The following is a 230,686-nucleotide window of genomic DNA, read 5'->3' on the forward strand; positions in this document are numbered from 1 at the left end:
TGCGGCTTCGCGGGGGGTGTAGATATCCCGAATGGCTGCGCGCCCAAGAACGGGCCCGGCTGATCCGCCCAAGGCTTGCAGAAATCGGCAAAGAATCAGGGTTTCGATGTTGCTGGCCAGCGCACAGCCAATGCTGGCGAGGGCGAAGACTACAAAGCCGCCAATCATGATGGGTTTGCGGCCGAATCGGTCCGCCAGGGGGCCACACACCAGTTGTGCTATGGCAAAGCCAACCATGTAGAGGCTCAGGGTTAGCTGAACCTGACTGGTGCCTGTGCCAAAGTCGCTGCCGATTTGCGGCAATGCCGGCAAATACATATCGGTGGCAAGCGGCCCAAGAGCTACGGCGGCGGCGAGCAGTATGGTTGTCCATATACTGGTGAGTGCTAGCATCTATCATCCATGCGTTGGAGGAGGCGAGCATGGGGGCGAGCTTTCCAAAACACGCCGTGAATACGTCCCTGTAGGCTCCGCTCCGCCATCCATGGCTCCGCAGGGTTTTGGAAAGCTCGCCCCCACGCTCGTGGCAAACTTTGGAGTGGATTCTAGGGGGTGCCTTGCGAAAAAATAACAGGGGCGCTGCTCATAGGATATATGAACAAAACAGATGGGTTAGTCGTTCAGGCCATTCATGGTGGCGGCTACAGCGTTCACCTGGTTTCTCAGCCAACGGTGCGCGGGGTCGTTTTGGTTGCGGCGGTGCCAGACCATCAGCAGGGTAAATGGCTTGAAATTGAAGGGTAAGGGCACCCAGGCAAAATCCCGAAGTAAGTGTTTGCTCATGCGCTCAGGTGCGGTAACCAGCATGTCTGTGCCCCGGAGGAATTCCGGCAGGCCGGAGAAGTTGGAGACGGTAATGGCGTTACGGCGGGTTAGGCCGCGTGCAGATAAGCCGGCTTCGAGAGCGGGTTTTTCTCCGGTGCCGAATACCATGGCGATGTGGTCGGCTTTCAGGTAATCGGTAACCGTCTCAGGGGCTTCGCGTTGGCTGGGGTCGTAAAAAACCACCATGTGATCCCCCATCAGCCCTCGTTGCATAATGTCGGTGGCTTCCGGGGCGTGGGGGGAGATGATCAGGTCGCAGATGTTTTTGCGCAGCATGTCTGCTGTGGGAATGCCGGAGGCAATGACCTGCAGTGTAACGCCAGGCGCTTGCAGGCGTAGGCGTTGCATCAGTTGCGGGAGGAGTAAATCCCGCTCGTAGTCGTTGGCGGCGATGGTGAACGAGATTTCGGTGGTTTCTGGCGTGAAGGGTGGGCCAGAGGCCAGAGAATGCAGGTCATCCAGAATCTGGCGAATATGAGAGCCGGCTTGCACTGCGTAGCGCGTGGGTGTGATGCCGCGCCCGGATTTGACGAACAGGGGGTCCCCGAGGGCTTTACGCAGGCGGTCGAGCGTGTGGCTTACGGCGGATTGGCTGACTCCAAGCTTGACGGCCGCGCGGGAAACACTGCCTTCGTCAAGAACGGCAACGAAGGTGTGGAGCGCGCGGATATCAAGATTGAATGTATCAATAAGGTTCATGGGTAGCAGTGTAATCCACAACTGCCGATCCCGGAACCGGGCTCGTCATTAATCTGAACGCTGGCCCAACCATTCAGCGATTTCCAGCCAGCTTTCCCGAGGCGCTTTGCTACCGGCCAGAATGCCCATGTGCCCACCGGGAGTAACGCGGAAGGTTTTGTCCAGGGAGCTGATATGGTCCATCAAACTCCTGGCCGCAGCCGGCGTTACCATGGTGTCTTCGCTGCCTGCCACGGCAAACAGGTTGGCGTTTACGTTGATCAGCTGTGCGTGATCGTCACCAATTTGCACCTTGCCGCGGGATAATTCGTTATCGATCCAGAGCCGAACCACCGCGTCCTGAACGATACCGCCGGGGTAGGCGACCATGCGATCCAGGAAGGCGGAGGTGGTGGCATGACTGCTAACAAACTCCCGGTCTCCCAGGCGGATAATCAGCTCCCAGTAACCCATAATACTGCCGATAGGGTTGGTTAGTTTGAAACCGATGGTGTTCGCCCAACCCGGGCTGTGAAACCAGTGGGGTTTGAGGTTGTGAAGCTGAAATCCTGTGCGCTTGCGAACAGCTCCGGCAATATCTGCCAGCCGCTGGTTTAGCAGCCCAAGAACGCCGGACGCGTGGCTGTCGATGGGCGAGCCCAGCACAATGGCATTACGAATGTGCTGGTCTTTGCTCAGAGCCGAATAAAACAGGGTGAACATGCCGCCCATGCTCCAGCCGTGCAGCGACAATTCCTGCTCGCCACTGTGTTGGCGAACCCGTTCAAGGGAGGCTGGCAGGAGTTCTGCCACATAGGTATGCAGGTTGTAATGGCTGTGTGCCCGTGTTGGTACGCCCCAGTCTATGAGATACACCTCAAAGCCCTTCGCTCGCAGAAATCTCACCAAGCTGCGTTGAGGGAAAAGATCGTAGATCAACATGTTTACTGCCAGCGGCGGAATAATCACCACCGGTGTTCGGTGTCTGTTTGTCTCAACGGGAATGGTTATGCCATCAAGCTCGATGACGTCTTCTTTCAGTGGCGGGTAATAGCGCAAGCTGACCAGACCATCGGTATGAAGGGTTTCAAAAGGTGTTTGCCCCGCTTGCACCAGGCTGGCAGCACGGAATACACGGTCAAAGGCATTGCCGGCATAACGGGATGTTTGCCGTGCCAGCCTGGCAGCTCTTTTGGTTGCGGCGTTGATAATATTGGGCATTGGGAAGATCCGTGATAAAAGATGTGAGGCTAATGCCAAACCCTTGGCAGCGCCATGGCAATACTGTCACTTTTGGTTGGCAGAGCGGTCACAATCAGCCACTGCCCATAGCCGGTGCTGATTGGTATGATTGCCCACCACTGGCTAAATAATCACAACAGGAACCGTATGCTCAGTTTCCTACCTGCTCCCGTTATTGGTGTGCTCAACTCCATTTTGTTGGCAATTAACACGCTCTTCTGGTGTGTGCTGCTTTATATCCCGGCCTTGCTGAAGCTCATTATCCCACACAAGGGCTTTCGGGTACTTTGTACCAAGATCATTATCTGGATTTCAGAGTCCTGGGTGGCCTGCAACACAGGCTGGATGAAGCTTACCCACGGCACTAAATGGCATGTCACTGGTGCGGAAAACCTGCGTCGTGAAAGCTGGTACCTGGTTCTCAGCAATCACCAGAGCTGGGTGGATATTTTTGCCATGCAGCGGGTGTTCAATCGCCGTGCACCTTTTTTGAAGTTCTTTCTGAAGCAACAGCTGATTTGGGTTCCCGTTATCGGGTTGGCCTGGTGGGGCCTGGATTTCCCATTTATGAAGCGGTACTCCCGGGAATATCTGATCAAGCATCCGGAGAAGCGTGGGGAAGATCTCAAAGCCACTCGCCGTGCCTGCGAGAAGTTTCGTTATACCCCTGTGAGCGTAATGAACTTTGTAGAAGGTACCCGGTTTACCCCTGCAAAACATGCGAAGCAAAAATCCCGTTACAAGCATTTGCTCACGCCAAAAGCAGGCGGCGCCGCTTTCGTACTGGATACCATGGGCGATTCAATACAAACGCTGGTTGATGTCACCATTGCTTATCCCGGCGGAGCACCCTCATTCTGGGACTTTATTTGTGGTCGTATGAAGGAAGTGAAAATGGAAATTCATACCGTGACAATCCCTGAACACCTGAAAGGACGGGATTATGCGACCGATGCAGAGCACCGGCGCAACGTGAAGAACTGGTTGGGTGAGCAGTGGCAGGCCAAGGACGCCCGCCTGGAGGAAATGCTCAAGCCCTAGCATTGACGAGCGACGTCAGCTTTTGCTGTCGTCGCTGTTTTTCCCAGTATCCTGCGCACTTTCCTTTGCAGTGGTCTTTGGCACTTCAACCGCTTCTACCAGTTTGAAGTTAATCTGCCGCCGCTCTTCGTCCACTCCGGAAAAACTCACTTTAACCGCTTGGTCCAGCTGGAATATGCGTCCGTTCTTGTTGTGAATCAGGCGAAGTGTCACAGGGTCAAAGCTGTATTTGCCGTTAAGATCCTTGCAACTGACAAACCCTTCCAGCCCGTTGGCTTCAAGCCGCACGAAGAATCCTGCCGGAATGGTTCGGCTGATTACACCATCCAGAGGCTCCTCGCCCAGGGTTTTGGCAAAATCGCTCTTGAGCCAGGTTTCCAGACTGTTGGCGGCCTGTCGGGCTTTGAACTGAGCGTTCTGGAGAGTCAACAGTTCGTCCCCGCTCAAGGCTTTCATGGGGGCGTCCCAAAGCACTGCTTTAATCATGCGGTGCACATACAGGTCAGAATACTTGCGCAGCGGAGACGTAAACGTGGTGTAGGCGTTTAGCCCCATGCCCTGATGGGGTGCTGCAGTGAACGTCATTTCTGCCCGGGCCAACTGGCGCGAGAGGATGGATTTCACTGGCACTTCTGCCTCCAGAGTGGATGTTTCCTTCATCAGTGCTTTGAAGCCTTCCGGTGTGGTGGCATCTATATCCGCCAGGTGCGGCGCATAAGCTTCAAGCAATGCTCGAATGTTGTCGGCGCGGTCATCCCTGAGCCCCGGATGCTGAATAAACAGGCCAGACGCCTGTTTGGACAGGAAATCGGCCGCGCACCGGTTGGCGGCAACCATGCATTCTTCCACCAGGCGGTGCGCTTCGTTCTGCACCGAAGGTTCGATGCTGCGAATGCGCCGGTTTTCATCCAGCCTTAGACGAAACTCGGGGCGGTCGCCGCTTAGCAAAGCATGTTCGCTGCGCCATTTGCGCAATGCGGTAGCAGCCTGATGAAGTTGATCCAGGCTGTTGCACACGGAATCCGGTAAAGCTTTGATGTCTTCGTCTTCGCGGCCTTCAATCAGGTTGGAGACCAGATCGTAACTGAGCTTGCCCTTTGAGCTGATGACCGCTTGATGGAAGCTGTAATCACCCAGGCTGCCGTCGTTATTAACCTGCAGATCACACACCAGGGCCAGCCGTTTCACATCTGGCATCAGCGAGCACAGTCTGGTGCTGATGGTATCTGGAAGCATGGGTAGGGGATCGCCCGGGAAATAAATGGCGGTGGCGCGCTTGAAGGCTTCAAGCTCGGCTGCGCTTTTTTGGTCGATAACTGCAGCCGGGTCGGCAATGGCTATGGACAGTGCCCAGCCAGTCACATTGGGTTCGGCCAGAAGCGCGTCGTCCATGTCCTGGGTGGCGGGGCTGTCGATGGTCACATAGGCCCGGTCGGTGCGGTCTTCCCGGCCGTCGCCGAGGGCTTCGATAGAAGCCTCGCTCAGGCTTTCTGCCTGTTCAACAACCGGCGCTGGCCAGGAGTCTGAAAGATCGAAAGTTGCCAGAGTCAGGGCGCGCTCTATGCCAGGCTCGCCGGCTTTGCCAATGACTCGCAGAACCTTGGCCTGACCTTTGCCGTCTTTGATTGGATGTTTGTGCATGCAGCAGTACAGGTAATCGTCAGGCTGCGCGTTCATGCGCTCTTTTGGCGGAATGAAAATCCAGCGATTGATGCCCGGAGTTTCCGGCACCACAAAATGGCCTTTGCCCTTTACCAGGTAGCGCCCGACAAAGGTGCTTAGCCGGCTTTCAAGAAGCTCGTCCACGACACCCTGGGTTTTACCTTTTTCCACTTCCTGTTCGATAACATTTACCCGGTCACCCGGGAGCACTCTTTGCATTTCTTCCGGTGGCAGGAATACATCCCGCCCTTCATCCAGTGCGACGAATCCGAAACGGCCGTTTGTGGATTTAACGGTCCCGGGGAAAACAACTTTGCTTTCCTCAATGTCAGACTTTAGCTGGCGCAACTGGCTGAGAGCGTCGGCGTTGAGCATGGGTTAACCTGGCTAAAAAAATGAATGATGGGGCGGAGTATAACGGTTATGGCGATGCGAGTCAGACCCGTTACGCTGGGTTAATTTCCGTATCTTCTGGGGTGTTGATGCAAACGCGGTTGCGGCCTTCTTTCTTGGCGCGATACAGAGCCTGGTCTGCATTTCGCAAAACCCTGTCGGTGTTGTCCCCGGGTTCGGAGAAATATCCACCCACGCTGATGGTGACAGGTGTGCCGGTTTTACGGCTCTCCACCTCAACACTTTCACGAATGCGCCTGGCGATTTGCTTCAACGTTGTCGGGTCGCAAGGGGAGAGCAGTATGACGAACTCATCACCGCCCCAGCGCCCGGGACAATCGTAGGGGCGAAGGCTGGCTTTCAGCCACAGGGCAACGCGACAGAGAATTTCGTCGCCGGCTTGATGGCCAAGCTGGTCATTAATGGATTTGAAGTGATCTATGTCGAGCCAGATCAGGCCAAAGCCATTACCCGAGCGGGCTGAGCGCTGAATTTCATCATCCAGAGCTTCGTCTATCCCGCGGCGGTTTTTCAGGCCTGTGAGGGGATCAATTCGGGCAAGCCGATTCAGTTCGTCGGTACGCTGGGCAACTTTGTTCTCCAGTTGCCTCGTGGAGTCACGTAAGCTCTCGGTCATTTTTTCGAAATGGTCTACAAGACGACCAATCTCGTTATCCGGCTTGTCCAGGCGATGCAGGATGAAACTGCCGCTGCGCACTTTTTCCACTGCCTCTTCCAGCCCCACGATGGGCTTTACGATGCGCGACTGGATAATCAGGTGGAACACCATCAGTGTAATCAGGAGACTGGCGAGGAAAACGGCCACCAGAGGCCACAGATAGCTTTTGGGTAATAGCGTGTTGAGATCCAGCAGGGTGATTTCGAACCAGCCGATCGCTGGCAAATAAGCAACTCCGGCAAGGTGTTGGCGACCCTCTACGGTGACAAATCCGCTTTCGACATGACCTGCTGTGCCAGAGCTTTTCTTGAGTAGCTGGAGCATGCCAAGAATTTTCTGTTTGTCCTCGGGAGCTTCAAACAGCAGGTCGACGGTGTTTTTCTGGCCTTCGGGCTTTATGACGCTGGCAAAATCAATGTAGTTACGATCCCGATATAACTGTATGGCGCCGTTGTAATCGACAAACAGGGTGGTGATACCTTCCTGGTTAATATCAACAATATCCTGCAGAAACCTGTCGAGATTCATGCCGGTGCCCACCATACCCACAATCTGATTGTCAGGGCCGCGCATCAGCACATCAATCCAGAGCTTGGTAACGCCCAGTTCGGTATCGGGATTGACGTTCAGATGGAAATCTCGCCCTTCTTCGATCAGTTGGTAAAACCATGCATCATTGGGCTCATCTGGGCTCAGGACATAGCGGAACTGCTGATCGGCGTATTCATCTTTTTCGTTGTTGAAGTAGTAGCGGCCGCTTTCCCGGAGAGCGACGAAATAGCTGTTGTCCCGGAAGTTGTCGCGAAAGCTTTCCATTTCGTGGATGGCATTAGCTTCCAGAGCCTTGCTATCTGGCTCTTTTGCCCAGTTGATCAGTGCGGTGGAGCTGGCCATTTGACGGGCGAGGCCAATCTCGCGCTCCAGAGATTGCAGCAAGCGGGCGCTGTCATAGCGCACCTGTATTTCGGCTACCTGTTGCCCCCAGCGCTCAATCAGATCGGCGGAGAGCTCCCGGTAGGCTAACCAGGAGGCACATGCAGCGATAATGATCAGGCCGGCAGCAATGCTGAGGAACCGGGTTTTAAGTCGCAAGCAATTCCGTCTCCATTCCAGGGGGGGATCGGGAATAATCATAGTGCACTGGCAGGCAAGATTATAGAAAAGAGCGTGAGGAAATTATCGCAACCTGCGCCAGATCAGCATAGCTACCTGTGCGGCAAGAATGCTGTTACACAGGTTTCGGGGCGAGGCGCTGTGATTCAGCGCCTCGCCGAAGGCTAATTGTGCTCGGAAAAGACTTTGGTCTGGCCGCTTTTGTTAAACAAAAGCACCTGATAATGGTCTTTGCGGTCGCCCATTTCCATGCCCGGTGAACCGGCAGGCATGCCGGGAACCGCAAGGCCACTGGCTTTTGGAGCATCGGCAATCAGCCGGTGAATGTCGCTGGCAGGTACGTGACCTTCGATCACATAGTCACCCACGAAAGCCGTGTGGCAGCTGGCCAGATTGGGGCTAAGGCCGGCTTCCATTTTTACACGGTTCATGTTGTGGGTGTCGGTAACTTCCACCTCAAAGCCGTTGCTTTCCAGATGGTCGATCCAGTCTGTGCAGCAGCCGCAGGTGGGCGATTTGTAAACATGGATGCTCTGTGCGGCGCCGGCCGCCAATAATGGGGTGCTGAAGCCAAGGGTGGCAGTCAGGGCCATTCCGAGAATCTGTTTTTTCATGGTCGTTCTCTCTCTGTAATGTGGTGTTCAGTGATGGCTGTGATCTTCTGCAGGTGTGTCGGTACTGGATGATGAAAGCCAGAACCACCAAACGATGGCGGCCATCAGAACAAGCCCTCCAGCATTGACCAATATAGTTTCCATCAGTTCCGCTCCTCTTTCTGCTGCTGGTGCTGGCTCTGTTCCCGCGTTTGAGCTGGCTTGTGGCTGGTTTTGAACAGGCGCAGCCGGTTGGCGTTGGTTACAACGGTTACCGACGACAGCGACATGGCGGCGCCTGCAAGAATCGGGCTCATCAATATGCCCCAAACCGGGTACAGCAGGCCTGCTGCTACGGGAATACCCAGTACGTTGTAAATAAAGGCACCAAAAAGGTTCTGGTGGATATTGCTCACTGTCGCCCGGGAGACCTCAATCGCATCCGGGACTCCATGCAGGGAGCCCCGCATCAGGGTAATGGCGGCGCTTTCAATCGCAACGTCGGTGCCTGTTCCTATGGCGAAGCCCACATCGGATGCGGCCAGAGCTGGCGCATCGTTGATGCCGTCACCCACCATGGCCACGGTGTAGCCTTTGGCGCGCATTTCGTTCACCACATCGGCTTTGTCTTCCGGCAGAACTTCTGCACGGTACTCATCAATGCCGGTTTTTGCAGAAATAGCTTTGGCTGTGGCGTCAATATCGCCGGTAACCATCATGACTCTGATGCCAGCGTCGTGCATACGCTGGATGGCGGCCTCTGAATCCGCCTTGATGGCATCGGCAACACCCATTACACCCAGTAATTCTGTGCCCCGGGCAAGAAACAGCGGTGTGCCAGCCTGCTCGGTGATGGCTTTCTCGGCATCGGCCAGCCCGTCAAGCGCAATGCCCTCGGATTCCAGCCAACGGCGATTGCCAAGACGAATCGCATCACCCTCAAAGTCGCCGACGACGCCCTTGCCATTCAGCGCCTCAAACCCGGTGACGTTGAGAGGCTGAATGTTTTGCTCTTTGGCTTTGTTAACCACGGCTTCCGCAAGTGGGTGCTCGGAATGCATCTCCAGGCCTGAGGCCAGGGCCAGCAATTGCGCTTCATCACCGCTCACAGCGTGCACGCTGGTCACAGCAGGGTGGCCTTCGGTAATGGTGCCGGTTTTGTCGAGGATCACCAGATCAATCTTGCCGGCGGTTTGCAGGGCATCGCCCTGGCGAATCAGGGCGCCGTATTCTGCTGCTTTACCAACGCCTACCATCACGGACATAGGTGTGGCCAAGCCTAGCGCGCAAGGGCAGGCAATGATCAGAACGGTGGTAGCCGCGATGATCATATGCACTACAGCAGGCTCTGGCCCAACGTTGTACCAAACCAGTGCCGCGGCCACGGCAATGAGCATTACACTGGGCACAAACACCGAGGATATCTTGTCTGCAAGCCGCCCAATGGCAGGTTTTGAGCCCTGGGCTTTTTTAACCAGATGAATAATCTGCGCCAATGCCGTTTCGCTGCCCACCCGCGTTGCCTTGTACACAATCGCACCATGAGTATTCATAGTACCGGCAGATACCTCGTCACCCTCTGCTTTGGTAACCGGCATGGGCTCGCCAGTGAGCATGCTTTCATCCACACGGGTGCTGCCTTCAACAACAACTCCGTCCACCGGCAAGTTCTCACCGGGGCGAACCCGAATGTGATCGCCTTTGCGTACATCTTCTACCGGAATGTCCTGTTCGTGCCCGTCACGAATCACCCGTGCCGTTTTTGCCCGTAAATCCAGCAGCCGACGAACCGCTTCGGAGGTTTTCCCCTTGGCCCGGAGTTCCAGCGCCTGACCCAGGTTGATCAGGCCGATAATCATGGCGGAGGCTTCAAAATACACATGCCGCGCCATTTCTGGCAAAGCCTCAGGAATACTCACCACCGTAATGGAATACAACCATGCGGTACCTGTACCGAGAGCGATCAAGGTATCCATATTGGCATTGTGGTGCCGAAACGCCTTCCATGCCCCGGTGAAAAAATGCCCACCCGTGCCGGCCATAACCAACAGGGTTAACACGCCGAGCCCAAACCACACGCCCTGGTTTGCTTCGGATATGGTCATGGAGCCGAACGTCATGCCATAGACCATCATGGCAACACCCAGCCCCAGGCTGATTGCCATTTTTACCAGCAGGGTTTTGTACCGCTTCTTGTCCTCTTCCTGCTTCTGGTCGTCTGCCGCGTCAGCATCTTCAATCACACTGGCGCCATAACCGGAACTCTCTACCGCTTTGATCAAAGCTTGCGCATCCGACACGCCCGTTGCCGTAGCGGTATTGTCCGCAAGATTCATGTGGGCATGGGTAACGCCGGGCACCGACTTCAGCGCCTTCTCAATCGTATTCACACAAGATGCACAAGTAGCGCCAGTTACCGCCAGCAGCACTTGATCGTCACCTGGCGCAGGCGCTGCCGGTTTTTCAGGTTTGCTCTCTGGCGCTTTGGCCTGTTTTTCGGCGTTTGGAACAGACTCTGAGTCCTGCTTTTTTGCTTTGGACGCGCAACAGCTGGCGGGTTTTTCAGCTGCGCCCACTAGCTCTGCCGGGAAACCCGCTTCCGACACAATCCTGGCAGCTTCGGTGGAATCAATGCCTTCCGGCAAAGCGACCGTTTGCTCTTCCAGATTAACCTCAACCAGGCTCGCATCACCGATCAACGGCTCCAGGGCATTGCGAATCTTCTTCACACAGCCCTGACAGGTGGCGCCAGAAATACTCAGAGTGGTCTTTAGCTCAGGTGCTTCACTCATAACGATCTACTCCTCAACATGCTGTGCGGGAGTGTTGTCATCCCAATGTTCAATCAAGCGGCAGATAGTTCGGCCATCCGGTGTGCCATCTGGCATATCCTGCCAGGCGCCCAGCGCTGCTTGCATCCGCTTGCGCAACTGCTGCAACTCCTCAATCTCCCGCTCTACATCGGCCAGCCGCTGCTGAAACACATCCCGAACCATAGGGCAGGGCGAATGGTGGTCATCCGCCTGATCGAGAATCTGCCGAACCTCGACCAGCGAAAACCCCAGCTGCCGGGCCTTGCGGGCAAAACGCAGACGCCGAAGGTCTTCGGCATCGAAATGCTGGTAATTGTTATCCGGGTTCCGCGTGGGTTTAAGCAGCCCCTCGCGGGTGTAAAAGCGAACCGTGTCCGGATTAACCCCGGCAGCAGTAGCAAGTTCTTTAACTTTCATAGACAGCAGCACCGCAAAATGTAAATGAGCGGCGGTGTGGGAGACCTGTCCGAAAATGCTCGGAGCCAGGGCAGGCGGAGAGCAAGCGTACATGGACGTATTCTCAGCGGTTTTCGGACAGGTCTCCCACACCGCCGCGGCTATCACCAAAGCGAGACAGCCGAGGGTATTTTGAAGCTTAAGGATAGCCTAAAACCTATGACCTACTCACAGGTCAATGGTTTTCAGGAAGAGGGGCTTTTCGCCCGAAGGAAGGTATCGCAGCTTTTACATTGATCAGGCGCCATCAACTTCGCCTGCCAGCGAATCTTCACGCCGCAAGCCGGGCAGGCCAGGCGCAACTGCAAAATAATAATCGGCGTAACCAAAGCCACCAGCAAAAGCCCCAAAGGCCCCCACTCATCACCACTGGAAAGCCCAAGCTGACTGCTGAATATCAGAACAATAACCAGAGCCACAAACGCAAAAATGAAATAACTCCGGTTCCAACGCTCCCACCGGCGAAGCTTCGCATCCTGTTCCGGTGTCAAATACTCCGTGGCCATAAAAACCTACCTGGACAAATCAAATTTCAAACCCGGGCTCAGTCGCCGCAAACTTCTCTAGCGTACCACCGAGCAAAGCCTGCTCCAGCTCTGCAGCTGGGACCGGCCGACTGATCAAATACCCCTGAGCCATATTACAGCCCTGGCCCCTGAGCAGGTCCAGTTGTGCCTGGGTTTCCACACCCTCGGCAACCACCCGCAACCCAAGGTTATGTGCAAGATTGATCACTGCACGAGTGATTACAGCATCATCATGGCGCAGGGTCACCTCCGTAATGAACGAACGGTCGATTTTCAGAAGATCTACCGGAAAATCTCTCAAATACGCCAGAGAAGAATAACCCACGCCGAAATCATCAATCGCCAGATGCACACCAAGATCGTGCAGGCGAGACAGCTGATCCCGGTTGCGTTCAATATTCTGAATGAAAATTTCTTCCGTAAGTTCCACCTCAAGCCGCTCAGGTGGAATACCTTCAGCGTTCAGGGCATCGCGTATGTGATCCACCAGATGCTCGTTATCCAGCTCACGCCCGGACAGATTCACGGCAACTCTGAGGTGTTCAAAATGGGTGCCTTTCCAGGCAGCCAGCTGGCGGCAAGCTGCCATCACTACCCAGCTGCCGATATCCGTAATCCGGCCACTCTCCTCCGCCAGGGGAATGAACTCAGCCGGAGCCAGAAGGCCACGGTGGGGATGCTGCCAGCGAATCAGTGCTTCCACGCTGGTGATCTCACCGCTGTTCAGATTCAGTTGTGGCTGGTAGTGCAGCACAAATTCATTGTTGGCCAGAGCCTGGCTGAGCTCCTTTTCCAGTTCCAGGCGCATCACCTCCCGCTCCTGCATACCTTCCGTATAGAACTGGTAGGTATTACGGCCCTGATCCTTGGCCCGGTACAATGCTATATCGGCATTGCGCAACAGAGTATCTGCATCCATGCCACTCTGCGGGTACACGGCTACACCCAGGGTGGCGGTAATGCTGTGAACTTCATCCTGAACTTTGAAAGGCGCTTCAAAACACTGCTTGATAAGCCCCAGCAGGTGAATAACGTCGTCAATGTCTTCCACATACTGCTGGCAGATCATGAACTCGTCACCACCGGAATAGGCCACAGATACGCGCTCATCACTGAGCTTGTTCAGACGTCCGGCAACCTGAACCAATAGCTCATCGCCAAACTGGTGGCCCAGAGAGTCGTTCAGCATTTGAAAACGGTCCAGATCCAGCATCACCAGTGCGACTTGTCGGGCCTGGCGATCTGCAAGAGTTAGTGCATGAGCCAGGTCTTCCATAAAAAAGCGGCGGTTAGCCAGGCCGGTGAGAACATCCGTAGACTCCAGCCGCACCAGGTCTTGCTGAATGGTTTTGCGTTGCGCAATTTCCACATCCAACTCCCTGCGTGTTGCCAGCAAATCCTGATTGCGTTTGAGCATGAGCTGCAACAGTAGCGTTGCGATACTGGTCACCAGGCCCATGAAAAGTAGCGCCACAAAGGCCCATCTGGGCCAGGGGCTGCGCTGTTTATCAACCCAGGTCTGAGAGGGCTCTAGAGTTAGTTGCCAGTCTAGTGTTGGCAAGTTGATTGGTACGGTATAAGACATGGAATCGTCGGCACCCTGGAGCCCATCCAGAGTGTAGATAGGGTCGCCGTTGCTGCTCAGTACGATGCGGAACGCATTCTGTTCCCGGGTGGCCAACAATTCGCGGGCCAGTATTTCCATTCTGAAAACTCCGGCGATAAATCCGTTGTTGTCTGCGCCTGTGCCTACAGGTGCATAAATAACAATGCCTTTTCCGCCCTGGCGGAGTTCCAGTACATCAGAAATATCGTAGTTGCCCGAGGCCTGGGCAGCCTCAAGAGCCTGTTTCCTTTGTTCATTGAAGGCCACGTTGAAGCCGAGAACGCTCTCGTTCAATGAAAGCGGTTCCAGCCAGCGAATAAAATAGTCTCGATCTATCCACTCAATGACCGTATAGATGAGGAAATCACCGAGGTGGTTGCGGGCATCCTGGCGCCATTCGCTTTCTGGCGTGCTCGGGTCTGTTGCCAGGCGCATGGCCATTCTCTGGATGGCGCTGGCGTGAGCTTTGAACTCCCACTCGATGTTATGAGCCATACTCTGGGCTTCATTCTCGAGATTGGCCTGGATTTGCTCTGTGTACTGGTGGATAAGGCCGTAACGAAGCCCTGAGGCAGTAATGAAAAAAACAAGGAAGATAACCACCGGAAAGGCAGGGTGTAACATCCGCTTTATGAAAAGCCTGCCTTTTACAGGTGTGTGTTCCAATAGCTGCTCCGTTCATCAGAAAACCGGCCAGAAAGGTTAACGGCTGGTGGCCGGAAATCATTAGCTGTTTTCTGGGGCATCTGCAGGGCCTTATTCAGGAGTCTATTGCAGGAATACCCAGGCGCGGGATTTCCTGCATCGGGCATTTATCCATCACAAATGTCAGCCCTGCAGCTTCAGCTCTGGCGCCACCCGCTTCGTTGATAACGCCAACCTGCAACCAGATGACCGGAATCTTCAGCGCAATGGCCTGGTCAATCACTGCATCTGTGCGCTCCGGGGCCAGGAACAGCTCCGCCATATCCACCGGCTCGGGCAGTGAGGCCAGGTCTGCGTAAACCGTCTCTCCCAACACTTTCTGGCCGGCGAGGCGGGGGTTCACCGGGATCATCCGGTATCCCTGTTGCTGCATGAATTCCATGACTTCGTAGGAGGGCCGGTGTGTTTTCTCGCTGGCGCCAACAAGGGCTATTGTGCGGACACTTTCAAGAATGGTGCGCAACTGGTCAGGTTGGTTGCTTGGCATGGTGACGAACCCTTGTATGGAGTTAACGATATGGAGTCAGCGGTGTGCCTCAAGGCACACAGACACGGATTCTGTATAGCGTAGCGCGTGGGGCTTGTCGATTTCTACCTGCGCCCACTGCACGGCAGAGTGCTCCATAACGATGTTGAGCACTTCGTGGGTCAGGCGCTCCAGCAAGGCAAAGCGATTGCCATTCACGTGGCCAATAATCTGCTTGGTGATGGTGCGATAATTGAGTGCCGCTGCAATTTCGTTGCGACTGATTGCTTCCGTTGCATCGTAAGTCAGGCACACATTAATGATCACATCCTGCTGGTTGTTGATTTCCTCTTCCTTGATGCCGATGTAGGCTCGCAGCAGTAAATTCTTGATCTGTATTCTTGCCTGGTGGTTGCAGGAAACCTCGGTCATACCGCCTCCATCCAATTTTTGCGATCAGCGATTGCTGCTGATCAGATTAAAAAACTCTGTGCGCGTTGCCTGGGATTTGCGGAACTGGCCCAGCATCATGGACGTCTTCATCTTCGAGTTCTGCTTCTCCACGCCACGCATCATCATGCACATGTGCTGCGCTTCGATAACCACAGCAACGCCTTTGGCGTTGGTAACAGTTTCTACCGCTTCTGCAATTTGCCGGGTCAGGTTTTCCTGGATTTGCAGACGGCGGGCATACATATCCACAATGCGTGCAAACTTGGACAGCCCCAGAACACGGCCCTGTGGCAGATAGGCGATGTGACACTTACCAATAAAGGGAAGCACATGATGTTCGCACATGCTGTAAAGTTCGATGTCCTGTATTACGACCATCTCATCCATTGCGGATTCGAAAACAGCATTGTTGACGAGATCGCTGAGGTCTTGCTCGTAGCCCCGGGTCAGGAATTGCATGGCTTTGGCCGCACGCATGGGGGTGTCCTGCAGACCTTCACGGTTGGTGTCTTCACCCAGCCCGTTGATGATGGCGCGGTAGTGGCCCGCGAGGTCGTCAAGGAGTTTGGTCATAGTCTTTTCCGATTCTCTTGAAAATGCTGAGGTAGATACAAGGGACAAAGCTTAAGTGAATTTGTCCGGTATCTCTACGATTTACGACGCTGGGCACGGAAAAGACCAGTCATTGATAGTAGTTTACGGGCGGCAGTAGCGTGGCCCTGGCCAGAGGGTCGGGTCTATTCTTAAGTCGTAGACTGTGAAGAATATATCGGGGACATCGCATGGATCAGCAGACATCGGGTGCATGGAAGGGAAGGCCCGTTGATAGTGAGGTGGCAGCACAGGAGGCGTGGCAGCAGAGCGGTAAGTGGTTCACCTATGAAGGTCATGCGATATTCAGCCGCATGGCGGGGCAGGGAGAGCCGCTGTTACTGATCCACGGGTTCCCTACCGCAAGCTGGGACTGGCATCGCCTTTGGCCCATGCTGGTTCAGGGCAACCATTTGCTGGCGCCGGATATGCTGGGCTTCGGCTTCTCTGACAAACCCCGACATTACGCCTACAGCATTGAAGATCAATCAGATCTTATCCAGGGCATGCTTGAGGGCCTTGGCCTCACGTCGGTTCATCTTCTGGCCCACGATTATGGATGCAGTGTTGCCCAGGAGCTTCTGGCCCGAGAGCAGGAAGGCACGCTGCCTTTCGAGATTGCCAGTGTGTGTTTCCTGAACGGTGCCTTGTTTCCTGAAGTGCACAGCCCCTTGCTGATTCAGAATTTGTTGCGTAGCCCATTGGGTGGGCTCATCAGTCGGGCCTTGACCCGGCGCAGCTTTGAGCGCAGTTTCATGAAGCTGTTTGGTAGCAAAAGCCATCCAGATCAGCAGGATCTGGACGATTTCTGGCATTTGATTACCTATAACAACGGCCGTGGGATTTTGCACCAGTTGATTCATTTTATGGAAGAGCGCCGGTGTCACAGGCATCGTTGGGTCTCGGCGCTGCAAAATGCCAGGCAACCCATGCGTCTTATCTCGGGTGTTGCAGATCCTGTGTCGGGCGCGGCCACGGCGCAGCGCTATCAGGAGATGATCTCAGATGCCGATGTGGTGCAGCTGAAAAATGTAGGGCATTACCCCCACTTTGAGAGCCCATGGGAAGTATTCGGCGCTTACAGAGAGTTTCGTAAGCGCCAGTGATCGGGTTGAAAATAGCCGCTAGCCGGCAACGGGTGTTAAAGAGGTATCTGTATTCTGGTCGCCAGCTGCCTGGTTGGTCGCACTTACGACCTGGTTACGTCCCCTGGACTTGGCGTCGTAGAGCGCCTGGTCGGCCCGATTCAACCAGACAGACCAGGTTTCACCCTTGCTGACTTCGGCAATACTGGCACTGGCTGTTACCTTGATATCCTCAAGAAACGGGCGCGCGCTGATGCTCGTAAGCAATTGATGGGCAAGAAGATTGCCCTCATGCTGATTGGTTTCTGGCAGAACGATCATGAATTCTTCACCACCGATCCGGAAAATCTGGTCGCTTTCCCTGATGCGCTTGCGTAGTCGCAGTGCCATTTCTTTCAGTACCTTGTCTCCCGCCAAGTGTCCCCACTGATCGTTGATCAGCTTGAAGTAATCCAGATCCAGGAGAACCATGCTGGATACCCGCCCATAGCGTTCACGCATCTGGATTTGGCCGTTCAGGATATCTGCCAGTTGTGATCGGTTGAGGCAGCCGGTAAGGGGGTCGGTGGTTGCCAGCCGTGTGAGCTCCATTTGAAGCTTGCCCACTAGCCAGGCAAAAATCATGGAAAACAGACAGGTAAGGCCCAGCGAGAAAGTAATGCGCCAGAAATCTGCTTCGGGAAACTTCATAAACGAAACCACCGCCATAACAGTGACAAAAATGGTATTGCTGGCAATGGCTTCACGGAGCGGAAGCAGGAAAAACAGCGCTGAAGCAGCTGGATAAGCCCAGTAAAGGCCTACATGCCCGTTAATGGCTGTTGAGTAGGCGGCGCAAGCCACTGCGAGTAGAGGGAATAGTCGCCCTTTCAGAAAATAGGTGGAGCGAAACCGCAACAAGACAATGACCGCAAGCGCATTGGCGCAGAAGAGGATCAGCATTCCGGAGAGCAGAAAGTGGTGGTGCTGCCATTGCACGACCACCAGCGGTGCCACCGCAATGAATGCCCATAAATGCAGGTGATAAACCAGCTGGTGTTTGAAACCAAGCACCGCGAGGGTCGGGTTGGTTGAGGTGGAATCCGTCGAGATAAACGCGCTCACAGCAAGCTCCGGCTGTTTTTGTTATATCGCCCAGCTTCTGGAGCCGGGCATGTGTCTAAGTCTAGCATGGGTATTCTCCAGTGAAGCTGAAGTATCCGGGTATCGGCACGATTAGTTTTGTTAAGTTGGCCCATGGTGACCGCTTCGTTAAAATCCTCCCCTCGTCTGAACAGATTGCTATTCACGCTGAACCCTGACAGGAACTCCGCCATGACCGCCATCCATACTCGCGCCCCGGCACTGACTATCCGGGCAGGCCGTCGAACCCTGCAGAGGTTGCAGGAAAAACCACTGACACCGGACGATGTGCACGTTATACCCGGGGCGGCTGGGGGGCCTAAAGCACTTGGGCTCAGTGGTCTGGACAAAGCCATATTTGGTGATTGGTTGCCCAGGGTTGAGCAGGAACGTTCGCTGATTGGTTCGTCTATTGGCAGCTGGCGGTTTGCAGCCATTGCCTCCTCGGACAACCCGCGGGCGCAACTTACCCGGCTTGCAGAACTCTACACGGCACAGCGTTTCGAAAAAGGTGTGACTGCGGCGGAGGTCACCCGCCAGAGCGTACAGTTCCTGAAAGAACTGATTGGGGGCCGGGAGGAGCATATTCTTGAGCATCCCTGGTACCGCCTGAATGTGATGGTTGTGCGCAGCCTTGGCATGCTTGAGCCCGATACGAAAGCACGCCTGAGCTTTGGTTTGATGAGCGCCATAAGTGCCAATGTTGTTGGGCGACGACACCTCGGGCGGTTTATGGAGCGGGGGATTCTTCATGATGCCAGGCTGAAGGCACCCTTGTCGGCGCTGGCAGACTTTCCTAGCCATGAAGTGCCGCTCAGCCGCGATAATTTGCACGCTGCATTGCTGGCATCGGCCTCCATACCCATGGTGATGTCGGGGGTCCGCAACATTCCCGGCGCTCCTGAGGGGATATACAGGGATGGCGGGCTTTTGGATTACCATCTCGATTTGCCGTATGAACAGCCGGGCGTGGTTTTGTATCCGCACTTCACGGATCGAATTGTACCCGGATGGTTTGACAAGACTTTGCCATGGCGTCGCGGTGATGCGACTCGCCTGCAGGATGTGTTGCTGGTAGCGCCTTCCACCGATTACCTGGAGCGTTTGCCAGATGGCAAGCTCCCGGATCGTAAGGATTTCGAAACCTATCTGGGAAATGACAGCGGCCGGGAGCGCTCGTGGCAGAAAGCGATTGCCGAAAGCGAACGCTTGGGAGACGAGTTCCTTGAGCTACTGGAAACCGGCCGCCTGATGGACGTTATTCAGCCTTTGTGAGTCATGGCGGCCAACTGTTCAGGCTGAGCTGCTTGCGGAAAACCTGCCAGCGCTGCCGTAGACAATCAGAAACGTGGTAAAAGCCGTTACCACCACGGATGGGCCTGCGGGCGTGTCGAGATACCACGACATACTCAAGCCCCCCGCGACGGCAATAAATCCGAAAACAACAGCCAGCGCTGCCATCTGTTCCGGAGTATTGGCCAGCCTGCGGGCGGTGGCAGCAGGAATAATCAGCAGAGCCGTAATCAGCAGTACGCCGACCATCTTCATGGCAACAGCAATCACCAGCGCAAACATCAACATCAGCAACAGGCGCAGGCGCTCAACTGGCACTCCTTCCACCCGCGCCAGTTCCTCGTGAATGGTGCTCATCAGCAAACCACGCCAAAGCACCGATAATAGCGTCAGAATCACCGCTGCGCCGCCGTATATCCATAGCAGGTCGTTGCGGTTCATGGCCAGCAGATCGCCGAACAGAAGACCGGTGAGGTCAATCCGCACCTCGGGCATGAAGCTCAGTGCCACCAGACCAATGGCCAGGGCGCTGTGAGCAAGAATGCCCAGCAGAGTATCTGTTGCCAGGGTTTTGTTGCGGGAAAACAGTAACAGTGCCATGGCCAGAATAACGCTGGTAATGAGCACGCCGAGGTTCAGTGGAATACTGAACAGAAAACTCAGCGCTATACCCAGGAGCGCGGAGTGCGCCAGGGTGTCACCAAAATAGGCCATCCTCCGCCACACGACAAAGCAGCCCAGAGGCCCGGCAATCAAGGCTACGCCGAAACCACCAAGGAGGGCGCGCCAGAAGAAATCATTCAGCACAGTATCAATGATGTTCATGGTTGCACTCCCCATGCCCGGTGGCTGAACCCGGGTGGCCTGTACCAACCACATTGCCGCTCAGGTCGTGGCTGTGGTTATGGTGGTGGTGATACACCGCCAGAGACTCGGCAACCGGCCGGCCGAAGGTTTCAATAAACGCAGGGTCGTGTGAGATGTCGGCAGGATGCCCGCTGCAGCACACGTGCTGGTTCAGGCAGATCACCTTGTCAGTTGCAGCCATGACCAAATGCAAATCGTGAGAAATCATGATGACGCCGCAGTTGAGTTCATCTCGCAACTGGCGAATCAGATCATAAAGTGCCGCCTGGCCATTGATATCCACACCCTGTGCCGGTTCATCAAGTACCAGAAGATCCGGCTTCCGTACCAGCGCCCTGGCCAGCAAAAGCCGTTGCTGCTCGCCTCCGGACAGATGGTGTACAGATGCCTTCAGCAGATGGCCGACCCCGGTCCGCTCCAGTGCAGCTATGCAGGCTGCAAGCGGTTGGCCGCTGAGTAACATGAAGCGTTGGATGCTCAGGGGCAGTGTTGATTCCAGGCTCAGGTGCTGGGGAACGTATCCGATAACCAGGTCCTTTGCCCGCAGGATATGGCCGCTTGTAGCGGCCTGAATGCCCAGGACGGCTTTGATCAAGGTGGTTTTTCCAGCCCCGTTTGGGCCAATGATGGTAATGATATCGCCGCGGTAAAGCGTAAGACTGACCCGATCAACAACCGGGCGATCATCAAACCGGACGGTAAGGTGCTTGATGTCAACCAGCGGTTCATCCATGAGGCTGCTCCGCCTGACAGCGGGGGCACAGACCGGCTATTTCCAGAGTTATGGATTCGGAAATGAAAGCTTCGGCGCTGGCGGCATCGTGTATAGCTTTGGATACAGCCGCATCTGTCAGTTCCAGGGCATTGCCGCAAGAACGGCAGATAAGGAACATTCCGGTGTGGTGTTCGCCGGCGTGGGCACAGCCTATAAAGGCGTTCAGGGAGGCTATGCGATGCACCAGACCGTACTGTTGCAGGAAATCCAGTGCCCGGTAGACCGTCGGTGGTGCAGCACTGTGGCCTTCTGAGGCCAGCTTCGCGAGTACATCGTAGGCGCCGAGTGGTTTGTGGGATTCCCAGATAAGTTCAAGAACCCGCTCACGGGTGGGTGTCAGGCGGGCATGTTGCTCCTGGCAGATGGCCCGGGCTTCGGCTAAAGCCTGACTGACACAATCATCGTGATTGTGAGGACGGTAAGGGAGTGCGCGAACGGACATGGTCGGAATCCTGCAGAATTTGTAACATTATAACATCCGCAGGAGCCCGACTGCCAAGGGCAAGAATTGAGACGGCTTACACCATGGAATCGTTGGCGAGAGATTCAAGATAATCGAGATTGGGAATCCAGGCGGTTTCGCCGTCAACGTCGACGAGCATAAGATCCGCAGGCCCGTTTTCTGCCTCCATTTTTTTGATTTGCTCTTCGGTAATACGGACCTGGCTTGGAATGCCCTGTGTAATCAATGCCATGAAGCGAAGCTTTTTGTTGTTGTCGGTGATGCTGTTGAGTACCACGATACGGCCCCGGTTTTCACCTGGTACGGACAAGGTTCCGCCATTGGCGGCATCGTAGGAAATAACGGGCAAGTTAAGGCCCCGCCATTCCAGCCGGCCAGCAAGCCAGTCAGGTGCGCCGACGCCGGCCTCACTACTGGCATAGTCCACCACCTCGGCAATGGATACGTTGGGCAGTAACAGTTGCCGTCCGCTCACGGGAATCATGACGCAGGAGAGGGTTTGGCTGTTGTCATTCATTGCTTGTGTCCTCAGGCGGAGCCCCGTTTCTGCCGGCCTTTCAGCAGGCAGGATTCTTCAATGGTTTTGACCAGTTCCCGGGCCAGTTGCTCCGGGGTGCCGGTAAAGCTCGTGCAGCCGGTGGCAGCCACGGAATCCGGCATCGAGCTATTGCCACAGCTGGTGCTCTCCTGAACCCAGATTCGGCTGCCATAGGCCTTGAGCAAAGGTGCTGCAATTGCGCCATCATTGCCCATGCCGGAAAACAGGATGACATGGCAGTGGGAGCCATAGTTGTCTGCGGTATTCAGTAACACCTGGTCAATCGACGGGCTATAGGGCCCGGGCCAGGGTGTATCCAGCTCAGTTAGTGCACCAGTGGCAGAAAATTTCCATTCGTGTTCAACCGGCATCAGTACCACATCGCCGTTTTTTACCCGGTAGTTCTCTTGTGCATGCTGCAGCTTGTAATGTGCATGGCGGCCAAGCACCCGGGTAAGCACTTCGGCAAAATTTCCGTCAATATGCTGGGCATAAACGAAGCCCACTGGCAGGCCCGGCGGAAGGCAGTCCAGAAATGCTTTCACGGCGGCTGGGCCACCCAGGGAAGCGCACAAAACCCAGATGTCTTCAGCTACGGAACCCGGTGCCGCAGGGGTTAGCCACTGCGGAAGTTCCGACGATTCCGGGCTTTCCGAAGGCTCTGCTTCAAGCTCTTCGATGCTGGCCTTGGAATCCAGCTGCGACAGATCGCCCAGCTCTTGTTCCAGTTTGCCCAGCAGTCGCCGTTCCCAGCGAAAATACTCTGTACTACCAGCCCCGGGTGCCTGATCCAACCCGAACAGAACCGGAGCCTCGGTATTATCCAGAAGGTAATCAAACAGGGCAGGGTGATCTGCCTCGTCTTCCAGTGTCACCAACCAGAGCCCGGCTTCCGGGAACTCACGGTGGCCTTGCAGGCGCTCTGGATCTCCAGAGAAGCATACCTCAAGGCCGAATTTGGCGGCCGCGGCCTGCAGTCTGTGTCGCTGCAGGACAACGTCCGACACAATGCCGACCTGAGCCCGACCATTTTGGCCGGCCATCACTGCTTACCAGTTAGCCGTTCAATGGTCTTCAGCAGTTCCGTCTCCTGGAACGGCTTGCCGAGGTATTCGTTTACGCCGATGGCCAATGCCCGCTCACGGTGCTTTTCGCCGGTCCGGGATGTGATCATGCAGATCGGCATATCCCGCAGGTTGTCATCGTGCCGCACAAAGCTGGCTACCTCAAAGCCATCCATACGTGGCATTTCGATGTCCAGAAGCATGATGTCCGGCTTGTGGTCCTGCAGTTGCGCCACTGCATCCAGGCCATCTTTTGCAGTGATAACCTCCATGCCGTTACGCTCCAGCAGGCGCGAGGTAACCTTGCGTACGGTAACCGAATCGTCCACCACCATAACTACCGTGGCGCGCTCTTCGTAGCGTGCAGACTCTCTTGCCTTGTCCAGTTCGGCCAGACGCTGGCGTTCAGACAATATGTCAGAGCGGATCATGGCAGGCAGGTCGAGAATTACCACCACGTTGCCATCACCAAGAATAGTCGCTCCGGACACACCGCGAACGGTGCTGAACTGCGGTCCTAGCGACTTAACCACGATTTCACGGCTGCCCATCAGGTTATCTACCTGCAGAGCCATAGGTTGCTCGGCACCGCGTACCAGAATTACCGGAAGCGGCAGGGCCTGGCCCTGAAGTTTCGGATGGTGATCACTGTTCAGCAGGCTGCCAAGATACTGCAGGCGGTATTCCTGGCCAGCGTATTCGTACATGGGCGCATCCGGCTTGTAGTATTCCTCAAGCTCGTAAGTGCTGACCCGCACGATACCCTCAATGGTGTTGAGCGGGATGGCGTAGAAATCTTCGCCCGTGGATACCATCAGGGCCCGGTTTACAGAAACGGTAAACGGTAACCTGACGGTGAACACGGTGCCGCGGCCGACCTGCGATTCAATGTCCAGGCTGCCGCCGAGTTGTTTGATCTCACTTGCGACCACGTCCATCCCAACGCCACGACCGGAAATCTGGGTGACGTTCTGTGCGGTTGAGAACCCTGGCTGTACGATAAACTGCAGAATCTCGCGCTCGGAGAGTTCTTCATCCTCCCGCAACAGTCCTTGGCGAATGGCTTTTTCCCGGATGACATTTGAGGGGATGCCAGCACCGTCGTCTACCATGCGCAGAACCACGTCGCCACCTTCGCGAGCCAGAGACAGGGTGACTGCACCTGCCTCTGCTTTGCCGCTCTTCTTCCGGTCAGCCGGCTTTTCAATTCCATGGTCAATGGCGTTACGCAGCATGTGTTCGAGCGGCGCAATCATCCGCTCGAGTATGGTGCGGTCCATTTCACCTTCGGCGTTGCGTACATCAAACTCAACTTTCTTGCCTAGCTCACCACTGATCTGGCGAACAATCCGGCGTAGACGAGGCACCATGGAAGAGAAAGGAATCATTCGGGTCTTCATCAGACCTTCCTGAAGTTCCGTGTTAATACGGGACTGCTGAACCAGCAAGGTTTCTGTATCCCGCACCCGGTCTGCAAGGGTCTCACGCAGATCTGCGAGGTCTGAAGAGGATTCCGTCAGAGCGCGCGACAACTGCTGGATGGAGGAGTACCTGTCCATTTCCAGCGGGTCGAAGTCGTCACCGTAATCCGGACCGTGTTCCTTTTCGGCACTGAACAGAATCTGTGCTTCTGTTTCGATCTCCATCCGGCGCAACTGCTCCCGCAGACGCTCGATGGTGGCAGCCATTTCATCCAGAGTATGGCTGAAGTCGCTGCTTTGCTGCTCCAGTCGACCACGGGTAATACTGGTTTCACCGGCCAGGTTAACCAGGTCATCCAGCAAAGGAGCAGATACCCGAATGGTTTCCTGTGCAGCACGCTGTGCATCAACAACGCGCTTGGAGGTTTTGGCCTTGGCCCTGGCAGGCGCAGGCTTTGGTGCAGGTTCTGCTGGTGCCTCTGCTATTGCCGGTACTTGCACTTCCGGTGCGGCTTCGGCCACAGGTGCGCTTGCAACTGCGCCAGACTCGTAGCGTCCCCGTATGTCAGCAACCAGGGCAATAATGCTGTCGTGATCTTCGGTGATGGCTTGCCACTGAGTGTCATCAGGCAACTTGCCAGCGAGGTCAATCAGGCGTGTTTCGAAATTGTGAGCCTTGTCGCCCAGCAGTGTGAGCTGCGACAAACGTGCACCGCCTTTCAGGGTATGCAGTGCGCGCTGAGCTTCCTGATTGAAGTGCTTGCTGGCTGGATCCTTGCGCCAATCTGCAAGAAGGTGCTCCAGTTGGTCCATGATCTCGCCAGCTTCTTCCAGGAAGATTTCCAGAATTTCCGGATCGATCGCTTCCTGATCGGCGATGGCCGTTTCTTCTGGTGACATCTCAAAGCTGACTGAATCCAGAGTCTGGGCGCTGCTGAAGGACATCAGAAGATCCGGGTCTGCAGCTGGTTCCGTACCAATTGCCAGTTCACCGAGCATGGACTTCAGGTTATCCAGCCCACGGGTGCTCAGAGCCAATAACAGCCTCTGGTTACCTGGGCTCGATGTTACCGCTTCGAGGGCGCCAGCCCAGGCTTCCGCCAGTTCAGCAATGGGGTCCACATCGGAGAGTCGAGCACCACCTTTGAGAGTGTGCAGCTCTTGCTGAAGCTGTGGAACACCGTGCATTGCCTGGGGGTCTTCACGCCATTGGTCGAGGCACTCGCTGATAACGTCGTGGATCTCATGGCCTTCATCCAGGAAAATACTGGCGATGTCATCGTCATGGCTTGTGTCAGTTTGCGTGGCTTCCGGAAGAGGTGCCGGAATATCAATGTCTGCTGACTCAACTTTTGCATCTGCATCTGCTTCGGGCTCAGCTTCGGCCTCTGTGGGGACGGCTTCGCCACGGAGAATCGCTTCAACCTGATCCACAAGATCGTTGGCGGGCGGGCAAGGCTTCTGGGTAGCAACCTGCTCAACCATCTGCGCCAGTCGGTCGTGGCACGCAAACAGTAGATCGTTCATGGCAGTGCTGGCTGCAAGCTGTCCTTCTGCTACTTTTTCAAACAGGTCTTCGAGGACGTGGGTCAGGTCGCCAATGGCGTCAACCCCGGCCATGCGAGCGCCGCCTTTCAATGTATGAACGTCTCGCTGAAGCTCTGCCGCCACGGACCGGTTCGACGGGTCTTCACTCCAGGCATGCAGGGCACTGCCTGTGGAGTTGATCAGGTCGTAAGCTTCCTCAAGGAAAATGCCGGTGAGCTCCGGATCCATGTGCGAGAGATCGGTGCCGACTTCGGCAACTTCTGGCTCCTCTGCATCCTCAAGTTCGGGCAGAGGTGGCAGATCATCCACGGAATCAGTGCGTTCTGGCTCTGCCGGAGCTGCCACATCTGTAACCGGTCGCGAACTGGTCGTGTTGTCCATGTAGGCATGGATTTCGCTAATCAGATCAGGTGCCGGGCGGGGTGGCTCCTTGACTTCCAGGTTGTCCACCATACCGGCGAGGCGGTCGTGGCAACGGAACAGAAGGTCAGACAGCTCGTCATTTACAGAGAGTTGTTTATCCGTCAGACCCTCAAACAGGGTTTCAAGTTCATGGGCCAGATCACCCACTGCCGCAATTTCGGCGAGGCGTGCACCACCTTTGAGGGTATGGAGATCCCTTTGCAGCAGGCGCAAAATATCGAGATTTCCGGTATCTTCGCTCCAGCTTTGCAGGGCCTCAGCGGTGCTGTCGATAAGCTCGCGAGCTTCTTCGAGGAAGATCTCCGCAAGCTCGTCGTCCATATCACTGTCGGAAGCTTCAGCAACTTCGTCAGTTTCAGGCAGAGGAAGGTCTGTGGGTGTAGTGGCTTCCAGCTCTTCCATGTCGAAGCTGAGGTCGATTTCTTCCAGATCTTCGGTGAATTCCTGATCAAAGGCGCTTGTGGCTTCAGTTTCGGAGCCAAGCAGAGACTGGGTGAGCGCTTCAAGCTCGGCCACCAGCTCGTCACCGGTCTCGGTAGCCAGCCCTGCAGCAATCTGATCCATCATATTGATCAGGTGCTCGTGGGCATTGCGAACGGATGAGAAGAACCATTCGTCCGGTGCCTCGCTCTGGTTCGCAGTGGCTACATAAACTTCGTGGAGCGCTTCTGACAAGGCAGCGACATCGGCTAGCCCGGCGTCAGATGCGGCATCAGTAAGCTGCGCCAATTCTTCGGTCAGGCGTTGGAGTGGGCCACGGTCTTCAGGGCTTTCTGCCCACTGCGCCAGGATAAGGTCGGCATCCAGAACAACATCCAGCCCTTCACTCAGGAACAGCTGGACCAGCTGGGACGGCGCTGGCTGTGTGCCGTCATGGCTGGTTTCTTCGCTGTAGGTGCGGAGCCTGTCGTTGGAGATGTGTTCCAGTTTATCCAGGAAGGCTTCCGTGCATGGCAGTGAAGCTTGTGGCTCCTCACGTATCTGGGCCAAACCTTGCGTCAGGAAATCGCAGGCTGCTTCAATCAGTGACAGCACGTCGCGGTCTGCCCGAAGGTTCTGGGCGCGGGATTCTTTTACAAAGCGCTCAAGCGGCGCGATTACTGCCGCAATCGGCGCGATACCGGCGGTGTGGGCACTTCCTTTCAGAGTGTGGAGAGCGCGTGACAGGTCGTCAGTATAGGAAACGCTAACCTTGTCGCCTGCAGCCGCCAGATACTCTTTAAGGGTTTGCAGATGGGTTTCTGTTTCACTCTCGAAGATGTCCAGCAGTACTGGATCAACGTCGCTATCGTCATCCGTATCGTAGTCGGATTCCGGCAGCTCTATAGCAGTACTGGCGAAGGCGCTGTCATCGTCAGCGGAGGGCATTGTGCTTGCGTCAGGGATATCACCGTTAGCAAGGGCCCGGGCGCGGTCTTCAAGACGGGAGGGGTCTATCGACGGCGGCTGTTTATTCTCAAAATCATTGACCAGAGCCGGCAGAACCCCTGTGGCCTCTTCCAGCAGGCTGGCAATATCGTCATTCATGAAGGTGCTGCCGTCGATCACACGGTTCAGCATGTTTTCTATAGACCAGGCCAGCTCACCAACTACCAGCGCACCGACCATACGGCCACTGCCCTTGAGCGTGTGGAATGCGCGGCGCACTTCGGAAAGCGCACTGCGGTCATCGTGTTGACGCAGCAGCATGGGGAGGTATTCGCGGATGGTATCCAGAACCTCACCGGCTTCCTCAACAAAGATTTCGAGGATTTCGTCATCAATCAGGTCGTCTTGCTGGTCGCTATCGGCCGCCAAATCCTGTGCCGGAGTGCTTTCAGGTGCTGGTTCAGGCCTGGTGTCTTCGGCCGTTTCCGCTGCGGTAACTTGCTCATTGTCACTGCGGCGGGTTGTTGCCATGGCTTCCCCACGGGCAACCAACTCTTCCACATCGTCGGCGGCTTGGCCGTCACGGAATGCATGAATCAGTGCGGGAATGCGGGCATTCGCTTCATCAATAAACGAGAACAGATCATCGGTTGGCTTGATGCTCTGGTCGATTACACGGTTCAGCAGGTTTTCCACTGACCAGGCAAGGTCGCCAAGCCTGTTAGCACCTACCAAACGGCCACTGCCTTTGAGTGTGTGGTAAGCGCGGCGGACTTCTGTCAATGCCGGGCGGTCGTCGTGATTCTGGCGCAGGCGTGGATAGAATTCGTGAATGGTCTCCAGAACCTCTTCGGCCTCTTCCACAAAAATGCCGAGAATTTCGTCGTCCAGAAGCTCTTCATCCGATGCCTTGGGTGCAGTGCTGCCGCTCTGGGATGCGCTATCTTCTGACGCCGTTGGCTCAACAACGGGCACCTCATCCGGGGCCAGTTCAGTGCCCCATGTGGGCTCTTCACCAACCGGAAAGCCGAGGCTTGCAAGGCTTTCTTCAGCAATTCGAAGAATGTCCGCGTTGTCACTGATGCCTTCAGCAAGGCGTTCAAGGTAGTACTCGATACTGGTAATGGCATCTGCCAAGGTATCCAGTTGCTTCCAGTCGGGTACATGCTTGTCACTTAGCAGAACATCGGAAATATAACGCTCGGCAGACGCCAGCATGCTGGCAACACGATCCAGTGGCACCAGGCTCAGGCCGCCGCGGATGCTATGGAGCAGGCCGGGAACGTGTTCGATTTCACGGGTGTCCCACTGGGATGCGATGAAATTGATAACCGCTGATTTCACCTGCTCCAGTGTGTTTCGCGATTCTCTCAAAAGCGCACTGCTGGCTTCACTGAGCTCGCGGGAACCCTGGTAGGCCGGAAGACTGTCGACGTTTCTTGAGGATTGCTCTGGCTGCCGGTCGCTATCCAGACCTGCAAGGCTGGCTTCTACATAAAGCAGAGCCCCGGCAATGTCCATCAGAGTACCGTCATCAACCAGTTCGCTTTGGACCGCCAGCTTTTCAATCAGCTCGATTTGTTCGGTAATAACCTTGCGAGGAATCCCAAGGCCAAGCACCGCCAGAGTGTTACCCACCTGAACCATGCCGGGAAGAAGGTCTTCAAGCTCGCTGTTCTTACGCAGTTCTGAGCGCACGAACAGGTCCAGCTGGTCTTTCAGCTTGGCAAGTTCTTCATTTAATGCGCTGACAACGGAATGTATGGCTTCACGGCCTGGGCCGGAGACGCGATTTCGGGCTGCATCCACATCGTCTTCTGAAGGTAGCGCCTCTACGAGCTGATAGCGGCTACGCAGGTCCCTTACATTTTCAGAATCCAGATCCCGCGCCCGTGCTACGTAATAAAGCAGGTGTTTGAGCAGTGCATCGGGTGCTGGTTGAGCGAGGATATCTCCATGCTCGTCGGTGAGGCGGCGGATTTCGCTATCTAGCTCCCGAAGCAGGGACTTGACCGCTGCGTTGACCGGGTTGGCTTTTGCCTGAAGTGTTTCTACAAAGGCAGCTGCAGCTTTCCAGAGCTCGCCACGGGGCGTTCTCTGACAAAGGCGGGTTAGCCGGTGAATAACCTTCTGCAGGTAGACGAACTGGGCATCAAGGTCTTCTTCGCGAATGATCCCGGCAAGGGCAAACTGGTACATCTGCCGCAGTTTGCGGATGTGGCCAAGTACCTTTGGGTCCTGCAGGCGTTGCGACACATTGTCTGCAACCTGCATGCGTGACGGGCCGAGGTCTGGCTTGAACAGCGATGTGTCAGACAGCAGAGAGTCGCCACGCGCAGCCCGCAGGTCGTTCAGTAGAGGCAGCAGTACCATGGGGAAATCATCCTGGCTGCTGGCCAGGTGTTCCAGATACTGTGGAAGCTGAAGAATCGCTTCCATCAGAACATTAACGGCTTCGTCCACACTGGCGACGCTGTTATCCAGCACCGCCTGGGTGAGCTTTTCCATTTCTTCGGTCAGCAGTGCTGCACCGTAAAGCTCAACCATCTGCAGGGTGCCATGCACCTGATGGAGATAATTCAGGCAGAAGCGCAGGCGTGCAGTATCGTCGCGATTTTCGACGTACGCCTCTAGCGCATGCTGACCCTGGGTCAGCGTGTCCTGTATCTCGCCCCGAACCCAGTCGAGGGCGATGCTGTCATGGTGGTTGCCCATAACCTCTCCGGTTATTCTTCGTCAGTCTGGCGCTTGATCCACGCCAGTACATGTTCCGAGGGTACTTTTTGTAAGCCCGGGGGCTGCCAGTCGGTCAGCTCTCCCTGGCCCAGAACCAGTAGTCCCCCGGGCGCCAGCCGCTCTGCAAGACGCCTGACAATGTCCCGTCTGCGCCAGCGACGGAAATAGATCAGCAAATTCTGGCAGAAGATAATATTCATTCCGTGCATGGGCGCTTTATCCAGATCCAGCACATTCAGTCTGGTAAAGCAGACCCGCTCCCGGATGCTTTCGACAATTTCTACGGTGTTCCGCTCGGCCGGGCGGAAATACCGGGCTTTCAAGTCTTCTTCCATGCCCAGCAGTTTGCGGGCATTGAACTGGCCTGTCCGGGCCTTCTCGATAACCGGTGTGCTGATGTCCGAACCGGTTACGCCATAGAGCGGCTGTAGCCCCAGTTGAGCCATACACTCGTTCAGCACCATGGCTAAGGTGTAAGGCTCTTCACCAGATGAGCAACCGACGCTCCAGGCCTCAATCGGCCGCTTTCGGAACTGCTCTCTTGGTCGTGTGAGGACATAGTCGGCGACCAGCCGGAAGGCGTCAGGGTCCCGGAAAAAACGGGTTTCCTGCACCGTAAGCCGGTCCACCAGCGTTGACCATTCCCGAATGGCATCCGGCCCCGAGATAATCGTTTCGTAGTAGGCCTGATAGCTGCTGCAGCCTATTTCCCGCATCCGGATAGCCAGATTGGTTTCCAGAAACGAGCGGCGCTCTGCAGGCAGTGTCATGCCGGTACGGTGTTCCAGTAGTGTCTGCCACTGGCTGAACTGCGCCTCATCCATTTCCGGAAGACGGCGCAGAAACCAGGCGCTTTCGGCAGTTGACGGGTTGTTATGAAGTTCAGACATAAACCGCCATTAGCCTCGGGCTGTAAATCAGCCCACCACCGGAACGTTGCTGTCTTCCTCTTCGTCGTGGCCTGCCATATCTTCTTCGGGCAGCGTAAAGCCGGCAACGGAGGACCGCAGCTCGGAAGCCATTTCCGCCAGATTCCCGATAGACTTCGCGGTAGCGTTGGTACCGGATGAGGTCTGGGAAGTGATTTCCTGGATAACGTTCATCGTGTTGGAAATGTGTGCCGCAGAAGACGACTGCTGGCGTGCCGCGTTGGAAATGTTCTGGATCAGTTCCGCAAGGCTCATGGATACGTTCTCGATTTCTTCGAGCGCGATACCCGCGTCCTGTGCCAGTCGTGCACCACGTACCACCTCGGCGGTGGTGTGTTCCATGGAGATAACAGCTTCGTTGGTGTCAGACTGGATCGTCTTAACCAGCGCTTCAATCTGCTTGGTTGCTGCAGAGGAGCGTTCCGCAAGGCGCTGAACTTCATCCGCAACTACCGCAAAGCCTCGACCCGCGTCACCGGCCATAGAGGCCTGGATAGCAGCGTTCAGAGACAGGATGTTGGTTTGGTCAGCAATGTCGTTGATCAGGGATACGATGTCACCGATTTCCTGGGAAGACTCACCCAGACGCTTGATACGCTTGGAAGTTTCCTGGATCTGCTCACGGATGTTGTCCATGCCGCGAATGGTGTTCTGTACCACTTCTGCGCCTTTCTTGGCGATGGCAACCGAGCGCTCCGCAACCGCAGAAGATTCAGCAGCGTTGGAAGATACCTGGTCGATAGAGACAGCCATTTCGTTAACAGCAGCAGAGGCACCGGCAATTTCCTGGGCCTGGTGCTCGGAAGCGTCGGCCAGGTGCATGGCGGTAGACTGGGTTTCCTGGGCCGCGGAGGCTACTCGTACCGCAGTACCACGAATCGCCTGTACCAATCCGCGCATCTGGTCGATCGCGTAGTTGATGGAGTCAGCGATGGCACCGGTGAAGTCTTCGGTTACTGTGGCCTCTGTGGTCAAGTCACCATCAGCGAGGTCGGCCAGTTCGTCCAGCAGTCGCAGGATCGCATTCTGGTTTTGCTCGTTCTGTTCCTGGGTAGTAGACAGGCGCGTCTGGGCTTCCCGGTACAGGGCAAGACCGATGAATACAACCATGGCAACCATGGCGATCAGGATAATAAATGCCAGAGTCGGGCTTACCAGCCGCGAGCCACTTTGGGCACGGAAGCTTTCGGCAAGAACAGACAGTTCAGACAGCAGGATCTCGGAGTTCTGGAAGATGTCGCTGGCTGAGTTACGTACCTTGAAGAGGTCGGGAGAGGCTTCAAGGATTGCGTCTACGTTCTGGGCGACAAACTCGAACAGCTCATCAACAGCCTCAAGACCGTAGATTGCGTCTTCATCATCAACCCTGGTTGTGCCCATTGTCGGGTTGCCGTTCAACTGACCGTCGAGTACGCGGCCAAACAAGCTGGCGTCACGACCAAAGCGGTCAGCGGCAATTACGGCGTCTTCGTCACCGGAGAGTACGTTGTTTACCGAGCGCACAATACGCTCTGCAAGCAGGGACTGGCGCTGAGCCAGTGCAATCTGTTCGGCTGGTGCACCGCTATCCAGCAGGATTTGTACAATATCGTCGTACTCAACCTGAAGCTGGGGGATGGTTTCGTTCAGGGTGCGTGCTACTTCGTGCAGGCCAAGAACGGCGTCCCGGGTGGACAGGATGCTGTCTGCGTTCTCACGTACCGAATTCCAGTGCTGTTGAACACCACTTTCGCGGGCCAGTTCACTGGGCGGCAGGCCGGTTTCCGGGTTGCCTTCAGTAACGTTGGACCAGAGCTGCTGGAACTCATCGCGGGAACGGCGCAACTGGTTGAACGCCTCGGCGGTACCACCGGCGGCTTCAGTCGCGTTTTTCGCGATTTCCTGCGATAGCACCCTGAGTTCAGCTGCGTTGGCAATGTATTCCTGGTCGTTCTGGCTGTCCCTGTTGATGATAAACAGGACCACAACGAGCAGGACAGTGAGTGCGATCAGCGAGGTAATCAGGCCAGCAACGAGTTTGTTGCCCCCCTGACCCGTACCGATTCTTCCGGCTCTGTTTTTCATTTTCTGGCTCCCGGCCTCTATCTGGAATTTGGCAAGTTGTTTTAATGAGGTTTCAGGCAGTCAGGGTGTTTTTCCTGCCACTGTCATCACCCTTACCACTGCGCGACGTCAAGAAAGCGTTCGTCTTCGAGCAGGTCGACGGCGGAAAACACTTTCCAGACTTCTTCGTTTCGTTCATAGCCGCCTGCAACAAACGGCTGAACACTTTCAGGTACACCCGTGGGTGTGGCCTTGAAACTATCGGTTGCAAAGTACTGCATGCCCAACACGGAATCGACGACCAAACCACTGAAGATGTCGCCCTGCTCAATCACAAGCACCCGCCGCTCCCGCTGACTGCGGGATGAGCGGGGAATGTCAAAAAAGCCGGCAAGATCAACCAGAGGAAGGAGGCGCCCACGCACGTTGGCGGCACCCATCAGAAACGGCCGTACGCCCGGTATATGTGTAAACCGGGGAACGTGCAGTATTTCAGTGACCTCACCCATAGGAGCCACATAGCGCTCGCCTGCGAGAACAAAGCCGATACCGTTCCAAAGTTCAACGGCTTCTTGCTGTTCGGGCAGACCGGCGGCCATGGATCGGCTGCGTCGGGCGATATCCGTCAGTACGGCAAAGGGGGCGGCCTGTGCGGACATGCTTTCTCCGAAGTTAGGATCAGCCAATCAAGCTGTTGATTGTTTTGATCAGGTCGTCTTCGTTTACCGGCTTGACCAAGTAGCCTTTGGCGCCCTGGCGGGTGCCCCATACACGGTCAGTTTCCTGATCCTTCGTAGTGACAATAATCACCGGAATGGAAGCCGTTTCGGGGGCCCGGGTAAGCTGGCGGGTTGCCTGGAAGCCATTGAGGCCAGGCATAACCACATCCATGAGTACCAGATCCGGGGTTTCGGCGCGGGCCTTGGCTACACCATCTGCACCGTTATCGGCTGTAAGCACTTCGTGTTTGTGCTTTTCCAGAATGGTGGAGATTTTCTTAACCTCGGTAGGAGAGTCGTCAACAATCAGAATGCGAGCCATTGGTTCCTCGATGGTTCTTTAGATGTCAGCAGGGTTTACTGTGGAGCCACAGGTACATAGTGGCGAATGGTGTTAAGCAGCTCATCCTTGCTGAACGGTTTGGTCAGGTACTGGTCAGAGCCGACGATGCGACCCTTGGCCTTATCGAAAAGCCCGTCTTTGCTTGACAGCATAATGACCGGCGTCTTTTTGAATGAGGAATTATTCTTGATGAGCGCGCAGGTCTGATAGCCGTCCAGGCGGGGCATCATGATATCCACAAAGATGATGTCCGGTTGTGAGTCGGCAATTTTTGCCAAAGCGTCAAAACCGTCTGTCGCGGTGATAACCTCACAGCCTACCTTCTTCAGGAGGGTTTCTGCGGTGCGACGGATGGTCTTGCTATCGTCGATCACCATGATCTTCAAGTTCTCGAAGTTGTCATCCATTGTCCAGGTGCCTTGCGCTCAGCGACTGTCATTGTTTTAAACGGGGGCTTTTTAGCATAAACCTTAAGGTTCTTCTATAAACCCTGTTCATTTATAGATTATCAGTGGCCCGATAAAAAGTATTACTTTGTGACCAAATGTACTTTTGCCTGCAACATCACGTAATTTACCCAGGATTTCTCCGGATGCATTCAAGGCTCGGGTACAATACCATCTGATTTCTCAGCATAGCACTTATTGCCCGGTTTACTCTGCATACCGGTTCTTGTTTTTCACCCCCAGGAGCGCCAGAAATACTATGACAGTTCGACTAGGGATCGTGATGGATCCGATTGAGGATATCCATTTCAAAAAAGACAGCTCACTGGCGATGTTGCTGGCTGCGCAAAACCGCGGCTGGAAAATCGAATACATGGAGCTGCAAGACCTTTATCTGGACGGCGGCAAGGCGATGGCGCATACGCGCAGCCTGACGGTGCGCAAGGATCCGGAAGACTGGTTTAGCTACGGCCCTGCCAGGGATCGTGCTTTGGGCGATCTCGATGCAATCCTGATGCGCAAGGATCCGCCCGTTGATGATGAGTTCCTTATGTCCACCTATATCCTTGAAGCCGCCGAGCAACAGGGCGCTTTGGTGGTTAACCCGGCAGCAGCTTTGCGCGACTGCAACGAAAAGCTGTTCGCTACCCAGTTTGAGGATCTGACTCCGCCGTTGCTTGTCAGTCGGTCGGCGAAGCGTTTTCGGAAGTTTTATGCGGAGCATGGCGACATCATCATGAAGCCAGTGAATGGCATGGGTGGTCATTCCATTTTCCGCGTCAAGGAAAACGACTTTAATCTGGGGGTGATTATTGAAACCCTGACCAACTATGGTGCCCGCCAGGCCATGGCCCAGAAATACATTCCGGAAATCAGCGATGGCGACAAGCGCATTTTGATGATTGAAGGCGAAGCCGTACCCTACTCCCTTGCGCGAATTCCTTCGCAAGGTGAAAATCGCGGAAATCTCGCGGCCGGTGGTCGCGGTGAGGGTCGTGAGCTGACTGACCGGGATCGTGAAATCTGCGCGCGGGTGGCTCCGGTAATTAAAGAGAAGGGCTTGATGTTTGTAGGCCTGGATGTGATCGGTGATTATCTGACCGAAATCAACGTCACCAGCCCAACCTGCATCCGGGAGCTGGATGACACCTTCGGGACAGATATTGGCGGAATGTTGATTGATGCCATTGCGAAGCGTCTTAACCGGGGCTGACGTGAGTATAATGGGTCAACTACGGGAACGGGTTTAGTCATGGCGGTGCAGGTAAGCGATTTTGACAGGTTTTCCTTCACGCTGTTTATGGCGCTGGTGGTGCATGCAGTTGTAGTGTTGGGGATTACCTTTGCCCCGGAGTCTCCGCGCTCTTCTGCCCAGACAATGGAAATCACCCTGTCGCAGTTTGATGATGAGCAGGCGCCGGACAAGGCAGATTTTTTGGCGCAGACCAACCAGCAGGGCAGTGGTACCGAGGATGAACCCCGGGAAATGACCTCGCCGCAACCCGCGGACATCAGCCAGCCGGAAGTGGCTCAGGTGCAGCCGGAGCCCATGGCCCAGGTGGAACCAGTTCGCCGGCAGGAGCGTGCGGTTGTGCAAACGGAGGGACGATCCACTCAGCAGGTTCAGCAGCCTGAGCAGCGCGCTGAACCAGAAGACGAGCCCTTGCCGGTTAAAGAAAAGAAAAGCCTGATGGAGCGTAGTCTTGAGATTGCCAGTCTGGAAGCGCGCTTTGATGCCCAGCAGCAGGCCTATGCCCGCAAACCCAGAGTGATGCGGGTGACCGCAGCTTCCACCCTGAAATCCAGCAACGCATGGTACGTGCAGAACTGGGTAAGCAAGGTTACGCGGGTTGGCAATATCAACTATCCCACCGAAGCCCGACGTGCCGGCGTTTATGGCACCCTGCGAATGCTGGTATCCATGCAGAAAGATGGCACAATCAAGGAAGTGGCTATTCTGCAATCGTCGGGCAGTACACTGCTGGATGATGCAGCCATTCGTATCGTCAGGATGGCCGCGCCCTTCGCGCCTTTTCCTGACGATATGCGAAAAGAAGTGGATGAACTGGAAATCATACGCACCTGGTCCTTCCAGCAAAGGGGGCTGACATCTGGATGACGGCATCTAAGCATTCTCCTCACAGCTTGCGACATCACTTTCTGGTGGCATCGCCCTATCTTGCGGACCCTCGCTTTCACGGCGCTGTTATCTACCTTTGTGAGCACTCCAGTGATGGAGCCTTGGGGTTGATGGTCAACCAGCCTCTGGATATTCATTTGGGGGAGATTCTGGAACAGCTTGATCTCCAGGGTGGCGAGCTTGACCTGCCTGTGTTCAGCGGTGGGCCGGTGGAGCAGGAGCGAGGGTTCGTGCTGCACTCCCCCGGAGCAGACTGGCAAAGTACTGCCAAAGTTTCTGACGACGTTATGTTGACCACCTCCCGCGATATACTGGCCGGTATTGGCCTCAACGAGGGCCCGAAGGAGTTTCTGATGGCTCTGGGATACTCGGGGTGGGGTGAAGGGCAGTTGGAGGAGGAGTTGGGCAGCAATTCCTGGTTAACCTGTCCTGCTACTACCGACATTCTGTTCAGGACACCCTGGGCTGACCGTTACAAGGCTGTTCTTGGCCTGATAGGGATAGATATTAACCAACTCAGTGAAACGGTGGGGCATGCCTGAACGCGGTCAGCGCAGTGTGATGGCATTCGATTTTGGTCTCCGCCGTATTGGCGTGGCTATGGGGCAGGAGATGATCGGTACAGGCCAGCCTCTGGTGATGATCCCCGCCGACAACGGAACCCCCGATTGGGCTCAGCTCGAAAAGCTGTTGGCGGAGTGGCAGCCGGATCTGGTGCTGGTTGGCCTGCCTCTGAATATGGATGGCAGCGAAAATGACATGTGTGGCCGCGCCCGAAAGTTTGGTAAGCGCCTGCATGGCCGTTTTCATGTACCGATCGACATGGTAGATGAGCGCCTGACCAGTTACGAAGCAAAGGGCCAGGTGATGGCTGCCGGTGGTAGCCGGGACTATGGCCGTCACGGCGTGGACGATCGCGCAGCGGTGCTGATACTGGAAACCTGGTGTCGGCTGCAAACAGAATAATAAAGTGAGGATTTAATGAGCGCATTGCTTGATGTGGACCAGCTTCTGGACAAGTTGGAGGCGGGGCTGCGTAACCTGCTTGAAGAACGCGGTATCAAGTCGCCGGTGCTTATCGGCATCCGCACCGGTGGCGTATGGGTAGCAGATATCATTGGCAAGCGCCTCGGGATTGAAGAGCCGTTCGGTGAGCTGGATATTTCTTTCTACCGGGATGACTTCAGCCGTATTGGGCTCAACCCCAAGGTAACCCCCTCAAGCCTGCCGTTTGATACCGAAGACCGGGATATCATATTGGTGGACGACGTTATTATGAGTGGCCGAACCATACGTGCGGCGATGAATGAGCTGTTCGATTATGGTCGCCCAGCCAGTATCATACTCGCCACGTTGATTGATCTCGGTGCCCGTGAATTGCCCATCCAGCCTGATGTGGCCGGGCAGTCGCTGAAGCTGGATGCGCCGCAGCGCATAAAACTTCGTGGCCCGGATCCGCTCCGGATAGAAATTCAGGCAGCCGAACAGTAAACCTCCGAACCCGATAGCAGGCACTCCATGACCGCAAACCTAGCTTCCCCTAACCACTTGCAGCTTACCCGGGATGGCCAGTTGCGGCATTTTCTGACTTTGGACGGGCTGGGCAGGGAATTGCTGACCGACATTCTGGATACTGCAGATTCCTTTATCGAAGTGGGTGAGCGAAGTATCAAGAAAGTGCCTCTGCTGCGAGGCCGAACCGTGGTCAACCTGTTCTTTGAAGCCAGCACCCGCACCCGCAGTACCTTTGAGCTTGCTGCAAAGCGCCTGTCTGCCGACGTACTTAACCTCGATATAAACACCTCCGCAACGTCCAAGGGCGAATCGCTCTCAGACACGCTTTTGAATCTTGAGGCCATGGCCAGCGATATGTTTGTTGTGCGTCATGCCCAGAGCGGTGCGCCCCACTTTATTGCTGAAAGCGTTACCCCAGGCGTAGCCATTATTAATGCAGGCGACGGTCGCCATGCTCACCCAACCCAGGCCATGCTCGATATGCTGACTATTCGGCAGCACAAGGGCGGTTTTGAGGGCCTTAAAGTGGCCATAGTGGGCGACATCCTGCACTCGCGTGTAGCGCGCTCCCAAATCCGTGCGCTGAATGAGCTGGGTGCCGAACAGATACGGGTTATCGCCCCCGGAACCCTGTTGCCAAAAGATGTGGAAAGCCTCGGCTGCACCGTGGAATACGACATGGCCAAGGGTATGAAGGACCTGGACGTGGTGATCATGCTGCGCCTGCAGAAAGAACGAATGGAAGGTGCACTGCTGCCCAGTGAGCGTGAGTTTTACCGGCTCTACGGTTTGAGTCAGGACAAGCTGGCACTGGCGCACCCCGAATGCATTGTCATGCACCCGGGCCCGATTAATCGTGGCGTCGAAATTGAATCCGCAGTGGCGGATGGCCCGCAATCGGTGATCCTGAATCAGGTCACCAATGGTATTGCCATCCGCATGGCTGTGATGTCCATGGCGATGGGCGGGCAAATGGCCGAGCGGCAGCAGAAACAGAACGAGATAAATGAGAGGGGCTTGGCATGAGCGGTAACGACCATTTTTCCGGCGCCAGCCTGAAAATCACTGGCGGCCGACTTCTGGATGGCCATGGAAGTGAAACCCCTAACTCTGCCCTGTTAATTAGAAACGGGCGCATCGCAGCCATTGGCGAAGCGGCTGAAAAAGCCGATGCAGACCAGTCATTTGACGCAAGGGGTTGTGTAATTTCACCGGGTTTTGTTGATCTGTCTTGCAACCTGCGTGAGCCGGGCAATGGCCAGAAAGGCAACATGGTGTCCGAAACCCGCGCTGCGGCCCGGGGCGGCTTCACCACTGTATGCGTGTCTCCGGAGACCTCACCGGTTAATGACTCCCGAGCCGTGACTCACCTGATCAGGGATGGCGCTTATGTCTGCTCGCCGATTCGGGTGTTGCCCGTGGGTGCACTCACCCGCGGGCTTGATGGGGAAATGCTCAGTGATATGTCGGGCCTGACTGCTGCCGGCTGTATTGCTGTGGGTAATGGTTCCCGCGGTGTGCGCAATGCCCGAGTGTTGCGCCGCTGCATGGCCTATGCCCAGACCTTTGGTTTGATCGTGATGTTGCGCCCGGAGAATCAATCCCTGGCTGCAGACGGCTACGCCCATGATGGCCTGGTGTCGGCTCGCCTCGGCTTGCTGGGTATTCCGGAGGTGGCAGAAACCGCTGCTGTAATGGAGATGTTGCTGCTTGCCGAAGAAACTGGCGTGAGACTGCACCTGAGCCAGCTCTCATGCGGCCGCAGCGTGGAGATGGTTGCCGACGCCCGCAGTCGTGGCATTGCTGTGACCGCCGACGTAGCCATGCATCAGCTGGTCTTTACAGAGGAGGCGTTGTCGGGCTTTGACAGCCGCTTCCACTTGCGTCCGCCGTTGCGTTCAGAGGCGGATCGTCAAGCACTGGTTGCTGGCGTTCGCGAAGGTGTAATTGATGCCATCGTCAGCCAGCATCTGCCCCATGAAAGCGCAGCAAAACAGGCGCCGTTGCCAGACACTGAACCTGGTCTTTCCAGTATAGAAAGCCTGCTGTCTCTGGGGCTTGAGCTGGTGCAGAGGGGCGAGTTTACCCTTGCCGAGCTGATTCGCGGGCTTACTTCGGGCCCGGCTTCAGTGGTTGGGCTTAACGCTACGATTGGTCAGGATGATGTAGCCGACCTTTGCGTATTTGACCCTGAAGCGCACTGGACGCCAAGTAAGCGGTCCCTGATTTCTGCGGGGCATCACGCGCCAGTGCTTGATCGGCCGCTGCCTGGCGTCGTTCGGTTTACACTGGTGGAAGGGCGGGAAGCCTGGCCTGGCGCCTGAGAACGCCGGGTCTGGCTATAAAATGCGCCTGGGGTCAGCCAATCTTTGTCGACACCATCACATAATCCAAAATGTTGCTTAAAAACCCTTGAGACGGGGCACCTGTGCCAACGTATTCTTATGCCTTCCGGCATAATGTCGACTTCAATAAAAGTGCGCAGCTTGTCAGATCGGATAGCAAGCACCGCCGCCAAACAATAATGATTCAGGAGTCATCCCGTGACATCAGCATTCTTCCCGCAAAAGGTGGCCTTGGCGGCTGCCCTGTGTGCAAGCTTTTTGCTCCCCTCAGTGGGTAATGCCCAAACCAGCCCGAAAGCAGACGATGAAATCATTGAGCGAAGCTTTTGTGTGTTTGATCCGGTTGGCGCTAACGGCCCGCTTTTCACCATTACCAAAACCTTTCAGCCTATTGCTCTTCAGAACGGTATCAAGCTGAACCTGAGCGCCTACACCGACGAAAAAGTTGCTGCGGAAGATTTCAAGGCTGGTCAGTGTGATGCAGTGTTCCTTACCGGAACCCGCGCTCGTGAGTTCAACAAGTTCACCGGCAGTCTCGAGGCCATGGGTGCTGTGCCTGGCCAAGAAGAAATGCGCCTGCTGTACAACACGCTCAGTCAGCCTAATGCCCGCCCACTGCTGGTAGATGGCCCCTATGAAGTGGCGGGAGTGTTCCCGGCTGGTGCGATTTACCTCCACACCCGTGATCGCAGCATTGATTCCGTAGAAAAACTTCAGGGCAAGCGCGTTGCAACACTGGATTTCGATCAGGCGTCGGTTCGCATGGTTCGCCATGTGGGCGCGTCTGTTGTTGGTTCCAACTCCGCTAACTTTGCCGGCAAGTTTAATAATGGCAGTGTTGATATTGCCTACGCTCCTGCGGTGGCATATCAGCCATTGGAATTGTACAAGGGCGTTGAGCCAAACGGCGGCGTTCTGAAATACGCACTGGCCTATATGAACTTCCAGATCATCCTCCACCGCGATCGCTTCCCGGATAGCGCCGGCCAGATGGTGCGTGATGAGGCCGTCAAACGCATGGGCGAGGCCTACGACATCATTTCCCAAGCAGAAGCTGAAATGCCGGAAAGTGTATGGATGACCTTGCCAAGGGAAGTGACAGCCGAGTACGACAAAATGCTGCAGAAAGTGCGCTTGTCACTGGTTGACGATGGTGTGTACGACGAGCGTGCAATCAAGCTGATGAAGGCGATTCGTTGTCGGGTGGATGCCACACGTTCAGAGTGTGCTTCCTGATTAGACTCACAATTTGAAACAGGCCCGCCTGGTGTGCGAAGGGCGGGTCGTTTCAGGCTTGGCTTTCGGGGTGCTTGTCAGTTTGAGCGAAGCGCATCCTTGAATGCTTTACCTGCCTTGAAACCAACGGTTTTGCTGGCGGGAATGCGGATTGTCGCACCGGTTTGAGGATTCCTGCCATCCCGTGCTTCGCGGGTGCGGATATTAAAGGTGCCAAAGCCTATTAGGGTGGTGTCTTCTCCGCGAGCAGCGGCAGCCGAAATCTGATCTGTGATAGCGGTAATCACTTCACTGGCTTTTTCTCGGGTGAGGCCAGTGCGTTCGGCGATAGCTGCAGCAAGTTCAGGTTTGCGCATCGGGTATCCCTTTTTTTTATCCATCGGAGTTGCAGCTCAACGAGAGTGCGGCTGCCTGAATCTATAGCGGCTTGCGGTATTTTGTGCAAATACGATGAGCCATAAAATCTGTGTACACAGGCGTCATTTGCGGTGCCGGTCTCAAAAAGAGCGAGCGCTGTGGGCCATAATGCCCGGCTAACGGCGCGTTCAGAATAATAATTCAAAACGTTAAGAAGGTTTAAAAACCATGAAGCAAACCGGGATTCCATTAGCAGCACCCTCCAACCCGAATCATTCCCGCTCGCTATCTGTCGGGCAGTCAATTCGGCATTCATTCGCCCGTTACAGGGGCGTTGTTGTTGCTCTAAGCCTTGGCACTTTGCTGTCAGGTTGTGGTGTGATCAATAACATGATGTACAAAACCACTGGCGATGTTATGCAGGGTTTCTCTCGTGAGCACACAATTCCCTACTTGATGGAAAGTGGCGATCTGGCTATGGGTTGCGCCATGAGTGAGGCCACTGCCCCTCTGTTGATGTCCTTCGGTCGAGTAACCGACGAGCCCGACCAGTTGGCGGTAATGCTTTATCTTTCAGCCGGTGGCTGTGCTGAAGATCAAGGTCGTGAGCATGAGCTGGCGGCATTGGCTGCCATGTACGAAAGAAAAGGCAACGCCGCAGAAGACGCCATGATTCGCCAGAAGCGGGCTTACGCTCTGGCATCAAAGCGCTATCTGAAGTCCTGGCAGCATCACAATACATACTACGGCGAGTCCGGTACCGGTGAGTGTCCGGATTTCGACGACGACCTGGATGAGTTCATTTACCTTGCCGGACTGCTGTCCGGTTTGCAGGCGCTTAATGCAGAAATCCAGTCAACATCGTCTATTGGCGTTCCCAAGAACGTTGGTTCGATTGTAGCCAGAGCGTCCAGCTGCCTTGAGAATGACAAGTGGTGGGGCGCACCAATGGCACTGAAAGCAACGGTTTGGGCCATGATACCGGGCGCTCAGCCGGAAGGTGAGGATGCCTTTGACCGTCTCGCGATGACCGATCGATTGGGTGAGGAAGCAGGTGTTCGATTGAGCCACGTGTTCCACGCAATCGCGGCAACCAATAAGGGTGATGAAGCCATGGTGAAGTCGGTGGTGCGCCGACACGCTGAGTCGCTCAAGGAGCAGCCGGCTAATGCAGAGTGGGCGTTCGTGGATGCCATGGCGACCAATATTATCGTCTCAATCTCCGACCGTCTTTGGGTAGAGAATACCGGCCACCGCACCCCTTTGGGCCAGCTTGGCAGCTTCTGGGATGACCAGCAGAAAGAAGTTGAAACCATGGACCTCGATGGCCTGCTGTAACTTGTTAATGTTCCAGAGTGTAGAGTTATGACCAAGGGTAGTTTTCGTCGGAGTGGTCTGGAGTGGTTTTCATCACTACCTGCCTGTCTGCTTTTGTTGTCTGTGGTGCTTTTTTCTACAAGCAGCGATATCCATAACCAGATGCTGCGCGGCGGCGAACAGCTCTGGAGTGGCTATTACAAACTGCGGATGGACCCGGTAGCGCCAACCTGTAACGCAGATCGGGATATTGATGCGGCAGTGGCGCAAGAGCTTGCTCAAAAGCCAGCCGACGATGACCCCATGGCGATGTTGCTGGGCGCGCAGGAGAAAGATCCTGCGGATGTCCGGCTTGCGATTGAGCGCTCTGTTGCCGATTGCAAAGCTGCCTATCAAAGCTATGACAGTCTGCAGGATAAGCTCACCCCCGGCGTCAAAGCCTACCGGGCAGTGGAGCTGTTTGTTGCTGATTTGATTGCCTTTGGCCTTGAGTCGCAACGCTACATTCTGGTGTTGTTGGTGATGTTGTGTGCTGCCACAGCCACACTTACACGCCATCATATAGCCATGCGGGCCATGGAGACCCGTTTGGACTATACGGTTTCCCTGACGCTCCAGACGATAGCTAACGCTATGTTGTTGGGGTCCAGCCTGATTTTCCGCCAATCCAGTTTGGGCACCGAAACGGCAGTTTCATCCGACGATCTCCTGCTCCATAACTTTTGGGTCGTAGGGTTTGCGAGTCTTACCCTGGCCAGCCTTTACCGGCTGGTTCGCGTGCCGGCAGGCCTGGCTCCCGGAGGGCAACTGAACAAGGCATTCCTGGCTGTGCCGCTGTACACAGTGATGTGTCTGATTTCCGGAAGCTATTTTGCGCTGATTGGACACACGTCAGGCATTGGCATCTATCTCGGCAAGATGGTCGAACTGGCGGACATGTTCCTGAATGTGGGCCTGTATGTTTGGGTCGGCATGATGCTTAAACAAACGCGCCTGGCAACGCTGGTATTCAACCTGTTTCGACCCTGGCGTATGCCACCGGAATTGCTGGCTGTGGTTGCCGTTCTTGTTGCTGCTGTTCCAACGGCTTATACCGGTGCTTCGGGGATTTTCGTTATAGCTGCAGGTGCGGTTATTTACAGTGAGTTGCGTGCTGCTGGTGCCCGTCGGCAATTGGCGCTTGCGGCCACCGCAATGTCGGGTTCTCTGGGTGTTGTGTTGCGTCCCTGCCTTCTGGTTGTTGTTATCGCATATCTGAACCGGGAAGTGACTACAGATGACCTGTTCGGCTGGGGTATCTGGGTATTTGTGTTGACGGCTGCCATGTTCAGCGCAGTTGCGCTCACCGTAAACCGGCAGAGCAAGTTTAATCTGGCGCCGGCTTCCGAAGCCTTGCCTGCCACGCTAAAGGCGCTTCGCTCCCTGATACCCTACGCCTTGGTTATTGTGGGTGTTGTGCTGCTCTACCGTTTTGCTCTGGATGTGCGTATGGATGAGTTTTCGGCACCGCGGTTGTTGCCGGTCATTATGTTGTCCATCCTGGTATACGAGCATATAAGCTTCAAAAACAAGAAGGGCAGTGCGACGGGTGAGATTAACCATCAGGGGCTGGAACGTAGTGTACGTGGAGCCACCAATGACACCACAGCTGAGATTGGTGCGTTGCTATTACTCCTGGGCCTGTCAGTCAGTATCGGTGGCGTGATCGAGCGTTCCCAGATCATGGAAGCCTTCCCTCAGGCGTTTGATAGTGCCTGGTCTGCGATGCTATTGATGGTGATGATTCTGGTGATTCTCGGAATGATTATGGATGCCTTTGGCGCCGTCATTCTGGTGACTGCCACTGTAGCGTCCATTGCTTATTCCAGTGGAATTCACCCCATTCACTTCTGGATGGTGACCCTGGTGGCCTTTGAGCTGGGCTACCTGAGCCCGCCAGTCGCACTTAACCATCTGCTAACACGACAAGTGGTGGGAGAGGCCGAGGTGCTGGCTGCCCAGCAGGAAGGCGGCACCTTCTATCAGCGCCATGAGCGCATCATCATGCCTCTGATTGCGATGGGCATCTCGCTGGTGCTTGTGGCCTTCGTACCTTTGATGTTCTACGCCTGAGGGTAGCAAGCCAGGCCAGGACTTCCGTCTTGAAACAAAAAAAGCGCCGTGCTTGATTAGCAGGGCGCTTTTTTTTGGGGCTGGGCTCAGAGTTTCGGGCCGGCCTCAACAATGGAATCGGAAACATCAAACTTCTTGAAGTTTTCGACGAACTGACCAATCAGTTCCGCTGCCTTCTTATCGTAGGCTTCTTTGCTGGCCCAGGTATTGCGTGGGTTCAGTAGCGCCGAATCTACGCCCGGTACCTGCTTGGGCACGCTCAGGTTGAGGGTTGGCAGGTGCTCAGTTTCAACCGAGTCAAGCTCGCCATTCTGAATGCCGCTGATGATCGCGCGGGTGGTCGGTATGCTGAAGCGTGTTCCTTCACCATAGGCACCGCCAGTCCAGCCAGTATTCACCAGGAAAACCTTGCTGCCGTACTCATCCATACGCTTCATCAGGAGTTCAGCGTACACGCCTGCCGGACGCGGGAAGAACGGAGCGCCAAAGCAGGTGGAGAAGGTAGACTTCAGTGCAGACGATGAACCCATTTCTGTGGAGCCAACCAGCGCTGTATAACCACTCAGGAAGTGATAAGCGGCACCTTCACGGCTCAGAATAGACACAGGCGGCAGTACGCCAGTCATGTCGCAGGTCAGGAACACAATGTGTGTTGGCTCACCGGCGCGGTTTTCGATTACGCGCTTTTCAATGTGTTCGAGCGGGTAGGCACACCGGGAGTTTTCAGTCAGGGAAACGTCGGTGTAGTCTGGCTCGCGGGTTTCCGGATCAATTGTTACGTTTTCAACAATAGCGCCGAAGCGGATCGCGTCCCAGATAATGGGCTCGTTCTTCTTGCTCAGATCGATACACTTGGCATAGCAGCCGCCTTCAATATTGAAAACAGTGCCAGGGCCCCAGCCGTGCTCGTCGTCACCAATAAGGAAGCGGTGAGGGTCGGCAGACAGGGTGGTTTTACCCGTGCCGGATAGACCGAAGAACAGGCAGGTTTCGCCGTCTTCGCCAACGTTGGCGGAGCAATGCATTGGTAGCACGTCTTTTTCCGGCAGCAGGAAGTTCTGCACGGAGAACATCGCTTTTTTCATCTCACCGGCATAATGCATGCCTGCCAGAAGCACTCTGCGGCGAGCAAAGTTGATGATGACGCAGCCATCGCTGTTGGTGCCATCGCGCTCTGGTACGCACTCAAAATTGGCAGCATTCAGAATTTGCCATTCCTGCTTGTCTGCCTGGTTGTAGCTTTCCGGGCGAATGAACAGGTTGCGGCCAAACAGGTTTTGCCAGGCGGTCTCGGTGGTCATTTTCACTGGCAGGTAGTGCTCAGGGTCGGAGCCCACGTGCACCAGGGACACAAAGCTGTCTTTTTCAGCAATATAGGCTTCTACGCGTTCCCACAGGGCGTCGAATTTATCGGCGTCGAACGGGCGGTTGATCGGCCCCCAGTGGATGTCGTCAGATGTGCTTGGTTCTTCAACAATGTAGCGATCCATGGGGGACCGACCGGTGCGATGACCAGTTTCTACGACCAGCGAACCGTTGGATGCCAGTTGGCCCTCGTTACGCGCCAGTGCCTGTTCTACCAGTCTTGCTGTACTCAGATCATTATAAGTGTTGCTCACTTCGACCTCACCCTCGGGATGTCTTAGTGACTGCTCAGGCCGCCTGCCCGAAAATTGACGGAATTCTGAACAATCGGATCAATTCAGGCGCGCTATTATGCCAGAGGCGCCAATAAAAAACGACTACGCCGGAAGCCGCGTGATTGCTGGCTTCCGGGTGATTCTGTAGCCGTGCCTAGTGTAACGTATGGCCGGTAAAAAGCTGATCAATATCATTCCTGTCGAATCGATAGTGCGCGTGGCAGAACTGGCAGTCCATATCTATGGTTCCCTGTTCCTCCAGTATGCTGTAACACTCGTCTTTGCCAATGGCTTCAAGGGCAACAAGAGTTCTGTCTTTGGAACAACTGCACTGAAATGCCACGGTTTCGGCATCGAAGAGTCGCACCGTTTCTTCATTAAACAGGCGGTGCAGAAGAGTTTCGCTATCAAGTTCCAGCAGTTCATCGGCCTTAACCGTGCGTGCAAGGTGGTTAACCCGCTCCCAGAGTTCGTCATCTTCCTGGGTGGCACCTGGCATACGCTGGAGCATCAGGCCGGCAGCGCCCTGCTCATTGGAAAACAGAAACAGACTGGTGGGGATCTGTTCCGAGCGCTCGAAATATTCTTCCAGACATCCCCCCAGACTATCCCGCTCCCGAGGCACCACGCCCTGGTAGCGGCTGCCTTGCCGGGGTGTGATGGTAATGGCCATACGCCCGTCGCCCAGCAAATCGTGGAAGCTGTCTTCGGTCACCGCGTGCTCGTCGAATCGTGCAAGCCCGCGAATCTTGCGGTCGTGGCTGCATTCCGCCATGAGTGTTCGAAGCGGGCCTTCGCCCTGGGCCTGAATGGACAGTGTGCCTTCGAACTTCAGGCTGCTGCTCATAACAATGCTGGCTACAAGAGCTTCTCCCAGAAGGCCTCTGACCGACTCGGGATAAGGCGCCTGGCCGGTGATTTCCCGGAAGCTCTCGTCAAGCTGTACCCAGGCTCCGCGTACCTGGCTGTGTTCAAATATAAAACGCTGGAACTGGTCGCGGGATGCCATATTGGTTCTCCTGAAAACTGGGTGCTTTAATCGGTGGCTGACAACAGAACGGTCTGGTTCAGATGCTGTTCTGGTCACGGAATCGTTGAATGTCGCGGCGATCTTTCTTGGAAGGGCGCCTTGCCGGCGGCAATTGTGCTGCCTGCATGGTTTTACGTTGCCACGAGAGGTCTTCACGCTTTTTTATGCTGTCTTCGGTTTCGTGGTAGAGCTTTTGAGCTTCCGGCGCACCGCGCCGACGCTCGCTCACTTCATCTACAACCACGACTTTTTCAAGATAGCCAAGGCGCAGGGTGAGCGTGGCGCCAGGCTCAACCAGGCGGCCTGGCTTGCAGCGCTGGCTGTTGTAGTGGACTTTGCCGCCTTCTACAGCCTCTTTTGCCAGGGAGCGTGTTTTGTAAAAGCGCGCAGCCCAAAGCCATTTGTCGAGCCTTACCCGTTGATCGTCCGAAGTGGATGCCGCCATATCTCCTCACCTGAAGGGCGTATGCCTCAATTATAGCGCCCTCAGTCATCAGATGGCAGAGGGCTTTTCTGGTGATGGGGCCTTTGCTGGTGAATCGCTGTCAGAACTTCATCAAAGTGGTGCACGCAAGGTATTTCGGGATGAGATTTGCTGGCGGCCCGTTTGCTGTCTGGCGCCAGAATTCCGAGACATTGGGCAATTCCTGCAGACCGGGCGCTTTCCAGTACGGGGAAACTGTCATCCACCATTAATGTGGAAGCGGCTCTGTAGGGGGCAAGTTGTTGCAGGTCCTGCCAAAAGGCGGTGTCTTCTTTGGGTTTGCCCAGCTGATGGCTGGAAACAATACCATCCACATAGCGGTCGAGGCCTGTGCGCTGCAGTTTCAGCTCCAGAGGATCCGGGTGGCAGTTGGTGACGATGACGGATTGCAGGCCGGCCTTCTTGAGAGATTGAAGAAAGTCCGCCACATGCGGACGGTAGCCGATGCGGTCACTGAGCTCGGATTTCAGTCCGGTTATGTCCAGGGCAAGCTGCTCGCTCCAGTAATCGGTGCAGTAGAAGTTGAGCGTGCCTCTTTGGGCCATGATCATGCTGATGATTTTGTCCCTGGCTTTCTCGGCGTGCATGCCGTTGCGCTCAGCGTAACGCCTGGGCAGGTGTTCCAGCCAGAAATGATTGTCGAAGTGCAGATCAAGCAGTGTGCCGTCCATATCCAGGAATACGGTTTCGAGGGACGTCCAGTTGATCATATGCAAAGCCAGCCTTAAATGTTTTCCTCAGGCTGCCGCAGATCCCGATTTGAGGCAAGCCGGGATATTACGGATGTTGGGCTCAGGTCTGCGGCCCAGAGCTACCGCTGGCATCCTGTGCAGTACACGGTAGATCGCCCGTTCATGCGGATTTCCTTCAGCGGTGTTTCGCAGTTCGGGCAGGGCTCTCCGGCGCGGCCATAAACCAGTAATGACTGAGCGAAATAGCCTGGCTTGCCATCGCTGTTCACGAAATCTCGCAGGGTAGTGCCGCCCATCAGGATCGCAGCGCTGAGAATCTCCCGGATAGCTTCCGCAAGACGCTGGTAGCGATCGAGACTGATGCGCCCAGCCTTGCGTTTGGGATGAATGCCGGCGTGGAACAGTGCTTCGTTGGCGTAAATGTTGCCTACGCCGACCACCACATGGCTGTCCATGATGAAGGATTTCACGGGGGTGTTTCTGGAGCGCGATAACTGGAACAGCATTCGACCAGTAAACTCTGCCGATAGCGGTTCCGGCCCAAGGCTGGCAATCAGGGGGTGCGTCTCGGCAGAGTCTGCCCACAGCCAGCAACCAAAGCGACGGGGGTCATTAAAGCGCAGAGTTACGCCGGAATGCAGCACAAGGTCGATGTGGTCGTGTTTCTCTGCCGGTGCGCCATCAGTGATGATGCGAAGGCTGCCAGACATGCCCAGGTGAACGATGGCAGTGCCATGGTCGAGGTTCAGAAAAAGATATTTTGCTCGCCGCTCGACAGTGCGGATAACCTGGCCGTTCATTTGCGCGGCAAGATCGCCGGGCACGGGCCAGCGCAGGCTGCCATTTCGTACTTTGACCTGTGCAATGGTTTGACCTTCACAGTGGGGCGCAATGCCGCGTCTTGTGGTTTCGACTTCAGGTAGTTCGGGCATTCAACCAGTCTCCGGTCAAATTTGTAGGTGTGATGTTGCGCAAATGTGAACGGTAGCAAGCTTGACTTTAAAGCTTGTTGTTTTAGCTAACACCTGTACGCTAAACTGCCGCGAACAGGCGCCTATATTGGTCGCTTCAGGTTTTGATTTGAGGATTAATTATGTGGTTTAACGGTCTCCTTGACCTGTCGGTGATGCAGTTGATTCTGGTTGTTCTGGGTATGACCCACGTCACTATCATCAGTGTAACGCTTTATCTGCATCGCCATTCGGCCCATAACTCGCTGGATTTGCATCCTGCACTGAAGCATTTTTTCCGTTTCTGGCTGTGGCTGACCACAGCGCAGAATACCAAAGAATGGACTGCGATCCATCGCAAGCATCACGCCAAGTGTGAAACGGCCGAAGATCCACATAGCCCGGTGGTACTGGGTATAAAGAAGGTGTTATTCGAAGGGGCAGAGTTGTATGCCTCGGCAGCGACTGCTGAAAACCTTGAGCGCTACGGCCAGCGGACCCCGGAAGACTGGATAGAGCGCAATCTTTACAGTCGCCACAGGGCGCTGGGCATTGCTCTGATGGCAGTCATTAATCTGGTGCTTTTTGGTGTTAACGGTATCTGGATCTGGGCAGTGCAGATGGTCTGGATACCTTTCTGGGCAGCCGGTGTTGTGAACGGTATTGGCCACTGGATGGGTTATCGCAATTTCGAGTGTGCGGATAACGCCCGCAACATTTCTCCACTGGGAATTATTATTGGTGGTGAAGAACTGCACAATAACCACCACACCTACCCGAACTCCTCCAAGCTTTCACGCCGCTGGTACGAAGTGGATATCGGCTGGGGCTATATCCGCCTGTTCCAGGCGTTTGGTCTTGCCAAACCCAAAGGCTATCGGCCGATCGCCCATTATGTGCCGGGCAAGCAGAACGTGGATGTGGAAACTGTGCAGGCTATTGCCAATAATCGTTTCGACATAATGCGCCAGTACCGCAAACGTGTGACAGAGCCGGTTTTGCGCCAGCAAAAGAGCCTGATGGATGATGAGATACGGCCCAGATATCGTAAACTCAAACAGCTTCTATCGCGGGAAGTTACGCTGATAAAGCCGCGAGATAAAGAGGCGCTGGAATCAGTTCTGGAAAGCAACGCTGTGTTGCGCCAGATTTACGAGATGAGCAACGAGTTACAGGCCCTTTGGCGCCAGCGCGGCCTTAAGCCGCAGGATAAGCTGCACGCGTTGATGGAGTGGTGCAAAGACGCTGAAGCCAGTGGTATTCGTTACCTGGAAGAGTTTGCCGCCCATTTGCGGGCTTATTCGCTGCGCCCTGCGGCTTGAACCACTCTGTATAAGCAGTAAGTGACCTGGCCAGCGGTTTTTTGCCGGTGCAGTTGCCAGTTGGCAGGTGCCGCCGGCGACGGCAGGTCACTTTCGTGCTCCACGTATACCCAGCCTCCAGGTTTCACCCAGCCTTGGGTATTCAGCAGTGGGATCAGCGTTGTCAGCCAGCCCTGATGGAATGGAGGGTCCATGAAAATGATATCGAATGGATGCCGTGAACGCTGGCTCAGGTAGGTGTCTACATTAGCGCAAATCACAGTGCCTGCTTCAGAACCCAGTAGCCTGAGGTTGCCCCGAAGAGCGGCTGCCAAGGCTGTGTTGTTATCAACCAGCGTGGCCTGGCCGGCACCTCTTGAGAGCGCCTCCAGCCCCAAAGCACCAGAGCCTGCAAACAAGTCCAGGCAATCGCTTCCCGCGATATGAAGCGACAACCAGTTAAACAGGGTTTCCCGTGTGCGTGCTGGTGTTGGGCGAACCCCTCCTGCATCCGGGAAGCGCAGCTTCCGGCTGCGCCAGTCGCCCCCGATAATGCGTAGTTCACCCCCGGCACCCGTGTTCTTGGCGGCGCCCTTGGAAGGCTTGCTTGAAAGGTGCTGGCCTGAGGGTTTTCTTCGGGTCATATGGTTGGCTCCGGAAACGGGCGGCAATATTTTCGGCTGGCGTATCTTAGCGGAAATCGGGCTGTTCATGATAATCCACAGCAACCTCACTTCACTGGGACAGTCTGCTAGAATATGCGCTCTATTTGTCCCGCCCAATCAGACTGATGGTATGACTTTATGATGGCAGAGTGGATTTCGGTCGGCCTACTGGCCCTTCTTGTATTTGTATTTTTTCTGGATATCGCCAGCAATCGCCGCCGTGTACCGCGGCCGAAACCCGTGCCCCAGCGCAAACCGGAGGCAGTCAAAGGCCCTGAGCCTTTAGCGCCGACTGAAAAGCCAGCCCCCGCCGCCCCTGAATCCTTGCCGGAGGACGCGCCAACAGCAGTTGCGCCACCGGCAATGCCAGAGCCGGAGCCGGCAAAGGTTCCCGAACCGGAAGCCGCGCCACAACTCAGTGTTTTTGAGCGCATCAAGCAAGGCCTGGGCAAAACCCGTGCAAGCCTGACCGGCGGCATGGCCGACCTGTTTTCGGTAGGCAAGAAAATAGATGAAGACCTGCTGGAAGAAATCGAAACCACGTTGCTGATGGCGGATGTTGGCGTAACGGCCACCTCGGAAATTATTGAATCCCTTACGGACAAACTCCAGCGCAACCAGCTCAAAGACGGCGAAGCACTTCGCAAGGCCCTACGTGACGAGTTGCATGGCCTGTTAAAGAATGTCACCAAGCCGCTGACAATTGATGCCGGAACCAAGCCTTATGTGATTTTGATGGTTGGTGTGAATGGCGTGGGCAAGACCACCACCATTGGCAAACTCACTAAAAAGCTCCAGAGCGAAGGCAAGTCAGTGATGCTGGCGGCAGGGGATACATTCCGTGCGGCCGCCGTTGAGCAGTTGCAGGTTTGGGGTGAGCGCAATAAGGTTCCGGTGGTGGCTCAGCATACGGGTGCCGACAGTGCCTCCGTGATCTTTGACGCTATACAGTCAGGCCAGTCCCGTGGCGTGGATGTGGTGATCGCAGACACTGCAGGTCGACTGCAAAACAAAGACAATCTGATGGGAGAGCTGGAGAAGGTTGTCCGGGTAATGAAAAAGCTGGACGCCACGGCACCTCACGAAGTCATGCTGGTGCTGGACGCGGGCACGGGGCAGAACGCTCTTAGCCAGGCGCAGGTGTTCCAGAAGGCGGTTGGCGTGAGCGGTATTACCTTAACGAAACTGGACGGCACTGCCAAAGGCGGTATCGTATTTGCCATTGCCCGTCAGTTGCAGCTTCCTATCCGGTTTATCGGTGTTGGTGAACAGGTTGATGACCTGCGCAGCTTTGATGCTGAAACCTTTGTGGACGCATTGTTTGCAGACTAGTTTGCCAAATAACCCGGATTGTTGGAGTCGTCGCCCGTTATGATCGAGTTTCGCCAGGTTACCAAGCGATATGACAGTGATCATACTGCGTTGCGGCAGGTGAATTTTCACCTGGATCGCGGTGAGCTGGCGTTTCTGACCGGGCACTCAGGTGCGGGCAAAAGTACCCTGCTGAAACTGCTCATGGTTATGGAGCGCCCCACTGCCGGAGAGGTGGTGGTCGGTGGTCAGGTGCTCAACCGCCTGCCGCGAAGGCAGGTTCCCTACATACGCCGGCACATCGGTGTGGTATTCCAGAATCATCAACTTCTTTTTGATCGCACTGTGTTTGATAACGTGGCCATGCCCTTGGAGGTCATGGGAGCTTCACCCCGTGATGTGGGTCGGCGTGTGCGTGCAGCGCTGGATAAAGTGGGACTGCTCAGTAAGGAAAAAATGAACCCGCTACAGTTATCGGGTGGTGAGCAGCAGCGTGTGGGTATTGCCCGGGCCGTGGTGAACAAGCCGCCTCTACTGCTGGCGGATGAGCCTACAGGTAACCTGGACCCAAAACTTTCTGCAGACATCATGAATCTGTTTGCACAATTCAGCCAGGTAGGTGTAACTGTGCTGATCGCCAGCCACGATCTCGCCCTGATAAACGAAATGGATCGGCGTACCCTGACTCTCGATCACGGCAATCTGATTGCGGGCGGTACCCCACTGCAAGGAGGTTTCCGTGGCCGTTGACCCGTTGTCCAAGCCCCGTAAACCGGATATTGCCCGGGGTGCGAAAGCCTCCCGGTCGCCCTGGCGCGAGCAGGCGGAATCCTACTTCATTCATCATCGAAAAGTGGCACGCGACAGCGCCTCACGCATGTGGCGAACCCCGGTGGCCAGCCTGATGACCTGGACGGTGATGGGCGTTGCGCTGGCATTGCCGGTTGCACTTTTACTTTTGTTGACCAGCCTTCAGGGTGTGAGCGCCGGTTGGGAGAGCGGTGCCCGGGTTACTGCTTATATGAAACTGGACGCCAGCCTTGAGCAGACCCGCAAACTTGCCGAAGAAATTGGCGCAGATGGACGGGTAGATGGAGTTGAATTGATTGACCGTGATCGTGCATTGACAGAATTCCGTGCATCGTCGGGTCTTGATGATGCGTTGGATTATCTGGATGAGAACCCTTTGCCCCACACTCTGCTGATCACGCCTGAGGAAAGTGCAAGGACGGCAGACGGGGTAGCAAGCCTGCTGATGTTTGTTGAAAGCATGGAGGGTATTGAGCGGGTTCAGGTAGATCTGGGCTGGTTGCAACGCCTGAACGCCATGACAGACCTGCTTGCGCGGGCCGTCTGGGCGCTGGCAATCTTGTTGGCGGCAGCGGTGGTGCTGGTGATCGGCAACACGGTAAGGCTATCTATTGAAAGCCGCCGCGATGAGATCCTGGTGGCCAAGCTTGTCGGGGGAACGGATGGCTTCGTGCGCAGGCCCTTCCTTTACACGGGCGCGTGGTTTGGTCTGGGCGGTGGCGTTGTTGCCTGGATACTGCTGCAACTCTCTCTTTGGTGGCTTAGTGGCCCCATTGAGCGCCTTGCTGGTTTATACAGCAGCGACTTCTCGCTGAGCGGCCTGAGTTTTGACGGTGCGTTTGCATTGATTATTGTAGCGATGCTGCTAGGCTGGCTGGGTGCCTGGATAGCAGTAAAGCGCCATCTGGACGATATTGAGCCGGGTGAAATAGCTGGCGGTTAATGATCCGGATTGCGGTAAGAGCGTATTGAATACGGATCGGTTCCGGGGTAGTTTCTAAGGTAGTGAAAGTCAGGGCGAATTCTCCATTTTGTTGATTTAAAACGTTTTACTTGAGAGATTCGGGAACTTTTAAGGTTCTTGGCGGTCCAATCTTTATTCGCTATATTATGCGACCGTCAGGTTCGGAGGCTAAAGCATGGGTACGAGTTTACAGCTTATTGAAAGACTGGTTCCGGGCGCCAATCTCGAGGCTTACATTCAGGCCGCGAGCCGCATTCCGGTACTAACCGTGGATGAAGAGCGGGAACTGGCCGAGCGCCTTCATTACGATGAAGACGTGGATGCAGCTCGCCAGTTGGTTCTGTCGCACCTGCGCTTTGTTATTCACATTGCCCGGAGCTATTCCGGCTATGGTTTGGCACAAGCTGATCTGATCCAGGAAGGCAACGTCGGCCTTATGAAGGCGGTCAAGCGCTTCAACCCGGAGTATGGCGTACGGCTTGTGTCCTTTGCCGTGCACTGGATCAAGGCAGAAATTCACGAGTTCATTCTGCGCAACTGGCGCATTGTGAAAGTGGCGACGACCAAATCCCAGCGCAAACTGTTTTTCAACTTGCGCAGCCAGAAGAAAAAACTGGCTTGGCTAAGCCACGACGAACTGCACGCAGTGGCAGACGATTTGGGTGTTGAGCCAAGGGTTGTGAGGGAAATGGAAGGCCGGCTGGCCTCCCACGACACCGCGTTTGATGGCCCGATGGACGATGATGACGACAGTGCTTACAAGGCGCCGGCGTATTATCTGGAAGACCACCGTAGCGACCCGGCTGTTCAGCTCGAAAAAGCGGACTGGACGGAGGATTCTAACGGCCGTCTGATGGAAGCGTTGGAAATGCTGGATGAGCGCAGCCAGGATATTTTGCGCGAGCGTTGGTTGTCCGAGAGCAAGGCAACGCTTCACCAGTTGGCAGACAAGTACGGTATTTCAGCTGAGCGTATTCGCCAGTTAGAGAAGAATGCCATGAAGAAAATCCGTACGCAGATGACTGAAGAAGCTGCCTGACTAGGCTGTTGATCTGAAAGTACTTTGAAAACGCCACCACCGGTTCCGGTTGGTGGCGTTTTTGTTTGTGTTCTTTGTGACTTATAGTTTGGTGCACGAAGTAATTGGGCAGGCCCTTCCAAAACACGCTGTGAATACATCCCTGTACGCTCGGCTCCGCCATCCATGGCTCCGCACGGTTTTGGAAGGGCCTGCCCAATTACTTCTTCCCGATACTTGAAACCGAGACCTCTAAAATGACTGAGAAACTCCCCCGTATCGCATTTCTTGGCATCGGCCTCATGGGTGCTCCCATGACCCGCAATCTGCTGAATTCAGGCTTCCCAATGACTGTATGGAACCGAACGGCCAGCAAGTGCGAGCCGTTTGCCAGTGAGGCAAGGGTAGCTGAGAGCCCCGTTGATGCAGTGCGAACCGCCGATGTGGTAATCACCATGCTGGAAAACAGCGATGTGGTTGAGCAGGTGTTGGTTGCCAGTGGTGCCATGGCAGCTCTAAAGCCGGGTGCCCTGGTGATTGATATGAGTTCCATTCAGCCGTCGGTCGCTCGTCGGCATGCCGCGCTTGCGATGGAACAGGGCGCTGGCTATGTGGATGCGCCGGTTTCTGGTGGCACGCTGGGTGCTCAGGAAGCGCGGTTAAGTATTATGGCGGGCGGTACAGAGGAAGATGTTTCCAGAGCTTTGCCCGTGTTTGAGGTGCTGGGTAAGTGCACGAGAATCGGGCCGGTTGGAGCCGGGCAGCTTGCCAAATTGGCTAATCAGGCGATTGTTGGAATTACTATTGGCGCGGTGTCTGAAGCTTTGTTGCTGGCTGCCAAAGGCGGGGCTGATCCGGCGGCAGTGCGGGAGGCACTGATGGGCGGCTTTGCTGGTAGCCGGATTCTGGAATTGCACGGTCAGCGTATGATCGATCGGGATTTTGCGCCCGGCGCGCCAGCGCGGATACAGCTGAAGGACATGCGGATGATTCTGGATGAGGCCCGGGCAGAAGGATTAACGCTGCCGTTGTCGCAGCAGGTGCACAACGAATATCTCTCGCTGGTCGCTAATGGCCACAGTGATGCTGATCACAGTGGCCTGCTGCTGGAGTTGGAGCATATTAACCGCACCCGTCTTGGTTTTGCTGGCCCAAGGTATAAGGAGTAACTGTCATGCCGCGTTTTGCTGCCAATCTGTCGATGCTATTCACCGAAGTGCCGTTTACCGAGCGTTTTGCCAAAGCGGCGGCGGCCGGGTTTAGGGGCGTGGAGTATCTTTTCCCCTATGAGTGGCCCAAGGAAGAGCTGAGTAAAGCTCTGGAAGGCAATGGTTTGACTCAGGTTTTGTTCAATCTGCCGCCGGGTGACTGGGAGGCAGGTGAGCGTGGCATTGCTTGCTTGCCAGGCAGGGTTGATGAGTTCCGCGCCGGGGTGGATCACGCCATTGAGTATGCCCGGGCTCTTGGGTGCAAGCGGCTGAACTGTCTGGCTGGATTGAAGCCGGTCGAACTGGATGAAGATACTGCCTGGCAAACGCTGGTGACGAATGTGGCCTGGGCAGCGGATAGGCTGGAGGGTGAGGGTATTACGCTGTGCGTTGAGGCAATAAATTCACGGGTCGATATGCCCCGTTTTTTTCTTGATACGTCTGCCAGAGTCATGGCTCTGATTGAGGAAGTGGAGGCCGATAACCTGCGCCTGCAATATGACATCTACCACATGCAAATCATGCAGGGTGACCTTGTGCGCTCTATGGAGTGTTTGCTGCCATGGATTGGGCACATCCAGTTTGCCGATAATCCGGGACGACATGAGCCGGGAACCGGCGAGATTAACTTTTCGAATGTTTTTTCCGCCATCGATAAAATGAATTATGACGGCTGGGTAAGTGCGGAGTACCTGCCTTCCGGGGCGACGGCAGATAGCTTGCACTGGTTGCCGTCATAGAACCGACCGTCGCCATTGGCGACACCCTCTTACAAGATCGTAACTGGCCGGTGCCCCGAGTTATTCGTACTCTGTTGTTAATGTAATCCGCTATCAGGAGGGGATCCGGTGAAAGCGCTGGTAATCGAAGACGATCAGGACGTAGCAAATTATCTTGTTAAAGGGCTGAAAGAATCAGACTTCGTGGTTGATCACGCTGCCGATGGCAAAGACGGCATGATGATGGCCGCCAGCGAAGAGTACGACATCATGATTGTCGACCGCATGCTTCCGGGCATGGACGGGCTCTCTATCATCAAGACCGTTCGCGCCACGGGAAACCAGGTGCCGGTTCTTATACTCAGCGCGCTGGGCGATGTAGACGATCGTGTTGAAGGCCTGCGGGGTGGCGGTGATGACTACCTTACCAAGCCTTTCTCCTTCACTGAGCTTCTTGCCCGGATTGAATCGCTGGTTCGCCGAAACCGCCAGTCGGCGGAAACTGAAACCGTGCTGCGTGTAGCCGATCTGGAAATGGATTTGCTCGCCCGAACGGTTAAGCGCTCCGGTCAGAACATTGATGTTCAGCCCCGGGAGTTCCGGTTGCTTGAGTACTTGATGCGCAACGCCGGCCAGGTGGTCACCCGGACAATGCTGTTGGAAAAAGTCTGGGATTATCACTTCGATCCCCAAACCAACGTGATTGATGTGCATATCAGCCGTCTGCGGGCAAAGATTGATAAGGAATTCGAAACTCCCTTACTGCAAACCGTGAGGGGTGCAGGGTACATGTTACGTGAAACTGCTTAGCCAGCTCAGGACATCGTCCTTCCAGCTTGCCCTGCTGTATATGGTGGTGTTTGCCACCTCGGTATTTTTATTACTGGCCTTTATTTACTGGCGTACAGCGGGTTTTATGACCGCTCAGACCGACGAAACCATTGAAGCGGAAATCGCCGGACTGGCGGAGCAATACAGAGGGCGCGGTGTAAACGGCCTGATCACGATTATTCGTGAGCGGGTTGCCCGCGATCCCAATGCAAAAACCATCTACTTGCTGACCACCGAAGACTTCCTCAAGCTGGCCGGCAATCTGGAAACCTGGCCAGAGGGCAGTCCCTCAGAGGGTGGTTGGGTTAACTTTACGCTCAGCTCAGCTGTGGGCTGGAAAGGGCCGGAGCGCTTGGCCCGGGCCCGAATATTTGAAGTTCAGGGCGGTTTGCGGCTATTGGTGGGTCGAGATGTTGACGAGCTCACCAGCCTCAAAAGAGTAATTGAAACGGCCATCAACTGGGGCATGGGGATCACCCTTGCGCTGGCACTGCTCGGTGGCTATTTGATGAGCCGAAATACCATTCGCCGCATAGAGGTCATCAATAATACCTCCCGGCGAATAATGAACGGTCACCTCTCCCTGCGTATACCTACCCGTGGCACTGAGGACGATTTCGATCAGCTGGCAGAAAACCTGAATCAGATGTTGGACCGGATTGTTTATCTGATGGAAGGTATCCGCCATGTGTCTGACAGCATTGCCCACGACCTTCGTACGCCTCTCACGCGATTGCGGAACCAGCTTGAAAACACTCTGATGTCTGTCGATAACGATGAGGCACGGGAACAGGCCGGCCGCGCTGTAGCAGAAGCAGACCAGCTCCTTGCGACATTTAATGCGCTGCTGCGCATCGCGCGTCTGGAAACAAAAGGTAATTCGTCTGATATGAAGCGGGTGGCTCTGGACGAATTGGTGTCTGATGCCTGTGAGCTATACGAGGCGGTGGCAGAGGATAAAGATCAAACGTTTGAGCAGTCTCTGGAGCCTGGCGTAATGCTCGAAGGCGACCGGGATCTGTTATTCCAGATGATCAGTAACCTGATCGATAACGCGATTAAATACACGCCCGAGCATGGTGCCATTGGTGTAGCTGTGCGGAGAGACGGCGATGACGCTGTTTTCGAAGTCAGCGATAGCGGTATCGGTATTCCTGACGATGAAAAAGATCAGGTATTCCAGCGTTTTTATCGGGTTGGGAAAAGTCGTTCGCTTCCCGGCAATGGCTTGGGTCTAAGCCTGGTCAGTGCCGTTGCAGAAATTCATAAAGGGCGGATTATACTTAGCGATACTGATGAGACACAGCAGCCGCCCGGATTGACGGTTGCTGTGTACATGCCTGCGCTCACCCGTGCGCGCAAGCGCATACGGGCTACCCAGGCAGAACAGGCGTTGGCGCCGGCCACCGGTGACGCTACTGGTGCCACAGAGACCGACCGCGCCTGAGTCTTAGTGACTCGGGCGGAACCGGTTCACTTGCGACATAACCGGCGCGAATAAAGCATCGGTTCGGGTTTCAATCTTCTGGGTGATGCGCTCAATCTGAGTGCGACGAAGGTTGATGCGCACCTGAATGCTGTCCCACTCACCTTCAAGGTGTTTCTGTTCTGACATCAGAAAAGCCGCGATGTTGTGGCGGTTAACTTTTCCGGTAATGCCCATCTGGTCAAGGCGGAAACCCAGCGCGTCTACGCCTTCAAGAGCCATGTTCAGAAGCTTCTGTGTGTTCATTTATGCTATCTCCATAACTGGAAGCGGGTATAAGGTTCGATACCTTAACGCTATCCCGGTCCCCTAGAGTGTACAACCTAATTTTCTGCACATACTTGCCTGGTTCTCCCTGACTAAAAGGTAATTCATCGGCAAGGGCGTGGTAATTCCGGGTGTGTAGAATTGAAGCTGTAGATAGAGGCAAGCACGAATAGCAGCTTGCTTCTCCCTCCAGCACAGCGCTAGCCTTACCCCGTTTTTACGGGGTTTTTTTATGCCTGGTTGTTCTACTTTTCGTAAGTAATTGAGTTGATGTACCAGGTGATTGTTCCTGCATCGGTTCTTACCTCGGCCTCATCGCCTACTTCTTTTTTCAGAAGAGCCCGGGCCATCGGTGAGTCGATGGAAATGTAGTCATTGCGGTTGAATATCTCATCGTAGCCAACGATTCGGAACTTCAGGGTTTTGCTATCGTCGTTTTCAACTTCTACCCAGGCCCCGAAAAATACTTTTCCTTCCTGATCCGGGTGGTACTCCACTACCTTCAGATTGTCCAGGCAGCGTCTCAGGTAGCGTACTCGGCGATCAATCTCTCTGAGTCGTTTCTTGTTGTACTGATAGTCTGCGTTCTCACTGCGATCGCCAAGGCTGGCCGCCCAGGTAACTTTTTTGGTGACCTCCGGGCGCTCAAATCTCCAGAGTTCGTCGTGTTCCTTTTGCAGATCATCGTAGCCCTGCCGGGTGATAAGTGGCGTCTTCAAAGCGGCTCCTGTTGTCCAAAGGTGGTGCGAAACTGGCAATCTTATTCATCCGAGCCAGTGAAAGTTGTCACAAAACGGTCAATTAACTGAGAAACACGACCGGTTTGGCGATAGACTGATCGAAAATTGACACAATTCTAAAAAGCGTGTCTTCGAGGGCAAATCTAATGAATCTCTTGCACCGTTCTGTCAGAGCGCCGAAATTGATGCACTCCGGTTTGGCTTCTGTCGTTTTCCTGTTCATGGTAACAGGATTGGCCAGTGCGCAGACCAGTCCTGGCGAGAGCCAGGTGTTTGAGGTTGAGCAGCGGTCAACGCTGGAGACTATCCCTTTCAACTCCATTGCTGAAGATGTGCTCTCGGACACGGTGATAGAGGGTGGTTTGGCTGCGCCCGCTGAGGGTGTTCCTGTGCAGCAAGCGGGTGCTGACGATTTCTATCTTGACCCCTTGGCGCTGCAGCCGGGTGACGGCCGTACGGACCTCGGGCGCTCCCAGATACCAGTAGAGTTTCGCTTCAGCAATCCCAAATCCCTTCCCGGGCAGACACACAGCAATAATTACGTAATTCGCCCACCAGAAAACCGCACCTACGAAGCTCTCAATGTGAACATGAACGGCCGCTGACAGGCCCGGAAAATGCAGGAAGGCGTTAAATTACAGGTGGTGTGATCCCGGCAGTGTTTTGGCCGGGACCGGAAAGCTGAGGTGGCTTACTTCAGGGCTTCGAGCTTGTCGATGTACTTCTGCATGGCGTCGTCTTTCGACATACCTTTGCACTTTTCCCAAGCGTCATACTTGGCGCGGCCAACAAAATCCATCATACCCGGGCGCTTGCCTGACACATCACCTTCGGTGCCCTGCTTATACAGTGCGTAGAACTCCAGCTTCATCTCGTTGGATGGCTTGAAGTCACCTTCGGCATTTTGAATGTAGTTTACTGCCTCTTCGAAACGGGATTTCACGTCGCTCATATCAATCTCCTCCTTGGTTATTGTGAAAATACTTTTAAAGCTTTAACTATGGTTTCAGGAGTATAGCTACGACGCTGCGTGCCGTCATTGACCAAATTTCCTGAGGCTGTGGCCAGTGGGTCACATGTACATGCCTGGGCACAAACACTTTGGCAAAAGTTTGCCCGCGCGCACAGTTTGAGGCGCTGCTGGCCAATTATTGCTTGAGAAACCTGAGCCACATGTGTACAGTTTTGTCGCTGCGTGCCAGGACGGTACGCACGAAGGATTGAACAACTGCAAATGATTTGCACAGGGAGCAAGCCATGTCGTCCAAAGACGGTTCTGTCGCGCCGAAAGAGCGCATCAATATCAAATATGTCCCCGCCACCGGAGATCAGCAGGCTGAAACCGAACTGCCGCTGAAGATGTTCGTCGTTGGTGATTTTAAAGGACACGCCGAAGAAACCCCCATCGAGGAACGCAAAGCCATTTCCGTCGACAAGAACAACTTCCGTTCTGTCATGAAGGAAGCCGGCCTTACGTTATCTACTACTGTATCCAACCAGCTGGAAGAGCAGGCCGACGAACTGCCGGTCAACCTCGAATTCCAGTCCCTGGATGACTTCTCGCCCGACAGCATTGCCCGTCAGGTTCCTGAGCTGAAGAAGCTGATCGAGTTGCGGGAAGCACTTGTCGCTTTGAAAGGCCCTCTGGGTAACGTGCCTTCGTTCCGTTCCAAGCTGCAGGAGTTGCTGGATAACGACGAAGCCCGTGAAACCCTCTTGTCTGAGCTGGAACTGGCTACAGAAGGCGAGTAATCATTGCTGCCGCCTTCACGCGGTACACAACACCAAATATCAATCACGTACTGAAGGGATGTGGTATGTCTGATACTGCTGCGCAGCAATCCGCTGCCTCTGAATCTGTAATGGAAGGCTCCTTGCTCGACCAGGTCATGGCCAACAGTCGCATGGCGCCAGCTGACGAGGGCTACGATGTCGCCCGCAAAGGCGTTGCAACGTTTATTGCCAACCTGCTGAAAAGCGAAGAGAAAGGCCAGCCGGTCAACAAGGCACTGGTTGACCAGATGGTGGTCGAACTGGATCGCAAGATCAGCGCCCAGATGGATGAAATTCTGCATGCGCCCAAGCTGCAGGAACTGGAATCCTCCTGGCGTGGCCTCAAACTGATGGTTGATCGCACTGACTTCCGCGAAAATATCAAAGTGGATATTTTGCACGCCACGAAAACCGAACTTCTCGAAGACTTCGAGTTCGCTCCCGATGTCACCCAGACCGGCTTCTACAAGCACATTTATTCCACGGAATATGGCCAGTTCGGCGGCGAGCCCGTAGGTGCAGTTGTTGGTAATTATGCGTTCACACCGTCTACACCGGATATGAAGCTGCTGCAGTATGTATCGTCTGTTGGTGCCATGGCTCACGCGCCTTTCCTGTCCTCGGTTGCGCCGTCATTCTTTGGCGTAGACAGCTACCAGGAACTGCCGGCAATCAAGGAATTGAAAGCCGTTTTCGAAGGCCCGAAATACGCCAAGTGGCGCTCCCTGCGTGAATCCGAAGACGCCCGCTATCTGGGCCTGACATCCCCACGTTTTCTGCTGCGGGTGCCTTACGACCCCAGTGAAAACCCGGTGCGCAGCTTCAACTACAAGGAAGACGTCTCCGGCGATCACGAGCATTACCTGTGGGGCAACACCGCCTACCTGCTGGCTACGCGATTGACCGAGAGCTTTGCCAAATACCGCTGGTGCCCGAACATCATCGGTCCGCAAAGCGGCGGTGCTGTGGAAGATCTGCCGGTTCACCTGTTCGAATCCTTCGGCCAGCTGGAAGCCAAGATTCCTACAGAAGTGCTGATCACCGATCGACGTGAATACGAAATGGCGGATGAAGGCTTTATCTCCCTCACCATGCGTAAGGGTAGCGATAACGCGGCCTTCTTCTCAGCCAACTCCGTACAAAAGCCCAAGCAGTTCCCGAACACCAAGGAAGGCAAGGAAGCGGAAACCAACTACAAGTTGGGTACCCAGTTGCCGTACATGATGATCGTTAACCGCCTGGCTCATTACATCAAGGTGCTGCAGCGCGAACAGATCGGTTCCTGGAAGGAGCGTCAGGATCTTGAGCGCGAACTGAACACCTGGATTCGCCAGTACGTGGCCGATCAGGAAAACCCACCGGCCGAAGTACGCAGCCGCCGCCCATTGCGCGCAGCTCAGGTAACGGTTTCCGATGTAGAAGGCGATCCAGGCTGGTACCAGGTGTCTCTGGCTGTGCGTCCGCACTTCAAATACATGGGTGCCAACTTCGAGCTGTCGCTGGTAGGCCGCCTGGACAAGGATTAATCCGTGTTCAGTAGTGATGCACAACCCATGGGAGGCAGCCTGTTCGAACGATTGGAGCAGGCTGGTTCTCCGGAAGGGCAAAGCATGGGGGAAGTCACCCATGTGGTGGCTTCAATAAAACGCCACCTGGTTCGACTGCTCAATGCACATCCCGGCAATAGCGCCTGTGCGCCGGAACTGGGACTGCTGGACTTCAACGATGCGACTCTGGGTACCCACGATCTGAGTATCCAGATCCGCAGCGCAATTCGGCAGTGCATTGAGAAGTACGAACCGAGAGTAAAGCGGGTTGATGTGGTTGCTTTACCCCAGGGGCCAGACCCTTTGCAGTTACGGTTTCAGGTAACGGTATACCTGAACGTAGGCGCAAAAGACGACAAAACGACGATAGATCTATTACTGGATGACAAACGTTACTACCGAGTGACGTAACGAAACGATCAGCAAACACCAAGGATGGCAGGAGCCGGTGGGGATGCTTTTCTGCAGGGAAAAAAATGTCTGAGCGCAGCGAGTTGTTTTTTCCCGGAAGAAAAGTATACCGACCGGATCATACTCCCAAGGAAGCGGTAGTTGTATGAAGTTAAACCGATTTTACAGGGACGAACTGAGCTTTCTGCGATTGCAGGGGCGGGAGTTTGCTGAGGCTCACCCGCAGCTTACCCGATTTCTTTCTGAGCAAAGCACCGATCCTGATGTTGAGCGCTTGTTGGAAGGCTTTGCGTTTCTGACCGGGAAACTTCGGGAGAAAGTGGAAGATGAATTTCCAGAGCTGACCCATTCATTGCTGAACATGCTTTGGCCGAACTATCTTCGTCCGGTTCCGAGCTGCACCATTATGCGGTTTGATCCGCAGTTGCATTCCATCAGTGAGCGACAAAGGGTTGAGCGGCACACGGAAATCAAGAGCCGCCCTTTGGGAGACTCCACGCGTCAGACTCAGTGCCGGTTTCGTACCTGTCGTGTTGTGGACGTTTTCCCAATCAGTGTCGCCGATGCTCACGCCGAGCATTCCCGGGAAGTGTCGTCGATGACAGTAGACTTGGCGCTGCATACCGATCAACCGCTAAGCGCCCTGGATCTTGATAGTCTGCGCTTCTATCTGGGCGGGGATAATCACACGGCTGAAACGCTATATTTGTGGCTGAACCATTATCTCAGCCGCATGGAACTGGTGGTTGGCGAGTCGGTTTACAGCCTGCCGACTTCTTTGTTGAAACCTGTCGGTTTCGCCAGTGATGAGGCGCTTTTGCCTTATCCAAAGAACGCCTATTCCGGCTATCGGATTCTGCAGGAATACCTGAGTTTTCCGGAGGCGTTCCGGTTTGTGGACATTACCGGCCTGAAGAACCGCTTGCCGGCGGTTCAGGCGGATGAAATCAGTCTGCGTTTTCATTTCAGCCGGATTTTGCCACCGGATGCCCGGGTTCGGGCGGAGAATATGCAGCTTTACTGCACGCCGGCGGTGAATCTGTTTGCCCATGAGGGTGAGCCGGTGGATCTGAACGGGCGTCAGACCGAGTACCGGATTCTGGCCTCGAGCCGGTCGCCGGATCATTTTGAAGTGTTCAGCATTGAACAGGTTGAAGGCTGGCTGGAAGGCCGTTCGGGGCGGGGCGAGCGCCGGCTGTATACGGCTTTCGAAAGCTTTCAGCACGAAGTTGAGCGGGATCGTGGCCGCACAGCCCTGTATTACCGGGTTCGAGCCAGGGATAGCGTGCGCGGTGATGGCTTTGATCACTATATGTCGTTTGTTCGCGGCGATGAATCCGAGTGTATGGATCGCCAGGAAGCTATTTCCCTGACGCTGACCTGCACCAACCGGCAACTGCCGCAACAGCTGGCGGTCGGGGAAGTTTGCATGGCTACCGAAACCACGCCGGCGTTTGCGTCCTTCAGCAATATCACCCGTCCCACCGCTACCTTGAGGCCGACTCTGGATGGCAGCCTGTTGTGGACACTGATCTCCAATCTGTCGCTGAACTATCTCTCCATGCTGGATGTGGATGCCTTGCGCACCGTATTGCGTGTGTATGATTTCCGCGCACTGGTGGATCGCCAGGCGGAGCGGGTGTCCCAGAAGCGGCTTGCGGGTATCAGTGCCATTGAAACCAATCCGGTGGACAAGATGATCCGCGGGCTGCCGGTACGGGGAATTCGTTCGGTGATGAAGCTGGATCAACAGGCCTTTGCCTCGGAAGGCGATTTGTACCTGTTCGGCACCGTACTCAGCCAGTTCTTTGCGCTTTATGCCAGTATCAACGCATTTCACCAACTGGAAGTGGTGAATACAGATAATCAGGAACGGTATACATGGACGTTACAGCAAGGTCAGCAACCGCTGATGTAGCCGGCCTGCAGCCCGTTCTGGGTAATGCGCGGCGGTACAGTTTTTTTCAGCTGGTGGATCTGATTCACCGGCACCACGGTGACGATCTGGAAGGCGGTCGCGACGAGCAACCGCAGCAGGAGCGTATCCGGTTTTCCGCCTCGGCGGGCCTCGGGTTTCCCGGTAGCGATGTGGTTTCCGCTTTGTCGCCGGAGCATGAGCACGGCCCCTACCAGATGGAAGTGAGTTTTCTGGGCCTGCACGGTTCACAGTCGCCGCTGCCGGGTTATTACCTTGAGGATCTCGCCTGGGAAGCGGGTCAGGATCTGGGTATTCGCCGGCATTTTCTGGATTTTTTCAATCACCGGCTGGTTACCCTGTTTCACCGGTCCTGGCGCAAATACCGTTACTACGTGCGTTTTCGCCCCGGCGCATCGGATGGCTTTTCCAATCTGATCTACGCCCTTATCGGCCTTGGCGATAGCCGATTGAGAGAAGCCACACCGGTTAACTGGTCAAAAATGCTGGCCTATTCCGGCTTGATGGCAGGCCGCAGCCGTTCGCCGGAAGTGGTCAGTGGCATTGTGGCTCATTGCTTTGATCTCGACGATGTGAGCATTGAGCAGTGGGTGTTACGCAAGGTCGCCATTGGTGAGGACCAGCAAACGCGCTTGGGCCAGTGCAACGCTACGCTGGGGAACGACACCTTGGTCGGCTCGCAGATCCGTGATCGCAGCGGCAAGTTTATTCTGAGGATACGCAACCTCAGCCGTCAGCGTTTTGCAGACTTTCTACCCAACGGACAGGATCACCAAAGACTGGTGAAGCTGGTGGAATTCGCGACCCGAGAGCAGTTGGCTTACGACCTGGAATTGCAGATGCGCGGGCAGGATATTCGCCCGATGCAGATGGGGCAGGACATACGGTTGGGCTGGAATTCTTTTGTAACGCCAGAGAAATCCCGGCGCTGGCCAGCGGTTCGGATTCAGATACGCCGTTAATATGAAAAGGAATGCAATCATGGAAGAGCGGCAGGTAACCAGACTGAAGTTGACGGTCACCAACCCCGGCACAACACGCAGTGGCGCCGGCATTGAACACAGCTTTGGGCCCCGGGGTGGTTCCATCGGCACCGCCGAAAGTGACACCTGGCAATTGTCGGCGCACCGCACCGGCGCTGTTGCTGGCCATGCAGAAATCCGCCTTCTTGACGGAGGTTATTGCCTGATTGATCGCAGCGGTCGCACCTATATTAACAGCGCAACCCAGCCTGTTGGGCGCGGCCGTCGGGCCCGGTTGAACCAGGGCGATACTGTCAGTATTGGTCGCTACCGCATACGGGCAGAGTTAATAGCAGCGCAGGCGGGTTCGTCCACTGAACAGGAGCTGGAACTCCGCGAAGCGGCAGAAGACCGGCGATTGGTGGATATGGCCGAAGGTGAACTGGTACGCGGAGCTGCGCGTGATAGCGATATGCAGGTAGCTGAGCCGCTGGAAGGGCTGGCGTCGGCTGCCGCTGAAACCCCGAGCGCTGATCCCATGCTGCACTGGCAGGATGAGCCAGTTCGTGTAGATCAGGAAGAGCGCACACTGATGGCAAGCGAGCGCGCCTGGTTTGCCACGGAAACCGACGTAACGGATGAATACCGGGAAAATCGCGATGTGGCGATGGGCCTTCCGGTAAGGAGAGGAGAGAGAGACAGGATGTCAGAAACCCATAACGGCGCATTGGGCGAAGGTTCAGGTGAGAGAAGCCAGCCGCACAGCGATCAAAGCCGCAAACATATCAGTGCCACCCCTTTGATGCAGGGCATGGAAGCGGGGCTCGACTTTGCTGACAGTGATGGCATGCAGTTGTTCCTCGAAGAAGCCGGGCAGACCCTGAAAGCCACAATTGATGGTTTGCTGGCTCTGCACCAGGGCGAAGACAGCCGGCATCAGGCCCTGCGCACACGGTTGCAGCCCATCGAAGATAATCCTTTGCGCCTTGGCGGGGACTACGAAGAAACCGTGCAAACCCTGTTTGCCAGCCAGCGCAGCCCGGTGCACTTGTCGGCACCTGCCGCCGTACAGGAAAGCCTGCAAAGCCTGAATCACCATCAGCAGGCAACTGGCGCGGCAATCAGTGAAGCGCTGGAAGCCATTCTTCATGCGTTTTCACCAGAAGCTCTGCTGCGCCGCTTCCATGGCTATCGCCGTGGCTTGCAGAAGAATGAGGATGAAGGCCGCTGGGCCTGGGATATGTACCAGCACTACTACAAAGAATTGAAATCGAGTCGTCAGCAGGGTTTTGAGCGCCTGTTTCAGGAAGTGTTCGATCAGGCTTACGACCAGCATTTGCGTCAACTACAAAGGGAGAACCTGGTGTGAAAACCTGCAAATGGAAGTTGCTGACGATGGCAGTAGTATTTGTGCTTGCAGGATGCAGCACACCCTATAACGCCGTAACCAAAACCGCGAAAGTACTCTGGGACCCCAGCATTCCTGTGGGTTATCCGGAAGATCTCCCCAGCCGGGTAGATCTGACTATGGTAGCCGAGCCGGGTGTGAACCCGAATGAGTCTCTGGCACCGACACCGATAGCCTTTCAGATTATTGAAATGCGCGACAGTTCCTTGTTGATGGCCGGTGATTTCGACCAGCTCCTGAACAACCTGAAAGACTCCCTGGGCCGGAACTACATCGAGCACAGCGACTACACCCTGCTGCCTGGCCAGTTCAAGTTTATAGAGCCGTTTGAGATCAGCAAGGACACCCGATTTATCGGCGTGATTGCCTTCTATGCCTACCCGAACCTGTCCCAGTGGAAGAAGGTGGTCAGGGTGGATCCTGTGGGTGGCCGTTACCACTTGCTTGTGAATCTGCGGGACAGGGAAGTCAAACTCAAGCGGTCGGAAGAAACCTGATGGCAGTTACAAATAGAGTCGTCTGGAGTGATGGGCTGTTTATCAAACCCCAGCACTTTCAGCAGCAGCAGCGGTATCTGGAACACCAGATCAACGAGCGGTCTCTGGCGGTTTCTGACTACCTGTATGGATTCAGCGATCTGGAGCTGAACGCGGAATACCTGAGCTTCGGGCGCGTGGGCCTGGTGCGTGCCAGCGGCCTGTTCCCGGATGGCACTCGCTTCAACCTGCCTCAAGACGATGTGATGCCAGAGCCTCTGGAAATCACCGATGCATCAGTGGCGAATCAGGTTGTGTACCTGGCTCTGCCGTTAGGTAACGATAGTCTGGCTGAAGTTGAGTGGCCAGATGCGCCTGCAGCCGGGCGCTTCCGGGCTCAGAGCACAGAGATCCGCGACTTGCATTCGATCGACGGCGACGCCCACATCATTGACGTGGCCCGAGTGGCGCCGCGCCTGATGCTTGAACGGGATGACCGAAGCGCTTATGCGGCCGTGGCCATTGGCCGGATTCTGGAAAAACGTCCGGATGGCAGCCTGGTGATGGATCCGAATTTTATACCCACCATGCTCAGCGTTCGGTCGGCGCCCAAACTGCAGCGCTTTGTCGGTGAAATGGCCGGATTGATGCGTGAACGTGCGCGTAACATTGCAGAACGTGTTGGCGCGCCAGGGCAGGGCGGTGTTGCCGATGTGGCGGATTTCATGCTGCTGCAGATGCTTAACCGGGCACACCCGAGATTCATGCACCTGGCTCGTTTGCGCCAGCTGCATCCGGAGCGTCTGTACGAAGTTCTTTTGGAACTCTGCGGCGAGTTGGTGACATTCACCGACGAAAGCCGGCTGCCACGTGAATATCCCCCCTATGATCACGATCTTCCCGAAGACAGCTTTACACCGCTGATGCAGGTATTGCGGCAATCCCTGAGCACGGTGCTGGAGCCGCGGGCTCTGGCTATTCAGTTGCAGCAGCGCCAGTACGGCCTGACGGTCGCGCCGGTTCAGGACGGCCAGTTAATCAACGGTGCCGAGTTCATTCTGGCGGTGAAAGCCGATATGCCCCTGGACGACCTGCGCAAGCAGTTTACCCAGCAGTGCAAGGTGGCCTCCGTGGAGAAAATTCGCGATCTCATCAGCCTGCAGTTGCCGGGCATTCCGCTGTCTGCGCTGCCAGTGGCACCGCGCCAGCTGCCGTATCACGCAGGATTTGTGTACTTCCGGCTGGACGATCAAAGCCAGGCCTGGCAGATGCTCGACAACGCCAGTGGTTTTGCCTTCCACGTGGCGGGCAGCTTCCCGGGCCTGGAAATGCAGTTCTGGGCAATCAGGAGCTAAATTATGACAAATGCACAGGTAATGGATTTACCCAATGGCAGCAGGCAGTCCGGCGGCAGTGCATTCAGTGATCTGTTGTTTGCCGACGAGCAGCCGCAAAACGGCGCGTCCGGCAATGAATTTGGCAATGACCAGTTCCAGCTCCGGGGGCTGGAAGACAACCGCCTGACGGATGCCGCTACGCCTTTGCTTGGGCTGGTCATCCGGATTCGCCGGCTGGCGGACTATCGCGCCGTTGAAAGCCTCTACCAGCAGGTAGTGGACGAAGTGGCCGCCATAGATCGCGAGCTGATCGAGCAGGGCTATGAACGCCCCACCGTGGTGGCCTATCGCTACGTGCTTTGTGCCTTCATTGATGAAGCGGTGCTTGGTACGGACTGGGGTGCCCACAGTGTCTGGTCGCAGCATTCGCTGCTGTCGCGCTTTCACAACGAAACCTGGGGTGGCGAGAAGGTCTTCGCCATACTCGCACGCATGGAGCAGGAGCCGGCGCGCTACAAGGACATGCTCGGGTTTATTTACCTCTGCCTGTGCCTGGGTTTTGAAGGCCGGTACAAAGTGATGGAAAACGGCCGCGACGAATACGAACAGATATTGAGAGGGCTTCATGAGCAGCTGCAATCGCTCCGGGAAAACTCTGACCTCGAGCCTCTGGCAGACGCACAAATCAACGTAACACCGGCGCGCAATCGTCTGCGCAGTGGCCTGCCGATCTGGGTAATTGCCGGGGTGTTCGCAGCAGCCATGGCGGGAATATATAGCTTATACAACATAGCGCTGGAAGAACGCATCAGGGATGTGCTCAGCGTATTGGAACAACTACCGAAATAAGGATATCACTGTGATTCGGGTAGAACTGCCAGCGCTCATCGGGCGCCTCAACGACATTTGCCGCAATGGCCTGGAAGCCTCCGCGGCCCTTTGCATCAGCCGCCAGGGTGCGGAAATTACCCCGGCCCACCTGCTGTTCAAACTGCTGGAAACGCCGTTTTCCGACGTGCGCCAGATTCTTGAGCAGGCCGGTATCAACCATCAGGAATTCCAGCCCATTGTGGGTGAAAGCCTGAACGGCGAGCTGCAAACGGCGGAGCCGTATCCGTCCTTTTCGCCACTGCTGATCGACCTGCTGCAGGACGCCTGGCTGTTGGCCTCCACCGAGCTGGGGCATCGGAACTTGCGCTCCGGCGCCATCTTTCTGGCCTTGCTGATGAACACCGACCGCTACCTCATGCCCCAGGTCAGCCAGCACCTCCGGGACATTAACCGGGAGCAACTGCGCCGGCAGTTCGACACCATGACCGCAGGCTCCGCCGAGCGCCCGGAAATAGCGCAAGGCGAAGCAGGCGCGCCTCAGGTTGAGGCGGATATGGACCCGCTCAAGCGCTACGCCACCGATTTTACTGCACTGGCCCGTGCCGGAAAGCTGGATCCTGTAGTGTGCCGCGACGCCGAAATCGACCAGATGATCGACATCCTCTGCCGCCGACGCAAGAACAACCCCATCGTAGTAGGGGATGCCGGAGTTGGTAAAAGTGCCATCGTGGAAGGCCTCGCCTTGCGCATCGTCAATGCCGAAGTACCTGAGCGCCTGCAAAAAGTAGAGCTGTGGACTCTCGATATGGGCGCGCTACAGGCGGGTGCCTCGGTAAAAGGCGAATTCGAGAAGCGCCTCAAAGGCGTGATTGAAGCGGTGAAAGCCTCAACCACCCCCATCATCCTGTTCATCGACGAAGCCCATACCCTGATCGGTGCCGGCAACAGCGAAGGTGGCTCCGACGCCGCCAACCTGCTCAAGCCTGCTCTGGCTCGCGGCGAACTGCGCACCATCGCCGCGACTACGTGGCGCGAATACAAAAAGTACTTCGAAAAAGACCCGGCCCTCAGCCGCCGCTTCCAGCCAGTGGCCCTGGATGAGCCCAGCCCGGCACAAGCGGTACACATTCTCCGTGGCCTGCGCACCGTGTATGAAAAAGCCCACCAGGTACTCATCGCCGACAGCGCCCTGAAAGCCGCCTCCGAAATGTCTGCCCGCTACCTGGCAGGCCGACAGCTCCCGGACAAAGCCATCGACGTACTGGACACTGCCTGCGCCCGGGTCAGCCTCAACCTGAGCACGCCACCGCGCAAACTTAGCCACGTGCGCAGTGAACTGCACCAGCTCTCCATGGAGCAGGAACTGCTGAACCGGGAGCACACCCTCGGCCAGAGCGTCGACACCGACCGGGAAGCGGAACTGGAGCAACGCATTGCCGAACTGAATGAACAGGCCGCCGAACTGGAAGAAAGCTGGAACACCCAGCGCGACATGGTGGCGCGCCTGGTGGACATCCGCGAACAACTGCTCAACCCGGCGGACGTTCAGGAAACCATTGCAAAAGACGAAGCCGATATTGAAGCAATGCCGGAACAGGCTGGTCTGGAAGAACACCCCGACCTGCAAAGCGAAGCCGCCGCCCTCGAACAGGAACTGGCAGAACTCCAGGCGGACGACCCCCTGGTGCACGCCCGGGTAGACGCCCGCCAGATTGCCGAAGTCATCGCCGACTGGACCGGCATCCCCGTCAACAGCATGACCACCGACGAACTGGAAAAAATCACCCACTTGCCGGCGTACCTGCAGGCCCACATCAAAGGCCAGGACACTGCCATCGACTGCCTGCACCAGCACCTGCTAACCGCCCGCGCCGACCTCCGCCGCCCCGGCCGCCCCATGGGTGCCTTCCTGCTGGTGGGCCCCAGCGGCGTGGGCAAAACCGAAACCGTGGTACAACTGGCCGAACTCCTCTACGGTGGCCGCCAGTTCCTCACCACCATCAACATGTCCGAGTACCAGGAGAAACACACCGTCTCCCGCCTGATCGGCTCACCACCTGGCTATGTCGGCTATGGCGAAGGCGGCATACTCACCGAAGCCATCCGCCAGAAACCCTATTCCGTGGTGCTGCTCGACGAAGTCGAAAAAGCCCACCCGGAAGTCCTCAACCTCTTCTACCAGGCTTTCGATAAAGGTGAACTGGCAGACGGCGAAGGCCGGTTGATCGACTGCAAAAACATCGTCTTCTTCCTGACCTCCAACCTCGGCTACCAGACCATCGTCAACCACGCCGAACACCCGGAGAAAATCGAAGAAGCCCTCTACCCGGAACTGGCCGACTTCTTCAAACCCGCGTTGCTGGCAAGAATGGAAGTCGTACCCTACCTGCCGCTGGGCGAAGACACCCTCAACCGCATCGTCGGCGACAAACTGGAACGCCTGGCCCAGCAAATCCGTGACCGTTACCACACCGAAGTGGTGATGGAAGACGGCCTGGTAGAAGCCATCCGCAGCCGCGCAACCAGAAGCGAAAATGGTGCCCGCATGCTGGAATCGATCATCGAAGGTGAGTTGCTGCCGCCGATCTCGTTGGCGTTGCTGGAGAAACTGGCAGCCAAAGAGCCGGTTAAGCAAGTAACTCTGGGCGTTTCCGAAAACAGGTTTTCAGGCACCGTAGCTTAGGCCAACCGAGATCTAGCGCAGCGTGGGGTTCTGCTCTCCAAAACCCTGCGTAGCCATGGATGGCGAAGCGGAGCCTACAGGGACGTATTCACGGCGTGTTTTGGAGAGCAGAACCCCACGCTGTGCGACCGGGTCAGTACAGAACCGGATAACAGGAACATAAGGGAAAAGAAAATGGGACGGATGCAGATGGAACTGCACACCGGCATAGAGCTGGCAGTCGCACTGACACGCCAAACCACATTGCCGGATTTGCTGAAAACCGCCACCACACAGCTGGAAAACGCCTTCGGCCTGACCCGCTGCTGGGCACTCGAACTCGACCTCAGCGGCCGCACACTCCACTGCAGCGACCTGGCTGAAACCGGCGAATTCGACTGTGGCGACTTCAGCCACCCCTTCGCCCACCTGCTGCAAACCGGCAAAGCCCGCGAACTCACACGGGCCGCCAGCTACCGCCTCGACCACCCCGGCTTCCAAAGCCTCATGGAAGCCAGCGACCGACCAAAATCCCTGTGGCTCGAACCCCTCAAAGGCGACGACGGCCGAACCCTCGGCATACTCGTACTCTGCCGCGAAGCATCAGACTGGGATGGCATCACCGCCCAACCCCTGTACCGCGGCCTCCTGCACCTGCTAAAGCACCAGTGGATCGCCCAGCTGCAAAGCCGTGATCAGGTATGGCAGCGCCGCCTGCTTAAACGCTCCCTGGACAACCTGCACGACGCAGAAACCCTGCGCAAACGCAGCGAAACCCTGGCTCGCACGCTTGTGGGACCCTCAGAGTCCATGACCAGCCTGCGCGCCCAGATTGTTCGCGCAGCCGGCAGCCAACTGTCTGTGCTGGTTCAGGGTGAAACTGGCTGCGGAAAAGACGTCGTGGCCAGAGGCATTCACGAACTATCAGACCGCGCCGACGGCCCCATGGTGGTGGTCAACTGCGCCGCCATCCCGGACAGCCTGCTGGAAAGCGAACTCTTCGGCCACACCAAAGGCGCCTTTTCCGGCGCCGACCAGGCCAAAGAAGGGCTTTTGGCCCAGGCCAGTGGCGGCACCCTGTTTCTCGACGAAATCGGCGACATGCCCATGGCGCTGCAATCCAAATTGTTACGGGTGCTGGAAAGCCGTCAGTTCCGCCCACTCGGGGCACAAAAGGAACAGCACTCCGATTTCCGACTGGTCGCGGCTACCCATCAACCCCTGCGGCAGAGTATTGAAGACGGGAGCTTCCGTCGGGATCTGTTTTACCGTCTCAGCCAGTTTCCGCTGCAAATAATGCCCCTGCGGGAACGCCTGGATGACCTTGAAGCCCTCAGCCGCCACTTTATCCGCCTGTACACCGAGCGCGAAGGCGCCGGGCCTTTGGGCATCAGCAGCCACGCACTGCGCGCCCTCGCAACCTACGATTTTCCCGGCAATGCCCGTGAACTACGCAACATCATCGAGCTGGCCTGCCTGCAGACTCCCGCAGGAGATGACATTCAGCCGGAAATACTCCGGCTCACCGACATGTTCCCAGGCCTGGCAGGCCCGGAAACGCATGGGGCAGTAGCATGCAGTTCCGATGAGCAAGTGGTGTCTGGCACGGAAGATATTCGGGATCTCAAGGCAGCCGCCCAGGCATTTGAAGCGGCGGTTATCCGTGATCGCTTGCGCCAGTATGGCGGCAACCGTGCCCAGGCCGCCGAGAGCTTGGGCCTGCCCAAGCGCACACTCGCCCACAAATGCTTGAAATATCAGGTTGCCGAATCATGAAGCACCCGAACGCCCCGACTCGCTCCAGCTTGCGCCCACTCCCTCTTGGTGCTGTCGCACTGGGCCTGCTTTGTTTCGGCGCCGCTAGCCTGGCGGATGTACCTACGCAAGCCCAGGCTGACTTGCTGGAAGATGCGCGCGGGTGCACCAGCGAAACCCAGAGGCTGGAGCGGTTGGCGTGTTTTGACGAGGTTTTTGGTACCCCTCTGGCAGAGGCTGATGCCGCAACCGGGCCCAATGCCGGAGTGCGCCGCATGGTCGGCTCCCTGCGCTGGCAAGAGGCCTACGCACAGCAGAGTGCTGAGCCTTCTTCTGGCAGCCTGAGCTACCGCAATACGGGGCAGACCGCCGGCCTTCTGGTGACCGTCCCCGCGCTGGGCGCAAAACCGCCACGGCCTCTGCTGGCCCTCCAGTGCCACAACAACATTACCGAGCTGACCCTGATGCTGCCGGAGCCTCTGGATGCAGAACGGGTAAACCTTGGGCTTGGCACCACAGACGCCGCCGGCCAAGGTGCCTGGCGGGTGCGTGATAATGGCTACGTGCTCAGCATCGGGCGCGGCCTGCCGGCTATCCGGGCGGTCAAGGTGATAGAGCACAAAACTGATATCCGCGTTTATTCCGAAAACAGTCGCATAGACGGTCTGCTATTCGATCTGACCGGTTTTGAAACTGCCATTCGCCCGCTTCGTGAAAGCTGTGGCTGGTAGTTGAATACAAACGCAAGGACGCGAGGAGCGAAGGACATGCAGGTAATAGAACAGCATCCCTACATTGAGCAGGTCGTCACCCCGCTGGATGGCGAGTCGCCAACCGGTCACGGGCTGGGAGAGGATGCGGCGCTCGGGTTCCTTGAAGACGAAATCATGAAAATCGGCTCCCTTGCCCATACCGATATTGATTGGGGCAAGGTTGAGAGCGAATCCCTGAAAATACTCTCTGCTCGTAGCAAGGATTTGAAAGTTTTCGGCTTTCTCCTGATTACCTTGCAACGGGGTGTTGATGGAGAACGCTTTGCGCTTTCGCTGTACCTGCTCCAGCAAGTGCTGGAAAGCTGGTGGGACGATGGTTGGCCATACCCGGGCGATAAGGGTAAGCGCGCGCGGAAAATGATGTTCACGCAAATGCTGCAGCGGGCGGCCAAAGGTGTGGCAGGCAGCTCCTTTGATGCCAGTGTGGGCGATGGCCGACGTTTTTGCCTTGACGTGCTGGCAAAACTTGAGGCGCAAGCGCAACAGAAAGAGCTGCCTGATGATGCGCTGGTGGATCTCAAACGAGCTGTTGAAAAACTACCCCAGGCCCAGGAGGTTGGTGGTCAATCGGGAGCGAGCGCAGAGGCAACTTCTGAGCGCTCTACTGCTGCAAGTGATAACGCCAAAACGGCGCCAGCACCTTCCGCTACGCCAGCCAGCCCGGCACTTGGCGCCCTGACGCTGGACCCGGGTAATGAGCGGGCTACCCGCCAGAGTTTGTTGAAAGTGGCAGATTTGCTGACCGGCACCGAGCCCGAGCGGCCCCTGGGTTACCAGATTCGCCGGTACGCCATCTGGCAGAGCATTACTTCGGTACCGCCAACCCGGGATGGCAAACGCTCTGACCTGGCCGCCGTAAGTGCGGATCGCGTTGCGGAATACCGTGAAGCTCTGGAAAAAGCGCCCGATCAGTCGCTTTGGCAGCGCATAGAACAAAGCCTGTCGGTCAGCCCCTTCTGGCTTGAAGGCCACCGACTCAGTGCCGGTGTGGCCGCGGCTTTGGGATGTGATGCCTGCGCTGAGGCCATTCGTGCAGCCGTTAACGAATTTGTGGAACGACTGCCGCAGCTGGCGGAACTGACGTTTAACGATGGCACCCCGTTTCTATCGCCGGAAGCCCAGGAATGGCTTTGGTCTGCGCCTGCACATGCCCAGGGGCAATCTGGCGGCAGTGCCAGCCCATGGGAGCAAGCCTATGACACTGCGCGGGAGCTGATTGCCCAGAAAGGGCTGGCGCAGGCTATGCAATTGCTTGAAGACGGGCTTGCGGGCGCCCGCGAGCCACGGGAGCAGTTCTACTGGCGCTTGGCATCGGCACGGCTGATGAAGGAAAGCGGCCTGGTGAGCCTGGCGTCACGACAGATCCAGGACTTGCAACAACAGATAAGTGGTTTGGTTATCGAAGATTGGGAGCCAGCACTCCTGAAACAACTTGAACGACTGTCCTGAGAGCTTTGGGCGTGTGTTGCCAGAGCTCTCAGTAACGAATCAACGAACTAGCCTGTCGAAAGACTGACTTTTGGAACACGGATACACAGCAGGAATGGACACCATGTGGAGAAAAGCTTTACTCATCGGTCGCTGGCTTCTGCCATACATTCGCAACGCGGCGCCGGTCACCCTGGCTCTTGGCGTTATCGCACTATTGATAGCTACCTGGTGGCTTGGGCCGAAATGGGAGGTGCGTGGTGAGTTCCCCTTGGCAGCCTGGCAGATGCGAGCGCTGGTTACCCTAGGTGTTGTGTTACTGGTCGTGATGGTCTGGGGCACGGTGCTGGCTCGCCGTCTTGGTAAGGTCAATGCTGCGAAAGCCGAGGAGCAGCAAGAGCAGGAAGATCCGATTCTGCCTATGGAGCGCAGGCAACAGCGGTTGCTGGATCGCCAGCTTGCCGCCCTGAAGAGCAACCTGCCGGGCCGCAGGGGTGTTTATCGTTTGCCCTGGTATTTGGTTATGGGTCTGGAAGGGGCAGGCAAAACCAGTCTTATTCAGCGTTCCGGGCAGACATACACCCTCACTAACGTCACCCGCAACAACCGTGCAGACCGTAACCCGTTCGGGTTCGACTGGTGGATTGGCGATAACGGCGTACTGATCGATCCCGATGGTGAGTTGCTGAGTCAGAGCCAAAACCAGAGCGCTGCCGGGGAAATACAACAACGGCTTTGGACGCATTTTATCCAGTGGCTAGAGCACAACCGCCCGCAACGCCCACTCAACGGCGTGATCCTGGCGATCGATCTGGCACAACTGAGCACCGCCAGCGAAAAGCAGCGGGAAGCTCATGCCATTTTGTTGCGCACCCGGCTGCGGGAACTGATGGAGCAGATTGGTTCGCGCCTGCCGGTGTATGTCTCCTTCACCAAAATGGATTTACTCTATGGCTTTGGGCCCTTTGTTCGTACCCTCAGCAAGCAGGAGAAAGAGCAGGCTTTGGGGTTCACTTTCCGGTTGGAAGGTCAGCTGGATAACGATGAGTGGCTGAATGAGTTTGCCGAGCGCTACAGCGAGATGGTTGAGCGTTTAAATGCACGCTTGCCAGACGTACTGGCCAGTACCCGTGATTCTGAAGATCGCGCCGCGGCATACTCGTTCACCCGCCAGTTAGCTGGTATGAAACCCGCGCTTGAAGGCTTCCTCACCAGTCTTTTGTCTGCAGACGCTTTCTCGACACCCGCATTGGTGCGAGGCACTTACTTCACTTCTGTTGTGCAGGAAGGCGTTCCGGAAGATGCGTTTGTCTCGGCGGCTGCGAGCCATTATCAGGTATCCAGCCCAATTCAGCCGGCCCAACGCACGGGCCAGTCGGCAAGCCTGTTCACCCAATCGCTCTTCCCCGGAATTATCTATCCTGAAGCCGGACTTGCCGGTGATAACCGGCGGATTGTACGCAGTCGCCAGCGCAGAGTGGCGATTGCGGCCATAGTCGCAGTATGTGCCGGGGCAGGCATGACGGCGAGTTGGCAGCATTTCTTCATCAAGAATGCTGAAGCAGCGGCGTCGGTTGAAGCACGGGTCAAGCGCTTTATTGATAACTGGCAGCCGGTGGGCTTTGAACCGGATACCACTGGCCGTAATCTGCTTGAACCTCTGGATCAGTTGCGTCAGGCGACTCTGGCGTTTGGAGACCATCGCCAGCAATGGCTGCTGGTCAGTGATATGGGGCTCTATCAGGGCCATAAGGTAGGGCCAGAAGTAGAAGCCTCCTACCTCGACATGCTGGCCTATCAGTACCTGCCTGCTCTGATGTTCGGTGTAATGGGTGAAATGAGTCGTGCGCCAGACAATAGCCCGGAGCGCCTCGAGCACCTGCGCGTGCTACGCATGCTCTACGATGGCAGTGGGCGCAGGAACGATATAGTAACGACCTACATGAGCCAGTACTGGCAGCGAGCCTTTCCGGGTCGGCGGGATGTTCAGCAGAGACTTATGGCACATCTGGACTATGCCATGGTCTACACCGACCTTGCCCATCAGGCCCAGCGCGGCGATGTAACGGCGGACATGGCGCTAGCGCCATTCAAAAGCAGCGTACAGTGGTCACAACACGAGTTGGGGCGCATGTCGACACCTGATCGTGTTTACCGGGACCTGAAAGTTGAGGCTGCCCGCGAGTTCAGTCAGCCAAACGATCTGGCCCGCACATCCGGCCCAGCGTTCAGCAACGTATTCGTGCGTGTGGATCAGTATGGCGAGCCAGGGCACCAGTCAGAAGTGGCCCAGGATCCTTTGAGCATTCCTGCCTTACTTACCCGGGACGGACTGGAGAAGTGGTTTCTGAGAAAGTCTGCCACAGTTACAGATTTGGCGTTGGTAGATGCCTGGGTGCTGGGTCGCAGGGATAATGTAGACTTCAGCAAAGCGGATGAGGCAGAGCTGCTAGCCAGCCTGCAAAACCTCTATGCAGAGCACTACGCCAACGCATGGCGCACAGCTCTGAGCCGGGTAGATATCCAGGATTTTGAAGACCTCAATCACGGGGTTCGGATACTGGAGAGCCTGACCAGCGGCCACCAGCCCATGGCCCAGTTCCTTGGGCAGGTGCGCCAGAATACGCAGCTGATCCCGCCTGCAGAGGGGGACGCTGCCGCGGCGCGTGAGCTGCTGGAGCAGTCGGCGCACTTTCGCATGTTGCAGAACATCGAACGCCAGTTCACCGATCTCCACCAGGTCACCCGAAAAAGTGGGGATCAGCCGAGTGGGCTCGAGCAGATTATGCTCGTGGTAAGCGACTTGCACGAATACATGCGCAATATTCAGGAGGCGCCAGACAAGGGCAGGGCAGCCCTCAATGCGGCTCGGGCCAGAATGGGGCTGCAAGGAGCCGATCCGATTTTCACGCTGCAGCGAATGGCAGGGCACCAGCCAGAACCACTGAACAGAATATTGAACCGGTTGGCTACCGAAAGCTGGCGTGTCTTGCTGGACCAGGCCGTTGCGCAGCTGGAGCGGGAATGGTATCGGGAGGTTTACCAGCCTTTCCAGCAGAATCTGGCCAGGCATTATCCATTTAATGCGGCTGCGGGCCGCGACGTGGCTTTGCAGGATTTTGAGCGGTTTTTCGCCCCGGGCGGCGTACTGGATACCTTCTACAAGGACAATCTGAAGCTGTTCCTGGAGGATCATCCGGAGCAAGTGGGTGATGCCCGCCGGGCGGGGCTCGTGCGCCGGGATGTGCTGGCGTCTCTGAGCAATGCGGACAAGATTCGCAGTGCTTACTTTACGCGCAGCGGTACGCTGGATGTGGAGTTTGCCCTCGAACCCCTGAACCTGTCTTCCAACAAGCGCCGCAGTGTTGTGAACCTTGATGGCCAGCTGGTGGAGTTCAGCCATGGCCCGCGCCAGAGTATTCCACTGGTTTGGCCCAACACCTTGAGAGAGGCGGTTGAAAGCAGGATTACCCTGGTGCCGGTGCAGGTTAACCGTTCACCCCGCAGCATTTCAGAAAATGGCCCCTGGGCACTGTTCCGCCTGTTGGACAAGGCCGACATAACGGGTGTCAGTAACAGTGCCGTAGATGTGCGCTTCCAGGTGGACGATGGCGAAATGCGCTATCGTTTGCATGCGGCAAGCAATATCAACCCGTTTACGCAGCAACTGCTATCGGGGTACAGGATTCCGCGAAGCTTGTACTGAAAAACATCTGCTCGAAACGGGGCGGGGCCGTAACGGGTCTACTGGCTATTTCGGTTACAGTTACGGATTCCCGACCCTGTGCTAGAGTAATTTGTGAACGGTCTTGCGGGCTGAGGGGCAAACACAGGTCTGCTCCAGCCCGTTGTCGAATGAAATCACTAACCGAATCAGGAGACAGCCCATGGATAAGCAAACAACGAAAGATGACTATGCCCGCGTGAAAGATGATCTTCAGGTACTGCGTGACGACATTGCATCCCTGACGAAAGCGTTTGCAGACAGTCAGAAGGCCAGCGCCAATAACCTGAAGGATGAAATCAGCCGTGAGGCCCGCGCGGTGTTTGAAAACCTGCGTGAGCGGGGCGATGCAGCCCTTACTCGTGCAACAGAGGCAGGCTCGAAAACTGTAGAGAGTGTGGAGCACAAAATAGAGGAAAGGCCATTTCTCAGCATTATTCTCATGTTTTTGGCTGGTGTCATTGTGGGCAAAATGCTTGATCGCTGATGCTGCCTGATTCCGCAAGTATCCAGAGCACCCTTCGCAAAGCTGTCGCGGCTATCATCGGGGTAGTGCTGTCTCTGGTGCTGCTTACTGCGCTGCTGGTTACTGGCTTCTACCTGCTGGTCAATGCAGCCACCCTGGCCCTGGCTCCCCTTGTGGGAAAGTCGGGGGCTATGGCAATCACAGGGGGTGCATGCCTGTGTTTGCTGGTGCTGTTTTTCTACCGTCTGACCCGCACGCCCAAACCCCGCCGAAATGGCCAAAGTAGCCAGTCTGGCCCTGACTCAGGTTCCCCTATCGAATTATTACGTGCGTTGATCGCCCGTAACCCGTTGGAGGCTGCAGCACTGGCTTTTGCCGTTGGCGTGGCAGAACAAAATGACCCGAGACTGAAGAAGCTGCTGCTCCAGGGCGGTATGGTTTTGATGCAGCAGTCCTCTGGTTCAGGCTCTTCGGAATCCGGTGGTTTCGAAGAATCAGCCGCGCCGGCCAAAGATAAAGCTTCTTTCGAATAATCCCTCGCCCCACCTTGATTTCCCCGACATTACCTGTCACTTCAAGTCCTGAATCTGTGTTTTTTTCAGCTATGAGGCTGTGCAGGGAAGTGATGGTTATGTGATTGTTTTTCAGTTCTTTTTGCTGGGAAAGTTAAGGGAGTATGACGAGATTTTAGTCTGGATGTAACCCAAAACCGTGATCTGGGGCGCTAGGGTAGTAGCACGTGTTTCGGGGGCGGTGATCAGATCAACGCAGTCACCCGAAGAACGCTTTGACGAATGGAATTTCCAACCAGCGAGGAAAAGCACTATGAACTCCAAAGCTCGTATTGCCTGCGCCACGATTTTGTCTGCCAGTGTATTTGCTGCTCCCGTAGCTTTTGCCCAAGGTTCCTCTGATCGCGACGAATCCGGCCCATACATCAAAGGTAGCTATGGTGGATATAAATCCCATGGTGGCGACTTTGATGATTCCAACGATCTATACGGTGCTGGTCTCGGTTATCAGTTCAACCAGTTTTTTGCGCTTGAAGCGGCTTACATAGATTTTGGCAACTTCGGAAAAGACAAGGTTGAGGGCAAACTCAAAGGTGGGTCACTTGTGGCGATCGGACGCTTGCCCGTAACTGATAGCTTCGGCGTGTATGCCAAGGCTGGCGCGTTTGCGGCTGCTCTGGATGTGGATGCCTTTGACGAAGATGAAACCTACGACGACGTAAGCCCTGTTGTGGGTGCGGGTGTGGACTTCCGGATTACAGAGCACCTGACCACGTTTCTGGAGTACAACCGTTACAACGTCGACATTGATGAAAATGATTTCAATGGTCAGTTGAACAACGACGGACCGGACTTTGATACTGCTCAGGTTGGCCTCAAGTTCCAGTTCTGATCAGTCGTGGTATAGACCTGAAAAGGTGCAAAAGCTTGGCTTTTGCACCTTTTTGCTTGTTCCCTCTCCAATAGCCTGCCTGTCACTCATACAGATATACTGATACCACATGGCCCGCCGGCAAGTCGGGATGTGGCACGGTAAACAGCGAAACAGGAAAAGAGCTTATGTCTGACAACCAACCCTTCGACTGGTCATCAACCCCTGCAGCTGTGTGGCGACGCCATCGCGCAGGCTTGCGCGCAGTGCGCAGGCTGGACCCGGTTCAGTGGGGTTCTCTGACGGGCATTGACCGTCAGCAACAGGCGCTAGCTCGCAATACTGAACGCTTTCTTGCTGGAGAGCCGTCCAATAACGTGTTGCTCTGGGGCGCCCGGGGCACGGGCAAATCATCTCTGATCAAGGCGTTGTTGAACCGATATAAAGATCAAGGCCTGAGAATTATCGAAGTGGACAAGGACGATCTGGTGAACCTGCCAGAGATTGTTGATGATATCTGCGATCTTCCCTACCGCTTCATCATCTTCTGTGACGATCTGTCTTTTGATGTGGGCGAAACCGGTTACAAGGCGCTGAAGAGCGTGCTCGAAGGCTCACTGGAATTGCCGCCTGAAAACGTTCGTGTATACGCCACGTCGAATCGCCGCCATCTTATGCCGGAATTCATGTCTGATAACCTCAAAGGCCACACCCAGGATGGTGAAATTCACCCGGCTGAAGCTATAGAAGAGCAGGTGTCACTTGCTGACCGTTTCGGTTTGCAGTTGTCCTTCTACGCGTTTCCTCAAGAAGTGTATTTGCAGGCAGTGGATGCACTCTTCCCGGGTGTCACTGATCGGGAGAACCTGCACCGCGAAGCCATCCGGTTTGCAACCCAGAAAGGGGTGCGCAATGGCCGCACGGCACAGCAGTTTTACCGGCAGTTTTCCGGTGATGAGAATCTTGGGTGAAACCGCTTCGCTATTGCCGTTTTGCCATGCGCATGAAGTGATGGTGCACAAGCCGCACAACCAGATACACCAAAGCAAGGGTGGCTGGAATGGCAATACCCAGAGCCAGGGTTTTGTTGAAGATAATGCCCGCTTCGTAGATGGAATCGAGGGCCAGTTTGAGTAAGCCGATCAGGTAATAGGTGATGGCCACAACCGAAAAACCTTCAACGGTATGCTGCATCATCAGTTGAATTTGTGATCGCCTGTCCATGGAGCTCAACAGCTGCTGATTCTGGCTCTGTATGGCCAGTTCCACCCGGGTCCGCATCATGTCTGAGGTGCGATCTACCCGTTTTGACAGATCTTCCAGCCGCTCGCTTACCGCTTCGCAGGTCTTTACTGCAGGCGTCAACCGGCGGGTCAGGAACTCGCCGATGGTCAGATGCCCTGATACTTCGTCCTCTCGCAGCTCTTCCAGCCTGGTCAGCACAAGTTGATGGTAGGCTTTGGTAGCGGAAAACCGGAAGGTGGAGTGGGCTCGAAACGCTTCGATTTTGGCTGCAATGTTGGTTAGTTTGGCAAGAATGGTTTGCTCATCCAGGGTTTCGTTATCAGCCAGTGCCTGGGTGATAGTGGCCAGTTGCTGGTCCATATCATTCAGGGCTGGGGTGATTTCCCTGGCTACGGGCAATGCCAGCAGAGACATCAAGCGATAGGTTTCGATTTCCATCAGGCGCTGAACGAGCCGGCCTAGCTGGCTGTCCGACATGGTGTAATTGAGCACCATAAAGCGGCCGAAACTGTCGGAGTGCAACTGAAAGGTGCCCAGTACCCGCGCAGCCCCTTCCTGTGGGCTGCTTCCTACCAGGCGCATACCCTCAAAATGCCGGCGCATGAACGCAGGTTCGTTGCGGGCATGCTCCGTGGATGGGCTAACGTCAATATGAAACGCCGCAACTACCACGCCTTCGAGTTGCGCGAGCCAGCCATGCGGCAGTGCACTGATCCCGGTTTCCTCAAATGGCTCAACGTCAGACGGAGCCAGGTTGGTAAAAGTATAAGCAGTAAATTCCAGGTGAACTTCACGGCGAATGCGCAGATTATCAAAGGTTTGCTCGTAGCAAGTGACTTCCTCCTCTGGCCAGGGTTGCCCCAGCATCCGGTGCAGGCTCTGCAGATGTTTAAACTGGCTTTTGCGCTGCTCTGACGTGGTCAAAACTGCGATATGGCTTACCCTTGCCTGCGGCGGCAATACCTGAAATGGGCGCGAATGAAGCTCCTGATACAGGTCAGGGCGCAGGGGGTGAAAATCCAGTGCGACAGTCTTGGCGGTCACGGGTCAGTCCTTGGTTTATCCGTAAGCTTTGGGATGATAACGCGGAAGGATACGCCGTCAATGCCATTAAAGTGCTGATTTCTGGCGTCAACTCGGCCACCAAAGAAGTCGGCAATCAAGCGCACGATCAACAGCCCCTGGCCCAGGTGCCCCTCGGTTTTGCCTTCACGCTGGGACACAAACGCCTCGAAAATGTCCACGCCCGAGGTGGCTGGCAAGCTTGAACCTTCGTTAAACACTTCGATTTGAACCTGGTCAGTGTGTTGGTCCAGACGTATTTCAATTCTGCCGTTTTCGGGTGTGAAGTCGCGGGCGTTGTCGACCAGTTTGTCCAGCATCTGTACCAGCAGTTCCGGGGAGCCGACAAGGGTGATACCGGATTCCGGCCCGGTGTAGATAAGTTGATGATGTGGATCCAGCGTCTGATAGGCCGCGCTTGCCTGGCTGACCACTTCTGCCAGATCAAAGGCTTCTTTGTCGGCATGATCAAAGCTTTGTTCCAGCCTTGCGGCCTCGCTCATGCCATTGAGAATTTGCCGCAACCGCTCGGTACCTGCGGTTGCGCGCCCAATGTATTGCGAACGCTCTTCTGTAGTTTCGGCGTGAGAAAGGTTTTCCAAGGATGAGCGTACCACGGCCACCGGGGTTTTGAGTTCATGGGAAAGACGCCGCGAAAAACTCTCCAGATAACGGTTATAGCCGTGCAGTCGGTCGGCCATCTGGGCGAAATGGTTCTGCAATTGGCCCAGTTCATCCTTTGCGCCTGAGCCCGGCAGGGTACCGATAATCCGGCCATCCTGATCTATGGTGGCGCTGACCGCTCGCTGTAGGCGGGCAATGCGCCAGGACAGCCAGCTGGCATAGCCCAGCAACACCAGCGTCAGGCCAATAATAATCAGCGTGCTGCGGGCAATAACGGAGCCAAGTGTGGAGCCAGCCAGGGTTAATAGCTGGTCCAGGGATTGCTCAAGCACCAGAGTTCGGCCGCCAAAAACAGGCTTGGATGTCATCAGCCAAACCTTGTCGTCTTCATGCCGGACAAGTCCTTCTTCGGGTATGCCACTCATATCCAGCCGATTGGTGTGGATGGAGAGGCGCGCTGGTTTGGGTTGGTAAAACTGAACCAGCGCCCTTAGTGCATTGAGGCTGATGTGCTCAACAATTTGCAAAGGGCTGAGTTCGTCAAACTCTGGTGGTGCCTGGGGAGACGGTGTTGCCTGTTGCGCGATCACCCAGCCCGCCGGCTCGATCAGCCGTGCAATTTGGCCTTTGCTCATTCCGGGAATCAGTTGCCGCTCAAGCCCGGATTGGCGTTCCACCATTACTGGCAGTGGGTCTGTAGATGTGCCAGCTTGCGCTAACCCTGAACTGTCCCGCCATTGCGCTGAAAAACCGAAACGGCTGCCTTGCGGAGGTTTGGGCAGTTTCAGTTCAAGCTGCCAGCCGTTACCCATGCTGGTCCAGTGCCCGCTAACCCGGTAGTCAGGGGTGTCGCTGGCTTCTCTGTTTGCTGTATCAGTCGTTGTTGCATACACAGTGCCCGGCGGCGAGGCACGCATGAGCCATGATGTGGTTTGGGCATCGGGATTCAGTTGCTTGCTGTCTGCGGGTTCGAGCCAGAGTTTGAGCCGGTCGTGGGGCTGATCCGGTGCGCCAGGGTTGAAGAATTCGGGCTGGCGATTGCTGAGGCGTATCAGCAGGTACAGGTGGCGTTGGTCGGTTGCTGCTTGCCAATGCAGGGTGGGTTTGCCTGAACTTTGGGCGGGAGGTTCTGAATCTGAATAGGCAGAGGGTTGCCAAAGCAGGGATTGTTCACCCTCATCGTAACCGGGCCAGTCATGGCCGTAGCCGTCGAGATTGATCGGGCTGGTGAGGCTTTCCATGTAAATGGCGGGCGTTTGGGGCGCAACGACGGGAAGGCCCAGGCTGAGGTCACCGGCGGATTGGGCCAATCGATCAGCTTGGTCCTGCAGCTGCTGCAGCGCCTGTTGGCGAAGTGCCTGATCCAGCTCCAGCACGAACTGCAAGCCGGCCCAGGGAATTAGCAGCATCAGCAGGCTGGCAATAAAGAGCTGGCGTTTGAGGGTCACGGTTCAGAGCTCACGGGCATTCCAGCGATAACCCATGCCGTAGGCGGTCTGGATACTGTCAAAGGTGCTGTCGATCTGCAGGAATTTGCTGCGGATGCGTTTGATGTGGGAGGTGACGGTGTTGTCGTCCAGGTGTGTGTTGGCGGCTTCCATCAGTTGTTCACGGCTGCGCACGTGGCCGGGGTGTTGTACGAGTGAGTGCAGCATCCAGAACTCGGTCACGGTGAGGTCTATTGCGTTGTCATCCCAGGCTACGGTCATGCGATCAACGTTGAGGTCGAGGCGACCACGTTTCACGATTTCGTCCGGTTTTTGCAGGGCTTCTGCCCAGGCATCTGCCCGGCGTAGCAGTGCGGTCACTCTTGCCAGCAGGTGTTCGATGCTCATGTCTTTGGTGACGTAGTCGTCCGCACCCAGGCGCAGGCCGTGTACTGAGTCTATGTCGCTGTCGCGGGCGGTCAGGAAGATGATGGGTAGGGTCGCGGACAGCGAGCGCAGGTCCTGGCACAGGGTGAAGCCGCCTTCGGGTTCGTTGCCCAGGCCGACGTCGATGATGGCGAGGTCGGGCAGGCTTTGGCGCAGGACCTGCCATGCTGATGACCGATCACCGTAGGTGGATACGCGATAACCGCGGCGTTCGAAGGCGGCGCGGTAGTTGTCGCGGATGGCGGGTTCGTCTTCTATCAGGACGAGGTGTTTTTTCATGATTTTGGCTGTTGTTTGTGGGCGTTGGGGTCTATTTAAACACGGGAGGCGTTTAGAACAAGGGTAGCTTGCGGTGTTGCCATAATTCATCATTTTTTGTTCGTGGAATGTTTGATTCTGCCATGGGGGTGCCTTTTTGGGTTGGTGAAATGGCTGTGTCTGATTTAGTCATGTAGCCAAAGGATTACTGCCATGATGTTTTCTTCTCTGTCCTCTCAGCATAGTGCTTTCCCGTTTGCCGCGAGCTCGCCCTCCCGCAAGGCGGTGCCCCCTTCCGAAACACGCTGTAGATACGTCCCTGTACGCTCGGCTCCGCCATCCATGGCTCCGCACGGTTTCGGAAGGGGGCACCGCCTCACGGGAGGGCTCAGTGTGGGCCGGAAGCGGTGGCTCGTGCGCTTTATGGAGGGGATTAGTTTGTGGATGGCTATGTTGCTGGTTTTGTTTGTGCAGCCGCTTTATGCAGAGGCCAACACCGACAATGAAGATTCCGCAGGAACCTTGCACTTTTTGGACGGTAAAGGGCAGTGGCAGGAACCCGCTTTGGTGCTGGGGAGTGACTTTGATGTTCGGGTTAGTGGGCTGATTGCAGACAGTAAGCTGGTGCGGACGTTTAAGAACACGAGTGATGACTGGCGCGAGGGGGTGTTTGTGTTTCCGCTGCCGGAAAAGGCCAGTGTTTATGGGCTGACCATGAAGGTGGGGGGGCGCACGATTGTGGGGGAGGTTCAGCCACGTGCGGAAGCGAAGAAGACCTATGAAGCGGCTCGGGATTCCGGGCGTCATGCGGCGACGGTTGAGCAGCAGCGGCCGAATCTGTTTACCACTCGGGTGGCGAATATTCCGCCGGGGGCTGAGGTGAGTGTGGAGCTCAGTTATCAGCAGTTGGTGAGCTATCGGGATGGGGTGTTTGAGTTGAGTGTGCCGACGACGCTGACGCCCCGGTATATACCGGGTGAGTCTTTGGCGGTGGCGCCGCAGCAGTGGCAGGGTGGTTGGGCTGTGCCTACTACCGAAGTGCTGGATGCGGATGCGATCAGTCCGTTTACGGTGGATGTGGACGATGTGGCAGCGGACAGTCACAGAGCTTCAGTCAAGTTCACGATTGATGCCGGGCTGCCGTTGGCGCAGGTGTTCAGTCCCAGTCATCAGGTGGCGACTCAGCAGGATGGTCAGGTGGTAACGGTTGAGCCACAGGCGGGGGACATTGTGATGAATCAGGATTTTGTGATTCGTTGGCAGCCTTTTGCGGGGCAGGAGCCGGGCGCGGCTGTGTTTCATCAGCAGTGGGAAGGGGAAGATTATTTGCTGGCGATGCTGGTGCCGGGGCGGGCGGGTAAAACCCGGTTGCCACGGGAGCTTACGTTTGTGATTGATACCTCGGGCTCCATGGCCGGGGAATCCATTCGGCAGGCGAGGGAAGCGCTGCAGCTGGGGTTGGAGACGCTGGTGCCCGGTGATCGGTTCAATGTGATTCAGTTCAACTCACAGCCCCACGCTTTGTTTATGCAGCCGGAAATGGCCACAGCCAATAATCTGGCCCGGGCGCGGCAGTATGTGAATGGGTTGAAAGCTGACGGTGGAACGGAAATGGCATCAGCGCTAACGTTGGCTTTGCAGGGGCAAGGCAAGAGTGCAGGTGAAATGCCGGAAGATGCAGCAAGAGTGCGTCAGGTGGTGTTCATGACAGACGGTGCGGTTGGCAATGAGTCGGCGTTGTTCAGCCAGATTCGTCGCCAGTTGGGTGATCACAGGCTGTTCACTGTGGCCATAGGGTCGGCACCTAATATGCACTTTATGCGAGAGGCCGCGCGCTGGGGGCGTGGCAGTTATACCTCGGTGCAGGATCTGGCCGATATGAGCGGTCCTTTGGCCAGGTTGTTTGCAGCCATGGAAGCGCCGGTGATGACGGATATTCAGGTTACCTGGCCGGGGCAGTCTGCAGCGGCAATGGAAGACAGCTTTCCGCAGCGGCCCGGTGATTTGTTTCAAGGTGAACCCTTGTTGCAGGTTGTGCGTGGAGTAGCATCTGCCGGTAAGCTGAGTGTGTCTGGTCGGTTGCCGGGTGGTGGAAGCTGGCAGCAAAGCCTGGATTTGCAGCAGGCGGCTTCAGGTACAGGGCTGAATCGTTACTGGGCGCGGGAGAAGATCGACAGCCTTCTGGACGATGCCCGGATAGAAGGGCAGGAGCCGGATAAAGAGAGAATCACCAAGCTGGCGGTTGCCCACAACCTTATGTCGCCCTATACGAGCTTTGTAGCTGTGGATAAAACGCCGGTGCGGGCTGCTGAAAGCGCTTTGTTGAAAGACAACCTGCCCACTCTGCTACCTGCAGGGAGCCAGCCCGGCATGGTGCGCTACCCGCAAACGGCTACGTTTGCGCCTCTGATGATTGCTTTGGGATTGCTTGGATTGATGCTATCTGCAGCGATTGTGCTCCTGCAAAGGCGGGCGTACCCATGAGCCGCTCACTGCTGTTGTTGATCACAAGCTCTGCCATGTTACTGGTGTTCGGGTTGTGGGTTCCCATCAAGGCGGTGGTGGCTCAGGAACTGCTGGAAATCGCCTGGGCTGAGAGCCAGGCCAGGCAGACCGAATCCCGGCCCTGGCCCTGGGCTGATACCTGGCCGGTAGCAAAGTTGTCGATGCCAGAGCTTGGGGATTCGATGATCGTTCTGGCAGGTATTCATGGGGAGAGCCTGGCCTTTGGGCCAGGACAAATGATGGGCGGCAGCGGCCCGGAGAGTGCGGTTGTTATTGCCGGCCACCGGGACACTCACTTTCGGCCTCTCAAACACCTGGAGCCAGGCAATGAGCTACGGTTGCAACGCCGGGACGGGCGCTGGCAAGGCTACCGGGTGAGTGCAACAAGAATTGTGGATAGCCGTTCGGAATTCATCGATACTCATAAGCTGCCTGCGGGCACTCTTTTGCTGGTTACCTGTTATCCCTTCGACAGCATGGATGCCGGTGGCCCGCTTCGCTATGTGGTGGAAGCTCACGTAGACGATGTGGCCCGTGTAGCCGATGTAGAGGGTGATCACAGCCAAGTTCGGCATAGTCAGGCCATATTGGACGAAATTGACACTGTTGCAGGCCTATAAACTTGGCGTACACTTGTGCGCCAAAATCCTGATGCAGAGTTTGTCGTATGGGCTTTATCAGAAGTGTTTTGGCTTGGTTGAGTGTTCCCGTGCTTTGCATACTCGCCCTGCCATTCTTTATTGTCAGGCCGTTCAATCCGGATAATAACCGGCTGCTGGCCATTGCATTGGCGCGAACCGGCCGCGCAATACTCGGTATGGAGCGGCCGGTGGAAGGTGTGGAAAACATGCCCCAGGATCGTCCTGTGGTGGCAATTTGCAATCACCAATACAACGATGATCTTTTTGTGGTGGGGGACCTGGTGGCTCCTCGCACCGTAACTGTGGGCAAGTCATCACTGGTCTGGGTTCCGTTTTTTGGTTGGGCATTCTGGCTGGGGGGGAATGTGATATTGAACCGCGCCCGCTCCCGCAAAGCCGTTGCAGTCATGCAAGCCACCAGCGAGGCGATCACCCGCGAAAACAAAAGCCTGTGGGTTTTCGTGGAAGGTACCCGCAGTAAGGGCCGAGGGCTGCAGAAGTTCAAAAAAGGTGCTTTCTACGCAGCGGTGACGGCCGGGGCGCCAATTGTTATGGTATGCGCAGCTGAATATCGCAATAAAACGTTTGGTTGGCAGGGTAGGCGCGAGGCTGTGCCTATGCGGATTCTGCCTCCGATAGAAACCATAGGGCTTACCACTGAGGATGTTCCAGCGCTGATTGCGCGCTGCCATAAGGCGATGGCCGAGGGAATTGCTGAGTTAAGCCGAGCCTGAAGATTCTACTCGAGTGTGAAGTCTCTGGTAGGTGCCGTTTTTCTGCTGGCTATTGTCAGCCAAATAAGGAAGAGCTGAATATGTTGATGCCTGTTACCGGCGTGTTTGCGGCCGTACTCGGTATATTGATGCTGGTGCTTTCAGCCTACGTTGTTAAGTTTCGAATGAAGTACAACAAGGGTATGGGTGTTACCGACAACCCTGATTTTCAGGCTGCGGTTCGCGCCCACGGTAATCTTGTGGAATACGCGCCCATTGTGCTGATCATGCTGGGAATTGCGGAGCTTAATGGCGTGGCAACCGGATATATTTACTGGACCGGCATGGCCTTTGTTGCGGGTCGTCTTCTGCATGCCTGGGGCATGATTAATGGCCATGGTGAGGAACATAAAGCCCGTGCCCTTGGCATGGTGCTGACCTGGCTGGGAATGTTGGCTGCGGCAATTCTACTGCTGTGGAATGTGTGGCAAGTGCACGGCTGATTGTTGCAGTTAAAACCGCCGGGGCCGCACACGTCGGCCCCGGGACGTCCTCTTTAAAGTGCTTTTGCCATATCGCTGGACAGGTATTCAATTTCAACCCTGCGGTTGGCAGCCCTGTCATCAGGTGTTGTGAAAGGGCGGGCTGAGCCCCAGCTCGCAACAAGAATCTGCGATTCGGAAACACCTTCCTTGATCAAAAGCCGGGCAACGGCCTTGGTCCGTTGGCGGGACAGAAAATAGTTGTAGTCTTCAGCACCATAATTATCAGAATGGCCATGTATGCGGACGCTGGCAGACGAATGCTGCCTGAGATAAGCCGCGTGCTGCCGAACAATTGCTGCGTCTGAGTCGTCCAATGCGTGCTTGTTGAAGCCGTAGTGAAACCTCATCCTGTGTGGGCGTTTGCCTTCGGCCATGAGGGTAGCTGCATTAAAGCCGGAAGCCACGGCAGCTTTGGCAATCAACCCCGGGTTGTCCAATACGAGTACAGTCATCTGCAGTATCCTTGATTCAGACCTCTGGTTTTTCTTGTTATTCCCGCTCACTATTACCCGAGACAGAAATAACGGTAATTAGCGGATGGTGTAGTGTCCCATCCCACTGAAAATCATTTAAGCGCGGAAACAAGACACTGGTATGATAGAAAACGGTTTTTCAGGGACAGATTATGATGAATTGTGACCGCCCATGCTGATTATTCCTGCTGAGAACGCCATTAACTGGAAGCGCCCGCCCTGGGTTACCCTCGGGTTGATGCTCGCCTGTATGCTGGTTTTCCTGTTTTATCAGGGAGGAGACAGCCGCAAGCTTGAGCAGGCAGTGAGTGAGTATCTCGATTCCGGGCTGCACCAGTTGGAAGCACCGGCTTATGAGGACTACCTGCAACGGGAAATCCACTTTGAAGGCGAAGAAGATCGCGTTTTTGAACTGCAGCAGTTTCAGAAGCTGAGAGAAGAAGGTGAAGACTTCTGGCTTTCTGCCAGCCTGCTTATGGATAGCGAATTCTACCAATACCTGCTGTCGAATCGCGATCTGATCTGGACCCCTGCAGAGCGCACGCGCTGGCTGGAAAAGCGCAGGTTCATTGAAGAAACCTATATTCAGCGCCTGAGCGCTCAGCAGCTGGGCCTGATTCCTGCTAAGTTGTCGTTATACACGTTGATTACCTACCAGTTCCTGCACGGTGGCTGGGGGCATATAATCGGCAACCTGCTCTTCCTGTTCCTGCTCGGATTTACCGTAGAAAAGGCCCTTGGCCCTGGCCGCTACCTGTTAGCCTATCTGGCATGTGGCGCATTATCGGGCCTTGTTTTCACCGCCTTCTCGATGGGAAGTTTCATTCCATTGGTGGGAGCCTCTGGTTCCATTTCCGGGCTGATGGGAATGTACGTGGCCATTTATGGCCTGCAGAAAATTCGTTTTTTCTATTTCCTGGGTGTGTACTTCAACTACTTCCGCGCACCTGCCATAGCCATACTGCCGGTGTGGCTGGGCAAGGAAATCTACGACTACTGGTTTGCCGGCGCAACTGGCATTGCCTACATGGCCCACGCTGGCGGATTGCTTGCAGGTGCAGGCCTGGTATGGCTGCTGGGCAAAAGCTGGCTGCAGGTGCGCGAGGAGTTTTTTGAGCCGGAAGAAGATGAGCAGGACGAGCGCTTTACCACCGGTTATGCCCAGGCCATGGCCAGCTTGGGCCGCATGGACTTCGACCTCGCTCGACGCCAGTTTGAGGCCTTGCGCGAGGCCTATCCGGACAGGCCCATCTTGCTGGGGCACCTGTACCACCTCGCCAAACTGCGCCCGGATTTACCCGAATACCAGTCCCGTACCCGCGAACTGATGAACGACTCCCTGAGCCGCAGGCAGCCGGAGCATATGATAGCTGTTTGGCAGGAGTACCTGAGTAAAGGCGAAAGCCATAATCCCCTTGCGGCGGAAGATCATAACCGGGTGTTATTCGCCAGCCTCAAACAGCACGATCTGAAAGCCGCAGAGAAAGCCTTTGAGCGGCTGCGTGGAGCGGATGATCCATTATTGACAACTGAGGCATGCAGATTGCTCGCCGAAGAGTTTGAAAAGCTCCAAATGGCTCCTAAGGCTCGACATTACCGTCAGCTGCTAGAGGCGAGCTGACATAGTTAGGGGCCTGTAAGCGTGGGGGCTATTCCAAAACCGTGCGGAGCCATGGATGGCGGAGCCGAGCTTACACGGATGTATTCACAGCGTGTTTTGGAATAGCCCCCACGCTTACAGGTCTTACTCCGAAACCAGAAAGCTCGCCTTGGGCCCTTTAAGAAGTTCCCGCTTCTCAGCCTGCTCCAGAAATACCGGCACCTGTTCATGCAGCGGGTGATTCACGCAACGCTTCTGGATAAACGTCAAAAACGCCGTCGCCTTCTCCCACTGATTCAAACCGTTTGCCAGGGTTTGGGCAACCAGCAAATAGGCCGGAGCCAACTCGTCGCTTTCCGGAAAACGCTTGTGGAAGTCCTGCAGCAGCCTCAGAGCCAGCTTGTATTGCCCCCGCTGATACAGACAGCGCGCGCAGCGTACGGCCAGTTCCGGCTCATCCAGTTTGAAACCAGGCTCAGCCTCCTCGAGCAGGCTCACGACAGACGCAATACCTTCACCGTCGTTGCGGTCTGCCAGCCAGCCAAGAATCCGTGGGTGGTATTGGTAGAGCTCAGTGGCATCGTTTCGGGCTACCAATAGTTGGTATAGCTGGCCAATACGCAGAGGGTCCTCACGGTTACGCTTCAGTGCTTCCTTCAGCATGCCCTGCACCCGGTCGTAGTTGCCGTCCTTCAGGTTCATATCGATATCCGCATCAAAGCGCGCACCACGATCCCGCTGGTGCATATCCACATCGGCGGAATCATCCTGAATATCTGAGGCGAAACCCAGCTCTTCCTGGTACTGGAATAACAGGTAGCCAAGCATATTGAACAGAATCAGCGTGAAGGTACTGTTCAGAAAGCCGGATAACGGCTGTGAAAACCAGAAAGGAAAATGGTTGTAGGCAAAATCCTGAGCCACACCCGAGGCCAGGGTAAGCAGAATCAGGTAACCGTAGAGCAGGAAGTAGGGGGTGCCGATACGGGAAATCAGTACCGCCAGATTCATTGGGTTTACCGCCGCGCCCACAGAGCGCTCCATAGCCAGCACCATAATGCTCGCAGGCAGCGCCAGCACTACGAAAGCCAGTGCAAGCAACATCAGCAAGGGCCCGCCCACCATGGCGGCGGCGCCAACCAGCCCGCCCATCACAATGAAAACCAGCAGTTGGAGAATAACAATGTTGAACCCACTGCCGGTAAAGGCCACAGACACACTGGGCGGTTTCAGATGGCCCTCGGCAGTGTGATTGATCACTGCATAGGTGTACTTGAACAGGGCCAGGGCCAGGACCAGCCAGACCAGGATGCCGATCAGGTTGGCGGGAGCAACAAGGGGCACCAGAGTGCAGATGGCAATAACCATCAGCGGGTCTGTGTGAAACGGATAACTGAAAAAAGATCCAATCCGGTTCCAGAAGGGTATTACTTCCGTCGCTGCGCCCATATGGCGCATGGCTTTACTGCACGAAGGGCAAAGCGCCCGGCGTTGGCGCGTATCGGCATCGGGCATGCAGCGGCTGCAGTAATGAGTCTGACATTCGCCGCAGTGCCATTTGGCAGGGTCGCCTGGGTGGTAGTGACAATCGTGTTTCATGGTCTTGAGACGTCCTGCCGGGATAGAAATATTTTTTTATGATCGCAAAAATAGGGCATAAAGAATATGCCAGCGCCGCCGTAAAATGCGTATCTGAGCGCTTTTGCCGCAAATAAGATTCAACCACGTACTAATGGCAGCACATTTATTTTGAAGCCCGCCCCGATTATTTTGTTAGTGACAGCGTTTTTGCTGGGTGCAGCCTTGCCCTATGGGCAGAGCCTCTTGAATGGGTTAGGTGCGGGCTCCGGATTCTACGGCTACAAAACGGATGTACCTGTTCCTGCGTTGCCGGGTGCAGAGGTGCCTGATGCCGGAATTAATGTGGTTTTCTTTGGTTACCGGAGCTGTGGCACGGTTTGCCCACTGCAGTTATTTAACCTGAAGGCGCTGCACGGGCATTGGTCTGAGCATCCTGTGCAATTTGTGTTTGTCACTCTGGACCCCGAAAACGACAGCCAGCCGGAACTGAATCGGATGATGGCAGCGCTGGGTGAGAACTTCCGGGCAGTGCGGCCCGAGGATTTCCGGCAGGCCCAGGCACTTGCCGATGCATATGGCGATTTTGCCGCCAGACAGGGTGGTGGCAAGGAAATTAACCATGGTGCCCGTCTGTATGTGGTGACAGCAGATAACCGGCGGCAACTCCTGTATGCCACACCTGAGCTGGATATACAGCGGGTTAATGATGATATCGCCCGGCTTGTGGGCATAGAGCAAAGCTGAGCCGCCTGAGCGGTTTTGAAATGGGTTTGAGCAGGCCTGCGCCAGGCTGGAACAGATACGAGGTTTAAGCATGAATTCAACGAATGGCATCCATGGCCTGCAAAACCAGGAACGGTTGCGGGTAGACAACCGTCTGTTTGGGCTATTGCTGGCCCATGTGCCGGTAGTAGGCTTACTTGTGCCCTGGGGTTATGGAACCTACAGCTTTGCGATAACAGCCTCTTTGGCAATTGGTGCATTGACCATTGCCGGTTACAGCTTTCTGAAGGGAACCCGTGCCTGTGGTGTGCTTTTTAGCATGTGCCTGATGCTGTTCTCTGCCACCATGATTCAGGCCCAGCTCGGGCGCATTGAAATGCATTTCCATATCTTTGCTGCGCTGGCGCTAACGATTGCCTACCGCGACTGGCTGCCAGTGGTTTCTGCTGCCGGGTTGATTGCTGTGCACCATCTGGTGCTCACAGCGTTGCAGCTATCAGAGGCCAGTCTTGGTGGTATGCCAGTGATGCTGTTCAACTACGGCTGTAGCTGGTCTATTACTGCAGTTCATGCTGTTTTCGTGGTTTTTGAGGCAGGTGTGCTGTCGTTTTTTGCGGTCAAGATGGCGGCTGAGCAAAAGCGCTCATGGGAAATGATCGCATTGGTCAATGCGTTTGACGATAAGCACGATTTGCGAGGCCGGTTGGAGAACACAAGCGGTGATCTTGCTGCCATCTCCTTTAATACCATGATGACGAGGTTCGCAGAGCTGATTGAGTCTGTTCGCACGCTCTCGGGCCAGTTGCATACCAGTGCCTCAGATCTTACGGCGGCAGGTGATTCTACTAACCGCATTATGGAAGCCCAGCAGGCGCAGACGGATCAGGCCGCCGCTGCTACCAACGAAATGACCGCGACGATTCAGGATGTGGCTCGCAATGCACAGTCTGCAGCTGAATCGGCTACACGCTCAGCGGATGCGTCTGCCGAGGGCGCACGTCATATAAAAAGTGCCGTTACCATGACAGAAGCGACTAACACGGCGCTGATAGATTCGGCTCGCATGGTTACTGAACTGGTGGAGAAAGTGCAGTCCATTGGAGCATTCATTGCTTCAATCAACGATATTTCAGATCAAACCAACCTGCTTGCCCTGAATGCTGCCATTGAAGCGGCACGCGCCGGCGAGCATGGCCGAGGCTTTGCCGTAGTGGCAGATGAGGTGAGGACTCTTTCTCGCCGTACCCAGGACTTCACTACAGAAATCCGCGCCACGATGGATGGCTTGGCACAGGTCTCTGAAGCTACTCTGGCTGCCATAGAAATGGGCCAGACTCGCTCGAAGGAAACCCTGGGTGCAATGACGAAGACGGGCCAGGCGATTGCGGATATTGAAGCGGCGATTGCCGAAGTGAATGGCATGAACCTGCAAATAGCTTCAGCTACCGAGCAGCAAGCCGTGGCTTCCGGGCAGATAAACCAGAGTGTCCAACACGTTGCTGAGCAGAGCCAGGATGTTGTGCAGGAGGCGGTAAAGTCTCAGGCTATGGCGGCAGAAATCGGGCGCATGATCGCAGAAGTGGACACATTGATTGCCGATTACAAAACACGCTAAACCCGTGGCTCAGGTGCTTTTGTGGTTTAAGGCCACTTCCCGGGCCATGTCGAGCAGGCTTGAGCCGTCATCACCAATTATTTCGGCGCCGATTGCAGCGTGTGTCTGCATTACGGCCCACTCGTCAGCGTCCAGCTTTCCTGGTTTCTGAAGAATGGCATCGGGTATACCGATTTTGCCCACATCATGCATTGGGGCGGCGTTTAACAAGGTATCAGACCAGATTTCACCAAAACCTGCTTCCAGAGCAATGAGCCTGGAGAAGTGGCTCATGCGGATGACGTGCATCCCCGTCTCGTTGTATTTGTATTCGGCAGCCCGCCCCAGACACTGAACCACTGACAGTCGGGCTTTCACCAGTTCGTCCATTCGCACCGTGTTTTTTGCAAATTTTCCAGGCGCGCGGCTTTCTCCTGAATACTGAACATTCATGGGATTGGCCTTGAACTATAATTATTCGATGCAATAGTTGTATATGACTTCACATTCCCTGACTTTTGCGCCAGCCTGCTTGTCTGATGTCGCAGTGTAGCTTGTAAAAGTGCTCGGATCATGACGAATAACGGAGGCACAAGTATGTCGAATAACAGCCTTGGAAAAGATAGCCTGAACACACTCAGTAGCTTGAGTGCAGGCGGTAAAACGTTTCACTACTACAGTCTGCCCAAAGCGGCAGAATCCCTCGGTGATATAAACCGACTCCCCTTTTCATTGAAAGTGCTCCTTGAAAACCTTCTGCGCAACGAGGATGGCGTAACCGTGGATCAAAGCCACGTTGATGCCATGGTGCAGTGGCTGAAAGACAAACGCTCAGACACCGAAATCCAGTTCCGCCCCGCACGCGTTTTGATGCAAGATTTTACCGGCGTGCCTGGCGTAGTGGATTTGGCCGCCATGCGTGAAGCTGTTAAAAAAGCCGGTGGAGATCCTGCCCTTATTAACCCTCTCTCGTCTGTGGACCTGGTAATCGACCACTCGGTGATGGTTGATGAATTCGGTACGGCGTCTGCCTTTGGGCGGAACGTAGCCATCGAGATGGAGCGTAACCAGGAGCGTTACGAGTTTCTGCGTTGGGGCCAGCAAGCCTTTGATAACTTCCGCGTGGTTCCGCCGGGAACCGGCATCTGTCACCAGGTAAACCTCGAGTATCTGGGTAAAACCGTGTGGCACAAAGAGCAGGGCGATAAAACCATCGCCTATCCCGATACGCTGGTGGGTACAGATTCCCATACCACCATGATTAACGGCCTGGGCATTCTTGGCTGGGGTGTTGGTGGCATTGAAGCAGAGGCGGCCATGCTCGGGCAGCCAGTATCCATGCTGATACCGGAAGTAGTGGGTTTCAAGATTTCCGGTAAATTACGCGAAGGCATTACCGCTACGGATCTGGTTCTTACCGTTACTGAAATGCTGCGAAAGAAGGGCGTGGTTGGCAAGTTCGTAGAATTTTATGGTGACGGCCTTAAAGACATGCCAGTGGCAGATCGCGCCACAATTGCCAACATGTCTCCGGAATATGGTGCCACCTGTGGCTTCTTCCCGGTGGATGAGCAAACACTCAAGTATATGCGTTTGACTGGTCGTGACGATCAGCAAATAGAACTGGTTGAGGCATACGCGAAAGCTCAGGGGTTGTGGCGTGAGCCTGGCCATGAGCCTGTGTATACGGCTACGCTGGAACTCGACATGGGTGATGTTGAAGCCAGTATGGCTGGACCTAAACGGCCCCAGGATCGAGTGGCGCTGAAAAACATGAAGGCGGCCTTCGAACTGCTGATGGAAACTGCCGAAGGTAGCCCGGATGCGACCATTGCCCCGGACAAGCGTGAAAGCCAACTGAAGTCAGAAGGCGGCCAAACCGCTGTGGGCGTTGATGACAGTTATCATCATCCTTGCAGCAGGGAGTTGACACTGGATGGCAGGGATACCCGCCTGGATCCGGGCGCGGTTGTGATTGCTGCCATCACCTCCTGTACCAACACGTCTAATCCCAGCGTGATGATGGCGGCAGGTTTGGTTGCCCGTAAAGCTGTAGCCAAGGGCTTGACAACCAAGCCCTGGGTAAAAACCTCGTTGGCACCCGGTTCTAAAGTGGTCACCGAGTACCTTGAGGCGGGCGGCTTCCAGGACGATTTGAACAAGCTGGGCTTTGATCTGGTGGGCTACGGCTGTACCACCTGTATCGGTAACTCCGGCCCGCTGCCAGATGCGGTCGAAAAAGCCATCACTGATGGTGATATAACCGTGGCATCTGTGCTGTCTGGTAACCGTAACTTTGAAGGCCGTATACACCCGCTGGTGAAAACCAACTGGTTGGCGTCACCGCCGCTTGTTGTTGCCTATGCATTGGCCGGGAACGTAAGGCTTAACCTTGCGGAAGATCCGCTGGGCAACGATCAGGACGGCAATCCGGTGTACCTGAAAGACCTGTGGCCTAGCCAGCAGGAAGTGGCTGAGGCTGTGGAAAAGGTCAAAACTGACATGTTCCGCACTGAATACGCCGCGGTATTTGATGGCGATGCCACCTGGCAGGCCATCGAAGTGCCCGCAACCAAAGTATATAAGTGGTCAGAAGACTCCACTTACATCCAGCACCCACCCTTCTTTGAGGGTATGGGCCCTGAGCCGGATCCGGTTGAGGATATTGTGGACGCGAATATTCTGGCCTTGCTGGGAGACTCCGTGACGACTGACCACATTTCCCCTGCCGGTTCCTTCAGTGCTGACAGCCCTGCTGGCAAGTACTTGCTGGCGCACGGAGTTGAACCCCAAAACTTCAACTCCTATGGCTCTCGCCGGGGTAACCATGAGGTGATGATGCGCGGTACTTTTGCCAACGTGCGTATCCGTAATGAGATGCTGGATGGCGTTGAGGGTGGCTTCACCAAGTTTGTGCCCACTGGGGAGCAAATGGCAGTGTATGACGCGGCAATGAAGTACCAGGAACAGGGCACACCACTAGTGGTGATTGCCGGTAAGGAATACGGCACAGGCTCAAGTCGTGACTGGGCAGCCAAAGGCACTCGTTTGCTGGGGGTCCGTGCGGTGGTGGCTGAGTCCTATGAGAGGATACACCGCTCCAACCTGATCGGCATGGGCGTTATGCCTCTGCAGTTCCCGGAAGGTGCGGATCGTAAGAGTCTCAAGCTGACCGGGGAAGAAACCATCAGCATCAGTGGTTTGTCTGGTGATATCACACCGGGCCAAACCCTGACCATGACGGTCACCTACAAAGACGGTTCTACCGCGACCTGCGATCTGAAGTCGCGGATTGATACCGCCAACGAGGCTGTGTACTTCCACCACGGCGGCATCCTGCACTATGTGGTGCGTGAGATGCTCAAGTCTGCCTGAACCAACTGATTTTCTGGTTCACGCCAATAACCGGCAGCCCGAAAGGGCTGCCGGTTTTTTTATGGCTTTCCATTTACTGACACAGGCAGGCGTATCCAGAAGGTTGCACCCTGGCCGGGCAAAGACTCAAAGCCGACTTCGCCGCCCATTATGGTGATCAATTCGCGGGTTATAGCGAGCCCAAGACCGGTGCCACCCTGGCTTCGGGTATCGGAGCTGTCGGCTTGGGCAAAGCGCTGAAAAATCGAACTTCGGAAGGCTTCCGGAACACCCTCTCCGCTGTCTTTTACGGAAATAGTGACCGTTGGAGACCCTTCCAGTATCTGTTGTTGCGCCGACACGTCGACGCGGCCCTTATCGGGAGAGAATTTTATGGCATTGGATATCAGGTTGTTCAGACCCTGCAGCAGGCGCTGACCGTCTACAAATATCTCGGTCTTGGGGGTGTCTGGGGCAAGGTGGACCGTTATTGCCCGCTGGATGCCATAAGCCTGATTTTCGCTCACGGCCTGTTCAAGCAAAGGCAAGAGAGGCTGGCGATGCATACTGATGTTGAGCTTTCCTGTGACCAGCTTTTCGATATCCAGAAGGTCGTCGATCAGTCTGGCCAGTTGTTTGGCATTGCGTTGGGCAATGTCCATCATATCCTGTGCTTTCTGAGGAAGCATACCGGTAGCACCCCCGGCCAGAAGCCCTATAGCCCCTGTAATTGAGGTGAGCGGCGTGCGCAGCTCATGGCTTACGGTCGATACAAACTGGTTTTTCATGCGTTCTATTTTTTTACGCTCTGAAATATCTTCCAGAAGAACCCATAGCAGTTTTCGGCCGGCGGAATCGAGTATCAGCATGGCATGAACGATGGCCGGATAGCTGTTGCCGTAACGGTCTACCACTTCTTGTTCGAGAGGTCCGAAATAGCCTCTCTGTTGCAGTTGCTCCAGAACCTCGGCTTGTTTCGATAAATGGTCAGGTGCAAGCAGTTGGCGGTAGCCGAGATTCAGGAATTCCTCCTTGCTGTAGCCAGTCGATTTGAGCATCGAGGCATTTACGTTAATGATTTCACCAGTGTGGTAGTCCGCTAAAATGATGCCGCTGGGCGCCAGCTCGAACAGTCGCCTAAGCTGCTGTTCGCTTTCCTCGAGCCCCAGAAGAGCCCGCTTTTTTTCGTCAATGTCTTCCAGGTAGCCGTGCCAGATGATACTTCCGTCAGAGAGCTTTTGAGGTGTGGAATGCCCTTCAATCCAACGTATTCTGCCCTCTGGCTGGCGAATCCGGAACTGGATAGACCATGTGCTCAAGTGCTGCGATGATTCCTTGATACTGTCCACTACAGCAGTGTAGTCCTCGGGTTCGACCATCTCGAAAAGTGCTGCTGCATTATCCCGGGCCTGAGCCGGGGTGACACCAAAGGTGCGCTCAATGCCCTTGCTACTGAAAGGGAATGACATGCGCCCATCCGGGAAGAGCCGGAACTGATAGAGGCCGCCGGGTACCAGATCTGCAAGCTGTTTGAGCATGATCAGAGACTCATTCTGCTTTTGCAGTTCCTGCTCCCGATAGTGAATAGCCAACTCCCGGGCGCTGATTTGCTCTTCTATACAGTCTGCTATATCGCGCAGGCACTGGAGATCTTCTTTGCTCAGTTTACGGGGTATGCGATCAATAACGCACAGGGTACCCAGAGCATAACCATCGGCACTGTGCAGCGGTGTGCCGGCATAGAAGCGGATGTTCGGGGCGCCGGTTACCAAAGGATTATCGCGGAAGCGTTCGTCCGTACTGGCATCTTCTACCAGCAGGGGCAGACCGATCAGAATGGCGTGGCCGCAAAATGAAATACTTCGCGGGGTTTCGCTAACATCCAGCCCAACACAGGATTTAAACCATTGTCTGTCGCGATCAATCAGGGAGATCAGGGCAATAGGAACATCCAGAAGCCTTGCGGCCATGCGGGTGAGCCGGTCAAATCGGGCTTCCGGAGGGGTATCTAGAATCCGTAGTTGATCCAGCGCAGCTTGCCGATCGCTTTCGTTGGCAGGCACTTCGGGCTCTTTCATGATGTTGTGCCCTCTGGTGAGACGTTGCTGTCCAAGGGTAGTTCAACCCAAAAGTGTGCGCCATTATCGTTGTAAAAGCCGACAGTGCCGTCCAGAAGGCCGGCAATCTGGCGGTTGATGGCCAGACCCAGACCAGTACCATTTGTTGCACGGGTAGTGCCCACTTCTGCCTGGGAGAAGCGATTGAAAATCTGGTTTTTAAACGCCGTCGGAACGCCTTTGCCCTGATCGCTTACCGTAATCCGCAGCTTGTGTTGGTCAGTTTGTTCTGCGTGGAGCGTCACCAGGCCACCTTTTGGTGAGAACTTGATGGCATTGCTGACGAAATTGTCCAGGATTTGCCGCAACCTGTGGCCGTCGGTGTGCAGTGGTACCTCGGGAATGTCCGGGGCGGCGAGCCTGACTCCGAACTCCCGGGCCATGGTTTCGTTTCCGCAGACAGTTTCTTTCAGCAATTTGGGCAGGTTCTCGGACTGAAAACTCACCCGCATCTTGCCACTGGATAGCTTATTAAAATCGAGCATGTCGCCGATGAGCAATTGCAGGCGTTCGCCGTTGCGCAAGGCCAGCGTCACCATCTCTTTGGCGCGCTCAGGTAATTCGCCCGTGGTGCCGGATTGAAGCAGGCGCAAGGCACCATTCATGGAGGTCAGAGGTGTTCTCAGTTCGTGGCTGACATTGGATACAAAGTTGTCTTTGAGCCGGTTGTTGGCATCACGCCCATCCATCAGTTGGTTAAACGCCTGTGCCAGGTCCCTCACCTCTGGAGCACCTTGTTCATCGAGGCGGCGGGAAGATTCAGGTTTCTGGATCATCGACCGGATACGGCGGGTCATCCGGGTAAGAGACGCAGTTGTTGACCGAAGTGCCATGTAGGTCATCAGTAGAATGCCGAGGGTGACTGCGATACTGATCAGAAAGAATCGGCTGAATGCCTGCTTTGCGGGAGCGGTAGCCAGGGATTTGGGAACAGCACGGATAAACAGCCAGCCAAGGCGGTGCAAATGGCTTGTTGCATAGATGAGTGTTTCGCCTGTTTGGGTCTCAGCTTCACCAAAACGAATGCCGGACAGAGCGGCATCAATCAACAGGTCTTGCCCTGGGTCGGGCAGATCTTCGATCACTTCCCCGTTGGGGCCACCCTCGATAAACAGGAAGTTACCTGAGTCGACCACCAAAAATATGGCATCTTCACTTGCATCATTGCGCACGCGTTCGGGGATCAGAATTGATTGACTCATTACCAGGGTACCGCACAGGAACCCCAGCAGCTCTCCGCTGCTGCTTTTGATAGGTGCGATAAATACCATAAGGGGTATGCCTGTTGTTCTGCCTATCAGAGGGCGACTGATAACCGGGCGCTGGGTTGCAATGGCCTTTGCCCAGTGGGGGCGGTCAGCGTAGTGGGTACCCAATCTGCCGGGCACGTATTTGTTCTCGGCAATCAGTACCGCTTCCGGGGTCATAACAGTCAGGCTGTGGGGGAAGAGATCCTCGAGGCTGTGCTGACCTTTCAGGAAATTCACAATCTGCTCCGGGGGTAACAGTTTTCCACTACTGCCCAGCAGGTCTGCGGATTGAGACAATACTCTGGTCCGGAATTCAAGATCCTGACTTACCAGGCTGGATATGTGGGCTGTTTCCTGCTCCTGTTGCGCAGTCAGGTTATTTGAGAAATCTTCGAGCAAAGCGCTGTATGCGGCGTAAATAACAGAGCCAACGGTAGCCAGGCAACCAAACAGAACGATTATGGCCAGGCGGGTGCCCAGAGATAAATGATTCAAAGCGAACTCCTGTCTGGCAATTTGCATTAAAACTTGCTTTGATTGAACCGTAATTCAAACCGAATTCACAGCGTTTGCACGCGATAATTAACAAGAGCCCTTATGCCTGAAAGCCCTTCGTCAGAGGTGCGGAAAAAACTGGAGACTCTTCGTAATCGTTTTCAGGATAAAACGATAGGTGAAATCGAAGGTTTGGTCGCCAGTATCTTCAGCGCCTCCCAGCATCAGGAAACCATTGATGAGCTGGTTGCTGCCTATCAATTGTTGCACAGGCTTGCGGGATCTGCTGGCACTTTGGGTTTTACACAGCTGGGTGAGCAGGCAAGGACACTTGAGCTGGCTATCAAGCCTTTGGCTGATCAGGTTACCGAAGGGATTGAGAAGCATCATATCCAACTGCAGTTAAAGGAATTGCTGGCAGGTGGCTTTGACAAGGATCTGATTGGGCTTCGCAGTTTTCTGGGAGTGGCTGACCCGGTTTCAACCGGGTGGCACAAGCCGACGCCCGTGGAGTCTGACAATCAGTTTGTTTTGTTGATTCTGGACCCGGATCAACAGCATGGTCATCTGGTATCCCAGGGTTTGGCGCTCTACGGCTACGAGGTTCGCAGTCTGAGCAGCGCAGAACAGTGGACCGACAGCATGGATGATGTCGATCTGGTTATGATTCGTGACACTTTGTTGCAGGACGAGGGGGCCAGCTGGCTACCCAGGCTGCACAAACTCCCGGTGATTTGCTTCAGTGAGGCCCATGACTTTGCCACCCGCTACAGGCTGGCGCGTTTGAATGTCGATGCCTGTATTGACGGTGCTCTGGATATACCTGCGCTTGCAGACCAGGTAGAGCAGCTTCTGGCAGAAGGTGTGGCAACGCTGAGTGGCAAGGTAATGATTGTTGACGACGATAGAGAACTGCTTGAACACTATCGCGTTGTACTGACCAGTGGCGGCATGCAAGTACGAGCGTTTGATGACCCCTCCCGCCTGCTGTCGGAATTGGCGGAATTCCGCCCGGATATACTGCTCATGGATGTGCAAATGGGGCAATACGATGGCCCCATTCTGGCCCGGATGCTTCGGTTTCAGGCTGAGTGGCTGAGCCTCCCGATTATTTTCTTTTCGTCTGAGGCAAACCGGGATTTGCAGCTGGATGTTCTGGCTCGCGGTGGTGATGATTTTGTTACCAAACCTGTGTCCGATGAGTTTCTTCTACGCACAGCGAGAATTCGCTGCTTTCGCGCCCGGCAGCTCGACAAGCTGGTTTCGCTCGACAGCCTTACGGGTCTGTTGAAGCATGCTCTGGCGAAAACAGAACTTAATCGGGAGCATGCCCGTTGTACACGCAGTGGGCATAGCTCGGTTGTCGCCATGCTGGATCTGGATCACTTCAAGCAGGTCAACGACTCATATGGGCATGGTGTCGGCGATATGGTGATCAAGGCGTTATCAAACCTGTTGCGCCACCGGTTGCGCAACACGGATATTATTGGCCGTTATGGTGGAGAAGAGTTCGTTGTCGTGTTACCCGAGTGTTCGCTGGAGAAAGCTGTTGAGGTGCTTGAAGCGCTGAACCAGGACTTCGCCCGGCTGGTGTTCAATGGTGGCAGCGAGGAGTTTGCAGTGACCTTCAGTGCCGGAGTTGCTGCATTGAACGACTATGAGACGGGGGAGGAGGCTATAGACGCCGCCGACCGGGCCCTCTACCAGCGTAAGCGCGCAGGGCGCAATGGCGTTACTGTCGCGACTGCAGAGCATTCTTGAGACCAATTTTTATTTTTAATTGCAAACTGAGAACGTCGCGATGTATGTGTTGATTCTCGAAGATGATGAGCTGGTTGGCGACCTTCTTGAAACTGTTGTCGCCGGGGCATACCCGGGTGCCGTTATCCGGCTTTTCACACAGGTGCAGTCGGCAATCAGCAACTGGCAGAAAAAGCCGGCGGATCTGGTTATTGCTGACTGGAATCTCCCGGATGGCTCAGGGCTTGAATTGATTCGCACAGTGCGGCAAACCAGCCGGGATGTTCCAGTGCTGATGATCAGTGGTCGTGCAGATCGTGACTCTATTCTGGCGGCCGCCCATCTGGGCATTAGCGGCTACGTGAGCAAACCGTTTCAGGTGGATATGTTGCACAAGAGGCTGTTAGAGCTGCTGCCCGCACCTATCGATCTGGATGGCACCTTCAGCACACTGGAAGAAAAAATGGAGGCAGCCTGCAACTCTGCAATCCAGTTGCCGGGCGAGATAGACACTGCCGCCTTGCTGGAACTTGTTGAAAAACGTGATGAACTGGATGCCGTTACCCTTGCCGAACATTGGAAGACCGATCCCGCTCTGAGTGCAAAGATGTTGGATGTGGCGAACAGCGCTTCTTTTCGCCGTTCCGGCACATCTGTAAAAACCCTCAGAGAGGCGATCAGTACGATTGGTATTGCCATGGCATTGAATCAGGCAATGGCATTATCTCTGGATATTGCAGGTAAGCTTTCTTGTAAGCGTTTGGCTGAAAGGGCGCAGCAGGAACAGGAGCAGGCCTTGAGGGTTGCGGAGGTAGCCAGTGGACTGGCCCGGAGAATAGGCGATGCGCCGGCACCTTATTACACCGCCGGCCTGCTGAGTCGAGCAGGGGAGTTGGCGGCTTTGAAGATTCTGCAAAACCAATGCGACGAGAGCGGTGAGCAACCAGAGGCTGAGCAAATTGACTCTGCCATTGCATATTGGGCAGAGAAGCTGGGCAATCGAATCAAAGTCCAGTGGCGGTTGCCACTCGACCTCAGGGGGTTGATTGGCGCTGTCTATTTCGTTAGCAGGGGCAATGTCAGCCAGTCGAAGTTGGTGATGCGAGCAGCGGCTCTGCTGGCGGCCGGCCAGGCAGACGATCCCGAGTGCATTACTTTGTTGAGACGGCTGGGGATTGAGCACAAGGAGGATCGCCGCGATGCCACCTGAAAATCTGAAACGAATTCTGATGGTAGAGGATGAGCCGGATATCCGAACCGTTGCGGAGCTTGCTCTGGAGGCAATTGGCGGGTTTGAGCTCACGGCGTGCGAATCCGGGCAGCAGGCGCTGGAACAGATCGAGGAGTGCCGGCCCCAGTTAATTGTTCTTGATGTAATGATGCCGGGGATGGATGGCCCGGCAACCTTGAAAGCCATCCGTAGTCTTCCGGATTACGCCAGAACGCCGGCGGTTTTCATGACTGCCAAGGTTCAGAGTGACGAGGTGCAAAGCTACCTGGAATTGGGTGCTGCCGGAGTCATTCCCAAACCATTCGACCCACTTACGCTGGCGGACCAGATAAGGGATATCTGGAACGAGGCCTGTGCAATCGGTTAAGCTCTTGCCGGTTAAGTTCTTGCTGGTTAATACAGTCGCTACTGCAAAAGGTTGTTATGTCGTCTTCCCAAAATAACGATGAAACCAAAGCCAAGCTCAATCTGGAAACCTCCCGCATACGTTGGCACGAGTTGCAAACCTACTACGCCCGAGGGCAGATTGTGCGTGTCGGCCAAGCGTTGGACCTGTTGGATGTTGCCTGTGAACTCACCGCAGATAACCGCGCCTTGTTCGAGCAATGGCTGGCAAATGGCGACGTGGGGGATGTATCTCCTGATCTGGCTCGTACCTGGTACGACCGCAATACAGAGCTCTGGGCTGTGGTTGTGGCGCCCTGGGTACTGGTTCAGGACCGCTCTGAGCCTTCTGACGCTTCGGTGCATTGATGCTCACCGGTGCCCTGCTGATTCTTGCTCCGTTGTTTTTTGGTTTTGCCCTGTCCCTTGAAAACCGGCGCCTGATGACCGTTATTCATTACACGGTGGAAGCTCTGGTGTATTTCATTCTGGCTCTGCTGGGGTTGGGGTTGGGCCAGATGGAAGGCCTGACGAGCCAGCTAGGCACAATGGCCAGCCAGATGGCAATTTTGGTGGTTGTTTTGTTTGCAGCTAATATGGCCGGGTTGTGGCTGTTCCACCGCTGGCGGCCTATGGTGCCAGAGCATCGAGAGAAGCCAGCTGGTAGTACGGGTTACGTGAGGCTGTTTATGGCCGCACTCAAGCCATTGATGGCTGTTCTGGCTGGGTTATTGGCGGGTTATTTCCTTTTGCCACCGCTGCCGCAAGCAGAGCAGCTGGCTACCTGGTCATTGATGCTCCTGTTGTTTTTGATTGGCCTTCAGCTGCGTAATGCAGGGCTCTCGCTGCGAAAGCTCCTGATGAACACACAGGGATTGGGGATTGCCTTGATGCTTGTGGTTAGCTCTCTGCTGGCAGGTGTCTTGCTGATACCCGTATTGGGGCTGCCATGGCACGATGTGCTTGCTCTGGCCTCGGGGTTTGGCTGGTATTCTCTCTCTGGCATTGTGATTGGTGATGCCCTGGGTCCCGCTTGGGGCGGTGTGGCATTTATGAACGATGTGCTGCGGGAAATTATCGCCTTGGCGATCATACCTTTGGTGATTGGCAGCCGGCCGGCTATGGCCATTGGCTACGGCGGGGCCACGTCCATGGATTTCACCTTGCCTGTTATCCGCAGTAATGGTGGGTTGAGTTGTGTACCCGTTGCTATTGCGTCGGGCTTTTTGCTGTCGTTTCTGTCGCCGGTTCTTATGGGTGTTTTTCTGTCTTTTGGTTAGCCGAAAGAAATGGCTATCGCTCAGCTGAGGAAGGGGCGTACGTCGATTTTGTATTGCTCAGGGTCAACGGCGCGTAGTATCCGATCCTGGTTACCGGCTTTCGACAGATCAATAGTTGTAACCGTAATCGGCATCCGGAACTTGGTGTGGTACATCACCCTGACCACGGGTAGGCGCTGATCTTCTTCATTAATCTCGACCACCACGCCAAGCCGTCCGCTATCCAGCAGCACAAGTGAACCTACCGGGTACAAGCCCAGGCAGCGTATGAATTGTCTTACCAGAGTGGGGTCAAGATGATCGCCGCTCCACTCCAGCAGCTTCTTCAGGCCCTGCGAGGGTGTCATGCCTTTGTGGTACACCCGGTCGGCGGTAATGGCGTCATACACGTCCGCAATGGCAACCATGCGTCCATACACCGAGATCTCGTCACCCTTCAGGCCCTCCGGATATCCGGAACCGTCCATGCGCTCATGGTGCTGTGCTGCTGTTATCACGGTGAGCTCACCAATACCCTCCGTTGCAGCCAGTATGTCACGGGAATGTCGGGCATGAAGTTTCATGACTTCATACTCTTGCGGTGAAAGCCGGCCGGGTTTGTGCAGAACCTCATCGGGGGTGAGAATTTTGCCCAGGTCGTGGAGCAGGGCGCCCATAACTATCTGGTGCATCACATCAGCTGAGAGTTTTCGGTATTGTCCGAATACGGTCATGAGCACGCTCAGATTTACCGAGTGCTCAAGTAAGTAGTTGTCTTTTTCGCGAATACGTCCCAGACAACTCAGTGCGTTGGCATTCCGTGTCACTGAGCTTTGCAGTTCGTCTGCAAGCTTGTGGATAGGTGCCACATCAACAGGCGTGCCCAGCTTTGCGCTATGCATGAAACTGTTCACCAGATCTTGAGCTTCCGTATGAATGCCCAGAGCATTTACCATTTCTTCAGAAAGAGGCACGCGAGGTTTAATGCCGGGTTTTAATTCACCTGCATTTTGCAGTTCTGCTTCATTGCGCGAGTCTACTTCTGCCGCAGTTTCCGAGTCCTGGCTATCTTTACCCTTTTCCACGTCGATATAGACAAACTGTACGCCCATCTTGCGGATTTTTTCGATAGTTTCATCGCGCTTGATAACACCCCGCCGGCGCTGGGAGTTATGAGGAATCCAATCGTTGTTGAGGTCAGTAATGTACATACCGACCTTCAACGCGGAGACGGGGATGCGCTTGATCATGGGGCAGAGAAGAACGTTTTCAGACTGTTTTGGTAAGTCTGGACAATGACTTCTTCCAGAGGTAGTTCTTTCACTTCGGCAATTCGTTCAGCGATGAAAGGAAGGTAGAAAGGCGCATTCTCGCGGCCGCGATAGGGCACTGGTGTGAGAAATGGCGCGTCGGTTTCCAGAAGTATCTGGCTGATGGGAGTCATACGAACAATATCCCGCACGTTCTCTGCCTTGTTGAAGGTGGTGATACCATTAAAGCCCAGGTTCCAGCCCTGATCCAGTGCGTACTGTGCAAGACCCGGACCGGAGGTGAAGCTGTGAATCACACCGCGTCGCTTGAGAGCTTGTTCGAACTCTTTGAGTATAGCGATTGTATCCTCATCTGCATCCCGGCTATGGATAACCACCGGACGGTCACTGTCGCAGGCAATCTGGAGTTGTCGCCGGAACACGTCCCGCTGAACAGCGCGATCTGCGTTGTCATAGAAGTAGTCCAGCCCAATCTCGCCAACCGCAACGATCTTGTCGTCCTGGGCGTGGGTGCGGATTTCTTTCTCTACGGCATCGTTGTAGCTTTCCGCCTCATGGGGGTGGATGCCTTGAGTGCCATAAAGCCACGGAGCCCGGGTACTGAGCTCGCGTACAGTTGCCAGGTTGCCCGGTGCCACAGCAATGGTAATCACCTTCTCGATGTTCACCCGCCGGGTTTCTTCCAGAATTTCCTCCAGGGGACGATCCTTGAGGTAATCCAGATGACAGTGGGTTTCAATAATCGGATGGTCGAATACGGGAATCTCGCGACGTTTCTTACTCATGGGCTGATGCTAGGCTCCAATACAGGCAGTCGGTTCAACTGCTATTCTGGTGTTCGAAGCTCTCAAGTTTATCAGTTGCCCATACATAGGCCTACATTGTCTCGTAGGGGCTTTCCTTGATGGTTGTTGTTGCTCGGGATTGATTCAGGTGGAGGTGTAGATGCACGTTGTTGTTATTGGTGGTGGCGTTGTGGGTGTAACCACAGCCTGGGAACTGAGCCGTCGTGGGCATCAGGTGACGGTGCTTGAACGCCATGGCGCGGCTGGGGATGAAACCAGTAAGGGCAATGCGGCCCAGCGCTCTTATGGTGTTGTGTATCCTTGGGCAGACCCGAGCATGGTTTTCAAGGCATTGCCCTGGCTTGTGCAGCAGGATCGCCCTCTCAAGCTCCGAATGCCGCCTTCTCTTGCGGCCATACAGTTTATGTTTTCAACGCTGCGCTATGCGTGGTCGCCTGGCCTTTTTGGTTTTAACAAGCGCGCTATGTTGCGCCTCGGAAGTCACTCCCGCGAGCGGTTTCTGAAGTTGGAAAACGAGCTGAACCTGAAGTTTGATGGCGCTCACAAGGGTTTGCTGCACCTGGCCAGTACCCCGGAAGAGCTGGAAGTACATCGTGGCACACATCGAATACTGAAAGAAATGGGCGTAGCGTCCCGACTGCTGACGCCGGAGCAGGTCTACGAGGCAGAGCCCGGAATGGCGAGAACCGGGCCACTATATGGCGCGCTCAGTTACGATACGGATGGCACCGGCGATTGCCACCTGTTCACCAGGGCGCTTGCCAAAGCCTGTGAAGATAAAGGTGTTAAATTTCGTTACAACGTTCAGGTGGAGCAGCTAACTGCCAGCAGCCAAAATGTTGAAATGGTGGTTCTGCGTAACGAGCGTGGGCAGACAGAGGCTTTGGCCGCCGATGCCTTTGTGGTCAGCGCGGGCTGTTGGTCCCCGGAGTTGGTTCGGCCTCTGGGCCTGAAGCTGCCTATATACCCAATCAAGGGTTACAGCATTACGGTGCCCTTGAAAGACCCGGGCAAAGCGCCTGCTACCACCATTCATGATGACAACTACAAAGTTGTGTCTACGCGCTTGGGGGATCGATTGCGTGCAACCGGCTTTGTTGAACTGGCTGGCTTCAATCGGGATATCCCGGAAGCGCGAATAGCGACCATTCGAAAATCGGTTGAATCCCGTTATCCGGGCTGTGCAGATCTGGATCTGGCAGAAACCTGGACAGGGTTTCGACCTATGACTCCCGATGGCCCTGCGATTATCGGTCGCGGTCCGCGCCGTAATCTTTACCTGAACACCGGGCACGGTACCTTTGGGTGGACGTTGGCGGCGGCCAGTGCGGATGTGATTGCACAGGTAATTGACGGCGAAGAACCAGCTGTTTGCCTGGATGCATTCCGCCCGGGACGCTATCAGGAGTGACTGCTCGCGCGCCCACCGAGAGCTTCTTTTCTCGGTGGCAAACCCTCAATGATTGGTTGATAAAACATCGTTCCATCTGGCAGCCAGCTCCGTTTACGGAGCTGCGACCAGCCTGGGTTGAAAGCCATCCCGGGCTCGCGCAGATGATTGCAGGGCTCACCGGTGACGAATGCGCTGAGCTGGACGATGAGCCTCAAAAGCTGGCAGACATCGCTTCCCGATATGTGCCTGATCTGGCTCTGTATGCCCCTCTGACGGATTATCCAGACTTGGCACCGGAGTATTCAGATGTTTTGGCAGCAACGCTGCCGGAAGTCAGGGCAACCGATATGCCCGGGCGTAAGCGCGAGCAGGCGGGTGCATTTGCTGCCGCGCTGAAGCCTCTGCAGCAACCGATTCTGGATTGGTGCTGTGGCAAGGGGCACCTGGCTCGAACCCTGGCTGCGCAGAGCCAAAACGACGTGGCAGGCTATGAATGGAATCCGGAACTGGTCGCCGAGGGCAATCGGCTTGCCGCGCGTTTCGCGGATGCAGTTCAAATAGACTGCCAGGATGTGATGGCGAAGGATTTGCCCGTTCCCGAGAACGTTCACGGGGTCGCACTCCATGCCTGTGGAGACTTGCACCGGCAATTGCTGAAGCGGGGCGTTGTTGCTGAGCTACCACGACTAAGTGTGTCACCGTGTTGCTATCACAAAACCGTTGAGGGCATTTATACGGTTCTTTCAGAAAGTGCGGCTACCCATGAGCCGAAGCTTGTACTGGACCGCAGCGACCTGCGCCTGGCAGTAAGGGAAACGGTAACAGCTCCGGCCGGAGTCAGACAGCAAACAAGAACGTTAAGTCAGTGGCGCCTGGGCTTTGACGGTCTTCAGAGAGACCTGCGGGGCGTGGATCAATACCTTCCCGTGCCTTCGTATCCACCAGGTCTCATTCAAAAAGGCTTCCCTGAGTTTTGCCATTGGGTCGCCAGTAAAAAGCAGCTTTGTTTACCGGCAAACACGGATTTCGAGTTCTGGCTTGCCTATGGCGTGCACCGCCACCGGGAAGTTCGCCGCTATGAGCTTATCCGACATCTTTTTCGCCGGCCTTTGGAATTATGGTTGGTGCTGGATTACGCGGTTTATCTGGAGGAGCAGGACTACTGTGTGCGGCTCGGTCGTTTTTGTGATCGATCGCTGACACCGAGAAATTTGTTGCTGGATGCGGTCAAAAAGAAAGGCGCCCGAGGGCGCCTTTGCTGACTTCATTTGCCTGTGTTCAGACTATTGCCGAATTAACGACGAACCTGAATACGCGCTTCAACCCGACGGTTTTCAGCACGGCCAGCGGCGGTGGCGTTAGTGGCAACGGGCTCTTCAATGCCATAGCCTTTGGCGCTCACGCGGGCGGGATCTACTCCCAGAGGACCAGTCAGGCGGCCTGCAACGGCTTCAGCACGACGCTGTGACAGGAACAGGTTGTAGCTTGCCTTACCGGTGTTATCGGAGTGGCCAGCAATTTCCACGATGGTCTCGGGGTTCTCATTCAGGAAGTCTGCAACACGGCGAATTTCCGCATCGTAGCTATTACCGATTACAGAGCTGTTGGTCGGGAACTGAACCTCAATGGTAAAGGTCTCGATGGTTTCGGTTACGCCTTCACAACCGGTTGCGTCTACTGTGGCGCCGGCAGGAGTGTTCGGGCAGAGGTCCTGGCTATCAACTACACCGTCGTTATCGCTATCCAGTTCACAACCACGGCTGTCTACCTGGGCACCTGCCGGAGTGTTAGGGCAGGCATCACGAGCATCGGCTACGCCATCGCCATCTGCGTCTGGCTCACAGCCAGTGCTGTCAACGGTTGCGCCAGCTGGGGTGTTGGGGCACTGATCACGGGAATCGGGTACGCCGTCGCCGTCTGAATCAGCCACGCGCTGAGGTGCAGGCGCTGGCGTTCCAGCAACAGTGCGATTGAACGCAAAGCTGATACCGAGAGACACCTGGGTATCAAAGGTGCTGTCATCGATGCCGTGGAACTCACGCAGGTCGCCACGAATAGATACTGAATCTGATACGTTATAACGGAAACCAGTACCCACGTTTACGCGGGTTTCATCATGGTCAGTGCCCGTTGTGCTATAGCTGATGGTATCGCCCTTGCCAAACTCGGCATGCCCGGCGCCAACAGAGACGTATGGGTTCCACGCTTTGTCTTGAGGTGCGAAGTAGTAGATGCCGTCAATGCGAATCTCTTCAAAATCAGAAGAGCCGTCTACGTATTTTCGGTCTGCATCTGCGCGCGAATAAATGGCTTCGACCGCCCAATTTGGTCTGAAGCGGTATTCCAGTCCCACACCAAAGGTACCGGTTTCGCTCAAGTCACGGCTATCGTCAAAGAGCTGGTAGGCGGCGAAAGGGTTGATATAAATCGTTTCCGTGCGCTCAGCCAGGGCTGGGGCAGCAAAAGTACTGGCAATGGCGGCCAGCGCGATCGGGCGCATGATGTTCATGCAGAACCTCCTGTTCGGTTACTATTAAACATGCTGAGTAATCAGCATGCTCACTTATCTAGACAATTTAAGCTAAAGAGGTACAAATAACAAAGAATTGATAATTAAGCTTACATTAGGAAATGTACGTGTGTCCGGCTCGGCGAGCTCCGACAGGTAACATGTTACGCGGATGGAACGCTGAAATAGAGGTGCGCGCTTTTTTTACTGAAGTTCATTTTTTCACCGCCATTAAAATGCACCTCAAAAGAACCCTCGTCTTCAGCAACAACAGTACCTGTTCCGAAAATGGAATGACTGAGGCGTGATTGATGCCATAGGGGAGAGGTGCGGTTTGTATTTGTATGAACGCCGCCTTCCAGGGTTACGCCTTCCTGTAGTGCATAGCGTGAGCTCACTGGCGTGAGGGGGGCTGTCAGTGTCAGTGAATGATCGGAATCTGGCGTCCGTTCATCCAGCCAACACCCGAACTCCGTCGCCAGATCAAAACAGAATTCTTCCACAAACCGACTGGGCCCCTGATCGCCATCCAGATGGGCCTGCTTGCTCACTGGCCGGGTGATCAGATGCAATGATTGCCGGGTGCGGGTCATGGCAACGTACAGCAGCCGCCGCTCGCTTTCGAGAATGGCCCGGGCATCGTCCTGTGGGCGCGGGCTGTGTGGGAGATACTTCTCCTGCAGGCCGGGTATGATTACCCTCTGCCATTCCAGGCCTTTGGTGCGATGTATGGTGGACAGCAAAACCCCCGCACCGCCCTGCTTTTCATTGGCCTGTTGGCGCAGGGCTTTGAGGTGGGCAAGCGCCCCTTGTGCGTCGGCACCCAGGCCTTTCAGGTATTCACGGAAGCCGTGAATGGTATCAATGCGTTCCTCCGCGCTGTCATAGGTCAGCGCCAGGCTGCGAACACCTTCATACAACTCGGTGTGCTCTGCGTAGACGGTAATCAACCCTGCTGCCGGGCCTGAATAACCGCGCAATTGTTCCAGAACCTCACCCAGCTTGCGCAGTTTGCGCGCCGCCATGGGCGCCAGAGCACCAAAATCCAGTGCCAGCAAGCGCTCGTGCCAGCCACCGGCGAACCCCGCGAGAAAACGGGCCAACTGCTCCAACTCCGGCTCTTTAAGGCCAACATGAGGGAAGCGCAGAAGCTGGCGGGCCAGTTCCAACCGGTCTTCTTCGGGCAGTTTTTCCAGCGCGCCGGAAACCACTTTCAATAGAGCAGTGATGGCCTGAACTTCCCGGCTGAACAGCGCCCCTTTGCCCGCATCGATCCGATAGGGGATCTGCTGTGCCAGCAACTTGAGCTCAATGGGTACGCTCTGGCTCCAGACCCGGAACAGAATGGCGGTATCTGCCAGTGCGTTCTCTGCTTCTTCGCCAAGGATTTGCAGCACAGCATCCGCGTCATTCTCCACCCGATGTAGGGCAATCTCCGTGGCTGGCGTGGAAGGGTGGGAATGGCACAGCACATCCTTGCGACCAGTGTTGTGGCAAATCAGATGGTTGGCCAGCAGAGCCACGCGATGGCCATAACGAAAGGTATAGCTGAGGGTTTGTTCCAGCGGGCTTTCAAACTCGTCGCTGAAGCGTTTGAGGATAAACTCCGGTTTGGCACCCCTGAATTCGTAAATGGTCTGGTCGGGATCTCCTACCACCGTTACCCGGGCCCGATCGCCCGCCACATAGCGCAGTAGCAGATGCTGAATCTCATTGGTGTCCTGATACTCGTCCACCAGAATCAGATCCATCTTGTTGCCCACCAGCCGTTGTAGCGGTGGGTTCTGGTGTATGGCCATTACTGGTTCGTACAGCATATCGGAAAAGCTGATCCGGCTTTGTCCTTTGCGCCACTGCTCGAAGCTGTGAAACAGATCAATCAGGTATCGGTGTTTTTCTGAGTAGCCCAGATCTTCAAACACTATTTCGGCGGGCGACAGGGTGGTTTTCACCATGTCGATAAACCCGGTGGCTGTCTCTACAAAATCTTTCTTGTTGCGCCTTATCTCATCCGCCAGATCTTCTGGTGCCAGCCTCCGTATTAACAGCCAGGCCTGAAAGCTGATTTCCTGCTCGGTAAGTATTTTTTCAGAGAATCCCGGCAGGTAACCGTCCTGAACAAACCGCTTATACAGTCGCAGCCCCATGGCGTGATAGGTGCGTATCTCCGGCAGCGCTAACCCACTCTGGTGGCACACCTCTTGAAGCTTGCGCTCAAAATCCACCCGAGCGCTGCGGTTAAACATCAACACCAACATGCGCGCAGGGTCGTGCCCTTGCTGCAGCAAGTAGCGAATGCGCCAGGCAAGCGTGGATGTTTTACCGCTGCCTGCCACTGCGGTGATCACCGAGTGCTCGTAGCCGGCGGTAATTATCGCCCGTTGTTCGTCGGTGAGAAAATCAGGCAGATCAAGGGCGGGGGATTCAAGGGTCTTTGTTGGCATAGGTGCTATTGTACTGGCCAACTGGTAGCGCGGGTACCTGTGCCGTTAACATGGCTGATTAACTAAGCGAATCCACCTCATTAGTTGGAGGGCAGCGAGGCAGAACCTTCTCCAAAATCGTGCGGAGCCATGGATGGCGGAGCCGAGCGTACATGGATGTATTCACAGCGTATTTTGGAGAAGGTTCTGCCTCGCTGCTAACTCCCAAAGCCGGAGAGAGTAAACATGGAAACTGAAAAATCGATAAACGTACTCGGGGAAAAGCTCGAAACCTGTAGTACAGATCCGGAAACCGGCTTTTACCGGGATGGCTGCTGCAATACAGGACCGGATGATCACGGATCGCATACTGTATGTGTTGTGATGACCGCCGAGTTTCTGGAGTTCTCCAAGGCTCGCGGGAACGATTTGAGTACGCCGGTTCCTGCGTTCGGGTTCCCCGGCTTGAAAGCCGGAGACGGCTGGTGCCTGTGTGCGGCTCGCTGGCATGAAGCTTTTGAGGCGGGCAAGGCCCCTCGGGTGCGGTTGCGTGCAACGCATCAGGCGGCGTTAGCGCACTGTGATCTTGGTGATCTGAAGTCTCATGGAATAGACCTCAGTTAATGAGTCCGGAAACGAAAACCTTTTCGCCAGACCTGGACGCATGGCGTTCTCTTCAAGCCGAACTTGCGGCTGCAGGGCAGCGGCGGCTGGTGTTGGTGGAAGGCGCCCGCGATCTTGCCATGCGGTGGTTGCAGGCATTGTTGCCTGCTTTGGAGCTGGAAGGGGGGCTTTGGGTTGGAGAGGCTGGTGATGTCCCGGACGACCGCCTGACCAGCATTCAGTCTGCCAAAGTACGCCAGTGGCTGGGTCGGGAAACGTCGGTCATTGTGTGGGATGGCTGGCGGGGCAATCCGCCGGATGGGTTTGCAGCGCTTTCGGGCACGCTGAAGGCGGGTGGTTTGTTGTTCTGGTTGATGCCTTCGCTGGAGGAGTGGGGGCATTTTGCTGATCCGGATTATTCCCGAACGGGTCTGGATCACGATCAGTCGCATCCTTTTGCGAAGCGAATGGCGGGCATTCTGGCGAAAGATTCGTCGGTGATCCGGGTGCAGCTCGGTTCGCCTCAGGTGTTGGTTCTGCCGGAGCTGCCCAGAGTAACGTCTGAGTTTACTGTAACCACAACACCGGATCAGCAAGAGCTGATCCGTAAGCTGGTGGCTTTCGGGCTTGGGCGCAGGCGTCGGCCAATGGTGGTTACAGCCGATCGGGGCCGAGGAAAATCTGCGGCTTTGGGAATGGCTGCGGCACAACTGCTGCAACAGGGTCGCCGGAACATTCTGGTAACCGCCCCTTCTAGAGATAATGTAAACAGCCTGTTCAAGCATGCCCGGGAAACCCTGGGCGCAGATGTACTGGAGGCAGGCAAGGATCTGATTGAAACCGTGACAGGCGCTCGACTGCGCTTTTTGCCGATCCGGGATTTGTTGCGGGAAAAGCCGGAGGCTGAGGTGGTGATGGTGGATGAGGCTGCCGCTATCCCTGTGCCTTTGTTAAGGCGTGCTCTTTTGGGTTGGCCGCGGGTAGCTTTTGCATCCACTGTGCATGGCTATGAGGGTGCCGGGCGTGGGTTTGCTATCCGCTTTCGCCAGATACTCGATGAGAAAACGCCCCAGTGGCAGTCGCAAACGCTGTCTGAACCAGTACGCTGGGCAGACGGAGACCCGCTGGAAACCCTCATATCTGATCTTTTCCTGTTGGGTGCCGAGCACCAGCCAGTTGAGCTGGCAGATACAGCGGCGAACCAAGTCATGATTGAGCCCTGGCAGCCAGCCCGGGCTTCCGAGGCAGAGCTGGCGGAGGCATTTGGCTTGCTGGTAGACGCCCATTACCGCACAACGCCTGCAGATCTCCGGCAGTGGCTGGATGATCCTGCCGCCAGAAGCTGGCGAGCCACTGTGAATGGACAGACTCTGGGCGTGCTATGGGGCGCTGTGGAGGGCGGGCTGAGTAATGATTTGGCAGAGTTGGTTGCCAGCGGCAGGCGCCGGGTGCGAGGGCATCTTCTGCCCCAGTCTCTGGCCAGTCATAGTGGGTTCCCGGAAGCGGCCAGCCAGCGAGGTTTGCGAATTATCCGCATTGCGGTATCGGCTCCTGCCCGGCGCTTTGGTCTTGGGAGCCGGCTGGTTGATGAGGCGGCCAAGAGTGCAGAGCTCGAAGGCCTGGATTTTACGGGCACCAGTTTCGGCGGCAATTCCGACCTTTACGCCTTTTGGGCATCCTGCGGACTGGAATTTGCGCGCGCTGGGCTGCAGCAGGAGGCTACCAGCGGGGAGTATCCGGTACAGATGGTTCGGGCTCACAGCGCAGGAGCAGCCACTTTGGTTCCGCAGGTGCGAGACCGGCTGGCGCGACACTGGCTGACGCTGGTGCCACTGAACTGGAAAGATCTGGAGCCGGAATTGCTGCTTGAGATAACCGCTGGCCTGCCATCAGGGCGCAGGCCGGATGCTGCAGACATCCGGGACCTGCAGAATTTCTCGGCAGGGTACAGGGGCTTTCAGCTGATGCTTCCGGTTTTGCGGGAGCTAAGCATGGTTTCCGGCGTTGCAGTTTGGCTTCTGGAGCATGCTGAGGCGACTCTGTGGTGTCAGGCTGTACTTCAAGGATTGAGTTGGGCTGATCTTCAACGTGAAGGGCTATGTGCAGGGCAGCGGGATGGCGAGGATCGTTTACGCCAGGTTACCCGTGAACTTCTGCAGAAGGGGCCAGAGTTGTGACCCGCTCGATTTAATTATCAGGGCCACCTGCTCAGAATAGGCCACACTTACCTGATAGAGACTGCTCGTTATGGCCAAGGGAATCGGCTTCTCCCACCAATCGCTCCTGCTATCTGTTTTTTTACTGGCGTCAGGCCTCGTTGCTGTGACCGGATGTGCTTCAAGAGAGGCTCCTGCCAATCTGGATCAACAGGCAGAAATCGCGTTGGGATCAGATCTCTATCGAGCAGCAGCGAAAGCAGACTTTGATGCAGTCAAAAAGCTGAAGGAATCCGGTGCGCCGCTGAATACCCTGACAGGAAACGGCACACCGCTAATGGCGGCAGTGCAAGCAAAGGCGGATCGTGTCGTGTGGTACTTGTTAAGCCAGGGTGCAAATTCCGATCTTGCCGAAAGCGATCAGGTTACGCCGTTAATGGTTGCTGCAGAGCAAGGTGATCGCCGGCTGACACGTTTGCTGCTGTCTGCTGGTGCCAAGGTAAACGCGACGGACCTGAAGGGCTATACACCGGTTATGCGCGCTGCGGAGACGGGGCAGCTCTCGGTCGTGAAAATACTTCTGACCGCTGGGGCGAATGTGAATGTCAGCCAGGATGGGGAGTCACTGCTGATGAAAGTGGTTGCCACTGGAGACCTGCTCACTGCAGAAATGCTGCTTGCTGCAGGAGCAGATGTAAACTTCCGGGCAGAGAATGGTGAAACAGCGCTCGACGTGGCTCGCGCAAATAACCATCAGGATCTGGAAATGCTGCTGGTACAGGCCGGCGCTAATTTATAAAGCCTTCAGATTTAACTCATATTATTCAAGCTGCATGGGATCGGTCTGATCGTCCCATACCGGCGGGAAGTGAGTATCAATTACCGCATCGGGTACATCGCGAATGTCGGCGAATGACCATTGGGGGCTTTGGTTCCGGTCAATCAGTTTTGCTCGAATACCTTCTGCCAGATCGGGCCTGCGTACACATTCCCAGGCCATGGCCAGCTCCATGCGGAATACATCTTTCAATGACATCTGCTGGGCTTTTTGAAGCTGGTTCCAGACCAGCCAGGCCGATACCGGGCATCCGCCTTCGAGAGTCCTGACGTTGGCTTGCCACCACTCAGAATTGATAGGGGCAGCCAGCAGTTGATCAACGATCTCGGGCAGGCTGGAACCGGCGCACAGCCTCGCAATATCACGTTCGTGCAGCTCCAGGTGGCTGGCGGGGAGCGCCGGGTAGTCCGGAGTTTCAGCCCGGCTCAACAAGCGAAACAAACGGTTGTCATCGGCTGCTCTGTTACCGCTCCAGCGCTCCGCCTGCAAGCTTGAGAGCAGTCCTTGATGGTTGGAGTCTGGTAATGCCATGTCTGCCAGCCCAACGCGCAGGGCGTCGCTCACATTCAGGTGAGCACCGGTCAGGCCCATAAATAACCCGAGGCGGCCGGGCAGGCGATTGAGGAACCAGCTGGCACCCACACCCGGAAACAGTCCAATGGATACGGCCGGCGTGGCGAGCGAAGCCTCTGGTGTAAGTAATCGGTACCGGCAGGCGGAAAACAGACCAAGTCCACTGCCCATGATGGGGCCATGCCCGATAGCAACGACGGGCTTGGGGAATCTGCGCAGAGCATAGATCAGTTCGTATTCGAGCCTCAGGATGCTGAAGGCGCCTTCTTTGTTTGTTGAGCCCGTTACTGATTGATAAAGCCCGCGCAGGTCGCTGCCCGAGCAGAATCCGGTTTTGTCTGAGCCGCGTATCAAAACAACACAGATGCGTTCGTCGTCAGCCCAGCGCGCAAGGCAATCCCTTAATTGGGCGATCATCACACTGGATAAAGCACTTAGCGTTGTAGGGGAGTTCAGGGTCAGTGAGCCGATGAGGCCCTCACGACAAGGAAGTTCTTGAACCTCTACAGACATTAGTGGAGTCTCCGGGTGATAAAACGCTTTCTGGTGCGGTTTTTTGTTTGCATAGCGTCTGTAACTGGATAAAAGTCAAAGATGGCGAGTCTTGAAGGAATCGCATTGATCTATGGCATTTGCGACATGTTACGTCTGTGCTATAACTTCTCGCCAGTTCTCTATTAGGTTTAGAATACCTATACGCGACACTTAAAACGATGATGAGAGGTTAATCATAATGAAACTTAAACACTATGCTGTTGCAGGTCTTTTCGCACTGAGCGCCGCCGTTCCTGCTGTAGCTTCTGCGGCTGGTAATGTAGAGGCAGGCAAGGCGAAGTCTGCAGTGTGTGCTGCCTGCCACGGCCAGAACGGTATTGCACAGATTCCGATGTACGCCAACCTCGCGGGCCAGCATGAGCAGTATCTGGTTTCTGCACTGAAGGCGTACAGAAGCAAAGAACGTAACGGCGGCATGGCGGCAATCATGCAGGGTCAGGCAGCTTCTCTCAGCGATGAGGATATTGCTAACCTGGCAGCTTACTACGCAAGTCTGCCAGCTGGCGGCAAGTAAGCGTTATTGCATTAGTACAGCAGCTCAGGCTGCTGTACTAATGATTCGGTAGCTTGGGCGATAAGCCGAAGATCCCGGTAGCTTCATGCGGTTATTGGCAACAAACTGTTCGAGCATAGCTTCAAGAGGCTTGATCAGGGACGGATCCCCAGTGATCTCAAAAGGTCCCTTCTCCTGCACCTTTCGGATACCCCCATCCTTTACGTTACCAGCCACTATGCCACTGAATGCCTTCCTCAGATTCGCAGCGATCAGATGGACCGGCTGATCACGGTGTAGCTCCAGGGCCAGCATGTTTTCGTGATCCGGCTCGAAGGGCATCTGGAATACAGGGTCGATTTTCAGCATCCAGTTAAAATAATACGCATCCTGCATCGCACGGCGGAAGGTTTCGACGTCTTTGAGTCCCTTTTTCATGGTCTGGGCCACCAACACGGGGTCATCGATAATAATTTCGTACTTTTTGGCGGCTTCATCCCCAAGCGCTGTGCGGATGAATTTGTCGATCATCTCGAAGTACTCAGCATTTTCTTTTCTGCCAGTGAAAACCACCGGGAAGGGCAGGTCAGCATTGTCCGGATGCAGAAGGATGCCCAGCAGGTAAAGAATTTCCTCAGCGGTGCCGACGCCCCCGGGGAAGACAATAACGCCGTGCCCGCAGCGCACAAAGGCTTCCAGACGTTTTTCAATATCCGGCATGATAATCAGTTCATTAACGATGGGATTAGGCGCTTCTGCACCAATGATGCCGGGCTCAGTAATGCCTATGTAGCGACCGTTTTTAACCCGCTGCTTTGCGTGGCCTATTGTTGCGCCTTTCATCGGGCCTTTCATGGCCCCGGGGCCGCATCCGGTGCATATACTCAGCTCTCGCAAGCCAAGCTGGTGGCCAACTTCCTTGCTGTACTGGTATTCCTCATGGCTGATGGAGTGCCCGCCCCAGCATACGACCAGATCGGGCTGCCGACCTGTCTTCAGAGCCCGGGCATTGCGCAGTATATGGAAAACCATGTTGGTCAGGTCTTCAGGCCCGTTGCCTTTCAGAATTCCTGCAAACTTGGGCGTGGAGTGGGTGTACACGATATCCCGCAGAACCGAGAACAGGTGCTCCCGAATCGCCAGGAGCATTTCATCATCCACAAATGCATGGGCCGGCGCGTTAATCAGCTCAAGCTTTAACCCTCGGGGCTGGGGTATCAGGCGTATATCGAAATCCGCGTAGGTCTGCATCAGGTCCTGGCAGTCATCGGTCACAGCACCGGTATTCAGCACAGCCAGAGCGCATTGCCTGAACAGCTGATACAAGCCGCCCTCGCTTTTATCTTTAAGTAGATTGACCTCGTGATTGGACAGTATTTCCAAGCTGCCCTCAGGGGATACGAGGGCATTGATGGTGGGTGCGGTCATGAACGGAAAAGCTCCTGAGTGTTGCGGTAATACCCGATTTTGAGGCATAACGCCGAAGCGTTACACTATGCGCTCTCCTGATCATACACCATTCGACAAAACGCCCATTTATGAAACTGCTTATTCGTCCTGCCTCTGAGGTTGCTATCAAGAGCAAGCCTGTTCGTCGTCGCCAGATGCGTCAGCTGCGCCAGAACATCCGTAGAATTCTGACCCGGCTTGACGAGGATATTGTCGTAGAAGGCAGCTGGGACCGAGTAGATGTTGATGTGCCCGAAGGCCGCGGTCTGGCGGGCGCGGTGGTGGATGAACTGATGCGTATCCCCGGTATTTCCACTATTCAGGAAATCGCCGCCTTCCCGCTTGTCAGCCTTGAGGATATTGCCGAAAAAGCCGTGGCAGCGTTCGCTGGCCGCCTCGACGGGAAAACCTTTGCTGTTCGGTCCCGGCGGCACGGAAAGCATGACTTCCGCTCAGTGGACCTCCAGCGTTTTGTGGGCAGCGAACTCTACCTGTCCGCATCGGGTGCCAGCGTTGATTTGCGCTCACCTGAAGTAGAGGTGCGTATCGAGGTGCGGGACGACCAGTTCCACATTGCCAATCGCAAACATCGCGGCTTGGGTGGCTACCCGCTGGGCAGTGTCGAGAATGTATTGACGCTGATCTCGGGCGGTTACGATTCGTCGGTAGCGGCCTATCTGATGCTGCGCCGGGGCATGCGTAGCCACTTTTTGTTTTTCAATCTTGGTGGTGTCGCTCACGAAGTGGGTGTACGCCAAGTGGTTCACTACGTGTGGAGCCGTTACGGAGCGTCCCACGGCGCCAAGTTTATCTCCGTGCCTTTTGATGGCGTGGTGGAAGAAATCATGAAGTCGGTTAGTCACCGGCATTGGGGCGTAGTGCTCAAGCGGCAAATGTTGAAGGCGGCGAGCGAGCTTGCGCGAAGCAATAACGCCGCTGGCCTGGTGACGGGCGATGCGGTGGCCCAGGTGTCGAGCCAGACATTGACCAACCTGAACGTTGTTGACCGGGCCAGCGACGAAGTGGTTTTGCGCCCTTTGATCGCGATGGATAAGGAAGCCATCATCAAGCTTGCACGGGAAATTGGCACCGAGACATACGCGCGCAACATGCCTGAGTATTGTGGTGTTATCTCCCAGAAGCCGACCACCCGGGCCCGTTTGTACCGGGTGGAAGCCGATGAGGCCGAAATGGATCCGCAGGTTCTGGTGCAGGCTATTGAAGCCCGTGAAGAGACGCTGGTCAGTGATTTGCTGGATACAACCACAACACCCGAAGATGTGGAGTTGGTAAAAACACCAGCGGTAAGCGACGTGGTTATTGACGTGCGCCACCCGTCGGAAGGGGAGCAGTCGCCTTTGATGCTCACTGGCAATGAGATTCTGAAAATCCCGTTTTACGAACTGAACCGAAAGGTCCCGGAACTTCCTGCCAACCGCCAGTATCTACTGTATTGTGATCGCGGCGCCATGAGCCGGATGCATGCGGTGCACCTGAAAGCAGAAGGGCACGAAAACATTAAAGTTTACGCGCCCGCGTCATAGGTTTTAGCTGCCCATCCCTTTGAAGAACTGCTGTACGTTCTCGCTCAGGCTATCCAGATCATAGCCGCCTTCCTGCACGACTAGTGTAGGGAGGCCGAGCTGGCGCATGTGAGTGCCAAGTCTGCAAAATCCCTCCGAGGTTACTGACACTTTGGCTTGAGGGTCGTCTTTATAGATATCAAAGCCGAGGGTCAGAATCAGTGCATCCGGCTGGAACAGCTTGATGGCCGCCATAGCCTCCTCCACCTTCGTGAAAAAGTCGTCCTCTGATGAACCATGAGGCATGGGCAGGTTGATGTTGTAACCGTACCCCTCACCTTCGCCACGCTCATTCTCAAAGCCAGACACCACCGGGTAGAAGTTGGTCGGGTCGCCGTGAATGGATATGTAGAGCACATCGCTGCGCTCATAGAAGATTTCCTGAATGCCCTGGCCGTGGTGCATGTCGGGATCCAGAATAACCAGACGAGGGAACCGGGATTTCATGTGCTCGGCGGCAATGGCGGCATTGTTGAGATAGCAGAAGCCACCTGCGGAATCCTTACGGGCATGATGCCCTGGTGGGCGGCACACCGCGTAGGAGGTGCGATCTCCTGCCATGAGTGCGTCGGCGGCAGCCAGAGCGGTCTGAGCCGACCAGTAGGCTGCTTCCCAAGTGTGCTCCCCGATAGGGCTACTGCCATCGGCCTGGTACCGGGCCGCTTCTGCCAGGATGCCTGTCAGGTGGTTCGGGGAGCGAACGAAGATGTTGGACATGACTTCCTCGCCCCAATCGTCCATTTCCTTCCAACGACGGTGAGCTGACTCGAGAAAGCGCAGATACCCCAGATCGTGCACCTTGGCAATCGGCCGGGCTCCCTGGTCAGAAGGCTGCAATACCGGTATTCCTGCCGCTTTCAAACCCTCCAGCATTTGGTGGGTGCGATCTGGCACCTCCTGAGGCTGACGCATCTGACCCCGGGTGAAGTAGGATTGGGGGGAATGCTTGTCTTGAGCTGGATGGAAAAATGCTTTCATTATCCGACCTCCTGGTTTCCGGTGCTGCTGCGGTATTACCCAGTTGCTGTGAATGCAGACACTGTGAGTATGAGCACTTGGGAGTATAGGCACAGATTGGGATTGGTCAAAAGCCGGGCCATCGACTTTACAGGTAGTGATTCAGCATCCAAGATGAAGGACGGATTCAATTCATACAACCGTGCACCTTTGTGGGTGTCGTTACTGACTGAACAGGAGCCGAAATGATCGAGTCACCACTGCTGGGAAAGATGACTGGCTACATCGGCGGTCGCTGGACTGACAATGAACAGGGCAACACCTTTGATGTTTACAACCCGGCAACGGGCAAGGTGATTGCGCAGGTTGCCTCCATGCCTGAAAGTGAGGTGAAGGCGGCGATCGAGGCAGGCAAGTCTGCGCTGCAGCTGACCCACCCCTACTCCATCGAAACCCGCAGGAAATGGCTGGAAGACATTCGTGATGCGCTCAGGGCAAACAAGGAAGAAGTAGGCAGGGTCCTGTGTCTGGAGCACGGCAAGCCTTTGAACGAAGCCCAGGGTGAGGTGGATTATGCCGCGGGCTTTTTCGATTACTGCTCGAAGAATATTCAGGCGCTGGACGCTCACGAGCTCCCCGGAAAACCACGAGACTGTACCTGGACCGTTCATTATCGCCCGGTTGGGGTAACGGCTCTCATCACGCCCTGGAATTTTCCCATTGGTATGATTGCCAAGAAGCTGTCGGCGGCCCTGGCTGCTGGTTGTCCCTCAGTGATCAAGCCGGCAAGCGAAACGCCATTGACCATGATTGCGCTGTTTGAGTTGATGGACAAGCATGTGGGCCTGCCTGATGGCATGGTGAACCTGGTGATGGGAAAGGCCAGCGTGATTGGCAAGGTTCTGTGCGAAAGCCCGGATGTGCCCATGTTGAGCTTTACCGGGTCGACAGAGGTTGGCCGTAAGCTGGTTGTGGATACCGCTGACCAGATTAAAAAACTGGCTTTGGAGCTGGGTGGCAACGCGCCGTTTATCGTATTTGATGATGCGAATCTGGACGCCGCCGCAGACAACCTGATTGCCAACAAATTCCGTGGCAGCGGGCAAACCTGCGTGTGCGCAAACCGGATCTTCGTGCATGAGAAGGTGATGGACGCCTTTGGTACGAAGCTTGCGGAGCGGGTGAACAAAATGACTGTTGGGGATGGCATCGCAGGTGATGTTGATCTTGGTCCACTGATTAATAAAGCCGGCTTCGACAAGGTAAAACGCCACTTGGAAGACGCCTTGAACAAAGGTGCTGCCCTGGTTGCGGGCAAGCAGCCTGGTGATCTGGGTGAGGGCCACCTGTTTTTCCCGCCAACGGTTATTTCCGGCGTCACTCCGGATATGTGCTGTTTACGGGAAGAAACCTTCGGGCCCCTGGTGCCTATGGCCAGTTTCCGCACCGAGGAAGAGGTTATCGAGGCGGGTAACGATACTGAATTCGGCCTGGCTTCCTACGTGTTCACGGCAGATGCGGAGCGTGCCCAGCGGGTAGCTGCAGGTTTGCGGTTTGGGCACGTGGGCTGGAATACAGGTTCAGGGCCTACGCCTGAGGCGCCATTCGGCGGCATGAAGGCATCTGGAATCGGCCGCGAAGGCGGGCTTGAGGGGTTGTTCGAGTTTGTTGAAGCGCAAACGATACCGAGGGGCTTCTGATCTCTGGGCAGTCCTTTTAAACACAGAAGGCGAGCCAATGGCTCGCCTTCTGTGTTTTCGGCAACTGTTTAAGGTGTAAATATAACCTTAACAGAACTGTCTACATCGGCTTCATCAATGTAGCCGATGCTACCTGGCGTCGATGAAACCCGCGCTTTCATTGCTGCGGCATTGTTTACTTCAGCGGGCGGTTGGCCACGGCCGGTAAACACCTGCTTGGACCAGAAGGCCTTGAGCTGGGCATCGTTGCGCCCGGTGATCTTGTCGTGGAACTGAGCGCGCACCGCGTCGCCACTGGCCATTTCAAATGTTGTGGCTTTCTGTCCGTCGGGCAGTTCATTACTGCGATTAAGGTACAGATCGCGCACTTGATTTTCGGTGATGCTGTCTGGGCCAGCACTGTGGCCAATTACGACAACGTCGGCCATAGCAAGGGGGCTAACCAGCAAGCTGGCCGCAAACATCAGGCTTAGCTTTTTCATAGGGGCCTCCGTTAAAACGCCGAATCGAGTTTCAGGGTGTAGACGTTGGTGCTGTTTTTGCCAGCTGGCAGAACGTAAGCAGCATCCAGTCCTCCTGCAGCATTCTCAAAGCCGGTTACGTGAGTAACGTCCCCTTTGATTGCAACACCTGGTGTGATGTCCCAGCGTGCACCAATACTGTATTCATCTCTCCGTGTATCCAGCGCAGGGCTGAGTGCGCCGGTGCGGTCATCGTTGTCCATGCTTTCAACCCAGCCAACGACAGCATAGGGGGTAACGCTGCCAAACCGACGACCCACTGAAAGGTATGCAGAGTCGGTATCGGCAAATATGCCATCTATTTCTGCGCGTGTTACTTCGGAAATGATTTGCCAGGTACCATCGTCATAACCAAAGCCCAGACCCAGGAAAAGGGCTCGGGCATCTGCGATTGCTAAAGACGGAATGTAAACTTCAGCTGTCCCGGCGATAGCTCTTGCTGTCCACACGTAATCGGTCCACGAAAGAGTGGTACCAAAGACATTTCTCAGTTCTGAGGGGCCCGCGGTTCCTGTCTCATCCGTGAACCCGGTGAAGAGCTGGCTTGTAAAGGCTGAGTTGTCGAGGTTCATTGTGTAAGTGGCATCTGCACCTACATAGCTCTTTATCGCAATTGGACCATAAACGCTTTGTGGTGGCCGGGCCCAGAGCTGGGAGTAGCCCACTTCCAGGGAGTCGGAATACATGAACAGCGGCAGGCGCATTTTACCTGCACGGAGTTGCAGGTTGTTCATGGGGCGGTAGCTAAGGTAGGCCCACTCAACTACGGGGTCCCAGTCCTCTGCGCCGCGCCCTACCAGCTGGAAAACTGCCTGGCTCTTGTCAGAAACGTCAAACGTTCCTTGCAGAGCGAACAGGCTCAGATCTGCCACGCTGGTCTTTTCGGTTATACCGTCAAATCCCGCATCGTTGCTGGATTTTGCCACACCGGTGCTGAAGAAACCGTTGAAACGAACACGGTCATTCTTGGCGGTATTCACCTGCTGCTGCATGGAATCCAGCTGCTGCTGCATGCGGGCCAGGGTGTCTTCTGTGCTTTGGGCAGAAGCAGAGCTTGCTGCAATGGCCAACGCCAGAGGAGCAAGCTGTAGCAATCTTTTCATAGGTTTTCGATCCATACGTTTTTCATGGTTAATTTACACGCGGAACTGGCTGGCAACGGTTCGCAGACCATTGCTGACGCCCTGAATATCGCGGCTAACGCTATCCAGTTCGTCGGTGCTTTCCATGACTGCCTCGGCATTCCGGTGCATGTCCGTCATGTAAGTGGTTACTTCGTTAAATGTCGTGCTTTGTTCGTAGGTGGCAGCAGCAATCTGTTCATTCAGCTCACTGATCTGCTGCACGTTTTGCAGAATGCGGGACAAAATCTCACCGGATTCAGTGGTCGCTTCCACGCCCTCATGGGCTTTATTTACACTGGCTTTCATGGAGGTAACCGCTGAAGACGACAGCTTGGAGAGCTCTGAAATTACACCCTGAATTTCTTCCGTTGCTTTGTGGGTACGTACTGCAAGCCCACGCACCTCGTCAGCAACCACTGCAAAGCCGCGGCCATGTTCGCCGGCACGCGCTGCCTCAATCGCGGCGTTCAGAGCCAGCAGGTTGGTTTGTTCTGCAACGGTTTGAATGGTGTCCAGCAAACCGCCGACCCGGGCAGAGAACTCGTCGAACTGATTCACCAGACCAGCGGTATTCTCAATGTCGCTGACCAACTCGCGGATGGTGGCCACATTTTTCTGTACTTTTTCCTGGCCCGATTGGGCGAAGCGCGCTGCGTCCTGGGTCTGGTCCGAGGCGCTGGAAGCAAAACCTGCTACTTCTTCAACACTTTTTACCAGTTCATCCACAGAGTTACGGGTAGAAGAAATTGCCTGTGCCTGGCTGCTGATGCGCTCAAGGTTGGCCCGGCTGGCATCGGTCAGGTGGCCTGTTGCTGTGTTCAGTCCATTCACGTCATCGCTGATAGTGGCAAATGATTTATGCAGCTTGGCAACGAACAGGTTGAATTGATTAACCAGTTCCCGGAGTTCATCCCGGCCTTCATAGTTCAGGCGACGAGTCAGGTCGCCTTCGCCAGAGGCCATGTTCTTCAGGGAGTCGATAATCTGGGTAAGGCTGGTGGAGATGGAACGACCGATCACCAGGCTTATTGCGATCAGCACCACAACGGTAGTGACAAGAATAATCAGCGCCAGAGTTTGGGCATTTGTTGAGGCTTCAGCGGTTTCCGAAATGGCGCCCTGGAACCGTGCACGATTGTTTTCAAGCATGGCGTTCAGGCCAGCCTGCAGTTGCTCCAGACGGGCTGCGTTACGGGCTGCGTCGTCGCCAATGCGTGTGAAGTCCGCTGTGCCGTCGATAATGGAGGTGGCAAGGCGGGACGCGTTGTCGTAGTAGTTGTCGAGGTCCCGGCTCAGCTTTTGAATATTGCTGGCTTGGGCGGGGCTCAATTCCGCAATTTTTTCCAGGTTGGTCGCAATGGTGTCGCGGTAGGCCTGGGTTGCTTCCAGCTGCTGGTCGTCCCCCGTGGTAACCGCACCACTGATTTGTTGCTCCATCAGCTTTAGCTGGCCTTCATTAATAGTGGTCAGTTCCAGCGTCGGATAAAGGCGATCTTTTACCTCGCTCAGGCGTTCAGAGTTGGAGCGTTCTGTTATAAACGCGAAGCCCTGACTGATGACAAATGCGAGGATGGCAATGCTGACCAGTAAGCCAAGCTTTTGTGAGATTTTAAGTGATGACAGCATAGTCTTTTCCTGACCGAACAACCCAATGTGGCGGAATCAGCATATAGGTTGCTATTAGTAGGCGAAATGGTGATTGTGTTTCGTACTGTTATGTACTGTTGTCGGCTGATTTTGCAGTAACTTTATAGTAAGGCGAGTCTAAAATGTTAAGCCATCGATCGGGATCGGGGCAGGCTCGGTCACGACTTGTTATAATCTTCGGCCAGAATTCCCCATTCTCCGGACTACAGTGATTTCCCCATGGATGTCTCCCACATTATAGATTCCCTGAATGATGCCCAGCGTGAGGCAGTTACGGCACAGAATGACCACTTGCTGGTGCTGGCGGGTGCCGGCAGTGGCAAGACCCGGGTGCTGGTGCACAGGATTGCGTGGTTGATGCAGGTGGATCGGGTTCCGCCTACGGGGATTCTGGCGGTCACCTTTACCAACAAAGCTGCCAAAGAGATGCGTTACCGCATCGAGGAGATGATGAATATTCCGTCTCGGGGCCTTTGGTTTGGCACCTTCCACGGTATTGCTCACCGGCTGTTAAGGGCGCATTCGAAGGATGCCGGGCTGCCGGAGAACTTCCAGGTACTGGACAGCGATGATCAGCTGCGCATGGTCAAACGGGTAATGCGGGAAGCCCAGATTGATGAAAGTCAGTTTCCACCCAAGCAGGCTCAATGGTTTATCAGCAGCCAGAAAGACGAAGGTTTGCGGGCCGACCACATACAGGAAAATCCGGGCGACCACTTCACCTCCACCATGGTGAAGGTATACAGCCGCTACGAAAAACTGTGCCAGCAAAGCGGTCTGGTAGATTTTGGCGAGTTGCTGCTTCGCTCCCATGAACTCTGGCTGCACCGGCCGGAAATACTGGCTCACTATCAGCAGCGCTTTCAGCATATTCTGGTGGACGAGTTTCAGGACACCAACACGATTCAGTACGCCTGGCTGCAGGTTCTTGCGGGTAATCGTGTACCACTGACGGTGGTGGGTGATGACGACCAGTCTATTTACGGCTGGCGTGGCGCCAAAATAGAGAATATCCAGCAATACCAGAGGGATTTTCCGAACTCCCGGTTGGTGCGGCTGGAACAGAACTACCGATCCACTCAACTGATTCTGAAAGCCGCTAACGCCGTAATTGCCAACAACCAGGGCAGGCTCGGCAAAGAGCTTTGGACAGATGGCGTGGAAGGCGAACCCATCAGCCTTTATGCCGCATTTAATGAGCAGGATGAAGCCAATTACATAGCCGACAGCATCTCCAGTTGGGTGAACGAAGGCAACCTGCGAAGCGAATCCGCCATCCTGTACCGCTCCAACGCCCAATCCCGGGTGCTGGAAGAATCCCTGATGCGCCAGGGCATACCTTACCGGGTATATGGCGGCCTGCGCTTTTATGATCGCCAGGAAATCCGCAACGCCTTGGCTTACTTGCGTTTGGTGCACTACCGGCGGGACGATGCAGCCTTCGAGCGAGTGGTGAACTTGCCCACTCGTGGCATAGGCGCAAAAAGCTTGGCGGAACTGCGTGAATATGCAAGCAACCTGAGCATATCTCTATGGGAGTCGGCCGAGCGATTGCTGGCGGCCGGGCAGGTGAAAGGTCGTGCCAAAACCGGGCTGCAGACGTTCCTCGATATTATAGAAGAGCTGTCTGCGATGGCTGAAGGCGCGTCGCTTCATGGGCTTATGAAGCAGACCATCGAAGCCAGCGGCCTGAAGGACTACCACGCCAGTGAAAAAGGCGAGAAGGCTCAGGCGCGGGTGGAGAACCTGGAAGAGCTGGTTAACGCCCTTGCAGATTTTGATGTGGAAGAGGGTGTGGACCCGCTCTCGGAGTTTATTGCTCAGGCAGCTCTGGATGCTGGCGAATCTCAGGCGGAAGATCACGAAGACAGTGTGCAGCTCATGACTTTGCACTCTGCAAAAGGCTTGGAATTCCCGTTGGTATTCCTTGCCGGTGTTGAAGAGGGTTTGTTCCCTCACAGCATGTCTCTGGAAGAGCCGGGGCGCATGGAGGAAGAGCGGCGGCTGGCCTATGTGGGCATCACCCGGGCCATGAAAAAGCTGGTGATCACCTATGCGGAATCCCGTCGTTTGTATGGTCAGGAGAAGTTCAACGCGCTTTCCCGCTTCGTTCGGGAGATTCCCGGCGATTGCCTGCAGGAAGTACGGTTACGCAACACGGTAACCCGCCCGGCCATGATGGATCGCCCTAACGAAGGCCTGTTCAGCCAGGACTCTGCCCAGCAGACAGGTTTCAGCCTGGGGCAGCGGGTTCGGCACCCCAAATTTGGCGAAGGTGTTGTGATGAATGCTGAAGGCACCGGGCACCACACAAGGGTGCAGGTGAATTTTGATGAAGGTGCCAAGTGGTTGGTGCTGGCTTATGCGCCGTTGGAGGCCTGCTAACTATTATCGGGGAGCGCAGGCAGGGGGAAGGCTTTTCAAAACACGCTCCTTGCGGCACATCCATGTGACGCTTGGGCTCCGCCATCCATGGCTCCGCACAGTTTTGAAAAGCCTTACCCGGCCTCCGCTATCGACGCTGTGCTAGCCTCCTACTACATCAATACCGCGTAAATAACCCCAGCCAGAATGACTCTGTAGATAACGTAAGGCCACATGCCCACTTTGTTCAGCCATTTCAGGAAGAAGTGGATAGCGGTAATGGCAATAATAAATGACGTAACACCCCCTACCAGAAACGCACTCCAATCCACGGTTATATCCGCAGTCGCCACTTCAAGCAGCTTCACTGCAGAGGCCAGAGCGGTAATGGGAATGGCCAACAGGAACGAGAAGCGGGAGGCGGCTTCCCGGCTCATGCCCAGGAACAGACCTGCGGTGATGGTAATACCAGAACGAGAGGTGCCGGGCACAAGCGCGATGGCCTGGGCGATACCGACCAGTAAAGCGTCTTTCCAGTTCAGAGAGTCTATAGAGCGTTGGCGTTTGGGCATCCAGTCTGCAACACCCAGTAGCAAGCCGAAGAACAGTGTCGTGGCAAAGATGATTTCTACTGCACGCAGTTCGTTATCGATGATGTCCAGTAACGCCAATCCTGCAAGGCCAGCCGGGATTGTGCCAATCACCATATACAGCGCCAGTGCGCCCTGGCCGACTACGCGGCGTTGGCTCATGGATATGAGGCCGTCGCGGGCGATGCTGAATACGTCGGTGCGGAAGTAGATCACTACCGCCAATAGGGTACCCACGTGAACCGCAAGGTCGAACGCGACGCCCTGATCCACCCAGTCAAAAAATGCGGGCACAAGAATCAGGTGGGCTGAGCTGGAAATCGGCAGAAATTCGGTCAGTCCCTGCATAAGGCCAAGGAAAAAAGCCTGGAGAAAATCCATTCTGTTGGTTCCGTTCGGGTCAGAGGTTTGCGGTTCAATGGTAAGAAAGATGGGCGGGATATTAGCAGGGTGGTGGTTGACTGAACAGGTCGCGAGCCCCGGCACTGTGCTTTGTAAGGTCGCCCCGGCCTGTCACCGGGGCTACGCGCAGCGGTCAGGCCGGGAATTTATCTCGGGTATTGTTGGCGATCCGCACCAGTACCAGCATCAAAGGCACTTCCACCAGCACGCCAACCACTGTGGCTAATGCTGCCCCCGATTGCAGGCCAAACAGGGCAATGGCTGCGGCCACTGCCAGTTCAAAGAAATTACTGGCACCAATCATGGCGCCGGGTGCGGCGATGCAGTGGCGAACTTTCCACAGTTTGGCCCAGCCGTAGGCGATGAAAAAAATCAGCACCGTCTGGATGATCAGTGGTACGGCAATCAGCGCAATGTGCAGTGGGTTTTCCAGGATGACTTCGCCTTGAAAGGCGAAAAGCAATACCAGGGTGACGATCAGCGCTGCCGGCGTAATGGGCCCCAGCCGCTTCATGAACACTTCGTCGTACCACTGCTCGCCTCGGCGTGCGATTAATGTGCGGCGGGTGAGATAGCCGGCAGCCAGCGGGATCACGATATACAGCACAACCGACAGAATCACTGTATCCCAGGGCACCTGGATGTCGGAAATGCCCAGCAGTAAAACCACAATGGGCGCGAAGGCAAACAGCATGATGATGTCGTTCAGGGATACCTGCACCAGGGTGTAGGCAGCATCGCCTTTGGTGAGGTAGCTCCACACGAACACCATGGCCGTACAGGGTGCTGCGCCCAGCAAAATGGCGCCAGCCAGGTATTCACTGGCCAAGGCAGGCGCAATCCAGGGCTCGAACACCACCATCAGGAAGAACCAGGCAATGGCGAACATAGTGAAAGGTTTGATCAGCCAGTTCACGATGGTGGTAATGGCCAGCCCTTTCGGCTCTTTTCTTACCCCAACAATCGCACCAAAATCGATTTGCGCCATCATCGGAAAGATCATCGCCCAGATCAGGATAGCGATAGGGATGGACACCTGGGCGTATTCGAAGCGGGACAGGGTCTCGGGGATTGAGGGGGCGAGCTGCCCGAGGGCTACACCGGCCACAATAGCCAGTGCCACCCACACCGAAAGGTAACGCCCGAACAGGTCCATTCCGCCTTCGGTGGCTTCAGCCGGGTTCATATCGCTGTTACTGCTCATTGCACATCCTTAAATGGAGCGTTGGTTCACACGCTTCGACAGTTCTTCGGCGCTTTCCTTGCGTTCGGAATAGCGGTCGGTCAGGTAATCGCTGCGGTCCCGCACCAGCAGGGTGAACTTTACCAGCTCCTCCATGACATCCACGATACGGTCGTAGTAGGCCGAAGGCTTCATCCGGTCGTTGTCGTCAAATTCCATGAACGCCTTGGGCACCGAGGACTGGTTCGGGATGGTGACCATGCGCATCCAGCGGCCCAGTACCCGCAACTGGTTGACTGCGTTGAACGACTGGGAGCCGCCGCACACCTGCATCACCGCCAGGGTTTTGCCCTGGGTCGGCCGCACCGCCCCCATGGACAGGGGAATCCAGTCGATCTGGGTTTTCATAATGCCGGTCATGGCGCCGTGGCGTTCCGGTGAGCACCACACCATGCCCTCGCTCCACTGCACCAGCTCCCGCAGCTCCTGAACCTTGGGGTGGCTGGCATCTTCGGCATCGGCCAGGGGCAGTCCCCTCGGATTAAAGAGGCGGGTTTCCGCACCCATGGCTTCCAGCAAGCGGGCGGCTTCTTCCACCGCCAGGCGGCTGAACGAGCGTTTGCGCAGGGAGCCGTACAGCAGCAGAATTCTGGGTTTGTGGTCAGAAGGCGCCGCCGCGAACAGGTCGTCGTTGGTAGGGGCCCGGAACAGCCCGGTATTGATGTTGGGTAAATCAGAAGAGGTCATGCTCAGCCCAGCAGTTTCTTGATGTCGTCGGCGCTGGCCACCTTGCCTTCCACGGCAATCTCGCCGTCTACCGCCAGGGCGGGTGTGCGCATGATACCGGCATCAATAATGTCGTTCACATCCGTCACCTTTTCCACTTCGTAGTCCAGCCCGAGTGCCTTGGCGGCCTCCTCGGCATTCGCTGTCAGTTGTTTGCACTTGGCACAGCCACTGCCATAGATGGTGAATTTCATGGTCATCTCCTTCGGGTTTTTGCGGGTGGGGTTATACCCACCAGTTTCCGTAAATAAAGCCGGTAATGGTGGCCATCAGCACCACCAGGGCGCAGTACACCAGGGTTTTCTGCGTGCCCAGAATGGTGCGGATTACCAGCATGTTGGGTAACGACAGGGCTGGGCCTGCCAGTAACAGCGCCAGTGCCGGGCCCTTGCCCATGCCGGAGCCCATCAGGGCTTCGACGATGGGCACTTCGGTGAGGGTCGAAAAGTACATCAGGGCGCCCAGCACCGACGCCAGAATGGTGGAAAGCAGGGAGTTGTCGCCCACCGCTGCGGCGACCCATTCTGAGGGGATCATGCCTTCATGGCCGGGTCGGCCCAGGGCAAAGCCCGCCACGAACACCCCGGCCAGCAACAGCGGCAGGATTTGCTTGGCGAAGTCCCAGCTCTGCACCGGCCATTCCCGGTCCTGGTCCCGCAGGGTGGCAATTAGCATCAGGCCGCCGATACCGATCACAAACGGCAGCTCCGGCATGCCGGGTGCCAGGGTGGCAAAGGCGGTAACCACGGCAGCCAGAATCAGTAACTGGCCCGGTGGCCAGTGCCAGCGCCGTACCAGCAGCACACCCAGAACAGCGGCCAGGGCCGCAGTGATGGGCCATTTCAGGTCATAGACCGCCATCCAGGCCTGGTTGTCGGCCGCCGCCCAGTTGGCGAATACCAGGATGCCCACCATCAGGGCAAAGAACAGGGCAATGACACCGACCGGTTTGTCAGCCTCGTCGCCGCCGAAGCCCCGGGCATTGCTCACCGAGCGCTCGGCCTCTTCCTTGCGGTAGATCAGGTGCATGATGGCGCCGATAACCACGGCAAAGACAATGGCGCCAATGGCCCGGGCCAGCCCGATTTCAGCCCCCAACACCTTGGCGGTGACCACAATGGCCATGATGTTTATGGCCGGGCCGGAATAGAGAAAGGCCACCGCCGCCCCCAGTCCGGCGCCACGACGATAAATGCCGCCGAACAGCGGTAGTACGGTGCAGGAGCACACGGCCAGCAAGGTGCCGGACACAGAGGCGACACTGAACGCCACCGGCTTCGAGGCAGACGGCCCCAGATAGCGCATCACCGAGCCCTGGCTGATGTACACCGCCATGGCGCCGGCAATCAGGAACGCCGGCAGCAGGCACAGGATCACGTGTTCCCGGGCATACCAGTTGGTCAGGCGGAAGGCTTCCAGTACCGCGTTGTCAAAGCGTTCGGTTCCGGCGGGCATGAAGAAGATGGCCAGAAAGGCCAGGATCATGAAAAACAGCAGGTTGCCTTCCCGCTGATTGCTCCTGTAAATCTCCAGTAGTCTTTCTGCCATGGTCGTTTCGATGTCCTTTATCGCGGTTGGCTCGCTGCTGCTGGCTGCGATTGCTGTCTTTACTCTGTCACAGTTGCCGGCTATTATCGCAAAATCTGAATATATGGCAATTAGAATATACGGAATTTCGCATGAAAAGAAGAGTCCTGTTTGTCTGCACCGCCAACAGTGCCCGGTCCCTGATGGCAGAAGCCTTGCTCCGGCACATGGCGGGAGACCGGTTCGAGGTGGCCAGCGCCGGTACCGAACCTGCCGAACCGCACCCGCTGGCATTACAGGTGCTGCAGGAAGCCGGTATTCCGGTGGCCGGGCTTTACAGCAAGTCGCTGTCTGAGTTGCAGGGCCAGTACTGGGATTACGTGATCACCCTGTGTGAAAAGGCTGCCCGGGAGTGCGCCAATGTATCGTCCGGTGCCCAGCAGATTGCCTGGGACTTTCCGGACCCGGCCGAGGCCAACCGGCATGCCACCTTTGCCTTGACACTGAAAGAGATCAGGGAGCGTATCGGCCTGTTCACCCTGGTTCATCAGAAAGAGACTAGCCTGAAACCGGCGGACTACAACCCGGTGACTGTGTTCAAGGCCATGGCCGACGACTTGCGCCTGGCCGCCCTGCTGCTGATCAAAGACCAGGGCAAGCTGTGCGTGTGCGAGCTGACGGAAGCATTTGAGGTTTCCCAGCCAAAAGTCAGCCGCCACCTGGCCTTGCTGCGTGACGCGGGCCTGCTGGAAACAGAGCGCCGGGGCCAATGGGTCTATTATTACCTTCATCCGCATCTGCCAGGCTGGGTGGTGCGGGTTCTGGAGGAAACTGCCCGGAACAATGCGGCACTGATCGGGCAGCCCCTGGCCAGGTTGAAGGCCATGGCAGACCGCCCGGCGGTGCAGTGCCCCTGATCACGAATTTACACGGATTGCGAACCTCGCAAGGAGAACACCATGAGCAAGATCAAGGTAGGTATTAACGGATTTGGCCGCATCGGCAGGCTGGCACTGCGGGCGGCCTGGGGTTGGCCGGAGCTGGAATTTGTGGCCATCAACGACCCGGGGGCTGACACCAACACGCTGGCACACCTGCTGAACTTTGACAGCGTGCATGGCCGCTGGAGCCACGAAGCCACCGCCGATGGCGATGACATGGTGATTGATGGCCAGCGCATCCGTGTCACTCGTAATAAAGCCATTGCCGATACCGGCTGGTCTGGATGCGATCTGGTGATCGAAGCCAGCGGTGCGCACAAGACAGTGTCGGCGCTGCAGAGCTACCTCGATCAAGGCGTAAAACGGGTGGTGGTCACCGCGCCGGTGAAAGAAGCGGGCGCGAAGAATATTGTTGTGGGCGTGAATGAAGACATTTTTGATCCGGCCAGGGATCGAATTGTAACCGCGGCGTCGTGCACCACTAACTGTTTGGCGCCGGTGGTGAAAGTGATTCACGAGAAACTGGGTATCAAGCACGGCTCCATTACCACCATCCACAGCCTGACCAATACCCAGACAATCATTGATGCGCCCCACAAAGACCTGCGGCGGGCACGGGCTTGCGGCAGTTCGCTGATTCCCACAAGTACCGGTTCTGCCACGGCGATTATCGAAATATTCCCGGACCTTAAAGGACGTTTGGATGGCCACGCAGTGCGTGTTCCCCTCACCAACGCGTCTCTGACGGATTGTGTGTTTGAGGTGGAAACGCCCACAGATCGCGATGCGGTAAACCGGCTGCTCAAAGAAGCCTCAGAGGGTGAATTGAAGGACATTCTGGGCTACGAAGAACGCCCGCTGGTATCCATCGATTACAAAACAGACCCGCGCTCATCCATTGTCGATGCCTTGTCCACACTGGTGGTCAACGGAACACAGGTGAAGATCTATGCCTGGTACGACAACGAATGGGGTTACGCCAACCGCACCGTTGAACTGGCGCGCAAGGTGGGCCTGGCTTGATATGAATACCGCCATTCGTCAGTACCTGGTGATCACGGGTAATTATTGGGCCTTCACCCTGACGGATGGTGCCCTGCGTATGCTGGTGGTGCTGCACTTTCATCAGCTCGGATACTCGCCCCTTGAAATCGCCCTGCTATTCGTGTTCTACGAGTTCTTCGGGGTGGTGACCAATCTGGTGGGTGGTTATCTGGGCGCTCGTATGGGTTTGAATCGCACCATGAACATCGGGCTGTTCCTGCAAATAGCAGCCTTGGCCATGCTGGCTGTCCCGGCGGCCATGCTCTCAGTGCCCTGGGTGATGGCGGCGCAAGCTTTGTCTGGTATTGCCAAAGACCTGAACAAAATGTCTGCCAAAAGCGGTATCAAATTGTTGGTGCCAGATGAACAGCAGGGCACTTTGTATAAATGGGTCGCCATACTGACGGGATCGAAGAACACGCTGAAAGGCGTGGGCTTTTTTCTGGGTGGCGTGCTGCTGATGTCGGTGGGTTTCACCGGCGCGGTGCTTACCATGGCTGCGGCGCTCGGCTTGGTTTGGCTCGCCAGTCTGTTTTTGCTCAAGCAGGAGTTGGGCAAGAGCACCGCAAAACCCAAATTCCGGGAGATTCTTTCAAAAAGCCCTGCCATTAACGTGCTGTCTGCAGCCCGTATGTTTCTGTTTGGTGCCCGGGATGTGTGGTTTGTTGTGGCTCTGCCCGTTTATCTGCATACGGTCTTTGGCTGGGACTTCTGGAAGGTCGGCGCTTTTATGGCCACCTGGGTCATCGGCTATGGCTTTATCCAGACCATAGCGCCCCGGATTACCGGCACAAGCGAAGGCAAGCAACCTGCCGCATTCTGGGCAGCAGCACTGGCATTGGTTCCTGCGGCTATTGCCCTTGGTCTGATGGCCGGCTGGTCACCACAGATCGTGGTTATCGGTGGTTTGTTGCTGTTCGGAATCTTGTTTGCCATCAACTCCTCCCTGCATAGCTATTTGATTGTCAGCTATGCCAGAGGTGATGGTGTATCCCTGGATGTGGGTTTTTATTACATGTCCAATGCCGCAGGCCGACTGCTGGGTACGATATTGTCTGGCTGGGTGTATCAGGTTTACGGGCTGGAGGCATGCTTGTGGATATCATCGGGTCTGGTATTAACAGCCGCGTTGCTGTCGTTGATGCTGCCGGAAAGGCATGTGGCTGAAGCATGACAGCAGGTGAAATCAAAAACGCAGAACCAGCCCTGCGCCTGCTTCAATCTGAAGGTAGCCGCTGCTGCGGTAGGTAAGTTCGCAGCCGCCGGAGCAGAGCACAGAACCGCCGGAATCCAGGGCTGTGTAGATTCCACGAAGGTCCAGTCGCAGGCGCAAGCTGTCGTTAAGTAAGAATTGATAACCACCTCCGAGGGAGAGCGCAAGGCGATGCTCCGTATCGAAACCTGAACCCTTTGGCTCAAGCCGCGTTACGCCCAACACCCCAGAGGCAAAGCCACCGTGGGTTTTTCGGCCCGGAAAGTAGAGCCCACCGAACTGCAGCTGATAAATCGTAACGTCAGTTGCCTGTGCTCCCGTGGTAAACAAACCGCTATCGAGCTTGGCCGAGGTATCCTGCCGGCCAAAATACAGTTCGCCCTGCTTGCCTGCTTCTGGCAGGTCAAAGTTTAGAACAATCCCTTGGCTAACAGAGTCCTTGAATTTGATTTGATCCTTGGTGCTGGCGCTGGCGGATTCAATATCGATAGAGCTGCCCATGCGGTAGCCTGCGAAAGGCGTGATGCCAAAATCGGCAGCTACTGGGCTCGAAATCAGGGAAAGGGCTGTCGTGAGTATAAATAGCTGCCTGAAGCTCATGGGCTGAGGATCTCTGATTTCTTGAAAGGACTGTGTCGGGCGATAATGTATAAGCATTACAGACTCGGGCAATCTTGCCAATAGGCTAGACTGACCCGGAAAGAAAGTTGCCCTGCTAGTCTATCGAACCTGTTCTGAAGGGAGTTTTTTCATATGTCCATTTCGAGCTTGGTAGTAATCACCGGCGCCAATCGTGGAATTGGTCTGGAGCTTGCCCGCCATTATGCTTCTGAAGGTTATGAAGTAGTGGGTGTTTGCCGGCAATCGTCTGATGAGTTGGCAAAAGTGGCGAGGCAGATCATTGAAGGCGTTGATGTCACCACCGCTGAGGGGATCGCAAAACTGAAAACCGGGTTAGCAGGCAAACATATCAGCCTGCTGATCAACAATGCTGGCCTGTTACAGGATGAGGTGTTGGGCAGTATCGATTTTGACTCTATCCGTACACAAATGGAGATCAACGCCTACGCGCCCCTGCGTGTAGCTGAGGCCTTGATTCCTTTAATGGGGCAGGGCAGCAAGATCGCCAATATCACCAGCCGCATGGGTTCAATTGCCGATAACGATTCTGGTGGCCGTTACGGCTATCGAGCGTCCAAGGCGGCGTTAAACGCCTTTGGTAAATCTCTGGCGATGGATTTGAAACCCAAGGGGATTGCTGTCGCGCAGCTGCACCCTGGTTTTGTGAAGACCCGAATGGTGAACTTTGGCGGCCTGATCACTCCGGAAGAGTCTGCCCGCGGGCTGGTGGAGCAGATTGCCAGGCTGAACCTGGAGAATACCGGCTCTTTCTGGCATAGCAATGGTGAAGAGCTGCCCTGGTGAGTATCAAACCACGCATTCTGCTGCTGTCGGCGTACGACGCTGCCAGCCACAAGCGCTGGCGTGAACAGCTCATTGCACTGTTGCCGGAATATCACTGGCATACACTGATATTGGCTCCCCGGTATTTTCAGTGGCGTATCCGCGGCAACCCGTTGAGCTGGCTGAACGAGCCGTGTCTTCAGGAACCCTGGGATCTGGTTATTGCCACGTCCATGGTGGATCTCGCAACCTTGCGGGGCTTGCATCCACAACTGGCGAACACACCTTGCTTGCTATACATGCACGAGAACCAGTTTGCTTTCCCTGTCAGTAACCAGCAGCAGGGGCGGGTGGAGCCCCAGATGGTCAATTTGTATGGCGCGGTGGCTGCGGATAGCGTGGTATTTAATAGTGCCTGGAATCGAGACAGCTTTCTGAAAGGAGCATCAGAGTTTTTGGGCAAGATGCCGGATGCCGTGCCGGAAGGGCTGATTGAACGTCTTCGGCTAAAGTCCAGAGTGCTTCCGGTGCCTATTGAAGATTATCTGTTTGTGGACAATCCGGAACCCTTGAACAGAGCGTGTCCACATCTCCTCTGGAACCACCGCTGGGAATACGATAAAGCGCCAGACAGGCTGCTGGGCTTTCTGGCGCGACTTGAAAATCGGCAGCAGCCATATCGGCTAAGCCTGGTCGGAGAAGGCTTTCGTAATCACCCGAAATCGTTTGATCAGATAGCGACCCGGTTCAGTCATCGCCTCGAGAACTGGGGCTTTCTGGAAAGTCGGGCTGAATACGACAGGCTGCTACGCAAGGCAGATATTGTTTTATCTACCGCGCTTCATGATTTTCAGGGGCTGTCGATGCTGGAAGCTATGGCGTCCGGATGCGTTCCTCTGGCGCCCGACCGGCTGGCGTATCGAGAATATGTGCCCGACAGCTGTCGCTATGAAAGCCATGAGCAGGACGCTGGTGCGGAAGCTGAAGCTGCGATCAGCTGTTTGCAACGGATTCTGGAGAAACCGCCCAGCCAGTGTCGGCCGGACCCCTGGAAAGCATCGGTACTGGCAGAGCAGTACCGGTTGCTGTTTGGTGAACTCATCCGGGCCTGCCCGGATTGAGCTGGCACTCAGGCTGGCTGTTCGGGCACTTCCCGGATCCGACCTTGTTCATCAATGGCAACGTATACAAACCGACCTTCAGTGACCTTGCGCGGGTGTTTGGCTGCACGATCAAGTGTCCACACTTCCACATGGATTTTCATGGAGCTGCGGCCGATGTCTACCAGTTCGCAGTAGCAGCCCACCTGCGAACCCACTCGCAGAGGTGAGAGAAACTCCATTCCATCCATTGCCACAGTGGCATTGCGGCCCAGAGATATGCGGCCAGCCATAGTTGCTGCAGCAATATCCATCTGCTTGACTAGCCAGCCAGCAAATACGTCGCCATTGGCGTTGGTATCTTGTGGTAGGGGAACAATCTGAAGGGTCAAGTCGCCGCGGGGACTGGGTTTGTCGTCATCGTACGCCGTCATGAAGCCTGCCTTTTATTAGGTTCTGGAATTATTTTCTTAGCATGGTAACGACCTGCAGCACGGCTGCAAGCTTATTTATTGCTTCGGCACAATATTTCAGCAGGTGTAACAAAGCTGTCATACAGAAGCTCTAGTCTTTAGCCATCAGTAAACCGGTGCTGTACACAATTTTAGTGACTGATGGAGATTTAACGTGATTAAACCGAATACAGCTTTTGCTATTGTTGCACTGACTGGCGGGTTATCCATGCTTTCCGCTCCGGCATTGGCCCGTGACACCGTAAACGTTGTGGGTTCTTCAACGGTTTATCCTTTTGCCACGGTTGTGGCCGAGCGCTTTGGCCGCAACACCAGCTTCCCAACACCCAAGCTGGAATCAACCGGTTCTGGCGGCGGCTTCAAGCTGTTCTGTGCGGGTATTGGCACTCAGCACCCGGACATTACCAACGCCTCCCGCCGCATGAAAGCCAGCGAATTCGACATGTGCCAGCGCAATGGTGTGGAAGCCATTACCGAAGTAAAAATCGGCGCTGATGGCATTGTAATCGCAAACTCCAAACAAGCTGACCAGATGGATCTGAGCCTGCGGCAGGTGTTCCTGGCGCTGGCCAAAGAAGTTCCCGACCCAAAAGGCGGTGACAAGCTGGTTGCCAATCCTTATGAGAAGTGGAGCGATATCGATTCCGGCCTGCCAGCTAAGGCCATTCGTGTGATGGGGCCGCCTCCTACGTCCGGCACCCGTGACGCCTTCGTAGAAATTGCGATGGAAGGTGGCTGTAAGACCTACGGCTTCATCAAGGCCATGGAAAAGAAAGAAATGCGCGGTGTTTGCCACAATATGCGCGAAGATGGCGCATTTGTAGAGGCTGGCGAAAACGATAACCTGATCGTGCAGCGCCTGGTGCAGGACAAAGACACCCTGGGTATCTTCGGCTACAGTTTCCTGATGGAAAACAGCGGTGAAATTCAGGCGACAACCATCAACGGAGTGGCGCCAACACCAGACACCATTGCCGATGAGAAATACCCGGTTGCCCGCTCTCTGTTCTTCTATATCAAGAATGCACACGCAGGTGTGGTTCCAGGCATTGCCGAGTATGCACAGGAATTTACCACTGAAGGCGCGTGGGGCGATAACGGTTACCTGGTGGATGTGGGGCTGATCCCTAACCCCCGCAACGTGCGCATGGAAACCGCGAAAGCAGTTCGGGAACTCAAACCAATGACAGGTGATGAGCTTTAATGCAGACGGCTGATTTATTGCCCCTGGTTCTGGTGCTTGCCGCAGTAGCTTACGGGTTCGCTTATATGCGTTCCCGGGCTGTGGCAGCACCCCTGGGGGGCATCCGTAACCTCAAGGCCCTGCCGGCATACTATGCCGCCAGGGCTGCGCTTTGGTGTGCGATTCCAGCCCTGATCATCCTGGGTGCCTGGGCCGCTTTTGAAGGCAAGGTTATTCAGAACGTTGTGATGGCTTCCCTGCCGGCAGAGTTGACGCCGCAATCGGCAGGGCACGCCAGCCTGACACTTTCCCAGATCAGTAACCTGGCAGCAGGTAAGCTGAACCCCGCCATGGTGCCCGATGGCATTTCCAATGCGGCCGTATTGTTGCAGGAGTTGCGAGAGCAAAGCAGCCGCTTCAAAAGCCTTTTGGTTATTTTGATTGCCGTTCTTGGCGGCACCTTCGCCTGGACACGAGTGGCCCCGACTATAAACGCTCGCAAGAGCGTGGAGCTTACGCTTCAGCGCCTGTTCTTTGTGTGTGCCGCTGTGGCGATACTGACCACCATCGGCATTGTTTTTTCCGTTATTTTTGAAACCGTCCGCTTCTTTGGCAAGGTGCCGATGAGCGAGTTTCTGTTTGGCACCAACTGGAGCCCGCAAACTGCGTTGCGGGCGGATCAGGTAGGTTCAGAGGGTGCCTTCGGCGTTATTCCGCTCTTCACTGGCACCCTGATGATTTCCGCCATTGCCATGCTGATCGCCGTGCCGGTGGGCCTGTTGTCTGCGGTTTATCTTTCAGAATACGCTAGCCCACGGATGCGCTCGGTAGTTAAGCCATTGCTGGAAATGCTGGCGGGGGTGCCCACCGTCGTTTATGGCTTCTTTGCGGCGCTCACGGTAGCGCCTTTCATCCGTGATCTGGCTCTGATGGTTGGCCTTGAAGCTTCCTCCCAGAGTGCTCTGGCAGCGGGCTTGGTGATGGGCATTATGATCATTCCCTTCGTGTCTTCGCTATCTGATGACGTGATCAACGCAGTGCCACGCAGCCTTCGCGATGGCTCCCTGGCATTGGGTGCCACTCAGTCTGAAACAATGAAAAACGTGATTTTTCCGGCGGCGCTGCCAGGCATTATGGGCGGCATTTTGCTGGCTGCATCCCGTGCCATTGGTGAAACCATGATTGTAGTGATGGCCGCTGGCCTGGCTGCAAATCTGACGGCCAACCCTCTGGATTCAGTGACTACGGTGACAGTTCAGATTGTCACCCTGCTGACCGGTGACCAGGAGTTCGATAGCGCCAAAACACTGGCCGCGTTCGCCCTCGGCATGATGCTCTTTATCGTAACGCTGCTGCTGAACGTGATCGCATTGAAAGTCGTGCGTAAATACAGGGAACAATATGACTAAGCCAGGTTCACACGCGGAGCGTGAAGGCTCGCAGGCGGAGCTGATTCGCCGTTCGCTCAAGCGCCGCTATCGTAAAGAGCGTCGGTTCCGCCTTTATGGCATCACGGCCATTTCCATTGCGCTCTTCTCGCTGGTGATTCTGTTTACGGACATTATCAGCAAGGGATACACCGGCTTCATCAAAACCACCGTGACCCTAGAGGTGCATCTGGACGGCGAACTGATGTATCTGGGCGATACCGCAGATCCGGAACAGATCGCCATGGCAGACTTTCAGGCGCCCATCATCAAGGCCATGCAAGGGTATTTCCCGGAGGCTACCAGCCGGGCGGATATGCGGGAGCTCAGCCGCATGACAGGCAGTTATGCCAGCAACCAGGTTCGCGACTTGCTGAAGGAGAATCCGGATTGGCTGGGCACTACCCGCACAATTGAGTTCCCGGCCCACGATACGGTGTCCGTTTATGTAAAGCATGCCGGCGACCCCGGGTACTCCATTCGATTGAGCGAACAGCAACAACGCTGGACGGATGAACTGCTCAGCAAAGGCGTTATCGATACCGGGTTTAACGATGTGTTTTTCACCAGTGGTGACTCTCGGGAGCCGTCTAACGCCGGTATTCTGGGCGCACTGGTTGGCTCCTTGCTCACCATGGGCATTACCCTGGTCATTGCCTTCCCGGTGGGCGTAGCCGCGGCGATTTATCTGGAAGAGTTTGCCCCCAGCAACCGCCTGACGGACTTTATTGAGGTCAACATCAACAACCTGGCAGCCGTGCCCTCCATCATCTTCGGGTTGCTGGGGCTGGCGGTGTTTATCGGCCTGTTCGGTATGCCTCGCTCGGTGCCCGTGGTCGGTGGCCTTGTGTTGGCGCTGATGACTCTGCCCACCATCATCATTTCGAGCCGTGCAGCCATAAAGAGTGTGCCCCCGTCGATTCGGGAGGCAGCCGAAGGCATAGGCGCGTCAAAAATGCAGGTGGTGTTGCACCACGTTCTGCCCCTGGCCATGCCCGGCATGCTGACAGGCTCCATCATTGGTATGGCGCAAGCCTTGGGTGAGACAGCACCTCTGCTGCTGATTGGCATGGTGGCGTTTATTGTCGAGATACCGGATGGCTTCTTCAGTTCCGCCACCGTGTTGCCCGTACAGATCTTCATCTGGGCCGGCAGTGCAGAGCAGGGATTCGTGGAGCTGGCCTCCGCCGGCATTATGGTACTGCTCGCCTTCCTGATCACCATGAACGCGTTCGCCATCTGGCTGCGTAAACGCCTTGAGCGCCGTTGGTAAAGAGACAACACTTATGAGTATTAGTATGAGCCCTGCAGAAACCACGATTGAAGAAGGCAAAACCGTTGGCATTCCCTTCTCCGACGACCCCAAATTTCATCTGCGGAATGTGGAAGTCTTCTATGGCGAATCGCCGGCCATTAAAAACATCAGCCTGGATATCGCCCGCAACGAAGTTATTGCGTTTATCGGGCCTTCCGGCTGCGGTAAGTCCACCTTCTTGCGCTGCCTGAACCGGATGAACGACAGTATCGAGAGTTGCCAGATCAAGGGCTCTTTGCTCTTGGACGGCCAGGACATCTACGACCCCAAACGGGATGTGGTGGAGCTGCGTGCCCGGGTAGGTATGGTATTCCAGAAGCCCAACCCCTTCCCCAAGTCTATTTACGATAACGTCGCCTACGGCCCCCGAATTCATGGCCTGGCCAACCGCAAGTCAGACCTGGACGACATAGTGGAAAACAGCCTGCGTAAGGCCGGCTTGTGGAATGAGGTTAAAGACCGCCTTGATGCCATGGCAACCGGCATGTCCGGCGGACAGCAGCAGCGGCTGTGCATCGCCAGAGCCATAGCGGTTAGCCCGGAAGTGGTGTTAATGGATGAACCTTGTTCGGCGCTGGACCCGATAGCCACTGCCAGAATTGAGGAGCTGATTGCCGAGTTGTCCGAGAGCTACACCATTGTGATCGTGACCCACTCCATGCAGCAGGCCGCGCGGGTTTCCAATCGCACCGCCTACTTCCATTTGGGCCATCTTGTGGAAGTAAACGACACCAGCAAGGTATTCACCATGCCGGAACATGAATTGACGGAATCCTACATCACTGGCCGGTTTGGCTGATTCAGGGTTTAAAGAACAGGGGGAGAGTCACAATGCCTACGAAAAAAGATGACGTTTATGGAGATCATATCTCCAATCGATTCAATGATGAGTTGCTGGCCCTGCAAACCCGATTCCTGAAAATGGGTGGTTTGGTGGAAACCCAGATAGACAGCGCCGTTAAGGCGCTCATTGAGGGCGATGGCCAGCTGGCGGAAGAGATCCGCTCCAAAGACAAGCTGGTGGATCGGATGGAGATGGATATTGATGAAGAGGCGATGCTGATCATTGCCCGCCGCCAGCCGACAGCTCGTGATCTGAGACTGGTTATTTCTGTGATCCGAATGGTTGCAGATCTGGAGCGGGTGGGCGATGAAGCCAAGAAAATCGCCAAGTTTGCCATCAAGCTCCTGGATGAAGGTCAGTCGCCCCAGGGCTATGTGGAGGTGCGCAATATCAGCGCCCATGTGATGACCATGCTTCACGATTCACTGGATGCGTTTGCGCGCCTGGATTCCGAGCAGGCACTGCGAGTAATGAAGGAAGACAAACGGGTGGATGAGGAATATCAGGCTGCGGCCCGCACCCTGCTGACCTTTATGATGGAAGACCCCCGTAACATCTCACGGTGCATGTCAGTGATGTGGGTTCTGCGGTCGCTGGAGCGGGTGGGGGATCACGCCTGCAACATTGCCGAGAACGTGATTTTCATGGTCAAAGGCGAAGACGTGCGCCATACACCCATGGAAGAGGCGGAGCGGGTAGTGGGGCGTTAAGCCCCACTCTAGCCAAGCCAGGGCTGCTTAGGCCTGCTTCATTTTGTCGGTATAAGGTGGCCAGCCCAGAGGTTTTCCTGCCAGCAAGTGCAGGTGAATATGGAATACCGTCTGGCCAGAGTTTTCGCCGCAGTTCATCACGGTGCGATAACCGTCTTCGGCAAAGCCCATCTCCTTTGCGAGCTTGGCGGCTACCCAGTACAGGTGGCCAACCAGCTCGCGATCCATCTCTTCGATGTCGTTAATGGTCGCGATCAGCTTTTTCGGGATAATCAGCAGGTGCACTGGCGCTTGCGGGTTGATATCACGGAATGCCAGGCTGATATCGTCTTCGTAAACGATATCCGCCGGGATTTCGCGGTTGATGATCTTGGTAAAAAGGGTTTCGGACATCCTGGTTTCCTTTTATTTGTTGTGACTCGATTGTTCAGGTACTTAAAGCTGGTTCAGGCCCGGTAGCCGGGCAGCTAATTGCCGAATAACCGCTGGCAGCTCATCGTCGATGCCCATGGCATAGCGCGCCACCTGATTACGGGCAAAGGGCAGGGCGCGGGCGGCGCCCAAACCTAGGTTGCGAAGCAGGTGAACGGGCGGAATCTGGTTGCTGAACAGGTGATAGAACGCATCCATGGCATACATCATGCGCCGGTTGGCCGGTCGCCGTTGCGTCTCATAGCTTGCCAATACCGAGGCGTCGGCCAGATCCCTGCCAGCCCTACGTGCTTCTTTCAGAATAGATTGCAGGCACTGGGCATCCTGAAATCCAAGATTCACACCCTGCCCAGCCAAGGGGTTGATGGTATGAGCCGCATCCCCCACAAGCACAATGCGCCCCGCCGAGTAGTGTTTCGCGTGCTGGCGGGCGATGGGAAAGCTGGCGCGATCTTCAATATGAGTCAGCTGCGGCAGCTCTGCCGGGAAAGCCTGCTGTATTTCCGCCATCAGTGCTTCATTGCTCAGGCTTTTCAAGCGGGCGATTTCCTCTGGTGAGTCGTACCACACCAGTGATGCACGGCTTTCACCCGGGTGGTCAGCGCCCGCGCTGTATAACGGCAGGAAGGCCCGCGGGCCAGAGGGGTAAAATCCCTGCCAGGTGATGTCCTGCACTGGCCCCTGATAACGCACGGAAATCACCATGGCCTGTTGGCCGTACTGGTTCCGGGTAACACCTATGCCAGCCATGTCCCGCACTCGGGATTGCGCGCCGTCGGCACCAATAATCAGGGTAGCGGCCAGTTCCTCGCCGTTCTCAAGCCCGACCCTGGCCTGTCCATCCACCTGTGTAATGCCAGTAACGCCATTGCCCGCCAGTATGGTAACCGAGGGCTCCGCTTCCGCCGCTTGCCAAAGGCCTTGCTGGGTTACGGAGTTTTCCACAATATGGCCAAGGTGAGAGGCATTCAGCCCGGCGGCGTCGAACTCCACCTGATTGGACGTGCGCGGTAGCAAGTTACTCAGGGGGTGGCGGGTTTCGTCCCACACCGCGAGACGGCGATAAGGCGTGGCGCGCATACCCAGGATATGATCCCAGGCGCCAAGGCTTTGCAGATAACGCTCACTGCCTGCGCTGAGAGCTGACACGCGGATATCGGGGGCCGAATCAGGGTCGAAACCGGGGGCAGGGGCGCGATCAACCATCGCGACGCTAAAGCCCTCTCGCCCGAGGCCAGTGGCAAGTGCGGCGCCGACCATGCCGGCACCGACAATCACAATATCAAAAGCTTGAGTCATATCGGGTTCCTGTCTGATGCCTCACAGTTTACGCGATGGCAAAGAACAGACAAGCGACCGGGATCAAGCCGGTGGTGGAAGCACCATCAACTCACCATGCCCGATATCTGTTGCTCTGAAGGTTCTCCGGGCTGGTGTTGGCGTTTTTTCAGCCAAGCCGGCTTCTGGGCTCCGGGTTTCATAAAGCCCCGATTCAGCACTATGGGCTGAACCAGATTCAGGAAATCCCGGGTTTTCATGTGCAGGGTTTCGGTATGGCTGCCTGCGGCAAAGGCGAGTTCCGGCTGTTCTGTCAGCGGCTCAGCACAATACACCGTCATCCCGAACAAACTGCCGAAGGGTGGCATGGCGCCAACTTCACAATCCGGGAAGCGATCCTGAAATTCCTGCTCGTCGGCAAGGTCTACAAAGTCCGTATCCAGAATGCGGGAAAGGCTTTCCCAGCGCACACGCCAGGTTGCCGGCATGACCAGCATGGCCATTTTTCCATCGAGCTCAATAATGACGGTTTTGACTACCTTGTCACCGGCAATCTTTACATGGTGAGCAAGCTCTTGCGCGGTAAACGCGGAGGGGTGGCTGAGGCACATGTATTCAACATTTGCCCCATCCAGAAATTCTTTTAACTGCTGAATCGGCATAGTGACAGCCTCCTACCAGCATGGACAGCAACCCGGAATGGCTTGATATGAGCTCCACTCCGACGACGTTCTGGCGGGGCCATCAGGCCCCGTCATTAATCGTCAGCTTAGCTGAGGTTGTGCCGAATGCGAGTAACGGGTTGTATCTATGCGATACGAATTGCTACTTCACTCGGATTTGTATAAGTGCACGTCGCGCTGGGGGAAGGGGATGGAGATACCTTCTGCATCAAACGCTTTCTTCACAGCTTCCTGCATGGCCCAGTTGAATGGCCACAGGTCGCCGGCCTTGGTCCAGGCGCGAACGGTCAGATTGACTGAGCTGTCGCCCAGACTACCAACAACCACGAGAGGGGCGGGATCTTTCAATGCACGCTCGTCTTCAGAGATAAGGCGTAAAATAATGTCTTTCGCCTTGTCGATGTCATCGCTGTAGCCGATGCCAAAGGACATGTCGCAGCGACGTGTTTCATAGACGCTCATGTTGGTCAGGCTGGCATTAGACAGCTGGCCGTTAGGGATCACCACGCGGCGGTTATCGAAAGTATCGATAATCGTGTACAGAATAGTGATTTCTCGCACTGAGCCGAGAAAGCCCTGTGCTTCAATTGCATCACCTACTTTGAATGGCTTGAACAGCAGGATCAGCACGCCGCCTGCAAAGTTGCCCAGACTGCCTTGCAGCGCGAAGCCAACGGCCAAACCGGCGGCACCAATGATGGCAACGAAGGATGTGGTTGCAATGCCAACCATGGAGGCGACAGAGACGAGCAGGAGAATCTTCAGAATGACGCTGATAAGGCCGCACAGGAACTTGTTCAGGGTCGGGTCTTTTTTGCCAAGCTTAGCGTCCAGCACGTTTACAAGGCGATTGATCAGCCACATACCGATAATCAGGGTGACAATCGCTAGCAGGACTTTCGGGGCATAGGTCATGACCAATGTGATGGCTTGATCCATATATTCTGATGCGCGCCCGTCCGCGCTGAATAGGTCTTCCATAGTGATTCCTTATTAGTTCCTGATGATGAATGCGTAACGCTTGCAGTTAAAAATCCAGTGCAACCGGATAGGTTAAAGACTCTATATAGCAGACAAACTGGCTAAGGTATATCTGAGTTGCAGAGCGCGCATGGCTCAAGCCGGGGTTTTTTCTGCAGCCCACTTGAGCAAGGCGCGAGAATCCCCACGAACAAGGATTTCCCCCTTCTTTTGCCCAAGCTGGTAATCGTACATAGGATCATAGTAATCCTGCAGCAGCGGCTGAATCCAGGCGTTATGACCTTCCAGGGTGCCGTTGTGTTCCTGTTGCTCGAGCGCTTGCTCCATAACATTGCGCAGCTGGCGGTACCGTTCGCCTCCCAGTCGTTTACTAATGCGTTCAAGCGAGCCCAGCAGGTAATCACGGAAGTTCAGCCAGCCAGCTTCTTCGCCATCTCTTTTTATATAATTGGAGGCCATGTGCTCGACATAGTCTTCCCGGATAATGCGGGTGCGGTCTTCCAGCGATTCCTCAAGAATGAGCAGGGGAGTGCGGGCCATCCGCTCTTTCAGTGCTTCGGGAAGGGCGCAGCGGCCAACCAGGCGGCTTTCATCTTCCAGATAAATCGGGCCGTCCTTCAGGTGGCGCGCTTTCAACAGGGCAATGGCCAGGCGATTTTCGAAATCTATTTGCGATGGCTGGGGAGTTACTTGCCGCCCAAAGCTGGAGCCCCGGTGATTTGCCAGGCCTTCCAGATCTACCGGGTTGGGGAGTTGCTGCAGTACACGGGTTTTGCCAGTACCTGTGCGCCCACTGATAATGCGAAAATCACTGGATTTGATGAGCGCGTCGAGGCTGTCGATAAGGAACCGGCGTAAGGCTTTATAGCCGCCCTTTACGAGTGGGTATTCAATGCCGGTATCCTTGATCCATTGTTGGGTTAGTCTGGATCTCAAGCCGCCACGGAAGCAGAACAGATAACCTTCTGGATGATTTGCCACAAACCGCATCCAGGTTTCAATGCGCTGAGCCTGGATATCCCCGGAAACCAGTTGGTGGCCGAGCCGGATAGCTTCATCCTGCCCTTTCTCTTTGTAGCAGATGCCGACCCGGTGTCGTTCTTCATCATTCATCAGTGGTGCGTTTATAGCGCCAGGGAAGCTGCCTCTGGCAAACTCCACTGGTGCCCGGACATCCATCAGCGGGGTGTCGTTCAGGAAAAGTGAGAGGTAGTCTTCAGTGTCGGGTCTGCTTGGCATTTCAGGGCTCAATCGCTTGCCAGAATGAGGCAGCAGTATAGCGGATGTGCAAAAATTCCGTGAAAAAAAGGGCAGCCCTCGGGCTGCCCTTTACCGGAACAGGTCGGCGCATCCTTGCGCTGAGTGCAACAACCGTGTTGCGAATCCTTTTGCCACTCCGTGGTGCCGGCTTCCGAGCCAGCGATCCGAATAGTTATCCCTAAGCCAGGTATCCCTGCTTCTCCCTGCTTCTCCCTGCATTCCATGCCGGGGTGCATCCAGTGCGTCGTCCTTATCCTTGTCATCCCTGACGAAGCCACTATAGCAACGGGTGAGTGTGGAAATGTGTGAGCTGTGCACGCTTGTGTCTGGCGCTTTCCCAAAGAGATTACTGAAGCGTAATTATATCAGTATGTTAAGTAATTCCCGATGATGGCCTTAGTGGGTGCGCACGAGCAATTGCTGCAAAATCGCACACACTTGTGCGATATATCTCACACAGAATTGGGCGAATTTCTCAAGTCTCTTTTGTTGCTTGAGGGGAGGCCTGGCCAGGGCAGGAGTCCGATCAGTATTCCCACGCCGTCGGCAGCCACGTCTGCCAGCGAGAAGTCGCGGTAGGGAAGAAGGGCCTGAACAGCCTCGATGCCAAACCCGAAAGCCAGCAAGGCCGGTGCGTACCAAGTGGCACGGAGCTCCGGCCAGGCCAGTCGCGTAACCAGTGTGAGCTCAATAAACGCGATCAAATGGTTCACTTTGTCGCTGGGAGCAGAAGGAATGGGGTAGCTGCTGCTTGTAGTTGCCAGAAAGCCAATGGAAATTACCGATAGCAGCAGGGCAAGGCGCCACAGCGGCCGGAAGTTCAGCAAGCTTGTCAGTTGGTGTTTCAGTGTTGCCATTGGTGAAATCCGTCAGAGTTCTCTGGCTGTGTGAAGGTTTTCAACATGATATGCTTTGCGCCCCGTCACTGTCATTGAAGCGGAGGGCCATTCGGCGATGCTCAGAGGTAATTTTTTTCGTGGACTGGGCTATCTGGGTGAGGGTTTTCACCTGATTCGCCAGCCTGGTTTGCGGCTATTTGTCGTCATTCCGCTTGTTATCAACATTTTTCTCTTCGGGTTACTTTTCTATTTTCTGGGTGAACTCTTCGGCGCCTTGATTGCTACGGCCATGGGCTGGCTGCCCGATTGGGCCTGGCTGCAGGCGCTGGACTGGCTGTTCTGGATTTTGTACGGCGCTGTGATTCTACTTATGTTGGCGTACGGCTTTGTGATAATTGCCAACCTGATTGGCTCGCCTTTCTACGGTTATCTGGCTGAGCTTACGGAGAAACACCTCACCGGCCAGGAAGTCAGCACTGACGAAGGCTGGACAGCCATCATAAAAGACATCCCCCGTGCGCTCTGGAGGGAAGTGCAGAAAATTGCCTACTACCTGCCACGGGCTATTGGTCTGTTTATTATTGGGCTTATTCCAGTGGTCAATCTGGTGGCAGCCGTGCTGTGGTTTCTGTTTAACAGCTGGATGATGGCGCTGCAGTATGTGGATTACCCCGCAGACAACCACAAGGTGAGTTTCAAGGCATTGCGCCAACTGCTTGCCGACACCCGCTTGTCTGCCCTGGGTTTCGGGTTGCCAGTAGCTTTGGCAGCCATGGTGCCTGTTTTGAATCTTATTGTGGTTCCCGCAGCTGTTTGTGGGGCGACCGCCTATTGGGTGCGCGAAAACGGCGCAACACGAATTTAAAGAGTTTGGAGGTTTTTTGGACGCATCGGAACTTGCTATTGGTCAGCGCTGGGTCAGCCACAGTGATACAGCGCTAGGCCTGGGAATAGTGACAGACATTTCTGGCCGCCGGATCACTTTGGGTTTTCCTGCGGCAGACGAAGAGCGCACCTACGCCATTGATAATGCCCCGCTTTCGCGCATCGTGTATCAGCTTGGCGAGGAAATAGAGACCTTTGACGGCGCCAGATATCTGGTGCGTGCCGTTGAGGATATCGGGGGCGTGCTGTTGTACCACGCGGAGCCCTTGGCGGAGGGGGCCGAACAGCCTGAGGCGAACCTGGAGCAGATCTCTGAAGTTAAACTCGCCGGCTCTGTCAATTTTTCTGCGCCCCATCAACGTCTCTTTGCAGGGCAATTTGATCGTAACGGCGCCTTCCGTCTGCGTTTCGCGACTCTGCAGCACATGGACCGGTTGCGGGCATCTCCCGCCCGCGGGCTGATTGGTGCTCGCACACAGCATTTACAGCACCAGATCTATATCGCCCACGAAGTAGCCAAACGCCACGCGCCGCGAGTGCTTCTGGCAGATGAGGTTGGTCTTGGTAAAACCATAGAGGCTGGTCTTATTCTGCATTATCAGTTACAGACTGGCCGGGCACGGCGGGCTTTGATTGTGGTGCCGGACTCTCTTATTCACCAGTGGTTGGTGGAGATGCTTCGGCGCTTTAATCTGCGCTTCTCGATTGTTGACCAGAGCCGATACGATGCTCTTAAAGGCGCAGAGGATGATGTTGATGCCTTGATGGATCACATCTTCGGCGACGACTCATCTGTGAATCCCTTTGAAAGTGATCAGCTAGTACTGTGCAGCCTCGATTTTCTGGTGAACAGCGAGAAGGCCCGGGCAGATGTGTTGAAAGCAGACTGGGATCTGATGGTGGTGGACGAGGCCCATCACCTGGCGTGGAGCCCAGACGATGTTAGTCCGGAATACCAGTTGGTGGAGGAGCTTTCGGCAATCAGCGAAGGCCTTCTGTTGCTGACTGCGACGCCGGAACAGGTGGGAGTGGCCAGTCACTTTGCCCGCTTGAGGCTGCTCGACCCGGCACGTTTTCATGATTTGCAGGCGTTTCAGGACGAAGAGCTGCAGTACGAGGCGATTAACGGCGTAGTGCGACGCTTGCAGGATGAGAGTTCAGACATTCATGAGGATGACCGCAAAGCATTGCAGACCTGGCTAGGTGATGAGCTGACGCAGCTGTTGGCGGGGGATTCACCACGGCAGGCTGTTATAGATGCGCTGCTGGATCGCCATGGCACCGGGCGGGTTCTTTTCCGTAATACGCGGGCAGCAATTCAGGGTTTTCCAGAGCGTCGTGCCAATGCGATTCCGTTGAAGTGTCCAGAGATGTACCAGGGGCAGGAGTTTGGCTATGCCGGGCTGGCGCCGGAGCAGTCAGTGGCTGAAGAGCAGTGGCTGGCGGATGATCCCCGGGTTGCCTGGCTGGAAAAGAAGCTGGCCAGCCTGCGCCCGGCCAAGGTGGTGGTTATCTGTGCCCTGGCCGAAACCGCTATGGCGCTGGAGCACTATCTTCAGTTGCGTGCCGGTATTCGCAGTGCGGCATTCCATGAGCATTTGAGCCTGGTTGAGCGTGATCGCGCTGCTGCCTACTTTGCTGATAACGAACAGGGTGCCCAGGCGCTGATCTGTTCGGAGATTGGCAGCGAAGGCCGTAACTTCCAGTTTGCTCACCACCTTGTGCTGTTTGATCTGCCAGCAAACCCCGACCTGCTTGAGCAGCGCATCGGGCGGCTGGACCGTATCGGGCAAACTGAAACCATCGACATTCATATCCCTTACCTTCAGGGCACCTCGCAAGAGGTTCAGTACCGCTGGTTCCAGGAAGGTTTGAACGCGTTTTCGGAAAGCTGTGCCGTTGGTGTTGCGGTACAGGAAAAGGTTGGCGGGCAATGGATGAGTGCTCTCGAAGGCGATCTGTCTGTACTGGATGGCCTGGTTGAAGCCTCGGCAGCCGAGACCAGTCGCCTGAAAACGCTCCTGCAAAATGGTCGCGATGCGCTGATTGAGCTCAATTCCTGCCGGGGAGACATAGCCGATACGCTGATTGCCGGTATTGAGGAAGAAGAAGGATCGGCGCAGGTGCGTGATTACATGATGGAGGCCTTCGACATTCTCGGGGTGGACGTCGAAGACCATTCTGACCTTGCGGATATTCTGCGCCCCGGTGAACAGTATCAGACGGGTCATGTTGCCGAGCTGCCGGAAGACGGTGTAACCGTTACCTGGGATCGGCAGCATGCCCTTGAACGTGAAGACATCGCCTTCATGAGCTGGGAACACCCCATGGTAACGGGCGTAATGGATTCAGTAACCAGCTCCGGCTTGGGCAAAGCCGCTCTGGCCAGCCTGTCGGTGAAGGCGCTACCACCGGGCACTTTGCTGATGGAAGCACTGTTTACCGTACATTGCCCGGCCCCGGAAGCCCTGCAGTTGACAAGATATCTGCCGGTTTCACCCTTGCGGCTACTGGTGGATGTGAATGGAAAAGAACTCTCTGCGGCATTGCCTCATGATCGCCTGAACGACTTGTGTTCCAACATTCGCCGCCGCACTGCTCAGGCAATCGTGCCGCAGATCCGGCCCCAGGTGGAAACCATGGTGGATCATGTGGAGCGCTTGTCGGCACCACATCTGGATCCAATGAAGCAAAAAGCGCTGGCGCAGTTGGCCGCTAACTTTGAGCCAGAGATTCGCAGGCTGGAAGCCCTGAAAAAAGTGAATCCGGCGATTCGGGATGAGGAAATTGATTATTTCCGAAACCAGCTGGATGCCGCGCGTGAGGCTATTGGACACGCCAGCCTGGCTCTGGAAGGGATTCGGGTTATCGTCACAGCTTGATGCTGTTTTTTGAGATACCCTTAACGTAACATTTTGTAAATTGATCCATGGATGACAGAGAGACCCTATGATGACTTTGATTCTGTTTATAGTGGCGCTGACAGGCCTGTTGATTGTCATGCGGCGTGAATCCGGTGCCAAACCTGCCATTGGCGTAATGGTAGTCGTTGGTGTTCTGTCGATGATCTTTGCATCCGGATGGTTGGCACTGATTCTCTTTGTTGGCGCCGGAGTTACTGCAGCGGCGGGTTTGCCCGGCCTTCGCCAGGGCTGGCTAACGCCGCGTATTTTTGCCATGTTCAAAAAAGTCGCCCCCAAGGTATCTGATACCGAGAAAGTGGCGCTTGAGGCGGGCACCGTTGGCTGGGATGGAGAGCTGTTTACCGGGAAGCCGGATTGGCACAACTTGCTGATCAATCGCCACACAGGCCTGAGCGAAGAAGAGCAGGCGTTTGTGGATAACCAGTGCGTTCAGGCAGTGTCCATGTGTAATGCGTGGGACATTGCGGTAGAGCGAGCGGACCTTCCAAAAGAGTTGTGGGACTTCCTCAAGAAAGAGAAGTTCTTCGGCATGATCATCCCCAAAGAGTATGGCGGGCTCGGCTTCTCCGCAAAAGCCCAGACAGCGGTACTGCAAAAAATTGCCGCCAATGAAATGCTTATGGTTACCGTGGGTGTACCCAACTCCCTCGGCCCTGGCGAACTGCTGCTCAAGTACGGTACAGAAGAGCAGAAAGAGCACTATTTGCCGCGCTTGGCAGACGGCCGTGAAATTCCCTGTTTTGGCTTGACCGGCACTCGCGCAGGCTCTGATGCCACTTCGTTGCCGGATGTTGGAACTGTGTGCAAGCAGGAGATCGACGGCAAGGAAGTTATTGGAATAAAACTGAATTTCGAAAAGCGCTGGATCACTCTGGCGCCCATCGCGACCGTTGTAGGCCTGGCGTTCCGCATGTTTGACCCGGATGGCCTGGTTGGCGACACCAAGGATTACGGTATTACCTGCGCACTGATTCCCCGTGATACCAAGGGTATGGAAATCGGCCGCCGCCACTGCCCTATCGGAAGCCCGTTCCTGAACGGCCCGATCATCGGCAAGGATGTGTTCATACCGCTGGATTATATTATTGGCGGGCTGGATATGGCCGGGCAGGGCTGGCGTATGCTGGTTGAATGCCTCTCGGTTGGTCGCTGCATTACCCTGCCTTCCGGCGCTGCAGGCGCCGCTGCCTATGCTGTGGGCACTGCAGGTGGTTTCACCCGCATCCGGCGCCAGTTCAACACCCCTGTGGCCGATATGGAAGGTGTGCAGGAGCCCTTGGCTCGCATTGCCGCCAAAACCTATATTTCCCAAGCGGCGGTTAATCACACGGCCAACATGATTGATAAGGGCGAAAAGCCTGCCGTGCCCTCTGCGATCCTCAAGTATCACCTGACGGAATTCCAGCGTGGCATTATGGCTGACGCCATGGATGTTCACGGAGGCAAAACCGTGACTCTGGGGCCCCGTAACTATCTCGGCATAAGCTACAGCGGTTCACCGGTTTCCATTACGGTGGAAGGCGCGAACATCATGACCCGCAGCCTGATGATTTTTGGTCAGGGTGCTATCCGCTGCCATCCTTATGTGCTCAAAGAGCTGGCGGCCAAAGACAAGGACGATATCAATGCATTCGACGATGCCTTCTTTAGTCATGCCGGTCTGATTTTTGGTAACGCCGCAAGAGCCTTTACCCAGGCATTGAGTATCGGCCGTGCAGACGTACCCTTCGATAGCGCCAGCCGCAAGTACGCTCAAGCGGTTGCCCGCTTTAGTGCCGCGTTTGGTCTGTGTTCAGATGCAGCCATGACTACTCTTGGCAGTGAGCTGAAGATGCGTGAGCTGATTTCAGCTCGTTTGGGTGACATGCTGTCTAACCTTTATCTTGCCTCCATGGTGCTCAAGAACTGGCATGAAACCCAGCCAGTGGAAGGTGAGAAAGAGGTAATGCAGTACAGCCTTGGCTTGCTACTGCATCGCACAGAAGAAGCGTTGGACGGTTTCCTGCAAAACCTGCCAAATCGTGCGGTCGCTTTGGTTCTGCGTGGTATCACTCTGCCTCTTGGCCGGCGCTGGGGTAATCCCCACGATGACCTTGCCCGTAAAATCGCGCGGTTTATATCCACCGATACGCCCATTCGTCACAAGTTGCTTGCGGGCACCTGGACAACAGACGGTGAAGGCTCGGTGGAGAATCCTGTAGCGCGTTACAACGGCCTGCTGAAAGACTATGACAAAGCCGAGCAACTTTACCGCAAAGCCACCAAGGCATACGCGAAAGGCGAGCTGCCAATGACCGCTTTGCACCCGGAACAGCGTTTTGACGCGGCATTGGAAGCGGGTATTTTCACCAAAGAAGAAGCTCAGTTCATGGGCGAGTACGAAGCTGTTGTCTTTGACATGCTTACCGTGGATGACTTCCCGTTTGATGAGTTTGCCCGCAACAAGGACACGGTGATTGATCACAATCCAGCGTAACGGGGCAGGCCGCTAGTATGTGGTTGTCTTTTCTGGCCGTGAGTGTTGGCGCCGTTGTTGGCGCCAACCTGCGCTGGTTGTTGGGGTTGTGGCTTAATACCAGTTACCACGTGATTCCCTATGGCACCCTCGCTGCCAATCTTGGCGGTGGTTGGCTGGCTGGCTTGCTCATTGGCTATTTCAGTCATGCCAGCACCCTTGCGCCTGAGTGGCGTCTGTTTGCAATCACTGGCTTGTGTGGCGCGCTGACAACCTTTTCCACTTTCTCTCTGGAAATGTTTTCTGCTATTCAGGACGGGAAGTGGGCAATGGCCATAACCGGGGTTCTCGCTCACGTAATTGGCTCTATACTCATGACTGCATTGGGTATTTACACCTTTAGTCTAATGAAAGGCTAATGGGTACGACTACCTACAGGATTTATTTTAAATCTACTTGGCAAGCCAGTGATTCAGTAGTAGAGTGTTTTGGAAGGAAAGATTCAGCAAAGCATTTCATGAATAAGACGTACTCCGCAGTTAGTAGTCACCGTCCTGTTTTTGATTCCGCGAGTTCTGTATTTCCGTAAAACGCTGACCACTCACATTCAGTGAATGGCAGCAGTTAATATGATTGATTTCAGGAAGTTTAAGTATGTCTACTACTACCGGTACTGTTAAGTTCTTCAACGAAGCTAAAGGCTTTGGCTTTATCACTCGTGAAGGCGGCCCGGACGTTTTTGTTCACTACAGCGCAATTCAGGGCGGCGGTTTCAAGACTCTGGCTGAAGGCCAGCAAGTTGAGTTCACCGTTACCCAGGGCCAGAAAGGTCCTCAGGCGGAAAACGTTACTCCTCTCTAATCCCACTCGGATAGAGTAGTAACCGCTAAAAAGGCAGCTTCGGCTGCCTTTTTTTCGTTATAAGGCTAGGTTCTTTTCCTGCACTGAGGCACTGATGTGGTACATTTTCAGCCGGGCACAGTGAGTTGCCCAAAGAGAATTGCTGGCGATCGTCACCCATGAGTGTCAACAAAGAGTATCACTGGGTTACACAACCGGAGAGCTTATGAAGCTGATTGGATCAACTACCTCGCCCTATGTTCGGCGCATCCGCATTCTGCTGGACGAGGAGCGCTACGACTTCGTTAATCTCGATATTTACGGCGCAGACCGCGACGAAATCAGAAGCACCAATCCCGCACTGAAAATACCTGTGCTGGAGAGCGATGGTCAGCAAATTTATGACTCGCGGATTATTGCCCGCTATCTCAGCTCCAAACAGGGCAGAGACCCGCTTACCTGGGATCAGCAAAACCAGCTAACCCTGATTGATGGTGCTAATGACTCTGCAGTTATCCTGCTGTTGGCGAAGCGTTCGGGCGTAGATGTAGACGCACCCGGCGTACTGTTTTTTGATCTGCAGCGTGAGCGCATCATGACAACGCTGCGCACGCTTGCGGCGCAAGTGGAAGATGGTCAGTTTGAAGAGTGGAATTACCCGGCTATCTGCCTCTATTGTCTGGTGGACTGGCTCGATTTTCGTGATCTTGTGGACTTCACCGGCATTGAAAGCCTGATTGCCTTCCGTGATAGTCATAACACCCTTCCGTGGGTAGCCGAAACCGATCCGCGTCAAGCATAGGTTCTGAATCTTGAGGTGCTCGGCTAGCCGGGCACCTTTTGCCTCGTATTTTCCCCACTATTCCTGCCCCTTAGCATTTCCCATTGTGAAGGCATCCTGAATGCCTACCAGTTTGACTGTCGCAATTTGGCATCGCGTTGTCGCAATTTAGCAGTGCGTTATTCACCCAGGCAGACTAGATTTCATGATGGCTCCTAGGAAGGCGTAAACGTTTGCGCTTCGGGTATCGGTTGCCTGGCCCCCAAGATTTCAAAGGAAATATAACAATGACAAAACTGACGAGACGGGACTTCCTGAAGGCGTCCGCCATGGGCATGGGCGCTGTAGTGGTTTCAACCGGCTTGGCCGGATGCATATTCGATAGCGACGACAAGCGCACGACTGATTTTACTCACGGGGTGGCAAGTGGCGATCCTCTGTCAGACGGTGTGGTTCTGTGGACGCGCGTAGTGCCGGATAGAGACTTTGAAAACGCTGTGAGCGTGGCTTGGGAAGTGGCGACGGATGCAGGGTTCGAAAACCTGGTTCACTCTGGCACGGCAGCAGCTAAAAATGCCCACGACTTTACAGTTAAAGTAGACGTTCGCGGCCTGGGCGCCGGCCAGACTTATTATTACCGGTTCCGCACCTCTGACAGCCAGTCCCCTGTGGGCACGACACTGACTTTGCCCGAGGGTGATGTCAGTTCCGTGCGCTTGGCGGTGGTGTCGTGTGCTAACTACCCTGCTGGTTACTTCAACGTTTATCGTGAAGTCAGTAAACGTGATGATCTGGATGCTGTGGTGCATCTGGGTGACTATATTTATGAGTACAGCAGCGAATCCGGCAGTTACGCCGCGTCTGATGCCGCTGCGCTGGGCCGTACCTTCCCGACTGATAACAACCTGGAGTTGATAAGGCTGAAGGACTACCGGCGTCGTTATGGCATTTACCGGGGTGATGCGGACCTTCAGGCGTTACACCAGAAAGTGCCGTTTATTGTCGTTTGGGATGACCATGAAATCGCCAACGATGCTTGGGAAAATGGAGCCGCAAACCACAATGCCGGTGAAGGCGATTATGGCACTCGCAAACTTGAAGCCTTGCAGGCGTACTTTGAATGGATGCCTATCCGCCCAGTGATCGAAGGTAATGACGAGGCAATTTTTCGCACCTTCAGGTTTGGCGATCTGGTGGCTTTGCACATGCTGGATACCCGACATATGGGGCGAGATAAACAGTTGGACTACCAGAATTATTTCACTCAAGCGGGGCTTGATGAAGCCAGCTTCAGAGCAGATGTGGGAAGCACTAACCGCACAATGCTAGGGGCCGAACAGCTGCTCTGGCTGCAAGCTTCAATGGGATACTCCACGGCTACCTGGCAGGTACTGGGGCAGCAGATACTGATGGGGCGTATGAATCTGCCTGCAGAGCTGTTGATGGCTATAGCAACTGAGCAGTTCGACGGTTTGCCGCAGGCGCTTGGAGAGCTGGCAGGGTTAAAGGCTCGGCATTTAGGCTTGGCTCCCGGCCCTTCATTGACGCCAAAGGAGTTGGCCAGGATAAACACCGTTGCCCCTTATAATCTGGATGCCTGGGACGGTTACCAATATGAACGAGAAGTCGTTCTGGGTACTGCAAAGAAGCTGAACAGGAACCTTGTGGTACTGGCCGGCGATACCCACAACGCCTGGGCTAATAATCTGAAAGACATCTATGGCGATCAGATTGGTGTGGAGTTTGCCGCGCCGTCAGTATCATCGCCAGGATTGGAGGAATATCTTGAGCTTGAGGAAACCCAGATTGCGGGCGCTGAGCAGGGTATTAGCCTGCTTGCGGATGACCTGGATTACCTCAACATCAACCAGCGTGGATATATGTTGGTCACCTTTACGGCTCAGGAAGCTCGGGCCGATTGGTACTTTGTCGATACCATAAAGTCCCGTGAGTACGCCATCGACACAGCTCGCAGCACAAGCCGGATAGTCCGGCCTGGCGCAGGTAATCGTCGCGTGGAATCCGTCCCCGGCTGAGGTTCAGGACAAGCCGCGAGTGATCAGAGCAGGGTCGCCGCGGCCTTCCACCGCTGCCAGTTCGGCACTGGATAGCCACTCCCCGGGTGGCTTGTCCAGAACGCTGGCGCATGCGGCCAGCGCGTGGCCCCAAGAGCAGTGATTGGCAAACAGCATTCCAGCCTCGTTTAGTGTTCCCCCTCTATTAATGTAGCCTAGCACCCTGCTGTGGCCGGGGTCGGGAAATAGAGTGTGCAAGTGCCCGCGGAATACCTCAGGGCGCATGTGAGTCAATGCCACTCTTCGGTGTAGCCGGCTCGGGAACAGGCGCTCGCGCTCGAATTCCGACATGCAACTTTCTGCTTCCAGAGTGTCTCTTGGCTCCCGGAATCGCCCTGGCTCCTGAATATAGACCAAGCGAAATGATGTGCCGGTATCGCGCAGACGTTCGCAGGCGCGGATCGCTTCCGAAAGTTGATAAGCGCCATTGGCGATCAGCAATATCGGTTCTCCCCCGGATGTGTCTTCGTCGACCACCAGGGCGCCATTCTGCGCTAGCGCTTCGGCCTCATGGGTATCAAATACGCAAGGCCGGTTTCGTTTCGGAATCACCATGCAGCTGATGGTTCCGCGTTTGGTAAATACCGAAGGAAGAACGGCGAGTGTGCTGTTGTAATCCACAGGAAAAATCACCCGGGAAACATCGTTCATTTCACCCAGCAGGCTTTCACAGAAGGTGGTGTCCTGGTGGGACTGTTCGTTTTTGCCATTTTCCCAGGTGTGGGATGTGGCAATAATCGGCTGGCCAAGCCAGCGGGCGGGGCGGCCCACGGCTTTCTGGTGCCGTGCAAAAATCAGTTCCTGGCGGATGGCGCCCAGCATTTTTACGCAGAAAGCTTCGTAGCTGGCCACCAAATTGATTCCGGCTTTATTCGCCAGGCAAGCAGAGACAACCGCTTCCTCATTCAGCACGGTGATGATTTTTCCATGAACCGACTCGGAATCGTTCTCGGGGTCAATCACCCGGTGCTTCAGATCTTCCAGTATGCCGGTCAGGCGGTTGCTGGCAAGTTCGTCAGGGTTGCCAACCCGAGCTCTAAGGTCCGGGTTTTGCACAACCAGGGCTCGGAAAAAGTCATCCACCGCCAACATTGGCGAAACTGGATCATTACGCTCAGGGAGGACTGGAATAACAAGGTCTGGCGGATTGCGCCTGGCCAAAGGGTGATCACGTTCCAAGGGGCGCGATTGCTGTTCGTGTTCTTTTAACCGCAGTACGCTTTGTGCAAGTTCTTCGGGCTCAACCCACAGACGAGAGGCGTGCGTCTGGAATAGTTCCCGGGCGCGGACGTCCAGGCGCGGATTGCCCGGGAGCGGCAGGTTGTGGGCCGGATTCAAGCCGGCGCCATAAAAGCCGAAGCCTTTCACGGTTTCAGCAATGCCGTAGGGAATGCGAACCGGGTAGTCCAGTTCGCCTGCCAGCGCACGGTCGCTCCTTTGCTGCAGAGAGTCTTCCATTTCTGCAAGAGCGCAAACAAAGGCCGCCGGATCGCGACCATCAAACCTGAAGGGGTCAAAGTCATGGGCGGCGAGGTGGGCCTCAAATCTCTCGAGCCCCTCGCGCGTGCCTAACTCAGTGCGTTGCTCAATGCGGCGGCCATTGGCAATCATCACCGGGGTCACCAGACCGCAGTCAGCTGCTCTCCACCAACGGGGAATCCAGTCACTGCCGCGCTGTTCTTCCGCCGCACCGTCAGAGAGAAAAGCAATCAGCGACTCCCCAGGTAGTGGCATGTGCGCGTATTGAAGTTCGGCAAAGCCCAAATACCCACCTTCGATGATGCCGCCGGCTGTGTATGGGTTAACATGGCTGCCTAATGGTGCCACCACACTGCCATCCGGCTTTTGCTGGTAACTGTAGAAATCCGCCACCATCCGTGACAGCCCATCTGTTCCGGTGTAGCGTTTATGTTGCTCGGGGAGAAGGTTGCCGGTCAGCACGTTCAGTGCATCAACGGCGGCTACGCAATGCCCCTGACCCATAAGCCAGCTACGTGTTTGCCCCGTCAGATTATTGAGGGCCATATAAGCCGCGTAGGCTGGCACCATGTTTAATGCCCCGCCGGTGTGACCTTCAGGATTGCATTTGAAGTCTTTCGCGGCCAGTGGAGCACCAGAGCTGTCTACGCGGTTTGCGTAGGTCATGTGTACAACCAGCCACATGCCGGCACTGGTTAGTCGATCAAGATCTGCCAGCTTGCGGTAGACTGTAGCGGTGTCAGGCTGAAGATTTGCAGCGACGAGACGTGAAGCGAGTGCCTGAACGCGCTCGCTGGTTGCGTCGGTATGTTGGATGACGCCATAGCCAGAGCGCCAGAGTTCGTACTCGGAACAAGCCGTTGATGGCAAAATCGGGGATGACATGGCGTGCCTCCAAGGCATAATTATTGTGCAACGATTGTAAGAGGCACGCGCGTTGTGCCGGTTGATGCAGGTCAGTCGGGAAGCCTTCTGGCAACAACTGTGTTTTGTAACTGTTTTTTAGGAGAAACTGATGACTGATGACAAACGCCGCCGCTATTCCGCCCCCGTGGTGGATGGAGTGGGCAAGTCTGCCAGCCGGGCTATGCTGCGAGCTGTCGGTTTTACCGATGAGGATTTCCGTAAGCCGCAGGTTGGTATCGCTTCCACCTGGAGCAATCTGACGCCCTGCAACATGCACATTCACGAGTTGGCGGAAGCCTCTTCGGCGGGCGCGGATGCCGCTGGCGGCAAGTCATTGATCTTCAACACCATCACAGTGTCTGACGGCATTGCCAATGGAACTCTGGGCATGAAGTACTCCCTGGTGTCCCGGGAAGTTATTGCAGATTCCATTGAAACCGTCGCGGGCTGTGAAGGATTTGACGGACTGGTTGCCATAGGTGGGTGCGACAAAAACATGCCCGGCTGCATTATGGGGTTGGCGCGGCTCAACCGGCCGTCGGTGTTTGTGTACGGCGGCACCATTTTGCCCGGAGAAAACCACACCGATATTGTTTCGGTATTCGAAGCGGTGGGCGCCCATGCCCGTGGTGACCTTGATTTAATCGAAGTAAAGCAGATTGAAGAAACAGCCATCCCCGGCCCGGGCTCCTGTGGTGGCATGTACACGGCTAACACCATGGCATCGGCTATCGAAGCTATGGGTATGAGCCTGCCGGGCAGCTCCGCACAGAATGCGGTATCCAATAACAAACTGGATGACTGCCGTGCTGCGGGCGCGGCGGTTTTGAATCTTCTGGATAAAGACATCAAGCCCAGAGACATTATGACCCGAGAGGCGTTTGAGAATGCGATTACCGTTGTGATCGCGCTGGGCGGCTCAACCAACGCGGTTCTGCACCTCTTGGCAATGGCTAGCACGGTCGATGTGGAGCTGAGCCTGGAAGACTTCGTAGAGATTGGTAAGCGCGTTCCGGTCCTTGCGGACTTGCGCCCGAGCGGCCATTACATGATGTCCGAACTGGTGGCGATTGGTGGCATACAGCCGCTGATGAAAATGCTGATGGAGCGTGGCCTTTTGCACGGCGATTGCCTGACGGTGACCGGCAAGACATTGGCGGAGAATTTGGCTGAAGTTGAGCCTTATCCCGAAGACCAGGACATTATCCGTGCGTTCGACAACCCGGTGAAAGCCGACAGTCACTTGCGCATTCTCCATGGCAATCTGGCGCCGGAAGGGGCTGTTGCTAAAATCACCGGCAAGGAAGGCACGCACTTTTCCGGGCGTGCCCGGGTGTTCCATTCCGAAGAAGAAGCCCAAGAACGAATTATTGATGGGACCGTGGTGGCCGGCGATGTATTGGTGATTCGTTATGAGGGCCCGAAAGGTGGCCCAGGTATGCGTGAAATGCTCACGCCTACCTCGGCAATCATGGGCAAGGGCCTTGGCAACGATGTGGCTTTGATTACGGATGGTCGTTTTTCCGGAGGCAGCCATGGCTTTGTAGTGGGGCATATCAGCCCGGAAGCTGCTGAGGGTGGCCCCATTGCGCTGGTTGAGGATGGCGATACAATTACCATCGATGCAGTCGCAAATACCATGGTATTGGACGTGTCAGACGATGAGCTTGAGCGCCGGCGCAAAGCCTGGGTTGCTCCCCAGCCACGATTTACCCGTGGTGTGCTTGCCAAATATGCTCGCACAGTAAGCTCTGCATCCACCGGTGCGGTTACCGACTTGCCATGATGCACCGATAAAGCAACGACAGAGCGCAACATGCATAAAATGAACATCGCGCGGATACTGTTGTGGCTGGTGTTATGCCTGCCACTTGCAGTAAGCGCACAGCAGAAGGGGGCCAGCGTAGCTGGTGCTCAGAACCTGAACCTGGCATCGGTTAATGCAGCCGTGGCGATGGTAGGCAGCAATGAATTGGTGTTTGGTCGAAATGCAGACCGGCCGGTGCCTATTGCCTCCATTACCAAGGTAATGACTGCGCTGGTTATGCTTGAATCCGGCGCTCCGCTGAATGAGTGGCTGGTGTTCGAGAAGCGACACACAGCTGCTGCCGCCAATGCCTACACTCGCATCCGGATTGGCTCGACGATGCGCCGTGCTGATGTGCTGCGTATTGCGCTTATGTCGTCTGAGAATTTTGCGGCCTACACCTTGGCCAGAAGCCACCCGGGTGGTTTCGATGCATTTGTTGATGCCATGAATGCCAAGGCAAAGGCCCTTGGCATGATGAACACACACTTTGTGGACCCTACAGGCCTTTCGGCAGAGAACCTTTCAACCGCAGGTGATCTGGTGAAACTTGTTAATGCAGCTGCAAAGCACCCGGAGATTCGAGAGTACTCCACAACCGGCTATTTTCGTGGCAACTTCCGTAATCCCCGTTACAGTTTGTCGTTTGGTAACACCAATGCTTTGGTACACCGCGAAAGCTGGGGGGTGGAGTTGAGCAAAACCGGTTATCTTTCGGAGGCAGGGCGCTGCCTTGTGATGATCTCTGAAATGAACGGCAAACAGGTGGTCACAGTACTTCTCGATTCTTTGGGAACCCGATCCCCCATGGGAGATGCTGGTCGCATCAAGCGCTGGCTGGATACCGGAGCCAGTGGGCAGGTGGCTAAAGCGGCGCGGCAATACGCACAGGAAAAGAACGCGGCATACAATGCTGTGGCACAGAGCGCCAGCACCACAACCGCTCTGAAGTAAAACCCGAGCGACATCGCACAATTCGCTGAACATGGCAGGAACCTTCATGATCCGGATTTTTACCACCGGTGGCACCATCGACAAGGTGTATTTTGACGCTAACAGCGAGTTTGAAATTGGCGAGTCGCTGGTGCCCGAACTGCTGGCAGAATCCAATATCCACAAAGGCTACAGCCTGCAGGGGTTATTGCGTAAAGATAGCCTGGAAATGACCGACGCAGATCGTGACAAGGTGTTTGCTGCAGTTAATGCCTGCGATAACAGCCGCATTCTGATTACCCACGGCACTGACACCATGGCGGAAACCGCTCAGGTGCTGTCATCTCTGAAAGACAAAACCATTGTGCTGACGGGGGCCATGCAGCCCGCGCGAATGCGTCGTAGTGATGCGGTGTTCAACATAGGTTTTGCCTGGGCAGCGGTGCAGCTTTTGCCTCCCGGTGTCTATATTGCCATGAATGGAGAAGTGTTCGAGGCCGGCGCTGTGCGTAAAAACCTGAAAGCCCAGCGCTTCGAGCGTACCTGAGTTCAGCTAATCGAAGCGATTTCCTGCTCCGTCAGCTCCCGGAAAGCACCCGGCTCCAGTGCCGGGTCGAGGGATATGGCACCGATGCTCTGTCTGTGCAGAGCTTCCACATGATTCCCTACCGCTGCCAACATGCGCTTGACCTGGTGATAGCGCCCTTCTGAAATAGTCAGTTCAATCAACTGTGGCTCCACAACCTTTACCTGCGCTGGCTTTGTGGGCTTGGGGTCGTTGTGGAGCAGAATGCCGGTTTCCAATTCTTTGATGGCTGAATCTGTTATAGGAGTGTTCAGGCCTACCCGGTAGGTTTTCGGGCAGTCCACTTTGGGTGAGGTGACCCGGTGAGACCATTTTCCATCGGTTGTCAGTAGCAGTAAACCCGTGGTGTCGGCATCCAGGCGCCCCGCAATGTGCAGATCCTGGGTCAGCTCCGCAGGAAGAAGATCCAGAGCGGTAGGGTGATCACTGTCGCGGGTGGCACTGACAACGCCTGCAGGCTTGTTCAACATGAGATAGCGTTCACCCTGGATAGCCAGTTGCGCAGCGTCCAGAGAGATCTTTGCATCCTCAGGAACGTGCTTTCCTGTGTCTTTCCAAACCTCGCCGTTCACCTTAACCCTCCCCGCATGTATGGCACGCCTGGCCTCTTTGCGTGAAAGTGGTGAGCTGGTGGAAATAAACTGATCAAGACGCATGCTTTTTAACACTCCTGGCCTGGGGCTGGCGTTGCAAGGTTGGCAAGACACAGTACAGGAATAGCGCCGGTGGTGCGGGCCCAAAGTAAAGGCAGGGCACCGGTGTTCATGATGGGGCGTGGCGCACGTTCACCATTGCCGGGCATGATTGCGCCGTCTCGATCATCCGCCAGAATGAAGGTAAATGGGTGTGCCCCGGGGATGCCAAGGCGAACATCGGTTGCGGTGATCTCGCCGTTGTGTGCCTTGTAGTCGAGAAAGCCTTTGGTAAACCATTCGAGGCGACGGGTTTCGGGTAATTGCGCGACAGATCTCGCCAATTCTGGCTGGCGGGGGAAATATTCAAGGGTTAAAGGAGCGCCGCCATCCAGAAACCCGGTTACGATCTCGACTCGTTGATCATTCTTTATAGCCGTGGCACGCCATAACACCGTATTGAACGGCATGGGCTGCACCAGCAGTTCGGCCTTCTCAAAACCCGCTTCTACGAGAACCGGTTGGACTCGCTCGGTAATGATTTGTTGGGCCACGAACGACCAGCCGAGATACGCAGTGGACAGAACCAGTCCCGCCGCTACGGCGCGCACTGCCGGAGGGCGTATTAAAAAGGCGATGCAGCCTGCCAACAGCGGGAGTGTATACAAAGGATCGATGATAAAGATGCTGCTTATGGCAAGGGGCTGGCCAATCGGCCAGAAAAGCTGTGTTCCGTAGGTGGTAAAGGTGTCCAGAAGCGGATGCGTCATCAATGCCAAAGCTGTTAGCAACAGCCAGCGGGGAAACCCCGGCTCTGGCTTCCACCGCCAAAGCAAAACCGCAAGTAATACCGACAAAGGCGCGAGCGCAAACAGAGAATGGCTGAAGCCCCGATGCTGGCTGAAGTTAGCCACCGCCGTTCCGTAATCAATCAGCACATCAAGGTCGGGAAGCGTAGCCAGCAGGGCGCCGGTGAGTAGAACAGGCCGCCCGAGTGTTCTGCCTGCCACAAGGCCAGCGATTGAGGCGCCAAGAGCAGCCTGAGTGATTGAGTCCATGAATTCCGTAAAAGTAGAGAGTGGTAGTGGGTATTATGCGTGGAATGCGGGTTCAGATCACGGGAAGAAGGATGTGTTGAAAAAACGGGTGTTAAAAAAGCTGACACCCCGGGCTTGATGCAAGCGCGGGGTGTCAGCTTTGTACTCTGTGCACTGCAGGACTATAGAGACCCTGTTAGTGCGCTAGCCAATTAAGCGGCTTTGCGGCGACGTGCCATGCCGAGACCGGCCAGGCCCAGGCCGAGCAGGGCGATAGTGCCGGGCTCTGGTACATCTACAGGTACAGAACGTACGTTCAGTTTTGCAAGAAGGTTAACAGAGGTTGCATCGCCTTCTGAGGTGGATATTTCTTTGATACCACCTTCGAAGCCCAGGAGGGATAGCCAATAGATATTGGAACCATACTGAAACTCTGTACTTTCGATCATGCTGTCCAAGCGAACAACATCATCCACGTCGCGGCTTGAGCAGCCAAAAATAAACGCAAGTGGACCGCAGTGCTTGTTTGGCGTTTCAGTATGACTGAAATCAAACGTGTAAGGTCCAGTGATATTGCCGTTGCTTGGGTTTGTAGAGAACGAAGCATACACGTCAAGGGCGGCGCCAGAGATGCTATCGCCAGTAATACGGTTGTTAAAATGGGTGAAAGTTCCTAGCACGAACGGGTCGTTAGATGTCAGCGTTTGTGGCAGATTGTTAGGCCCTTCGAAGCTGAAACCACTTTGTGGCCCATTTGAGCACTCTCTCCACCAGAGAATTCCGGAGCACGATTCCTCGCCGGTACCCCAGCGAATGCTCTCTGATCCAACGCCTTGAACATTTGATCCGCCCACAGGCGACTTCCATTCGCCGCTCACAGAGTCAAGATTTACTGGATATGCAGCTACACTCATAGCTGCTGTCAGCAACAATGCACCAATGGATCCCTTCGCCAACATCTTCATGGCATAACTCCTAGCTTTAACAGTGAAATGACACAATTCGTTTTATGTCGTCAGTTGCTACCATTAAGCTAGTTTTGTGCCAACTAAATATTTTCCGATATATCAGTGTGTTATGCGTCGTTTGTTTTCTGGCTGTAAAGAAAGCTGACAGCCTGTTTTAGATGCTGACTCCAAGCCGATCAAGCAATTCCTGTCCCGGGAAGCCATCAGCGATCAATCCTTCAGCATGCTGGTACTTACGAATCGCAGAGCGGGTTGCGGGGCCCGTAATACCATCTGGCTTGCCGGCATCGTATCCGCGCTCGTTGAGAGCTGCCTGAAGTTCGAGAACCGTATCTCTGGATAGCGCGGGGGTGTCCTCTGGTGGCGGATTCTGCAGCATTCCGGCGCCCGCAATGCGGTCAGCCAGGTGCCCCACGGCTATGGCGTAGAACTCGGAGCGGTTCCAGCCCATGATCACTTTAAAGTTGTGATAGGCAAGAAAGGCGGGCCCGCGGTGGCCGGCGGGAACAATCAGTGCCGCCGTAATCTCTTCCTGGGCAAGAGGTTTGCCGAACGCATCGGTAATACCCAGTTCACCCCATTTGCTCAGTTCAAGGCGACGTCCATCAGCCAATGAGTAGTCGAAGTTCTTGGGCAGCAGCACTTCGCGGCCCCAGCGGTAGTCTCCGTCCCAGTTCATGGACTGAAGAAACTTGCCAGCAGACATCATGGCGTCTGGCAGGCTGTTCCACAGGTCGCGACGGCCGTCGCCATCGGCGTCTACCGCATGCTTCAGGAAAACGGTGGGCATGAATTGTACGTGGCCCATTGCACCGGCCCAGGAGCCTTCCATTTGCTCCACCGGAATTGCGCCTTCATCAATAATGCGCAACGCAGCAATCAACTGTTCGGTAAAAAATGTGCTGCGACGGGGATCGCAGGCCAGAGTTGTCAGCGAGTCTGGCACGGACATTTTGCCGAAGTAGCTGCCGAAGTTGGTTTCGAGCCCCCAAAAGGCGACGAGATACGGAGCAGGCACGCCGGTCTCTTCAGTTACCCTGGCCAGAAGTTCGCTGTGTTCTTTGATCAGCACCCGGCCTTTGCTCACCCTGTCGTCGTTCACCCTGCGGTTCAGGTAGTCTGCAAAGGTGGTAGTGAACTCGGGCTGCCTGCGGTCCAGCTCGATTACCCGGTTTATATGTTTGACCCCTGTCATAACCTCCTGGGCTGTTTTAGCGCTCACCCCGGCTGCAATGGCTTTTTCCTGAAGTTGCAGTTTGCACTCTTCAAAGCCATCCGGCGCCGCCAGTACGGCCTCATTGTCTGCCACTTTGGCCAGGGCAGGCAGAGCGGAGATGGCCAGAAGGGCGGATACAGATACATGGCATGCCATACGCCGGTTGGGCAGAATCCTTGCAAACTTGGTCAGCACGGAAAACCTCGGTAATAGAAGAAGGTGTGGACAGTAAAAGGTCATGGTAGCGCGTTTTTCAGCTTGTGAAACACTTTACAAGGTTCATGGGGGTGACAGTTCTTTAACCTGTTGCAGCACGTGGCCAATGCAACACACTTTTTGGCGGCTTGCAGGTTGTAAGTTTGTGGTTTTTTGTAGCATGCGGGTTTCCCCTGCGGGCCTTTGTTCTATAGTTGGGGCATACATTCATAAGAGTTCAAAACATGGCAACGCTGAAAGCGCTGGTGGTTGATGACGCCAGTTTTGTAAGGGATCTGGTTAAGCGGACGATACGCCAGCGCTTTCCAGTAATCGAAACTACCGATGCCCAGAATGGCCGCCGGGCCCAGTCGCTGATGTCCCGTGGGATGTTTGATCTGATTCTGTGCGACTGGGAGATGCCAGAGATGTCTGGCCTTGAATTGCTGCAATGGATGCGCCAGCAGCCCCAGTACGAAAAAGTGCCTTTCATCATGATTACCAGCCGGGGCGACAAAAGCCATGTGATTGAGGCCGTGAAAGAAGGCGTGTCTGAATATCTTGGCAAGCCGTTCAGTCCGGACGGGTTAAGCAAAAAAATCATCAAGGTAATGGGCAGTACACTGACCACAGCTATGGGCCAGAGTGGCAAATCCATGGCTGGGCCCGCCGATGCGTTCAAGGAGTCAGCGGCCCTGCTGACACAAAAGCGGGAGCCTGCGCCTGCGCAAGAGAGCCAGCCGACGCCCACGGCTGGCGCGCTTGTCCCTCAATCCGCAGAAGTGCCCAAGCCGACGATGGCCAAGGGCGCCATGAGTCTTGCTTCAATCCGTTTTGCAGACAGTACCCTGAAGTCTGTGGTTAAAGACATTAACCTGACGGAAGTGCGGGTGATTGCCAAGCGGGATCAAACCTTTCCGGGCATTCTGGATCAGGCGGTGGTGGATATAGAAACCGGCGAGGGTCAGATGGCGCGGCTGAATGGTTACGTGCATCAGTTGCAGGCCGTGGACAAACGCAAGGATGCTGATTTTGTAAGCGTCACTATCCGGTTTGTGGATGAGGATCCAAAAAAAATGGAGGACCTTTCCCGGTTCATCGCCCGTTTCCGGGCAGGCAAGCGTTAGCTTAATCAGTCGTCTTCGACACTAAGCGCTCGGTTGGGAAATGACAGACAAATTCACTGCCTTCCCCGAGACGGCTTTTGATCTCCAGGCTTCCATCGTGATTGATCAATACATGCTTGACGATGGCCAGGCCCAGCCCGGTGCCACCGGTGTCTTTATGTCGGCTGGGATCCGCACGATAAAAGCGCTCGGTGAGCCGGGGGATGTGAACCTCATCAATACCGGCACCTGTGTCGTTAACTGAAAGGTGGCCCCCTTCACTGTCTGTGAACCAGAGCACCTTGATTTTGCCCCGGGCCGGGGTGTATTTAACCGCATTGAAGATAAGGTTTGAGAAGGCACTGCGTAGCTGGTTTTCATTACCGTTTATCAGGTACTCGCTGCTCGCTTCGAAGCTGATGTCATGCTGATTTTCGCCGCTGAGGGTTCGCGCGTCCTGGCAGATCTGCCGCACCAGTTGGCCAACGTCTGTTGGAACGTCGTTCTCGGACTCTTCTCCGGTTTCAATCCGGGATAGAAGGATCAGGTCGGAAATCAGCGTTTCCATACGAAAAGACTGGGTGGCCATTGTGTTGATGGCTCTCCGCCACTTGGCGGGCAAATCATCGGCATTGTCCACCAGGGTTTCCAGATAACCGCTGATTACCGTCAGTGGTGTACGCATTTCGTGGGAAACGTTGCTCACAAAATCCTGACGCATCTGCTCCAGTTGATGCAGGCGGGAAACATCCTTGGCCACGATAAGACGGTCGTCTTCCCCGAACAGGCTGATCTGGATTTGCAGATGAATATGCGGTTTCGCGGGCGAACTCAGTTCCAGGGGGTCACGGTAGTTTTTTGCGTCAAAGTAGGCTTTGAAAGCCGGTGTGCGGATGAAGTTGTAAATATACTGCCCCTGATCCGTAGAGCGGCGAAATCCCAGCAGATGTTCTGCAGCCCCATTCCACCACTCCATAGCGCCGAGAGCATCGGTCATGATGACACCGTCGCGCATGGCATTTGTGGATTCCTGTATGCGATCTATGCGCGATCGTAGCCTTTCCTGGGTTTGCCGTGAGCTCTGGGTGAGCTTGTGCAGTTTTTCAAAGAAACTGCCCCAGATGCCCATGCTTTGAGGTGCTTCATGGCCGGTGTTCGGGTCTGCCAGCCAATGCGCCAAACTCCGGGTTTGATAGAGCGTCCACAACAGATAAAGCCCAAGGCCGGTGGTCAGGCCGTAAACCGGGTGGCCAAAGTACAGGCCGGCAAGCGTGCTGCCTGCAAGCCCGGCTAGTGTGAAGCGCAGATGTCGCGACCAGATATTCTGCATTAAGGACAGCCTTGTGGTGCTGTTGGTGAGCTGCAGGCGCAGATCAGGCGGGCTGGGTAGAGAACCGGTAGCCTGCGCCTCTCACAGTTTGAATCAGATAGTCGTGATGTTCACCCAGAGCTTTGCGCAGCCGTCGAATGTGCACATCAACCGTTCTCTCTTCAACGTACACATTCCCGCCCCATACCTGATCCAGAAGCTGGGAGCGTGTGTAAACCCGCTCCTGGTGGGTCATGAAGAACTGCAGCAGGCGGTACTCAGTGGGCCCGATATTCAGGGAGCGCTCGTTTGAAGTGACGCGATGGCTGGCTGGGTCCAGCGTGAGGCCATCCACTTCAATGGGGTCGTCGATGCCAGGGGGCGTTGCCCGGCGCAGCACGGCTTTGAGGCGGGCGACCAGTTCTCTCGGGCTGAAAGGTTTAGTGATGTAGTCATCTGCCCCGATTTCCAGGCCGCGGATTTTGTTGTCTTCTTCAACCTTGGCGGTGAGCATGATGATGGGTAGGTCTGCGGTTGTTTCTTCTTTTTTGAGCCGTCTTGCCAGTTCTATACCGCTGGTGCCCGGAAGCATCCAGTCCAGCAGCACTATGTCTGGCTGGCGGTCGACGATTAAGGCATGAGCCTCCAGGGCATCGGCGGCTTCGATACATTCGTAATCAGCCATCTCCAGCGCAACAACGATCATCTCTCGGATAGCGGGTTCGTCATCGACAATCAGGACGGTTTTTCCAGACATATTCTCTAACCTGTTTCAGACCATGATGTGTTGCTGAACTATTACAGCGCCAGAGTGTTACAGCTGTGTGACAGCTTTGGTATTCAGTGCCCTCAAGCGACAATCAGGTCAATAACCAGCCCGGCGAACACCGCAAACCCCGCCCAGTTGTTGTTCAGGAAGGCTTTGAAGCAACCATCTCGCTCGCGATCTTTAGCGAGATATTGCTGGTAGATAAACAGGCAGGCCATGGCAACCAGCCCAAGGTAATAGAAACTACCCAGTTCACAGCGGTTGCCCACAATTATCAGGATGAGCACCACCATGGCCTGGAGTGCGCCGATGATTGCACGGTCGCCATCGCCGAACAGGATGGCTGTGGATTTTATGCCGACTTTCAAATCATCATCGCGATCCACCATGGCGTAGAAGGTGTCGTAGGCCACAGTCCAGAGTACGTTGGCTGTGAACAGCAGCCAGGTAATCTGGCTGAGTTCGCCGGCTTCGGCAGCCCATGCCATGGGAATGGCCCAGGAAAATGCAGCGCCCAGGAACAGCTGGGGTAGATGGGTGAAGCGTTTGGAAAAGGGATAAATAAACGCCAGCGCTGCGCCACCAAAGGACAGATAGAGCGTGAGGGTGTTAGTGAAAAGCACCACCATCAGGAACGAGATAATACAGAGACCACCAAACAGGGCGACCGCTTCCCAGGCCTTTACCCGGCCGGTGGTTAGCGGGCGGTCTTTGGTGCGTTTTACGTGCTTGTCCCAGTCCCGGTCGGCAAAGTCGTTGATGGCGCAGCCGGCGGCACGCATAAAGAAAACGCCCAGAGTGAAGACGATGATGTTGCCAATGCCGGGGTTGCCCTCACCGGCAAGCCAGAGTGCCCAGTATGTGGGCCAGAGCAGAAGGAGAGTGCCAATGGGTCGGTCGATGCGGAGCAGTTTTGCGTAATCGGTTAATCGGCTCCGTATGTGTTCTGGCACGGCGTCAGGCAGCATGGGTTTATCCGTTTGGGGCATGGAACAGAATGTGTGGAAAGCAAATGTGCAGGGATTATAGCCAGTGGGCGGGCAGGGGTGAAAGTCGGAGCTTCCTCCGCAGCCCATCAGTTCCCGCGGTAAAGCACAGGAAGCAGGTATTCGCCGACCAGTAATGCGCTCTGCTTGTTGCTGAAGAGGGAGCGACGCGCAAGTTCAGGTTCCGATTGCCCGGCTCTTGAAGGAGCAGTGCAGAGCCCGGTTTCAAGAGGGCCGCGCTGCCAGTCGCGGCTGCCGAACAGGAAAGCGCCCAAGGGTTTGCTGCCAAGATTAAGCAGCCGCCGGCCTTCACCCTTGAGGCAAGCAAGGGGGATAACGGTGCGAGCAAGAACCCAGGGCTCGCCATCGCCACACAGACGTACTTCGCGAATCCAGGCGAGCTGGCGAAAAGGGATACCCAGGCGTCTGGCTTCTTCAAGGGTGGGTGTGGCAAAGCCTTCGCGCTGCACTTCTACGTGAAACGAACTCACGCACTGTTTTTGCAGTGCCCGGGTGAAGGAGCCTTCAACTTTCAGCCAGTAACTCGCCGGACCATGCACCTCCGGGTTGCGCAACCCGGCAGCTGCAAAAGAGCTATACCAATTGGTTGGTGGTATAGCCGTGCCCGGCCTATCTGCAAAAGATTCGATATCAAAGGCCCTTAACGGCATAGATCCCGGGAGCGTTGCGCCAGTATCCTTTGTAGTCCATGCCGTAGCCAAACAGAAAGCGGTCTTCAACATACAGGCCGGTGAAATCAGCCTTCAGATTCGGGCGCGCCTTGCGATCGTGCTGTTTGTCTACCAGTACGGCCGTCAGAACCTCCTTTGCCCCCTGGTTGAGGCAATAGTCAGCTATCGCACAGAGGGTGGTGCCTTCGTCAAGGATGTCGTCAATAACCAGCACCGTGCGGCCTTTCATGTCGGCTTTGGGCTGAAGTGTCCATTCCAGAATGCCGCCGGTGGTTTCCTGCCTGTAGCGTGTTGCATGCAGGTATTCCGCCTGTACCGGAAAGTTGAGGCGGGGCAACAGCTGACCGGTAAAGATCAGACCGCCGTTCATCACACAAAACAGCAGGGGATTGCTGTCTTTGAGGCGGCCGGTAATGTCGTCGGCAAGATTGCGAATGGCAGTCTGTACTCGCTGCTCATCAACCAGGCAATCAGCTTCGGCCATAACCTGATTCATTTCGGCGACGGTATCGCTCATAACGGTCGGTCCTGTCGTAAAACGGGCGATTATACCGGAGAGGGACAGCGGAGGGGAGGGGGTATAATACCGACAATTGGCAGAAAAACCTTGCGAGAGCGTCTTCGCTGGCATTGGTCAATCATTATGTGCCGCGTATGATTGCGGCGCAGTGCATTTAAATGAACGGCGTTGCAGGCTTTGCTGTGTGCCTGCGCAAAAAGCGCTTGCTGGTGTATTGTTCGACAATTAACATTGCAGCCACAAAAAAGTGTGGTGGAGAGACTGTTTATGAAGAAGTGGCAGTGCGTAGTGTGTGGCCTGGTTTACGATGAAGCAGAAGGCTGGCCGGAGGATGGTATTGAGCCCAGGACTGCCTGGGATGATGTGCCCGAAGATTGGGTTTGCCCCGACTGCGGTGTGGGCAAGGAAGATTTTGAAATGATCGAGATCGGTTGAACCCGAACGGAGCATGGCTATGACAGAGCAGACCCCCATCGTAATTGTCGGAACCGGTTTGGCAGGTTACTCCCTGGCCCGTGAAATCCGTAAGCAGGATAAAGACGTGCGGATTGTTATGGTGACCGCCGATGATGGCGTCAGCTACTCCAAGCCCATGCTGTCTACCGGGTTTTCCAAAGGTAAGGATGCAGACGGTCTGGCTCAGGCAGCCACTGCGGCAATGGCTGAGCAATTGGACCTGGAGCTGCGTACCTTCACTACCGTGACCGGCATAGACACCAACGGCCACCGATTATTGCTGGGTGACGGAAGCCTGACATACAGCAAGCTGGTGCTGGCCTGGGGTGCAGATGTGATTCGGCTGACGATACCCGGTGATGGTCAGGAGCGAGTCTTCCCGATCAACGATCTGGAAGATTACCGGGTGTTCCGCAAGGCGCTGAAGCCGGGTGGCCGAGTGGCTATTATGGGTGCCGGGCTAATTGGCTGCGAGTTTGCCAACGACCTGCGTAATGGCGGCTACGAGGTGGATGTAATTGCGCCTTCCGATGCTGTCATGCCGAGTTTGCTGCCTCCAGTCGCCGCGAACGCGGTGCAGCAGGAACTGGAAGCCTTGGGCGTGCGGTTTCATCTGGAAACCGTGGTGGAGCGTATAGAGCCGGCTGAGGCAGGTGTAAAACTGTTCCTCGCGAATGGTGAATCACTGCCAGCGGACATTGTGATTTCTGCTGTCGGTTTGCGGCCCCGTACGCAACTGGCGAGAGCAGCGGGGATCGAGGTTGGCCGTGGGGTTACAGTAAACAGGCTGTTGGAAACCTCGGCCAAGGATGTTTATGCCTTGGGGGACTGTGCTGAGGTGGATGGCCATGTATTGCTTTATGTTTTGCCGTTGATGGCATGCGCCCGCGCCCTTGCAAAAACCCTGACTGGAGAGCCCACAGAGGTAACCTATGGCACCATGCCGGTGATGATTAAAACTCCATGTTGCCCGGCAGCGGTGTGCCCACCGCCATCGGATGCGCAAGGCAGTTGGGAAACCGAGCAGGATGGCACCCATGTAAAATCCCTGTTCAAAAACCCGGAGGGGGATGTTCTGGGGTTTGCGGTTACCGGCCGGTTTGCATTGGAAAAGCAGGCGCTCTCCAAAGTGGTACCGCCCATTCATTCTTGAATGTGCTGCCTCCTGTTGGCGCTTTTCGTTGCGAAAGTTCCCCGCTTGCGGTAGAAAACCCTTCGTGAGCTAACGAATCAACAGGAGCAGGCATGCTTGACGTTACAAAAAAACTGGTGGAACTGCTGTATCTTGCGCCCACTGGCGGTGACCACTATCGGGGCGAGAGCCAGGATCTGGGATTCCCCCATGTGTTTGGAGGGCAGGTTCTCGGGCAGGCTCTAATGGCTGCCAGCCATACGGTCGAAGATCGCCTCTGCCACTCCCTGCATGCCTATTTCTTGCGGCCCGGCAACAAGAAAATGCCTATAGAGTATGAGGTTCAGCGGGTTCGTGATGGACGCAGTTTTTCTGTTCGCCGGGTCATTGCCCGCCAGGACGGCAAGGAAATCCTGACCGGCTCCATGTCGTTTCATGCCTCTGAGGAAGGTTTTGAGCACCAGGTGGAGATGCCCGATGCGCCAAACCCTGAAACCCTTCGCTCCGAGCAGGATTGGGGCAAGATGATGGCTCCACAGGCGCCAGAAGCCTTGCGGGAGATTATGACCCGTGACCGTCCTATAGAAATCCGGCCAGTGAACCCCACGAATCCGTTTCAGCCGGACAAGCGCCCACCCCTTAAGCAAAGCTGGATCCGTGCTTTGGGCCCTTTGCCTGACGACCCGGTTTTACACCGCTGCCTGCTTACCTACGCATCGGATTTCTCGTTTTTGGGAACGTCCCTTAACCCCCATGGTGTATCGTTTATGAACAAGGAGTTGCAGGCTGCAAGTCTTGATCATGCCATGTGGTTCCACCGGGATTTTCGCATGGAGGACTGGTTGCTTTATGACAAGGACAGCCCGAGTGCGTCGGCCGGGCGGGGTTTCAACCGGGGTAACTTCTTTAATCAGGAGGGTGTTCTGGTGGCATCTGCTGTGCAGGAAGCACTGATTCGCAGGCGTTAACAGCCTTTGTTGATTATTATCCGGGGGCGTGTTGTTTGGTGACTGCTTCACGCCTTTTGGAGAGCCAGGCCAGCATTTGCTCAAGTGGCAGAGGCCGGCTCAGGAAATAGCCCTGAATCATATCGCAGCCCATTCCTTTCAGTAGATCTGCAGTAGCCTCATCTTCCACGCCCTCGGCCACAACCTGGTAGCCGAGGCTGTGACACATGTTGATTGTTGTCTGAACAATAACTCTGTCTTCTTCCCGGGTAGCCAGATCCGTTATAAGCGATCGGTCGATCTTGATCTCGCTGGCGGGTAATTGCTTGATGTAGGAAAGCGAGGAATAACCAGACCCGAAATCATCAATGGAAACCGGAATGCCTTCGTAAGCCAGTGAGTTAAGAGCTTTCAGGGCGTTGACTGGATCCTGCATCATCGATGTTTCCGTGACTTCAAAGATGATCGCACCTCTGTGCTGCAAATGAGCGCCCATCAGGCGTTTTACAAAAATCGGAAAATCCGGCTCCCGGAGGTTGTTGGGTGAAATGTTCACCGAGAGATCGAGAAGGTGGCCACTATCGAGAAGACGGCTTCGGAGCTCAAGTGACTGCTCCAGCACCCATCGGGTGAGTGGTTTGATCAGCCCTGTCTGTTCCGCGAGGGTGATGATCTCGTCTGCAGGAACAGGCTGTTCTCGTGCGGGCCAGCGAATGAGCGCTTCCACTCCTGAGATTCTGCTGGTTCTCAAATCCAGCTTTGGTTGCAAATGAAGCGCTAGCTCATTATTTACAAGGGCTTTCTGTAACGCTGAAACCATTGTGAGACGGCTGGCGCTGTACGAGTCTATGGAGGGGGTGTAATACGCAATTCCCCGCTCACGGGCACGCTCGGAACTCTCTGCTATTGAGGCTCTGCGAATTAACGAAGATGCGTCTGTGCCATGAGCCGGCGACACAGCGACCCCAAGCTGGGCATTTAGCGGGATCTGCATGCCAAGATAGTCAACGGGGCTTCGGATAGCGTCCAGAGCACGTACAACGGCTCGGCGGGCATGCTCTGATGTGTCCGCATCCACCACGCACACCAGGGTTTCCAAGTCGAGAGAGGCCGTGTAAAAGCTGCGTCCATTATGCTGCCCCAGGGAAATTATGCCCGGAATCTGACGCGCAATAGCGTTTGCATTCTTTGAGGCCAACTCCGATATAAGATCGCTGTTCTGGTGGCCAAGAGTCTTGGTCACAGATTGCAGGTTATTCAGGTGGATGACAACAATGCCATGTCGAGTGTCTGGTGACCGGCGAATCAGGTCATTCACCTGCATTTCAAAGTTGGTGCGGTTTGGCAGGCCGGTGAGCGAGTTGTGTAGTGCATTTTCAATGAGTTTGAGTTCAGCAGAGCGCCGGGCTGTCATGGCTTTCAGTTCTGCTTCGCGGGCCTCTACTTTTTCCTGTCGCTCCTGGTTTAACCTTGCCGCCAGGGCCAGGGCGAGCAGAACCGCCTGTAGTGCAGACCCGATTTCCATGCCGTAGGTGGTTATAAAACTGTTTGGGAGAAACCCGGCTTTATTGGCGGCAGTAATGGCACTGCCCACTGATAGTGCGCACCAGGCTATCGTGTAATAGCCAGCTTGGGGGTTGCCGCGTATCCACTGCAGCGGGCCAATTATGGTGAGAAGCAGTGTGCTTGGAATGGCCACAGCGACCGACAGGCGGATGGCTGAGCTGTAATCAAGCACGCCGGTGGCAGCGATCATAATGGCGTTTATGGCGACAAAACCAAGGGCAACCCGATTCAGTATTGGCCCGGACTGTTCAAACTGGAGAAAAGATCGTGAAAACAGCAGGGTAAATATGACTGCTAAGGGGACGGAGAGCAGCATGGTCCAGCTATGAAGTTCCGGGCTTTTTGGCCATAACAGCTGGAAGGCGGTGCCGTTCAGGCTGGCAATCAATAACAGATAGCTTAGCGTTGATAGTACATAGAGGAGATAAACGTTCTCCCGCAGTGCAAAAAATACAAACAGATTAAAGAAGATAACGCTGATGAGCACGCCGTAATAGATGGCGTGGATTTGTTCCTCAATTGATGCATGTTCGAAAAACGTCTGGGCATTCCATAGTGTCAGCGGCACCTGCAACGTGCCTGTTGTTTTTACCTCAAGAAATATCTGTTGGTCAGTATTGATGTTTGCACTGAACGGGAACAAGAAATGGCGGTTGAGAACGGGGCGGCTTGTAAAGGGGTAGTGGTCCCCGGTTACGGTTGTCTCGGCAATCTCGCCATTTTCCATCAGGTAAAACGCAACGTGATCCAGATGGGAGTAGCTGATTTCAAGCAGATTAACCTGCCTATCAACAGGAACGCTGAAGCGGAACCAGACAGTATCACGGGTGTAGCCAAAGTTAGCGCTACTGTTTGTAAGAGGCTGCCAGCCCGTTGCAGCGGACGCCTCTTCAGGTGACAGCTGTGCGTCCGGTGCCAGACGCAGAAACTCGACATTAGGGTAATGAAAAGCCTCGGCGCCCTGGCAGTTAAACGCCAGGGACACAAGCAGCGTGAGTGCTGCCAGAATGCGAGACCATTGGAACCTTGTCACGATTCACCGCTAATTGTGATTGTTATCCAAAATCAGTATGAACTGTAGCAAATGGCGACTCAAGCCGCGCTTAGTTTGATACAGTGGATACCCATTCACGCACCCAGGGCAAAGCTTCTTCTTCTGGCTCCTGGGTTTCCAGCGCATCAATGCGCAGAGTGTCGCCAACCTTTCGGGCAGCGGTTTCATAAAGTGCTTCTTCCATTAGCTCGCCGGCACCACAAAACGTATCGCCGTAGGAGCTATCCCCCAGAACAATGATGCCAAAGGGGCGCCCTGGCTGTTGCGGCAACTGGTCCCGTAAAGCGATATAAAAGGGTAAAAGATTGCCCGGAATTTCGCCTTCACCGGTGGTAGATGTGCAAACCAGCAGGGGGGATGCATCACCCGTTATATCATCCAACACCGGGTTCTCCAGAACCTTAACTGAATATCCATCAGCATCCAGGGCCTGTTTGATGGCTCTGGCTGTCATTAGTGCGCCTCCGTAGACGCTGCCCACCAGAATTCGAATATCTGTCATGTCATTACCTGTTCTGTGCAAAGCGGATTGCCGGGGTTCCTTTGGTGCCGGATAGTATCGGCCTGGCCAGCCAGCCTCAAGCGCTTGGCGCATTTTGGGTGTCTGCAGCCTGGCTGCGCACCCGAGGTGCAATCCGGTTGCGCCCGGCTTCCTTGGCGCTGTATAGGTGTAAATCGGCCTGGCGAAGCATGTTATCGATGGAATCAGCTTGAGAAATAGAGCAGACACCTGCACTTATGGTTATGGGTAAATCCTGCCCCTGGAAACTGAAATTTTCCCGTGCTACTTCGCTGCGCAAGCGTTCGGCTAATGTGAGCGCTGGAATCAGGGAGGTATCCGGTAGCAGCAACAGAAACTCCTCGCCGCCCCAGCGTGCCGCCACATCTGTTTGGCGGATAACGGACTGCACAACTATTGCAAACTGTTTGAGAGCGGCATCACCAGCGCTATGGCCGTAATGGTCATTAATATTCTTGAAGAGGTCCAAATCGATCAGGACAATGGAGAAGTGATGTCCGGTACGCTGGTACCGGGAAAACTCTTCTGACAGCCGGTTCAGGATGTCGCGCCTGTTGGAAAGACCGGTGAGCTCATCGGTTTTGGCGGCGTGCTCGTGGGTCAGTGCGAGATCCAGTAATTCGTTACGAGCCTTCAGTCTGCTAGCTTCCAGAACAAAACAGAAAATAGATTCAAAGGTCAGCGTTGCAAAAAAGCGAAGCTTGAAGTCACTGCTGTACTCCGCTTGCACAAAAGGCAGGCCGGGAAACTGGAACACAATAATGGCAACCAGATAGACCAGTAGCAGAATCAGGGTGCCGGTTTTCAGATTGGTGAGGAAAAACACCAGAGGCGGAAACACATAGAACCACAGGGGGCCTGTGTTGCTCTCGCCACCGGAGGCTATCAGGTAAGTAAAGAGAAAACTGACAGTAACCAGAAGCCCGGTTTTTTGTACGTCCCGATTACGGTAGATGGCAAACCAGGCCATGTTTGCAGCGACCGGAAGAATAAACCCCCAAAGAGCAAAAGCGTGGCTGTAGTGCGCGGAGCTCCATGCCTTTGCGCCAATGCCAATCAGAGTCAGAATCGCAGCGAGTGACAGCCAGGTGAGCACCAGTGAAATCTGTGCGCTTTCGCGTTCCTGGGCAGCTTGGTAGCCCAGAGTTGAGTATTTTGTCATAGCGGCCCTATAGGTATATGCAACGCTTTTCCTTAGTACTCTGGCTCTTTACCCATTATGAATCAGGCAATGGTAGGTATGCATCTATTTCGAGTGTATTGTGTGACCGGGTCGCGCAGACGCACATTTGTTTCAATTTCAGGGTAAAAAATTTATAGTTGCGCGCAACACGGCGGTTCGTTCTCCATTCAGACCAAATGAGACCTATTCTGTTATGGCCCGTTCAAGCGGATTTCTGGATACCCTTCTTACCAGCAACTCTACAGAGCGATACAGGGTCGGGCTCAGCCTGTTGTTTCTGCTCGGTGTCTGGCTGGCGGTAGGTTCCTTCAGTGAAGGGTTGCCCAATAGCACGCTGCTCATGGCTGCGGCTGTCATCGGCGGCTATATGGCTATCAATATAGGCGCTAATGATGTTGCGAACAATGTTGGCCCTGCGGTGGGCTCTGGCGCTCTGTCTCTGGGCGCAGCGGTTATTCTGGCAGGTATCTTTGAGTCCGCTGGTGCGTTGATTGCGGGCGGCGATGTTGTCTCTACCATCAAGGGCGGCATTATTGACCCCACAAACCTGGAAGATGGCCGTGCCTTTGTCTGGCTGATGACTGCAGCTCTGCTTGCGGGCGCGCTCTGGCTCAACCTGGCAACCTGGATGGGTGCGCCGGTATCCACCACCCACTCTATTGTAGGTGGCGTTCTCGGCGCAGGTATTGCGGCGGGTGGCTGGGGCATCGCAGACTGGGGTGTTATGGCCAAGATTGCTGCCAGCTGGGTCATTTCGCCTGTTCTTGGTGGTGCCCTGGCTGCCCTGTTGCTATTTATTATCAATAAGACAGTGCTCTACCGGAAGAACGTAATACCTGCTGCGCGAACCTTTGTGCCCTGGCTTGTCGCCGTCATGGCGTGGGCTTTTGGCACCTACCTGATGATCAAAGGCGTAAAGAAAATTGTTGAGGTGGATTTCCTTCAGGCCTCTCTGGTCGGTTTGGGTGCCGCTGTAGTTTCCTTTTTTATCGTGCGCTCTCTGGCTTCCCGTCGCGCAGCTACCATGGAAAACAGTGCAGGAGGGGTAAATACCCTATTCACCTGGCCACTGATATTCGCGGCTGCGCTATTGAGCTTTGCCCACGGTGCAAACGACGTAGCGAATGCCATCGGCCCGCTCGCGGCCATCAACGATGCGCTATCTAATGGTGCGATAGCGACGGCTTCAAGCATACCTCTGTGGGTCATGATGATTGGCGCTTTGGGTTTAACGGTCGGCTTGATGCTGTTTGGTCCGCGCCTGATCAAAACCGTGGGCAGCGAAATTACCGAGCTGGATAAGACCCGTGCCTTCTGTATCGCACTGTCGGCTGCGCTTACAGTTATTCTGGCATCGCAACTGGGTTTGCCGGTGAGCTCTACGCATATTGCCATTGGTGGTGTTTTCGGTGTGGGCTTCCTGCGCGAATACCTGAAATCCAATTACGCGACTCAGTTGCACAAGATCATGGAAGAGCGTGATGAGGATGATCTTGAGCGTCTCAAGCCTTTTCTGGATGACTTCCGCAACGCCTCCGTTGAGGAGATGGAGAAGCTTCTCAAGCGGGCCAAGAAGAAGAAGCATGTGCCCCTGACCAAGTCGGACCGCAAACGCCTCAAGAAAATCTACAAAGAAGAAATGGTCAAGCGGTCTCACCTTGTGCGGATAGCGGCTGCCTGGATTATCACAGTGCCTGCCTCGGCCATTATGGCGGCGATACTGTTTTTCACTTTGCGTGGGTTGTTCGTCTAACGAGTTGGCTGGTTGTAACGCGCGGGTTTGGCCATACTGTGTCTATGCTACAGGAGCTTCATGCTCCCCCAGAACTTATTTGCCCGGAGGGTGAGGTATGAGTACACCGATTGAAAGCCGTCGTCAGGCCAAGGTGATTGATGAGCTTCGAGTGTTCATCAAAAAGGTGTTGAGCGATCCGACCATTGCGGTAAAGTCTATCGACATTGCCCGCAAGTATCGTTCACAGCCAGATTCCGACGAGCTGATAGCCCGGGAGATCAGTGCTAACACGACTATCCGTATTCCGGAAAAGTGGAGTGATGCGGATCGAATGTTCCTGGAAATTATTGATGAAGTGCTGGACGACGAAGAGGCGCTTTACTGAGTTAGTTGTCTCCGGCGCTCAGGTGCTAGAGGATAGCACTGAGCAAGGGAGGCGGAAGGGTATCCAAAACCGTGCGGAGCCATGGGTGAAGAGCGAAAAGCTCTTCACGGGTTGGCCAAGGACGGCCAACCCAGGATTCTCACTGCGCCGCAGGAGCAATAAGCAGTGAGAAGCGGAGCCGAGCGTACAGGGAGGTATTTACAGTGTGTTTTGGAAGCCTGATTCCCTCCCTTGCGGTTCTCTAAGCCGCTCACCGAATCTTCTGATTAGCCTACTTCAGGCTTGCTTCTGACCCTGCTCATGCTGTTTCAGCACCGCATCCGCCATTTGGTGCAATATCCTGATTTCGTCCTGAATTCCTTCATCCCCTGAAAGCTCACGTTGCTCTTCCAGAATGTCGGCGAGGATTTCAGGCGTGGTCAGCGGGTTCGCCAGAACAACCCGGAACACAATGCACGGGAATTTGTAGTAACAGGCAGGCTCCAGCCGGGTTCTCGACACAAACGCCTTGCCCCGTTCCCGCTGGGTTTTCTGGATGAATTTTGTAATGCTGTTCAAACAAGCATTCAGCTTTTCTGCCTGCAGGGGATCAGCTAAAGCCAAGGCCTGCTGCACGTTTTCCGGGCAGTAGCGGTAGGTAAGAATGTTCAGCTCAGGGCGGGTCACCAGCTCAAAGTCTGGTTGGGCCTCGATCATTTCGGCGAAGCTTGCCGCCTTTTCGATGCCTTGATCAATCAGAATCTCGTAGCCTTCCCGGGCGAGGATTTTCAGGCCGGAATGGATCAGCATCGACATGCCGGGGCGCGAGCCTTCCAGCGTGGTAGAGCCCAGGTCGCGGGAGCCTTTGCGGATAATGTACTGGGCGTGGTGCTCAACAGCACTAGCCAGGCTGGGGTCTTTGAATACCACCAAACCAACACCCATAGGCACATACAGCTGCTTGTGGGCATCGAAGGTGACTGAATCCGCCTTCTCTATGCCCCGCAACAAATGCCGGTAGGTCCGGGAGAACAGTGTCGGGCCGCCCCAGGCTGCGTCTACGTGGAAATGGGCACCGAATTCCCGGGCGATGTCTGCCATGGCGTCCAGCGGGTCAACGTTGCCGGTCTCGGTGGTGCCGGCAATGCCGCAGATGGCCATAACCTTGATTTTCTGTTTCTGCAGCTCCAGACACTTGTCGCGCAGGGCGTCGGTCTGGATTCGGTTGTCGTCGTCTGTGTCTACCGCCACCAGGGATTCACGGCCAAGGCCTAATACATCGGCGGCTTTGCCCAGAGAATAATGCCCTCGGCGGGATACCACTATGGCAGCACCTTCGTAACCGTAGTACTTCAGTGCGCGGAACAGACCTTCCTGGTGCAGTCCACGAAAGCTGCCTTCAGCGGGGAAAGCGCGGTTGCGAGCAACCCACAGTGCTGTCAGGTTGGCGACTGTGCCACCTGAGCACATGGCCCCAAGGGAGTGGCGAGGGTCGTGCATCCACTTCCGGTAAAAGGCGCCGTCTTCCTGATACACCAGCCGGTGAATCATGCCCAGAACCTGTCGCTCCATGGGCGTAAAGGCCTTGGAGGTTTCAGTTTTTACCAGGTTCTGATTCAGGGCGATCATGATTTTCGACAGCGGCAGCATGAAGTAGGGCAGCGCTGATGTCATGTGGCCGATAAAGGCGGGTGATGCTGTGTGAACGGAGTTGGCAACCAGTTTGTCGAGCAGGAACTGAGCCTGCTCGGAAACGAACACGGGCTTTTCCGGGATGGCGTAGTCGGAGAAGTTTTTCTCGACGTCTGCAAGATCCCGTTCAACGGCAACAATGTGCTCCTGCAGGAAGCCTGCAAGGTTGCTGGAAATATTCTGGTCAATACGGCTAAGTGTGGACTCCGGTGCCTCGGGCACGGTGAACACGCGATACATGGCTTCAATGGAGGCCTGGGCCGTTTTTTTCTTGCCGGTCATAGATACCACACACGATCAGTGGTCATCCGCAGGGCCTGTTCCGGATGCCCGACGGATACAGCCGGGGTCTGTTTCCGGCATTGGTTACTTGTCACCTGTAGCTTCCAGGCACACTGGCATCCCTGAGGGGGCGTAGTATACGGGCTGCTCAAATGTTGTGCCACTGGGCTTGTTCAGAGAATTTCCCGGTGTATGTCGAGTATGGCTGCATCGACCTTTTCCTGAATGGCTTTTTCTACCTGATCGAGGCGCTGGGTGATTTGTTGCGAGGAGGTGCCGAGGGCTGCGATGGTCCAGGTGGCGCAGTCGAGAGCTTCCAGGTCAGCGGTTTCTGCCACGGCCAGGTCGGGCTCTTTGCCCCAGACAGCGCGTAGCGGGGTGAAGACTTTGCGCTTGGCTTTGAGGTCCTCACAGCCGTAGAGCTGGAAGTGCAAGGTGAGTACGCCTACGTGGGGTGTTATCGCGGTGTTGTGTTGGGGCGCTTTGCCCTCTTTCAGCAGTCTTCTGAGTGTTTCAGACATAGATTTTCCGGCTTTGGTGCTGGAACCGACGAGGCAAGGCTTTCCAAAACACGCTCCTTGCGGCACATCCATGTGACGCTTGGGCTCCGCCATCCCTGGCTCCGCACAGTTTTGGAAAGCCTTGCCTCGCCGGTTCTCGAACAATTCAAGTGGGGTCCAACAAGCTCATATATTGATGTCTTGGTGGACACCAGCTCTAGCCTACTACAGGCGTTGCCCGCTTGATAATAGCCGCAGCATCAATCCCCGAGGGCAGGTTGCCGTAGTTCATGCCGCCATTGGACTGCAGTCGTGAAGCGCAGAAGGCATCGGCCACGGATTTGTCACCGTTGCGTAATAGCAGGGAGGCTTGCATGACCAGGGCCAGCCGGTCTACCAGATTGCGGGCGCGGTACTGGAAGTCGCTGATGTCGGCGAAGTCATTTTGCAGCTGTGCCAGGAACTGGTCGAAGCGGCGGTCTGCACCCTTTGCCTTGGCAGCTTCGAGGAAGAAGGCATCGAGGGTTTCGGGTTCTTTCTGGATGGCGCGCAGGGTGTCCAGACACTGTACGTTGCCGCTGCCTTCCCAGATGGCATTCACCGGGGATTCACGGAACAGGCGGGGCATGATGCAGTCTTCCATCACGCCGCTGCCGCCAATGCATTCCATGGCTTCGTAGGCGTGGTTAGGTGTGCGTTTGCAGATCCAGTATTTGCCAACAGGTGTAGCAAGCCGTGCCAAAAGGCGTTCGTGTTCCTGATCCTGGCTATCCAGTGCTCGGGCGATTCGCAAGGTGTAGGCGAGGGCGGCTTCGTTCTCCAGGGCCAGGTCAGCAAGTACGTTTTGCATCAGTGGCTGGTCAATGAGCCTGTTGCCAAAGGCGCTCCGGTGACGGCAATGGTGGGTGGCCTGAGCGACGGCCTGGCGCATGCCTGCAGAGCTGCCAATCATGCAGTCGAAACGGGTCATGGCAACCATTTCTATGATGGTAGGTACGCCGCGGCCTTCTTCGCCAATCATCCATGCCAGTGCGCCGCGCAGCTCTACTTCGCTGGAGGCATTGGCTACGTTGCCCATTTTGTTTTTCAGGCGCTGGATCTGCCAGGGGTTTTTGGTTCCGTCCGGGCGCCAGCGTGGCATCAGGAAGCAGGACAGGCCGCCGGGGGCCTGGGCCAATACCAGAAAAGCATCGCACATAGGTGCGGAGACAAACCATTTATGGCCTACCAGCTCATAAGCCTGGCCCGGGCCTTTGGCTCCTACCGGGTAGGCCAGGGTGCTGTTTGAGCGTACGTCGCTGCCACCCTGCTTTTCGGTCATTGCCATGCCAATGGTTACTGAGCTCTTCTGGCTATCGGGGACGTTGCGGGAGTCGTAGCTGTTGGCCAGTATTCGGGATTCCCAGAGCGCTGCAAGCTCCGGTTGTTTGCGAATGGAAGGCATGGCCGCAAAGGTCATGGTGACCGGGCAGCAGTGTGCAGCTTCCACTTGGGAGTGCATATAGTATTTTGCTGCGCGGGTTACATGTGCGCCTTTGCCGGGGTTTGTCCAAGGGCTGCTGTGAAGACCGCTTTCAAAGGCAATGCCCATCAGTTCGTGGTACGAGGGGTGGAAATCCACTTCGTCGATGCGGTGGCCAAAGCGGTCGTGGGTATTGAGCACCGGTTTATTGTTATTGGCCCGAAAACCGAGATCGATGGTTGCGGCGCTGCCAGCCAGCGCGCCAAAGGCTTTCAGGTCGCTTTCCGCCTTCCCCGCTCCTTCGCGGTGCACAGCCTTCTGCAGGGCAATGTCCTGCTCATACAGGTTGTAGTTTTCCAGCGGTGGGGGCTGGTTGACTACCTCGTGGGTGATCGCCAAATAGCGATCACCATGTTCTTCGGGTGTTCCGGACGTGGGCTGTGGGGTATTCATAACTACCTCCTCGTGCCGGTCAACCCCTGTATGCAAAAGCAGATGATGGTGTTGACCAGCTGGTCGTTGTTCTCGGTTTCTTTTTCGGTTGCCTGCCCGATCTGGGTTGGTGATAAAGGCCCAACCAGGCTTTCCGCAATAGCCCCCACCAGGCAGGTGCTGCTTTGGCGGGGGTTCTGATCCGGAATGCACCCTTCTTCGATACCTTCCCGGATCGCCTGTTCAAACAGGCCGGCGTAGGCCTTTCGGTAAGCCAGCCGCTCTTCCTCAACTTTCGGGTCCACCGGCTCTGCAATGAGGGACCAGGCCATTACGGGCCCTTTCAATGCGCGCTCGGCAAATTGCCGCAATGCTTTTTCCAGTCTCTCTGTAGCACTTCCCGGTGTTGCCAGTGCTTTCGTAACCTTGTCTATTTCACGCTGCGTGGCCTGTCGGAAGATTTCAGCAAACAAGTCTTCTTTCGACTCGAAATGCCGGTAGATCGTTCCTGTGGCAACATTCGCAAGCTGCGCAATGCGAGTAATTCTTGCGTTGCGAAAGCCGCCTTCGGCAACGCACTCATAGGTGCACTCAGCGATCCGCTGACGTGCTGCGGCTTTACGCAGTCGCATCTTTTCCGTTTCACGATAAGCCATTTCGGGCTCCCGCTATTAGTGAATATTGATTCATTCTTTGGTTCAGGGCAAACACTTTTTTTTACCTTTATTTTATCTTTAAAATTCATCAGGTTAGTGGTTGTTACAAATATTTACAAAAAACATGTTGTCGGTAATAGCTCTGTCGTGAAAAGCAGATTATAAAGACGCCAAGACGGCGCCGCAGTAGCGGCTGGTCGAGGCGGAGTGCGGCTGCTTTATTTGGTTTGCCGCGCTTGTAACACTGTTTTCGTTGATGGAGAAAACCATGAGCGAGTTCGACGAAAGCAATCTGGAGCAATCCGGTAACTGGGCTAGTACGGGCAGCGAGAGTGACGATACACATTCTATCGCTGGCAGGGCACGGGTACGGGCGCAGCTACAGCAGGATATCGATGCTTTCCTGAGCCAAGGCGGCAAAATCCAGGAAGTTGAGACATCTTTCCGCGTTGACTCCCCTCGTAAGGTGGAGACAGGCTTTAATAACCGCGCGCTCTGAGCATTGTCTTTGCAGGCCGGGGCTGCATGCTCCGGCCTGTTTTTGCGGTCTGTCTCGGTCACGCGCCCAGTTTCCGCTTAATATGGCTCTTGAAAGCGTTACGGTCCTTGTTTCCCCGGATTGTAGCCAAGCCACCTATGGCCGGAACTGACCTCTATCATGAAATCTGTTTCCAAACTCTCCTTTGCCGTCCCCGTAATCATAGCAGTTGTGATTGCACTCTGGCTGCTGGCGGATAGTGCCCGAAATCAGCCTGTTTCCGTTCGTTCTGCTGAACGCCCCGATAATCTGAGAACGGATGACGCAGGCTTTGCTGCTGGCCGGCTGCAAAATCCTTCCAGACTTGTTGACGACTCCGCTGAGCTTGAGGTGCCAGAACAGTTACCGGCGTCGTTGGAAGGCACAACGGAGCCTGGCGGTTGGGCGATAACAGACCGTTTTGGCAACCTCATCCCCACAGGGGAGTTGCGGCAGTTGTTTGAGTACTATCTATCGGCTTTGGGTGAAGAAGATCTGTCGCAGTTGGTAGCAAGAGTACGGCTTGCCCTTTCAGTGCTGGAAGAGCCTGCGCGAGGGCAGGCTCTCGACACTCTTGGCCGTTACCTGGATTACAAGCTTGCCTTGTCGGATCTTGAGGCGGCTTACGGAGAAGCAGGGATTTCCGGTTCGGGTGAAATGGAGCGCCGGATGCTGGAGATTCAGGCGTTGCGTAGAACCTGGTTGGACGCAGATACGGCGGAGGCTTTTTTTGCGCAAGAAGAAGCCATAGATCGCTATCAACTCAGAAAGCGAAGCATTGCCAGAGACAGCAATCTGACGCACGAGCAGCGCGAGAAGGCCTTTGCCGAGGCTGAAATGGCCTTGCCTGAACCTCTGAGGCAGGCTCGCGAGGATACTCGAAAGTTTTCTCGCTATGAGCAGGCGCGAGAAGAGATGGCTAACGACCCGGAGGCTTTGCGAGCCTGGCGGCGTCAAGAATTTGGTGATGAAGCTGCCCAAAGGTTGGAAGCATTGGACGCAGAACAAAGGGATTGGAATCGTCGGTGGCAGTCGTATGCTCAAGAGCGTGATGCCTTGGCGGAGTCTGGCTTGGCAGAGCTTGAGAGAGAAAAAAGTCTGAGCCAGTTGCGGGAAAAGTATTTCAGCGAAGCTGAGCGAGTCCGGGCCAGGGCGCTCGATTCTATTCAATAGCAAAGCTTACAAAAAATGAGCCTCCCGGAGTCTGCTGCAGATTGAATGTTGCTCCGCAGACAGCGCTTGCCTACGTTGGTAGCCTGCAACCAGCAGCCCCGGAGGTGTATGATGGTGTCAACGGTGCCGCCAGGGTGCCAGGATTTCCAGTCCTACTCATTATTGTGCCATTCAGGAGGCTTTCTGTGTCTTTATCAACGCCACGTGTTTTTCCAGCTACCCGTTTGCGTCGCAATCGCGCCAGCGATTTTTCCCGTCGGCTGGTAAGGGAAAACCAACTGACGCCAGACAACCTGATTTACCCGGTTTTTGTACTGGAAGGGGAAGGACAGCGCGAGCAGGTGCCATCCATGCCGGGGGTGGATCGCCTGAGCATTGATTTGTTGGTTGAGCAGGCTGCAGAGCTGGTGGAGCTGGGGATTCCTGCAATAGCCCTGTTTCCAGTTGTGTCTGCGGAGAAAAAGAACTTGTCCGGCTCCTGGGCCTGGGATTCCGACGGGCTGGCACAGCGGGCTGTTCGGGCACTGAAAAAGGCTTATCCCGAGCTGGGCGTTATCACGGATGTGGCACTGGATCCGTTCACCACCCATGGCCAGGATGGCATCATCAATAACGAAGGCTATGTGCTGAACGACGTTACCGTTGAAGCCTTGGTTAATCAGGCGGTTTCACACGCTGATGCCGGTGCAGATATCGTTGCGCCCTCCGATATGATGGATGGCCGTGTTGCTGCCATTCGTGAGGCGCTGGAATCCGCAGGACATATTAATACGCGTATTCTGGCCTATTCTGCCAAGTATGCTTCCGGTTATTACGGCCCATTCCGGGACGCCGTCGGTTCGGCCGCCAATCTGGGAAAAAGTGATAAGACCACCTATCAGATGGACCCGGCCAACAGCAATGAAGCGATTCATGAAGTGATGATGGATCTTGCCGAGGGCGCTGACATGGTGATGATCAAACCCGGCATGCCGTATCTGGATATTGTGCACCGGATAAAAACCGAACTGCAGGTACCAACATTCGTGTACCAGGTTAGCGGCGAGTACGCTATGCATATGGCGGCGGAGCAGAACGGCTGGCTTGACGGAGACACTGTCATGATGGAGAGCCTGATGTCGATGCGCCGTGCCGGAGCAGATGGCATTCTGACATACTTCGCCGTGCGAGCCGCCCGCCTGATGCGGGACAAGCAGCGCTGAGGCTGTTAACGGACTACCCCTTGTCGGGAAGAGGCAGGGGGGTAATCAGACAGGAAATCAAAGGCCATGAGAGCGGAAATTGTCAGAAATCTCACAGCAAGCGGGGGGCAGAGCGTACCCGCTCCCATAGACCTTCCAGCTGAAGGTGAAGTGATTGATCTGGACGCCAGTGAAAACTACTTCAACCGTGAGCTGAGCCAGCTTCAGTTCAATTATCGAGTATTGAAGCAGGCGCTGGATACCACTCATCCGCTGATTAACCGGCTGATTTTTTGCTGTATTTTTAGCAGCAATATGGACGAATTCTTCGAGATTCGGGTGGCAGGGCTGCGCCAGCAGATCAAATACGGCCGGGAAACCCTGGGCGCTGATGGGATAATGCCGGAACAGGCGCTGAGCGAGATCAGCCGCATCGCCCATGAATATATCGACGAGCAGTACGACATTCTGAACCATGTGCTGATTCCCGAAATGGAGCAGCAAAACATTCACTTTGTGCGGCGTATGGAATGGACGCCGGAACAGGCAGAGTGGGTGCGCAATTATTTCGATGAAGAAATTCTGCCGGTGGTCAGCCCTATAGGACTGGATCCTTCACACCCTTTCCCCCGGTTGGTTAACAAAAGCCTGAACTTTATTGTTGAACTTGATGGCAAGGATGCCTTTGGTCGTGAAACAGGCATGGCTATTGTGCCGGCGCCGCGCTCCCTGCCCAGGCTGGTGCGTTTACCGGATGAAGTCTGCAACGGCGGAGAGAACCTGGTTTTTCTGTCTTCAGTGATCCACGCCCACGCTGATGAGCTATTCCCGGGTATGGAGGTCAAGGGTTGTTATCAGTTCCGGCTCACTCGCAACGCCGACCTCGAGTTGGAAGACGACCTTGAAGATCTGGCGTCTGCATTGCGCGGTGAGCTGCTCAGCCGGCGTTTCGGTGATGGTGTTCGGCTGGAGGTGGCGGATAACTGCCCTCAGGAACTCGTGCAGTTCCTCCTCACGGAATTCGGCCTCGGGCAAAGAGATCTGTATCAGGTGAACGGTCCGGTTAACCTCACACGATTGATGGCGGTGACCGGATTGGTGGATCGCCCTGATCTGCTATATTCCAGCTTTTCGCCCACCATACCCCGGCAGATCCGCAGCAAAGAAACCATATTTGATGCCATACGGAAACGGCCAATATTGCTGCATCATCCATTCCAGAACTTCAGCCCGGTTGTGGATTTGCTGCGTCAGGCCGCGAAGGACCCCCAGGTGCTGGCTATCCGCCAGACCTTGTACCGCACTGGCGCCAATTCGGAGGTTGTTGAAGCACTGGCCGATGCGGCCAAACGCGGTAAAGAAGTGACTGTGGTGGTCGAGTTGCGGGCCCGGTTCAGTGAGGCGGAGAACCTGGAGCTGGCCAGCCGTTTGCAGGAAGCCGGCGTGATCGTGGTGTATGGCGTTGTGGGCTATAAAACCCATGCCAAGATGATCCTGATTGTACGCCGTGAAGAAGGTCGGTTGCTCCGCTACGTGCACCTGGGAACCGGAAACTACCATGCGGTGAATGCTCGGCTTTATACCGATTACAGTTTCATGACCTGTGATGATTCCATTGGTGACGATGTTAACAAAATCTTTCAGCAGTTAACCGGTATGGGGAAGGCTCTGAAGATCAAGAAGCTGTTCCATGCCCCGTTCACCCTCCACAAGCGGTTGCTCAGCTTGATTGAGCGTGAGACAGCGTTGGAAGAAAAAGGCCGTATCATTTTCAAGATTAACGCCTTGACAGAGGTGCAACTGATCAAGGCCCTCTATCGTGCTTCCCAGGCCGGGGTGCAGATTGATTTGATAGTGCGTGGTATCTGCAGTATCAGGCCCGGGGTTCCGGGCCTCTCGGATAATATTCGTGTGCGCTCCATTGTGGGGCGGTTCCTTGAGCACACACGGGCTTACTATTTTGGTAACGACGGTAAGCCTGACGTGTACTGTTCAAGTGCAGACTGCATGGAACGCAACCTGCTAAGCCGGGTTGAAATTGCGTTTCCAATTGAGGACCCGGATCTGGTAGCGCGGGTGCGCGAAGATCTGGATACTTATCTGGAGGATAACTGCCAGTCCTGGATGTTGCAGCCCGATGGCAGTTACGTTCAAAATCAACTGGCCGAGGGTGAGGAGCGAGTGGCCTCGCAACTGGTTCTTCTGGAGCGCCTGACGGGCAAATCCTGAAATTTTCAGACGGAGAGAGTTCTTGAAAGCAAAATGGATCATTGGCGGTGCAGGTGTTCTGGTTGTCGCTGGCGCAATGCCATGGGTCGTGGGTTATGTAACCGAACAGCAGTGGCAGGAGGTTACCCATGAGCTGAATCAGTCGCAGCCATTTATCCAGATGCAGACGGATAACTATCGCAGGGGCTTTTTCGGCTCGGACATGAGTGGAGCCGTAACCATGGTTGACCCTGAGAGTGGTCAAACCCGCCGGATAGCTTACCGTGCCGGCGTCACCCATGGCATAACCGGTAGCTTTATGAATTTCGTGCCCGTTGATGGTTGGACACCGCAAGGCGCCGACTGGTTTCAGGAGCGGCCAAGGCTGACTCTGGAAACGCGCCTCTGGGGTACGGCTGTGCTGGAGCTGGAAGCGCCGGCTATGGCAATCACTAACCCGGAGAGCGGTGAATCACTGAGAGCCAGCGGCGGTGTTGCGCGTATTGAAATAAGTGACACAGGATCCCAGGCTGAAGCGCTGATTGTCTGGCCACAGGTTAGTCTGTCCGGGCGGGATATGAGCATCCGGGTTAATAATTTCCGGGTTGAACAGAGCATGGCTCATCTGGTGGGTGGCGTCTGGACCGGAACCATGGAAGCGTCGATAGGCTCTGTTGAATTGACACCTGCTGAGGCCTCCACGGTAACCATCGAGGGATTGCTCGCTCGCAGCAGCACCGAGGCGAAGGGCAAGGCGCAGCGCCTGGATTCCCTGTTATCGATTGAGGCGAAAAAGGTTCGTTATCAAGATCAGGCCTACGGCCCACACAAGCTGGCGTTCGCTCTGGAAAACCTCGATGTTGCCAGCTGGAACAGCTTAAGCACCAGTATGGCTGAACTTCAGGGCATGGTGTTGGCACCTGATGCCGGAGGTCGCGAAACCTTTGAGCGGCAGATGGAAGCCATGGGGCAGGTGAATACGGCAATGAGAAATCTGGCAGCAGCAGGGTTTTCGATGGGCGTTCCTGAGTTGTCTTTGGACACGCCGGAAGGAGCAGTAACCGGCAACCTGGTGCTCAGCCATCCAGAACTGACTGAAGATCAGAAAGAGAGCATGTTGATGGTGATGCAGCAGCTCAATGGAAGTATGAATTTGAGTTTGCCTGCCGTGCTGGTGGATGAATACCCGGCAGTGCGTATGCAGTTTGCGCCACTCATCAAAGAAGGTCTGTTGGTGCCCGATGGCGACCGGTTGGTGCTGGCAGCAAAACTGGCCGGCATGGTGGTTGAGGTTAACGGCCAGGAAATCCCCTTGCCACCGGTGTTTTAAAGCGGTTCAAGGCAACAAAAAAGCCCCACGAAGGGGCTTTTTGTTGCCGCCTGATAGACATCAGGCTTCACTGAATTTCTTTTTCAGAGCTTCTGCCACAACCGGGTCCACGAACTCCGATACATTCCCGTCCAGAGAGGCAATTTCCCGGATCAGGCTCGAGGAGATGTAGGAGAGGTGATTGGACGGCGTCAAGAACACGCTTTCCAGCTCCGGAGCCAGGCTGCGGTTCATGTCTGCAAGCTGAAACTCATATTCGAAATCGGATACTGCTCGCAAGCCACGGAGAATAACCGTGGCATTCTGGTCGCGGACAAAATCGGCGAGCAAATAGCTGAAACCGGTCACACTCACGTTCGGAATGCCAGCCGTTGCCAGCCGCACCAGTTCGCAGCGCTCCTCCAGATCAAACAGAGGCTGCTTCTTGGAATTGTAGGCAACGGCAACCACCACTTCATCAAACAGGTTACTGGCCCGCCTGATCAAGTCTGTATGGCCGTTAGTAATAGGGTCAAAGGTGCCCGGGTAAATGACTTTAGGCATGCACAGCTCCTTTTTTAACAGGCGCCCAGAGTATCAGTATTCAAAGAGTTTCTGTAGGCCGGGTGGCAAGCCCTTCACTGGCGTGAAGAACAGTGCCAACCATGGAGAATCAGGCTTTCAACCGTTGTGCCAGTCGAGAGCTGTTTCTCGCCGCCAGGGCATAAACCGAGAGCTGAGGATTTGCTCCAATGCTGGTGGGGAAAATCGATGCGTCGTGCACGCTGAGATTGCTCACGTGATGATGCTCACCAAATCCGTTGACCACAGACTCTTCCGGATTGCTCCCCATGGCGCAGCCGCCCATCTGGTGAGCGGTGAACAGGCGAACCCGGTGAGGCTCCATGGCAAAGCCGTCAATAGCAGCCTTGGCGTCGGCCCAGGTGGAATACCAATCCGAGTCAAGGTGCATCAGGCGCACTTTGTCTGCGCCCGCGGCAAACTGGATTTCAGCCATGGTGTAGAAAGCTCTACGAAGGCCTTTCCAGAGATAGTCGCTTACCGGGTAATCAAGCATCGGGCTGCCATCGTCACGAAGTGAAACAGTGCCGCCAGGGCTGTCCTCATGAAAACCATCACGCACCAGAGCGATAACTGACTGCATCCAGGGTAAGCCGGCCAGGTTTTTAGCTTGTTCGTCGCCATGGCCCGGCACAACTCCTGCCGACATGGCCGGGTGTAAAGGAGGCACCTCCAGCTTGTAGCCTGCATCGCCATCTACGCCGTTGCTAAAGTTGAACTCGTCGGAATATACCGACTGGGGTGCACCATAGAATGGGTCAACCAGCTTGGGCATTTGTGCAACGCTGGCGTTAACGGGGTGAATAAATGAGCGCTTGCCAACCCGTTCATAGGGATCGGGCAGTTTGGAACGTAGCAGCAGGCCGGGTGAGCCTATGGCACTTGCGGCAACCACAAAGTGCCTGGCTTTGAGTGTTACCGTAACGCTGGTAGGCGTGATGCCATCGCTGGCCATAGCTGTGGCTTCGAGGGAGTCAATTCGATCCTGATTCATCACAAAACGTTCGGCGCGCAGCCCGTGGTACATACTTGCATTGTTATCTAGCGCGCCCGGGATGGTTGTCATCAGTGCGCCTTGTTTGGCATTGGTAGGACAGCCTACACCGCAGTACCCGAGGTTCCAGCAACCTTTGACGTTGCGCGGGATAATCTGCCAGCTAAAGCCGAGCTTCTCGCACCCCTGTCGCAAAATGTCGTTATTGAGGTTGGGGGCCGTATCCCATGGGGCCATGGAATGGCGGGTCTCTCGGCCGTCGAACCAGGGTGCCATGGCTTCCGGGCTTACCCCGTCCAGACCAAATCGCTTGCTCCAGTAGTTCAGTGTTTCATCCGGGGTGCGGAAACTGCTGGTCCAATTGACTGTCGTTGAGCCGCCCACGCAGCGCCCCTGCAAAATAGCAATGGCACCATCTTTTGTAGTGCGACTCATGCCTTCCTGATAGAGGTTTGCGTAGGACGTAAGCTCGTCCATTTTGAAGTCTTTCTGGTAATACAGGCGACCTTCTTCCACCAGGATAACGGACAAGCCGCTTTTGGCCAGAATTTCAGCAGTGGTGCCGCCACCTGCACCGGTGCCGACAATAACGACATCTGCTTCAGCAGTATGATTTTCAGTAAGCGTGGCGCCGTCGATAACTTTCCAGCCAGACTCCAGGCCTTGGGCGATGCGATCGTTGAACGACATGGATGGTGGTTCCCCTTTTGGGTTAGATGGCAGTCAAAATAGCGGGCTAAAACAGCTGGCGGAGCGTCAGGCGCTGCGGAATTGCGGCAGGGCCTGAACCGCCCAGTCGGGTGGCCCCGGATAGCCTGAAAGCTGCCAGTTCTCCTGATGGCCGTAAAATGCCACGTTGCTTATTTTTGTCAGCGCCATATAGCCATTGTTGAAAAGGCCAATGCTGCTTGAACGCCAGCGCTGAAGGAATGCATCAGCTTGCTCCGCAGTGGCGTCGCGCCAAGCTGGCCAAACTCGGGCTATGGTGACACGCGTAAGACCAAAGTTGAGCAGGTCAAACAATTGCCTGAGCTCTTTCTGGTTCGCGGGGCCAAATTTGTGAATGCCCAAATCAATGCGTTCGACGGTGCCTGCAATTGCGATGCGTCTCGCGTTAGCTTGTTCTGGAAGCGCAGAGCCGAGGATGGCCGGGAGCAGGGCTTCTAATAGTTCTATGTCATCAGCGGACAAGAACTGGAATTGGTAACGCGCATCCATGCGGGTGTCGACAGCACCAAGGCGGCCGGCGGGTGCTGTTGCACAGCCACTGAGGCCGGCAGTCAGGCTCACGGTGCCCAAAAAGAGCGCGCCCCCAAGGCCGGTACGAAGAAAGCTGCGCCGGTCGAGGCAAAGAGAATCCAGTTCGTCGGTTGGAGAGAGGGGGTCAGTCATAATCGGCTCGCTCTTGTTTTGGAGTAGGCGATTACCGGGGCGAATGGGCCCCGGTTGCAGTGCAAGGTGCTTAACGGATGAAAAGCTTGTAAATCATTCTGTGGGCAGATGTGCCATATGGGGGGTATACAAATTTGCCACTGTTAAACTTCTGTTTTGCAAAAATTGCGCGCTGGTGTGAGAAGGTCAAAAAACCTTCCTTGCCATGGTAATGGCCCATGCCGGAATCCCCTACACCGCCAAACGGCAGGTCATCCTGAGCGACGTGCATCAGAGAGTCGTTTATGCACATGCCGCCAGACAGGGTTTTATCGGTCACTTGGCTCTGCTGTTCGCGGTCGTAACCGAAAAAGTACAGGGCTAGAGGGCGCGGGCGGTCATTGATGAACTGTATGGCCTCATCAAGATTGTCATAGCTTACAATCGGAAGGATCGGGCCAAAGATCTCATCTTGCATGAGCTTCATCTCCGGTGTTGTTTTCAGCACCAGGGTCACCGGGATCTTCCGGGTACCATCACTCATGTTCTCTTTTGCAGGATTGATCTCTATCAGCTCGGCGCCTTTGGCCCTGGCATCCTCGAGGTAACCTTTCAAACGATTGTACTGGCGCTCATTGATAATGGCGCTGTAGTTGTCGTTATCTCTTATTGAGGGGTACATTTCAGAGAGCTGGGCCCGAAACTCGTCTACAAAGGCCTGTGTGCGATCAGCCGGACAGAGCACATAGTCTGGCGCCACACAGGTCTGGCCTGCATTGAAGGCCTTGCCGAAAGCGATGCGCTGGGCTGCGTCTTCAAGCGGGACATCCGGAGAAACTATGGCAGGTGACTTGCCGCCTAACTCCAGGGTAACCGGTGTCAGATTCTCGGAAGCAGCGCGCATGACCAGCTTGCCTACAGAGGTGGAGCCGGTGAATAGCATGTGGTCAAAAGGTCGCGCTGAAAAATCGGCTGCAACATCGGCTTCGCCATTAATAACGGCGACCAGGTCTTCCGGGAAAGTGGCTTCAATAAGTTCTTTGAACAGTGCGGATGTGTGAGGGGTGAACTCAGACATCTTGATCATGGTTCGGTTACCCGCTGAAAGAGAGGCAACAAGCGGCCCTACGGCCAGATAAAGTGGGTAGTTCCAGGGCACGATTACGCCGACCACGCCTTTTGGCTGATAACAGACTTTGTTGCTGGCAGGTTGAAAAAGGATGGAGACGTGCCGGCGGGAAGGCTTCATCCAGCCGCCGAGATTTTTCAGGGTGTAGTTGATTCCCTGGATGGAGGGCATCACCTCTGCAATCAGCGATTCATCTCGCGAACGACAGGAAAAGTCCCTGTCAATGGCATCCAGAATGCGATCCTGATAGGACAACAGGGCCTGCTTGAGGCGCTCCAGGTTTTGCTTGCGCTCGGCCAGCGTCGGCGATGGGTGATCGTGAAACGCTTTTTTCTGTATCTCAAACACCCGGTGGGTCTGTTGAATGTGACTTTGGCTCTCTGAGAGCTGAACAACGCTGGCACCCATGGTGTCCTCCTCTTGGCACCGCCGCACAAGGGCGGCGGCCCGATGTTATTTTGGTGGCGAAAAAACGCTCAATTTGCACTGTACGGTATTATTAGAGTATATACTCTAGGGAGTCAAGCGACTCCGATGGCCAATTGGGCCATCTGTGAGCTGCAAAACAACAAACGTCGATGAGCTTATGAAAACCAGAGACAAGATCTTACTGTCGAGCCTTGAGCTGTTTAACGAGCAAGGTGAGCGGAACGTTACAACCAACCATATTGCAGCGTACCTGGCGATTTCGCCGGGCAATCTCTATTACCACTTTCGTAATAAGTCCGACATCATTTACGAGATATTTCAGGAATACGAAAAGCTGGTGGATTACTACCTTGATATTCCTGAAAACCGGCCGCTGAATCTGGACGACATGACGTTTTATCTGGAGTCTGTTTTTGACGGGCTATGGAGTTACCGGTTTCTTCATCGGGATCTTGAAAACCTGTTGGACAGGGATCAGCGCTTACGAAATGACTATCGAGAGTTCACAGATCGATGTCTGGCGGCCATAAGCAGAATTTTCGAGAAGCTGGCGGAAGGCGGGGTTCTGGAGCCTCAGCCCGATACGCTTCGAGCCGCCATGTCGCTGAACGTCTGGCTGATTGTCACCAACTGGATGGCGTTCCTGAAAACCGCACACGGTGAAAAGGCGTCGGCATGTCTGACTCTCCGTGAGCTGAAACAGGGAATTTATCAGGTGCTGACGCTTGAGATCCCTTATGTGACGCCGGTTTATCGTGAGCAGGTTCTGGAGCTCAGGGAGAAGTATCGACCAACCATGCCGGAGCAGGAGGGTGAACGCGAAGTTTCGGTGGGCTAAATCCAGGTGCCTGCTTCGGAACTTTTCCGGGCGGTTAGTGTCCTAGTGTGTGGCGCGGGCAATTCGGACGTTTCCGGCGCCCCCTGAGTGAGTTCTCAGGTTTTAACACGTCGCAAACCCTGACGTTTTACCGGCCTGTTTTCGCAGGCCGGTTTTTTCTTCGCTATTGAGTGCTTTCTGCTGAATCTTCCAGCCAGTCTGTCAGTGCCGACCGGCACTCATCAACGCCGCGTTTGGATGTTGACGAGAACATAATCAAATGCTCAACACAGGAAAACGCCTTCAGCTTTTTGGCGATCTCCAGCATGGCGGTTTTTGCTTGCCCGAATTTAAGTTTGTCGGCTTTGGTGGCCAGAATCATCAGTGGCAGCTTGTTATGTTCGCACCATTCCACCATCATTTGATCGAATTCGGTGAGCGGGTGGCGAATGTCCATCACCAGAACCAGGCCTCTCAGGCATTGGCGTTGGTTCAGGTATTGTCCCAGGTGCTTTTGCCAGTCATCTTTCATGTCCCGGGATACTTTCGCATAGCCGTACCCAGGTAAATCCACCAGCCGGGCGTGCTCGCGATTCAGGGAAAAAAAGTTGATCAGGCGCGTGCGACCGGGTGTTTTACTGGTGCGGGCCAGCTTCCCGTTCGCGGTAATTGCGTTCATGGCACTGGACTTTCCTGCGTTTGAACGCCCGGCGAAGGCGACTTCTGCGCCTATATCTGGTGGGCAGTCTTCCAGCCGGGGGGCGCTAATCAGGAAGCGAGCGCTGTTAAAAGAGATGCTTTTTTGAGTCAGGTCAGAGTCCACAGCGGTTGGCTTTCCTTTGGATTTCAGTTATTAGAGATTAATGTATAATGCTACACCAATTCCGGGCGGTACGCTTGGCGTAACCGCTGTCAGCCCTGGTCTTGAGCCTGACTGAACAGCGCCTGCCGGCTGTAAACCAAGAATATATTCGAGATGAGAGAAGCGGAGCGAGCATGAAGAAACTGATCGCAGGATTTGTTTTCGGCGTTGGCCTTACAGCAATGGCGCATGGGGCAGGTAATCCTGAAGCGGGAAAACAGGCAGCGGCAGCTTGCCAGGCCTGTCACGGTGAAGGTGGGGCAAAGCCAATCATGGGGTCCTATCCGAAAATATCCGGGCTGGGTGAAAGGTATCTGTTTGACCAGTTGGTGGCCATCCAGGAAGATTCACGTCCAATTCCTGAGATGACAGGCCAGCTTACTGGCAAGTCAAAGCAGGACCTGCAAGATCTGGCAGCATATTTTGCGCAACAAAAAATGGTTGTCAGTCAGGCTGATCCGGAGTTGGTCGAGAAGGGCGCCGCACTTTACCGCGGTGGAAACATGGCCTCTGGTGTTCCTGCGTGCGCAGCCTGCCACAGCCCTCAGGGCAAAGGCAACGAGCCGGCCGGGTATCCTCACATCGGTGGCCAGAATGCCGAGTATCTGGCCAAGCAGCTGGAAGCCTATCGCGATGGCACCCGTGCTAATGGCTCTCACGCGGCGATCATGGTGGATGTCTCTGCCAGGCTGACCGATGCAGAAATCGAGGCCGTTTCCAGCTACATTTCTGGACTGAACTGATCCAATCGTTCACGGCCTGACAAAAACCCCGCCCAGTGCGGGGTTTTTCGTCTGTCGAACCTGTAATCCGCAAGCAGTGGAACTTTTCAGGTTTGGCGGGTCATAATTCCCCTATAACGACATTTATAAAATCTGGAGATATTTCATGTTTCGAGCATTCAGAACGGTTGGTCTGCTGTTGGCGGCCCTGGCTGTTTTTGGCCAAGCCAATGCGGATGACTGGCAGGAAGGCGTGCATTACAAAAAGCTGGATACTCCGGTGCGCACAGACAGTGGTACCGACATTGAGGTGGCAGAAGTATTCTGGTACGGCTGCCCGCACTGCTACGACTTCAAGCCTCTGGCCGAAAGCTGGGAGGCCAATGCTCCGGATTATGTGAATTATGTACGTATACCTGCGGCTCTGGGTCGTTCCTGGGCGCCCCACGCACAGGCGTACTATGCGCTTGAAGCAATGAACTCGCTGGATAAAGTGCATGATGCCCTTTTTGAGGCTCTGGCAGGCCAGCGTCGACCGTTGAATGATGGTGAGTCTCTGGCTGACTTTGTTGCGGGTTATGGTGTGGATCGCGAAGAGTTCCTGAATAACTACAACAGTTTTGGTGTTAATGCGCGTATGCAGCAGGCGCAGGCCAAAATCCGGGGCGCGCGAATTACCGGCACACCGACTATGCTGGTAAATGGCAAGTACACGGTCAGTGCGTCCATGGCGGGTAGTCTTGAGGCATCGCTGGCGGTTGTGGATTATCTGGTGGAGAAAGAGCGGGCTGCGAATCCGTAACGCATGCCTCGCCTGGCGTTAGGGTTGGCAAACGGAGCAAGACAGCAGATATATCATGTATAAACGCTTCAGAAAGCAGCTCGATGGTATTATCAGTGCCCGGGGTGAGCCGAAAGGTTCAAACTCGGGCCTTGAGCACGTACCCCTGTTTGAGCCTCAGCGCCACCTTCGGCTGCTCACATTTAACATTCAGGTGGGCATCAGTACGTCGTCCTATCGCCACTACCTGACCAGAAGCTGGCAGCACTTTCTGCCCCATCGTAACCGTATCCAGAATCTGGACCGCATAGCCTCGCTACTGAGCAACTACGATGTAATAGCGTTGCAGGAGTGTGATGGAGGAAGTCTGCGCAGTGGGCACATTAATCAGGTTCAGTACCTTGCCGAAGCGGCGGGCATTCCATACTGGCATCAGCAGTTAAACCGTAATCTGGGGCAGATTGCCCAGCACAGTAATGGTTTGCTCAGCAGGTTCCGGCCTCTGGATGTAAAAGAATACAAGTTGCCAGGGCGGCTTCCCGGAAGGGGGGCCATTGTTGCCCGCTATGGCACCGAAGAAGACCCGCTGGTGTTGGTGATGATGCACCTTGCTTTGAGCAAGTCAGCGCAGCAGCGACAGTTGGGTTTTATCAGTGAGCTGATTTCAAAGTACCGGCATGTGGTGCTGATGGGGGATATGAACGCTCATGCAGAGCAGTTGTTGACTCAAACACCCTTGAAAGACACGGATCTGATCCCTCTGCCGGACAGCGCCCACAGTTTCCCGAGCTGGCGGCCTGAGAAGGCGCTCGATCATATTCTGGTGAGCCCGAGCTTGCAGATAAGGAATTCGGAAGTGGTGAGCTATCCCATGTCGGATCACTTGCCGATTGCCATGGATATAGCGTTACCCGATGGGTATCTGGAAAAGTTCTGAAGAGATTTTCTGAAAACTGGCCACAAAAAAACCCGACAAATTTGTCGGGTTTTTTTGTGGATACCAGATCAGGAATTACTTGATCTTGGCTTCCTTGTACGCAACGTGCTTACGGACAACCGGATCGTACTTTTTGATCTCGATTTTTTCCGGGGTGTTACGCTTGTTTTTCATGGTCGTGTAGAAGTGACCAGTGCCTGCTGATGAAACCAGCTTGATTTTTTCGCGCATGATGCAGCTCCTTATACTTTCTCGCCGCGGGCACGAAGATCGGCCAATACAGCGTCAATACCTTTTTTATCGATGATGCGCATACCTTTGGTAGACGTGCGCAGCCGAACGAAACGCTTTTCAGACTCAACCCAAAAGCGCTTGCTTTGCAGGTTAGGCAGAAAACGACGACGGGTGTGGTTCATCGCGTGAGAAACATTGTTACCGGAAACCGGACGCTTACCGGTTACCTGACAAACTCTGGACATACTTGCCTCCGACCTGAGCAATGGTCTTAATAAATACGAATTCGATTTTAATTGCGTCTCTGGTTGCCGAGGAGTGATTAGGCTCCTGTTTGCGCCCCTGAACTGAACGCTGCTCGCCAGACGCCGCCAGAAAGGGACGCTTTTATACCAGAACCAGCATCCCAACGCAAAAAATTGTTGGGAATTTGGCCAGTTTTCGCACATTCGCCTGTGACGGCTTACATCAATCCACGTTCTGCGAGGGATATTACCTCACCGTGACCGATCACCATATGGTCAAGAACCCTGATATCCACCAATCCGAGTGCTTCTTTCAGGCGCTTGGTCAGGGAGATGTCTGCCTGACTGGGTTCGGCTACTCCGGAAGGGTGATTATGGGCGAAAATAACCGCCGCTGCATTATCTTCCAGCGCTTGTCGCACCACTTCTCTCGGATACACGGCTGCGCCGTCAATAGTGCCTCTGAACAGCTCCCTGTATTGAATGACCCGGTGCCGGTTGTCCAGAAAAAGACCTGCAAATACTTCGTGGGGGTAAGTCCCCAGCCGACTGGTGAGAAAGCGTCGGGTGTCTTCTGGTGATCGAAGAGGGTCGCCTTGGCGTAGTGGCTCGTCCATTACGCGCCTGGCCATTTCCATGGCGGCTTGAACCTGTGCATATTTTGCGGTCCCCAGCCCTTTCACGCCACAGAACTGCCGCCTTGAGGCTGTCAGCAATCCACGCAGGCCGGAAAATTCCTGCAAAAGGGCGCGCGAGAGCTCCATAACCGGCATGCCGGTGGTGCCGGTGCGTAGAAAAATGGCCAGCAGTTCTGCGTCAGACAGGCTTTCGGGGCCGTGGGCGAGCAGTCGTTCACGGGGGCGCTCATCCATAGGCCATGCGGGGTTGGTCATGTTTGCTTCCTTGCGAATCGCTTTGGGGATTTTTGAGGGATTTAGCGCGTCCTGCGCATTCCAGTTACGAAGACTACTTCAAAAAGTAACAAATGGTAAACGAGGGGGCTGCCTTGCAGGCTGTCGGTATCCGCTGGGCATGCTATCTTATAAGCCTTTCATATTAAGCGGATACGGAGCCTTATGATGGCCGTCAGAAAAATTCTGCTGGGTATTACCGGTGGTATTGCAGCCTATAAAAGTGCCGAGCTTGTGCGCTTGCTGAAAAAGGCGGGCTATGAGGTAAGGGTTATCATGACGCGAGGCGCAGAAGCCTTCGTAACCCCTCTGACCTTTCAGGCGCTCAGTGGCGAGCCGGTGCGTACCTCTTTGCTTGATCCTGAGGCCGAAGCAGGCATGGGGCACATAGAGTTAGCCAAATGGGCTGATCAAGTGGTCATTGCGCCTGCTTCTGCAGATTTTGTTGCGCGGCTGGCCCAGGGCATGGCCGACGATCTTCTGACCACTGTTTGCTGCGCAACTGAGGCGCCCATCGCGGTAGCGCCTGCCATGAATCAGGCCATGTGGGGCAATGAGCGTACCCAGCGCAACATACGTTTGCTGGAGTGTGATCTGCAAATTTCTCTCTGGGGGCCGGCCCAGGGTGAGCAGGCCTGTGGTGACAATGGGCCGGGGCGTATGCTTGAGGCTGCGGAGATCGCGGCCCTGATCATGAATAAGCATTCCGGAGCTGGAGAGCTTGCGGGCAGGCGTGTCGTAATTACCGCCGGCCCGACCCGTGAGCCTATAGATCCTGTGCGCTATATCACCAACCACAGTTCTGGCAAGATGGGCTATGCGCTGGCTGTTGCGGCACGGGATGCGGGCGCCAGTGTTGTTCTGGTGAGTGGGCCGGTCAATTTGCCGGTTCCTGTGGGCATTGAAGTGCGCCCTGTTGTTACAGCCGAAGATATGCTGAAAGCGTCTATGGACGCAGTTGATGAAGGCTGTGACCTGTTTATTGCGACGGCTGCCGTAGCAGACTATCGGCCCGAGAATCGTGCTGACGACAAGATCAAAAAGTCCAGTGAGTCCATGGCGCTGCCCCTGGTGCGCAACCCTGATACGCTGGCTACCATTGCCGGGCGCCCCGATGCGCCCTTTACTGTGGGCTTTGCAGCTGAAACCACCGACGTGGCCAGCTACGCCAAGGACAAAATGCAACGCAAGAAGTTGCACATGATTGTCGCCAATGATGTCTCTGTTCCCGGCCTGGGCTTCAATAGCGACAATAACGCCGTCACGGTGTTCTGGCCGGATGGGCAGGAGGCGATAGGGCCAGACACCAAGAAAGCGATTGCATCGCGCCTCGTAGCGCTGATTGGCGAACATCTGAAGCAGGAATAACATGAGCAAAAAGAATTTACAGGTACGCATTCTTGATGATCGGATTGGCAACCAGATTGCCTTCCCCGAGTACGCCACCGAAGGATCGGCTGGGTTGGATCTGCGGGCTTGCCTTGATGAGCCCCTGACTCTGAATCCCGGGGATACCCAGCTCATCCGAACCGGGCTGTCCATTTATATTGCAGATCCGTCTCTGGCGGCCATGATTCTGCCCCGAAGCGGGCTGGGTCACAAACACGGCATTGTGCTGGGCAATCTGGTGGGGCTGATCGATTCCGACTACCAGGGCGAATTGATGGTGTCTTGCTGGAACCGCGGCAAAACTGCTTTCACGGTTGAAGTGGGCGAGCGGATTGCTCAGCTGGTGCTGGTGCCGGTAATTCAGGCGGATTTTGAAGTGGTTTCCGAGTTTGATGCCAGCGTCCGGGGCGAGGGTGGTTTCGGCTCTACAGGAACCCGCTAGCCTTTAGCCTTAGCGCAGAAACCCGCTGTGGCGTCTATACTTTGCCGACAAGTGCTTGTCCAGGACAAAAAAGATAATTGCAGGATGAACTATGAAACTGGGTAAGAAGAAAGTGACTGAGGCGTCCGTTGATGAGCAACCGACAGCCAAAGCAGAAAAAAAGCCGAAAACCCGGGCTTCCGCAAGCTCTAAAATGATCCATCTGGGACAGACGGCGATCAAGCAGGCGCTGGTTGTTTTGGTGGCAGGCATTGCTGCAGTGGCTCTTGTTTATGTTCTGGTATTGCAGCCGGCATCGGAAGAGCGTTATCTCGCCTTGAAGGCCACTGAGGCAGATGCTGCGGCTCAGCGCATCAGTCAGTACCTTGCGTTCATGCAGCAGAGCGTGAATGGCTTGGCAACCCAGCCTCATGTTGTGGATGCCTTGATGGACCGCGCAGATCCCGGCATGGTCCAGCAAAGGTTAGCGACTGCCTTACCCGGAGTGCAGGCAGCGTATCTGTTCCCATACCGTCAGATTCCCAGGACTGGCGATGCAAATGGATTGCTTGGTTTTGCGGGGCTGGAGCTGGCCCGTCGCGCGGAGAACGCTCAGCTTCTGCACCCGGACGCGTTTCCCCGTGAAAATCGCTGGTATGTCCAGATGGCCGTTCCGGTTCGCAATCCCTCCAGCAAGGCAGTTGTGGGTAGCCTCCTGCTGGTATTCGACGCATCCCAGTTTCAGCCACTACTCTCTGTTAACAGCACACAGCTTGGTGGCGAGTTAGCCTTGGTGCAGACAGTCTCCGGAACATCCCGCACGTTCGTCAGTAACGGCGGTGCTGGAGGAAATGCAAGCACAGCTGAAACCCGTACGCTCGCCAATCCGGACTGGACTCTGCGCTATACACCGAACGCTTTGCCTGAGCCCCCCATCAATATCTTGTGGGTTGCGCTGTTGATGGGTGTGCCTACCCTGATAGCCGCCATACTGGTTTGGGTATTGCTGATCAGCGCCCAGAAGAGTTTGCGCCACGAGGTGGCCAACCTCATTCAGTGGGCTCACAAGGTGTTCGGTGGCGAACGACAGAAGCTGCCCAGCTTTCAGTGGGACATGGTGGCCTCCGCAGCCGAGGTGCTTTACAGGCTTTCCCAGGTTATAGAAAAACGCCTGGCGAAGGCGGCCGAGACAGCAAAACCCAAGCCCGCCAAGGCTGCCGGGCTGGCTGATGCAGGCGATGCTGAACCCCTGTTTCAGGACAAAGACATACCGGATATCGATATGTTGGACGGTGATGAAGACGTTCTGGGTTTTGGCAGCGGCTCGAGTGACAGCTCATTCTTTGCTGGCGGAGACATGCCAGATGTTGAAGAGATGGATGAGCCAGTGGTTGAGATGTCGCCGGATATTTTTCGGGCCTACGACATCCGAGGCATTGTTGGCGAGACGCTTTCTCCCTCTGTCGTTCTGCAAATTGGTGTGGCCATAGGCTCAGAGGCGATCAGCCGTGGCCTGGCATCCTTGTGCATAGGCTACGATGGTCGCCACTCCAGCCCCGGGCTGGCCGATGCGCTGGCTCGTGGTGTTATGGCATCCGGCTGTAATGTTATCCACGTGGGAGCGGTGCCAACGCCCGTGCTGTATTTTGCGACGCATCATCTTGAGAATGGGTCAGGGGTTATGGTGACAGGTAGCCATAACCCGGCCAACTACAACGGCCTCAAGATCATGCTGGGCGGTGAAACCCTCTCTGGCGATGCTATCAAAGCCCTGTACCAGCGGGTAAAGACCGGTGATCTGGCCGCTGGCCAGGGCTCCCAGTCAACTGAAGATGTGCGCAGGGCCTATCTTGATCGAATTGTGGGTGATATTGCCGTGGCCGCGCCGCTCAAGGTTGTGGTCGATGCCGGCAATGGCATTGCCGGCGAACTGGGCCCCATGCTGATTGAAGAACTGGGCTGCGAAGTTATTCCGATGTACTGCGAGGTTGACGGCGACTTCCCGAATCACCACCCGGACCCGGGCAAGCCTGCCAATCTGGCGGATCTGATCGAAAGGGTGAAAGCCGAGGGCGCAGATCTTGGTGTCGCCTTTGATGGCGATGGCGACCGGCTGGGCCTGGTAACCAATACCGGCAAGATTATCTGGCCGGATCGTTTGCTGATGCTCTTTGCCCGTGATGTGGTGTCACGAAATCCTGGTGCAGATGTGATTTACGATGTGAAGTGTAGCCGACGGCTTGCCGGTGTGATTTCGGAAGCGGGTGGGCGTCCCATCATGTGGAAAACCGGCCATTCGCTGATGAAGGCAAAGATGAAGGAAACGGGCGCTTTGCTGGCAGGTGAGATGAGCGGCCATATTTTCTTCGCTGAGCGCTGGTACGGCTTTGATGACGGGCTATATGCAGCGGCCAGGTTGCTGGAAATATTGGGCATTGAAGACCGGCACAGTGACGAAGTGTTTGAAGACTTCCCTGAGGATATAAGCACGCCAGAGCTTAATGTTGAAGTCACCGAAAGCAGCAAGTTCACCATAATGGAGCAACTTGGTGCAGAGGGTGATTTTGGCGACGGTAACATCAGCAAGATTGATGGCATTCGTGTGGATTACGCCGATGGCTGGGGCTTGTGTCGTGCCTCCAATACCACACCCATGCTGGTACTTCGCTTTGAAGCTGAAACGGAAGAGGCTCTGGAGCGCATAAAAGATATTTTCCGGGCCCAGCTCCAGAAAGCAGCACCAGAACTTGTGGCTGACTTCTGACAACAGCTCTGTGGGAATCCTATTTTCATTCTGAATTATTAAGGCAAAATGATGACGCTGGATCGTGAAACAGCAATGCAGGTGGCTACCGTTCTTAGCCGTGGATTACCGTACATTCAACGGTTCACCGGGAAAACCGTGGTTATCAAGTACGGCGGCAACGCCATGGAAAACGAGGAGCTGAAAAGCAGCTTTGCTCGTGATGTGGTGCTCATGAAGCTTGTGGGCATCAACCCGATTGTTGTTCATGGTGGTGGCCCCCAGATTGGCGAGCTGCTGCAGCGCCTCAATATCCAGTCCCGCTTTGTGAATGGCATGCGAGTGACGGATGCCGCCACCATGGATGTGGTGGAAATGGTACTGGGCGGCCAGGTGAACAAGGAGATTGTGTCCTTGATCAACGCTCAGGGTGGCACAGCCATAGGTCTCACAGGAAAAGACGCCAACCTCATTCGCGCACGCAAGCTGGAAGTGGTTGATCGCTCACCGGAGTTGGAGCGCGCCGAGATTATCGACATCGGACGTGTTGGCGAGGTGGCCAGCATCAACGTGGACGTGATTGACATGCTCACCCGCAGTAACGTGATTCCGGTGATTGCGCCCATTGGTGTAGGGCCGGATGGCACCTCTTACAACATCAACGCAGATCTGGTGGCGGGCAAGGTCGCAGAAGCCATGAAGGCTGAAAAGCTCATGCTTCTGACTAACGTGTCCGGGCTCAAGAGCAAGGAAGATAAGGTGCTCACCGGGTTAACGGCACAGCAAGTGAACGACCTGATTGAAGACGGCACCATTCACGGGGGCATGCTGCCGAAAATTCGATGCGCCTTGAGTGCGGTGGAGAACGGTGTACGCACCTCTCATATCATTGATGGCCGCGTGGCCCACGCATGCCTCCTGGAAATCTTCACCGATGAGGGTGTTGGCACCCTGATATCACGTAACTGATCGCGTCGCCTGAGGACTTTCCGGATGAAACGTCTGCTCACAACACTGATACTGGCAGCCCTGATTGGTTTTGCCGTATTCAAGGCCGGGGTCTGGTGGCTGGCGGACCAGCGCATGGCAGAAGCACGACAGGCGCTTGGCGTCAGCGGCGTTCTGGAGCGGGGAAAAATAGGCTCCGGCGTAGAAGGTCGACTGGTATTTACCGGGGCGTCCTGGCAGGGGTTTGAGTTGACTCAGCCTCTGGTTATCGGCCGTGCAGAATTTGAAGCCGGGTCTCCTGTGGCTCTGCTCCAGGCACTGGTGGACCCTGCCCGGTTGCCGGCCAGCTGGTCTTTGCAGGCCGAAGGGCTGGCGCTGGTACTTGAAGCAACCATGTTCCGCAATTGGGTAACGGAAGACGGTGCCGGTGGTCGTGAGCAGGCAGTCCTGTTTGCACTGCCCTGCGCGCCAGACCCGCGTCAGCATCTTGGTAGTGGCGATTTGTTACGCATGGGCATCACCCGCTTGTCTGGTGAGTTAGTGCTGAAGCAGACACCTGAGCGGCTTCACCTTGAGCTGAACTCGGCCAATACCGGTAGCCTTGAACTTGACTGGCCGGGCGCCCGCATCAATCTGGTATCGCCAGAAGCAACTTTGACGAGCTCGCCTCAGCCCTTGGACGTTACCATCAGAGATGGTGGGCTCATGCGCCGGGTGGCTGCCTACTGTGCTCGGGAATCCGGCTTGGGAATCTCTCAGTGGGCGGGTCGTGCACTGGAAACATTCGAAACCGGTTTGAACGCACGTGGTTGGCGCCCCAGCGAGCAGTTGCTTGCGTTGTATCAGCAGTGGTTGCTTGAAGGTGGGGAAATAACCGCGTCTGTGCAGCTGAACTCCGAAGCCCTTGGTATTCCGGTGCGGGCAGAGGATGAACCTGCTGATGGCACCCTGGCTTGGGCTGTAGAATACAATGGCGCCAAGGTGCCGGATGTGTTTCTCCGCAAGGTAGAGCCCGTCGTGCCTGAAATTCCCAAGGAGGCGCTTGAGCCGCTTGTACCTCGTGAGAATCCGGAGGTTGTCAGCTGGCACGCAGAAGATCTTGAAACAGCGCCTGCATGGGTTGGCCGTAAAGTGAGGGTGACGCTCTCAAACGGGAATCTGGTGCAAGGCCGTCTGGCAAGCGTCAGCGAACAGGAACTGGAAGTTGCTCGTGAAGTCGCTGGAGGCGAGGTGGCCTACCCGATCGTTATGCGTGCGATTGCAGGGTTTGAGGTCTGGCGACGCGGCCAGTCACAATAACGCTCCAGCCGGGGCGAGGAGACACAATGCCGCAGTTTGGCGACGATAACGACGGTCGTAAAGCGATCAACAGGGCCGATTCGGTTCCGGGCGTGCGTGACATGCTGACCACGCTGGTTTCGCTGCCGTCGATCAGCAGTGCATCGGCGGAGTGGGATCACAGCAACGAGCCAGTGGTACGGCGACTGGGAGAGTGGCTGGAGGCTCTGGGTTTTGCCGTTGAGCTTCTGGCGGTGCCCGACATGCCCGGCAAGTACAACCTGATTGCAACGCTGGGCAGTGGCTCTGGCGGATTGGTGCTTGCCGGTCACACGGATACCGTGCCGTTTGATGACCAGCGTTGGCAAAGCGACCCTTTCACGCTGACCGAGCGGGACAACCGCTGGTATGGCCTGGGCACTTGTGACATGAAGGGCTTTTTCCCGCTGGCGATTGAAGCCGCCAAAGCCTTTACTGCCGCCGACCTGAAACAACCCCTGATTATCCTCGCGACAGCAGACGAAGAAACCTCCATGAATGGCGCCAGAGCGCTCGCTGAGGCTGGCAAGCCGAAAGCCCGCTATGCGGTTATTGGAGAGCCTACCAGCCTCAGGCCTGTGCGTATGCACAAGGGCATCATGATGGAGCGGCTGACGTTTGAGGGCCAGTCGGGCCATTCTTCTGACCCCAGCCTGGGTCGCAATGCGCTGGAAGGTATGCACGAAGCTCTTGGTGAACTTCTGGCTCTGCGCACCGATTGGCAGGCGCAGTACCGCAACCCGAATTTCGAGGTGCAGGTGCCAACTCTCAACCTTGGCTGCATCCACGGTGGCGATAATCCGAACCGTATTTGTGCCCGCTGCGAGCTGCATTTTGACCTGCGCCCGCTGCCCGGTATGAGCATGGAAAACCTGCGTCAGGATATTCTGCACAGGCTTAGGCCGCTGGCTGAGCGGCGCGAATTAACGATGGAGTTTGAACCGCTGTTTGATGGCGTGCCACCGTTTGAGACGCCCGCAGATGCGGCACTGGTGAAAGCCTGTGAAGCGTTAACCGGCCATACTGCCCATGCTGTCGCCTTTGCCACCGAAGCGCCCTGGCTGCAAAAGCTTGGTATGGAAACCCTGGTTCTTGGCCCGGGTTCTATCGATCAGGCGCATCAGCCCGACGAGTTTATAGAAATGTCACAGCTGGAGCCCACGGTGAAAATCCTCCAGGGGCTCATCCGGCAGTTTTGCCTTTAAACTGTCAGGCACGTAAATGTAAGACCTTGAGCGCTGCCGATGGCTCCCTCCAAAACCGTGGAGCGCCAGGGATGGCGCGACCGAGCCCTACAGGGACGTATTTACGGGCGTGTTTTGGAGGGAGCCATCGGCAGTGCTCTTGCTCCACAGTCTCCGGCGCGCGTATCAATGTATGAACGGGAGAACACCACTTGAAACCAAACGACTGGCTGCATTCATTTCGCCATTCATCGCCTTATATCAACGCGCACCGCGGCCGAACGGTGGTGCTGACCATACCTGGTGATGCATTTGAGCACGAAAATTTCATTAACATCATTCATGACATCACACTGCTTGCCAGCTTGGGTGTGCGCCTGATTGTTGCTTACGGCGCCCGCCCGCAGATACAGAAACGCCTGGATGAAGCTGGTCTGGAATCGTCTTTTTCCCGCAGTCTTCGCATTACTCCCGAAAACCATTTGCCTCTGGTAATGGAAGCAACGGGTGGTTTACGTGCACATCTTGAAAGCCAGCTGTCCATGGGGTTGGTGAATTCGCCCATGCACAATGCCCGCATTCGGGTCAGTAGTGGCAATTTTGTCACGGCAAAGCCGGTTGGGGTGCTGGATGGCATCGATTTCGGTTACACCGGCAAGGTGCGTCGCGTTGACGTGGCAGGTATCGAAAAGCTGCTGGAGCAGGGGCACATCATTTTGCTTCCGCCAATGGGTTATTCGCCAACCGGAGATGCCTTCAACCTGTCCTATGAAGATGTGGGTAGTCAAGTGGCTGCGGCGCTTCAGGTGGAAAAGCTGATCGTCTTTATCGACGACCAGGGCCTGCTTGAGCAGGACGGCTCCCTGATTCGCGAACTCCCGGCCCGGCAGGCGCCGGAGCGGTTGGCGGATGGCACGGTCACCGGGCATGACGCAGATCTGTTGCGCGCCGCCTGCGATGCCTGTGTGAAGGGCGTGCGGCGGGCACATTTCATCAGCTACGTGAACGATGGCGCCTTGCTTGAGGAATTATTCACCCGGGATGGCACAGGTACGTTGGTCAGCGGCGATCACTATGAGCAGATTCGTCAGGCTCGAGCTGAGGATATCGGCGGCATTCTGGGGCTGATTGAGCCACTGGAAGAACAGGGCATCCTGGTGCGGCGCTCTCGGGAAATGCTGGAGACAGATATTGAGCATTATGTAGTCGCAGAGCGTGACGGCACCATTGTCGGTTGTGCCGCCCTGCACAATTACCCTGAAGATGGTGCGGGAGAGCTCTCCTGTTTCGCCGTAGATTCCGCCTATCGGCGGGCTGGCAGAGGCGACGATATATTGCTGATGGTGGAAAAACACGCCCGTAGCCAAGGCATCCAGAAACTGTTTGTGCTTACCACACAAACCGAGCACTGGTTCCGCGAGCGCGGATTCCTGCCCAGCACGGTTCAGGCATTACCTGGGCCAAAGCTTGCGGCCTACAACACACAGCGCAATTCAAAAGTGTTTTTCAAACCGCTCTGACAGCACTTCCAGTGACTGCTGGCGTTGAGTATCAGGCTTTTCGGAGAGAGTCTCTACGGCGTCGTAAAATGTCGGGAAGTCGTAGCCAGACTGCTTTAGCAGCTGCCTAAAGGCCGGTACGTGCTGGTTGTACTGGGAAAAAAGAGCAATCCTGGCATTGTTGAAGGCAACCGGAGGGTGGCCGAACGGGCCAATATTATTTCCTGATCTATTGGCTAGCAGCTGTTCATAGCTCGTATTAAGCTGATCAAAGAGGCGTTGTTTACGCTCTCGCAAACGGTTCTCCGTAAGCACACCCTGCCGTTGATAGAGCTGTTCAAGTTCAGCACTCGTTGCGGCTACCAGAGCGTGGGTGCTGTTGCGCAGCTCAAGCTGTTCCAGTGCCTGGATGAAGGCGGCCGGATCGCCTCTTTGATCCAGCCAGAGCCTCAGGCCCTCCAGCTCAACTGCGGTGGCAAAACTTTCATTGAAGGCGGTGTCCCCTTTGATATAGATCACCTGGTGAGCCAGCTCGTGGAACATCAAGGCCACCATGCGGTCATCTGCAAGGCTGGTAAAACCGGAGTGCAAGGGGTCGTCAAACCAGCCCAGTGTGGAATAGGCAGTTACTCCGCCAATGAAAGTGTCGTAGCCATTAGTGCGGTAGGTTTGCTCTTCTTTGCGGGCATCTTCCAGGTGAAAGTAGCCGCGGTAGGCTTGGCAGCCCAATACCGGATAGCACCATTGGTGAGGCTGAAGCGAAAACTCAGGCACTGCCACAAGATTGACTACAACCCAGGGGTGTTCCAGAACGACATAGTTGGTGAAAGCGTCTCCGGGCGAGAGCCCCAGCCGGTCACTCGCAAACAGCAGAGCCTGGCGAGAGAGCATAAGTTTGTCACGGAGCTCAGGGGGCGTGTCTTCACTGGCAATAAGGGTGTCGACTGGTTTACCAGCTATAGTTAAAGCCAGGTGGCCGTGAATGGCCTGAGTGTAATAGCTGATGGTCGAGCAGCCACTCAGCAGTGTTACCAGTAGTAAAACTGTATAGATCTGACTAAGCTGTTTCATAGAATCAGGATGTTATGGTTTGGCGGTATATGTGTCCGTCACAGATCGCTATAGTACACTTATAGTATTGGTTATAAGCATCAGCATTTTTTGTATAACAGCAGGTGGCAAAGGCCACTTTTCAGGGACGTTAGTCGCTGGCAGGCTGAACACCCAGCCCCTCCGACTTTACGCAATGTCAGGTAGTTCATGGATCCGAGAGAACGTCGAAGCAGCCCTCGTAAACCTATCAAGCTTGCTGCCCAGATTGATCTGGGTACGGGTGAGACATGGCCGTGTCAGATTGCGGACTTTTGCCCGGAAGGCCTTTTTGTCCGTTATTCCGGTGAGACATCCCGCAAGCTCGATCGGGCGTTTGCTGCCTCGAGTCGCCCCGAACTGACTGTGCGATTTCGCGACCCGGATGGCAAACGCCGGCATGAGGTTCACGTGAGTGTGGCCAGGCGTATTGATGGAGCCATGGGCGTGAGTTTTACCCGCGACAACCCGGAAGCCGTAGCGTCTATGCTGCAGCAATGTGGCGGTTCTGATAGTCAGGAGCGGGCTTCACTACGCGCGCCGAGTGAGCGAGTCCAGTTTGTCCTGCACCAGTCTGCGCGGGCGGTTATCCAGCACATAGAACCGCTTATGGATGCCTGCTTTGTGCAAATGGCCGATACCCTGAAAGCAGCGGCGCAGAAAGCGACGAACGACCAGCAAGCCAACGAGTTAATGGACTTTTCCGGTCAGGTTAAGGCTCGGCAACGGGTTATCTGGCATCAGATGGCTCGCAGTCTGGAATCACCACTTAAACCGGCGCCTAAAGGCTTTCCGGGCTCCGAACTCTCTGTTGTGGACAAAGGCGAGTTTGAAGACTGGCTGACCATCCGGGTAATGGTGACAAAGGCCGACACCCAGTATCGCAAGGATCTTCTGCAGCTAAAGCTTCGTTTGGACAAGTTGGGCATTGCCAATGCGACCGGGCACCACAATCCTCTCGGTCCGTCACTTGTGTGTGAATCTTTTCATGCCGGGCTGACCCAGCTCAAGGCCTCCAGAGAAGTAGAGAAAATTTGTCTGAAGGTGTTCGAGCAGTCAGTCCTGCACCACCTTGGCCCGCTCTACAAGGAACTGAACAATATTCTGATTCGTCATGGCGTGCTGCCGGAGCTTGATCTCAGCAAGTACCTGAGTGAGCAAGCCGCCAGTAGTCCAGCGGACAGGCCAGCCGCGGAGCAGAGCCAGCCAGAGCCCGCACAGATGGAAGCAGCGCGCAACACTACGCCGCAGAATGATCAGGCTCAGCCCGGAGCAGAGCCGCCCGTGCCCCGCGGAGCAAGCGTCGGGAAATCGCGATTGGGCAGTGAATTCCGGGGCTATGCCCAAGCTGCTCAAACCGCCTTTGCGACTGTGCGAAACCTTCTGGGAACACTTGCAGCAACTCGGGCAAAAAGTGGTGGCACCGAGCAAACGCCTTTTCCCGTCAACGCCAAGCCTGTGTCTACCGGCGAACTGCAGCGTGAACTTCAACAGCTGCAGGCGGAGCCGGTTGAGGCTGCGACTAATGTGGTCCCTTTGCGGGAACGGGTAGTGGAAAAAGTCCGCGAGATGGGCGGCAAAAAGCTGGACGATGAACAGCAAAGCACGCTGGATGTTGTCGACCGTTTTTTCCACTCGGTAACCGAGAGCCCGAAGCTCAGCGAATACGCCCAGCAGCGAATGCGCCAGCTACAGGTACCGGTTTTGAAAGTGGTGATGCGCGACCCTGCTTTTTTTGATGACAAAAACAGCCCGGTTCGAGGCGTGATGAACCGACTGGCCCAGTTGGGTGTCAAGGGTGGTCGTCTGAACCCGGTGGTGCAACGCAAGGTTGATGAGCTTGTCCAGCGTATTACTACCGAGTTCGAACAGGATACCGGCGTTTTTGAGAACACAGTACAAGAGCTTGATGGCTTGATCGACCGCCAGAATCTGGTCTATCGGCGCAACGTTGAGCGGGTAACCGCCGCAGCCGAAGGCGCCCAGAAAGTGGCGGAATCGAAAGTGGCCGTAGCGGAAGTGTTGAACCAGAAGCTGGCGGGCCGGAAGGTGCCGAAAGCGGTGCTTAGTCTCCTGGACGGCGGTTGGCGGGACCTTTTGTCACTGACCTGGATTCGCCAGGGTGCAGACAGCCAGATCTGGGAGGATTACCTTGCAGTTGTTGACTCCCTGCTGGCGTTTTCAGAAGACCACGACTCTGCCATAAACCTGCCTGAATTGCTCCGGGTTATTCAGGATGGATTGGCGTCTATTTCCAGTAACCACATGCCATCATCCCAGATACGTGATGAGCTGAAACAGTTTTTGGTGCGTCGTCCAGAGAGCCCGCCGGAAATGGTGGAAGTTCCCAAAGCACAACCTGCCAAAGACCTCAAAAAGGCACTGTCTGAGCGCGAACAGCGCAGTCTGCAGCGCTGGATCAATCGTGCTCAGAGGCTGCGGACGGGTGATTGGCTTCGGGATCAGGAAAAGCCTGACGAGCCTCAGTATATCCGCCTGGTTTGGGTGGCTCGTGGGTTCACCCGCTTTGTTTTCGTGAATCACCAGGGCATGCGGGTAGTGGAACTGGAGCTGGAAGCCTTGGCACGCCAGATGCGCAAAGGCGTTATCGTACCTGATAGCCAATACGAACGGCCCTTGGTGGATGAAAGCATCGACCGAATGGTGCGTAAGGTCTATGACCAGTTGTCCTGGGCCTCAACCCACGACGAGCTGACAGGCTTGCTTGGCCGCCGTGAATTTGAGCGCATGCTTGATCAACAGTTGGCCAGGCGTGAAGATGAACGCTCCTTGGTCAGACTGGATTTGCGCAAGTTCCGCTTGCTGAATGACACCGCCGGCTATCAGGCGGGTGACGATGCGCTCAAACGGGTGGCCGATTTGTTGCGAGAGCATGTGGGGGACGGAATGCCCCTGGCAAGGCTCGCGGGGAACGAGTTTGGCATGCTTGTGCCAGCGGAAAGCGCTGACGATGCGGCCCGTAATCTCATTCTGGCTGTTGAAGCGGCTGAGTTTGTCTACGGCGAACGTCGCTATCAGTTGTCTGCCAGTATTGGTGTTGTGCCTGAATTACCAGGCCTGGTTAGCGCCGAGCGCTGGCTGAGAGCATCCGAGCAAGCTTTAGCCAGCGCAAGAGAGAAAGGTCTTGGCAAGGTGTCAGAGTATTCTCTGGATGCTGGCGATCAGGCGCGGCAGGAACAGATCGCGGCCAAAGTGGCCAGCCTTGGCGATCTCGATGAAGAGCGCATGCTGTTGCGATGCCAGAAAATTATTCCGTTGCACAGCCGTACCAGAATGGCGGCACAGTATGAAGTACTGATCAGCATGTACGATGACGCCGGAGTACTGATTACCGGGCGTGATTTTGTGCGCATGGCAGAGCGGTATGATCGCATGCAAGCAGTAGATCGCTGGGTGGTAGGGCACATGCTGGACTGGCTGCGGGTACAGGCGCCAGACCCCCGCCACCTTGGTGGAGTGTGTATCAACCTCTCGGGTTATTCACTGAACGACCAGTCGCTGCTTGAGCATATCTATGAAAAGCTGAGTGAAAAAGACGCGCCCATTGAGCGTCTCTGGTTTGAAGTTACCGAAGCCTCGGCAATCAATGATGTGCAGGCGGTGGCGGACTTTATTATCGAGATGAAGGAGCTTGGTTGCAGGTTCTGTCTCGGAAACTTCGGCAGTGGGCCCAGCTCGTTCGAGTTCATGCGCTCGCTCCCGGTGGATTTGATAAAGATAGACAGCGCGTTCACCGGCCAGCTCAGCACCAGTGAAACAGATCGCGCCATGGTGCAGTCCATGGTGGATATGGCGCATTATATGGATCGGGAAGTGATTGCCAGCCAGGTTGAATCCCGCGACGTTCTGGATACACTGAGGCAGTTGGGCGTGGATTACGCTCAGGGATTTGTGATTGAGAAGCCCCGTTCGCTCGATAGCCTTGCCTGACGCCTTCACGGCGCACACGCAACATTCACCAGAATTTTATACAACCGGCGGCGCACCTAAGCCATGTCAAAACGTCATCCCATTATTGCGGTAACCGGCTCCTCCGGTGCGGGCACCAGTACCACAGGCCAGATATTCCGGCGCATGTTTGCGAATGAGGGGCTGACGGCAGCGATGGTCAGCGGTGACAGTTTTCACCGCTATAACCGTGAGCAGATGGCCCGGCTGGCTGCCAAGGGGCAGTTTGGTGAACGCAATCACTTTGCTCTTGCCGCCAACCACATTGATAAGCTGGAAGCACTGTTTTACGACTATAGCCACACAGGCAATGGCCGATATCGCGAATATGTGCACGATGAGGATCGTGACTTGCAGGCCGAAGGCCATAAACCGGGCACCTTTACGGCATGGGGTTCGCTGCAGGCAGACACGGATCTGCTGTTTTACGAGGGTTTGCACGGGGCGGTAGTCAGCGAAGCTTACAATATTGCCCAGTACGTAGACTTGATGATTGGCGTGGTGCCTATCGTGAACCTCGAGTGGATCCAGAAAATACACCGGGACACCCATCAGCGCGGCTACAGTCAGGAAGCCGTGGTTGCGACCATCATCAACCGCATGGATGACTACGTTCACGATATAGTGCCGCAGTTTTCACATACCCATATCAACTTTCAGCGTATCCCTCTTGTGGATACGTCCAACCCGTTTGTGGTCCGGGATGTGCCCACCGAAGACGAAAGCATGTTTGTTATCCGGTTTCGGGATGCGTCAGACGTGGATTTTTCCTACCTGCTGCAGGCGATACAGAACAGCACGCTGTCACGCCACGACACTCTGGTGATTCCGGGCACAAAAATGGCGCTGGCCATGGATCTTATTGTAAGACCGATGGTGCAGCGCCTTATTGCACAGAAATCTTTCGCCTGAATATGCCAGGGTTGTGCCTGGCAGAAGCCTGGCCGGGTACTCTTACTCCATGTTGCGTGAGTAGAATATCTCCAGCTTTTCGCGACGAAGCCGTTCTTCAATAGAGCGGGCAATCTCCGGATCCAGATCTTCGGCATTTTCACCAAAAACGTGATTGTCCAGGTTGAACTCTTTCACCATCATTTTGGTGTGGAAGAGGTTTTCCTGATACACGTTCACATCGATCATTTGATAAGCGTTCTGTGTATCTTCGGTCAGGTAGTTCTGGATTGAGTTAATGTCGTGATCAATGTAGTGCTTGGTGCCGTCTACATCGCGGGTAAAGCCGCGTACCCGGTAATCAACGGTCACCACGTCAGAATCAAAACTGTGGATCAGGTAGTTTAAAACCTTCAGGGGCGAAATCAGGCCGCAGGTTGATACATCGATGTCTGCCCGGAAGGTGCTGATACCCTCGTGGGGGTGGCTCTCGGGGTAGGTATGCACCGTCACGTGGCTCTTGTCCAGGTGGGCTACGATGGTGTCGGGCAGCGGGCCGGGTGATTCTTCGTTGTCTGGCTCTTCACCGTCGGTCAGCTCATGCTCAGCGATGAGCATGGTAACCGATGCCCCATGGGGCTCGTAATCCTGACGGGCGATGTTGAGCACGTTGGCGCCAATGATCTTGACCACATCGGTCAGTATCTGGGTAAGGCGCTCTGCGTTGTACATCTCGTCGATGTAATCGATATAGCCCTCACGCTGTTCTTCAGTCTGCGCATAACAAATGTCGTAGATATTGAAGCTCAGGGATTTGGTCAGGTTGTTGAAACCGTGCAACTGGAGTTTTGATTCCATGCTCAGCCCC

200 protein-coding genes (1 of these 200 cut by a window edge) are annotated in these 230,686 nt (G+C 55.4%); 107 read left to right on the forward strand and 93 right to left on the reverse strand.

All coding sequences use genetic code 11. The features are described 5' to 3' along the window. The 3 genes from RKA07_RS12135 to RKA07_RS12145 all read right to left on the reverse strand — a co-directional run. Positions 1–393, reverse strand: the 5' portion of a protein-coding gene (locus tag RKA07_RS12135) for a Bcr/CflA family multidrug efflux MFS transporter (protein ID WP_310966424.1). It extends 828 nt beyond the left edge of the window; the window shows 393 of its 1,221 coding nt (coding positions 1–393); it begins with the start codon at positions 391–393; its stop codon lies beyond the left edge, outside the window. 219 nt (positions 394–612) lie between these two features. Continuing rightward, complete coding sequence (locus tag RKA07_RS12140; protein WP_310966741.1) at positions 613–1,524, reverse strand: LysR family transcriptional regulator; 912 nt, start codon at positions 1,522–1,524, stop codon at positions 613–615. Positions 1,525–1,572: 48 nt separating this feature from the next. Further along, a complete protein-coding gene (locus RKA07_RS12145) occupies positions 1,573–2,724 on the reverse strand; it encodes an alpha/beta fold hydrolase (protein ID WP_310966425.1) in 1,152 nt (383 codons plus the stop codon). 168 nt (positions 2,725–2,892) lie between these two features. On the opposite strand from RKA07_RS12145, the gene yihG reads away from it, so the two are divergent. Further along, on the forward strand, positions 2,893–3,786 hold the full coding sequence (gene yihG / locus RKA07_RS12150; protein WP_200202409.1) for a 1-acylglycerol-3-phosphate O-acyltransferase, YihG family: 894 nt from the start codon (positions 2,893–2,895) through the stop codon (positions 3,784–3,786). A 15-nt stretch (positions 3,787–3,801) separates the two neighbouring features. Here the strand turns inward: yihG and RKA07_RS12155 are convergent, their stop codons facing one another. The 10 genes from RKA07_RS12155 to folE all read right to left on the reverse strand — a co-directional run bounded on the left by RKA07_RS12155 (position 3,802) and on the right by folE (position 15,825). Continuing rightward, positions 3,802–5,823, reverse strand: a complete 2,022-nt coding sequence (locus RKA07_RS12155; protein WP_200369882.1) for a ribonuclease R family protein — start codon at positions 5,821–5,823, stop codon at positions 3,802–3,804. A gap of 70 nt (positions 5,824–5,893) precedes the next feature. Continuing rightward, entirely contained in the window at positions 5,894–7,612 is a 1,719-nt protein-coding gene (locus tag RKA07_RS12160; RefSeq protein ID WP_310966426.1) for a diguanylate cyclase domain-containing protein, read from the reverse strand. Positions 7,613–7,797: 185 nt separating this feature from the next. Next, the gene (locus RKA07_RS12165) at positions 7,798–8,247 is read right to left on the reverse strand and encodes a DUF411 domain-containing protein (protein WP_200369880.1); all 450 of its coding nucleotides are present in this window, start codon (positions 8,245–8,247) and stop codon (positions 7,798–7,800) included. Positions 8,248–8,390: 143 nt separating this feature from the next. Then, entirely contained in the window at positions 8,391–11,018 is a 2,628-nt protein-coding gene (locus RKA07_RS12170; protein ID WP_310966427.1) for a heavy metal translocating P-type ATPase, read from the reverse strand. A gap of 6 nt (positions 11,019–11,024) precedes the next feature. Next, on the reverse strand, positions 11,025–11,456 hold the full coding sequence (locus tag RKA07_RS12175; protein ID WP_200202404.1) for a MerR family transcriptional regulator: 432 nt from the start codon (positions 11,454–11,456) through the stop codon (positions 11,025–11,027). A gap of 224 nt (positions 11,457–11,680) precedes the next feature. Then, positions 11,681–12,001, reverse strand: coding sequence for a hypothetical protein (locus RKA07_RS12180; protein WP_310966429.1), 321 nt, complete (start codon positions 11,999–12,001; stop codon positions 11,681–11,683). 19 nt (positions 12,002–12,020) lie between these two features. After that, positions 12,021–14,252, reverse strand: coding sequence for a putative bifunctional diguanylate cyclase/phosphodiesterase (locus tag RKA07_RS12185; RefSeq protein ID WP_310966742.1), 2,232 nt, complete (start codon positions 14,250–14,252; stop codon positions 12,021–12,023). A 136-nt stretch (positions 14,253–14,388) separates the two neighbouring features. After that, on the reverse strand, positions 14,389–14,820 hold the full coding sequence (locus tag RKA07_RS12190; protein ID WP_310966430.1) for a CoA-binding protein: 432 nt from the start codon (positions 14,818–14,820) through the stop codon (positions 14,389–14,391). 36 nt (positions 14,821–14,856) lie between these two features. Then, entirely contained in the window at positions 14,857–15,231 is a 375-nt protein-coding gene (folX, locus tag RKA07_RS12195) for a dihydroneopterin triphosphate 2'-epimerase (protein WP_200369875.1), read from the reverse strand. Between the two features lie 24 nt (positions 15,232–15,255). After that, on the reverse strand, positions 15,256–15,825 hold the full coding sequence (folE, locus tag RKA07_RS12200; protein WP_200369874.1) for a GTP cyclohydrolase I FolE: 570 nt from the start codon (positions 15,823–15,825) through the stop codon (positions 15,256–15,258). A gap of 209 nt (positions 15,826–16,034) precedes the next feature. Between folE and RKA07_RS12205 the strand changes: the two genes are divergently transcribed. Then, complete coding sequence (locus RKA07_RS12205; RefSeq protein ID WP_310966431.1) at positions 16,035–16,949, forward strand: alpha/beta fold hydrolase; 915 nt, start codon at positions 16,035–16,037, stop codon at positions 16,947–16,949. 18 nt (positions 16,950–16,967) lie between these two features. On the opposite strand, the gene RKA07_RS12210 is transcribed toward RKA07_RS12205, so the two are convergent. Continuing rightward, positions 16,968–18,032, reverse strand: a complete 1,065-nt coding sequence (locus RKA07_RS12210) for a GGDEF domain-containing protein (RefSeq protein ID WP_200202398.1) — start codon at positions 18,030–18,032, stop codon at positions 16,968–16,970. A 210-nt stretch (positions 18,033–18,242) separates the two neighbouring features. Here RKA07_RS12210 and RKA07_RS12215 point away from each other — a divergent pair, with 210 nt between their 5' ends. Beyond that, entirely contained in the window at positions 18,243–19,325 is a 1,083-nt protein-coding gene (locus RKA07_RS12215; protein WP_200202397.1) for a patatin-like phospholipase family protein, read from the forward strand. An 18-nt stretch (positions 19,326–19,343) separates the two neighbouring features. Here RKA07_RS12215 and znuB read toward each other — a convergent pair whose 3' ends face one another. From znuB to pilG, 11 genes are all read right to left on the reverse strand, one after another. Continuing rightward, positions 19,344–20,168 carry a zinc ABC transporter permease subunit ZnuB gene (gene znuB / locus RKA07_RS12220; protein ID WP_310966743.1) on the reverse strand — a complete coding sequence of 275 codons (825 nt, stop codon included), beginning with the start codon at positions 20,166–20,168 and terminating at the stop codon, positions 19,344–19,346. Further along, entirely contained in the window at positions 20,155–20,943 is a 789-nt protein-coding gene (gene znuC, locus RKA07_RS12225; RefSeq protein WP_200202395.1) for a zinc ABC transporter ATP-binding protein ZnuC, read from the reverse strand. Before znuC ends, znuB begins: the two co-directional genes overlap by 14 nt. Then, positions 20,936–21,427 (reverse strand): Fur family transcriptional regulator, encoded by a 492-nt coding sequence (locus RKA07_RS12230; RefSeq protein WP_200202394.1) that lies wholly within the window; start codon positions 21,425–21,427, stop codon positions 20,936–20,938. The genes znuC and RKA07_RS12230 overlap by 8 nt, the downstream gene beginning before the upstream one ends. A 76-nt stretch (positions 21,428–21,503) precedes the next feature. Then, positions 21,504–21,965, reverse strand: coding sequence for a chemotaxis protein CheW (locus RKA07_RS12235; protein WP_310966432.1), 462 nt, complete (start codon positions 21,963–21,965; stop codon positions 21,504–21,506). An 11-nt stretch (positions 21,966–21,976) separates the two neighbouring features. Next, the gene (locus RKA07_RS12240; RefSeq protein ID WP_310966433.1) at positions 21,977–23,029 is read right to left on the reverse strand and encodes a chemotaxis protein CheB; all 1,053 of its coding nucleotides are present in this window, start codon (positions 23,027–23,029) and stop codon (positions 21,977–21,979) included. Then, positions 23,029–30,525: an Hpt domain-containing protein gene (locus tag RKA07_RS12245; RefSeq protein ID WP_310966434.1), complete on the reverse strand. Its 7,497-nt coding sequence runs from the start codon at positions 30,523–30,525 to the stop codon at positions 23,029–23,031. The genes RKA07_RS12240 and RKA07_RS12245 overlap by 1 nt, the downstream gene beginning before the upstream one ends. 11 nt (positions 30,526–30,536) lie before the next feature. Next, positions 30,537–31,436 carry a CheR family methyltransferase gene (locus RKA07_RS12250; protein WP_200202391.1) on the reverse strand — a complete coding sequence of 300 codons (900 nt, stop codon included), beginning with the start codon at positions 31,434–31,436 and terminating at the stop codon, positions 30,537–30,539. A gap of 27 nt (positions 31,437–31,463) precedes the next feature. After that, entirely contained in the window at positions 31,464–33,539 is a 2,076-nt protein-coding gene (locus tag RKA07_RS12255; protein WP_200202390.1) for a methyl-accepting chemotaxis protein, read from the reverse strand. A 92-nt stretch (positions 33,540–33,631) separates the two neighbouring features. Continuing rightward, positions 33,632–34,177: a chemotaxis protein CheW gene (locus RKA07_RS12260; RefSeq protein WP_310966435.1), complete on the reverse strand. Its 546-nt coding sequence runs from the start codon at positions 34,175–34,177 to the stop codon at positions 33,632–33,634. A gap of 19 nt (positions 34,178–34,196) precedes the next feature. Next, positions 34,197–34,559, reverse strand: a complete 363-nt coding sequence (gene pilH, locus RKA07_RS12265; RefSeq protein WP_200202388.1) for a twitching motility response regulator PilH — start codon at positions 34,557–34,559, stop codon at positions 34,197–34,199. 35 nt (positions 34,560–34,594) lie between these two features. Then, on the reverse strand, positions 34,595–34,987 hold the full coding sequence (pilG, locus tag RKA07_RS12270) for a twitching motility response regulator PilG (protein WP_100637866.1): 393 nt from the start codon (positions 34,985–34,987) through the stop codon (positions 34,595–34,597). A 298-nt stretch (positions 34,988–35,285) separates the two neighbouring features. Between pilG and gshB the strand changes: the two genes are divergently transcribed. The 8 genes from gshB to RKA07_RS12310 all read left to right on the forward strand — a co-directional run bounded on the left by gshB (position 35,286) and on the right by RKA07_RS12310 (position 42,262). Then, positions 35,286–36,239 (forward strand): glutathione synthase, encoded by a 954-nt coding sequence (gshB, locus tag RKA07_RS12275; RefSeq protein ID WP_310966436.1) that lies wholly within the window; start codon positions 35,286–35,288, stop codon positions 36,237–36,239. Positions 36,240–36,278: 39 nt separating this feature from the next. After that, entirely contained in the window at positions 36,279–37,145 is an 867-nt protein-coding gene (locus RKA07_RS12280; RefSeq protein WP_200369869.1) for an energy transducer TonB, read from the forward strand. Continuing rightward, positions 37,142–37,708 (forward strand): YqgE/AlgH family protein, encoded by a 567-nt coding sequence (locus RKA07_RS12285; RefSeq protein WP_200369868.1) that lies wholly within the window; start codon positions 37,142–37,144, stop codon positions 37,706–37,708. Before RKA07_RS12280 ends, RKA07_RS12285 begins: the two co-directional genes overlap by 4 nt. Next, on the forward strand, positions 37,701–38,132 hold the full coding sequence (gene ruvX / locus RKA07_RS12290; protein ID WP_200369867.1) for a Holliday junction resolvase RuvX: 432 nt from the start codon (positions 37,701–37,703) through the stop codon (positions 38,130–38,132). Before RKA07_RS12285 ends, ruvX begins: the two co-directional genes overlap by 8 nt. Positions 38,133–38,147: 15 nt before the next feature. Further along, complete coding sequence (pyrR, locus tag RKA07_RS12295) at positions 38,148–38,657, forward strand: bifunctional pyr operon transcriptional regulator/uracil phosphoribosyltransferase PyrR (protein WP_200202383.1); 510 nt, start codon at positions 38,148–38,150, stop codon at positions 38,655–38,657. A 27-nt stretch (positions 38,658–38,684) separates the two neighbouring features. Further along, entirely contained in the window at positions 38,685–39,707 is a 1,023-nt protein-coding gene (locus tag RKA07_RS12300) for an aspartate carbamoyltransferase catalytic subunit (RefSeq protein WP_200202382.1), read from the forward strand. Then, entirely contained in the window at positions 39,704–41,005 is a 1,302-nt protein-coding gene (locus RKA07_RS12305) for a dihydroorotase (protein ID WP_310966437.1), read from the forward strand. Before RKA07_RS12300 ends, RKA07_RS12305 begins: the two co-directional genes overlap by 4 nt. Before the next feature lie 219 nt (positions 41,006–41,224). Further along, a complete protein-coding gene (locus tag RKA07_RS12310; RefSeq protein WP_310966438.1) occupies positions 41,225–42,262 on the forward strand; it encodes a putative solute-binding protein in 1,038 nt (345 codons plus the stop codon). Between the two features lie 77 nt (positions 42,263–42,339). On the opposite strand, the gene RKA07_RS12315 is transcribed toward RKA07_RS12310, so the two are convergent. Beyond that, positions 42,340–42,618, reverse strand: a complete 279-nt coding sequence (locus RKA07_RS12315; RefSeq protein ID WP_200202379.1) for an HU family DNA-binding protein — start codon at positions 42,616–42,618, stop codon at positions 42,340–42,342. A 229-nt stretch (positions 42,619–42,847) separates the two neighbouring features. On the opposite strand from RKA07_RS12315, the gene RKA07_RS12320 reads away from it, so the two are divergent. Both RKA07_RS12320 and RKA07_RS12325 read left to right on the forward strand, forming a co-directional pair. Further along, positions 42,848–43,957, forward strand: coding sequence for a hypothetical protein (locus RKA07_RS12320; RefSeq protein WP_310966439.1), 1,110 nt, complete (start codon positions 42,848–42,850; stop codon positions 43,955–43,957). A gap of 27 nt (positions 43,958–43,984) precedes the next feature. Continuing rightward, on the forward strand, positions 43,985–46,048 hold the full coding sequence (locus RKA07_RS12325; protein WP_310966440.1) for a TRAP transporter large permease subunit: 2,064 nt from the start codon (positions 43,985–43,987) through the stop codon (positions 46,046–46,048). A gap of 86 nt (positions 46,049–46,134) precedes the next feature. Here the strand turns inward: RKA07_RS12325 and RKA07_RS12330 are convergent, their stop codons facing one another. From RKA07_RS12330 to mutM, 5 genes are all read right to left on the reverse strand, one after another. Next, positions 46,135–47,667 carry a phosphoenolpyruvate carboxykinase gene (locus RKA07_RS12330; RefSeq protein WP_200202377.1) on the reverse strand — a complete coding sequence of 511 codons (1,533 nt, stop codon included), beginning with the start codon at positions 47,665–47,667 and terminating at the stop codon, positions 46,135–46,137. A 175-nt stretch (positions 47,668–47,842) separates the two neighbouring features. Continuing rightward, positions 47,843–48,697 carry an Hsp33 family molecular chaperone HslO gene (hslO, locus tag RKA07_RS12335; protein WP_200202376.1) on the reverse strand — a complete coding sequence of 285 codons (855 nt, stop codon included), beginning with the start codon at positions 48,695–48,697 and terminating at the stop codon, positions 47,843–47,845. A 58-nt stretch (positions 48,698–48,755) separates the two neighbouring features. Further along, on the reverse strand, positions 48,756–49,163 hold the full coding sequence (gene hslR / locus RKA07_RS12340) for a ribosome-associated heat shock protein Hsp15 (protein WP_200202375.1): 408 nt from the start codon (positions 49,161–49,163) through the stop codon (positions 48,756–48,758). Between the two features lie 41 nt (positions 49,164–49,204). Continuing rightward, positions 49,205–49,912 carry a GMP/IMP nucleotidase gene (yrfG, locus tag RKA07_RS12345; protein ID WP_200369866.1) on the reverse strand — a complete coding sequence of 236 codons (708 nt, stop codon included), beginning with the start codon at positions 49,910–49,912 and terminating at the stop codon, positions 49,205–49,207. A 101-nt stretch (positions 49,913–50,013) separates the two neighbouring features. Then, positions 50,014–50,826, reverse strand: a complete 813-nt coding sequence (gene mutM / locus RKA07_RS12350) for a bifunctional DNA-formamidopyrimidine glycosylase/DNA-(apurinic or apyrimidinic site) lyase (protein WP_310966441.1) — start codon at positions 50,824–50,826, stop codon at positions 50,014–50,016. Positions 50,827–50,987: 161 nt separating this feature from the next. Between mutM and RKA07_RS12355 the strand changes: the two genes are divergently transcribed. Then, on the forward strand, positions 50,988–52,166 hold the full coding sequence (locus RKA07_RS12355) for a DesA family fatty acid desaturase (RefSeq protein ID WP_200369864.1): 1,179 nt from the start codon (positions 50,988–50,990) through the stop codon (positions 52,164–52,166). Here the strand turns inward: RKA07_RS12355 and rsmD are convergent. Continuing rightward, positions 52,142–52,789, reverse strand: a complete 648-nt coding sequence (gene rsmD, locus RKA07_RS12360) for a 16S rRNA (guanine(966)-N(2))-methyltransferase RsmD (protein ID WP_200202371.1) — start codon at positions 52,787–52,789, stop codon at positions 52,142–52,144. The two genes, RKA07_RS12355 and rsmD, sit on opposite strands and share 25 nt — an antisense overlap. 159 nt (positions 52,790–52,948) lie before the next feature. Here rsmD and ftsY point away from each other — a divergent pair, with 159 nt between their 5' ends. From ftsY to RKA07_RS12400, 8 genes are all read left to right on the forward strand, one after another. Then, positions 52,949–54,142, forward strand: coding sequence for a signal recognition particle-docking protein FtsY (ftsY, locus tag RKA07_RS12365; RefSeq protein ID WP_310966442.1), 1,194 nt, complete (start codon positions 52,949–52,951; stop codon positions 54,140–54,142). Between the two features lie 39 nt (positions 54,143–54,181). After that, entirely contained in the window at positions 54,182–54,871 is a 690-nt protein-coding gene (gene ftsE / locus RKA07_RS12370) for a cell division ATP-binding protein FtsE (protein ID WP_200202369.1), read from the forward strand. Next, entirely contained in the window at positions 54,861–55,874 is a 1,014-nt protein-coding gene (gene ftsX / locus RKA07_RS12375) for a permease-like cell division protein FtsX (RefSeq protein ID WP_310966443.1), read from the forward strand. Before ftsE ends, ftsX begins: the two co-directional genes overlap by 11 nt. 196 nt (positions 55,875–56,070) lie before the next feature. Next, a complete protein-coding gene (gene rpoH, locus RKA07_RS12380; protein ID WP_200202368.1) occupies positions 56,071–56,934 on the forward strand; it encodes an RNA polymerase sigma factor RpoH in 864 nt (287 codons plus the stop codon). Positions 56,935–57,170: 236 nt separating this feature from the next. Next, the gene (locus RKA07_RS12385) at positions 57,171–58,082 is read left to right on the forward strand and encodes an NAD(P)-dependent oxidoreductase (protein ID WP_310966444.1); all 912 of its coding nucleotides are present in this window, start codon (positions 57,171–57,173) and stop codon (positions 58,080–58,082) included. 5 nt (positions 58,083–58,087) lie between these two features. Then, positions 58,088–58,861 (forward strand): hydroxypyruvate isomerase, encoded by a 774-nt coding sequence (gene hyi, locus RKA07_RS12390; protein WP_310966445.1) that lies wholly within the window; start codon positions 58,088–58,090, stop codon positions 58,859–58,861. A gap of 108 nt (positions 58,862–58,969) precedes the next feature. Continuing rightward, positions 58,970–59,650, forward strand: a complete 681-nt coding sequence (locus RKA07_RS12395; protein ID WP_100637889.1) for a winged helix-turn-helix domain-containing protein — start codon at positions 58,970–58,972, stop codon at positions 59,648–59,650. Further along, positions 59,637–61,118, forward strand: a complete 1,482-nt coding sequence (locus tag RKA07_RS12400; protein ID WP_200369859.1) for a HAMP domain-containing sensor histidine kinase — start codon at positions 59,637–59,639, stop codon at positions 61,116–61,118. The genes RKA07_RS12395 and RKA07_RS12400 overlap by 14 nt, the downstream gene beginning before the upstream one ends. 3 nt (positions 61,119–61,121) lie before the next feature. Here the strand turns inward: RKA07_RS12400 and RKA07_RS12405 are convergent, their stop codons facing one another. After that, entirely contained in the window at positions 61,122–61,403 is a 282-nt protein-coding gene (locus RKA07_RS12405; RefSeq protein ID WP_200202365.1) for a hypothetical protein, read from the reverse strand. Between the two features lie 266 nt (positions 61,404–61,669). Next, the gene (greB, locus tag RKA07_RS12410) at positions 61,670–62,143 is read right to left on the reverse strand and encodes a transcription elongation factor GreB (protein ID WP_200202364.1); all 474 of its coding nucleotides are present in this window, start codon (positions 62,141–62,143) and stop codon (positions 61,670–61,672) included. A 167-nt stretch (positions 62,144–62,310) separates the two neighbouring features. Between greB and RKA07_RS12415 the strand changes: the two genes are divergently transcribed. Further along, positions 62,311–62,769, forward strand: coding sequence for a hypothetical protein (locus RKA07_RS12415; RefSeq protein ID WP_227714732.1), 459 nt, complete (start codon positions 62,311–62,313; stop codon positions 62,767–62,769). Between the two features lie 86 nt (positions 62,770–62,855). On the opposite strand, the gene RKA07_RS12420 is transcribed toward RKA07_RS12415, so the two are convergent. Beyond that, positions 62,856–63,116 carry an acyl-CoA-binding protein gene (locus tag RKA07_RS12420; RefSeq protein ID WP_200202363.1) on the reverse strand — a complete coding sequence of 87 codons (261 nt, stop codon included), beginning with the start codon at positions 63,114–63,116 and terminating at the stop codon, positions 62,856–62,858. Positions 63,117–63,421: 305 nt separating this feature from the next. On the opposite strand from RKA07_RS12420, the gene tssB reads away from it, so the two are divergent. The 18 genes from tssB to RKA07_RS12510 all read left to right on the forward strand — a co-directional run bounded on the left by tssB (position 63,422) and on the right by RKA07_RS12510 (position 86,007). Continuing rightward, the gene (tssB, locus tag RKA07_RS12425) at positions 63,422–63,916 is read left to right on the forward strand and encodes a type VI secretion system contractile sheath small subunit (protein WP_200202362.1); all 495 of its coding nucleotides are present in this window, start codon (positions 63,422–63,424) and stop codon (positions 63,914–63,916) included. 65 nt (positions 63,917–63,981) lie between these two features. Then, a complete protein-coding gene (gene tssC, locus RKA07_RS12430; protein WP_200369856.1) occupies positions 63,982–65,463 on the forward strand; it encodes a type VI secretion system contractile sheath large subunit in 1,482 nt (493 codons plus the stop codon). A 27-nt stretch (positions 65,464–65,490) separates the two neighbouring features. After that, positions 65,491–65,895: a type VI secretion system baseplate subunit TssE gene (gene tssE, locus RKA07_RS12435; protein WP_310966744.1), complete on the forward strand. Its 405-nt coding sequence runs from the start codon at positions 65,491–65,493 to the stop codon at positions 65,893–65,895. A gap of 145 nt (positions 65,896–66,040) precedes the next feature. Next, positions 66,041–67,813 (forward strand): type VI secretion system baseplate subunit TssF, encoded by a 1,773-nt coding sequence (tssF, locus tag RKA07_RS12440; protein WP_200369855.1) that lies wholly within the window; start codon positions 66,041–66,043, stop codon positions 67,811–67,813. Then, complete coding sequence (gene tssG / locus RKA07_RS12445; RefSeq protein ID WP_200369854.1) at positions 67,777–68,793, forward strand: type VI secretion system baseplate subunit TssG; 1,017 nt, start codon at positions 67,777–67,779, stop codon at positions 68,791–68,793. The genes tssF and tssG overlap by 37 nt, the downstream gene beginning before the upstream one ends. Positions 68,794–68,812: 19 nt before the next feature. Further along, the gene (gene tagH / locus RKA07_RS12450) at positions 68,813–70,162 is read left to right on the forward strand and encodes a type VI secretion system-associated FHA domain protein TagH (RefSeq protein WP_200369853.1); all 1,350 of its coding nucleotides are present in this window, start codon (positions 68,813–68,815) and stop codon (positions 70,160–70,162) included. Continuing rightward, the gene (gene tssJ, locus RKA07_RS12455) at positions 70,159–70,698 is read left to right on the forward strand and encodes a type VI secretion system lipoprotein TssJ (RefSeq protein ID WP_200202357.1); all 540 of its coding nucleotides are present in this window, start codon (positions 70,159–70,161) and stop codon (positions 70,696–70,698) included. The genes tagH and tssJ overlap by 4 nt, the downstream gene beginning before the upstream one ends. Further along, positions 70,698–72,032, forward strand: coding sequence for a type VI secretion system baseplate subunit TssK (gene tssK, locus RKA07_RS12460; protein WP_200202356.1), 1,335 nt, complete (start codon positions 70,698–70,700; stop codon positions 72,030–72,032). Before tssJ ends, tssK begins: the two co-directional genes overlap by 1 nt. A gap of 3 nt (positions 72,033–72,035) precedes the next feature. Then, the gene (gene icmH / locus RKA07_RS12465) at positions 72,036–72,863 is read left to right on the forward strand and encodes a type IVB secretion system protein IcmH/DotU (RefSeq protein WP_200369852.1); all 828 of its coding nucleotides are present in this window, start codon (positions 72,036–72,038) and stop codon (positions 72,861–72,863) included. Positions 72,864–72,873: 10 nt separating this feature from the next. Further along, positions 72,874–75,528: a type VI secretion system ATPase TssH gene (gene tssH / locus RKA07_RS12470; RefSeq protein ID WP_200369851.1), complete on the forward strand. Its 2,655-nt coding sequence runs from the start codon at positions 72,874–72,876 to the stop codon at positions 75,526–75,528. 183 nt (positions 75,529–75,711) lie between these two features. Further along, a complete protein-coding gene (locus RKA07_RS12475; protein ID WP_310966745.1) occupies positions 75,712–77,283 on the forward strand; it encodes a sigma-54 interaction domain-containing protein in 1,572 nt (523 codons plus the stop codon). Continuing rightward, on the forward strand, positions 77,280–77,993 hold the full coding sequence (gene vasI / locus RKA07_RS12480) for a type VI secretion system-associated protein VasI (RefSeq protein ID WP_310966446.1): 714 nt from the start codon (positions 77,280–77,282) through the stop codon (positions 77,991–77,993). Before RKA07_RS12475 ends, vasI begins: the two co-directional genes overlap by 4 nt. A gap of 36 nt (positions 77,994–78,029) precedes the next feature. Beyond that, positions 78,030–79,484, forward strand: coding sequence for a type VI secretion system protein TssA (gene tssA / locus RKA07_RS12485; RefSeq protein ID WP_310966447.1), 1,455 nt, complete (start codon positions 78,030–78,032; stop codon positions 79,482–79,484). A gap of 94 nt (positions 79,485–79,578) precedes the next feature. Next, entirely contained in the window at positions 79,579–83,169 is a 3,591-nt protein-coding gene (gene tssM / locus RKA07_RS12490; protein ID WP_200369848.1) for a type VI secretion system membrane subunit TssM, read from the forward strand. Between the two features lie 181 nt (positions 83,170–83,350). Continuing rightward, complete coding sequence (locus RKA07_RS12495; protein WP_200369847.1) at positions 83,351–83,674, forward strand: ElaB/YgaM/YqjD family protein; 324 nt, start codon at positions 83,351–83,353, stop codon at positions 83,672–83,674. Beyond that, a complete protein-coding gene (locus RKA07_RS12500; protein ID WP_310966448.1) occupies positions 83,674–84,186 on the forward strand; it encodes a hypothetical protein in 513 nt (170 codons plus the stop codon). The genes RKA07_RS12495 and RKA07_RS12500 overlap by 1 nt, the downstream gene beginning before the upstream one ends. A gap of 292 nt (positions 84,187–84,478) precedes the next feature. Further along, the gene (locus RKA07_RS12505) at positions 84,479–85,057 is read left to right on the forward strand and encodes a porin family protein (protein ID WP_200202348.1); all 579 of its coding nucleotides are present in this window, start codon (positions 84,479–84,481) and stop codon (positions 85,055–85,057) included. A gap of 167 nt (positions 85,058–85,224) precedes the next feature. Continuing rightward, the gene (locus tag RKA07_RS12510; RefSeq protein WP_200202347.1) at positions 85,225–86,007 is read left to right on the forward strand and encodes an ATP-binding protein; all 783 of its coding nucleotides are present in this window, start codon (positions 85,225–85,227) and stop codon (positions 86,005–86,007) included. A 10-nt stretch (positions 86,008–86,017) separates the two neighbouring features. Here the strand turns inward: RKA07_RS12510 and RKA07_RS12515 are convergent, their stop codons facing one another. Genes RKA07_RS12515 through pdsR form a run of 3 tightly spaced genes read right to left on the reverse strand, consistent with a single transcriptional unit; the run spans position 86,018 to position 90,120 of the window. Continuing rightward, a complete protein-coding gene (locus RKA07_RS12515; protein ID WP_200202346.1) occupies positions 86,018–87,325 on the reverse strand; it encodes a DUF3422 family protein in 1,308 nt (435 codons plus the stop codon). After that, positions 87,322–89,415, reverse strand: a complete 2,094-nt coding sequence (locus RKA07_RS12520; protein WP_200369844.1) for an ATP-binding protein — start codon at positions 89,413–89,415, stop codon at positions 87,322–87,324. Before RKA07_RS12520 ends, RKA07_RS12515 begins: the two co-directional genes overlap by 4 nt. A gap of 3 nt (positions 89,416–89,418) precedes the next feature. Further along, positions 89,419–90,120 carry a proteobacterial dedicated sortase system response regulator gene (gene pdsR, locus RKA07_RS12525; RefSeq protein ID WP_200202344.1) on the reverse strand — a complete coding sequence of 234 codons (702 nt, stop codon included), beginning with the start codon at positions 90,118–90,120 and terminating at the stop codon, positions 89,419–89,421. A gap of 372 nt (positions 90,121–90,492) precedes the next feature. On the opposite strand from pdsR, the gene RKA07_RS12530 reads away from it, so the two are divergent. The 4 genes from RKA07_RS12530 (at position 90,493) to RKA07_RS12545 (ending at position 94,461) form a co-directional block, all read left to right on the forward strand. Then, on the forward strand, positions 90,493–92,583 hold the full coding sequence (locus RKA07_RS12530) for a marine proteobacterial sortase target protein (protein WP_310966449.1): 2,091 nt from the start codon (positions 90,493–90,495) through the stop codon (positions 92,581–92,583). Further along, positions 92,580–93,224, forward strand: a complete 645-nt coding sequence (locus tag RKA07_RS12535; RefSeq protein ID WP_310966450.1) for a class GN sortase — start codon at positions 92,580–92,582, stop codon at positions 93,222–93,224. The genes RKA07_RS12530 and RKA07_RS12535 overlap by 4 nt, the downstream gene beginning before the upstream one ends. A 47-nt stretch (positions 93,225–93,271) precedes the next feature. Next, on the forward strand, positions 93,272–93,979 hold the full coding sequence (locus RKA07_RS12540; RefSeq protein WP_310966451.1) for a lysophospholipid acyltransferase family protein: 708 nt from the start codon (positions 93,272–93,274) through the stop codon (positions 93,977–93,979). Positions 93,980–94,059: 80 nt separating this feature from the next. Then, on the forward strand, positions 94,060–94,461 hold the full coding sequence (locus RKA07_RS12545; protein WP_310966452.1) for an MAPEG family protein: 402 nt from the start codon (positions 94,060–94,062) through the stop codon (positions 94,459–94,461). Between the two features lie 53 nt (positions 94,462–94,514). Here the strand turns inward: RKA07_RS12545 and RKA07_RS12550 are convergent, their stop codons facing one another. Next, the gene (locus RKA07_RS12550; RefSeq protein ID WP_310966453.1) at positions 94,515–94,955 is read right to left on the reverse strand and encodes an OmpA family protein; all 441 of its coding nucleotides are present in this window, start codon (positions 94,953–94,955) and stop codon (positions 94,515–94,517) included. Positions 94,956–95,148: 193 nt separating this feature from the next. On the opposite strand from RKA07_RS12550, the gene RKA07_RS12555 reads away from it, so the two are divergent. Beyond that, positions 95,149–96,597 (forward strand): rhomboid family intramembrane serine protease, encoded by a 1,449-nt coding sequence (locus RKA07_RS12555; protein WP_200202338.1) that lies wholly within the window; start codon positions 95,149–95,151, stop codon positions 96,595–96,597. A gap of 123 nt (positions 96,598–96,720) precedes the next feature. Here RKA07_RS12555 and RKA07_RS12560 read toward each other — a convergent pair whose 3' ends face one another. Beyond that, on the reverse strand, positions 96,721–98,175 hold the full coding sequence (locus RKA07_RS12560; RefSeq protein ID WP_310966454.1) for a hypothetical protein: 1,455 nt from the start codon (positions 98,173–98,175) through the stop codon (positions 96,721–96,723). A gap of 177 nt (positions 98,176–98,352) precedes the next feature. On the opposite strand from RKA07_RS12560, the gene RKA07_RS12565 reads away from it, so the two are divergent. Together RKA07_RS12565 and RKA07_RS12570 are read left to right on the forward strand one after the other, a co-directional pair. Then, on the forward strand, positions 98,353–98,901 hold the full coding sequence (locus tag RKA07_RS12565; protein WP_310966455.1) for an SCO family protein: 549 nt from the start codon (positions 98,353–98,355) through the stop codon (positions 98,899–98,901). 70 nt (positions 98,902–98,971) lie between these two features. Then, on the forward strand, positions 98,972–100,495 hold the full coding sequence (locus tag RKA07_RS12570; RefSeq protein WP_200369838.1) for a methyl-accepting chemotaxis protein: 1,524 nt from the start codon (positions 98,972–98,974) through the stop codon (positions 100,493–100,495). A gap of 9 nt (positions 100,496–100,504) precedes the next feature. On the opposite strand, the gene RKA07_RS12575 is transcribed toward RKA07_RS12570, so the two are convergent. Further along, positions 100,505–100,927, reverse strand: coding sequence for an HD-GYP domain-containing protein (locus tag RKA07_RS12575; protein WP_227714726.1), 423 nt, complete (start codon positions 100,925–100,927; stop codon positions 100,505–100,507). Between the two features lie 144 nt (positions 100,928–101,071). Between RKA07_RS12575 and acnA the strand changes: the two genes are divergently transcribed. Beyond that, the gene (gene acnA / locus RKA07_RS12580; RefSeq protein WP_310966456.1) at positions 101,072–103,849 is read left to right on the forward strand and encodes an aconitate hydratase AcnA; all 2,778 of its coding nucleotides are present in this window, start codon (positions 101,072–101,074) and stop codon (positions 103,847–103,849) included. Between the two features lie 59 nt (positions 103,850–103,908). On the opposite strand, the gene RKA07_RS12585 is transcribed toward acnA, so the two are convergent. Next, positions 103,909–105,906, reverse strand: a complete 1,998-nt coding sequence (locus RKA07_RS12585; protein ID WP_310966457.1) for an ATP-binding protein — start codon at positions 105,904–105,906, stop codon at positions 103,909–103,911. Then, positions 105,903–107,690 (reverse strand): ATP-binding protein, encoded by a 1,788-nt coding sequence (locus tag RKA07_RS12590; RefSeq protein ID WP_310966458.1) that lies wholly within the window; start codon positions 107,688–107,690, stop codon positions 105,903–105,905. Before RKA07_RS12590 ends, RKA07_RS12585 begins: the two co-directional genes overlap by 4 nt. 102 nt (positions 107,691–107,792) lie before the next feature. Between RKA07_RS12590 and RKA07_RS12595 the strand changes: the two genes are divergently transcribed. The 5 genes from RKA07_RS12595 to RKA07_RS12615 are packed head-to-tail and all read left to right on the forward strand — an operon-like array spanning position 107,793 to position 112,325. Continuing rightward, on the forward strand, positions 107,793–109,451 hold the full coding sequence (locus RKA07_RS12595) for a diguanylate cyclase (protein WP_200369835.1): 1,659 nt from the start codon (positions 107,793–107,795) through the stop codon (positions 109,449–109,451). 40 nt (positions 109,452–109,491) lie between these two features. Further along, on the forward strand, positions 109,492–110,640 hold the full coding sequence (locus RKA07_RS12600; protein ID WP_310966460.1) for a response regulator: 1,149 nt from the start codon (positions 109,492–109,494) through the stop codon (positions 110,638–110,640). After that, a complete protein-coding gene (locus RKA07_RS12605; protein ID WP_200369833.1) occupies positions 110,630–111,028 on the forward strand; it encodes a response regulator in 399 nt (132 codons plus the stop codon). Before RKA07_RS12600 ends, RKA07_RS12605 begins: the two co-directional genes overlap by 11 nt. 56 nt (positions 111,029–111,084) lie before the next feature. Next, positions 111,085–111,414, forward strand: a complete 330-nt coding sequence (locus RKA07_RS12610; protein ID WP_200369832.1) for a DUF2288 domain-containing protein — start codon at positions 111,085–111,087, stop codon at positions 111,412–111,414. Beyond that, positions 111,414–112,325: a LysO family transporter gene (locus RKA07_RS12615; RefSeq protein ID WP_310966461.1), complete on the forward strand. Its 912-nt coding sequence runs from the start codon at positions 111,414–111,416 to the stop codon at positions 112,323–112,325. The genes RKA07_RS12610 and RKA07_RS12615 overlap by 1 nt, the downstream gene beginning before the upstream one ends. 20 nt (positions 112,326–112,345) lie before the next feature. On the opposite strand, the gene RKA07_RS12620 is transcribed toward RKA07_RS12615, so the two are convergent. Next, on the reverse strand, positions 112,346–113,554 hold the full coding sequence (locus RKA07_RS12620; protein WP_200369830.1) for a cyclic di-GMP phosphodiesterase: 1,209 nt from the start codon (positions 113,552–113,554) through the stop codon (positions 112,346–112,348). Then, on the reverse strand, positions 113,551–114,360 hold the full coding sequence (locus RKA07_RS12625; protein WP_200369829.1) for a TatD family hydrolase: 810 nt from the start codon (positions 114,358–114,360) through the stop codon (positions 113,551–113,553). Before RKA07_RS12625 ends, RKA07_RS12620 begins: the two co-directional genes overlap by 4 nt. 160 nt (positions 114,361–114,520) lie before the next feature. On the opposite strand from RKA07_RS12625, the gene RKA07_RS12630 reads away from it, so the two are divergent. Both RKA07_RS12630 and RKA07_RS12635 read left to right on the forward strand, forming a co-directional pair. Further along, on the forward strand, positions 114,521–115,792 hold the full coding sequence (locus tag RKA07_RS12630; RefSeq protein ID WP_200369828.1) for a D-amino acid dehydrogenase: 1,272 nt from the start codon (positions 114,521–114,523) through the stop codon (positions 115,790–115,792). After that, positions 115,789–117,036 (forward strand): methyltransferase, encoded by a 1,248-nt coding sequence (locus RKA07_RS12635; RefSeq protein WP_310966462.1) that lies wholly within the window; start codon positions 115,789–115,791, stop codon positions 117,034–117,036. Before RKA07_RS12630 ends, RKA07_RS12635 begins: the two co-directional genes overlap by 4 nt. Positions 117,037–117,068: 32 nt before the next feature. On the opposite strand, the gene RKA07_RS12640 is transcribed toward RKA07_RS12635, so the two are convergent. Then, positions 117,069–118,283: an OmpA family protein gene (locus RKA07_RS12640; RefSeq protein ID WP_310966463.1), complete on the reverse strand. Its 1,215-nt coding sequence runs from the start codon at positions 118,281–118,283 to the stop codon at positions 117,069–117,071. Positions 118,284–118,447: 164 nt separating this feature from the next. Then, complete coding sequence (locus RKA07_RS12645) at positions 118,448–120,727, reverse strand: ATP-dependent helicase (RefSeq protein ID WP_310966464.1); 2,280 nt, start codon at positions 120,725–120,727, stop codon at positions 118,448–118,450. Between the two features lie 225 nt (positions 120,728–120,952). Here RKA07_RS12645 and RKA07_RS12650 point away from each other — a divergent pair, with 225 nt between their 5' ends. From RKA07_RS12650 to RKA07_RS12660, 3 genes are all read left to right on the forward strand, one after another. Further along, positions 120,953–121,330: a DUF2237 family protein gene (locus RKA07_RS12650; protein ID WP_310966465.1), complete on the forward strand. Its 378-nt coding sequence runs from the start codon at positions 120,953–120,955 to the stop codon at positions 121,328–121,330. Then, positions 121,330–123,486 carry a tRNA(Met) cytidine acetyltransferase TmcA gene (locus RKA07_RS12655; protein ID WP_310966466.1) on the forward strand — a complete coding sequence of 719 codons (2,157 nt, stop codon included), beginning with the start codon at positions 121,330–121,332 and terminating at the stop codon, positions 123,484–123,486. The genes RKA07_RS12650 and RKA07_RS12655 overlap by 1 nt, the downstream gene beginning before the upstream one ends. 70 nt (positions 123,487–123,556) lie before the next feature. Beyond that, complete coding sequence (locus RKA07_RS12660) at positions 123,557–124,264, forward strand: ankyrin repeat domain-containing protein (RefSeq protein ID WP_310966467.1); 708 nt, start codon at positions 123,557–123,559, stop codon at positions 124,262–124,264. A gap of 21 nt (positions 124,265–124,285) precedes the next feature. Here the strand turns inward: RKA07_RS12660 and RKA07_RS12665 are convergent, their stop codons facing one another. Beyond that, positions 124,286–125,389: an enoyl-CoA hydratase/isomerase family protein gene (locus RKA07_RS12665; RefSeq protein ID WP_310966468.1), complete on the reverse strand. Its 1,104-nt coding sequence runs from the start codon at positions 125,387–125,389 to the stop codon at positions 124,286–124,288. A gap of 220 nt (positions 125,390–125,609) precedes the next feature. Between RKA07_RS12665 and RKA07_RS12670 the strand changes: the two genes are divergently transcribed. Then, the gene (locus RKA07_RS12670; RefSeq protein ID WP_200202320.1) at positions 125,610–125,945 is read left to right on the forward strand and encodes a c-type cytochrome; all 336 of its coding nucleotides are present in this window, start codon (positions 125,610–125,612) and stop codon (positions 125,943–125,945) included. 24 nt (positions 125,946–125,969) lie between these two features. Here the strand turns inward: RKA07_RS12670 and ppnN are convergent, their stop codons facing one another. Further along, on the reverse strand, positions 125,970–127,352 hold the full coding sequence (ppnN, locus tag RKA07_RS12675) for a nucleotide 5'-monophosphate nucleosidase PpnN (protein ID WP_227714723.1): 1,383 nt from the start codon (positions 127,350–127,352) through the stop codon (positions 125,970–125,972). A gap of 110 nt (positions 127,353–127,462) precedes the next feature. Here ppnN and thiI point away from each other — a divergent pair, with 110 nt between their 5' ends. Continuing rightward, a complete protein-coding gene (gene thiI / locus RKA07_RS12680; RefSeq protein ID WP_200369821.1) occupies positions 127,463–128,917 on the forward strand; it encodes a tRNA uracil 4-sulfurtransferase ThiI in 1,455 nt (484 codons plus the stop codon). 3 nt (positions 128,918–128,920) lie between these two features. On the opposite strand, the gene RKA07_RS12685 is transcribed toward thiI, so the two are convergent. Next, positions 128,921–129,934 carry a histone deacetylase family protein gene (locus tag RKA07_RS12685; protein WP_200369820.1) on the reverse strand — a complete coding sequence of 338 codons (1,014 nt, stop codon included), beginning with the start codon at positions 129,932–129,934 and terminating at the stop codon, positions 128,921–128,923. Positions 129,935–130,158: 224 nt separating this feature from the next. On the opposite strand from RKA07_RS12685, the gene RKA07_RS12690 reads away from it, so the two are divergent. Next, positions 130,159–131,613: an NAD-dependent succinate-semialdehyde dehydrogenase gene (locus RKA07_RS12690; protein WP_310966470.1), complete on the forward strand. Its 1,455-nt coding sequence runs from the start codon at positions 130,159–130,161 to the stop codon at positions 131,611–131,613. 68 nt (positions 131,614–131,681) lie between these two features. On the opposite strand, the gene RKA07_RS12695 is transcribed toward RKA07_RS12690, so the two are convergent. Genes RKA07_RS12695 through RKA07_RS12705 form a run of 3 tightly spaced genes read right to left on the reverse strand, consistent with a single transcriptional unit; the run spans position 131,682 to position 134,884 of the window. After that, the gene (locus RKA07_RS12695; RefSeq protein WP_310966471.1) at positions 131,682–132,095 is read right to left on the reverse strand and encodes a phosphate ABC transporter substrate-binding protein; all 414 of its coding nucleotides are present in this window, start codon (positions 132,093–132,095) and stop codon (positions 131,682–131,684) included. A gap of 11 nt (positions 132,096–132,106) precedes the next feature. Continuing rightward, complete coding sequence (locus RKA07_RS12700) at positions 132,107–133,237, reverse strand: hypothetical protein (RefSeq protein ID WP_310966472.1); 1,131 nt, start codon at positions 133,235–133,237, stop codon at positions 132,107–132,109. A 33-nt stretch (positions 133,238–133,270) separates the two neighbouring features. Beyond that, positions 133,271–134,884: a methyl-accepting chemotaxis protein gene (locus RKA07_RS12705; RefSeq protein WP_200369817.1), complete on the reverse strand. Its 1,614-nt coding sequence runs from the start codon at positions 134,882–134,884 to the stop codon at positions 133,271–133,273. A 240-nt stretch (positions 134,885–135,124) separates the two neighbouring features. Here RKA07_RS12705 and uvrD point away from each other — a divergent pair, with 240 nt between their 5' ends. Beyond that, on the forward strand, positions 135,125–137,290 hold the full coding sequence (gene uvrD / locus RKA07_RS12710) for a DNA helicase II (protein WP_200369816.1): 2,166 nt from the start codon (positions 135,125–135,127) through the stop codon (positions 137,288–137,290). A 152-nt stretch (positions 137,291–137,442) separates the two neighbouring features. On the opposite strand, the gene RKA07_RS12715 is transcribed toward uvrD, so the two are convergent. The 5 genes from RKA07_RS12715 to RKA07_RS12735 form a co-directional block, all read right to left on the reverse strand. Beyond that, a complete protein-coding gene (locus tag RKA07_RS12715) occupies positions 137,443–138,240 on the reverse strand; it encodes an undecaprenyl-diphosphate phosphatase (RefSeq protein ID WP_310966473.1) in 798 nt (265 codons plus the stop codon). Positions 138,241–138,394: 154 nt separating this feature from the next. After that, positions 138,395–139,465: an ACR3 family arsenite efflux transporter gene (gene arsB / locus RKA07_RS12720; protein WP_310966474.1), complete on the reverse strand. Its 1,071-nt coding sequence runs from the start codon at positions 139,463–139,465 to the stop codon at positions 138,395–138,397. A gap of 9 nt (positions 139,466–139,474) precedes the next feature. Further along, positions 139,475–140,191, reverse strand: coding sequence for an arsenical resistance protein ArsH (arsH, locus tag RKA07_RS12725; RefSeq protein ID WP_310966475.1), 717 nt, complete (start codon positions 140,189–140,191; stop codon positions 139,475–139,477). Positions 140,192–140,193: 2 nt separating this feature from the next. Continuing rightward, positions 140,194–140,424 carry a thioredoxin family protein gene (locus tag RKA07_RS12730; protein ID WP_310966476.1) on the reverse strand — a complete coding sequence of 77 codons (231 nt, stop codon included), beginning with the start codon at positions 140,422–140,424 and terminating at the stop codon, positions 140,194–140,196. A 31-nt stretch (positions 140,425–140,455) separates the two neighbouring features. Beyond that, on the reverse strand, positions 140,456–141,778 hold the full coding sequence (locus tag RKA07_RS12735) for a permease (RefSeq protein ID WP_310966477.1): 1,323 nt from the start codon (positions 141,776–141,778) through the stop codon (positions 140,456–140,458). 131 nt (positions 141,779–141,909) lie between these two features. On the opposite strand from RKA07_RS12735, the gene RKA07_RS12740 reads away from it, so the two are divergent. From RKA07_RS12740 to arsJ, 3 genes are read left to right on the forward strand one after another with little or no spacing between them, the layout of a single operon-like run. Next, on the forward strand, positions 141,910–142,674 hold the full coding sequence (locus RKA07_RS12740) for a metalloregulator ArsR/SmtB family transcription factor (protein ID WP_310966478.1): 765 nt from the start codon (positions 141,910–141,912) through the stop codon (positions 142,672–142,674). Positions 142,675–142,716: 42 nt separating this feature from the next. Further along, on the forward strand, positions 142,717–143,721 hold the full coding sequence (locus tag RKA07_RS12745) for an ArsJ-associated glyceraldehyde-3-phosphate dehydrogenase (protein WP_310966479.1): 1,005 nt from the start codon (positions 142,717–142,719) through the stop codon (positions 143,719–143,721). A gap of 1 nt (position 143,722) precedes the next feature. Beyond that, a complete protein-coding gene (gene arsJ, locus RKA07_RS12750; RefSeq protein ID WP_310966746.1) occupies positions 143,723–144,916 on the forward strand; it encodes an organoarsenical effux MFS transporter ArsJ in 1,194 nt (397 codons plus the stop codon). Between the two features lie 12 nt (positions 144,917–144,928). Here arsJ and RKA07_RS12755 read toward each other — a convergent pair whose 3' ends face one another. Further along, a complete protein-coding gene (locus RKA07_RS12755; RefSeq protein WP_200202307.1) occupies positions 144,929–145,555 on the reverse strand; it encodes a porin family protein in 627 nt (208 codons plus the stop codon). 153 nt (positions 145,556–145,708) lie between these two features. On the opposite strand from RKA07_RS12755, the gene RKA07_RS12760 reads away from it, so the two are divergent. Both RKA07_RS12760 and RKA07_RS12765 read left to right on the forward strand, forming a co-directional pair. Further along, a complete protein-coding gene (locus RKA07_RS12760; protein ID WP_310966480.1) occupies positions 145,709–146,380 on the forward strand; it encodes an SDR family oxidoreductase in 672 nt (223 codons plus the stop codon). Continuing rightward, a complete protein-coding gene (locus RKA07_RS12765) occupies positions 146,377–147,480 on the forward strand; it encodes a tRNA-queuosine alpha-mannosyltransferase domain-containing protein (protein ID WP_310966481.1) in 1,104 nt (367 codons plus the stop codon). Before RKA07_RS12760 ends, RKA07_RS12765 begins: the two co-directional genes overlap by 4 nt. Before the next feature lie 8 nt (positions 147,481–147,488). Here the strand turns inward: RKA07_RS12765 and RKA07_RS12770 are convergent, their stop codons facing one another. Then, entirely contained in the window at positions 147,489–147,893 is a 405-nt protein-coding gene (locus tag RKA07_RS12770) for an acyl-CoA thioesterase (RefSeq protein ID WP_200202305.1), read from the reverse strand. Between the two features lie 193 nt (positions 147,894–148,086). On the opposite strand from RKA07_RS12770, the gene RKA07_RS12775 reads away from it, so the two are divergent. The 5 genes from RKA07_RS12775 to phoU are packed head-to-tail and all read left to right on the forward strand — an operon-like array spanning position 148,087 to position 153,411. Next, positions 148,087–149,136 (forward strand): substrate-binding domain-containing protein, encoded by a 1,050-nt coding sequence (locus RKA07_RS12775; protein WP_413785008.1) that lies wholly within the window; start codon positions 148,087–148,089, stop codon positions 149,134–149,136. Further along, positions 149,136–150,524 (forward strand): phosphate ABC transporter permease subunit PstC, encoded by a 1,389-nt coding sequence (pstC, locus tag RKA07_RS12780; protein ID WP_200369810.1) that lies wholly within the window; start codon positions 149,136–149,138, stop codon positions 150,522–150,524. Before RKA07_RS12775 ends, pstC begins: the two co-directional genes overlap by 1 nt. Next, positions 150,517–151,815, forward strand: coding sequence for a phosphate ABC transporter permease PstA (pstA, locus tag RKA07_RS12785; protein ID WP_310966482.1), 1,299 nt, complete (start codon positions 150,517–150,519; stop codon positions 151,813–151,815). The genes pstC and pstA overlap by 8 nt, the downstream gene beginning before the upstream one ends. Positions 151,816–151,840: 25 nt before the next feature. Continuing rightward, complete coding sequence (gene pstB / locus RKA07_RS12790) at positions 151,841–152,656, forward strand: phosphate ABC transporter ATP-binding protein PstB (RefSeq protein WP_435404621.1); 816 nt, start codon at positions 151,841–151,843, stop codon at positions 152,654–152,656. A 32-nt stretch (positions 152,657–152,688) separates the two neighbouring features. Continuing rightward, entirely contained in the window at positions 152,689–153,411 is a 723-nt protein-coding gene (phoU, locus tag RKA07_RS12795) for a phosphate signaling complex protein PhoU (protein WP_200202301.1), read from the forward strand. Between the two features lie 27 nt (positions 153,412–153,438). Here the strand turns inward: phoU and RKA07_RS12800 are convergent, their stop codons facing one another. The 6 genes from RKA07_RS12800 to RKA07_RS12825 all read right to left on the reverse strand — a co-directional run bounded on the left by RKA07_RS12800 (position 153,439) and on the right by RKA07_RS12825 (position 158,902). After that, positions 153,439–153,804, reverse strand: a complete 366-nt coding sequence (locus tag RKA07_RS12800) for a histidine triad nucleotide-binding protein (protein ID WP_200202300.1) — start codon at positions 153,802–153,804, stop codon at positions 153,439–153,441. Between the two features lie 42 nt (positions 153,805–153,846). Next, positions 153,847–155,142 (reverse strand): FAD-dependent monooxygenase, encoded by a 1,296-nt coding sequence (locus RKA07_RS12805; RefSeq protein ID WP_310966483.1) that lies wholly within the window; start codon positions 155,140–155,142, stop codon positions 153,847–153,849. Between the two features lie 86 nt (positions 155,143–155,228). Next, complete coding sequence (locus tag RKA07_RS12810) at positions 155,229–155,783, reverse strand: aminoacyl-tRNA deacylase (RefSeq protein WP_310966485.1); 555 nt, start codon at positions 155,781–155,783, stop codon at positions 155,229–155,231. A 168-nt stretch (positions 155,784–155,951) separates the two neighbouring features. Then, the gene (locus RKA07_RS12815; protein ID WP_200369806.1) at positions 155,952–156,785 is read right to left on the reverse strand and encodes a mechanosensitive ion channel family protein; all 834 of its coding nucleotides are present in this window, start codon (positions 156,783–156,785) and stop codon (positions 155,952–155,954) included. A gap of 135 nt (positions 156,786–156,920) precedes the next feature. After that, positions 156,921–158,024, reverse strand: a complete 1,104-nt coding sequence (gene mnmH / locus RKA07_RS12820) for a tRNA 2-selenouridine(34) synthase MnmH (protein WP_200369805.1) — start codon at positions 158,022–158,024, stop codon at positions 156,921–156,923. Between the two features lie 473 nt (positions 158,025–158,497). Further along, positions 158,498–158,902: a VanZ family protein gene (locus RKA07_RS12825; protein ID WP_200369804.1), complete on the reverse strand. Its 405-nt coding sequence runs from the start codon at positions 158,900–158,902 to the stop codon at positions 158,498–158,500. Positions 158,903–158,999: 97 nt separating this feature from the next. Between RKA07_RS12825 and cysZ the strand changes: the two genes are divergently transcribed. The 7 genes from cysZ (at position 159,000) to RKA07_RS12860 (ending at position 168,805) form a co-directional block, all read left to right on the forward strand. Further along, a complete protein-coding gene (gene cysZ, locus RKA07_RS12830; protein WP_200369803.1) occupies positions 159,000–159,749 on the forward strand; it encodes a sulfate transporter CysZ in 750 nt (249 codons plus the stop codon). A 16-nt stretch (positions 159,750–159,765) separates the two neighbouring features. Continuing rightward, positions 159,766–162,651, forward strand: a complete 2,886-nt coding sequence (rapA, locus tag RKA07_RS12835) for an RNA polymerase-associated protein RapA (RefSeq protein WP_310966487.1) — start codon at positions 159,766–159,768, stop codon at positions 162,649–162,651. A 67-nt stretch (positions 162,652–162,718) separates the two neighbouring features. Continuing rightward, entirely contained in the window at positions 162,719–165,169 is a 2,451-nt protein-coding gene (locus RKA07_RS12840) for an acyl-CoA dehydrogenase (RefSeq protein WP_227714722.1), read from the forward strand. A 17-nt stretch (positions 165,170–165,186) separates the two neighbouring features. Beyond that, positions 165,187–165,567 (forward strand): fluoride efflux transporter CrcB, encoded by a 381-nt coding sequence (gene crcB / locus RKA07_RS12845; RefSeq protein WP_310966488.1) that lies wholly within the window; start codon positions 165,187–165,189, stop codon positions 165,565–165,567. Between the two features lie 235 nt (positions 165,568–165,802). Next, a complete protein-coding gene (locus RKA07_RS12850) occupies positions 165,803–166,009 on the forward strand; it encodes a cold-shock protein (RefSeq protein WP_200202291.1) in 207 nt (68 codons plus the stop codon). Positions 166,010–166,214: 205 nt separating this feature from the next. Next, a complete protein-coding gene (locus tag RKA07_RS12855) occupies positions 166,215–166,790 on the forward strand; it encodes a glutathione S-transferase family protein (RefSeq protein WP_200202290.1) in 576 nt (191 codons plus the stop codon). 266 nt (positions 166,791–167,056) lie between these two features. Next, positions 167,057–168,805: an alkaline phosphatase D family protein gene (locus RKA07_RS12860; RefSeq protein ID WP_310966489.1), complete on the forward strand. Its 1,749-nt coding sequence runs from the start codon at positions 167,057–167,059 to the stop codon at positions 168,803–168,805. Between the two features lie 3 nt (positions 168,806–168,808). Here the strand turns inward: RKA07_RS12860 and RKA07_RS12865 are convergent, their stop codons facing one another. Then, positions 168,809–171,208, reverse strand: a complete 2,400-nt coding sequence (locus RKA07_RS12865) for a phosphoketolase family protein (protein ID WP_310966490.1) — start codon at positions 171,206–171,208, stop codon at positions 168,809–168,811. A gap of 130 nt (positions 171,209–171,338) precedes the next feature. Between RKA07_RS12865 and ilvD the strand changes: the two genes are divergently transcribed. Genes ilvD through RKA07_RS12880 form a run of 3 tightly spaced genes read left to right on the forward strand, consistent with a single transcriptional unit; the run spans position 171,339 to position 174,516 of the window. Continuing rightward, on the forward strand, positions 171,339–173,015 hold the full coding sequence (gene ilvD / locus RKA07_RS12870) for a dihydroxy-acid dehydratase (protein ID WP_200202288.1): 1,677 nt from the start codon (positions 171,339–171,341) through the stop codon (positions 173,013–173,015). A gap of 30 nt (positions 173,016–173,045) precedes the next feature. After that, positions 173,046–173,990: a D-alanyl-D-alanine endopeptidase gene (gene pbpG / locus RKA07_RS12875; RefSeq protein ID WP_310966491.1), complete on the forward strand. Its 945-nt coding sequence runs from the start codon at positions 173,046–173,048 to the stop codon at positions 173,988–173,990. 46 nt (positions 173,991–174,036) lie between these two features. After that, positions 174,037–174,516, forward strand: coding sequence for an asparaginase domain-containing protein (locus tag RKA07_RS12880; protein ID WP_200369799.1), 480 nt, complete (start codon positions 174,037–174,039; stop codon positions 174,514–174,516). Between the two features lie 2 nt (positions 174,517–174,518). Here RKA07_RS12880 and rsuA read toward each other — a convergent pair whose 3' ends face one another. From rsuA to RKA07_RS12900, 4 genes are all read right to left on the reverse strand, one after another. After that, positions 174,519–175,211, reverse strand: coding sequence for a 16S rRNA pseudouridine(516) synthase RsuA (gene rsuA / locus RKA07_RS12885; protein WP_200202286.1), 693 nt, complete (start codon positions 175,209–175,211; stop codon positions 174,519–174,521). A gap of 5 nt (positions 175,212–175,216) precedes the next feature. Next, positions 175,217–176,245 (reverse strand): metal-dependent hydrolase, encoded by a 1,029-nt coding sequence (locus RKA07_RS12890; RefSeq protein WP_310966492.1) that lies wholly within the window; start codon positions 176,243–176,245, stop codon positions 175,217–175,219. A gap of 191 nt (positions 176,246–176,436) precedes the next feature. Then, positions 176,437–177,189: a THxN family PEP-CTERM protein gene (locus RKA07_RS12895; protein WP_200202284.1), complete on the reverse strand. Its 753-nt coding sequence runs from the start codon at positions 177,187–177,189 to the stop codon at positions 176,437–176,439. Between the two features lie 157 nt (positions 177,190–177,346). Continuing rightward, the gene (locus RKA07_RS12900; protein WP_413785007.1) at positions 177,347–178,603 is read right to left on the reverse strand and encodes a lytic murein transglycosylase; all 1,257 of its coding nucleotides are present in this window, start codon (positions 178,601–178,603) and stop codon (positions 177,347–177,349) included. Positions 178,604–178,848: 245 nt separating this feature from the next. Here RKA07_RS12900 and RKA07_RS12905 point away from each other — a divergent pair, with 245 nt between their 5' ends. Beyond that, entirely contained in the window at positions 178,849–179,730 is an 882-nt protein-coding gene (locus RKA07_RS12905) for a response regulator (RefSeq protein WP_310966493.1), read from the forward strand. Between the two features lies 1 nt (position 179,731). Here the strand turns inward: RKA07_RS12905 and phoR are convergent, their stop codons facing one another. The 5 genes from phoR to RKA07_RS12930 all read right to left on the reverse strand — a co-directional run bounded on the left by phoR (position 179,732) and on the right by RKA07_RS12930 (position 183,982). Further along, on the reverse strand, positions 179,732–181,039 hold the full coding sequence (gene phoR / locus RKA07_RS12910; protein WP_200369795.1) for a phosphate regulon sensor histidine kinase PhoR: 1,308 nt from the start codon (positions 181,037–181,039) through the stop codon (positions 179,732–179,734). A 43-nt stretch (positions 181,040–181,082) separates the two neighbouring features. After that, positions 181,083–181,775, reverse strand: a complete 693-nt coding sequence (phoB, locus tag RKA07_RS12915; RefSeq protein ID WP_310966494.1) for a phosphate regulon transcriptional regulator PhoB — start codon at positions 181,773–181,775, stop codon at positions 181,083–181,085. 92 nt (positions 181,776–181,867) lie between these two features. Beyond that, entirely contained in the window at positions 181,868–182,755 is an 888-nt protein-coding gene (gene ubiA / locus RKA07_RS12920; protein ID WP_200202280.1) for a 4-hydroxybenzoate octaprenyltransferase, read from the reverse strand. 107 nt (positions 182,756–182,862) lie between these two features. Further along, a complete protein-coding gene (locus tag RKA07_RS12925) occupies positions 182,863–183,444 on the reverse strand; it encodes a chorismate--pyruvate lyase family protein (RefSeq protein ID WP_200202279.1) in 582 nt (193 codons plus the stop codon). Next, complete coding sequence (locus tag RKA07_RS12930; RefSeq protein WP_200202278.1) at positions 183,425–183,982, reverse strand: hypoxanthine-guanine phosphoribosyltransferase; 558 nt, start codon at positions 183,980–183,982, stop codon at positions 183,425–183,427. Before RKA07_RS12930 ends, RKA07_RS12925 begins: the two co-directional genes overlap by 20 nt. Before the next feature lie 270 nt (positions 183,983–184,252). Between RKA07_RS12930 and RKA07_RS12935 the strand changes: the two genes are divergently transcribed. From RKA07_RS12935 to RKA07_RS12945, 3 genes are all read left to right on the forward strand, one after another. Then, positions 184,253–184,420: a rubredoxin gene (locus RKA07_RS12935; protein WP_310966496.1), complete on the forward strand. Its 168-nt coding sequence runs from the start codon at positions 184,253–184,255 to the stop codon at positions 184,418–184,420. Between the two features lie 19 nt (positions 184,421–184,439). Beyond that, positions 184,440–185,594 (forward strand): NAD(P)/FAD-dependent oxidoreductase, encoded by a 1,155-nt coding sequence (locus RKA07_RS12940; protein ID WP_310966498.1) that lies wholly within the window; start codon positions 184,440–184,442, stop codon positions 185,592–185,594. 92 nt (positions 185,595–185,686) lie between these two features. Then, entirely contained in the window at positions 185,687–186,541 is an 855-nt protein-coding gene (locus RKA07_RS12945; protein WP_200202276.1) for an acyl-CoA thioesterase, read from the forward strand. Positions 186,542–186,557: 16 nt separating this feature from the next. Here RKA07_RS12945 and RKA07_RS12950 read toward each other — a convergent pair whose 3' ends face one another. From RKA07_RS12950 to RKA07_RS12960, 3 genes are all read right to left on the reverse strand, one after another. Continuing rightward, on the reverse strand, positions 186,558–189,119 hold the full coding sequence (locus RKA07_RS12950) for an EAL domain-containing protein (protein WP_310966499.1): 2,562 nt from the start codon (positions 189,117–189,119) through the stop codon (positions 186,558–186,560). A gap of 70 nt (positions 189,120–189,189) precedes the next feature. Then, positions 189,190–189,642 (reverse strand): flavodoxin domain-containing protein, encoded by a 453-nt coding sequence (locus tag RKA07_RS12955; protein ID WP_200369791.1) that lies wholly within the window; start codon positions 189,640–189,642, stop codon positions 189,190–189,192. A 76-nt stretch (positions 189,643–189,718) separates the two neighbouring features. Continuing rightward, the gene (locus tag RKA07_RS12960; protein WP_310966500.1) at positions 189,719–190,822 is read right to left on the reverse strand and encodes a GGDEF domain-containing protein; all 1,104 of its coding nucleotides are present in this window, start codon (positions 190,820–190,822) and stop codon (positions 189,719–189,721) included. A gap of 214 nt (positions 190,823–191,036) precedes the next feature. On the opposite strand from RKA07_RS12960, the gene RKA07_RS12965 reads away from it, so the two are divergent. Both RKA07_RS12965 and RKA07_RS12970 read left to right on the forward strand, forming a co-directional pair. Further along, positions 191,037–192,596 (forward strand): inorganic phosphate transporter, encoded by a 1,560-nt coding sequence (locus RKA07_RS12965; protein WP_200202272.1) that lies wholly within the window; start codon positions 191,037–191,039, stop codon positions 192,594–192,596. A 97-nt stretch (positions 192,597–192,693) separates the two neighbouring features. Next, positions 192,694–192,963: a hypothetical protein gene (locus tag RKA07_RS12970; protein WP_200202271.1), complete on the forward strand. Its 270-nt coding sequence runs from the start codon at positions 192,694–192,696 to the stop codon at positions 192,961–192,963. Positions 192,964–193,239: 276 nt separating this feature from the next. Here the strand turns inward: RKA07_RS12970 and panP are convergent, their stop codons facing one another. The 4 genes from panP to RKA07_RS12990 form a co-directional block, all read right to left on the reverse strand. Beyond that, positions 193,240–194,916: a pyridoxal-dependent aspartate 1-decarboxylase PanP gene (gene panP / locus RKA07_RS12975; protein WP_200369789.1), complete on the reverse strand. Its 1,677-nt coding sequence runs from the start codon at positions 194,914–194,916 to the stop codon at positions 193,240–193,242. A gap of 173 nt (positions 194,917–195,089) precedes the next feature. Continuing rightward, positions 195,090–195,437 carry a DUF503 domain-containing protein gene (locus tag RKA07_RS12980; RefSeq protein ID WP_200202269.1) on the reverse strand — a complete coding sequence of 116 codons (348 nt, stop codon included), beginning with the start codon at positions 195,435–195,437 and terminating at the stop codon, positions 195,090–195,092. Positions 195,438–195,633: 196 nt separating this feature from the next. Beyond that, positions 195,634–197,331, reverse strand: coding sequence for an isovaleryl-CoA dehydrogenase (locus RKA07_RS12985; protein ID WP_200369788.1), 1,698 nt, complete (start codon positions 197,329–197,331; stop codon positions 195,634–195,636). Between the two features lie 2 nt (positions 197,332–197,333). Next, on the reverse strand, positions 197,334–197,966 hold the full coding sequence (locus RKA07_RS12990; protein WP_200202267.1) for a TetR/AcrR family transcriptional regulator: 633 nt from the start codon (positions 197,964–197,966) through the stop codon (positions 197,334–197,336). A 268-nt stretch (positions 197,967–198,234) separates the two neighbouring features. On the opposite strand from RKA07_RS12990, the gene RKA07_RS12995 reads away from it, so the two are divergent. The 5 genes from RKA07_RS12995 (at position 198,235) to RKA07_RS13015 (ending at position 204,375) form a co-directional block, all read left to right on the forward strand. After that, positions 198,235–198,465, forward strand: a complete 231-nt coding sequence (locus RKA07_RS12995; protein WP_200202266.1) for a hypothetical protein — start codon at positions 198,235–198,237, stop codon at positions 198,463–198,465. A gap of 159 nt (positions 198,466–198,624) precedes the next feature. Then, positions 198,625–199,656 (forward strand): lipase secretion chaperone, encoded by a 1,032-nt coding sequence (locus tag RKA07_RS13000; protein ID WP_200369787.1) that lies wholly within the window; start codon positions 198,625–198,627, stop codon positions 199,654–199,656. A gap of 185 nt (positions 199,657–199,841) precedes the next feature. Continuing rightward, the gene (gene hemB / locus RKA07_RS13005; protein WP_310966502.1) at positions 199,842–200,858 is read left to right on the forward strand and encodes a porphobilinogen synthase; all 1,017 of its coding nucleotides are present in this window, start codon (positions 199,842–199,844) and stop codon (positions 200,856–200,858) included. Between the two features lie 66 nt (positions 200,859–200,924). Continuing rightward, positions 200,925–203,066: a polyphosphate kinase 1 gene (gene ppk1 / locus RKA07_RS13010; RefSeq protein ID WP_310966503.1), complete on the forward strand. Its 2,142-nt coding sequence runs from the start codon at positions 200,925–200,927 to the stop codon at positions 203,064–203,066. Between the two features lie 22 nt (positions 203,067–203,088). Continuing rightward, positions 203,089–204,375, forward strand: a complete 1,287-nt coding sequence (locus RKA07_RS13015; protein ID WP_310966504.1) for a DUF945 family protein — start codon at positions 203,089–203,091, stop codon at positions 204,373–204,375. Between the two features lie 60 nt (positions 204,376–204,435). On the opposite strand, the gene coaD is transcribed toward RKA07_RS13015, so the two are convergent. From coaD to RKA07_RS13035, 4 genes are all read right to left on the reverse strand, one after another. Then, on the reverse strand, positions 204,436–204,918 hold the full coding sequence (gene coaD / locus RKA07_RS13020; protein ID WP_200202261.1) for a pantetheine-phosphate adenylyltransferase: 483 nt from the start codon (positions 204,916–204,918) through the stop codon (positions 204,436–204,438). A gap of 109 nt (positions 204,919–205,027) precedes the next feature. Then, entirely contained in the window at positions 205,028–206,620 is a 1,593-nt protein-coding gene (locus RKA07_RS13025; protein WP_200369785.1) for a GMC family oxidoreductase, read from the reverse strand. 66 nt (positions 206,621–206,686) lie between these two features. Next, on the reverse strand, positions 206,687–207,322 hold the full coding sequence (locus tag RKA07_RS13030; RefSeq protein WP_310966505.1) for a hypothetical protein: 636 nt from the start codon (positions 207,320–207,322) through the stop codon (positions 206,687–206,689). Positions 207,323–207,392: 70 nt separating this feature from the next. Continuing rightward, positions 207,393–208,838 (reverse strand): coniferyl aldehyde dehydrogenase, encoded by a 1,446-nt coding sequence (locus tag RKA07_RS13035; protein WP_310966506.1) that lies wholly within the window; start codon positions 208,836–208,838, stop codon positions 207,393–207,395. 178 nt (positions 208,839–209,016) lie between these two features. On the opposite strand from RKA07_RS13035, the gene RKA07_RS13040 reads away from it, so the two are divergent. Continuing rightward, a complete protein-coding gene (locus tag RKA07_RS13040; protein WP_200202257.1) occupies positions 209,017–209,697 on the forward strand; it encodes a TetR/AcrR family transcriptional regulator in 681 nt (226 codons plus the stop codon). Between the two features lie 163 nt (positions 209,698–209,860). Here RKA07_RS13040 and yihA read toward each other — a convergent pair whose 3' ends face one another. Continuing rightward, positions 209,861–210,499, reverse strand: a complete 639-nt coding sequence (yihA, locus tag RKA07_RS13045) for a ribosome biogenesis GTP-binding protein YihA/YsxC (protein ID WP_200202256.1) — start codon at positions 210,497–210,499, stop codon at positions 209,861–209,863. 173 nt (positions 210,500–210,672) lie between these two features. Between yihA and RKA07_RS13050 the strand changes: the two genes are divergently transcribed. The 3 genes from RKA07_RS13050 to RKA07_RS13060 all read left to right on the forward strand — a co-directional run bounded on the left by RKA07_RS13050 (position 210,673) and on the right by RKA07_RS13060 (position 212,978). Beyond that, positions 210,673–211,281 (forward strand): c-type cytochrome, encoded by a 609-nt coding sequence (locus RKA07_RS13050; RefSeq protein ID WP_200202255.1) that lies wholly within the window; start codon positions 210,673–210,675, stop codon positions 211,279–211,281. 145 nt (positions 211,282–211,426) lie between these two features. Beyond that, complete coding sequence (locus RKA07_RS13055) at positions 211,427–212,062, forward strand: thiol:disulfide interchange protein DsbA/DsbL (RefSeq protein WP_200202254.1); 636 nt, start codon at positions 211,427–211,429, stop codon at positions 212,060–212,062. A 55-nt stretch (positions 212,063–212,117) separates the two neighbouring features. Further along, a complete protein-coding gene (locus RKA07_RS13060) occupies positions 212,118–212,978 on the forward strand; it encodes an endonuclease/exonuclease/phosphatase family protein (RefSeq protein WP_200202253.1) in 861 nt (286 codons plus the stop codon). A 75-nt stretch (positions 212,979–213,053) separates the two neighbouring features. On the opposite strand, the gene rpmG is transcribed toward RKA07_RS13060, so the two are convergent. The 3 genes from rpmG to radC form a co-directional block, all read right to left on the reverse strand. Next, complete coding sequence (rpmG, locus tag RKA07_RS13065; protein WP_071263342.1) at positions 213,054–213,209, reverse strand: 50S ribosomal protein L33; 156 nt, start codon at positions 213,207–213,209, stop codon at positions 213,054–213,056. 11 nt (positions 213,210–213,220) lie between these two features. Next, positions 213,221–213,457: a 50S ribosomal protein L28 gene (gene rpmB, locus RKA07_RS13070; RefSeq protein WP_200202252.1), complete on the reverse strand. Its 237-nt coding sequence runs from the start codon at positions 213,455–213,457 to the stop codon at positions 213,221–213,223. Between the two features lie 218 nt (positions 213,458–213,675). Further along, complete coding sequence (gene radC, locus RKA07_RS13075) at positions 213,676–214,350, reverse strand: RadC family protein (RefSeq protein ID WP_200202251.1); 675 nt, start codon at positions 214,348–214,350, stop codon at positions 213,676–213,678. Positions 214,351–214,536: 186 nt separating this feature from the next. On the opposite strand from radC, the gene coaBC reads away from it, so the two are divergent. From coaBC to argA, 7 genes are all read left to right on the forward strand, one after another. Further along, complete coding sequence (gene coaBC, locus RKA07_RS13080; protein ID WP_200369781.1) at positions 214,537–215,736, forward strand: bifunctional phosphopantothenoylcysteine decarboxylase/phosphopantothenate--cysteine ligase CoaBC; 1,200 nt, start codon at positions 214,537–214,539, stop codon at positions 215,734–215,736. 1 nt (position 215,737) lies between these two features. Further along, positions 215,738–216,199: a dUTP diphosphatase gene (dut, locus tag RKA07_RS13085; protein WP_200202249.1), complete on the forward strand. Its 462-nt coding sequence runs from the start codon at positions 215,738–215,740 to the stop codon at positions 216,197–216,199. 91 nt (positions 216,200–216,290) lie between these two features. Continuing rightward, the gene (locus RKA07_RS13090; protein ID WP_310966508.1) at positions 216,291–218,942 is read left to right on the forward strand and encodes a phosphomannomutase/phosphoglucomutase; all 2,652 of its coding nucleotides are present in this window, start codon (positions 216,291–216,293) and stop codon (positions 218,940–218,942) included. 51 nt (positions 218,943–218,993) lie between these two features. After that, on the forward strand, positions 218,994–219,890 hold the full coding sequence (gene argB / locus RKA07_RS13095; protein ID WP_200202247.1) for an acetylglutamate kinase: 897 nt from the start codon (positions 218,994–218,996) through the stop codon (positions 219,888–219,890). Between the two features lie 24 nt (positions 219,891–219,914). Continuing rightward, a complete protein-coding gene (locus RKA07_RS13100) occupies positions 219,915–221,168 on the forward strand; it encodes an acetylornithine deacetylase (RefSeq protein ID WP_310966509.1) in 1,254 nt (417 codons plus the stop codon). A 26-nt stretch (positions 221,169–221,194) separates the two neighbouring features. Then, a complete protein-coding gene (gene argE, locus RKA07_RS13105; protein ID WP_200369778.1) occupies positions 221,195–222,391 on the forward strand; it encodes an acetylornithine deacetylase in 1,197 nt (398 codons plus the stop codon). A gap of 191 nt (positions 222,392–222,582) precedes the next feature. Beyond that, the gene (argA, locus tag RKA07_RS13110; protein WP_200202244.1) at positions 222,583–223,890 is read left to right on the forward strand and encodes an amino-acid N-acetyltransferase; all 1,308 of its coding nucleotides are present in this window, start codon (positions 222,583–222,585) and stop codon (positions 223,888–223,890) included. Here argA and RKA07_RS13115 read toward each other — a convergent pair. Further along, positions 223,864–224,940, reverse strand: a complete 1,077-nt coding sequence (locus tag RKA07_RS13115) for an aminopeptidase (RefSeq protein WP_310966510.1) — start codon at positions 224,938–224,940, stop codon at positions 223,864–223,866. The genes argA and RKA07_RS13115 overlap by 27 nt on opposite strands. Positions 224,941–225,129: 189 nt before the next feature. On the opposite strand from RKA07_RS13115, the gene RKA07_RS13120 reads away from it, so the two are divergent. After that, complete coding sequence (locus RKA07_RS13120; RefSeq protein WP_310966511.1) at positions 225,130–228,909, forward strand: DUF1631 family protein; 3,780 nt, start codon at positions 225,130–225,132, stop codon at positions 228,907–228,909. A 63-nt stretch (positions 228,910–228,972) separates the two neighbouring features. After that, positions 228,973–229,839 carry a phosphoribulokinase gene (locus RKA07_RS13125; RefSeq protein ID WP_310966512.1) on the forward strand — a complete coding sequence of 289 codons (867 nt, stop codon included), beginning with the start codon at positions 228,973–228,975 and terminating at the stop codon, positions 229,837–229,839. 42 nt (positions 229,840–229,881) lie between these two features. Here RKA07_RS13125 and speD read toward each other — a convergent pair whose 3' ends face one another. Then, positions 229,882–230,676 (reverse strand): adenosylmethionine decarboxylase, encoded by a 795-nt coding sequence (gene speD, locus RKA07_RS13130; protein ID WP_200202240.1) that lies wholly within the window; start codon positions 230,674–230,676, stop codon positions 229,882–229,884. Between the last annotated feature and the right edge of the window lie 10 nt (positions 230,677–230,686).

This window comes from Marinobacter xiaoshiensis (assembly GCF_031631795.1).
Taxonomy (GTDB): Bacteria; Pseudomonadota; Gammaproteobacteria; order Pseudomonadales; family Oleiphilaceae; genus Marinobacter; species Marinobacter xiaoshiensis.

What these genes read in the sequence shown, in the direction of transcription:
- RKA07_RS12955 (WP_200369791.1), bottom strand. Translation starts at nt 189,642, where the DNA reads ATGACAGATATTCGAATTCTGGTGGGCAGCGTCTACGGAGGCGCACTA.
- pdsR (WP_200202344.1), bottom strand. Translation starts at nt 90,120, where the DNA reads ATGAAAAAACACCTCGTCCTGATAGAAGACGAACCCGCCATCCGCGAC.
- pbpG (WP_310966491.1), top strand. Translation starts at nt 173,046, where the DNA reads ATGCATAAAATGAACATCGCGCGGATACTGTTGTGGCTGGTGTTATGC.
- RKA07_RS12930 (WP_200202278.1), bottom strand. Translation starts at nt 183,982, where the DNA reads ATGAGCGATACCGTCGCCGAAATGAATCAGGTTATGGCCGAAGCTGAT.
- pstB (WP_435404621.1), top strand. Translation starts at nt 151,841, where the DNA reads ATGAGCCCTGCAGAAACCACGATTGAAGAAGGCAAAACCGTTGGCATT.
- RKA07_RS12205 (WP_310966431.1), top strand. Translation starts at nt 16,035, where the DNA reads ATGGATCAGCAGACATCGGGTGCATGGAAGGGAAGGCCCGTTGATAGT.
- speD (WP_200202240.1), bottom strand. Translation starts at nt 230,676, where the DNA reads ATGGAATCAAAACTCCAGTTGCACGGTTTCAACAACCTGACCAAATCC.
- RKA07_RS12405 (WP_200202365.1), bottom strand. Translation starts at nt 61,403, where the DNA reads ATGAACACACAGAAGCTTCTGAACATGGCTCTTGAAGGCGTAGACGCG.
- RKA07_RS12175 (WP_200202404.1), bottom strand. Translation starts at nt 11,456, where the DNA reads ATGAAAGTTAAAGAACTTGCTACTGCTGCCGGGGTTAATCCGGACACG.
- radC (WP_200202251.1), bottom strand. Translation starts at nt 214,350, where the DNA reads ATGACCAACCCCGCATGGCCTATGGATGAGCGCCCCCGTGAACGACTG.
- pstC (WP_200369810.1), top strand. Translation starts at nt 149,136, where the DNA reads ATGCAGACGGCTGATTTATTGCCCCTGGTTCTGGTGCTTGCCGCAGTA.
- dut (WP_200202249.1), top strand. Translation starts at nt 215,738, where the DNA reads ATGAGCAAAAAGAATTTACAGGTACGCATTCTTGATGATCGGATTGGC.
- cysZ (WP_200369803.1), top strand. Translation starts at nt 159,000, where the DNA reads ATGCTCAGAGGTAATTTTTTTCGTGGACTGGGCTATCTGGGTGAGGGT.
- tagH (WP_200369853.1), top strand. Translation starts at nt 68,813, where the DNA reads ATGGAAGAGCGGCAGGTAACCAGACTGAAGTTGACGGTCACCAACCCC.
- RKA07_RS12560 (WP_310966454.1), bottom strand. Translation starts at nt 98,175, where the DNA reads ATGAAACACGATTGTCACTACCACCCAGGCGACCCTGCCAAATGGCAC.
- RKA07_RS12655 (WP_310966466.1), top strand. Translation starts at nt 121,330, where the DNA reads ATGAGTCCGGAAACGAAAACCTTTTCGCCAGACCTGGACGCATGGCGT.
- RKA07_RS12980 (WP_200202269.1), bottom strand. Translation starts at nt 195,437, where the DNA reads ATGTCTGAAACACTCAGAAGACTGCTGAAAGAGGGCAAAGCGCCCCAA.
- RKA07_RS12665 (WP_310966468.1), bottom strand. Translation starts at nt 125,389, where the DNA reads ATGTCTGTAGAGGTTCAAGAACTTCCTTGTCGTGAGGGCCTCATCGGC.
- RKA07_RS13125 (WP_310966512.1), top strand. Translation starts at nt 228,973, where the DNA reads ATGTCAAAACGTCATCCCATTATTGCGGTAACCGGCTCCTCCGGTGCG.
- RKA07_RS12475 (WP_310966745.1), top strand. Translation starts at nt 75,712, where the DNA reads ATGCAGATGGAACTGCACACCGGCATAGAGCTGGCAGTCGCACTGACA.
- RKA07_RS12960 (WP_310966500.1), bottom strand. Translation starts at nt 190,822, where the DNA reads ATGACAAAATACTCAACTCTGGGCTACCAAGCTGCCCAGGAACGCGAA.
- RKA07_RS12185 (WP_310966742.1), bottom strand. Translation starts at nt 14,252, where the DNA reads ATGTTACACCCTGCCTTTCCGGTGGTTATCTTCCTTGTTTTTTTCATT.
- znuC (WP_200202395.1), bottom strand. Translation starts at nt 20,943, where the DNA reads ATGGATGAACCGCTGGTTGACATCAAGCACCTTACCGTCCGGTTTGAT.
- gshB (WP_310966436.1), top strand. Translation starts at nt 35,286, where the DNA reads ATGACAGTTCGACTAGGGATCGTGATGGATCCGATTGAGGATATCCAT.
- ppk1 (WP_310966503.1), top strand. Translation starts at nt 200,925, where the DNA reads ATGAGAGCGGAAATTGTCAGAAATCTCACAGCAAGCGGGGGGCAGAGC.
- hslR (WP_200202375.1), bottom strand. Translation starts at nt 49,163, where the DNA reads ATGGCGGCATCCACTTCGGACGATCAACGGGTAAGGCTCGACAAATGG.
- RKA07_RS12300 (WP_200202382.1), top strand. Translation starts at nt 38,685, where the DNA reads ATGACCGCAAACCTAGCTTCCCCTAACCACTTGCAGCTTACCCGGGAT.
- RKA07_RS12575 (WP_227714726.1), bottom strand. Translation starts at nt 100,927, where the DNA reads ATGAATGTTCAGTATTCAGGAGAAAGCCGCGCGCCTGGAAAATTTGCA.
- RKA07_RS12260 (WP_310966435.1), bottom strand. Translation starts at nt 34,177, where the DNA reads ATGTCCGCACAGGCCGCCCCCTTTGCCGTACTGACGGATATCGCCCGA.
- RKA07_RS12355 (WP_200369864.1), top strand. Translation starts at nt 50,988, where the DNA reads ATGTGGTTTAACGGTCTCCTTGACCTGTCGGTGATGCAGTTGATTCTG.
- yihG (WP_200202409.1), top strand. Translation starts at nt 2,893, where the DNA reads ATGCTCAGTTTCCTACCTGCTCCCGTTATTGGTGTGCTCAACTCCATT.
- uvrD (WP_200369816.1), top strand. Translation starts at nt 135,125, where the DNA reads ATGGATGTCTCCCACATTATAGATTCCCTGAATGATGCCCAGCGTGAG.
- ftsE (WP_200202369.1), top strand. Translation starts at nt 54,182, where the DNA reads ATGATCGAGTTTCGCCAGGTTACCAAGCGATATGACAGTGATCATACT.
- RKA07_RS13055 (WP_200202254.1), top strand. Translation starts at nt 211,427, where the DNA reads ATGTTTCGAGCATTCAGAACGGTTGGTCTGCTGTTGGCGGCCCTGGCT.
- RKA07_RS12595 (WP_200369835.1), top strand. Translation starts at nt 107,793, where the DNA reads ATGCCTGAAAGCCCTTCGTCAGAGGTGCGGAAAAAACTGGAGACTCTT.
- RKA07_RS12545 (WP_310966452.1), top strand. Translation starts at nt 94,060, where the DNA reads ATGTTGATGCCTGTTACCGGCGTGTTTGCGGCCGTACTCGGTATATTG.
- vasI (WP_310966446.1), top strand. Translation starts at nt 77,280, where the DNA reads ATGAAGCACCCGAACGCCCCGACTCGCTCCAGCTTGCGCCCACTCCCT.
- RKA07_RS12760 (WP_310966480.1), top strand. Translation starts at nt 145,709, where the DNA reads ATGTCCATTTCGAGCTTGGTAGTAATCACCGGCGCCAATCGTGGAATT.
- RKA07_RS13025 (WP_200369785.1), bottom strand. Translation starts at nt 206,620, where the DNA reads ATGTCGTTCAACGATCGCATCGCCCAAGGCCTGGAGTCTGGCTGGAAA.
- RKA07_RS12935 (WP_310966496.1), top strand. Translation starts at nt 184,253, where the DNA reads ATGAAGAAGTGGCAGTGCGTAGTGTGTGGCCTGGTTTACGATGAAGCA.
- ppnN (WP_227714723.1), bottom strand. Translation starts at nt 127,352, where the DNA reads ATGACCGCACCCACCATCAATGCCCTCGTATCCCCTGAGGGCAGCTTG.
- arsJ (WP_310966746.1), top strand. Translation starts at nt 143,723, where the DNA reads ATGAATACCGCCATTCGTCAGTACCTGGTGATCACGGGTAATTATTGG.
- RKA07_RS12865 (WP_310966490.1), bottom strand. Translation starts at nt 171,208, where the DNA reads ATGTCATCCCCGATTTTGCCATCAACGGCTTGTTCCGAGTACGAACTC.
- RKA07_RS12995 (WP_200202266.1), top strand. Translation starts at nt 198,235, where the DNA reads ATGAGCGAGTTCGACGAAAGCAATCTGGAGCAATCCGGTAACTGGGCT.
- RKA07_RS12215 (WP_200202397.1), top strand. Translation starts at nt 18,243, where the DNA reads ATGACCGCCATCCATACTCGCGCCCCGGCACTGACTATCCGGGCAGGC.
- tssC (WP_200369856.1), top strand. Translation starts at nt 63,982, where the DNA reads ATGTCTGATACTGCTGCGCAGCAATCCGCTGCCTCTGAATCTGTAATG.
- RKA07_RS12180 (WP_310966429.1), bottom strand. Translation starts at nt 12,001, where the DNA reads ATGGCCACGGAGTATTTGACACCGGAACAGGATGCGAAGCTTCGCCGG.
- RKA07_RS12880 (WP_200369799.1), top strand. Translation starts at nt 174,037, where the DNA reads ATGATCCGGATTTTTACCACCGGTGGCACCATCGACAAGGTGTATTTT.
- RKA07_RS12140 (WP_310966741.1), bottom strand. Translation starts at nt 1,524, where the DNA reads ATGAACCTTATTGATACATTCAATCTTGATATCCGCGCGCTCCACACC.
- RKA07_RS12235 (WP_310966432.1), bottom strand. Translation starts at nt 21,965, where the DNA reads ATGAATGACAACAGCCAAACCCTCTCCTGCGTCATGATTCCCGTGAGC.
- icmH (WP_200369852.1), top strand. Translation starts at nt 72,036, where the DNA reads ATGACAAATGCACAGGTAATGGATTTACCCAATGGCAGCAGGCAGTCC.
- arsH (WP_310966475.1), bottom strand. Translation starts at nt 140,191, where the DNA reads ATGACCTCTTCTGATTTACCCAACATCAATACCGGGCTGTTCCGGGCC.
- znuB (WP_310966743.1), bottom strand. Translation starts at nt 20,168, where the DNA reads ATGAACATCATTGATACTGTGCTGAATGATTTCTTCTGGCGCGCCCTC.
- RKA07_RS12895 (WP_200202284.1), bottom strand. Translation starts at nt 177,189, where the DNA reads ATGAAGATGTTGGCGAAGGGATCCATTGGTGCATTGTTGCTGACAGCA.
- hyi (WP_310966445.1), top strand. Translation starts at nt 58,088, where the DNA reads ATGCCGCGTTTTGCTGCCAATCTGTCGATGCTATTCACCGAAGTGCCG.
- RKA07_RS12510 (WP_200202347.1), top strand. Translation starts at nt 85,225, where the DNA reads ATGTCTGACAACCAACCCTTCGACTGGTCATCAACCCCTGCAGCTGTG.
- RKA07_RS12315 (WP_200202379.1), bottom strand. Translation starts at nt 42,618, where the DNA reads ATGCGCAAACCTGAACTTGCTGCAGCTATCGCCGAACGCACTGGCCTC.
- pyrR (WP_200202383.1), top strand. Translation starts at nt 38,148, where the DNA reads ATGAGCGCATTGCTTGATGTGGACCAGCTTCTGGACAAGTTGGAGGCG.
- RKA07_RS12825 (WP_200369804.1), bottom strand. Translation starts at nt 158,902, where the DNA reads ATGGCAACACTGAAACACCAACTGACAAGCTTGCTGAACTTCCGGCCG.
- yrfG (WP_200369866.1), bottom strand. Translation starts at nt 49,912, where the DNA reads ATGATCAACTGGACGTCCCTCGAAACCGTATTCCTGGATATGGACGGC.
- RKA07_RS12625 (WP_200369829.1), bottom strand. Translation starts at nt 114,360, where the DNA reads ATGAGTAAGAAACGTCGCGAGATTCCCGTATTCGACCATCCGATTATT.
- RKA07_RS12250 (WP_200202391.1), bottom strand. Translation starts at nt 31,436, where the DNA reads ATGTCTGAACTTCATAACAACCCGTCAACTGCCGAAAGCGCCTGGTTT.
- folX (WP_200369875.1), bottom strand. Translation starts at nt 15,231, where the DNA reads ATGACCGAGGTTTCCTGCAACCACCAGGCAAGAATACAGATCAAGAAT.
- RKA07_RS12810 (WP_310966485.1), bottom strand. Translation starts at nt 155,783, where the DNA reads ATGCCGATTCAGCAGTTAAAAGAATTTCTGGATGGGGCAAATGTTGAA.
- RKA07_RS12280 (WP_200369869.1), top strand. Translation starts at nt 36,279, where the DNA reads ATGGCGGTGCAGGTAAGCGATTTTGACAGGTTTTCCTTCACGCTGTTT.
- crcB (WP_310966488.1), top strand. Translation starts at nt 165,187, where the DNA reads ATGTGGTTGTCTTTTCTGGCCGTGAGTGTTGGCGCCGTTGTTGGCGCC.
- RKA07_RS13115 (WP_310966510.1), bottom strand. Translation starts at nt 224,940, where the DNA reads ATGAAACAGCTTAGTCAGATCTATACAGTTTTACTACTGGTAACACTG.
- RKA07_RS12970 (WP_200202271.1), top strand. Translation starts at nt 192,694, where the DNA reads ATGAGTACACCGATTGAAAGCCGTCGTCAGGCCAAGGTGATTGATGAG.
- RKA07_RS12905 (WP_310966493.1), top strand. Translation starts at nt 178,849, where the DNA reads ATGGCAACGCTGAAAGCGCTGGTGGTTGATGACGCCAGTTTTGTAAGG.
- RKA07_RS12705 (WP_200369817.1), bottom strand. Translation starts at nt 134,884, where the DNA reads ATGCTGTCATCACTTAAAATCTCACAAAAGCTTGGCTTACTGGTCAGC.
- RKA07_RS12755 (WP_200202307.1), bottom strand. Translation starts at nt 145,555, where the DNA reads ATGAGCTTCAGGCAGCTATTTATACTCACGACAGCCCTTTCCCTGATT.
- thiI (WP_200369821.1), top strand. Translation starts at nt 127,463, where the DNA reads ATGAAACTGCTTATTCGTCCTGCCTCTGAGGTTGCTATCAAGAGCAAG.
- RKA07_RS12385 (WP_310966444.1), top strand. Translation starts at nt 57,171, where the DNA reads ATGACTGAGAAACTCCCCCGTATCGCATTTCTTGGCATCGGCCTCATG.
- tssE (WP_310966744.1), top strand. Translation starts at nt 65,491, where the DNA reads ATGGGAGGCAGCCTGTTCGAACGATTGGAGCAGGCTGGTTCTCCGGAA.
- RKA07_RS12585 (WP_310966457.1), bottom strand. Translation starts at nt 105,906, where the DNA reads ATGAAAGAGCCCGAAGTGCCTGCCAACGAAAGCGATCGGCAAGCTGCG.
- panP (WP_200369789.1), bottom strand. Translation starts at nt 194,916, where the DNA reads ATGACCGGCAAGAAAAAAACGGCCCAGGCCTCCATTGAAGCCATGTAT.
- folE (WP_200369874.1), bottom strand. Translation starts at nt 15,825, where the DNA reads ATGACCAAACTCCTTGACGACCTCGCGGGCCACTACCGCGCCATCATC.
- RKA07_RS12985 (WP_200369788.1), bottom strand. Translation starts at nt 197,331, where the DNA reads ATGAATACCCCACAGCCCACGTCCGGAACACCCGAAGAACATGGTGAT.
- RKA07_RS12690 (WP_310966470.1), top strand. Translation starts at nt 130,159, where the DNA reads ATGATCGAGTCACCACTGCTGGGAAAGATGACTGGCTACATCGGCGGT.
- RKA07_RS13060 (WP_200202253.1), top strand. Translation starts at nt 212,118, where the DNA reads ATGTATAAACGCTTCAGAAAGCAGCTCGATGGTATTATCAGTGCCCGG.
- RKA07_RS12535 (WP_310966450.1), top strand. Translation starts at nt 92,580, where the DNA reads ATGAGCCGCTCACTGCTGTTGTTGATCACAAGCTCTGCCATGTTACTG.
- pilG (WP_100637866.1), bottom strand. Translation starts at nt 34,987, where the DNA reads ATGGATGACAACTTCGAGAACTTGAAGATCATGGTGATCGACGATAGC.
- RKA07_RS12570 (WP_200369838.1), top strand. Translation starts at nt 98,972, where the DNA reads ATGAATTCAACGAATGGCATCCATGGCCTGCAAAACCAGGAACGGTTG.
- RKA07_RS12500 (WP_310966448.1), top strand. Translation starts at nt 83,674, where the DNA reads ATGCTGCCTGATTCCGCAAGTATCCAGAGCACCCTTCGCAAAGCTGTC.
- RKA07_RS13050 (WP_200202255.1), top strand. Translation starts at nt 210,673, where the DNA reads ATGAAGAAACTGATCGCAGGATTTGTTTTCGGCGTTGGCCTTACAGCA.
- ftsY (WP_310966442.1), top strand. Translation starts at nt 52,949, where the DNA reads ATGATGGCAGAGTGGATTTCGGTCGGCCTACTGGCCCTTCTTGTATTT.
- RKA07_RS13040 (WP_200202257.1), top strand. Translation starts at nt 209,017, where the DNA reads ATGAAAACCAGAGACAAGATCTTACTGTCGAGCCTTGAGCTGTTTAAC.
- RKA07_RS12630 (WP_200369828.1), top strand. Translation starts at nt 114,521, where the DNA reads ATGCACGTTGTTGTTATTGGTGGTGGCGTTGTGGGTGTAACCACAGCC.
- RKA07_RS12550 (WP_310966453.1), bottom strand. Translation starts at nt 94,955, where the DNA reads ATGACTGTACTCGTATTGGACAACCCGGGGTTGATTGCCAAAGCTGCC.
- RKA07_RS12540 (WP_310966451.1), top strand. Translation starts at nt 93,272, where the DNA reads ATGGGCTTTATCAGAAGTGTTTTGGCTTGGTTGAGTGTTCCCGTGCTT.
- tssB (WP_200202362.1), top strand. Translation starts at nt 63,422, where the DNA reads ATGTCGTCCAAAGACGGTTCTGTCGCGCCGAAAGAGCGCATCAATATC.
- phoR (WP_200369795.1), bottom strand. Translation starts at nt 181,039, where the DNA reads ATGCAGAATATCTGGTCGCGACATCTGCGCTTCACACTAGCCGGGCTT.
- pstA (WP_310966482.1), top strand. Translation starts at nt 150,517, where the DNA reads ATGACTAAGCCAGGTTCACACGCGGAGCGTGAAGGCTCGCAGGCGGAG.
- RKA07_RS13000 (WP_200369787.1), top strand. Translation starts at nt 198,625, where the DNA reads ATGAAATCTGTTTCCAAACTCTCCTTTGCCGTCCCCGTAATCATAGCA.
- RKA07_RS12695 (WP_310966471.1), bottom strand. Translation starts at nt 132,095, where the DNA reads ATGAAAAAGCTAAGCCTGATGTTTGCGGCCAGCTTGCTGGTTAGCCCC.
- RKA07_RS12285 (WP_200369868.1), top strand. Translation starts at nt 37,142, where the DNA reads ATGACGGCATCTAAGCATTCTCCTCACAGCTTGCGACATCACTTTCTG.
- pilH (WP_200202388.1), bottom strand. Translation starts at nt 34,559, where the DNA reads ATGGCTCGCATTCTGATTGTTGACGACTCTCCTACCGAGGTTAAGAAA.
- RKA07_RS12660 (WP_310966467.1), top strand. Translation starts at nt 123,557, where the DNA reads ATGGCCAAGGGAATCGGCTTCTCCCACCAATCGCTCCTGCTATCTGTT.
- phoU (WP_200202301.1), top strand. Translation starts at nt 152,689, where the DNA reads ATGCCTACGAAAAAAGATGACGTTTATGGAGATCATATCTCCAATCGA.
- RKA07_RS12170 (WP_310966427.1), bottom strand. Translation starts at nt 11,018, where the DNA reads ATGAGTGAAGCACCTGAGCTAAAGACCACTCTGAGTATTTCTGGCGCC.
- RKA07_RS12415 (WP_227714732.1), top strand. Translation starts at nt 62,311, where the DNA reads ATGAATCTCTTGCACCGTTCTGTCAGAGCGCCGAAATTGATGCACTCC.
- RKA07_RS12420 (WP_200202363.1), bottom strand. Translation starts at nt 63,116, where the DNA reads ATGAGCGACGTGAAATCCCGTTTCGAAGAGGCAGTAAACTACATTCAA.
- coaBC (WP_200369781.1), top strand. Translation starts at nt 214,537, where the DNA reads ATGGCCGTCAGAAAAATTCTGCTGGGTATTACCGGTGGTATTGCAGCC.
- RKA07_RS12770 (WP_200202305.1), bottom strand. Translation starts at nt 147,893, where the DNA reads ATGACGGCGTACGATGACGACAAACCCAGTCCCCGCGGCGACTTGACC.
- RKA07_RS13120 (WP_310966511.1), top strand. Translation starts at nt 225,130, where the DNA reads ATGGATCCGAGAGAACGTCGAAGCAGCCCTCGTAAACCTATCAAGCTT.
- RKA07_RS12840 (WP_227714722.1), top strand. Translation starts at nt 162,719, where the DNA reads ATGATGACTTTGATTCTGTTTATAGTGGCGCTGACAGGCCTGTTGATT.
- RKA07_RS12890 (WP_310966492.1), bottom strand. Translation starts at nt 176,245, where the DNA reads ATGGACTCAATCACTCAGGCTGCTCTTGGCGCCTCAATCGCTGGCCTT.
- RKA07_RS12605 (WP_200369833.1), top strand. Translation starts at nt 110,630, where the DNA reads ATGCCACCTGAAAATCTGAAACGAATTCTGATGGTAGAGGATGAGCCG.
- rpmB (WP_200202252.1), bottom strand. Translation starts at nt 213,457, where the DNA reads ATGTCCAGAGTTTGTCAGGTAACCGGTAAGCGTCCGGTTTCCGGTAAC.
- RKA07_RS12240 (WP_310966433.1), bottom strand. Translation starts at nt 23,029, where the DNA reads ATGGCCGGCCAAAATGGTCGGGCTCAGGTCGGCATTGTGTCGGACGTT.
- RKA07_RS13100 (WP_310966509.1), top strand. Translation starts at nt 219,915, where the DNA reads ATGAAACGTCTGCTCACAACACTGATACTGGCAGCCCTGATTGGTTTT.
- tssM (WP_200369848.1), top strand. Translation starts at nt 79,579, where the DNA reads ATGGACACCATGTGGAGAAAAGCTTTACTCATCGGTCGCTGGCTTCTG.
- tssK (WP_200202356.1), top strand. Translation starts at nt 70,698, where the DNA reads ATGGCAGTTACAAATAGAGTCGTCTGGAGTGATGGGCTGTTTATCAAA.
- mnmH (WP_200369805.1), bottom strand. Translation starts at nt 158,024, where the DNA reads ATGCCAAGCAGACCCGACACTGAAGACTACCTCTCACTTTTCCTGAAC.
- RKA07_RS12320 (WP_310966439.1), top strand. Translation starts at nt 42,848, where the DNA reads ATGAAGCAAACCGGGATTCCATTAGCAGCACCCTCCAACCCGAATCAT.
- RKA07_RS12815 (WP_200369806.1), bottom strand. Translation starts at nt 156,785, where the DNA reads ATGGAAGACCTATTCAGCGCGGACGGGCGCGCATCAGAATATATGGAT.
- RKA07_RS12255 (WP_200202390.1), bottom strand. Translation starts at nt 33,539, where the DNA reads ATGAAAAACAGAGCCGGAAGAATCGGTACGGGTCAGGGGGGCAACAAA.
- RKA07_RS12505 (WP_200202348.1), top strand. Translation starts at nt 84,479, where the DNA reads ATGAACTCCAAAGCTCGTATTGCCTGCGCCACGATTTTGTCTGCCAGT.
- hslO (WP_200202376.1), bottom strand. Translation starts at nt 48,697, where the DNA reads ATGGCATCCCGCGACCAGTTCCAGCGTTTTATATTTGAACACAGCCAG.
- RKA07_RS12165 (WP_200369880.1), bottom strand. Translation starts at nt 8,247, where the DNA reads ATGAAAAAACAGATTCTCGGAATGGCCCTGACTGCCACCCTTGGCTTC.
- RKA07_RS12745 (WP_310966479.1), top strand. Translation starts at nt 142,717, where the DNA reads ATGAGCAAGATCAAGGTAGGTATTAACGGATTTGGCCGCATCGGCAGG.
- RKA07_RS12650 (WP_310966465.1), top strand. Translation starts at nt 120,953, where the DNA reads ATGGAAACTGAAAAATCGATAAACGTACTCGGGGAAAAGCTCGAAACC.
- RKA07_RS12965 (WP_200202272.1), top strand. Translation starts at nt 191,037, where the DNA reads ATGGCCCGTTCAAGCGGATTTCTGGATACCCTTCTTACCAGCAACTCT.
- argE (WP_200369778.1), top strand. Translation starts at nt 221,195, where the DNA reads ATGCCGCAGTTTGGCGACGATAACGACGGTCGTAAAGCGATCAACAGG.
- acnA (WP_310966456.1), top strand. Translation starts at nt 101,072, where the DNA reads ATGTCGAATAACAGCCTTGGAAAAGATAGCCTGAACACACTCAGTAGC.
- tssF (WP_200369855.1), top strand. Translation starts at nt 66,041, where the DNA reads ATGAAGTTAAACCGATTTTACAGGGACGAACTGAGCTTTCTGCGATTG.
- RKA07_RS12740 (WP_310966478.1), top strand. Translation starts at nt 141,910, where the DNA reads ATGAAAAGAAGAGTCCTGTTTGTCTGCACCGCCAACAGTGCCCGGTCC.
- rpoH (WP_200202368.1), top strand. Translation starts at nt 56,071, where the DNA reads ATGGGTACGAGTTTACAGCTTATTGAAAGACTGGTTCCGGGCGCCAAT.
- RKA07_RS12555 (WP_200202338.1), top strand. Translation starts at nt 95,149, where the DNA reads ATGCTGATTATTCCTGCTGAGAACGCCATTAACTGGAAGCGCCCGCCC.
- RKA07_RS12600 (WP_310966460.1), top strand. Translation starts at nt 109,492, where the DNA reads ATGTATGTGTTGATTCTCGAAGATGATGAGCTGGTTGGCGACCTTCTT.
- rsmD (WP_200202371.1), bottom strand. Translation starts at nt 52,789, where the DNA reads ATGACCCGAAGAAAACCCTCAGGCCAGCACCTTTCAAGCAAGCCTTCC.
- RKA07_RS12800 (WP_200202300.1), bottom strand. Translation starts at nt 153,804, where the DNA reads ATGTCCGAAACCCTTTTTACCAAGATCATCAACCGCGAAATCCCGGCG.
- RKA07_RS12145 (WP_310966425.1), bottom strand. Translation starts at nt 2,724, where the DNA reads ATGCCCAATATTATCAACGCCGCAACCAAAAGAGCTGCCAGGCTGGCA.
- RKA07_RS12155 (WP_200369882.1), bottom strand. Translation starts at nt 5,823, where the DNA reads ATGCTCAACGCCGACGCTCTCAGCCAGTTGCGCCAGCTAAAGTCTGAC.
- rsuA (WP_200202286.1), bottom strand. Translation starts at nt 175,211, where the DNA reads ATGCGTCTTGATCAGTTTATTTCCACCAGCTCACCACTTTCACGCAAA.
- RKA07_RS12940 (WP_310966498.1), top strand. Translation starts at nt 184,440, where the DNA reads ATGACAGAGCAGACCCCCATCGTAATTGTCGGAACCGGTTTGGCAGGT.
- ubiA (WP_200202280.1), bottom strand. Translation starts at nt 182,755, where the DNA reads ATGCTGCCTGACGCCGTGCCAGAACACATACGGAGCCGATTAACCGAT.
- RKA07_RS12700 (WP_310966472.1), bottom strand. Translation starts at nt 133,237, where the DNA reads ATGAAAAGATTGCTACAGCTTGCTCCTCTGGCGTTGGCCATTGCAGCA.
- RKA07_RS12610 (WP_200369832.1), top strand. Translation starts at nt 111,085, where the DNA reads ATGTCGTCTTCCCAAAATAACGATGAAACCAAAGCCAAGCTCAATCTG.
- RKA07_RS12670 (WP_200202320.1), top strand. Translation starts at nt 125,610, where the DNA reads ATGAAACTTAAACACTATGCTGTTGCAGGTCTTTTCGCACTGAGCGCC.
- RKA07_RS13090 (WP_310966508.1), top strand. Translation starts at nt 216,291, where the DNA reads ATGAAACTGGGTAAGAAGAAAGTGACTGAGGCGTCCGTTGATGAGCAA.
- argB (WP_200202247.1), top strand. Translation starts at nt 218,994, where the DNA reads ATGACGCTGGATCGTGAAACAGCAATGCAGGTGGCTACCGTTCTTAGC.
- RKA07_RS12495 (WP_200369847.1), top strand. Translation starts at nt 83,351, where the DNA reads ATGGATAAGCAAACAACGAAAGATGACTATGCCCGCGTGAAAGATGAT.
- RKA07_RS12860 (WP_310966489.1), top strand. Translation starts at nt 167,057, where the DNA reads ATGACAAAACTGACGAGACGGGACTTCCTGAAGGCGTCCGCCATGGGC.
- RKA07_RS12990 (WP_200202267.1), bottom strand. Translation starts at nt 197,966, where the DNA reads ATGGCTTATCGTGAAACGGAAAAGATGCGACTGCGTAAAGCCGCAGCA.
- tssG (WP_200369854.1), top strand. Translation starts at nt 67,777, where the DNA reads ATGGACGTTACAGCAAGGTCAGCAACCGCTGATGTAGCCGGCCTGCAG.
- RKA07_RS12620 (WP_200369830.1), bottom strand. Translation starts at nt 113,554, where the DNA reads ATGATCAAGCGCATCCCCGTCTCCGCGTTGAAGGTCGGTATGTACATT.
- RKA07_RS13030 (WP_310966505.1), bottom strand. Translation starts at nt 207,322, where the DNA reads ATGACTGACCCCCTCTCTCCAACCGACGAACTGGATTCTCTTTGCCTC.
- arsB (WP_310966474.1), bottom strand. Translation starts at nt 139,465, where the DNA reads ATGAGCAGTAACAGCGATATGAACCCGGCTGAAGCCACCGAAGGCGGA.
- RKA07_RS12715 (WP_310966473.1), bottom strand. Translation starts at nt 138,240, where the DNA reads ATGGATTTTCTCCAGGCTTTTTTCCTTGGCCTTATGCAGGGACTGACC.
- RKA07_RS12855 (WP_200202290.1), top strand. Translation starts at nt 166,215, where the DNA reads ATGAAGCTGATTGGATCAACTACCTCGCCCTATGTTCGGCGCATCCGC.
- mutM (WP_310966441.1), bottom strand. Translation starts at nt 50,826, where the DNA reads ATGCCCGAACTACCTGAAGTCGAAACCACAAGACGCGGCATTGCGCCC.
- tssA (WP_310966447.1), top strand. Translation starts at nt 78,030, where the DNA reads ATGCAGGTAATAGAACAGCATCCCTACATTGAGCAGGTCGTCACCCCG.
- RKA07_RS12685 (WP_200369820.1), bottom strand. Translation starts at nt 129,934, where the DNA reads ATGAAAGCATTTTTCCATCCAGCTCAAGACAAGCATTCCCCCCAATCC.
- coaD (WP_200202261.1), bottom strand. Translation starts at nt 204,918, where the DNA reads ATGCCTAAAGTCATTTACCCGGGCACCTTTGACCCTATTACTAACGGC.
- RKA07_RS12645 (WP_310966464.1), bottom strand. Translation starts at nt 120,727, where the DNA reads ATGCCAACAAAGACCCTTGAATCCCCCGCCCTTGATCTGCCTGATTTT.
- rpmG (WP_071263342.1), bottom strand. Translation starts at nt 213,209, where the DNA reads ATGCGCGAAAAAATCAAGCTGGTTTCATCAGCAGGCACTGGTCACTTC.
- RKA07_RS12245 (WP_310966434.1), bottom strand. Translation starts at nt 30,525, where the DNA reads ATGGGCAACCACCATGACAGCATCGCCCTCGACTGGGTTCGGGGCGAG.
- ruvX (WP_200369867.1), top strand. Translation starts at nt 37,701, where the DNA reads ATGCCTGAACGCGGTCAGCGCAGTGTGATGGCATTCGATTTTGGTCTC.
- RKA07_RS12730 (WP_310966476.1), bottom strand. Translation starts at nt 140,424, where the DNA reads ATGAAATTCACCATCTATGGCAGTGGCTGTGCCAAGTGCAAACAACTG.
- RKA07_RS12640 (WP_310966463.1), bottom strand. Translation starts at nt 118,283, where the DNA reads ATGAACATCATGCGCCCGATCGCGCTGGCCGCCATTGCCAGTACTTTT.
- phoB (WP_310966494.1), bottom strand. Translation starts at nt 181,775, where the DNA reads ATGTCTGGAAAAACCGTCCTGATTGTCGATGACGAACCCGCTATCCGA.
- RKA07_RS12230 (WP_200202394.1), bottom strand. Translation starts at nt 21,427, where the DNA reads ATGTCCGTTCGCGCACTCCCTTACCGTCCTCACAATCACGATGATTGT.
- RKA07_RS12735 (WP_310966477.1), bottom strand. Translation starts at nt 141,778, where the DNA reads ATGGCAGAAAGACTACTGGAGATTTACAGGAGCAATCAGCGGGAAGGC.
- RKA07_RS12190 (WP_310966430.1), bottom strand. Translation starts at nt 14,820, where the DNA reads ATGCCAAGCAACCAACCTGACCAGTTGCGCACCATTCTTGAAAGTGTC.
- RKA07_RS12945 (WP_200202276.1), top strand. Translation starts at nt 185,687, where the DNA reads ATGCTTGACGTTACAAAAAAACTGGTGGAACTGCTGTATCTTGCGCCC.
- RKA07_RS12325 (WP_310966440.1), top strand. Translation starts at nt 43,985, where the DNA reads ATGACCAAGGGTAGTTTTCGTCGGAGTGGTCTGGAGTGGTTTTCATCA.
- RKA07_RS12925 (WP_200202279.1), bottom strand. Translation starts at nt 183,444, where the DNA reads ATGCCGTTAAGGGCCTTTGATATCGAATCTTTTGCAGATAGGCCGGGC.
- ilvD (WP_200202288.1), top strand. Translation starts at nt 171,339, where the DNA reads ATGACTGATGACAAACGCCGCCGCTATTCCGCCCCCGTGGTGGATGGA.
- RKA07_RS12305 (WP_310966437.1), top strand. Translation starts at nt 39,704, where the DNA reads ATGAGCGGTAACGACCATTTTTCCGGCGCCAGCCTGAAAATCACTGGC.
- RKA07_RS12805 (WP_310966483.1), bottom strand. Translation starts at nt 155,142, where the DNA reads ATGACTCAAGCTTTTGATATTGTGATTGTCGGTGCCGGCATGGTCGGC.
- RKA07_RS13035 (WP_310966506.1), bottom strand. Translation starts at nt 208,838, where the DNA reads ATGGGTGCCAGCGTTGTTCAGCTCTCAGAGAGCCAAAGTCACATTCAA.
- RKA07_RS12615 (WP_310966461.1), top strand. Translation starts at nt 111,414, where the DNA reads ATGCTCACCGGTGCCCTGCTGATTCTTGCTCCGTTGTTTTTTGGTTTT.
- RKA07_RS12850 (WP_200202291.1), top strand. Translation starts at nt 165,803, where the DNA reads ATGTCTACTACTACCGGTACTGTTAAGTTCTTCAACGAAGCTAAAGGC.